At 39.4% G+C, this 230686-nt stretch carries 213 protein-coding genes, 1 pseudogene and 1 other annotated feature (2 of these 215 running past the window's edge); of the genes and pseudogenes, 207 read left to right on the top strand and 7 right to left on the bottom strand.

Going from position 1 to position 230686, the window contains the following annotated elements:
- The 25 genes from ACQKN3_RS09710 to ACQKN3_RS09590 form a co-directional block, all read left to right on the top strand.
- Window positions 1-164 carry the 3' portion of a YggT family protein gene (locus tag ACQKN3_RS09710; RefSeq protein ID WP_079525044.1) on the top strand. The gene continues 97 nt to the left of window position 1, outside the view, so 164 of the gene's 261 nt are visible here — the last part of the coding sequence; the start codon falls outside the window, past its left edge; its stop codon occupies window positions 162-164.
- A gap of 197 nt (window positions 165-361) precedes the next feature.
- Entirely contained in the window at window positions 362-1150 is a 789-nt protein-coding gene (locus tag ACQKN3_RS09705) for an RNA-binding protein (protein WP_251689478.1), read from the top strand.
- Window positions 1151-1245: 95 nt separating this feature from the next.
- The gene (locus tag ACQKN3_RS09700; RefSeq protein ID WP_251689476.1) at window positions 1246-1791 is read left to right on the top strand and encodes a DivIVA domain-containing protein; all 546 of its coding nucleotides are present in this window, start codon (window positions 1246-1248) and stop codon (window positions 1789-1791) included.
- A gap of 66 nt (window positions 1792-1857) precedes the next feature.
- Window positions 1858-2080: a binding site (T-box leader), on the top strand.
- Between the two features lie 243 nt (window positions 2081-2323).
- Window positions 2324-5089 (top strand): isoleucine--tRNA ligase, encoded by a 2766-nt coding sequence (gene ileS / locus ACQKN3_RS09695; protein ID WP_427711037.1) that lies wholly within the window; start codon window positions 2324-2326, stop codon window positions 5087-5089.
- 91 nt (window positions 5090-5180) lie between these two features.
- Window positions 5181-5897 (top strand): AzlC family ABC transporter permease, encoded by a 717-nt coding sequence (locus ACQKN3_RS09690; protein WP_251689472.1) that lies wholly within the window; start codon window positions 5181-5183, stop codon window positions 5895-5897.
- Window positions 5894-6223, top strand: coding sequence for an AzlD domain-containing protein (locus tag ACQKN3_RS09685; protein ID WP_427711035.1), 330 nt, complete (start codon window positions 5894-5896; stop codon window positions 6221-6223). Before ACQKN3_RS09690 ends, ACQKN3_RS09685 begins: the two co-directional genes overlap by 4 nt.
- Before the next feature lie 158 nt (window positions 6224-6381).
- Window positions 6382-7524 (top strand): FIST signal transduction protein, encoded by a 1143-nt coding sequence (locus tag ACQKN3_RS09680; protein WP_427711033.1) that lies wholly within the window; start codon window positions 6382-6384, stop codon window positions 7522-7524.
- 10 nt (window positions 7525-7534) lie between these two features.
- Window positions 7535-8515: a methyl-accepting chemotaxis protein gene (locus tag ACQKN3_RS09675; RefSeq protein ID WP_427711031.1), complete on the top strand. Its 981-nt coding sequence runs from the start codon at window positions 7535-7537 to the stop codon at window positions 8513-8515.
- A 99-nt stretch (window positions 8516-8614) separates the two neighbouring features.
- A complete protein-coding gene (lspA, locus tag ACQKN3_RS09670; protein ID WP_079525056.1) occupies window positions 8615-9091 on the top strand; it encodes a signal peptidase II in 477 nt (158 codons plus the stop codon).
- Window positions 9091-9993, top strand: a complete 903-nt coding sequence (locus tag ACQKN3_RS09665; protein ID WP_251689467.1) for an RluA family pseudouridine synthase — start codon at window positions 9091-9093, stop codon at window positions 9991-9993. Before lspA ends, ACQKN3_RS09665 begins: the two co-directional genes overlap by 1 nt.
- Window positions 9994-10746: 753 nt before the next feature.
- Complete coding sequence (gene pyrR / locus ACQKN3_RS09660; RefSeq protein WP_251689465.1) at window positions 10747-11289, top strand: bifunctional pyr operon transcriptional regulator/uracil phosphoribosyltransferase PyrR; 543 nt, start codon at window positions 10747-10749, stop codon at window positions 11287-11289.
- 22 nt (window positions 11290-11311) lie between these two features.
- Complete coding sequence (locus ACQKN3_RS09655; RefSeq protein WP_427711028.1) at window positions 11312-12610, top strand: solute carrier family 23 protein; 1299 nt, start codon at window positions 11312-11314, stop codon at window positions 12608-12610.
- A gap of 248 nt (window positions 12611-12858) precedes the next feature.
- The gene (locus tag ACQKN3_RS09650; protein WP_079525064.1) at window positions 12859-13776 is read left to right on the top strand and encodes an aspartate carbamoyltransferase catalytic subunit; all 918 of its coding nucleotides are present in this window, start codon (window positions 12859-12861) and stop codon (window positions 13774-13776) included.
- Complete coding sequence (locus ACQKN3_RS09645) at window positions 13739-15013, top strand: dihydroorotase (RefSeq protein ID WP_079525066.1); 1275 nt, start codon at window positions 13739-13741, stop codon at window positions 15011-15013. The genes ACQKN3_RS09650 and ACQKN3_RS09645 overlap by 38 nt, the downstream gene beginning before the upstream one ends.
- Window positions 15013-16113, top strand: a complete 1101-nt coding sequence (locus ACQKN3_RS09640; RefSeq protein ID WP_427711025.1) for a carbamoyl phosphate synthase small subunit — start codon at window positions 15013-15015, stop codon at window positions 16111-16113. Before ACQKN3_RS09645 ends, ACQKN3_RS09640 begins: the two co-directional genes overlap by 1 nt.
- A complete protein-coding gene (gene carB / locus ACQKN3_RS09635; RefSeq protein WP_427711023.1) occupies window positions 16106-19303 on the top strand; it encodes a carbamoyl-phosphate synthase large subunit in 3198 nt (1065 codons plus the stop codon). The genes ACQKN3_RS09640 and carB overlap by 8 nt, the downstream gene beginning before the upstream one ends.
- A 1-nt stretch (window position 19304) precedes the next feature.
- Window positions 19305-20078, top strand: coding sequence for a dihydroorotate dehydrogenase electron transfer subunit (locus ACQKN3_RS09630; protein ID WP_427711021.1), 774 nt, complete (start codon window positions 19305-19307; stop codon window positions 20076-20078).
- The gene (locus ACQKN3_RS09625) at window positions 20075-20986 is read left to right on the top strand and encodes a dihydroorotate dehydrogenase (RefSeq protein WP_427711019.1); all 912 of its coding nucleotides are present in this window, start codon (window positions 20075-20077) and stop codon (window positions 20984-20986) included. Before ACQKN3_RS09630 ends, ACQKN3_RS09625 begins: the two co-directional genes overlap by 4 nt.
- Window position 20987: 1 nt before the next feature.
- Window positions 20988-21695, top strand: a complete 708-nt coding sequence (gene pyrF / locus ACQKN3_RS09620; protein ID WP_427711017.1) for an orotidine-5'-phosphate decarboxylase — start codon at window positions 20988-20990, stop codon at window positions 21693-21695.
- Between the two features lies 1 nt (window position 21696).
- Complete coding sequence (pyrE, locus tag ACQKN3_RS09615; protein WP_251689447.1) at window positions 21697-22329, top strand: orotate phosphoribosyltransferase; 633 nt, start codon at window positions 21697-21699, stop codon at window positions 22327-22329.
- Window positions 22330-22831: 502 nt separating this feature from the next.
- A complete protein-coding gene (locus ACQKN3_RS09610) occupies window positions 22832-23842 on the top strand; it encodes an ABC transporter ATP-binding protein (protein ID WP_251689445.1) in 1011 nt (336 codons plus the stop codon).
- The gene (locus ACQKN3_RS09605; protein WP_427711014.1) at window positions 23839-24786 is read left to right on the top strand and encodes an ATP-binding cassette domain-containing protein; all 948 of its coding nucleotides are present in this window, start codon (window positions 23839-23841) and stop codon (window positions 24784-24786) included. Before ACQKN3_RS09610 ends, ACQKN3_RS09605 begins: the two co-directional genes overlap by 4 nt.
- A gap of 1 nt (window position 24787) precedes the next feature.
- Window positions 24788-25750 carry an oligopeptide ABC transporter permease gene (opp4B, locus tag ACQKN3_RS09600; protein WP_008403358.1) on the top strand — a complete coding sequence of 321 codons (963 nt, stop codon included), beginning with the start codon at window positions 24788-24790 and terminating at the stop codon, window positions 25748-25750.
- Between the two features lie 40 nt (window positions 25751-25790).
- Window positions 25791-26705 (top strand): ABC transporter permease, encoded by a 915-nt coding sequence (locus tag ACQKN3_RS09595; RefSeq protein WP_251689441.1) that lies wholly within the window; start codon window positions 25791-25793, stop codon window positions 26703-26705.
- 17 nt (window positions 26706-26722) lie between these two features.
- Entirely contained in the window at window positions 26723-28558 is a 1836-nt protein-coding gene (locus ACQKN3_RS09590) for an oligopeptide ABC transporter substrate-binding protein (RefSeq protein WP_251689439.1), read from the top strand.
- A gap of 51 nt (window positions 28559-28609) precedes the next feature.
- On the opposite strand, the gene ACQKN3_RS09585 is transcribed toward ACQKN3_RS09590, so the two are convergent.
- The gene (locus ACQKN3_RS09585; RefSeq protein WP_427711011.1) at window positions 28610-30292 is read right to left on the bottom strand and encodes an Rqc2 family fibronectin-binding protein; all 1683 of its coding nucleotides are present in this window, start codon (window positions 30290-30292) and stop codon (window positions 28610-28612) included.
- A gap of 410 nt (window positions 30293-30702) precedes the next feature.
- Here ACQKN3_RS09585 and ACQKN3_RS09580 point away from each other — a divergent pair, with 410 nt between their 5' ends.
- The 14 genes and pseudogenes from ACQKN3_RS09580 to ACQKN3_RS09515 all read left to right on the top strand — a co-directional run bounded on the left by ACQKN3_RS09580 (window position 30703) and on the right by ACQKN3_RS09515 (window position 44392).
- Complete coding sequence (locus ACQKN3_RS09580) at window positions 30703-31578, top strand: YicC/YloC family endoribonuclease (RefSeq protein ID WP_427711009.1); 876 nt, start codon at window positions 30703-30705, stop codon at window positions 31576-31578.
- Between the two features lie 16 nt (window positions 31579-31594).
- Window positions 31595-32212: a guanylate kinase gene (gene gmk, locus ACQKN3_RS09575; RefSeq protein WP_079525094.1), complete on the top strand. Its 618-nt coding sequence runs from the start codon at window positions 31595-31597 to the stop codon at window positions 32210-32212.
- A gap of 4 nt (window positions 32213-32216) precedes the next feature.
- Entirely contained in the window at window positions 32217-32441 is a 225-nt protein-coding gene (rpoZ, locus tag ACQKN3_RS09570) for a DNA-directed RNA polymerase subunit omega (protein WP_008403352.1), read from the top strand.
- 89 nt (window positions 32442-32530) lie between these two features.
- Window positions 32531-33076 (top strand): annotated as a pseudogene (coaBC, locus tag ACQKN3_RS09565) (bifunctional phosphopantothenoylcysteine decarboxylase/phosphopantothenate--cysteine ligase CoaBC); the annotation flags it as partial.
- 14 nt (window positions 33077-33090) lie between these two features.
- On the top strand, window positions 33091-35499 hold the full coding sequence (priA, locus tag ACQKN3_RS09560) for a primosomal protein N' (RefSeq protein WP_427711006.1): 2409 nt from the start codon (window positions 33091-33093) through the stop codon (window positions 35497-35499).
- A gap of 23 nt (window positions 35500-35522) precedes the next feature.
- The gene (gene def / locus ACQKN3_RS09555; RefSeq protein ID WP_251689432.1) at window positions 35523-36014 is read left to right on the top strand and encodes a peptide deformylase; all 492 of its coding nucleotides are present in this window, start codon (window positions 35523-35525) and stop codon (window positions 36012-36014) included.
- Window positions 36015-36017: 3 nt separating this feature from the next.
- Complete coding sequence (fmt, locus tag ACQKN3_RS09550; RefSeq protein WP_251689430.1) at window positions 36018-36959, top strand: methionyl-tRNA formyltransferase; 942 nt, start codon at window positions 36018-36020, stop codon at window positions 36957-36959.
- Window positions 36956-38317, top strand: coding sequence for a 16S rRNA (cytosine(967)-C(5))-methyltransferase RsmB (gene rsmB, locus ACQKN3_RS09545; protein WP_008403347.1), 1362 nt, complete (start codon window positions 36956-36958; stop codon window positions 38315-38317). The genes fmt and rsmB overlap by 4 nt, the downstream gene beginning before the upstream one ends.
- Window positions 38318-38320: 3 nt before the next feature.
- Complete coding sequence (gene rlmN, locus ACQKN3_RS09540) at window positions 38321-39469, top strand: 23S rRNA (adenine(2503)-C(2))-methyltransferase RlmN (RefSeq protein ID WP_285848811.1); 1149 nt, start codon at window positions 38321-38323, stop codon at window positions 39467-39469.
- A gap of 10 nt (window positions 39470-39479) precedes the next feature.
- Window positions 39480-40226 carry a Stp1/IreP family PP2C-type Ser/Thr phosphatase gene (locus tag ACQKN3_RS09535; RefSeq protein WP_427711003.1) on the top strand — a complete coding sequence of 249 codons (747 nt, stop codon included), beginning with the start codon at window positions 39480-39482 and terminating at the stop codon, window positions 40224-40226.
- A gap of 2 nt (window positions 40227-40228) precedes the next feature.
- The gene (gene pknB, locus ACQKN3_RS09530) at window positions 40229-42205 is read left to right on the top strand and encodes a Stk1 family PASTA domain-containing Ser/Thr kinase (RefSeq protein ID WP_251689426.1); all 1977 of its coding nucleotides are present in this window, start codon (window positions 40229-40231) and stop codon (window positions 42203-42205) included.
- An 11-nt stretch (window positions 42206-42216) separates the two neighbouring features.
- The gene (gene rsgA / locus ACQKN3_RS09525; protein ID WP_251689423.1) at window positions 42217-43098 is read left to right on the top strand and encodes a ribosome small subunit-dependent GTPase A; all 882 of its coding nucleotides are present in this window, start codon (window positions 42217-42219) and stop codon (window positions 43096-43098) included.
- A 2-nt stretch (window positions 43099-43100) separates the two neighbouring features.
- Window positions 43101-43766, top strand: a complete 666-nt coding sequence (gene rpe, locus ACQKN3_RS09520) for a ribulose-phosphate 3-epimerase (protein ID WP_251689421.1) — start codon at window positions 43101-43103, stop codon at window positions 43764-43766.
- Window positions 43763-44392, top strand: a complete 630-nt coding sequence (locus tag ACQKN3_RS09515; protein WP_251689419.1) for a thiamine diphosphokinase — start codon at window positions 43763-43765, stop codon at window positions 44390-44392. Before rpe ends, ACQKN3_RS09515 begins: the two co-directional genes overlap by 4 nt.
- A 203-nt stretch (window positions 44393-44595) precedes the next feature.
- Here ACQKN3_RS09515 and rpmB read toward each other — a convergent pair whose 3' ends face one another.
- Window positions 44596-44784 (bottom strand): 50S ribosomal protein L28, encoded by a 189-nt coding sequence (rpmB, locus tag ACQKN3_RS09510; RefSeq protein WP_251689417.1) that lies wholly within the window; start codon window positions 44782-44784, stop codon window positions 44596-44598.
- Window positions 44785-44999: 215 nt separating this feature from the next.
- Here rpmB and ACQKN3_RS09505 point away from each other — a divergent pair, with 215 nt between their 5' ends.
- The 100 genes from ACQKN3_RS09505 to ACQKN3_RS09010 all read left to right on the top strand — a co-directional run bounded on the left by ACQKN3_RS09505 (window position 45000) and on the right by ACQKN3_RS09010 (window position 147478).
- Entirely contained in the window at window positions 45000-45878 is an 879-nt protein-coding gene (locus ACQKN3_RS09505) for a diacylglycerol/lipid kinase family protein (protein ID WP_427710999.1), read from the top strand.
- A 240-nt stretch (window positions 45879-46118) separates the two neighbouring features.
- Window positions 46119-46481 (top strand): Asp23/Gls24 family envelope stress response protein, encoded by a 363-nt coding sequence (locus tag ACQKN3_RS09500; protein WP_008403339.1) that lies wholly within the window; start codon window positions 46119-46121, stop codon window positions 46479-46481.
- An 18-nt stretch (window positions 46482-46499) separates the two neighbouring features.
- Window positions 46500-48146: a DAK2 domain-containing protein gene (locus ACQKN3_RS09495; RefSeq protein ID WP_427710996.1), complete on the top strand. Its 1647-nt coding sequence runs from the start codon at window positions 46500-46502 to the stop codon at window positions 48144-48146.
- 293 nt (window positions 48147-48439) lie between these two features.
- Window positions 48440-49102, top strand: a complete 663-nt coding sequence (gene sdaAB, locus ACQKN3_RS09490) for an L-serine ammonia-lyase, iron-sulfur-dependent subunit beta (RefSeq protein WP_079525121.1) — start codon at window positions 48440-48442, stop codon at window positions 49100-49102.
- A 12-nt stretch (window positions 49103-49114) separates the two neighbouring features.
- Window positions 49115-50035 carry an L-serine ammonia-lyase, iron-sulfur-dependent, subunit alpha gene (gene sdaAA / locus ACQKN3_RS09485; protein WP_251689411.1) on the top strand — a complete coding sequence of 307 codons (921 nt, stop codon included), beginning with the start codon at window positions 49115-49117 and terminating at the stop codon, window positions 50033-50035.
- A 165-nt stretch (window positions 50036-50200) separates the two neighbouring features.
- A complete protein-coding gene (recG, locus tag ACQKN3_RS09480; RefSeq protein WP_427710994.1) occupies window positions 50201-52240 on the top strand; it encodes an ATP-dependent DNA helicase RecG in 2040 nt (679 codons plus the stop codon).
- Window positions 52241-52308: 68 nt separating this feature from the next.
- Window positions 52309-52728: a VOC family protein gene (locus tag ACQKN3_RS09475; RefSeq protein WP_251689405.1), complete on the top strand. Its 420-nt coding sequence runs from the start codon at window positions 52309-52311 to the stop codon at window positions 52726-52728.
- A 116-nt stretch (window positions 52729-52844) separates the two neighbouring features.
- Window positions 52845-53417: a transcription factor FapR gene (gene fapR, locus ACQKN3_RS09470; RefSeq protein WP_079525130.1), complete on the top strand. Its 573-nt coding sequence runs from the start codon at window positions 52845-52847 to the stop codon at window positions 53415-53417.
- A complete protein-coding gene (gene plsX / locus ACQKN3_RS09465) occupies window positions 53414-54409 on the top strand; it encodes a phosphate acyltransferase PlsX (protein ID WP_427710991.1) in 996 nt (331 codons plus the stop codon). Before fapR ends, plsX begins: the two co-directional genes overlap by 4 nt.
- A 25-nt stretch (window positions 54410-54434) precedes the next feature.
- Complete coding sequence (gene fabD / locus ACQKN3_RS09460; protein WP_427710989.1) at window positions 54435-55388, top strand: ACP S-malonyltransferase; 954 nt, start codon at window positions 54435-54437, stop codon at window positions 55386-55388.
- Window positions 55379-56125 carry a 3-oxoacyl-[acyl-carrier-protein] reductase gene (fabG, locus tag ACQKN3_RS09455; RefSeq protein WP_427710987.1) on the top strand — a complete coding sequence of 249 codons (747 nt, stop codon included), beginning with the start codon at window positions 55379-55381 and terminating at the stop codon, window positions 56123-56125. Before fabD ends, fabG begins: the two co-directional genes overlap by 10 nt.
- Window positions 56126-56351: 226 nt before the next feature.
- Window positions 56352-56588 carry an acyl carrier protein gene (gene acpP / locus ACQKN3_RS09450; RefSeq protein ID WP_008403327.1) on the top strand — a complete coding sequence of 79 codons (237 nt, stop codon included), beginning with the start codon at window positions 56352-56354 and terminating at the stop codon, window positions 56586-56588.
- 204 nt (window positions 56589-56792) lie between these two features.
- Window positions 56793-57554 carry a ribonuclease III gene (gene rnc / locus ACQKN3_RS09445; RefSeq protein ID WP_251689397.1) on the top strand — a complete coding sequence of 254 codons (762 nt, stop codon included), beginning with the start codon at window positions 56793-56795 and terminating at the stop codon, window positions 57552-57554.
- 1 nt (window position 57555) lies between these two features.
- On the top strand, window positions 57556-61137 hold the full coding sequence (smc, locus tag ACQKN3_RS09440; RefSeq protein WP_427710984.1) for a chromosome segregation protein SMC: 3582 nt from the start codon (window positions 57556-57558) through the stop codon (window positions 61135-61137).
- The gene (gene ftsY, locus ACQKN3_RS09435; protein WP_427710982.1) at window positions 61134-62414 is read left to right on the top strand and encodes a signal recognition particle-docking protein FtsY; all 1281 of its coding nucleotides are present in this window, start codon (window positions 61134-61136) and stop codon (window positions 62412-62414) included. The genes smc and ftsY overlap by 4 nt, the downstream gene beginning before the upstream one ends.
- A 199-nt stretch (window positions 62415-62613) precedes the next feature.
- Window positions 62614-63600, top strand: a complete 987-nt coding sequence (locus tag ACQKN3_RS09430; RefSeq protein ID WP_427710980.1) for a LacI family DNA-binding transcriptional regulator — start codon at window positions 62614-62616, stop codon at window positions 63598-63600.
- Window positions 63601-63790: 190 nt separating this feature from the next.
- The gene (locus ACQKN3_RS09425) at window positions 63791-64771 is read left to right on the top strand and encodes a TRAP transporter substrate-binding protein (protein WP_251689389.1); all 981 of its coding nucleotides are present in this window, start codon (window positions 63791-63793) and stop codon (window positions 64769-64771) included.
- 21 nt (window positions 64772-64792) lie between these two features.
- On the top strand, window positions 64793-65308 hold the full coding sequence (locus tag ACQKN3_RS09420; RefSeq protein WP_413077753.1) for a TRAP transporter small permease: 516 nt from the start codon (window positions 64793-64795) through the stop codon (window positions 65306-65308).
- A complete protein-coding gene (locus ACQKN3_RS09415; RefSeq protein ID WP_251689387.1) occupies window positions 65308-66588 on the top strand; it encodes a TRAP transporter large permease in 1281 nt (426 codons plus the stop codon). Before ACQKN3_RS09420 ends, ACQKN3_RS09415 begins: the two co-directional genes overlap by 1 nt.
- Window positions 66589-66600: 12 nt before the next feature.
- The gene (gene uxaC / locus ACQKN3_RS09410; protein WP_427710977.1) at window positions 66601-67995 is read left to right on the top strand and encodes a glucuronate isomerase; all 1395 of its coding nucleotides are present in this window, start codon (window positions 66601-66603) and stop codon (window positions 67993-67995) included.
- Between the two features lie 16 nt (window positions 67996-68011).
- Window positions 68012-69427: a tagaturonate reductase gene (locus tag ACQKN3_RS09405; protein WP_427710975.1), complete on the top strand. Its 1416-nt coding sequence runs from the start codon at window positions 68012-68014 to the stop codon at window positions 69425-69427.
- On the top strand, window positions 69424-70917 hold the full coding sequence (locus tag ACQKN3_RS09400; protein WP_427710973.1) for a UxaA family hydrolase: 1494 nt from the start codon (window positions 69424-69426) through the stop codon (window positions 70915-70917). Before ACQKN3_RS09405 ends, ACQKN3_RS09400 begins: the two co-directional genes overlap by 4 nt.
- A 200-nt stretch (window positions 70918-71117) precedes the next feature.
- Window positions 71118-71453, top strand: a complete 336-nt coding sequence (locus ACQKN3_RS09395) for a putative DNA-binding protein (RefSeq protein WP_251689378.1) — start codon at window positions 71118-71120, stop codon at window positions 71451-71453.
- A gap of 12 nt (window positions 71454-71465) precedes the next feature.
- Window positions 71466-72824: a signal recognition particle protein gene (gene ffh, locus ACQKN3_RS09390; RefSeq protein WP_251689376.1), complete on the top strand. Its 1359-nt coding sequence runs from the start codon at window positions 71466-71468 to the stop codon at window positions 72822-72824.
- Between the two features lie 92 nt (window positions 72825-72916).
- Complete coding sequence (gene rpsP / locus ACQKN3_RS09385; protein WP_008403312.1) at window positions 72917-73189, top strand: 30S ribosomal protein S16; 273 nt, start codon at window positions 72917-72919, stop codon at window positions 73187-73189.
- Between the two features lie 27 nt (window positions 73190-73216).
- Window positions 73217-73450 carry a KH domain-containing protein gene (locus ACQKN3_RS09380; RefSeq protein WP_008403311.1) on the top strand — a complete coding sequence of 78 codons (234 nt, stop codon included), beginning with the start codon at window positions 73217-73219 and terminating at the stop codon, window positions 73448-73450.
- A gap of 244 nt (window positions 73451-73694) precedes the next feature.
- Window positions 73695-74216: a ribosome maturation factor RimM gene (gene rimM, locus ACQKN3_RS09375; RefSeq protein ID WP_251689374.1), complete on the top strand. Its 522-nt coding sequence runs from the start codon at window positions 73695-73697 to the stop codon at window positions 74214-74216.
- Window positions 74213-74941 carry a tRNA (guanosine(37)-N1)-methyltransferase TrmD gene (gene trmD / locus ACQKN3_RS09370; protein WP_251689372.1) on the top strand — a complete coding sequence of 243 codons (729 nt, stop codon included), beginning with the start codon at window positions 74213-74215 and terminating at the stop codon, window positions 74939-74941. The genes rimM and trmD overlap by 4 nt, the downstream gene beginning before the upstream one ends.
- Window positions 74942-75072: 131 nt before the next feature.
- The gene (gene rplS / locus ACQKN3_RS09365) at window positions 75073-75417 is read left to right on the top strand and encodes a 50S ribosomal protein L19 (protein WP_008403308.1); all 345 of its coding nucleotides are present in this window, start codon (window positions 75073-75075) and stop codon (window positions 75415-75417) included.
- A gap of 182 nt (window positions 75418-75599) precedes the next feature.
- Window positions 75600-76163 carry a signal peptidase I gene (gene lepB, locus ACQKN3_RS09360; protein WP_251689370.1) on the top strand — a complete coding sequence of 188 codons (564 nt, stop codon included), beginning with the start codon at window positions 75600-75602 and terminating at the stop codon, window positions 76161-76163.
- Between the two features lie 354 nt (window positions 76164-76517).
- Complete coding sequence (ylqF, locus tag ACQKN3_RS09355; RefSeq protein ID WP_251689369.1) at window positions 76518-77471, top strand: ribosome biogenesis GTPase YlqF; 954 nt, start codon at window positions 76518-76520, stop codon at window positions 77469-77471.
- A gap of 113 nt (window positions 77472-77584) precedes the next feature.
- The gene (locus tag ACQKN3_RS09350) at window positions 77585-78358 is read left to right on the top strand and encodes a ribonuclease HII (protein WP_251689367.1); all 774 of its coding nucleotides are present in this window, start codon (window positions 77585-77587) and stop codon (window positions 78356-78358) included.
- A gap of 4 nt (window positions 78359-78362) precedes the next feature.
- The gene (locus tag ACQKN3_RS09345; protein WP_427710968.1) at window positions 78363-80285 is read left to right on the top strand and encodes a hypothetical protein; all 1923 of its coding nucleotides are present in this window, start codon (window positions 78363-78365) and stop codon (window positions 80283-80285) included.
- A complete protein-coding gene (locus ACQKN3_RS09340) occupies window positions 80282-80575 on the top strand; it encodes an EscU/YscU/HrcU family type III secretion system export apparatus switch protein (RefSeq protein ID WP_251689363.1) in 294 nt (97 codons plus the stop codon). Before ACQKN3_RS09345 ends, ACQKN3_RS09340 begins: the two co-directional genes overlap by 4 nt.
- A gap of 188 nt (window positions 80576-80763) precedes the next feature.
- Complete coding sequence (gene sucC / locus ACQKN3_RS09335; protein WP_427710965.1) at window positions 80764-81945, top strand: ADP-forming succinate--CoA ligase subunit beta; 1182 nt, start codon at window positions 80764-80766, stop codon at window positions 81943-81945.
- Window positions 81942-82844, top strand: coding sequence for a succinate--CoA ligase subunit alpha (gene sucD / locus ACQKN3_RS09330; protein ID WP_427710963.1), 903 nt, complete (start codon window positions 81942-81944; stop codon window positions 82842-82844). Before sucC ends, sucD begins: the two co-directional genes overlap by 4 nt.
- Before the next feature lie 175 nt (window positions 82845-83019).
- Window positions 83020-83913: a DNA-processing protein DprA gene (gene dprA, locus ACQKN3_RS09325; protein WP_427710961.1), complete on the top strand. Its 894-nt coding sequence runs from the start codon at window positions 83020-83022 to the stop codon at window positions 83911-83913.
- Window positions 83914-84038: 125 nt separating this feature from the next.
- Window positions 84039-86123 (top strand): type I DNA topoisomerase, encoded by a 2085-nt coding sequence (gene topA / locus ACQKN3_RS09320; RefSeq protein WP_251689356.1) that lies wholly within the window; start codon window positions 84039-84041, stop codon window positions 86121-86123.
- A gap of 18 nt (window positions 86124-86141) precedes the next feature.
- The gene (gene trmFO / locus ACQKN3_RS09315; RefSeq protein WP_340717625.1) at window positions 86142-87455 is read left to right on the top strand and encodes an FADH(2)-oxidizing methylenetetrahydrofolate--tRNA-(uracil(54)-C(5))-methyltransferase TrmFO; all 1314 of its coding nucleotides are present in this window, start codon (window positions 86142-86144) and stop codon (window positions 87453-87455) included.
- A 270-nt stretch (window positions 87456-87725) separates the two neighbouring features.
- Window positions 87726-88625 carry a tyrosine recombinase XerC gene (gene xerC / locus ACQKN3_RS09310; RefSeq protein WP_251689352.1) on the top strand — a complete coding sequence of 300 codons (900 nt, stop codon included), beginning with the start codon at window positions 87726-87728 and terminating at the stop codon, window positions 88623-88625.
- An 18-nt stretch (window positions 88626-88643) separates the two neighbouring features.
- Complete coding sequence (hslV, locus tag ACQKN3_RS09305; RefSeq protein ID WP_079525191.1) at window positions 88644-89186, top strand: ATP-dependent protease subunit HslV; 543 nt, start codon at window positions 88644-88646, stop codon at window positions 89184-89186.
- Window positions 89186-90577 (top strand): ATP-dependent protease ATPase subunit HslU, encoded by a 1392-nt coding sequence (hslU, locus tag ACQKN3_RS09300; protein ID WP_251689348.1) that lies wholly within the window; start codon window positions 89186-89188, stop codon window positions 90575-90577. The genes hslV and hslU overlap by 1 nt, the downstream gene beginning before the upstream one ends.
- 83 nt (window positions 90578-90660) lie before the next feature.
- Window positions 90661-91440 (top strand): GTP-sensing pleiotropic transcriptional regulator CodY, encoded by a 780-nt coding sequence (codY, locus tag ACQKN3_RS09295; RefSeq protein ID WP_251689346.1) that lies wholly within the window; start codon window positions 90661-90663, stop codon window positions 91438-91440.
- Between the two features lie 563 nt (window positions 91441-92003).
- Window positions 92004-92396, top strand: a complete 393-nt coding sequence (gene flgB, locus ACQKN3_RS09290) for a flagellar basal body rod protein FlgB (RefSeq protein WP_427710956.1) — start codon at window positions 92004-92006, stop codon at window positions 92394-92396.
- A 2-nt stretch (window positions 92397-92398) separates the two neighbouring features.
- Window positions 92399-92863 (top strand): flagellar basal body rod protein FlgC, encoded by a 465-nt coding sequence (gene flgC, locus ACQKN3_RS09285; protein WP_251689342.1) that lies wholly within the window; start codon window positions 92399-92401, stop codon window positions 92861-92863.
- A 7-nt stretch (window positions 92864-92870) separates the two neighbouring features.
- Complete coding sequence (fliE, locus tag ACQKN3_RS09280) at window positions 92871-93179, top strand: flagellar hook-basal body complex protein FliE (RefSeq protein WP_079525200.1); 309 nt, start codon at window positions 92871-92873, stop codon at window positions 93177-93179.
- 57 nt (window positions 93180-93236) lie between these two features.
- Window positions 93237-94832, top strand: coding sequence for a flagellar basal-body MS-ring/collar protein FliF (gene fliF / locus ACQKN3_RS09275; RefSeq protein ID WP_251689340.1), 1596 nt, complete (start codon window positions 93237-93239; stop codon window positions 94830-94832).
- A gap of 14 nt (window positions 94833-94846) precedes the next feature.
- Window positions 94847-95860, top strand: a complete 1014-nt coding sequence (fliG, locus tag ACQKN3_RS09270) for a flagellar motor switch protein FliG (RefSeq protein WP_065216424.1) — start codon at window positions 94847-94849, stop codon at window positions 95858-95860.
- Window positions 95853-96650, top strand: a complete 798-nt coding sequence (gene fliH / locus ACQKN3_RS09265) for a flagellar assembly protein FliH (protein WP_427710952.1) — start codon at window positions 95853-95855, stop codon at window positions 96648-96650. The genes fliG and fliH overlap by 8 nt, the downstream gene beginning before the upstream one ends.
- Before the next feature lie 5 nt (window positions 96651-96655).
- A complete protein-coding gene (gene fliI, locus ACQKN3_RS09260) occupies window positions 96656-97981 on the top strand; it encodes a flagellar protein export ATPase FliI (protein ID WP_427710950.1) in 1326 nt (441 codons plus the stop codon).
- A 2-nt stretch (window positions 97982-97983) separates the two neighbouring features.
- Window positions 97984-98430, top strand: a complete 447-nt coding sequence (gene fliJ / locus ACQKN3_RS09255; RefSeq protein WP_427710948.1) for a flagellar export protein FliJ — start codon at window positions 97984-97986, stop codon at window positions 98428-98430.
- A 4-nt stretch (window positions 98431-98434) separates the two neighbouring features.
- Window positions 98435-99049, top strand: a complete 615-nt coding sequence (locus tag ACQKN3_RS09250) for a MotE family protein (RefSeq protein ID WP_251689333.1) — start codon at window positions 98435-98437, stop codon at window positions 99047-99049.
- 26 nt (window positions 99050-99075) lie between these two features.
- Window positions 99076-100317: a flagellar hook-length control protein FliK gene (locus ACQKN3_RS09245; RefSeq protein ID WP_427710946.1), complete on the top strand. Its 1242-nt coding sequence runs from the start codon at window positions 99076-99078 to the stop codon at window positions 100315-100317.
- Complete coding sequence (gene flgD, locus ACQKN3_RS09240; protein WP_251689329.1) at window positions 100318-101013, top strand: flagellar hook assembly protein FlgD; 696 nt, start codon at window positions 100318-100320, stop codon at window positions 101011-101013.
- A 12-nt stretch (window positions 101014-101025) separates the two neighbouring features.
- A complete protein-coding gene (locus ACQKN3_RS09235; protein WP_427710945.1) occupies window positions 101026-101400 on the top strand; it encodes a TIGR02530 family flagellar biosynthesis protein in 375 nt (124 codons plus the stop codon).
- Window positions 101401-101497: 97 nt separating this feature from the next.
- A complete protein-coding gene (gene flgG, locus ACQKN3_RS09230) occupies window positions 101498-102469 on the top strand; it encodes a flagellar basal body rod protein FlgG (RefSeq protein WP_427710943.1) in 972 nt (323 codons plus the stop codon).
- A 64-nt stretch (window positions 102470-102533) separates the two neighbouring features.
- Window positions 102534-102755 carry a flagellar FlbD family protein gene (locus ACQKN3_RS09225; protein WP_251689323.1) on the top strand — a complete coding sequence of 74 codons (222 nt, stop codon included), beginning with the start codon at window positions 102534-102536 and terminating at the stop codon, window positions 102753-102755.
- Window positions 102745-103170 carry a flagellar basal body-associated protein FliL gene (fliL, locus tag ACQKN3_RS09220; RefSeq protein ID WP_251689321.1) on the top strand — a complete coding sequence of 142 codons (426 nt, stop codon included), beginning with the start codon at window positions 102745-102747 and terminating at the stop codon, window positions 103168-103170. Before ACQKN3_RS09225 ends, fliL begins: the two co-directional genes overlap by 11 nt.
- 46 nt (window positions 103171-103216) lie before the next feature.
- Entirely contained in the window at window positions 103217-104212 is a 996-nt protein-coding gene (fliM, locus tag ACQKN3_RS09215; RefSeq protein ID WP_251689319.1) for a flagellar motor switch protein FliM, read from the top strand.
- Complete coding sequence (fliY, locus tag ACQKN3_RS09210; RefSeq protein WP_427710940.1) at window positions 104205-105461, top strand: flagellar motor switch phosphatase FliY; 1257 nt, start codon at window positions 104205-104207, stop codon at window positions 105459-105461. Before fliM ends, fliY begins: the two co-directional genes overlap by 8 nt.
- A gap of 22 nt (window positions 105462-105483) precedes the next feature.
- The gene (locus tag ACQKN3_RS09205) at window positions 105484-105846 is read left to right on the top strand and encodes a response regulator (RefSeq protein WP_008403273.1); all 363 of its coding nucleotides are present in this window, start codon (window positions 105484-105486) and stop codon (window positions 105844-105846) included.
- Window positions 105847-105850: 4 nt separating this feature from the next.
- Complete coding sequence (locus ACQKN3_RS09200) at window positions 105851-106534, top strand: flagellar biosynthetic protein FliO (RefSeq protein ID WP_427710938.1); 684 nt, start codon at window positions 105851-105853, stop codon at window positions 106532-106534.
- Window positions 106531-107196, top strand: a complete 666-nt coding sequence (gene fliP, locus ACQKN3_RS09195) for a flagellar type III secretion system pore protein FliP (protein ID WP_251689312.1) — start codon at window positions 106531-106533, stop codon at window positions 107194-107196. The genes ACQKN3_RS09200 and fliP overlap by 4 nt, the downstream gene beginning before the upstream one ends.
- Window positions 107197-107209: 13 nt before the next feature.
- Window positions 107210-107479, top strand: coding sequence for a flagellar biosynthesis protein FliQ (fliQ, locus tag ACQKN3_RS09190; protein WP_079525230.1), 270 nt, complete (start codon window positions 107210-107212; stop codon window positions 107477-107479).
- A 4-nt stretch (window positions 107480-107483) separates the two neighbouring features.
- Window positions 107484-108260, top strand: coding sequence for a flagellar biosynthetic protein FliR (fliR, locus tag ACQKN3_RS09185; RefSeq protein WP_427710935.1), 777 nt, complete (start codon window positions 107484-107486; stop codon window positions 108258-108260).
- 1 nt (window position 108261) lies between these two features.
- Complete coding sequence (gene flhB, locus ACQKN3_RS09180) at window positions 108262-109356, top strand: flagellar biosynthesis protein FlhB (RefSeq protein WP_251689308.1); 1095 nt, start codon at window positions 108262-108264, stop codon at window positions 109354-109356.
- A 23-nt stretch (window positions 109357-109379) separates the two neighbouring features.
- On the top strand, window positions 109380-111413 hold the full coding sequence (gene flhA, locus ACQKN3_RS09175) for a flagellar biosynthesis protein FlhA (RefSeq protein ID WP_251689306.1): 2034 nt from the start codon (window positions 109380-109382) through the stop codon (window positions 111411-111413).
- Complete coding sequence (gene flhF / locus ACQKN3_RS09170) at window positions 111410-112600, top strand: flagellar biosynthesis protein FlhF (RefSeq protein ID WP_427710933.1); 1191 nt, start codon at window positions 111410-111412, stop codon at window positions 112598-112600. Before flhA ends, flhF begins: the two co-directional genes overlap by 4 nt.
- Window positions 112584-113462, top strand: a complete 879-nt coding sequence (locus ACQKN3_RS09165; protein ID WP_427710931.1) for a MinD/ParA family protein — start codon at window positions 112584-112586, stop codon at window positions 113460-113462. The genes flhF and ACQKN3_RS09165 overlap by 17 nt, the downstream gene beginning before the upstream one ends.
- Window positions 113463-114602 carry a protein-glutamate methylesterase/protein-glutamine glutaminase gene (locus ACQKN3_RS09160; RefSeq protein ID WP_427710929.1) on the top strand — a complete coding sequence of 380 codons (1140 nt, stop codon included), beginning with the start codon at window positions 113463-113465 and terminating at the stop codon, window positions 114600-114602.
- Window positions 114603-114619: 17 nt separating this feature from the next.
- Window positions 114620-116716: a chemotaxis protein CheW gene (locus ACQKN3_RS09155; RefSeq protein ID WP_427710927.1), complete on the top strand. Its 2097-nt coding sequence runs from the start codon at window positions 114620-114622 to the stop codon at window positions 116714-116716.
- A 20-nt stretch (window positions 116717-116736) separates the two neighbouring features.
- Window positions 116737-117183: a chemotaxis protein CheW gene (locus ACQKN3_RS09150; protein WP_427710925.1), complete on the top strand. Its 447-nt coding sequence runs from the start codon at window positions 116737-116739 to the stop codon at window positions 117181-117183.
- A 64-nt stretch (window positions 117184-117247) separates the two neighbouring features.
- Window positions 117248-117886 carry a chemotaxis protein CheC gene (locus tag ACQKN3_RS09145; protein WP_427710923.1) on the top strand — a complete coding sequence of 213 codons (639 nt, stop codon included), beginning with the start codon at window positions 117248-117250 and terminating at the stop codon, window positions 117884-117886.
- A complete protein-coding gene (locus ACQKN3_RS09140) occupies window positions 117883-118386 on the top strand; it encodes a chemotaxis protein CheD (RefSeq protein WP_427710921.1) in 504 nt (167 codons plus the stop codon). The genes ACQKN3_RS09145 and ACQKN3_RS09140 overlap by 4 nt, the downstream gene beginning before the upstream one ends.
- On the top strand, window positions 118386-118754 hold the full coding sequence (locus ACQKN3_RS09135) for a multidrug transporter (protein ID WP_427710919.1): 369 nt from the start codon (window positions 118386-118388) through the stop codon (window positions 118752-118754). Before ACQKN3_RS09140 ends, ACQKN3_RS09135 begins: the two co-directional genes overlap by 1 nt.
- A gap of 143 nt (window positions 118755-118897) precedes the next feature.
- A complete protein-coding gene (locus ACQKN3_RS09130) occupies window positions 118898-119668 on the top strand; it encodes a FliA/WhiG family RNA polymerase sigma factor (RefSeq protein WP_427710917.1) in 771 nt (256 codons plus the stop codon).
- Window positions 119669-119680: 12 nt separating this feature from the next.
- Window positions 119681-119992 (top strand): RNA polymerase subunit sigma, encoded by a 312-nt coding sequence (locus tag ACQKN3_RS09125; RefSeq protein ID WP_251689289.1) that lies wholly within the window; start codon window positions 119681-119683, stop codon window positions 119990-119992.
- A gap of 12 nt (window positions 119993-120004) precedes the next feature.
- Entirely contained in the window at window positions 120005-120556 is a 552-nt protein-coding gene (locus tag ACQKN3_RS09120) for a hypothetical protein (protein ID WP_427710915.1), read from the top strand.
- Window positions 120557-120715: 159 nt separating this feature from the next.
- A complete protein-coding gene (rpsB, locus tag ACQKN3_RS09115; protein WP_008403254.1) occupies window positions 120716-121438 on the top strand; it encodes a 30S ribosomal protein S2 in 723 nt (240 codons plus the stop codon).
- A 158-nt stretch (window positions 121439-121596) separates the two neighbouring features.
- On the top strand, window positions 121597-122481 hold the full coding sequence (gene tsf, locus ACQKN3_RS09110; protein ID WP_079525264.1) for a translation elongation factor Ts: 885 nt from the start codon (window positions 121597-121599) through the stop codon (window positions 122479-122481).
- A gap of 162 nt (window positions 122482-122643) precedes the next feature.
- The gene (gene pyrH / locus ACQKN3_RS09105) at window positions 122644-123369 is read left to right on the top strand and encodes a UMP kinase (protein ID WP_340717663.1); all 726 of its coding nucleotides are present in this window, start codon (window positions 122644-122646) and stop codon (window positions 123367-123369) included.
- Window positions 123369-123926, top strand: a complete 558-nt coding sequence (gene frr / locus ACQKN3_RS09100; RefSeq protein ID WP_251689285.1) for a ribosome recycling factor — start codon at window positions 123369-123371, stop codon at window positions 123924-123926. Before pyrH ends, frr begins: the two co-directional genes overlap by 1 nt.
- A gap of 351 nt (window positions 123927-124277) precedes the next feature.
- Window positions 124278-125072: an isoprenyl transferase gene (locus ACQKN3_RS09095; protein WP_427710912.1), complete on the top strand. Its 795-nt coding sequence runs from the start codon at window positions 124278-124280 to the stop codon at window positions 125070-125072.
- A complete protein-coding gene (locus ACQKN3_RS09090; protein WP_251689282.1) occupies window positions 125069-125866 on the top strand; it encodes a phosphatidate cytidylyltransferase in 798 nt (265 codons plus the stop codon). Before ACQKN3_RS09095 ends, ACQKN3_RS09090 begins: the two co-directional genes overlap by 4 nt.
- Before the next feature lie 22 nt (window positions 125867-125888).
- The gene (gene dxr, locus ACQKN3_RS09085; RefSeq protein ID WP_251689281.1) at window positions 125889-127034 is read left to right on the top strand and encodes a 1-deoxy-D-xylulose-5-phosphate reductoisomerase; all 1146 of its coding nucleotides are present in this window, start codon (window positions 125889-125891) and stop codon (window positions 127032-127034) included.
- A gap of 142 nt (window positions 127035-127176) precedes the next feature.
- Window positions 127177-128433 carry an RIP metalloprotease RseP gene (rseP, locus tag ACQKN3_RS09080; RefSeq protein ID WP_251689280.1) on the top strand — a complete coding sequence of 419 codons (1257 nt, stop codon included), beginning with the start codon at window positions 127177-127179 and terminating at the stop codon, window positions 128431-128433.
- A 291-nt stretch (window positions 128434-128724) separates the two neighbouring features.
- On the top strand, window positions 128725-130431 hold the full coding sequence (locus ACQKN3_RS09075) for a proline--tRNA ligase (protein WP_251689279.1): 1707 nt from the start codon (window positions 128725-128727) through the stop codon (window positions 130429-130431).
- Between the two features lie 164 nt (window positions 130432-130595).
- On the top strand, window positions 130596-134972 hold the full coding sequence (locus ACQKN3_RS09070; protein ID WP_427710908.1) for a PolC-type DNA polymerase III: 4377 nt from the start codon (window positions 130596-130598) through the stop codon (window positions 134970-134972).
- A gap of 463 nt (window positions 134973-135435) precedes the next feature.
- Window positions 135436-135921, top strand: coding sequence for a ribosome maturation factor RimP (gene rimP, locus ACQKN3_RS09065; protein WP_079525284.1), 486 nt, complete (start codon window positions 135436-135438; stop codon window positions 135919-135921).
- Window positions 135922-135935: 14 nt separating this feature from the next.
- Window positions 135936-137063 (top strand): transcription termination factor NusA, encoded by a 1128-nt coding sequence (gene nusA / locus ACQKN3_RS09060; RefSeq protein WP_251689277.1) that lies wholly within the window; start codon window positions 135936-135938, stop codon window positions 137061-137063.
- Between the two features lie 39 nt (window positions 137064-137102).
- Window positions 137103-137381 (top strand): RNase P modulator RnpM, encoded by a 279-nt coding sequence (rnpM, locus tag ACQKN3_RS09055; RefSeq protein WP_008403237.1) that lies wholly within the window; start codon window positions 137103-137105, stop codon window positions 137379-137381.
- A complete protein-coding gene (locus tag ACQKN3_RS09050) occupies window positions 137378-137686 on the top strand; it encodes a YlxQ family RNA-binding protein (protein WP_251689276.1) in 309 nt (102 codons plus the stop codon). Before rnpM ends, ACQKN3_RS09050 begins: the two co-directional genes overlap by 4 nt.
- 14 nt (window positions 137687-137700) lie before the next feature.
- On the top strand, window positions 137701-140070 hold the full coding sequence (infB, locus tag ACQKN3_RS09045; RefSeq protein ID WP_251689275.1) for a translation initiation factor IF-2: 2370 nt from the start codon (window positions 137701-137703) through the stop codon (window positions 140068-140070).
- Window positions 140070-140348: a DUF503 domain-containing protein gene (locus tag ACQKN3_RS09040; protein ID WP_251689273.1), complete on the top strand. Its 279-nt coding sequence runs from the start codon at window positions 140070-140072 to the stop codon at window positions 140346-140348. Before infB ends, ACQKN3_RS09040 begins: the two co-directional genes overlap by 1 nt.
- Window positions 140349-140407: 59 nt before the next feature.
- A complete protein-coding gene (gene rbfA, locus ACQKN3_RS09035; RefSeq protein ID WP_251689271.1) occupies window positions 140408-140752 on the top strand; it encodes a 30S ribosome-binding factor RbfA in 345 nt (114 codons plus the stop codon).
- Between the two features lie 412 nt (window positions 140753-141164).
- Window positions 141165-142076: a tRNA pseudouridine(55) synthase TruB gene (gene truB, locus ACQKN3_RS09030; protein WP_251689269.1), complete on the top strand. Its 912-nt coding sequence runs from the start codon at window positions 141165-141167 to the stop codon at window positions 142074-142076.
- Between the two features lie 10 nt (window positions 142077-142086).
- Window positions 142087-143037, top strand: a complete 951-nt coding sequence (ribF, locus tag ACQKN3_RS09025) for a riboflavin biosynthesis protein RibF (RefSeq protein ID WP_427710903.1) — start codon at window positions 142087-142089, stop codon at window positions 143035-143037.
- 136 nt (window positions 143038-143173) lie between these two features.
- Window positions 143174-143443 (top strand): 30S ribosomal protein S15, encoded by a 270-nt coding sequence (rpsO, locus tag ACQKN3_RS09020; protein ID WP_008403229.1) that lies wholly within the window; start codon window positions 143174-143176, stop codon window positions 143441-143443.
- Between the two features lie 283 nt (window positions 143444-143726).
- Window positions 143727-145841: a polyribonucleotide nucleotidyltransferase gene (pnp, locus tag ACQKN3_RS09015; RefSeq protein ID WP_251689265.1), complete on the top strand. Its 2115-nt coding sequence runs from the start codon at window positions 143727-143729 to the stop codon at window positions 145839-145841.
- A gap of 410 nt (window positions 145842-146251) precedes the next feature.
- Window positions 146252-147478 (top strand): M16 family metallopeptidase, encoded by a 1227-nt coding sequence (locus ACQKN3_RS09010; protein ID WP_427710900.1) that lies wholly within the window; start codon window positions 146252-146254, stop codon window positions 147476-147478.
- Window positions 147479-147523: 45 nt separating this feature from the next.
- Here ACQKN3_RS09010 and ACQKN3_RS09005 read toward each other — a convergent pair whose 3' ends face one another.
- From ACQKN3_RS09005 to ACQKN3_RS08990, 4 genes are read right to left on the bottom strand one after another with little or no spacing between them, the layout of a single operon-like run.
- Window positions 147524-148144 carry a hypothetical protein gene (locus ACQKN3_RS09005; RefSeq protein WP_427710898.1) on the bottom strand — a complete coding sequence of 207 codons (621 nt, stop codon included), beginning with the start codon at window positions 148142-148144 and terminating at the stop codon, window positions 147524-147526.
- Entirely contained in the window at window positions 148141-148737 is a 597-nt protein-coding gene (locus ACQKN3_RS09000; protein WP_427710896.1) for an ATPase, read from the bottom strand. The genes ACQKN3_RS09005 and ACQKN3_RS09000 overlap by 4 nt, the downstream gene beginning before the upstream one ends.
- Complete coding sequence (locus tag ACQKN3_RS08995) at window positions 148734-149579, bottom strand: ABC transporter ATP-binding protein (protein ID WP_251689257.1); 846 nt, start codon at window positions 149577-149579, stop codon at window positions 148734-148736. The genes ACQKN3_RS09000 and ACQKN3_RS08995 overlap by 4 nt, the downstream gene beginning before the upstream one ends.
- A gap of 2 nt (window positions 149580-149581) precedes the next feature.
- A complete protein-coding gene (locus ACQKN3_RS08990) occupies window positions 149582-149953 on the bottom strand; it encodes a GntR family transcriptional regulator (RefSeq protein ID WP_251689255.1) in 372 nt (123 codons plus the stop codon).
- A gap of 255 nt (window positions 149954-150208) precedes the next feature.
- On the opposite strand from ACQKN3_RS08990, the gene ACQKN3_RS08985 reads away from it, so the two are divergent.
- The 38 genes from ACQKN3_RS08985 (at window position 150209) to ACQKN3_RS08800 (ending at window position 194001) form a co-directional block, all read left to right on the top strand.
- A complete protein-coding gene (locus tag ACQKN3_RS08985) occupies window positions 150209-150481 on the top strand; it encodes a YlmC/YmxH family sporulation protein (RefSeq protein WP_251689253.1) in 273 nt (90 codons plus the stop codon).
- Window positions 150474-151250 (top strand): NAD(P)-dependent oxidoreductase, encoded by a 777-nt coding sequence (locus tag ACQKN3_RS08980; protein ID WP_427710893.1) that lies wholly within the window; start codon window positions 150474-150476, stop codon window positions 151248-151250. The genes ACQKN3_RS08985 and ACQKN3_RS08980 overlap by 8 nt, the downstream gene beginning before the upstream one ends.
- Window positions 151243-151833 (top strand): dipicolinate synthase subunit B, encoded by a 591-nt coding sequence (locus ACQKN3_RS08975; RefSeq protein WP_251689249.1) that lies wholly within the window; start codon window positions 151243-151245, stop codon window positions 151831-151833. The genes ACQKN3_RS08980 and ACQKN3_RS08975 overlap by 8 nt, the downstream gene beginning before the upstream one ends.
- Window positions 151834-151917: 84 nt before the next feature.
- Window positions 151918-152958 carry an aspartate-semialdehyde dehydrogenase gene (locus ACQKN3_RS08970; RefSeq protein ID WP_251689247.1) on the top strand — a complete coding sequence of 347 codons (1041 nt, stop codon included), beginning with the start codon at window positions 151918-151920 and terminating at the stop codon, window positions 152956-152958.
- 17 nt (window positions 152959-152975) lie between these two features.
- Complete coding sequence (dapA, locus tag ACQKN3_RS08965) at window positions 152976-153887, top strand: 4-hydroxy-tetrahydrodipicolinate synthase (RefSeq protein ID WP_251689245.1); 912 nt, start codon at window positions 152976-152978, stop codon at window positions 153885-153887.
- Window positions 153888-154214: 327 nt separating this feature from the next.
- Window positions 154215-155882 (top strand): ribonuclease J, encoded by a 1668-nt coding sequence (locus ACQKN3_RS08960; protein WP_251689243.1) that lies wholly within the window; start codon window positions 154215-154217, stop codon window positions 155880-155882.
- Between the two features lie 326 nt (window positions 155883-156208).
- The gene (locus ACQKN3_RS08955; RefSeq protein WP_427710889.1) at window positions 156209-158500 is read left to right on the top strand and encodes a DNA translocase FtsK; all 2292 of its coding nucleotides are present in this window, start codon (window positions 156209-156211) and stop codon (window positions 158498-158500) included.
- A gap of 204 nt (window positions 158501-158704) precedes the next feature.
- Window positions 158705-159433 (top strand): GntR family transcriptional regulator, encoded by a 729-nt coding sequence (locus ACQKN3_RS08950; RefSeq protein WP_079525331.1) that lies wholly within the window; start codon window positions 158705-158707, stop codon window positions 159431-159433.
- Window positions 159434-159494: 61 nt separating this feature from the next.
- Window positions 159495-160607, top strand: coding sequence for a BMP family lipoprotein (locus ACQKN3_RS08945; RefSeq protein ID WP_251689241.1), 1113 nt, complete (start codon window positions 159495-159497; stop codon window positions 160605-160607).
- Between the two features lie 260 nt (window positions 160608-160867).
- Entirely contained in the window at window positions 160868-162409 is a 1542-nt protein-coding gene (locus tag ACQKN3_RS08940) for an ABC transporter ATP-binding protein (protein WP_427710887.1), read from the top strand.
- Window positions 162409-163458 (top strand): ABC transporter permease, encoded by a 1050-nt coding sequence (locus ACQKN3_RS08935; RefSeq protein ID WP_350477309.1) that lies wholly within the window; start codon window positions 162409-162411, stop codon window positions 163456-163458. Before ACQKN3_RS08940 ends, ACQKN3_RS08935 begins: the two co-directional genes overlap by 1 nt.
- 1 nt (window position 163459) lies before the next feature.
- The gene (locus tag ACQKN3_RS08930; protein WP_251689236.1) at window positions 163460-164419 is read left to right on the top strand and encodes an ABC transporter permease; all 960 of its coding nucleotides are present in this window, start codon (window positions 163460-163462) and stop codon (window positions 164417-164419) included.
- Between the two features lie 599 nt (window positions 164420-165018).
- On the top strand, window positions 165019-165237 hold the full coding sequence (locus ACQKN3_RS08925) for a hypothetical protein (protein WP_427710884.1): 219 nt from the start codon (window positions 165019-165021) through the stop codon (window positions 165235-165237).
- 106 nt (window positions 165238-165343) lie between these two features.
- The gene (gene yfmF / locus ACQKN3_RS08920) at window positions 165344-166606 is read left to right on the top strand and encodes an EF-P 5-aminopentanol modification-associated protein YfmF (RefSeq protein ID WP_427710883.1); all 1263 of its coding nucleotides are present in this window, start codon (window positions 165344-165346) and stop codon (window positions 166604-166606) included.
- Between the two features lie 3 nt (window positions 166607-166609).
- Window positions 166610-167914, top strand: a complete 1305-nt coding sequence (yfmH, locus tag ACQKN3_RS08915) for an EF-P 5-aminopentanol modification-associated protein YfmH (protein WP_427710881.1) — start codon at window positions 166610-166612, stop codon at window positions 167912-167914.
- Complete coding sequence (gene ymfI, locus ACQKN3_RS08910; protein WP_427710879.1) at window positions 167911-168639, top strand: elongation factor P 5-aminopentanone reductase; 729 nt, start codon at window positions 167911-167913, stop codon at window positions 168637-168639. Before yfmH ends, ymfI begins: the two co-directional genes overlap by 4 nt.
- A 47-nt stretch (window positions 168640-168686) precedes the next feature.
- Entirely contained in the window at window positions 168687-168944 is a 258-nt protein-coding gene (locus ACQKN3_RS08905; protein ID WP_079525348.1) for a DUF3243 domain-containing protein, read from the top strand.
- A gap of 371 nt (window positions 168945-169315) precedes the next feature.
- The gene (locus tag ACQKN3_RS08900; RefSeq protein ID WP_251689227.1) at window positions 169316-170104 is read left to right on the top strand and encodes a DUF3388 domain-containing protein; all 789 of its coding nucleotides are present in this window, start codon (window positions 169316-169318) and stop codon (window positions 170102-170104) included.
- A 48-nt stretch (window positions 170105-170152) separates the two neighbouring features.
- Entirely contained in the window at window positions 170153-171055 is a 903-nt protein-coding gene (locus ACQKN3_RS08895; RefSeq protein ID WP_340717699.1) for a helix-turn-helix domain-containing protein, read from the top strand.
- A gap of 46 nt (window positions 171056-171101) precedes the next feature.
- The gene (gene pgsA, locus ACQKN3_RS08890; RefSeq protein WP_008403198.1) at window positions 171102-171680 is read left to right on the top strand and encodes a CDP-diacylglycerol--glycerol-3-phosphate 3-phosphatidyltransferase; all 579 of its coding nucleotides are present in this window, start codon (window positions 171102-171104) and stop codon (window positions 171678-171680) included.
- Between the two features lie 278 nt (window positions 171681-171958).
- Complete coding sequence (locus ACQKN3_RS08885) at window positions 171959-173218, top strand: competence/damage-inducible protein A (protein ID WP_427710876.1); 1260 nt, start codon at window positions 171959-171961, stop codon at window positions 173216-173218.
- Between the two features lie 166 nt (window positions 173219-173384).
- Complete coding sequence (recA, locus tag ACQKN3_RS08880) at window positions 173385-174455, top strand: recombinase RecA (RefSeq protein ID WP_285848808.1); 1071 nt, start codon at window positions 173385-173387, stop codon at window positions 174453-174455.
- Between the two features lie 692 nt (window positions 174456-175147).
- Window positions 175148-176701, top strand: a complete 1554-nt coding sequence (rny, locus tag ACQKN3_RS08875) for a ribonuclease Y (protein ID WP_079525364.1) — start codon at window positions 175148-175150, stop codon at window positions 176699-176701.
- A 449-nt stretch (window positions 176702-177150) separates the two neighbouring features.
- The gene (locus ACQKN3_RS08870; RefSeq protein WP_427710873.1) at window positions 177151-178926 is read left to right on the top strand and encodes an S-layer homology domain-containing protein; all 1776 of its coding nucleotides are present in this window, start codon (window positions 177151-177153) and stop codon (window positions 178924-178926) included.
- A gap of 158 nt (window positions 178927-179084) precedes the next feature.
- Window positions 179085-179912, top strand: a complete 828-nt coding sequence (locus tag ACQKN3_RS08865; protein WP_427710871.1) for a hypothetical protein — start codon at window positions 179085-179087, stop codon at window positions 179910-179912.
- Between the two features lie 212 nt (window positions 179913-180124).
- Window positions 180125-180889: a YveK family protein gene (locus ACQKN3_RS08860; protein WP_427710870.1), complete on the top strand. Its 765-nt coding sequence runs from the start codon at window positions 180125-180127 to the stop codon at window positions 180887-180889.
- 4 nt (window positions 180890-180893) lie between these two features.
- Window positions 180894-181607 (top strand): CpsD/CapB family tyrosine-protein kinase, encoded by a 714-nt coding sequence (locus ACQKN3_RS08855; RefSeq protein ID WP_427710868.1) that lies wholly within the window; start codon window positions 180894-180896, stop codon window positions 181605-181607.
- 45 nt (window positions 181608-181652) lie between these two features.
- The gene (locus tag ACQKN3_RS08850) at window positions 181653-182417 is read left to right on the top strand and encodes a tyrosine-protein phosphatase (protein ID WP_427710866.1); all 765 of its coding nucleotides are present in this window, start codon (window positions 181653-181655) and stop codon (window positions 182415-182417) included.
- 31 nt (window positions 182418-182448) lie between these two features.
- Window positions 182449-184293: a polysaccharide biosynthesis protein gene (locus tag ACQKN3_RS08845; protein ID WP_427710864.1), complete on the top strand. Its 1845-nt coding sequence runs from the start codon at window positions 182449-182451 to the stop codon at window positions 184291-184293.
- A 51-nt stretch (window positions 184294-184344) separates the two neighbouring features.
- Window positions 184345-185361: a Gfo/Idh/MocA family protein gene (locus ACQKN3_RS08840; protein ID WP_427711651.1), complete on the top strand. Its 1017-nt coding sequence runs from the start codon at window positions 184345-184347 to the stop codon at window positions 185359-185361.
- A gap of 22 nt (window positions 185362-185383) precedes the next feature.
- Window positions 185384-186694, top strand: coding sequence for a nucleotide sugar dehydrogenase (locus ACQKN3_RS08835; RefSeq protein WP_427711649.1), 1311 nt, complete (start codon window positions 185384-185386; stop codon window positions 186692-186694).
- A 10-nt stretch (window positions 186695-186704) separates the two neighbouring features.
- On the top strand, window positions 186705-187988 hold the full coding sequence (locus ACQKN3_RS08830; protein ID WP_427710862.1) for a lipopolysaccharide biosynthesis protein: 1284 nt from the start codon (window positions 186705-186707) through the stop codon (window positions 187986-187988).
- A complete protein-coding gene (locus tag ACQKN3_RS08825) occupies window positions 187985-188545 on the top strand; it encodes an acyltransferase (protein ID WP_427710860.1) in 561 nt (186 codons plus the stop codon). The genes ACQKN3_RS08830 and ACQKN3_RS08825 overlap by 4 nt, the downstream gene beginning before the upstream one ends.
- 14 nt (window positions 188546-188559) lie before the next feature.
- Window positions 188560-189672: a DegT/DnrJ/EryC1/StrS family aminotransferase gene (locus ACQKN3_RS08820; protein ID WP_427710858.1), complete on the top strand. Its 1113-nt coding sequence runs from the start codon at window positions 188560-188562 to the stop codon at window positions 189670-189672.
- Between the two features lie 52 nt (window positions 189673-189724).
- A complete protein-coding gene (locus ACQKN3_RS08815; RefSeq protein ID WP_427711647.1) occupies window positions 189725-190426 on the top strand; it encodes a DapH/DapD/GlmU-related protein in 702 nt (233 codons plus the stop codon).
- A 14-nt stretch (window positions 190427-190440) separates the two neighbouring features.
- Window positions 190441-191607, top strand: a complete 1167-nt coding sequence (locus ACQKN3_RS08810; protein ID WP_427710856.1) for a glycosyltransferase family 4 protein — start codon at window positions 190441-190443, stop codon at window positions 191605-191607.
- Between the two features lie 14 nt (window positions 191608-191621).
- Complete coding sequence (locus ACQKN3_RS08805; RefSeq protein WP_427710854.1) at window positions 191622-192917, top strand: O-antigen ligase family protein; 1296 nt, start codon at window positions 191622-191624, stop codon at window positions 192915-192917.
- A 7-nt stretch (window positions 192918-192924) separates the two neighbouring features.
- Window positions 192925-194001, top strand: coding sequence for a glycosyltransferase (locus ACQKN3_RS08800; RefSeq protein WP_427710852.1), 1077 nt, complete (start codon window positions 192925-192927; stop codon window positions 193999-194001).
- Window positions 194002-194513: 512 nt separating this feature from the next.
- On the opposite strand, the gene ACQKN3_RS08795 is transcribed toward ACQKN3_RS08800, so the two are convergent.
- Window positions 194514-194969 (bottom strand): serine O-acetyltransferase, encoded by a 456-nt coding sequence (locus ACQKN3_RS08795; RefSeq protein ID WP_427710851.1) that lies wholly within the window; start codon window positions 194967-194969, stop codon window positions 194514-194516.
- Between the two features lie 433 nt (window positions 194970-195402).
- Between ACQKN3_RS08795 and ACQKN3_RS08790 the strand changes: the two genes are divergently transcribed.
- From ACQKN3_RS08790 to ACQKN3_RS08645, 30 genes are all read left to right on the top strand, one after another.
- Window positions 195403-196563, top strand: a complete 1161-nt coding sequence (locus ACQKN3_RS08790) for a glycosyltransferase family 4 protein (protein WP_427710849.1) — start codon at window positions 195403-195405, stop codon at window positions 196561-196563.
- A gap of 32 nt (window positions 196564-196595) precedes the next feature.
- Entirely contained in the window at window positions 196596-197582 is a 987-nt protein-coding gene (galE, locus tag ACQKN3_RS08785; RefSeq protein WP_427710848.1) for a UDP-glucose 4-epimerase GalE, read from the top strand.
- 60 nt (window positions 197583-197642) lie between these two features.
- Window positions 197643-198494: an NAD-dependent epimerase/dehydratase family protein gene (locus tag ACQKN3_RS08780; protein WP_427710846.1), complete on the top strand. Its 852-nt coding sequence runs from the start codon at window positions 197643-197645 to the stop codon at window positions 198492-198494.
- A gap of 3 nt (window positions 198495-198497) precedes the next feature.
- Window positions 198498-199061 (top strand): sugar transferase, encoded by a 564-nt coding sequence (locus tag ACQKN3_RS08775; protein WP_427710844.1) that lies wholly within the window; start codon window positions 198498-198500, stop codon window positions 199059-199061.
- A gap of 422 nt (window positions 199062-199483) precedes the next feature.
- A complete protein-coding gene (locus ACQKN3_RS08770; RefSeq protein WP_427710842.1) occupies window positions 199484-200395 on the top strand; it encodes an ATP-grasp fold amidoligase family protein in 912 nt (303 codons plus the stop codon).
- Window positions 200396-200422: 27 nt separating this feature from the next.
- A complete protein-coding gene (locus ACQKN3_RS08765) occupies window positions 200423-201376 on the top strand; it encodes a glycosyltransferase family 2 protein (protein ID WP_427710840.1) in 954 nt (317 codons plus the stop codon).
- Window positions 201377-201438: 62 nt separating this feature from the next.
- A complete protein-coding gene (locus ACQKN3_RS08760) occupies window positions 201439-202173 on the top strand; it encodes an NAD-dependent epimerase/dehydratase family protein (RefSeq protein WP_427710838.1) in 735 nt (244 codons plus the stop codon).
- Window positions 202174-202279: 106 nt separating this feature from the next.
- A complete protein-coding gene (locus ACQKN3_RS08755) occupies window positions 202280-203077 on the top strand; it encodes a TIGR00282 family metallophosphoesterase (protein WP_339175641.1) in 798 nt (265 codons plus the stop codon).
- Window positions 203078-203560: 483 nt separating this feature from the next.
- Window positions 203561-204058, top strand: coding sequence for a VanZ family protein (locus ACQKN3_RS08750; protein ID WP_427710836.1), 498 nt, complete (start codon window positions 203561-203563; stop codon window positions 204056-204058).
- 521 nt (window positions 204059-204579) lie between these two features.
- The gene (locus ACQKN3_RS08745) at window positions 204580-206415 is read left to right on the top strand and encodes a polysaccharide biosynthesis protein (protein WP_427710834.1); all 1836 of its coding nucleotides are present in this window, start codon (window positions 204580-204582) and stop codon (window positions 206413-206415) included.
- A gap of 33 nt (window positions 206416-206448) precedes the next feature.
- On the top strand, window positions 206449-207174 hold the full coding sequence (locus tag ACQKN3_RS08740) for a YveK family protein (protein ID WP_427710832.1): 726 nt from the start codon (window positions 206449-206451) through the stop codon (window positions 207172-207174).
- Entirely contained in the window at window positions 207175-207897 is a 723-nt protein-coding gene (locus ACQKN3_RS08735) for a CpsD/CapB family tyrosine-protein kinase (protein WP_427710830.1), read from the top strand. It begins immediately after the preceding gene.
- 131 nt (window positions 207898-208028) lie between these two features.
- Complete coding sequence (locus ACQKN3_RS08730) at window positions 208029-208295, top strand: stage V sporulation protein S (RefSeq protein WP_251689152.1); 267 nt, start codon at window positions 208029-208031, stop codon at window positions 208293-208295.
- Between the two features lie 506 nt (window positions 208296-208801).
- Window positions 208802-210535, top strand: coding sequence for a 2-oxoacid:acceptor oxidoreductase subunit alpha (locus ACQKN3_RS08725; protein WP_427710828.1), 1734 nt, complete (start codon window positions 208802-208804; stop codon window positions 210533-210535).
- Between the two features lie 2 nt (window positions 210536-210537).
- A complete protein-coding gene (locus tag ACQKN3_RS08720; protein ID WP_427710826.1) occupies window positions 210538-211404 on the top strand; it encodes a 2-oxoacid:ferredoxin oxidoreductase subunit beta in 867 nt (288 codons plus the stop codon).
- Window positions 211405-211785: 381 nt separating this feature from the next.
- On the top strand, window positions 211786-213306 hold the full coding sequence (locus ACQKN3_RS08715) for a methyl-accepting chemotaxis protein (RefSeq protein ID WP_427710824.1): 1521 nt from the start codon (window positions 211786-211788) through the stop codon (window positions 213304-213306).
- A gap of 513 nt (window positions 213307-213819) precedes the next feature.
- Window positions 213820-214146: a geranylgeranyl pyrophosphate synthase gene (locus ACQKN3_RS08710; protein ID WP_427710822.1), complete on the top strand. Its 327-nt coding sequence runs from the start codon at window positions 213820-213822 to the stop codon at window positions 214144-214146.
- 139 nt (window positions 214147-214285) lie between these two features.
- Window positions 214286-215431, top strand: coding sequence for a radical SAM family heme chaperone HemW (hemW, locus tag ACQKN3_RS08705; RefSeq protein WP_427710820.1), 1146 nt, complete (start codon window positions 214286-214288; stop codon window positions 215429-215431).
- A 128-nt stretch (window positions 215432-215559) separates the two neighbouring features.
- A complete protein-coding gene (gene hrcA / locus ACQKN3_RS08700) occupies window positions 215560-216585 on the top strand; it encodes a heat-inducible transcriptional repressor HrcA (RefSeq protein ID WP_251689141.1) in 1026 nt (341 codons plus the stop codon).
- Window positions 216586-216662: 77 nt separating this feature from the next.
- A complete protein-coding gene (grpE, locus tag ACQKN3_RS08695) occupies window positions 216663-217220 on the top strand; it encodes a nucleotide exchange factor GrpE (RefSeq protein ID WP_427710818.1) in 558 nt (185 codons plus the stop codon).
- Window positions 217221-217312: 92 nt separating this feature from the next.
- Complete coding sequence (gene dnaK, locus ACQKN3_RS08690; RefSeq protein ID WP_251689137.1) at window positions 217313-219166, top strand: molecular chaperone DnaK; 1854 nt, start codon at window positions 217313-217315, stop codon at window positions 219164-219166.
- Between the two features lie 823 nt (window positions 219167-219989).
- The gene (dnaJ, locus tag ACQKN3_RS08685) at window positions 219990-221111 is read left to right on the top strand and encodes a molecular chaperone DnaJ (RefSeq protein ID WP_427710815.1); all 1122 of its coding nucleotides are present in this window, start codon (window positions 219990-219992) and stop codon (window positions 221109-221111) included.
- Between the two features lie 14 nt (window positions 221112-221125).
- Window positions 221126-222064, top strand: a complete 939-nt coding sequence (gene prmA / locus ACQKN3_RS08680; RefSeq protein WP_008403155.1) for a 50S ribosomal protein L11 methyltransferase — start codon at window positions 221126-221128, stop codon at window positions 222062-222064.
- Window positions 222065-222146: 82 nt separating this feature from the next.
- Window positions 222147-222890 (top strand): 16S rRNA (uracil(1498)-N(3))-methyltransferase, encoded by a 744-nt coding sequence (locus ACQKN3_RS08675; protein WP_427710813.1) that lies wholly within the window; start codon window positions 222147-222149, stop codon window positions 222888-222890.
- A 339-nt stretch (window positions 222891-223229) separates the two neighbouring features.
- The gene (locus ACQKN3_RS08670) at window positions 223230-224804 is read left to right on the top strand and encodes a phytoene desaturase family protein (protein WP_251689131.1); all 1575 of its coding nucleotides are present in this window, start codon (window positions 223230-223232) and stop codon (window positions 224802-224804) included.
- A gap of 75 nt (window positions 224805-224879) precedes the next feature.
- Window positions 224880-225494, top strand: coding sequence for a PH domain-containing protein (locus ACQKN3_RS08665; protein WP_251689129.1), 615 nt, complete (start codon window positions 224880-224882; stop codon window positions 225492-225494).
- 147 nt (window positions 225495-225641) lie between these two features.
- Window positions 225642-227834 carry a hypothetical protein gene (locus ACQKN3_RS08660; protein WP_427710810.1) on the top strand — a complete coding sequence of 731 codons (2193 nt, stop codon included), beginning with the start codon at window positions 225642-225644 and terminating at the stop codon, window positions 227832-227834.
- 51 nt (window positions 227835-227885) lie between these two features.
- Entirely contained in the window at window positions 227886-228740 is an 855-nt protein-coding gene (locus ACQKN3_RS08655; protein WP_427710809.1) for a response regulator transcription factor, read from the top strand.
- A 1-nt stretch (window position 228741) separates the two neighbouring features.
- Window positions 228742-229785 (top strand): HEAT repeat domain-containing protein, encoded by a 1044-nt coding sequence (locus ACQKN3_RS08650; protein WP_427710807.1) that lies wholly within the window; start codon window positions 228742-228744, stop codon window positions 229783-229785.
- 6 nt (window positions 229786-229791) lie between these two features.
- Window positions 229792-230686 carry the 5' portion of a glycosyltransferase family 2 protein gene (locus tag ACQKN3_RS08645; protein ID WP_427710805.1) on the top strand. Its footprint extends 536 nt past the window's final position, so 895 of the gene's 1431 nt are visible here — the first part of the coding sequence; the start codon lies at window positions 229792-229794; the stop codon falls past the right edge of the window.

Raw genomic sequence — 230686 nt, 5'->3', positions numbered from 1 at the left:
CGGCTGTTGGTCGTTTCCTGGAAACAGTATGTGAACCGTATTTAGGATTCTTCCGCAAATTTATTCCACCGATTGGGATGATTGATATTTCACCAATTGTCGGTTTATTCGCGTTAGTATTTATCGAGCGAGGCGTCTATGGCGTCCTAGCATTTTTCTTATAATCTAATTGAACTCCTGCCATTGTAGGAGTTTTCTTTATTTCCGGTTGTTTCGCGGTTATCGGATTGAAATGGGGCAACATTCAACTGGAAAAGGGTTTAAATTGGCTGAATGCATGCCGTATACATAAATTAAAAGTTTAATTTAATCAGAAAGTGGAAAAATTAGTAACACAGTTTAAAAGAAAGTAGGAATTATGATGGAGCATTTAATCCAACATTTTCGTAAAGATGAACAACCTTTCATTGAGCAAGTTATTGGATGGCAGCGTGAAGTAGAGGATCGCTATGCTCCAAAATTGACCGATTTTTTAGATCCGAGACAGCGTTTTATCGTAGAGTCCATCGTTCAGCAATCAGATGATCTCCATGTGTTCACTGAAGGTATATTTGAAGAGGCGGAGCGTAAACGAATGCTGATAGCCCCTTCGTATTATGAGCCGGCAGAAACCGATTTTCAAATTGCTGTGTATTCACTGAATTACCCGACAAAATTTGTTCAGCTGCGCCATCCTGATGTGTTAGGGGCCTTATTATCGATTGGTTTAGACCGGAGCAAGTTTGGGGATATTCGGCTTGCCGATAATACGGTCCAATTTGCCATTGCATCGGAAATCGCGGATTATGTACGGATGCATTTAACGAGTATCGGCAAAGTGAAAGTAAGTGCCGAGGAAATGGATGCCACTACACCGTATATCCAAAATGAGGAGCAATGGGTCGAAAGCTCGCATACGGTTTCTTCAATGCGCCTTGATGTGGTTTTAGCAACAATCGTTAATATCTCCCGCCAAAAATCACAAAGTTTAATCAATGCCGGAAAAGTAAAAGTTAACTGGACTGTCAGGGAAGCTGTGGCCTTTGAATTGCAGGAAGGCGACATTATTTCAGCAAGAGGATATGGGCGGTTAAAAGTCATCCTGACAGAAGGACGGACAAAAAAAGATAAGATTCGATTACAAGTAGGACGTTTAGAGCAAAAAGTATAATTTTCAACTGTTTTTTAGGAAAACATGATGTTATTCCCTAAAGAAACGTTTATAATACTTGTAAGAATGTACGTAAAAAAGGAGAGTAGAACGATATGCCATTATCACCTCTTGATATACATAATAAGGAGTTTACACGTGGGTTCCGTGGTTATGCAGAAGACGAAGTAAATGAATTTTTAGATCAGATTATAAAAGATTATGAAATTGTTTTACGCGAGAAAAAAGAGCTCGAAGAAAAGATTAAAATGATGTCGGAACAGATGAATCATTACAATTCATTGGAAGACACATTACAGAAATCAATTGTTGTTGCTCAAGAGGCAGCTGGCGAAGTTCGTCGCAATTCCGAAAAAGAAGCAAAGCTCATCGTTAAAGAAGCTGAAAAAAATGCAGATCGTATTGTAAATGACGCATTGGCAAAAGCGAGAAAAGTGACGATTGAGATTGACGAATTGAAAAAACAGTCAAAAGTATTCCGCAACAGATTTAAAATGTTAGTGGAAGCACAGCTTGATTTACTGAATACAGGGGATTGGGATCAATTACTGGAATATGACGTTGACTTAACGGAAATTCAGGAAAACAATCGTAAAGAAATCAAAGAAGAGAACCAAAATGACGAAAATGCCGTGTATTAGTCAACGGTACTTGACATTTTATACAGCCTTTTCATATACTGAAAAATAATGAATAGGATGCACTTGCATCAGGCTTTGACGGAGACAGTAAATTTAACATTGTGGTATAGCGATTCGAGGATGGTGAGAGCTCGAACAAAGCAAGTTAAATCGAAAATCACTCTTGAGCTAAATAACTGAAATTCGAGTAAGTTATTTCGTAGCACACGACGTTACAGTGTCTAATGAGGCTAATTTTATTTAGCGAATTTAGGGTGGTACCACGAGACTAATGCTCCTCGTCCCTTTTTACAGGGATGGAGGGGCTTTTTTGTTATTTAAAAAGCTACCAAATCCTTAAGAGCATTAAAAAACATGAGTAATTTAGAACGCTACATTATTAGCTAAAAGCTGTTGATTAGAATTTAGGGGAAGATTGAACGAATGCTAAAATCGTCACGTCCTGTGACAATGCATTCGTGAGCAACATTGTGTTGGCCCCCGACCCGGATTAGAAATCAACACTCGATAAGATCACTAGGAGGAATTTACAATGGTAGAGTATAAAGACACGTTATTAATGCCGAAAACCGACTTCCCTATGCGCGGCGGTTTACCAACAAAAGAACCGCAAGTTCAGGCACAATGGGATGAAATGGATATCAACAAGCTAGTACTGGAGCGTACAAAAGATCGTCCTCACTACTTGTTGCATGATGGCCCTCCATATGCAAACGGAGACATCCATATCGGTCACGCATTAAACAAAGTTATCAAAGATATGATTAACCGCCAAAAATCAATGTCAGGATTCCATGTACCTTATATTCCAGGTTGGGATACACACGGTTTGCCAATCGAGCAGGCACTGACAAATAAAGGTGTTAAGCGTAAAGAAATGTCGGTTGCAGAATTCCGTGAGCTTTGTGAAAAATACGCTTATGAACAAATCGAAAACCAAAAAAGCCAATTCCGTCGCCTAGGTGTACGTGGTGACTGGGAAAATCCGTATATCACATTAAAACCTGAATTCGAAGCACGCCAAATTGAAGTATTCGGGAAAATGGCAGAGAAAGGCTATATTTATAAAGGCTTAAAACCAGTCTATTGGTCACCGTCTTCTGAATCTGCATTGGCAGAAGCGGAAATCGAGTATAAAGATGTTGAATCGTATTCAATTTATGTTGCATTCGGCATTAAAGACAGCAAAGGCGTAGTACCGGCAGATGCCAAATTTGTCATCTGGACAACAACGCCATGGACAATTCCGGCAAACTTAGGGATTTCAGTGAACCCTGAATTCACTTATGCTGTCGTTGAAACAAACGGCAGCAAATATATCGTAGCAAAAGATTTACTTGAAAAGTTATCAGCAACATTTGGCTGGGAAGATGTTCAAATCGTTCAGGAAGTACAAGGTGAACAGCTTGATATGATCGTTGCAGAACATCCTATTTACAAGCGAGATTCATTAGTAATGGTTGGTGACCACGTAACTGCTGATGCTGGTACGGGTTGTGTACACACAGCACCGGGCCACGGTGAAGACGACTATCAGATCGGGAAACGCTATGGTCTTGACATTTTATCACCAGTAGATAACGGTGGCTGCTATACAAATGAAGCACCTGGTTTTGAAGGATTATTCTACGAAAAAGCAAATCCGGTTGTTATTGAAAAATTAAAAGAAGAAAATGCTTTATTGCATGTTTCTAAATTTACACACTCATACCCGCATGACTGGCGTACGAAAAAACCGGTAATTTACCGTGCAACACCACAATGGTTTGCATCTGTTGAAATGTTCCGTGATGAATTATTAGATGCCGTAAAAGCGACAGAATTTACACCGGCATGGGGAGAAACACGTCTTTACAATATGATTCGCGACCGCGGTGACTGGGTAATTTCTCGTCAGCGTGCATGGGGTGTGCCAATTCCGATTTTCTATGCGGAAGATGAAACACCGATTATCACACCAGAAACAATCGCGCATATCTCAAAATTATTCCGTGAACACGGTTCAAATATTTGGTTCCAGCGTGAAGCAAAAGACTTGCTTCCAGAAGGTTTTACACATGAAGGCAGCCCGAACGGCAAGTTTACAAAAGAAAACGACATTATGGACGTATGGTTCGACTCAGGGTCATCTCACCAAGGTGTTTTAGCAGAGCGCGGACTGAAATATCCTGCTGACCTTTATCTTGAAGGTTCTGACCAACACCGTGGCTGGTTCAACTCATCATTAATCACATCAGTTGCGATTAATGGGCATGCACCATATAAAGGTTTATTAACACATGGTTTCGTATTGGACGGCGAAGGACGCAAAATGTCTAAATCACTTGGCAACACGATTGACCCAATCAAAGTAATGAACCAATACGGTGCCGACATTATTCGTATGTGGGTAGCATCTGTTGACTATACAGGAGATGTTCGTATTTCAATGGATATGTTGAAGCAAGTTTCTGAAACATACCGTAAAGTGCGTAATACATTGCGCTTCCTGCACGGAAATGTGACTGACTTTAACGAAACAACTGACCGTGTAGCTTATGAAGAATTACGTGAAATGGATCAGTATATGTACATGCGCTTACAGGATGTTGTAAAAACAATCCGTGAAGCTTATGACCGTTATGACTTCTCAACTGTATACACAACTGTAAATAACTTTGTAGCTATCGAGCTTTCTTCATTCTACTTGGATATCGCAAAGGATGTTGTATATATCGAAGGAACAGATAATAAAGACCGTCGTGCAATGCAAACAGTTATGTATGATACATTAATGGCACTAGTAAAACTATTAACGCCAATTATTCCACATACGACTGAAGAGTTATGGAGCTACATCGAATTCGATGGCAAGCCACAATCTGTCCAATTAACAGATTTCCCTGAAGTAGTAGAACAGGCAAACTTTGCAGAACTACGTACGAAGTGGGTAAAAGTAATCGCAGTACGCAATGAAGTGTTAAAAGCATTGGAAGAAGCGCGTAATGCAAAAACAATCGGTAAATCACTGGAAGCAAAAATTTCGGTTTATGCAGATAGTGAAACAGTCGAGCTATTGAATGATGCAAACATCGATTTTGCACAGCTTTCAATTGTCTCTCAATTCGTTATCGCAGGCAGTAAGGAAAATGCACCTGCAGAAGCGTTGGTACTTGATAAAACAGCGTTAGTTGTTGAAAAAGCTGACGGTGAAAAATGTGAGCGTTGCTGGACAATTTCAGAAACAGTAGGCGCAAGCGAAAATCACCCTACATTATGTAAACGTTGTGCAGATGTTGTAGAAAACTATTACGTATAAAAATCCGGAACGCTATTGCCATTTTGGCAATGGCGTTCCTTTATACCTTTTTTATTTTTTGAAAAAATAAATTATTTAGGAGTTGTACATTTTGGAACGAATCGAACAGAAGCCATTAACTCCTGATACGTTTCTGCAGGGGGTAAAAGACTGTGTGCCGACATTGCTCGGCTATATTAGTATCGGTCTTGCATTTGGTGTTGTGGGAATTGCTTCGGGAATTTCGGTATTGGAAGTATTTTTACTTTCGGTACTTGTATATGCAGGATCCGCCCAGTTTATCTTTTGTGGCCTGTATTTAGCCGGTGCCCCTGTAACGGCGGTCATTGCTACCATTTTTATCGTCAATTTACGGCACTTGCTTATGTCTTTGACTATTGCCCCATATTTCACAAAGTATTCCATGCTGCGTAATATCGGGTTTGGGACATTGCTGACAGATGAAACATTTGGTGTTTCTGTCGTTAGTGCCGGAAAAGAAGGGCGTCTTGGCGGGAAGTGGATGGATGGCTTAAACATAACGGCCTATACAACTTGGATTGCTGCATGTACGATAGGCGGCGTTATCGGGCAATGGCTGCCGGACCCGGAAAAGTGGGGATTGGACTATGCTTTGGTGGCAATGTTTGTCGCACTGCTTGTTCTGACACTTGCGAGCATTCCAAAAGAAAAATTAATGCATTACATAAAACTAATCCTCATTATGGTTATCAGCATGTACGGGATGCTTTACTTTATGCCCGGGCATTTAGCTGTCCTGTTATCAACCGTAATTGTTGCAACGATTGGGGTGGCATTGGAAAAATGACAACCTCGGTAGCGATGGTATTACTAATTTTAGGCTGCGCCCTAGTAACGTGGATTCCTAGAATATTGCCGTTTATATTAGTGAAAAATATGAAGATGCTGAAAATCGTGCTGCGCTGGCTTGCCTACATACCTGTCTGTATATTGTCCGCCCTCGTAATAGAAGGCTTCTTCGAGAAAGAAGAAGCAATCGTTACGGTTCAATGGCTTAATGTGATAGCGTTTATTCCGACCTTATTTGTAGCTCTACTCACAAAAAGTTTATCAAAAACCGTTATTGCCGGTGTGGTGACAATGGCAGCCATCCGATTATTTTTTGGGGAGTAAAGTAAGTACACCTGCTTAACTTAGAATGTTAAGTGGGCTTTTTTTATGCATTGAACATATCTTTTAAATAAAATCTAAGAAAAAGGTACAAAAGTATGATAATAATTCGATATAAGATAGGAGTTATTTCAGTATAGTGATTAGGGAGAAGAGAGAAAATGGATTTTATCCGAACGGGATTAGCAAAATCAAAACAGCCAGAAAAAGCAGTTGAAGAACTAACAAATTGTTTACATAAAGAGCCTCGACTATTGCTCTATTTTGCCAGTGCAGCATACGACTTTAAACAATTATCGCAATTATTTTCGCAGCAGTATCCAAATGCCCAAATTGTAGGCGTAACAACAACCGGTGAAATTGGTCCACAAGGATTCAGTGAGTTTAGCATTTCTGCCCAAAGTTATGCTGAGGAATTTGGAAAGGTCGAAGCTGTATTGATGACAGATATTGTAAAGTACCCGATATTTGATCGTCAAAAATTGGTTCATGCCGCAAAAAAGGTAGGAATCCAAGTTAATGCAAAAGCAGTGGAAAAGGAAGGCTTAGCATTTGTTTTTCCGGTAGGTCTCCAGGCGGGCGAAGAAAAAATGCTATCCGTCGTCAACTCCATATTTACAGAGGATAGATTTCCAATTTTTGGAGGTACAGCTGGAGATGATGCCAAATTTGAGAAAACCTATGTTAGTGTAAATGGAGAGACTTCTTCAATAGGTGGCGCTGTAATTTTTATTAAACCTAATGTTGACTTTTATATTTATAAAGAAAACACTTTTAAAAGTACAGGGAAAAAAGTGAAGATTACAAAGGCTAATGCTGAAAAACGCATTGTTTATGAAATGGATGGCCGACCTGCCGCAGAGGTTTATGCAAATGCAATTGGGGTTAAACGAACCGAGCTTGAAAAGCACTGGTCACTCTATCCGCTCGGCCGAAAATTTAATCAGGACTTCTATAATGCTTCTCCGTTTAAAGTATTAGCAAATGGGGCAACGGAATTTTATTGTCAAGTTTATGAAGGGGCTATTTTGGAAGTGCTGGAGCCAAAAGATGCGGTTATGGAAATGGAGAAAACTATTAGACAATTCACCGAACATTTTACGGAATTAAATGGTGTATTAACATGCAATTGTATATTACGCAAACTGCAGTTTCAAGATGAGAAGTTATTCCCGAAACTAAATGAACAACTAAAGCAATTACCTCATTTATGTGGCTTCTCAAGTTATGGAGAACAATTAAATAAATCTCAATTAAATCAGACGATGCTATTAATCGGTTTTGGTAAATTACGAGCGGAGTGAATGGAACGTTATGTTAAAAAAGTTTTTCATGAAGGAAAATATGGCGGAAACGGTAGTGCAAGAACTAGACGCATTAACAGAGACAGAACGGCAGCAAGTTATTCATAGCGTGGAAGAATTACTTGTGTTATTAAATGAAGCCAATGCTAAAAATACAGAAGGGGATAGTCTGTTTTTGGAAAAAGTTACAGCTATTTCGGAGTCGATTCAACAAGACCAGCAAATGTTAGACACGACATATGAAGGTGCGCAAGCAATTGTTCAGGAAACAAAGGCCATTCAAAAGATCACTGCATCCGTTGAATCTCAAGTGGTAAGCAACCGTTTACTTATTCAAGAAGGCAGCCATCAAATGAACGCACTTTATGAGCAAATGGACAAAGTGCGCACTATTTTTGAACAGGTAGGATCTTCAATCAGTACACTTCAGGACGAAACAAAAGAGATTATGAATTTTGCTAAACTGATTGGTGCTATTGCAGATCAAACCAATTTACTTGCATTAAATGCCTCGATTGAAGCAGCACGTGCAGGCGAACATGGAAAAGGCTTTGCAGTAGTAGCATCAGAGGTCCGTAAATTAGCCGAGCAAAGTAAAAATGCTTTAAATCAAGTGAACGGAAAAGTAACGGAAATCGTACAGCATATGAATCGTATTGCCGTAAATGTAGTAAACGAACAGCAAACGGTACATGAAACACAGCGAATGTCATCCGTAACAAAACAGTATTTTGGAAAGATTGAACATTCCGAGCGGGAACTGGCTGAAAATATGGCAGCCATCCAGCAGGCAACAGAACAAACATTACAGCAAGTAGTAAGCTTTCAACAATTATTAGAGCAAATCGTCCAATCCTCACAGCTATCCATGCATCAAATTGAACAATTATATGGTTTTTCAGAGCAAAAATCCTATAATGCAAACGATATGATTACTTATATCATTCAGGTATCTCATTTAATTGAGGCAATAAAGAATAATCGATTGTAAATGAATGAGGTATCTATAAATTGAGAATGATGAAATGATACCGTTACCCCTTACAATTATGTTAAAATAGATAGATATATCGTAAACGGAGGATTTGCTGTGTATAAATATTACGGAATCGCAATAATTGCAGTCATTTTGGATCAATGGACAAAGTGGCTCATTGTTAAAAATATGGAATTAGGGGAACGCATCAGTGTGTGGGATCCTTGGTTTGGCATCTTATCGCATCGTAATCGTGGTGCGGCATGGGGCATGTTGGAAGGACAAATGTGGTTGTTCTCACTCGTAACAGTTGCTGTCATTATCGCAATTATTTATTTTAATCATACAGAAGCAAAGGGTAAGCCACTATTTCATGTAAGTTTAATGTTGTTATTAGGTGGTGCGGTCGGTAACTTTATTGACCGTTTATTCCGAGGAGAAGTAGTTGATTTTGTCGATGTTTTTATACCGGTAATCAATTATCATTTCCCAATCTTCAATATCGCAGACGCAGCTTTAACAATTGCTGTTGTAATGCTTTTCATTACGATCATACTAGAAGAAAAAAAGGATAAGAAAAAGGTGAAATAATGACAGTAGTCACATTAACAATAGAAGAATTTGCAGGGGAACGTATCGATAAGGCGCTTTCACAAATGGAAGAATCTTGGTCACGTTCGCAAATTAGTAACTGGCTGGATGCAGAACGTATTTTAGTAAACGGTGCAACCGTAAAACCAAAATATAAAGTAAAGCAAGGGGACGTTATTGAAGTAACGATTCCGGAAGTAGAAGATTTGGAAATCATTCCAGAAGATTTAAATTTGGAAATCGTTTACGAAGATGCCGACGTATTAGTTGTGAATAAACCGCGTGGAATGGTAGTTCACCCGGCACCAGGCCATACTTCAGGCACATTAGTAAATGGTTTAATGCATCATTGTAAAGACTTATCAGGCATCAACGGTGTAGCACGTCCAGGTATTGTACACCGTATTGATAAGGATACGTCCGGTTTATTAATGGTTGCAAAAAATGATGTTGCTCATGAAAGTCTTGTTAATCAGCTTGTTGAGAAGTCGGTAACACGTAAATATACGGCTTTAGTACATGGTCATATTGCGCATGAAAAAGGAACAATTGATGCACCAATCGGCCGTGACCAAAAAGACCGTCAAAAGCAGGCAGTTGTCGATAAGGGCAAGCATGCGGTTACACATTTCCAAGTAATCGAGCGTTTCGGTGAGTTTACTTTAGTGGAGTGCCGTCTTGAAACAGGACGTACTCACCAAATCCGTGTGCATATGAATTACATCGGCTTCCCGTTAGCAGGCGATCCAAAATACGGTCCAAGAAAAACTATCGATTTCGGCGGCCAAGTATTACATGCAGGTGTATTAGGATTTATCCACCCTGTAACGAAAGAATATTTAGAGTTTGAATCACCACTACCGGAAGATTTCAAACAATTATTAGAAGAATTACGCGGGTAATCGCGAACAGCCGTCTCCTTTTTTGGGGGAGGCTGTTTTTTTAGGTTGGGAAGCATTGCCCCGGCTTTTATTAGAATTTTTGAAACAGATATTAGAACTTACTGCGGCGATATTAGAAGATGTAGAGCTTTTATTAGAAAACGGGAGGCACGGGGGTCGATTTGAGATGCTATTATCTGTATGTAGAAGCATTCAGGTAGCCTAAACTGAATTTATTAGAATATATCTACGGATATTAGAAAAAAGCTTTGGAAATATTAGCACATTGAAAAGCTTTAATAGAAAATTTAGAACACTTATTTGAACAATTCGCCATTATATTAGAAGATCGGATTTTTATTAGAAGATTTCAAATTATATTAGAACATTCACCACACTTAGTAGAAAATCCTCACCTCGTAATAAATTCAAACTCCTCAAACATTAATTTTCAGTTGTCTGACCTTCACAAAGATTATTGACTTATAAAATAATCAAGCCTATACTGACAACAGTGAGCTACAGAACTTGACGAGAGCAAGCAGGTAGTCACGGCAAATCAAATCAATCTGAATATTGTTCACCTTTAATGGCAGTCCAGAGAGGCTGAGAAGGGATAATGTGAAGCAACGGAATTTTTGTGCGCAAAAATACCCGTGTGCAGTTTTTCAACATGACTTTTCAAACCCTCTAGAACTTTCTAGGGGGTTTTTTGTTTGAAACTTACATTGATCATACCCTGTGAACACGGAAAAAACGAAAGGAGAAAAAAACATGGAAAACTTTACAGTATTACTTGATGGACCATCGATGAACCGTGCGATTACACGAATTGCACACGAAATTATTGAACGTAACAAAGGCATTGATGAAGTGATTTTAGTCGGGATTAAAACACGCGGTGCCTATTTGGCAAGACGGCTTGCGGAAAGAATCGAATCGATTGAAGGAAAAGCGATTCGCACAGGAGAGCTTGATATTACATTGTACCGAGATGATTTAACACCTAAGCACGATCAGGCACAAGTTAAGCAAGTCGATATTGAGCACCAAGTAAAGGATCAGAAAGTTGTACTGATCGATGATGTTCTTTATACAGGAAGAACAGTTCGTGCAGCATTGGATGCCATTATGGACTTAGGCAGACCGGCACAAATCCAGCTTGGGGTTCTCGTTGACCGGGGCCATCGCGAATTGCCGATACGTGCTGATTATGTAGGGAAAAATATCCCGACATCAAGCGTTGAACGCATTGTCGTCAATCTAGTAGAAACAGACAAAGAAGATATTGTAACAATTCATAAATTTGAGGAATAAGTGAATACAGGGAGAGAACATCATGACGAAAGCAGTATTGGATATTCATGAAAAACCTACAGTAGGGCAGCTGATTACATTTAGTTTCCAGCACATGTTTGCCATGTTCGGATCAACAATTTTAGTACCAAAATTAGTCGGGTTAAGCCCATCCATTGCGCTTTTAACTAGCGGAATTGCGACAATTATCTTTTTGCTCATCACACAGTTTAAAGTACCGGCTTACTTAGGTTCATCATTTGCCTTTATCTCTCCGATTATATTAGTGGCAGGCTTAACAGAAGCAGATGTTTCCATCAACCCTGGAAATGCAATGATCGGGGCAATGATGGTCGGGGTTGTTTATGCAATCGTAGCATTATTAATCTGGAAAACGGGCTATAAATGGCTGATGAACATTTTGCCGCCGATCGTCGTTGCACCGGTAATCATCGTAATCGGATTAGGATTATCAGGCACGGCAGTAGATATGGCGATGAATGTGGACGGCGAATATAGCGGGCTTCACTTCTCGGCAGCATTAGTAACATTAGCTACGGCGATTATTTTCAACGTATTCTTTAAAAATATTTTAAGCGCAATGCCGATTTTAATGGGAATTGTAGTCGGCTATGTATATTCAGTCATTATTGGAATCGTTGACTTCACGGCAGTACACAATGCGAAGTTCTTCGCATTGCCGGACTTTTTAATCCCTGGTGTAAACTACGAGTTCCAACTTACAGGAGCAATTTTTATCGGGATGGTGCCGATTGTCATTGTAACGATTTCAGAACATATCGGTCACCAGCTAGTATTGGGGAAAGTTGTAAACCGCAACTATATTAAGGACCCGGGCTTACATCGTTCCCTGTTAGGTGACGGTCTTGGAACATTTGCTTCAGCGCTGATCGGTGGTCCGCCAAAAACAACATACGGTGAAAATATCGGGGTTCTAGCCATCACACGTGTATATTCAGTGTATGTCATTTTAGGGGCAGCGGTTGTTGCCATCGTCGTATCGTTCTCAGGTCAGCTGATGGCACTGATTGAAACAATCCCGACAGCAGTACTTGGCGGTATATCAATCCTGTTATTCGGGATTATTGCAGCAAGTGGTTTACGTATGTTAGTGGAAAGCAAAGTAGACTTCGGAAATAACCGAAATATGGTCATTGCATCAGTAATATTGGTAGTCGGAATTGGCGGGGCAGCAATGCGCTTTACAGAAACCTTTGCGATTGAAGGAATGGCATTAGCATCAATCATCGGTGTCATCTTGAACCTTGTATTGCCAGGTCGTGAAGTTACAGAAAAAGATATTTACGAAACAGAAGACTAAAATAATATACCTTTTAAAGATTGTCCAGAGAGGCAAGGAAGGGTATGACATGCATGAAAGGTTCATCAACAGGATGATGCCTTACCTTGTCACACCCTCCAAGCCTCGCTAATGATGATAGCGAGGCTTATTTATGACGAGATATTGTATATTTAAACAAAAAGTAGATTAAATATTCATAATGTAATAAAATAATATCAAGCTAGCATTTGCGCCGGGGCGTAATTGATATAAGCGGAGGTACTCACATGAAAAACTTATTATCGATGGAACATTTGTCAAATGAAGAAATAATGATGATTTTAAATCGAGCACAGCATTTCGAAGATGGAGAAAAACCTGTGTTACAACGTGAATTTCATGTAGCAAACCTTTTCTTTGAGCCAAGTACACGTACAAAAACGAGCTTTGAAATGGCAGAGCGTCGACTAGGATGTACAGTTATTCCGTTTGATGCGGAGTTCTCGAGCACAACAAAGGGAGAAACGCTGTACGATACAGTCAAAACACTGGAAATGATCGGAATCGATGCAGTCGTTATTCGGGATAAGGAAGATGAATATTACAACGAACTTTTAGAAGGTATCGGGTGTGCGGTGATCAATGCAGGAGACGGCGCAGGCCAGCATCCTTCCCAGTCACTGCTGGATTTATATACGATTCAAAAAGAATTCGGGCGATTCGAAGATCTGAATATTACAATTGTCGGTGATATTTCACATAGTCGTGTTGCAAAATCAAATGCGACTGCACTTACTCGTTTAGGGGCAAATGTTCGATTCCTTTGTCCGCCAGCATGGGCAGGCAATTTCGAAGCGGCACATAGCTGGGATGAAGTACTGGAAGACAGCGATGTCATCATGCTGCTGCGTATCCAGCATGAACGTCACTCCGTAAGTAAAAACTTTTCGAAAGAAAGCTACCATGCAGAGTATGGCTTAACAATTGAACGTGAACAGCGAATGAAAGAGCGGGCTATCATTATGCACCCGGCACCGGTAAACCGCGATGTGGAAATTGCGGATGCCCTTGTTGAATGCAGTCGTTCCCGCATTTTTGAACAAGTGCGAAACGGTGTATTTACACGAATGGCCATTTTAGAAACGATTTTGAAAGGAAGAGATCAATATGACTACAGTTATACAAAATGTGAAGCTACTCAATGAGGAAGGCGAATTAGTAGTATCTACTATTGTAATAGAAAACGGCAAAATCGCTTCGATTAATGGAGACATTCCAGCTGGCGCTAAGCTGATTGATGGTAAAGGCCATTTCGCATCACCAGGTTTTGTCGATGTACATACACATTTACGTGAGCCTGGCTTTGAACATAAAGAAACAATTGCAACAGGCTCGGCATCTGCAGCAAAAGGCGGTTTTACAACAATTTGTGCGATGCCAAATACGAAGCCGGTACCGGATTCGGTAGAAAACATGCAGCTCATTAATGGATTGATCAAAGAAAGTGCAGTAATTCGAGTATTACCATATGGTTCATTAACAAAAGACATTTCAGGTGAAGTACGCACGAATATGCAAGAGTTAAAAGAACAAGGTGCAGTCGCTTTCTCGGATGACGGAATCGGTATCCAGCTAGCGTCGACTATGTATGAGCAAATGCAGCAGGCAGCAAAAATCGATGCGGTTGTTGTTGCACACTGTGAAGATAATTCACTTATTTACGATGGGGTTATGCATGAAGGAAAACGCAATAAAGAACTTGGATTACCAGGGATTCCTTCTATTTGCGAGTCAGTACAAATTGCACGAGATGTACTGCTGGCTGAAGCGGCTGGTGCACGTTACCATGTATGCCACGTATCGACGAAAGAATCCGTACGTGCTGTAAGAGATGCAAAAGCAGCAGGAATTAAAGTGACTGCGGAAGTTTGTCCACACCACTTATTATTAGAAGAAATGGACATTCCATCAGATGATGCGAACTGGAAGATGAACCCGCCATTACGAGCTGCAGACGATAAAGACTCACTGCATGCAGCACTGCTGGACGGTACGATTGACTGTATCGCGACAGATCATGCACCGCACACAGAAGAGGAAAAATGCTGCGGTATGGTTGGGGCACCATTTGGTATTGTTGGTTTTGAGACAGCATTCCCATTATTGTATACAAATTTTGTAGCGACAGGGAAATGGACATTAAAGCAATTAGTCGACTGGATGAGTGTAAAAGCAGCCCAAATTTTCGATCTTCCATACGGAACATTGGAAGTAGGCGCTTCAGCGGATCTTGTACTAATCGATTTGGATAAGGAACAGGCAATCGATGCAGAAGGGTTTGTTTCTAAAGGACGCAATACACCATTTAACGGATGGACAGCAAAAGGGTGGCCGGTAGTAACGATGTTTGAAGGCAATATTGTATATCAGGAGGCAGAATAATGAAGAAGCGTTTACTAATTTTAGAAGATGGCACTGTATTTACAGGTACTGCATTTGGAAGTGATAAAGCAAGTCAAGGAGAAGTTGTATTTACTACAGGGATGACAGGCTACCAGGAAACTATTTCAGACCCATCATTTTACGGGCAAATTGTTACATTAACATACCCGTTAGTCGGAAATTACGGCATTAACCGTGATGACTTTGAAGCAATTACTCCTGCAATCCGCGGTTTTGTAGTGCGTGAATTGGCAGAGCAGCCATCAAACTGGCGCTCGGACATGTCATTGGGGGATTACTTGGCAGCGCAAGATATTCCTGGCATAGAAGGAATCGATACAAGAAAATTAACGCGCATTATTCGTACAAAAGGAGCTGTACGAGCGATTTTAACTGAAGCAGATGCCGAAGTAGATATCGCACAGATCGTAGCTCAATTACAGGAAACACCGTATATTACACACCATGTCCGCGAAGTATCGCCAAAAGCGGCATACCCGTCTCCAGGACGTGGAAAACGTGTTGTACTGATCGACTTTGGAATGAAGCACGGAATTTTACGCGAACTGAACAAGCGTGACTGTGATGTACTGGTCGTACCTTACAATACGACTGCCGAACAAATTTTAGCAATGCATCCGGATGGCATCATGCTTTCAAATGGTCCAGGGAACCCGGAAGATGTAACAGAAGGAATCGAAACAATTAAAGGACTAATCGGAAAAGTGCCAATCTTCGGTATTTGTCTAGGGCACCAGCTGTTTTCACTAGCTTGTGGCGCGAAATCATTTAAATTGCCATTCGGTCACCGAGGCGGAAATCACCCGGTAAAAAATCTGCGTACTGGTCGCACGGATTTAACGAGCCAAAACCATGGCTATGCAATTGATATCGAGTCATTAAAAGATACTGATCTAGAGTTAACGCATGTCGCTTTAAATGATGGGACTTGTGAAGGGGTACGCCATAAGAAATATCCGATTTTCACTGTGCAGTATCACCCGGAAGCATCACCAGGTCCTGAAGATTCAAACTACCTATTTGACGAATTTATCGAAATGATGGAAATTGAAGCAGCAAAGGAGAACCAATATGCCTAAACGTACAGATATAAATACAATTTTAGTAATCGGCTCAGGTCCGATCGTAATCGGTCAAGCAGCGGAATTTGACTATGCAGGGACACAAGCATGTCTTTCATTAAAAGAAGAGGGCTATAAAGTAATTTTAATTAACTCGAACCCGGCGACAATTATGACAGATACTGAAATCGCAGACAAAGTATACATCGAGCCAATCAGCCTTGAATTTGTATCGCGTATTTTACGTAAAGAGCGTCCGGATGCCATTCTATCTACATTAGGTGGTCAAACAGGATTAAATATGGCAATCGAGCTTGATGAATCCGGCATTTTAGATGAACTAGGAATTGAAATTCTAGGTACGAAACTGGATGCGATTCATAAAGCGGAGGACCGTGACTTGTTCCGTAACTTAATGTATGAACTTGGTGCACCGGTTCCAGAGTCAGATATTATTCATAACATGGAAGAAGCAAAAGCATTCGTTGCAAAAATTGGTTATCCGGTAATTGTCCGTCCGGCATTTACACTTGGCGGAACAGGCGGCGGAATTTGCTATAACGATCAGGACTTACAGGAAATTGTAACGTCTGGTTTAAAATATTCTCCTGTAACACAATGTTTACTGGAAAAATCAATCGCAGGCTTTAAAGAGATTGAATACGAAGTAATGCGTGATGCGGCGGATAATGCAATCGTTGTATGTAATATGGAAAACTTTGACCCGGTCGGTATCCATACAGGTGACTCGATTGTTGTTGCACCAACACAAACATTATCGGATCGTGAAAACCAAATGCTGCGAAACATTTCACTCGATATTATTCGCGCATTAAAAATCGAAGGTGGCTGTAACGTTCAGCTGGCATTGGATCCTTACTCATTCCAGTACTATGTAATCGAAGTAAACCCGCGTGTATCGCGTTCATCTGCATTAGCATCAAAAGCGACAGGCTATCCGATTGCAAAGCTTGCAGCAAAAATCGCAGTAGGACTTACATTGGATGAGATTAAAAATCCTGTTACAGGTTCAACATTCGCTTGCTTCGAACCGGCACTTGACTACATTGTCGCAAAAATTCCACGTTGGCCATTTGATAAGTTTGAATCAGCAAAACGTAACCTTGGTACACAAATGAAAGCGACTGGGGAAGTAATGGCACTTGGTCGTACATTTGAAGAAGCGATTTTAAAGGCTGTTCGTTCATTGGAAACAGGCCATGTGCATATTGAAATGAAAAATGCGGATGATTTAACTGATGCATGGATTGAAAAGCGTATTAAAAAAGCAGGGGATGAACGTCTATTCTTTATCGGTGAAGCAATTCGCCGTGGTGTGACAGTGGAAAAAATCCATGAATGGTCTGCGATTGATATGTTCTTCTTAACGAAGCTGAAAAAAATTGTAGATATGGAAACAACATTGGCAGAAAACATTGGCAATCAGGAAATTTTACGCACAGCGAAACGATTAGGCTTTGCGGATAAAAAAATTGCACAGCTTTGGGGAATGGAAGAGCAAGCGGTTTATGATTTCCGTAAAGAGCATGGAATTATTCCAGTATATAAAATGGTTGATACATGTGCGGCAGAATTCGAATCGAATACACCATACTTCTATGGCACATATGAGGATGAAAATGAGTCCATCCGTACTGACAAACCTTCTGTAGTAGTACTTGGCTCAGGTCCGATCCGTATCGGTCAAGGGGTTGAGTTCGACTATGCAACAGTTCACTCTGTATGGGCAATTCAGGAAGCAGGCTATGAAGCAATCATCATTAACTCAAATCCAGAAACGGTTTCAACTGACTTCTCGATTTCGGATAAATTATACTTCGAGCCATTAACAATTGAAGATGTGATGCATATTATCGATCTGGAGCAGCCAATCGGTGTAGTTGTACAGTTCGGCGGACAAACAGCAATCAATTTAGCGGATAAGCTTGAAGCAAACGGTGTGAAAATTTTAGGGACATCACTTGAAGATATCGACCGTGCTGAAAACCGTAATAAATTTGAAGCGGCATTACAAGAACTGAAAATTCCGCAGCCTCCTGGCGATACAGCAACATCAGCTGAAGGTGCGATGAAAATTGCGGAAGGTTTAGGTTTCCCTGTATTAGTTCGCCCATCATATGTACTAGGCGGCCGTGCAATGGAAATCGTCTATAACATGGAAGAACTTGCTCACTATATGACAAACGCGGTTGAAGCATCACCGGATCACCCTGTATTAGTAGACCGTTACTTAACGGGACAGGAAATTGAAGTCGATGCCATTTGCGACGGTGAGAATGTATTAATTCCAGGGATTATGGAACATGTTGAACGAGCAGGTGTGCACTCAGGTGACTCAATCAGTGTATATCCACCACAAAAGTTAACAGATGCTCAGAAAGAAACATTAGTAGACTATACGACTCGCCTGGCAAAAGGCCTTGGTATTGTCGGCTTAATGAATATCCAATATGTAATGAGCAAAGGCGAAATTTATGTAATCGAAGTAAATCCCCGCTCAAGCCGTACTGTACCGTTTTTAAGTAAAATTACAAACATCCCAATGGCAAATATCGCAACAAAAGCGATCCTTGGTCAATCGATTATTGAACAAGGCTACCCAACAGGACTGGCAAAAGAACAGCAAGGGGTATTCGTAAAAGTACCGGTATTCTCATTCGCCAAGTTACGCCGTGTCGACATTACATTAGGACCTGAAATGAAATCTACAGGGGAAGTAATGGGGAAAGACGCAACATATGAAAAAGCATTATATAAAGGCTTCGTGGCAGCAGGCATGGAAATTAAAACACATGGTACCATCCTGTTCACTGTATCTGATAAAGATAAACAGGAAGCAATCAGCCTGGCGAAACGCTTCTCAACAGTAGGCTACCGCATCGTAGCAACAGAAGGTACAGCAAAAACATTTGAAGCAAATGGTATTAAAACAGATGTTGTTGAAAAAATCGGCGGTAAAGGCAAAACATTGATTGATATGATTCAAAACGGTGAAGCCCAATTAGTAGTCAATACATTAACAAAAGGGAAACAGCCGGCACGTGATGGCTTCCGTATTCGCCGTGAATCGGTAGAAAACGGCGTACCATGTCTGACTTCATTAGACACGGCAGAAGCAATGCTGCGCGTAATTGAATCAATGACATTTACAGCAGAAGAAATGCCGAAAGCGGAGGTAGTACACTAAAATGATTCGTCAAGAGAAAATGACAGTTGTAGCACAAAAGCAAATTGCGACGAACATTTTCGAATTGACACTACAAGGACAACTGGTTCAGGACATGTCGCCTGGCCAGTTTGTTCATGTAAAGGTGTCAAATACATTCGAGCCCTTGTTGCGTCGACCAATCAGTATTGCCAATGTAGATAAAGAAAAAAATGAATTCACGATGATTTACCGTGCTGAAGGTCGCGGCACAAAATTTCTGGCAACAAACCGTGAAAATGAAATCGTGGATGTATTAGGTCCGTTAGGGAACGGGTTTCCTGTTGAAGCGGCAAAACCCGGCCAGACAGCGCTTTTAGTAGGTGGGGGAATAGGTGTCCCGCCGCTCCATGAATTAGCAAAACAACTGAATGCGCGCGGCGTGAAAACGATCCATGTACTAGGCTTCCAATCAGAGGATGTATGCTTCTACGAGGAACAGTTCAACGCTTTAGGCGATTCGTACTATGCAACAGTAGACGGAACGAAGGGAACTAAAGGGTTTGTTACAACGGTATTTGATGAAGTAAAACCTGAGTTCGATCTGTTTTATTCATGTGGTCCATTGCCGATGCTGCGTGCTTTAGAAGGCTATTACCCTGAAAAAGAGGGGTACCTATCCTTTGAGGAACGGATGGGCTGCGGTATCGGTGCGTGCTTTGCATGTGTATGCGATACGACTGAAGGTTACGGAAAAGATTATGTAAAAGTGTGCTCGGATGGGCCAGTATTCCCGAAAGGAGTTGTCGCATTATGAGCCGTTTAAACTTACAATTGCCAGGTTTGGACTTAAAAAATCCAATTATGCCTGCGTCAGGCTGCTTTGGCTTTGGGCGCGAATATGCCCAGCTTTATAACTTGTCAAAGCTTGGTGCCATCATGATTAAAGCAACAACAGTGGAAACGCGTAAAGGAAATCCGACACCGCGTGTAGCCGAAACATCAGCTGGTATGCTTAATGCAATCGGTCTGCAAAATCCAGGGATTGAAAAGGTAATGGCAGAAGAGCTGAAGTTTTTGGAAAGCTATGATGTCCCGGTTATTGCCAATGTTGCCGGAACAGAAGTTGCGGATTATGTGGAAGTAGCAGAGCGTATTTCAAAGGCATCTAACGTAAAAGCGTTAGAATTGAATATTTCTTGTCCGAATGTAAAATGCGGCGGCATACAGTTCGGGACGGATCCGGAAACAGCCAGACAGTTAACTGCTGCTGTAAAGGCGGTTTCAAGTGTACCTGTATATGTAAAACTATCTCCGAACGTGACAAATATCGTAGACATTGCCAAAGCGGTTGAAGCAGGTGGTGCGGACGGTATAACGATGATTAACACACTTGTGGGAATGCGTTTGGACGAGCGTACAGGGAAACCTGTCATTGCAAACGGGACAGGTGGCTTATCAGGTCCAGCCATTAAACCGGTAGCGATACGTATGGTGTATGACGTTTATAAAGCAGTAAACATTCCGATAATCGGCATGGGCGGGGTAACTTGTGCACAGGATGTAATAGACTTTATGTCCGCTGGTGCATCAGCTGTAGCAGTCGGGACAGCAAACTTTGTTGATCATTTCGTATGCCCGACAATCATTGAAGAATTACCGGACTTGCTGGACACATTAAATGTCGACCATATTTCAGGAATTATCGGAAGGAGCCACCGTTAATATGAATACAAAACCTATTATTGCTTTAGATTTTCCCGGTGAAAAAGACGTTATGAGTTTTTTAGCACAATTCGAAGCGAAACTTTTCGTTAAAATTGGAATGGAACTGTATATGCAGGAAGGTCCTAATATTGTAAGGAAAGTAAAAGAACAAGGGCATGATATATTTTTAGATTTAAAACTTCATGACATCCCGAACACTGTGAAATCCGCGATGAAGGGCTTAGCGGGGCTTGGTGTGGATTTAGTGAATGTCCATGCAGCAGGTGGCCGTACGATGATGGAAGGTGCATTAGAAGGTTTGGAGGCCGGTACACCAGCCGGGGCTAAAAGAGCAGCATTAATTGCCGTTACACAACTGACGTCTACGACAGAACAGCAAATGCAAGATGAGCAAAAAATTGCCTTATCTTTAAATGAATCCGTTTTACAATATGCGCAGCTGACAAAACAAGCTGGTCTTCAAGGTGTAGTCTGTTCTGTTCATGAGGCACAGGCAATCCGTGAAGCATGCGGTGATGACTTTTTACGGGTGACACCGGGGATTCGTATGCTTGGTGGGGAAGCACATGATCAACAGCGTATTGCAACACCGGATGGAGCTAAAAAGGACGGTTCATCACTAATTGTTGTAGGTCGTGCCATTACTGGTGCTGTCAACCCGGTAAAAGCGTATCAAGAAGTTTGTAACTTATGGGAGGCTAACTAAAATGTCATTACAAAACGAAATTGCACATGCAATGCTAAAAGTAGGAGCAGTGGAATTAAATCCAACCGATTTATTTACATGGGCTTCAGGAATTCAGTCACCGATTTACTGCGATACACGTTTAACAATTTCGGATCCTGTTATTCGCAAACAGATTGCCAATGGACTATCATCATTAATCAACGAGCATTTTTCTGACTGTGAAGTAGTTGCGGGTACTGCTACTGCGGGAATTCCTCATGCTGCCTGGGTTGCGGATATTTTGCAATTGCCAATGGTGTATGTGCGTTCAAAAGCAAAAGAGCATGGGCGCGGAAACCAGATTGAAGGAAAATATGCCAAAGGTCAAAAAGTAGTCGTAATTGAGGATATCATCTCAACAGGAGGTTCTTCCATTACTGCTGTTGAAGCGTTACGTAATGCAGGTTGTGAAGTATTAGGGGTAGTATGTGTTTATACATATAATCTGCCTAAAGCAGATAAGGTATTTGATGAAGCTGGCGTTAAATTTGTTTCTTTAACAAATTTCGATTACTTAATCGCTGCAGCAAAAGAAGCAGCTGCTATTCAGGAAGATGATATTCCATTCCTGAAAAAGTGGCATCAAGACTTAAAAACGGGAAATCTAAAATAAAAAAATATTAAAAATATTCGAAAACGTGTGAAGTTATCAAAATTATACTTTACACGTTTTTGTTATAGTTATATAATTCCATTATGCAAATTATCAGTTTTTTCAATAATGAAGTTTAATGAATTTAAATTTTATTAAACCGCATAAAAAAGTATTTCTAGTTGTTTTTATGTTGAAAAGACATAATTATAATCATAAAGCGTTAATTTTTATAGTAAATTATCGGAAAATTTAAATTTAAAAGAATAGTTTGCTATTGATAAATTTAAAATGTTAAATTAGAATAGTTAGAAAGTTTAATAATTGACATGTAAATATATTTTATGGATAATTTACGGAGTAGTACAAAAAATTAACAAATTATTAATATTTTAAAAAGACTGAGTATTAGCAAGGTTTAAATTTTTTTGAAAAGGGTATTTTAATCTATTTGGAAAAATTTAATATAGAGCGAGTTTAGCAGAGTCGAATGTATGTTTAAGAAGAAAGGAGCGGTTATTTAATGTCTACGAATGAATTATTAGAAATCCGAAATTTACGTACGAGTTTCCGAATTAAAGATACATACTACCCAGCTGTAGACAATGTTTCGTTAACGCTTCGCAAAAATGAGATTTTAGCAATTGTTGGTGAATCAGGTTGCGGGAAAAGTACTTTGGCAACATCAATAGTCGGATTGCACAATTCAGTTACTACAAAAGTTGAAGGTGAAATACTTTACAACAATCAAAACTTAGTTAAATTGACAGATGAACAGTTTAATAAGTTAAGAGGAAATGACATCGGCTTCATTTTCCAAGATCCACTTTCTGCATTAAACCCATTAATGCGTATCGGAGAGCAAATTGAAGAAGGGTTAATTTATCATACAAAATTAACTAAAGAACAACGTGAAAAACGTGTTATTGAATTACTGGATCAAGTAGGGATTGCGAATATGCAACGTGTTGCAAGTCAATTCCCACATCAGTTATCGGGTGGTATGCGTCAGCGTGTTATGATCGCGATCGCATTATCAGGAAAGCCTGCAATCATTATTGCGGATGAACCGACAACAGCGCTTGATGTAACAATACAAGCGCAAATTTTAGACTTATTAAAGTCACTACAAGATGAAATTCAATCAGGTATTATTTTAATTACACATGACTTAGGGGTTGTTGCTGAAGTAGCGGACCGAGTAGCTGTAATGTATGCCGGAGAAGTAATAGAGGAAGCACCTGTTGTGGAATTATTCAGAAATCCGAAGCACCCGTATACAAGGTCTTTACTGAAATCAATTCCTCAAACAAACAGTGAGAATGAAAAATTAGAAATAATTCAGGGGATGGTTCCTTCTTTAATGAAGTTACCACGCCAAGGCTGCCGTTTCTCATCACGTATCCCGTGGATTCCGCAATCAGCACATGAAGCAAATCCACAGCTTCATGAAGTTGCTCCTGGCCATCTTGTACGCTGTACTTGCTGGAAGGAATTCCATTTTGAGGATGAGGAAGGGAGCGTAAATCAATGAGTTTCATGCAAGTAGAAGATTTAAAAGTTCACTATCCGATCCGAGGTGGATTTTTTAACACAGTAGTTGACCATGTTTACGCAGTAGATGGTGTAACGATGGAATTTGACCGCGGAAAAACTTACGGTCTTGTAGGTGAATCAGGCTCAGGTAAATCAACAACCGGTAAAGCGATTATCGGATTGGAGAAAATCACATCAGGCCGTATCCTGTTCGAAGGTGAAGATGTAACAAATGCACGCCGTAAACGTGATTCAGCCTATAACCGAGATATCCAGATGATATTCCAGGATTCGCATTCCAGTATGAACCCGCGTAAACGTGTATTAGATATTTTAGCAGAGCCAATTCGTAATTTCCTGAAGTTGTCTCCGCAAGAAGAGCGCAAACGTATTAATGAGCTACTGGCAATTGTAGGGATGTCAGAGGACGTACTACTTAAATATCCGCACGAATTTTCTGGTGGACAAAAGCAACGTTTAGGGATTGCCCGTGCTGTTGCATGTAACCCAAAAATGATTATTGCTGATGAGCCCGTTTCGGCACTTGATTTATCCGTACAGGCACAAGTTTTAAACTTTATGAAGGATATTCAAGAACAATATGGAATTAGTTATTTATTCATCTCTCACGATTTAGGTGTTGTTCGCCATATGTGTGACCACATATCTATTATGTATAAAGGTAGATTCGTAGAAACAGGTAAGCGTGAAGATATTTACACAAATCCGCAGCATATTTATACAAATCGTCTGCTTTCTGCAATTCCTGATATTGAGCCTGAAACTCGAATTGAACGTAAGCTTGAACGTCAGCAAGTTGAAGCAGCATATCGCCAGGAACAACATAAATATTACGATAAGGATGGAAAAGTATATCCTTTAAAATCGATTTCAGACTCACATCGAGTAGCAATGTCTGAAGATGAAAAGGAGCGTGTATAGTATGTGGAAAACGATAGTTCGCCGTGTATTAATAATGATTCCGCAGCTATTTATTTTAAGTCTCCTAATTTTCATATTAGCGAAACAAATGCCAGGGGATCCATTTACAGGATTAATTACTCCTGAAACAGATCCGAATGTTATTGAAGAATTACGTGTTAAAGCAGGTTTTTATGATCCATGGTATGTACAGTACTATAACTGGATAACAAATGCAGCACAAGGTGACTTCGGTCAAAGTTATACATTTAAAAAGCCGGTTGCAGATATTATTGGGGATCGTGCTATGAACACATTATTACTTTCATTGCTTAGTGTAATTTTCCTTTATGTGCTGGCGATTCCTCTAGGAGTACTGGCTGGACGTTACCACGATTCATTTTTAGATAAGTCTATTGTACTTTACAGCTTTATCTCTTATGCAATACCTGCATTCGTACTGTATTTAATTTTCGTATTCATTTTCGGATACCGGCTAATGTGGTTCCCGACAAGTGGTACGGTGGAAATAGGGGTAGATCCAGGAACCTGGAGTTATTATTGGAGTAAATTCTACCATTTATTGTTACCTGCAGCCAGCTATGCACTGCTAGGTACGACGGGTGTCATTCAATATTTACGTTCGGAAATTATTGATGCAAAAACAATGGATTATGTTAAAACAGCACGCAGTAAAGGGATACCGATGAAGAAAGTATATTCACGTCATATCTTCCGTAACTCTTTGTTACCGATTGCAGCGTTCTTAGGATTCACGATTACCGGTTTACTCGGTGGATCGATTTTCATTGAAACTGTATTCGCTTATCCGGGAATGGGTAAATTGTTTGTCGAATCCATTTCAAGTCGTGACTACAGTGTAATAACGGCATTAGTAATGTTATACGGCTTCTTAGCATTATTAGGTAGTCTATTATCCGATATTATCTTAAGTATAGTGGATCCGCGAATTCGCATAGACTAATCAATCAATTAATAATGACTAAGGAGAGGTGATTTTAATCATGGAAAACAAAAATGAACAGACATTAGAAAAATTAGAATCTCAAAGCTCTCCACCAACTGGTTTTCAAGTAATATGGCGAGAGTTTAAAAAAGATAAATTAGCAATGTTCTCATTAATAGGAAGTATTCTGCTAATGATTGCGATTATGATTATGGCATTCTTTACAATTGATCAAACTGAAGTAATGAAAATTCAATTATTGGATCGCTTTACTGAACCAGGTGTCCGAGGGTATATTCTTGGGGCCGATGAAGCCGGTCGGGACATGCTTGGCCAGCTCATTATCGGAGCGAAGAATTCAATTTTAATCGCAATTGCGGTTACGGTTATTGCAAATGTTCTCGGTATTATGCTTGGTATTATTATGGGATATTACGGTGGTTTCATCGATAATTTCTTCATGCGTATTATTGATTTCTTTATCACTCTACCAACTACAATGATTATCATCGTAGTCGTAACAATCATTCCATCATACGGGATATTAGACTTAATTTTAATTATTGCAGCATTTCAGTGGATGTCGACGGCCAGACTTGTGCGATCTAAAGCACTTTCTGAAGCACGACGCGATTACATTAGTGCTTCTAAAACAATGGGTACAAGTGATTTTGCGATCATGTTTAAAGGGTTATTGCCAAACTTAAGCTCGATCTTAATTGTCGAAGTGACATTAAGCTTTGCGGGAAATGTAGGGATTGAAACTGGTCTTTCATTCTTAGGTTTCGGTTTACCACCGTCAACACCAAGTTTAGGAACTTTAGTAAGTTATGCTATGAACCCGATAATTTTATCGAGTAAATGGTGGGTATGGTTGCCTGCATCAATATTAATCTTAGTAATGATGCTTGGTATAAATTATGTTGGTCAAGCGTTACGACGCGCAGCTGACGCAAAACAACGTTTAGGATAATAAGGGAGGAAAAACAGATGAAGAAAAAGAAAGGTTTAATGCTGTCATCAGTATTTGCTACGGCATTAGTATTAGCAGCTTGTGGAGGAGATGACGAAACGTCAACTGAAAAACCAGCTGAAAATGATGGGAAACAAACAGAAGAAAAAACAAATGAAGGCGGTTCTTCTACTGCAGAATCTCCAACATTACCATCAGAAGTTACAAATGATGGAGATGCAATCGAAGGCGGTACATTACAATTCGCTTTAGTAACAGATTCTCCTTTCCAAGGAGTATTCTCATATGAATTATATGAAGATGGTTATGATGCAGATATTTTAGGCTTCATGACAAACGAAATTTTCGAAACAGATGGTGACTTCCTTGTAACGGATAAAGGGATTGCGAAGTTAGATGTAGATGCAGATAACAACAAAGTAACAATCACTATCCAGCCTGACGAAGTGAAATGGTCTGATGGTCAGCCAATGACTGTTGAAGATATCATATATGCTTACGAAATTATCGGTCACCCTGACTATACAGGTATCCGTTATGATGATGACTTCAAAAATATCATCGGTGCTGCTGAATATAAAGCAGGTACTGCAGATACAATCTCTGGTATTAAAAAGATCGATGACAAAACAGTTGAAATTTCTATGACTAAAGTTTCTCCGGCTATCTACTCTTTAGGTGATGGTTTATGGGGTTATGCAGTACCAAAACATGTATTGAAGGATATTCCTGTTAAGGACTTAATCTCTTCAGATGCGGTACGTAAATCTCCTGTAACTTTAGGACCGTTTAAATTAGATAAATTAGTTGACGGTGAATCTGTTCAGTTCGTAGCGAACGAGCACTACTGGAGAGGTCAACCGAAGTTAGACAAAGTAGTATTACAAGTAGTTCCTTCATCTTCTATTGGTGAAGCATTACGTACAGGTAAATACGATATGGCATCTGCATATCCGACAAACCAATATGATGGCGTTAAAGATCTTGAAAACTTAACAGTATTAGCTCGTCCGGAGTTAGCATACTCTTACCTTGGCTTCAAGCTTGGTAAATGGGATGCAGCTGCAAGTGTAAACGTTACAGATGAAAATGCAAAAATGAATGATGCTAACTTACGTAAAGCAATCGCATACGCAATGGATATCGAGCAAGTTGGTGAGCGTTTCTACCAAGGTTTACGTTCACGTGCAACTTCATTAATTCCACCAGCGTTCGCTTCATTCCATGATAATTCTTTAGAAGGATTCAACTATGATCCTGAAAAAGCAAAAGCATTATTAGATGAAGCTGGATACAAAGACGTTGACGGTGACGGAATCCGTGAAGATAAAAATGGTGAAAAATTCGAAATCCGTATGGCAGGTATGTCAGGTTCTGATACTGACGAAGCAATCGTTGAATACTACCGTCAAAACTGGAAAGATGTTGGTTTAGATGTACAGTTAACTACTGGTCGTTTAATCGAATTCAACAGTTTCTACGACAAAGTAAAAGCGGATGATCCAGAAATCGATATGTTCATGGCTGCATGGGGTACTGGTACAAACCCATCTCCACTTGGATTATACGGTGAAGGAGCTTCATTCAACTACAGCCGTTTCGTAACACCTGAATTACAAGCATTATTAGTTGATATCGATTCTAAAGAAGCGGTTGATGCAGAATACCGTGCGGATGCATTCCGTAAGTGGGAAGAGTATATGTTCGAACAAGCAACAACAATTCCGACATACTTCCGTACAGAAATCATTCCAATTAACAAACGTGTGAAAAACTACAATGTTGATTATGCTAATGATACTATGGACAATTTACACCTACTGGAATTAACGGCTGACGCACCAATTAAATAATTATTAACAAAAAGAACCGCTTAGAAAATTTCTAAGCGGTTTTTTCCTTGTTTACTTTTTCAGTTGCATAACAATCGCTTCATCCGGTGTGACATAAAGTGTTTTTTGTTCAAAATAAATAACAAACCCTGGTTTTGCGCCATTCGGTTTTTTCACATGGCGAATTTCCGTATAGTCTACCGGTACAGACGAAGAGTCGCGTGCTTTAGAAAAATAAGCACTCAATACAGCGGCTTCCGTTAATGTTTGTTCATCCGGGTTTTCCGAATGGATGACAACATGTGATCCCGGAATATCTTTCGTATGAAGCCATACTTCGTTGCGTTTTCCAATTTTGAATGTCAAATAATCATTTTGCTTATTATTTTTGCCGACCGAAATTAAAATACCAGAAGATGATACAAATTTTTCGGGTTCAGGTTTTGTCGGTTTCTTTTTACGCTTTGCCTGGCGGATTCGAAGTAATCCTTGTTCTGCCAGCTCTTCACGGATCTCTTCAATATCTTTAGTGGAAGCTTGCTGCACTTGCTGTGTAAGCATTTCCAAATAGTTGATGTCTTCCGTTGCTTTATGCTTCTGTTCCTCAATCATAATTAACGCTGTCTTCGCTTTATTGTACTTCGTGTAATAGCTTTGCGCATTTTCGATTGGTGTTTTTCTCGGGCTAATCGGTATTCTAACTGTTTCGGCGTTTTCGCTGTAATAGTTTTCAACGTCGACGTATTCAGCGCCTTTTTCGAAATTATAGAGATTAGCCATTAAAAGCTCACCGTAAAGTTGGAACTGCTCCAGATTTTGAGCACGTTCATAATCTTTTTGCAGCTTTTTTTGTTTCAGTTTTAATTTATTCAATTCATTTTGCAGCCAGCGTTCGAGATCACCGGCTTGCTGTTTCACCCGGTCCCGTTTTGCACGGGCGAAAAATACACGGTCAAGCAGTTCGCCAAGTGTTTCATAATTCGTAACAGTGCCTGATAAATGAGTTAGCGCTGTTGGCGAGAAATAGATTTTCCCTTCCTGCTCAACATAGGTCGGGTTAGCGCTCGTTGCAATTTCGTTCATCAGCTGTCTGCATGCTGTTACCGCATCATTTGTCGTAATGCGGTACAGTAACTCGTTTGCATGCAAAGGAGAGAAACCGGCAAATTGTTCGACAATATCTTTAGTAGTTGGTTGTTTTGTAAAAACCTCTTTCAACTCTACATCGGATAAACTTGTCAGTGCAATTTTTTGTTGTTGTGGCGGCGCGATATATTGCTGACCTGGTAAAACAGTCCGATAGCTGTTCATCGATGGCGGCAAATGTTTGATGCTGTCAATAATGACATCATTTTGAGCATCGATTAACAGCAAGTTACTATGACGCCCCATAATTTCGATGACGAGTTTTCGCTTTACGGCATCGCCGATTTCATTTTTACTGTCGATTTCAAAAGTGATTACCCGTTCAAAGCCGTCCTGAACAACAGATGAAATAAAGCCTCCTTCAATATGTTTGCGTAACAGCATACAAAACATTGGCGGGTCAGCCGGATTTTCAATCGACTGATCTGTTATGTGAACGCGGGAATAGGAAGGGTGGATAGAAAATAATAGTTTACTGTTTTGGCCTGCTGCACGAATTTGCAATACAACTTCAAGTGCATTCGGCTGATAAATTTTTGTAATACGTCCGGAAGTCAGGCTTTGTAGTTCCTTGCTCATCGAACGAGTAAATAGTCCGTCAAATGCCATCTTTATGCCTCTTTCATTAAATAAGTCTTTTTGATTGTTTAATCATACCATTTTTTCGTTTAAACCTGTAGTTATCGTAAATTACTATATATTAAGGAAGCGTATTATTTATATGAGGGAAATATGATTAAAGCCTGTTGATTGGAATGGAGGGGTGGCGACTCCAGCGGGAGCAGCGTGACGCCTGAGACTACAGGCACAGGCCACGCCCGCGGAAAGCGTCCGCCCCGGAATGGAAATCAACTCCCTAATTATAGAAAGCCAATTCTTTCCTTTTTACATAAAATAAAAAGTATTTTATTACATCCTAACTATGATAAAATATATATTTGGATAATAGACGTTAACGCAAAATTGATAACACATATGCTATAATTGAAACAATTAAGTAAAGAAGGATGTGACGAACCTTGGTACGTAGTATGACCGGATTCGGCAGGGGGGTCACAACAACGAAACACTTTCAACTCACTGTTGAAATTCGTGCTGTGAATCATCGTTTTTTAGAAATTAATACAAAGTTTCCAAAAGAATGGATGGAATCTGAAGTAGTAGCAAAAAAAATGTTGTCGGATGCAGTTTCTCGTGGGAAAATAGATGTTATCATTTTTCTGAAGGAGCTCCATGACACTGAACAGACGATTCAAATCAATTGGTCACTGCTCAATGCTTTTCTCCAAGCAAAAAAGGAGTTGTCACAAACAGTTCCGATGGAGGAAAAGTGGACAATGCAGGAAATTGTAAGTTTGGACCAAGTGTTGCAAGTTGAAAAAATTGAGTTCATGCAGGATGAGATTATCGATGCTGTTAAAAATGCTTTGGCAGAAGCAATCCAAAACCTCATTGCGATGCGTGATCGTGAAGGGCAAGGATTGCAGCAAGTGATGCTGCAGTATAAAGCGGATTTGGAAGCGCAAATTGCTGAAATTCGGCAATTTGCACCGCTCGCAGTTGAAAAATATCGTGAACGTTTAATGAGCCGTTTAGAAGAAGTGGCAAGCGGTCATTCATTGGACGATCGTTTACTTACAGAAGTTGCGATCTTTGCAGAGCGGATTGATATTACAGAAGAGCTTGACCGTTTAGAGAGTCATTTTAATCAGTTATCCGAAACGTTAACTGAAAACATTGCGATTGGACGCAAGCTTGATTTCCTTATGCAGGAAATGAACCGGGAAATTAATACAATCGGTTCAAAAAATCAGTCTACCCAATGTTCAGCAGCAGTCGTGCAGGCGAAGACGATTTTAGAAAAAATGCGTGAACAAGTTCAAAATATTGAATGATATAAAGGAGTTACTTATGAAAAAACAACGTGGATTATTAATTGTTTTATCTGGTCCATCAGGTGTGGGTAAAGGGACAGTTCGAAAAGAGCTCTTTTCACAGCCGGATACGAATTACGAATATTCGATTTCAATGACAACACGTAATCCTCGCGAAGGAGAAGAAGATGGTGTAGACTATTTCTTTAGAACACGTGAGGAATTCGAAGCGTTAATCGAGCAAGGAGGCTTACTGGAACATGCAGAATTTGTCGGCAATTATTACGGTACGCCACTTGCATATGTACACGAAACGCTAGAAGCAGGACGCGATGTATTTTTGGAAATTGAAGTACAAGGAGCAGCACAAATTCGTGAAAAAGCACCAGATGCGTTGTTTATTTTTTTAGCACCACCAAGCATTTCCGAATTGGAACAACGTTTAGTTGGGCGTGGTACGGAAACAGAAGATGTAATCGCCCGTCGTATCGCTACTGCTCGTGAAGAAGTCGAAATGATGAGTTTATATGATTATGTTGTAGAAAACGACCAAGTTCAAAATGCATGTGATAAAATAAATGCTATCATAGTAGCAGAGCACTGCCGCCGTGAACGTGTGGAAAAACGCTATTTGTCAATGTTGAGAGGAGAATGAAACCATGTTATATCCATCAGTAGATAAGTTAAAAAAACAAATTGATTCTAAGTATTCTTTAGTGAGCTTAGCTTCAAAACGTGCGCGCCAAATGCAAGAAGAGGGCGGCGAGCACTTAAGCTCATACGTTTCTTACAAACCAGTAGGAAAAGCATTGGAAGAAGTAGCTGCCGGAAAGCTTCGCAAAGTTCAACAAGACGCTTCAACTGTTTACGAAGACGAAATCTAGTTGGTAATTTACTAAAAGAATACTCCCTGAGTAGAAGCTCCCTAAGAATTTTTCTTTGGGAGCTTATCCTTTGAAAGGACGGTAAAATAATGAAAAAAAACAATATACTATTGTGTGTGTCGGGTGGAATTGCTGTATATAAAGCGGTAGCGTTAGTAAGCAAACTGTCTCAGGCAGGCTTTAACGTAAAAGTGATTATGACAGCTTCTGCACAAAAGTTCGTTACCCCTTTGAGCTTCCAAGTGATGTCTAAAAACGACGTGTTTTTTGATACTTTCGATGAAAAAGATTCCAATGTCATTGCCCATATTGATTTGGCAGATTGGGCCGATTTAGTTATCGTAGCTCCTGCAACAGCCAATATGATTGCGAAAATGGCACATGGTATGGCGGATGATATGGTGACAACAACCTTACTTGCAACGACTGCACCTGTATGGGTGGCACCGGCTATGAATGTACATATGTATGAACATCCGGCCGTTTTACGGAATATTGCACAACTTCATGAAGATGGCATCCGCTTTATCGAACCGTCTGAAGGATTTTTGGCATGCGGCTATATAGGGAAAGGGCGTCTGGAAGAGCCGGAAAAAATTACGGCACTCGTAGAAAGGCATTTCCGTGAGCAATCAGGAAGCGATGGACAATGAGATTTGCACAAGTAATCGTCGATGTTTCCGCATATCCGGTTGACCGTCCTTTCGATTATTTAATACCGGAAGATTGGGAAGAGCTGATAGACATAGGATGTCGTGTCAAAGTGCCATTCGGACCGCGCAATGTGCTTGGATTTGTCGTCGGCATTACAACTGAATCAGACGTTCCGGTTGAAAAAATAAAGCCGATTTCGGAAATACTCGATTTGGAATCTATTTTAACGGAGGAAATGCTGAGCTTGGCAAAATGGCTGAAGCATCAAACAATCTGTTATGAAATTGATGCATTACAAGTAATGCTGCCGGGTGCTTTGCGGGCCAAGTATGAGAAGTATGCTGTCCTGCTAGGCGAAATTCCGCAATTACCTGAAATGCTGCAGCCTTACTTCGAGAAAACCGAAAAAGTGAATTTAGCCCAATTTGAAAAGGCAAACTTATTAAAACCAGTAAAACGGGCAGTAAAAGACGGCCTTCTCAATATTGAAAATGAAGTGAAACAAAAAGGCCAAGTAAAACAAGTACGCAAAGTGCAAATATATTCCCGTGAACAAATAGAAGAAGTTATCGGACAAATGGGGAAACGGGCACCGAAGCAGCTGGCATTAATGGAATGGATGCAGGAGCATGCGGGAGCCGTCGTTTTACCGGAACAAATTTATGAAGCTGTTCAAGTGACAAGCAGTGTATTAAACAGTGTCATTGATAAAGGGGCAGCAGCGTATATACAAGAAGAAGTTTACCGCGATCCGTTTACAAAGGAAGTCGTGAAAACAGACTTCTTACAATTGACAGATGAGCAAGACGGGGCACTGAAAAAAATTACGGAAGCGATAGATGATAAGCGTCAAGAGACTTTTCTGCTTCACGGCATTACAGGCAGCGGGAAAACAGAAGTGTATTTGCAGGCGATCCAGCGTACAATCGCAGACGGCAAAGAAGCGATTGTACTCGTACCTGAAATATCATTGACACCGCAAATGACAGAGCGTTTCAAATCTCGTTTCGGTAATGAAGTAGCGGTCATGCATAGCGGATTGTCGGTCGGTGAAAAATATGATGAATGGCGGAAAGTGCAGCAAGGGAAAGTTAAGGTAGTCGTGGGTGCACGGTCAGCTGTTTTTGCACCGTTTAAAAATCTCGGTTTGCTTATATTGGATGAAGAACATGAGTCAACATACAAGCAGGAAGATTCCCCCCGCTACCATGCACGGGATGTCGCGATATGGCGCGGAAATTATTATAATTGTCCTGTTATATTAGGGAGTGCGACACCTGCATTAGAATCGTTTGCACGTGCGAAAAAAGGTGTATATACATTGCTGACATTGTCACAGCGGGCAAAAAATCAGCCATTGCCGTCTGTTCAGATTATCGATATGCGGGAACAGCTTCAGGCAGGAAACCGCTCGATGTTTTCTGAACCGCTAATGGAGGCATTAAGGGACCGTCTAGATAAAAAAGAGCAGACCGTGCTGTTTTTAAATCGCCGCGGCTATTCATCGTTTGTATTATGCAGGGATTGCGGAACAACAGTGCAATGTCCTAACTGTGATATTTCGTTAACGTATCACCGCTATCAGGAAAAGCTGAAATGCCATTATTGCGGTCACGACGAATATATTCCGGAAACATGTCCGGAATGCTTAAGTGAAAACATTCGTTATTTCGGTACCGGTACACAAAAGGTGGAAGAAGAAATTTATAAGCTGTTTCCGGAAGCGCGTGTCATGCGGATGGATGTCGATACGACCAAACAAAAAGGGGCACATGAAAAAATGCTCGATGCGTTCGGTCGAGGCGAAGCGGATATTCTGCTCGGTACGCAAATGATTGCAAAAGGACTTGATTTCCCGAATATTACATTAGTCGGCGTATTGAGTGCCGATACATCGCTTCATTTACCGGATTACCGGGCTGCGGAAAAAACATTCCAGCTTATGACGCAAGTTAGTGGACGAGCAGGACGCCATAATAAGCTTGGTGAAGTATATATCCAAACGTATACACCGGAGCATTATGCGATCCAACTGTCTAAAGATCAGCATTATACACCGTTTTATGAACGTGAAATGCATGCTAGGCATATTGCCGGATATCCGCCTTATTATTATATTGCACTTATTCAAGTTTCTCATGAAGACGTCATGTTTGCTGCAGAATATGCAGGACGTGTCGCGGAGTATTTGCGTTCCAATTTATCATTTAATGTTTCCGTTATCGGACCGACAACAGCCAGCATCGCTCGTCTCCAAAATAGATATCGTTATCAATGTTTGATAAAATATAAAGTAGAGCCAAATTTAATTCCGGTTCTTTTACAGCTTATAAAACTGTATCGATCGGAATGGATTAAAAAAGGCATAGTGCTAACAGTTGATTTAGATCCGACAATGATCTAATGCATATAGAAAGAGGTATTAAAATGGCAATTAAAGAAGTTGTGAAAAACCCAGCGAATGTATTATCACAAAAAACGCGAGAAGTTGAAGTGATCGATGAAAATATCATTCAACTTTTAGATGATTTATATGACACGATGGTAGAAAATGATGGTGTAGGCATTGCTGCACCTCAAATTAATGTTGATTTACGTGTAGCAATCGTAGAATTAGGCGAAGATATTTTAGAAATGATCAACCCGATCGTAATTGAAACACGTGGTGAAGAAGAAGATGTAGAAGGCTGTTTAAGTTTCCCGGACCTGTTTGGAATGGTCAAGCGTCCAACTTACGTTAAAATCGAAGCATCTGACCGTGAAGGACGTATTTATGAACTTGAAGCTGAAGACTTTGAAGCACGTTGTATTTTGCATGAAATCGATCATTTAGACGGTGTTTTATTTGATTCGAAAATGACGCGTGTATTAACAGAGGAAGAATTAGAAGAGCTTTACGCGGACGCTGAGGAGGAATAATCGATGACAAAAATCGTATTTATGGGAACACCTGCCTTTTCAGCGCCAATTTTGCGTATGCTTCATGAAGAAGGCTATGATATCGCAGCGGTTGTGACACAGCCGGACCGTCCAGTTGGTCGTAAAAAAGTACTAACGCCGCCGCCTGTAAAAGAGGAAGCACTACAATTAGGCTTACATGTTATTCAGCCTGAAAAGCTACGCGGTTCACAGGAGCTGGAAGAAATTTTGGCATTAAATGCTGACCTTGTAGTAACAGCGGCTTTTGGACAAATTTTGCCGAAAGAACTGCTTGATGCACCGCGATTAGGTTGCATTAATGTCCATGCGTCATTATTGCCTGCTTACCGAGGCGGTGCACCAATTCATCAGGCAATTATTGATGGACAGGCAACAACAGGTGTAACGATTATGTATATGGCGGAAAAACTGGATGCCGGGGATATTATTTCGCAACGGGAAATTGCTATTGAAGATACGGATAATACGGGTACAATGTTTGATAAATTAAGTGCCGTTGGTCGTGAACTATTAAAAGAAACAATGCCATCGATTATCGACGGGACAAATTCCCGCATTCCACAGGATGAATCACTCGTAACATTTGCGCGCAATATTAGCCGCGAACAGGAGTTGATTGATTGGAATAATGAAGCGCGTGCATTGTATAATCAAGTGCGCGGATTACACCCTTGGCCTGTTGCCTATACGACATTTGAAGGGGCTAACTTTAAAATCTGGGCGGCAAAGGTTGGCGAAACTTCAACAAACGCTGCACCTGGAGAAGTCGTGAAAATTGAAAAAGATCATTTTGAAGTAGCGACAGGCGATGGCAGTACATTGGCGCTGTATGATGTACAACCAGCAGGGAAGAAACGCATGACAGCAGAAGAGTTTTTACGTGGTACGGGCTCGAAATTACAGATTGGGGACCGTTTTGAATGAGTAAAAAGAAACAAGTGATTTGGGACGGTAATGTTCGGGATGCCGCTTTAACGATTTTATTGACGGTCGATAAAAGCCAGGCATACAGCAATTTATTATTACACCAAACAATTGAGAAATATAAAATCGATGCGAAAGACCGTGGCCTGTTAACAGAGCTCACATATGGAACATTGCAGCATAAACTGACACTGGATTATTATCTGGAGCCATTTATTCGCGGAAAAGTGGATATTTGGGTACGCTGGCTGTTGCGTATGTCGCTCTATCAAATGCAGTATTTAACACGTATTCCAGCACACGCCGCTGTCAATGAAGCAGTAGAAATTGCAAAACGACGAGGCCATAAAGGGATTGCCTCAATGGTAAATGGTATTTTACGTTCAATTTTACGTGAAGGTGTTCGTTCAACCGATTTAATAGAAGATGCAAATGAGCGTCTGGCAATCGAAACGAGCCATCCGCAATGGCTGGTCGATCGATGGGTTGAAAGCTACGGCTATGATAAAACACGTGAAATGCTGCTTGAAAATAATATTGCACCATTGCAGACGGTACGTGTCAACACGACGAAAGCAACTGTTGAACAAGTATTGACAACGCTTGAACGTGAAGGTGTAAAAGCGCGCCGCAGTGAGTATATACCTGAATGTCTGCATCTTGAAAGCGGGCAGGCTGCACGTACGGGAGCGTTCCGAAATGGGCTTATTACGATTCAGGATGAAAGCTCGATGCTGCCGGCAAAAGTGCTGAATCCGCAGCCAGGTATGAAAGTACTTGATATGTGTGCAGCACCAGGAGGGAAAACAACGCATCTTGCTGAAGTTATGAAAAACGAAGGTTCAATTTTAGCGACCGATCTTCATCCGAAGAAATTGGATTTAATCGAAGAGAATGTTGCGCGTCTAGGATTGAATATTATCGAAACAGCTCCGCTTGACGGAAGAAAAGCAGCTGGCTTCCTACAAAAGGAAGGCTATGATGCCATTCTGGTTGACGCACCTTGCTCAGGTTTGGGCGTAATGCGACGCAAGCCGGATATTAAATATACAAAGCGAGAAGAAGATTTAGAGAGCCTGCAAACAATTCAGCTTTCGATTTTAAATAATGCAGTCCAGCTATTAAAACAAGACGGACGATTAGTGTATTCAACATGCACAGTAGACCGCAGTGAAAATGAAGGTACGGTACAAGCCTTCTTAAAAGAGCACCCTGAAATGAACTTGGTGCCGATTGAAAATTTACCAACACAACTAGAAGCGAAGCAACAGGACGGGATGCTGCAAGTATTCCCGCAAGATATAGGCAGTGACGGATTTTTCGTAGCTGCATTCGTAAAAAAAGGAGCGTCCAATTAACTAATGGAGCAAGAACAATTAAAACAATTTGATGAACGAATTCAGGATTTAGTGGAAGAAACAGCAGATAAGCCGGTACGACGTGTGAAAAAGGAAAAGCCACAGTTAAAACCTTCAATCTATTCTTTACGTTTAGATGAAATGAAGGAATGGCTAACAGCAAATGGAGAAAAGGCTTTCCGTGCAGCGCAAATATATGAATGGCTTTATGAAAAACGTGTCCAAACGTTTGAAGAAATGTCAAACTTACCGAAATCATTGCGTGAAAAGCTGGAAGCCGAGTTTGCATTAACGACACTTTCAACAATTATTAAGCAGGAATCAAAAGACGGTACAATCAAGTTTTTATTCCAGCTGCAGGACGGCTATTCAATTGAAACGGTATTGATGCGACATGATTACGGAAATTCAATTTGTGTAACGACACAAGTAGGCTGCCGTATCGGTTGTACATTCTGTGCATCTACATTAGGTGGGTTGAAGCGTCATTTAATGGCAGGAGAAATTGTTGAGCAGGTCGTAAAAGTACAACAACAGCTTGATGAAACAGAAGAGCGCGTATCATCAATCGTAATTATGGGTATTGGTGAGCCTTTTGATAACTATGATGCAATGATGAACTTCCTTAAAATTATGAATGATGACAAAGGATTAAATATCGGTGCCCGCCATATTACGGTTTCGACTTCAGGAATCGTGCCGAAAATTTACGAATTCGCAGATGAAGGTATGCAAATTAACTTTGCGGTTTCTCTACACGCACCAAACCAAGAGGCCCGTCAGAAATTAATGCCGATTGCTAAAGCATATAAATTAGAAGAATTGATGGAAGCAGTAAAATACTATACGAAGAAAACAGGACGTCGTGTCACATTTGAATACGGTTTAATGTCAGGGCAAAATGATACAGAAGAAGTAGCGATGGAACTGGCGAAGCTGATTAAAAATATTAAATGTCATGTCAACTTAATTCCGATTAACTACGTGCCGGAGCGTGATTATATTCGTACATCACGCAGTAAAATTTTTGCTTTTGAAAGAACGCTTAAGGAGCAGGGGATTAACGTAACAATCCGTCGTGAGCAAGGTGCAGATATTGCAGCTGCATGTGGCCAGTTACGTGCACAGGAACGATCACACGAAACAAAGTAGGTGGACTATAGTGAACTTTACAGTGGAAAGTGATATTGGGTTAAAGCGAAAAATAAATGAAGATCGGGCCGCGTTTTTTGAGCGCCCCGATCATTTTAAGCTTGCGATTTTAGCAGATGGTATGGGTGGTCATAATGCTGGTGATGTAGCGAGTGAAATGGTTATTACCGAAATGCATGCACTCTTTAAAGAAGAAAATGCAGAAAGTTTTGCAACAAAACAGTTAAAGCTGGAATGGTTGCGTAATGCGGTGTCACATATTAATCAAAAAATATATCATTATTCATTAACACATGAAAATTGTCAAGGAATGGGAACGACAATGATTGCTGTGTTGCTTGACAAGAAGGATTGCACGATAAGCCATGTCGGCGATAGTCGTGTATACCATATTACAAACGAAACAGTAAAGTTAGTAACGAGAGATCATTCTTATGTAAATATTTTATTGGAAAATGGAGAAATTAGTGAAGAAGAGGCACAAAATCATCCTCAACGGAACTTTATTTTAAAAGCACTCGGTACAGAAATATCGATTGAACCTGATTTTTATGAAATCACTTTATCAAATGAGGCCTTTTTACTCATTTGTTCTGATGGGTTAAGTAATAAACTGTCTACAGAGGAAATGGGCGAAATTATTACAGCAACGGCTTCCATTCAGGAAAAAGGAAAAAAATTAGTTCAGATTGCAAATGATCGTGGCGGAGAAGATAATATTTCCCTTATCTTAATGACAACGGTGCAGGAGGTGTAACAATGCTAGTAGGAAAACATATAAGTGGCCGTTATAAAATTTTAAAATTAATTGGCGGTGGCGGGATGTCAAATGTATATTTGGCACACGACATTATTTTAAGTCGTGACGTCGCAATCAAAATATTGCGTTATGATTTATCAAATGAAGAAGAATTGCACCGTCGTTTCCAGCGTGAAGCATTGTCTGCAACAAGTTTGACTAATCCTAATATCGTAAGCATCTATGATGTTGGCGAAGATGGGGATATGCACTATATTGTCATGGAATACATTAAAGGGAAAACATTAAAACAATACATACAAGAGTTTTCACCTTTATCTGCAGCGCGAAGTGTCCATATTATGAAGCAGCTAACATCGGCGATTGCCCATGCACATGAAAACGGCATAATTCATCGAGATATAAAGCCACAAAATATATTGATGGACGAAGAAGGCAATGTGAAAATTACTGATTTCGGGATTGCAACATCACTTGGAGCAACAAGCTTCACTCAAACGAACTCAGTCATCGGAACTGTCCATTATTTATCCCCGGAGCAGGCGCGCGGCGGTTTAGCAACGATGAAGTCGGATCTATATGCACTTGGGATTGTCTTTTATGAGCTGTTAACAGGAGAATTGCCATTTTCGGGAGAATCTGCTGTATCCATTGCATTAAAACATCTGCAGTCGGAAACACCTTCAGTACGTGAATTCGATGCAAGCATTCCGCAAAGTGTGGAAAATATTGTTTTAAAGGCAACAGCAAAAGATCAAAACCACCGCTACAGCAATGCAGAAGAAATGGAAGAAGATTTAAATACATGCTTATCATTACAACGCGTGAATGAACCTAAATTTATGCCGCCGGTAGATGACGGGGCGACAAAGCTGATCCCGATTATAAAAGATCCCAAACCCGTACCTATCCTGGTGCAAGAGCCATCTACCGGTATAACGGAACAAACAGTCCGGATTGATTCAAAACCGCCATCAGAGGAAGAACCGAAGCCGCAAAAAACGCCAAAACAAAAAAAGAAAAAGAAAAAATGGCCGCTAATCGTTGGGCTATTAGTTCTTTTAACAATTGGTGCAGTAGTAGCTGCTGTTCTCCTGACTCCAAATAGAGTAGTCGTAGAAGATGTGACAGATATGACGGTTGAAGAAGCGATTCGAATTTTAGAAGAGCAAGGCTTCGTTATAGGAGAACAAGAAGAACGCAACAATGAAGAGATTGAATCCGGAAATATCATCGAAACGAATCCGCAAGCAGGTCGGGAACGTGAGAAAGGTACTACGGTTGATTTAATCGTCAGCATCGGTAAGGAAATGACAAAGATGGAAGATTTCATCGGCAAGCAGCGGGATGAGGTAATGGATGCGTTAGAAGAATTTAACGACTATGATTTCAAAGAGGAATATTCTTCTGAGCATCCAGCAGGCGAAATTATCGCTCAAACACCTGAAGCCGGAGAGGAAATTCACGTCAATGAGACGGATGTTGTTTTAACGGTTAGCAGAGGGCAAGAGCAAGTAACGGTGCGTGACTTAAAGGCATTTAACGAAGCAAACCGTTCAGAATATGAAAAAAGCTCAGGTTTTAAAGTGAATGTAACAGGTGAAGAACATTCGGATAAACCGGCCGGTGAAGTAATCAGTCAAACACCAAAAGCAGGCACAAAGCTTGAAAAAGGCGGCACAATCAATGTCGTCATCTCAAAAGGGCCAAAAGCAAAACAGGAAAAATTCTATACAAATACAATTGAAATTCCGTACGAGCCTTTAGAGGAAGGGATGGAACAAGAAGTTTCCATTTACATTCAGGACAAAACACGTACAATGGCAGAGCCTGTAGAAACGATAACAATAACTGAAGATACTTTATATACAATTAAGCTGGTTATTGTTGAAGGGGACAAAGCAGCCTACCAAATTGTACGGGATAACAATGTAATTGAAAATAAAACAATTACTTATGAAGAATTGGCGGAATAAGGAGGAATTGGATGGCGCAAGCCCAAATTCGAAAAGCATTAAGCGGTTATTATTATGTTGAAAAAGACGGTGATTTAATTCAATGTCGCGCTCGAGGGATTTTCCGTAATCGCGGAGAATCTCCACTTGTCGGCGATTTTGTGGAATATTCTTATGATGGCGAATCGGATGGTTCAATCGATAAAATTCTGGAACGCCATAATGAGCTCGTTCGGCCGCCGATTGCAAATGTGGATCAGGCCTTACTAGTGTTTTCCGCAAAAGAACCGGATTTTAATACAGTACTGCTCGACCGTTTTTTAGTCGTTCTCGAGTCGTTCCATGTGCAGCCGATCATTATTTTGACGAAGATGGATCTATTGAATGATGCCGAACGTGCACATTTACAAACATACATTGACGACTATAAGAAAATCGGCTATGACATTATCGAAACATACATTGATGATCCGACATTGCTGGAGAAAATTGAACCATACTTGCAGGAAAAAACATCGGTGCTTGCTGGACAGTCAGGTGTAGGGAAGTCAACATTATTAAATACATTGCTTCCTGAGCTTGACTTAAAAACAGGTATTATTTCAAAAAGTTTAGGGCGCGGGAAACATACAACTCGCCACGTTGAGCTGATTGAAGTATGCGGCGGACTATTGGCGGACACACCAGGCTTTAGTTCTTTTGATTTTGAAATGATAGAAAAAGAAGAGCTGACATCCTGTTTACCAGAGTTCGAACGTATTAGCGAGAATTGTAAGTTCCGTGGCTGCCTGCATATAAAGGAACCGAAATGTGCTGTAAAACAGGCGGTAGAAACCGGTGAAATCCGTACGTACCGCTATGAACATTATGAACAAATTTTACAAGAAATTATTGACCGAAAGCCGAGGTATTAGACATGATTAAAATTGCACCATCAATTTTAGCAGCAGACTTTGCAAAGCTGGGACAAGAGGTAAAAGAAGTAGAAGCCGCAGGAGCGGAATTGATTCATATCGATGTAATGGACGGCCATTTCGTACCAAATATTTCATTTGGTGCGATTGCATTAGAAGCAATTCGCCCCCTTTCTACATTACCGATGGACGTACATTTAATGATTGAAAATCCGGATCAGTATATTGAACAATTTGCAAAAGCAGGTGCAGACTACATTACAGTACATGTTGAAGCATGCCGCCATTTGCACCGTACAATCCAGTTAATTCGTTCATTTGGTGTTAAACCGGGTGTTGTATTAAATCCGCATACGCCGATTGAAACGATTCAGCATATTTTGGAAGATGTTGATATGGTGCTGTTTATGACGGTTAACCCAGGCTTTGGCGGGCAAAAGTTCATTGAATCGGTTGTGCCTAAAGTGGAAGCATTATCGAAAATCATTAAAGAACGTGGCCTGAATATCGAAATTGAAATTGATGGCGGAATTAACGCTGAAACAATCGTACCTTGTGCAAAAGCAGGTGCAACGATTTTTGTTGCGGGTTCAGCTATTTACAGTAAAGAAGATCGCGCACAAGCTTTACAGGAAATTAAACAAGCAGGATTAGCGGCAATTCAGTGATTGTAGCAATCTGCTCAGGCGGCCCCGTTCATGAGGTCGCCTTTTCTTTAACACCGGATATATGGATTGGAGTCGACCGGGGCGCATTATATTTAGTGGACAAAGGCATACATCCACACAGCATTGTCGGTGATTTTGATTCTATTACAGCGGAGGAATTTGCGCGGATTTCCGAAGTTGTAGACCATGTTGAACAGTTTCAGGCGGAAAAAGATGAGACGGATACAGACTTAGCCTTGCTGAAGGCACTTACATATGAGCCACAGGAAGTTTTTTTAACGGGTGTTACAGGCGGGCGCTTGGATCATTACGAAGCGACTCTAAGATCAGTTTTTCTTATGCAGCAGCAGTATCCTCATATTACTTTTAAAATCATTAATTCTCATAATATCATTCAATTTTTACTGCCGGGTACACATATTCTGAAAGAAGATCATTATACTTATGTATCGTTTTTTGCCTATGGAAAAACTCTTCAAAACGTTACGTTGCGAGGGGTTAAATATGAAACGACAGATGAAGTGATTGAGCAGGGGACAACGCGTTTCACAAGCAATGAAATAAAAGGTACAGGGTCTATTTCATTTAAGGAAGGCATATGTTTAATGATAAAGAGTAAAGATTAAGGAGGAACAACGCTGAAAGTATATACATTCCAAATGCCTAAGTGGTTAAGCGGTGTGGCAAGAGGCTGCGTGAAGTTGTTTCGTAGAGATAAAAAAGAAAAATAAAGATCCTGGCTACAGCTCATAGCGATTATGGGCTGTATTTTTTCTGGCTTTTTACGCAAAAAAATAGAGTACCAGCATTGCTGATACTCTATACGCGATTATACGCGCTCGATTTTACCTGATTTTAAAGCACGAGCAGAAACCCATACACGTTTTGGCTTACCGTCAACTAAGATACGAACTTTTTGAAGGTTAGCACCCCAACTACGTTTGTTAGCGTTCATAGCGTGTGAACGGTTGTTGCCTGTACGAGCTTTACGGCCAGTAATTACGCATTGTTTTGGCATTGTAAAATTCCTCCTTACAGCTGAATCTGAAATCTTTATTTCAGTTCGTTATTTCACATACCATAATAATTTAACATACAGAGTCAATGAGTGCAAGACATTTTGCATAACCTTTCAAGAAAAAAACCTTTACACCCCATTTTGCTTAATCAAGATTAAAAACTTTCTGGAAAAGGTAACGTACTATATAAACTAATTACTTGGGGGAATCAGTTATGAAAAAATGTATGGTTATCATCAATCCTTCTTCAGGAAAAGAAAATGCAAGTGAGTACGAAAAGAAAATTATTGGACAATTACATAATTATGAAGTTGTTGTGAATGAAACAGCAGGGGAAAAGGATGCAACCCGCTTCGCTAAAATGGCGTGCGAAGAAAAATATGATGCGGTTATTTTAGTCGGCGGAGACGGTACATTAAATGAAGGAATCAATGGCATTGCAGAGCAGCCTCACCGCCCTGTTGTAGGAATCGTCCCATTGGGTACAGTCAACGATTTTGCCCGTGCATTGGACATCTCGCTTGATCCGGATGAAGCGATAGCGTTACTTGGCGGAAAAACAACAAAAGCTGATATCGGAAAAGTGAATGATCATTACTTCACGAATGTCATTGCGATTGGATTGTTGGCAGAAGCAGTCGGCGATGTAACGGTGGAACAAAAAACGTCACTTGGTTCGCTCGCTTATTTATTTGAAGGTGTGAAAGCGGCTATTCAAAATGACTCTTACGAAATGGAAGTTAAGGCAGATGGACAAACATATAAAGAAAATATGATGCTCTTCATCTGTGTATTGACCGATTCAGTCGGAAGCTTCCGCCACCTGAATGAAGATGCCGACAAATCAGACGGACTTTTGCACGGATTTATTATTAAAAGTACGAACACACTACAAGTGGTAGGCACAGCTAAAAACCTGCTGACAGGCAATTATGAGGACGACGACAATATTATTAAATTGAATGCGCATGAAATGTATATTAGCGCGAATGAAGCGCTTCCGCTGAATGTTGACGGTGATTTAATCAGCCAACTACCGGCGAAAATCTCCATTTTGCATAATCATATCGAATTTTTTTCGAAATATAGCTAAGTGATACGCTTCATAAATGGTTCTTTGTATAACAACCGGAAATTGTCGAATACTCTAATTAGATTGTGCTAAAAAATTATTATAGTATGATGTTGTTCCGTTTAAAAATATAGAGAAGCCTAATAAATAGAAAGTTTAAAAAACGACTTCAGGCTAGACGTAGATGAACGTTTTCTTTTATAATCAACTTTTGTGTAGTACAATATAAATTAGTCAAATAGAGCCAAGGGGGCATTCACTATGTCAGTAGAATTAAATAACGAATTCGGTCATATTGATATATCCAATGATGTTATTGCTCAAATTGCTGGTGGAGCAGCGATTGAATGCTATGGCATTGTAGGCATGGCATCAAAACATCAAATTCGTGATGGTTTAACAGATATTTTACGAAAAGAGAATTTTGCAAAAGGTGTGCTCATTCGCCAAGAAGGTGATGACTTACATATTGATATGTACATTATTGTAAGCTATGGTACGAAAATTTCTGAAATCGCTTATCAAGTACAATCCAAAGTAAAATATACAGTAAATAAAACATTAGGTATGAGCGTTAAATCAGTTAATATTTTTGTTCAAGGCGTTCGTGTTGCGAATGTGTAAGAGGAGGAAATGAATCGAATGAAGTCTTTAGACGGAATTAAATTTGCTGAAATGGTACAAATGGGTGCACATCACCTATACCAAAATGCAGCTTATGTAGATTCGCTAAATGTATTCCCTGTGCCGGATGGTGATACAGGGACAAATATGAATTTATCAATGACATCTGGTGCAGATGAAACAGAAGCCAATGTAAGTGCACATATCGGTAAAACAGCTCAGGCTTTATCAAAAGGCTTACTAATGGGCGCACGCGGAAATTCGGGCGTAATTTTATCGCAGTTATTCCGCGGGTTCGGTAAAGCGATTGAAAAAGAAGCTGAAATCGATGCGAAAAGCTTAGCGAATGCATTTCAGGCTGGTGTAGATACTGCCTATAAAGCCGTTATGAAACCAGTGGAAGGGACAATCCTAACGGTCGCTCGTGAAGCAGCAGCAAAAGGTGTGGAAGTTGCTGAAACAGAAGAAGATATGATTGTCCTGATGGAAGCATTCATCGAGGAAGCAAAACAATCATTAAACCGTACGCCGGATCTTTTACCTGTATTAAAAGAAGTGGGCGTTGTTGATAGCGGCGGCCAAGGATTGCTGTTCGTTTATGAAGGTTTCCTTGCTTCTATGAAAGGCGAGCCACTACCGGAAAAAAATGAATCTTCACTGGACGATTTAATTAATGCAGAACATCACCGTGTACAAGACTTCATGGACACATCTGACATTGAATTTGGATACTGTACAGAAATCATGGTGCGTTTAGAGGAAGATAAATCACCATTTGATGAAGAGCAGTTCCGCCAAGAATTGAATCCGATGGGCGATTCACTACTGGTAATCTCGGACGATGAAATTGCAAAAGTACATATACACTCGGAAACTCCAGGTGCCGTACTTGCAGCGGGTCAAAAATATGGTAGCTTAATTAAAATTAAAGTAGACAATATGCGTGAACAGCATTCTGCGATTGTCAACGATGCTCCACAAGCACCTGCGAAACAGCAAAAAACCAAAGTGCCATATGCGATTGTAACGATTGCAATGGGTGAAGGTGTATCCAATCTTCTACGCTCGATCGGTGCTTCTTATGTAATTGAAGGCGGACAGACGATGAACCCTTCTACAGAAGATATCGTAAAGGCTGTAAAAGAAATTGGGGCAGAGCGTGTACTAATTTTACCGAACAACAAAAATATCATTATGGCGGCAGAGCAAGCAGCTGAACTTCTGGATATTGAAGCAGCGGTTGTGCCGACAAAAACGATCCCTCAAGGAATGGCAGCTATTTTAGCATTCAATCCTGCTGAGTCGGTTGAAACGAATAAGGCAAACATGACACAAGGCTTTGCACATGTGAAGACAGGTCAAGTAACTTTTGCAGTACGTGATACATCGATCGACGGTGTTGAAATTCGCAAAGATGATTATATGGCATTAGCTGAAGGTAAAATTATTTTATCAACTCCTGAAATGATGGACGCAGCGAAAAAAGTGCTTGAAGGATTAATGGATGAAGATTCAGAAATCATCACAATCATTTATGGTGAAGATGCGACAGCAGAACAAGCCGATGAATTACAAAACTTTATCGAAGAAAATTATCCGGATGCTGAAGTGGAAATAGTTGAAGGTAAGCAATCCCTGTATCCGTTCATTTTATCCGTAGAATAAAATCAATAGTGAAAGCAGTGTGTACACTCATGTATGCACTGCTTTCATTATGTTTAAGCAGAGTGGCATGGGCTTTTAATCGGTATCGGTAGTGTTTCCTATATTGGATTAGTTAAGGGGGAATAATTCTAGCAATTTATTTTCTTACTGCTTACATGCCGGCGTAAACTTATGGAGGATAATCCTCAATTTGGTTATTATTCTGTTTTTACAACAAGAAGTTTGTTAATTGCAGAGAAAATGAGTACACTAGGAGTAAATGAAAGTATGAAAGAATATGGGGGGATAACTTTATGAAATTTACATCGGTTTTTGATATTATTGGACCTGTTATGATTGGTCCGTCCTCTTCACATACAGCTGGGGCAGCACGAATTGGACGTGTTGCACGCGACTTGTTTGGACGTCAGCCGAAATGGGCAAAAATTTATTTATACGGTTCTTTTGCCGAAACATACCGCGGCCATGGTACAGATGTGGCGATTGTCGGTGGATTACTAGATTATGATACGGATGATGAACGGATTAAAACTTCTTTTGCGGAAGCAGAAAAGGCAGGTCTACAGTTTGAGTTTATTCCGGAAACAGCTAATAAAGAGCATCCAAATACTGCGCGGATTTTAATGGGTGATGACGAATCAGAAATGAGCGTTGAAGGCATTTCAATCGGCGGAGGTAAAATTGAAATTAGTGAAGTGAATGGATTTAAGCTTCGTCTGACAGGCGGGATGCCGGCAATTTTAGTTGTGCATGATGACCGTGCAGGCTGTATTGCAAACGTGGCGAACTGTCTAGCCATGCATGATGTTAATATTGGACATATGGAAGTATCGCGTATTGAACGTGGTTTAACCGCTTTAATGGTAATAGAAGTCGATCAAAACATTGATCAGCGTCTATTAGAGCAAATTTCATACATTCCACATATTACGAAAGTATCGAAAATTAATAACTAAGGAGTGACAAATATGGATGTTTTATTCCGCAGTGTTCGTGAGTTAGTGGAGTTAGCCGAAAGAGAAGGAAAGCTTATTTCTGAATTGATGATCGAGCAGGAAATGTTAATTACAGGTCGCTCGCGTGAAGAAATCTTTACACAGATGGACCGCAACTTAACGATTATGGAAGAAGCAGTAGAGCGCGGCCTAAAAGGTGTACAATCCGTAACAGGTTTAACTGGTGGCGATGCTGTACTCATTCAAAATTATATTAAAAAAGGTAATACATTAGCCGGAGACCTTTTACTTGATGCTGTCAGCAAAGCTGTTGCAACAAATGAAGTGAACGCGGCAATGGGTACAATTTGTGCGACTCCAACTGCAGGTTCAGCGGGAGTAGTTCCGGGGACATTATTTGCAGTTCAGAATAAATTAAATCCGACACGTGAACAAATGATTCGCTATTTATTCACATCGGGAGCGTTTGGATTTATCGTTGCGAACAATGCATCAATTTCAGGTGCGGAAGGCGGCTGTCAGGCGGAAGTCGGCAGTGCATCGGCAATGGCGGCAGCAGCGATTGTAGAAATGGCTGGCGGAACAGCGCAGCAAAGTTCGGAAGCATTTGCAATCACGCTGAAAAATATGCTCGGATTAGTATGTGATCCGGTTGCAGGCTTGGTGGAAGTACCTTGTGTGAAACGTAATGCAATGGGTGCATCCAACTCATTAGTCGCAGCGGATATGGCATTAGCAGGAGTGACAAGCCGCATTCCATGTGATGAGGTTATCGGCGCAATGTACCGAATCGGTCAGGCGATGAGCCCGAACTTGAAAGAAACGGCGCGGGGCGGTTTAGCTGCAACACCAACAGGCAAAGCCATTACCCATGCAATCTTTGAAGGCGGAGACCTGAAAAGCTTACTAAAATCACGTGTAGGCAGTAACTAACTATCAGTTCAGAAACTGATGAAATTGAATATAGAAATTTTAAAGTACTAAATAACTAAAAAAGAACACAAATTTTTGTGTTCTTTTTTTAGTTTGTGAGGGAACATATGCACCCATTTTATGATATTGTTAAATTATAAAAAATTCGTAAAGGAAGTGTCGACAATGATTCATGAGCCAGTTTCACAATTAAAGGGAATCGGAAAAGAAACAGCCGAAAATTTAATGAAAATTGGCATCGAGACAATCCATGACTTGATTTGGACATTTCCATACCGCCATGAAGATTTTCGATTAAAAGATTTAACTGAAACACCGCATAATGAGCGTGTGACGATTGAAGCACGTGTCGAAAGTGAACCGACCGTATTATTTTTAGGGAAAAATAAATCCCGACTACAATTTACGGCTCTTGCAGGAAGACATTTAATTAAAGTTGTGTTTTTCAATCAAAATTATTTGCGGCAAAAAATTTCAACTGGCGGCATAATTACGGTTACCGGAAAATGGGATCGCGGACGTCAAGTTATTGTCGGATCGTCCGTGACATTCGGGCCGAAGACAGAACAAGTTGATTTTGAGCCTGTTTATAGTTTGAAAGGGAATATTCAGCAAAAGCGCTTCCGTAAATATATGCGCCAGGCGTTGGATACCGTAATGGAACAACTGCCTGAAACATTGCCGAATTATCTGCGAGAGAGCTATCAGTTAGTTAACATTCAAGATGCGCTTGAAGGGGTACACTTTCCGCAAAGTGCAGACCATGCAAAACAGGCGCGACGCCGCTTCGTATACGAAGAATTACTGCAGTTCCAGCTGCGTATTCAAGCATTGAGAAAAGCGAATAAGGAAAATGAAAAAGGGATTTCCGTTCGCTTTGATCTGGAAAAATTAAAGGAATTTATTTCGACTCTGCCGTATGAGTTAACAGGTGCACAAAAGCGGGTTGTCAATGAAATTTGCAAAGATTTATTGCTGCCGCAACGTATGAACCGCCTACTTCAAGGGGATGTTGGTTCAGGGAAGACGGTCGTGGCGGCAATCGGCCTATATGCAGCTGTAACGGCTGGGTATCAGGGGGCTTTAATGGCACCGACTGAAATTTTAGCAGAACAGCATGCGGAAAACTTGCATATGTGGTTTGATCCGATCGGCGTCAGGATAGCTCTATTATCGGGCTCCACAAAAACAAAGGCGCGCCGTGAATTATTGGCGCAGCTGGCAGCAGGAGAAATCGATATTCTCATTGGGACACATGCACTCATTCAGCCGGATGTTGAATTCAAGAAGCTGGGATTTGTCATTACAGATGAACAGCATCGTTTTGGTGTAGAACAACGTCGAGTACTGCGTGAAAAAGGTGAAAATCCGGATGTGCTATTCATGACCGCAACACCTATTCCGCGTACATTAGCCATTACAGCTTTTGGTGAAATGGATGTCTCGATTATTGATGAGTTGCCTGCCGGGCGGAAAGAGATTGAAACGCATTGGCTGAAAAAAGAACAGCTGAACAGTGTGTTGATGCGCATGACGCAAGAACTTGAAGCAGGCCGCCAAGCGTATGTCATTGCTCCGTTAATCGAAGAGTCCGATAAACTGGATGTGCAAAATGCAGTGGAAGCCTACGAACAATTGAAGGCGTATTTCGGCACCCGTTTTGAAATCGGCCTGATGCATGGCCGACTGCATTCTGACGAAAAAGATGCGGTCATGCGAGCATTTAGTGATGGGGAAATTCATGTGCTTGTATCGACAACTGTTGTCGAAGTTGGGGTAAACGTTCCAAACGCAACATTCATGACAATTTATGATGCCGAGCGTTTTGGTTTAGCACAGCTTCACCAGCTGCGCGGTCGTGTCGGCCGTGGAGAACATCAATCCTATTGTGTACTGATTGCCGATCCGAAAACAGATGAAGGAAAAGAACGTATGATGAGTATGACCGAGACGAATGACGGTTTCCGCCTGGCCGAAAAAGATTTGGAGCTGCGCGGATCAGGCGATTTCTTCGGGAAACGACAAAGCGGATTGCCGGAATTTAAATTGGCCGACCTTGTCCATGATTACCGGGCACTTGAAACGGCAAGACAGGATGCCGAGAAAATGCTCTATGATGAAGCATTTTGGCAAGATCCGGAATATGAATTTTTACGAGAAGATTTAACGGCTTCTGGCGTTCTGCAAGGAGAACGAATTGATTAAACGATTAGAACCTGTAATTGGTGGAAAACTATTTAGGCTACTTAAAAATGCTGAAAAGAGGTTATAAGATGGGAAACCTGTATCCGTATTTCGTGTTAAATGGACAAGCAAAAGAGGCAGTGGTGTTATATGCAGAACTGTTTAATGCCAAAAGTGTAACGATTTCAACTTTTGGAGAATTACCGCCAAATCCTGAGCGCCCTATTCCACCGGAAGCAAAAGATTTGGTAATGAATGCTCAAATTGAACTGCAGGAAGGTCAAATGATGTTTTCCGATACGTATCCGGGCTCTCCGCAAGTGACGGTAGGGGACAATATCAGCATTGCCTATACGTCAAAAGACGAGCAGGAAATCCGATATATTTTCGATGGTTTAAGAGAAGGCGGAAAGGTCGTAATGGAGTTACAGGAGACCTTTTGGAGCAAGTGCTATGGGCAAGTAACAGATAAGTTTGGTGTGCTGTGGCAGCTAAGCCTTGAAGCATAAGATTTTAGGAACGCGACAAAAAGTTGTTGCGTTCTTTTTTTTATACATGTATATTGATATTAGTACCAAGTGCTAATACTAATCTTTTAGAAAATTAAAGGTAGGTAACAAATACGATGAAGCGTTCCAAAAAAGAGCGACAGTCGTTATTGACTGAACAGATCGCAGACAATCCTTTCGTGACAGATGAACAATTAGCAGCTGAATTTAATGTGAGCGTTCAAACAATTCGATTGGATCGCATGGAACTCGCTATTCCGGAATTGCGTGAACGTATTAAAGATGTTGCTGCTAAAAAATATGATGAAGTAAAATCATTGCCACTTGATGAAGTCATCGGTGAAATTATTGATATAGAGCTGGATAATCGGGCAATTTCAATATTTGATGTTGGAGAAGAGCATGTATTTCAGCGCAACGGCATAGCGCGCGGTCACCATTTATTTGCACAGGCTAATTCTTTGGCGGTAGCAGTAATTGATGATGAGCTTGCCCTTACTGTAAAATCAAATGTAGCTTTCGTGAAACCGGTTCGAGCAGGAAACCGCGTCGTAACGAAGGCAGTTGTAAAAGGGAAAAACCCTGATAAAAACCGTACATTTATCGAAGTGACTTCTTCTGTTGATAATGAAATAGTTTTCAAGGGAGAGTTTGAAATGTATCGGATGAAAGGTGAAGAAACAACATGAAAATAGCAGTAGATGGTATGGGTGGAGATAACGCACCACAGGCAATCGTGGAAGGTGTCTTCATGGCCCTTGAAGATTTTCCGAAATTAACAATTGATTTATATGGCGATGAACAAAAAATGGAACCGTATTTAAAAAATCACGATCGCCTAACGGTTGTTCATTGTAGTGAAGTTGTAGAGGCAGAGGATGACCCGGCACGCGCAGTACGCCGCAAAAAGGATTCTTCAATGGCTCGTATGCTGGATGCGGTTGCTGAAGGAAAGGCGGACGCTTGTTTATCTGCAGGAAATACTGGTGCTTTAATGGCAGGCGGACTTTTCAAAGTAGGGCGTATTGATGGGGTAGCGCGTCCTGCATTGGCAACGACATTACCGACGATGAATGGTGATGGCTTCCTTATGCTTGATTTAGGGGCAAATGCAGATGCAAAACCTGAAAACTTATTACAGTACGCAATTATGGGTGATATTTATGTGAAGCAGGTACGCGGTCAAAAGGCACCTCGTATTGGTTTATTAAATATCGGAACTGAAGATAAAAAAGGTAATGAATTAACGAAAGCGGCATTCACTTTACTGAAAGAAGCGGATTTTAACTTTGAAGGCAATGTAGAAGCACGCGAATTACTGAATGGGGTCGCTGATGTTGTCGTAACGGATGGGTTTACAGGCAATATGGTGCTGAAAACAATTGAAGGTACAGCAGGTACGGTTTTCAAAATGTTGAAGGATGCATTATTTGCCACAACAAAAACGAAAATTGCTGCAGCATTAGTAAAAAATGATTTAAAACAGTTAAAAGATAAAATGGATTATACAGAATATGGTGGAGCGGCTTTATTTGGTCTGAAGGCACCTGTTATTAAAGCGCATGGTTCGTCGAATGCACGTGCGATTTACAGTGCAATTCGCCAAGCGACAATTATGGTAGAGCATAAAGTATGCGAAACAATTGCCAAAAAAATTGATCAATTGCCAAAACCAGAATAAGCTTTTTCACAAAGGGGATTATCAAATGACAAAAATTGCTTTTATTTTTCCAGGACAAGGTTCACAAACTGTAGGGATGGGTGCGGAGTTTGTTGCGAATGATGAAGTAAGCAAACAGTATTATGAACGAGCAAACGAAGTGTTGAACCTTCCATTGTCGGACTATATGTTAAACGGTCCACAAGAAACATTAACACTGACATATCATGCTCAGCCAGCTTTATTGACATCAGGGGTGATGATCGCAAATAAGCTGATTGAAGCTGGTATTGCGCCGCAATATACTGCGGGACATTCATTAGGAGAATACAGTGCATTTGTCATTTCAGGAGTAATTGATTTTGAGGATGCAGTTCAAACGGTTCATAGAAGGGGTTTATTTATGGACGAGGCAGTACCTGCAGGTCAAGGAGCAATGGCAGCTATATTGGCGTTAGACGGAGAAAAACTAGACGCCATTTGCCAACAAGTATCCGCTGAAGGAGAAGTCGTTCAAGTAGCGAACTTTAACTGTCCGGGCCAGATTGTGATTTCAGGGACGAAACAAGGTGTTGACGAAGCATGTAAAAGAGCGAAGGAAGCAGGAGCAAAACGAGCTTTACCTTTAGTCGTAAGCGGTCCCTTCCATAGTTCATTAATGCAGAAAGCGGCACATAATTTAAGAGATACAGTAGCAAATTTACCATTACAGGAACCAAAAATTCCGGTAGTGAGCAATGTGACTTCAGAGCTTTTAACAACGGTTGAAGCAATTAAAGAAGAAATGGTTGCCCAAGTAACAAGCTCTGTACAGTGGCAGCAAAACATTGAAAAGCTTATTGCTGAAGGGGTAACGGTCTTTATTGAATGCGGACCTGGAAAAGTATTATCAGGCTTAGTGAAAAAAATCGACCGCAATGTACAAACATACTGTGTATATGATGAGACGAGTTTGACACAAGTTGTTGAGGCATCAAAGGAGTGGAAACAATGGGTTTAACAGGGAAATGTGCTGTCGTAACAGGGGCATCTCGTGGCATTGGTCGCGCGATCGCATTACAATTGGCAAGTGAAGGTGCAAAAGTCGTTGTCAATTATAGCGGGAGCGAGCAAAAGGCACAGGAAGTTGTAGAAGAAATTAAAGCAAATGGCGGCGAAGCAATTGCCGTACAGGCAAATGTGGCAGATTCAGATTCTGTACAGAATTTGATGAAATCAGCGCTTGATACGTACGGTTCAATTGATATTTTAGTGAACAATGCGGGCATCACGCGCGATAACCTATTAATGCGTATGAAAGATGACGAATGGGATGATGTCATCAATACAAATTTAAAAGGTGTTTTCCTTTGTACAAAAGCTGTTACGCGTCAAATGATGAAACAGCGTGCAGGACGAATTATTAATATTTCTTCAATCGTAGGGGTTGCCGGAAATGCCGGACAGGCAAACTACGTAGCGGCAAAAGCGGGTGTGATCGGTCTGACGAAAACAACTGCACAGGAACTTGCATCACGTAATATTTTAGTCAATGCCATTGCACCAGGCTTTATTACAACGGAAATGACAGAAGGCTTACCGGAAGATTTAAAAGAAGGTATGCTTAAACAGATTCCATTGGCAAAACTAGGTCAACCGGAAGATATCGCAAAAGCTGTCGTATTTTTCGCATCAGACAGTTCCAACTACATTACAGGCCAAACGCTCCAAATAGACGGCGGCATGGTAATGGCTTAATATTATTTAAATATATAAGCTGTAGGCTGTAAATATTTATGGAAGACTTAGCGAAATGAGCTCGACTCCTACGGGAATAGCGGGACTGCCGATACACCGCAGGAGCGTAGCGACGAGGAGGATTGGCACCGCCCGTGGAAAGCGAGCTCTAATTTCGCTTGTTAGTAGTAGAAAGCATTGTTAGTGATATTATTAAAGTAGCATGCATTGAGGGGAGGTGACTGATTTGTCTACAGTATTTGAGCGTGTTTCAAAAGTAGTCGTTGACCGTTTAGGCGTTGACGAAAGCGAAGTGAAATTAGAAGCATCATTCCGTGAGGATTTAGGTGCAGATTCATTAGATGTTGTTGAGTTAGTAATGGAACTTGAAGATGAGTTCGATATGGAAATTTCTGATGAAGATGCAGAAAAAATTGCAACAGTTGGTAATGCAATTTCATACATCGAAAGCAAAATTAGCTAATTCATTTATAAAACACAGGGCTGTACGAAGTCACAACGACTTTTGTACAGCCTTTTTCGCGTCTGAAAATTGCGTTAAATAGCAGTTTCTAGTTGACTGAACAAATAAAACGAAATTTGATAGGAATTTGACTGATACCCTTTGCACAATGCTATAGAACAAGGTAAACTAAACGATAGAAACTAGAAGGAAGGCAGAAAGTACATGACCTATAGAAAAAAAGGGAACAACCAGAAACCCGGTGTACTCCCTGAAAAAGTAAAAGAGCAATTCCAAGTTTTAGAAAACGAAATGAACATTCATTTCCAGAATAAAGATTTATTATATCAAGCATTTACCCATTCATCTTATGTGAATGAGCATCGCCGCAAATTATTTACGGACAACGAGCGATTAGAATTTTTAGGGGACGCTGTATTAGAGTTATCTGTATCAAAATATTTATTTGAAAAATTTCCGAATATGAGCGAAGGGGAACTTACGAAATTACGTGCATCAATCGTTTGTGAGCCATCACTAGTTGTTTTTGCGAATGAACTAAACTTCGGACAATTCGTTTTATTAGGTAAAGGTGAAGAATTAACAGGTGGTCGCGAACGTCCGGCATTACTTGCTGACGTATTTGAATCATTTGTCGGAGCCCTTTATTTAGATCAAGGTCTAGAAGTAGTTGTCGCATTTTTAGAACGTGTCGTATTCCCTAAAGTTGAAGTCGGTGCTTTTTCGCATGTGATGGATTTTAAAAGTCAATTACAAGAAATTATTCAACAAACAAATAACGGCCTTTTACATTATGAAATTGTTGATGAAAAAGGTCCAGCACATAATCGAACATTCGTTTCACGTGTATTGTTAAACAGCCAGGAGTTAGGTATTGGCCGTGGAAAATCAAAGAAAGAGGCTGAGCAGCAAGCAGCACAAAGTGCCATGCTGATGCTTAAGCAGTCAAAGCAAGAGGAGGAATAACATGTTCCTTAAAAGACTCGAAGTAGTAGGCTTTAAATCATTTGCCGAACGTATCGGGATTGATTTTGTACCTGGTGTTACAGCAGTTGTAGGACCAAATGGTAGTGGGAAAAGTAATGTAACAGATGCAATCCGGTGGGTATTAGGAGAGCAGTCTGCCAAAAGTCTGCGTGGAGCCAAAATGGAAGACGTTATTTTTGCAGGAAGTGAATCAAGAAGAGCACTGAACTTTGCTGAAGTTACACTCGTTTTAGATAATTCAGATGAACTAGTAGCAATACCTTATACAGAGGTAAGTGTGACGAGACGTGTTTATCGTTCAGGCGAAAGTGAATATTTACTGAATAACCAGCAATGTCGTCTGAAGGATATTACAGACTTGTTTATGGATTCGGGGCTTGGGAAAGAAGCCTTTTCCATTATTTCGCAAGGGCGAGTTGATGAAATTTTAAACAGCCGTCCAGATGACCGCCGCAGTATTTTCGAAGAGGCTGCAGGTGTTTTAAAATATAAGCAGCGCAAGAAGAAAGCGGAGCATAAGCTTGTAGAAACAGATGAAAATCTAAATCGGGTTCTCGATATTTTGCATGAAATCGACCAGCGTCTGGAGCCATTGAAAATTCAGGCGTCCAGCGCGAAAGATTATGTGCGAATGACCGAAGAACTGAAAGATTTTGATATAGCATTAATGGTTCATGATATCCGTGCAAACGGGAAAGTATTGCAAGGCTATACTGAAGAACAGCGGAAATTAACAGCAACCGAAAAAGAACATGCAACTGAAATTGCGACAGTTGAACAACAATTGCGCAAAATGCGTACGGAGTTAAAAGCGATTGACGAAGTGCTGGACAGTTCTCAAGAACAGCTTGTCGAGGCGAGCGCGGAAGTAGAGCGATGGGAAGGCCGTAAAGCGTTATTTAACGAAAAGCGTTCAAATGCAGAAAAACAAATTCAACAATTACGTGAAAGCTTAACGGAAGCAGCCAATACGGTAAAAGATTTGCAAGAAGCTGAACGGGAAAAACGCGGTCAGTTTACAGAAAAGCAAAAAATCGTTACCGAAATTCGTTCGACGCTAAAGCAGGTCGAGCAAGCTTTAACACGCTCTGCTTCGGAAATCGAACAAGAAATTGAAGATGCGAAAAATACGTACATTAACTTGCTTAACGAAGAAGCGACCGTTAAAAATGAATTAAAGCATATCGATCAACAACTTTCGCAGGAACAGGCAACTGTTGAGCGAATGACGGGTCGTTCATCTGAAATTCAAAAAGAACTGACTGAAGCACTCATTGCAAAAGAAGTGACAGAACGTGCACTTGAACAGGCGGAACTGTCTGTGAAAGAACAACTTAATCATTTTGATGTCATGCAGCTTCAGTTAAAATCAGCGACTGCCGATTTAGATGAAAAGCAAGCATTATTGTATAAGGCTTATCAGCATCATCAGCAATTAAAAGCGCGTAAAGAGACATTGGCTGAACTTGAGGCTGATTTTTCAGGCTTCTTCCATGGTGTTAAGGAAGTCCTTTTAGCGCGAGATCGTAAAGAACTGCAAGGAATCGAAGGTGCGGTAGCCGAGCTGATTCAAGTCGAGGCGAAATACTCCCAGGCTATTGAAACTGCATTAGGTGCAGCTTCACAGCATATTGTGACTGAAAATGAACAACATGCCCAAAAAGCAATTGGCTGGTTGAAGCAAAAACGTGCAGGCCGTGCAACATTTTTACCGAAAACAGTAATGCGTTCACGGAAAATTCATGCACAGCAATTAAGTGATATTCAATCACATCCAGCATATGTTGCAATGGCATATGAACTAGTAAATTATGCACAGGAAAATACGACAATTATTGAAAACCTTTTAGGTAATGTATTAGTAGCATCTTCTTTGGAAGGTGCGAGCCAAATTGCCCGTTTATGCGGATTTAAGTACCGTGTTGTTACCCTTGAAGGGGACATCGTGAATGCTGGTGGTTCTTTAACTGGTGGTGCCTTAAAGCAGCAAAGTTCATTGTTCTCGCGTAAAGCGGAACTCGACAAACTCGTATCGACATTGGGAGAAATGGAATCAACAATCCATTCTGCCGAGCAAACGGTAGCGACGAAGAAAGAACAGATTGCAACATTACGACACTCATTGGAAGAGATGAAGCTGCAAGGTGAATCAATGCGTGAGCAAGAGCAAATTCATCGTTCGAAGCTTATGGAACTCGATATGATTGTGAAGAACTTACAGACAACAGTAACGATTACACAGTCGGAGCAAACTTCATTATCGACACGTAAAGAGTCATTAAACGAACAGCAGTCAGCTGCACAATCACGATTGACTGAATTAAGTAAAGAATTACAGGAAATCCAGCAAACGGTTGATGAACTGACACTCGCTAAGGCACAGAGTGAAACGCAAAAAGATGTGTTGCGTGAACAGTTAGCCCAACAACGATCTGAGCTTGCAGTTGCCCAAGAGCAATTAACACAAGTACAAGCTTCGATTGCAGGAATTGAACTGAATTTGTCTAAAGCACAGGCAAATGTCGAAAAAATTTCCCGGGAAATCGACTGGGTAGAATCTGAAGATGGCTTAAATGGGCCATCCGCAGAAGAATTGGCCCAAACAATTGTCGAATGGACGGAGAAAAAAGACGTACTGACAGAAATTATTCAAAAGAACCGTACACTGCGTTCTACTTTGCATGAGCAAGTTACGGAAAATGAAATTCACCTGCAGGAAATACAGCGAGTACATAAAAGCTATGTTGATGCATTGCGTGCACTCGAGCTGAAATGCAGCCGAATTGAATTTGAAATGAATAGTCTGCAAGAGCAATTACTCGAGCAATATGAATTAGATGTATTATCTGCTCAAGAAGAAGCAATCAGCATTGAAGACGAAGAACATGTTCGACGGAAAGTGAAGCTGTTGAAGCAATCGATCGAAGAACTTGGTCCAGTCAATTTAACTTCGATTGAGGAATATGAACGTGTTCAGGAACGCTATACATTTTTAAGTGAACAACGAGAAGATTTAGTTGCTGCAAAAGATACGCTGCACAAAGCAATCGGCGAGATGGATGAAGAAATGACAGAACGCTTCAGTGAAACATTTAAGCAGATCCGTAAGCAATTCGTCATTTCGTTCAGAGAGCTGTTTGGCGGCGGTACGGCGGACCTGGTGCTGTTGGATCCTAATAATATGTTAGAAACGGGCATTGAAATTATTGCCCAACCACCAGGGAAAAAACTGCAAAGCTTAAGTCTGCTTTCTGGCGGAGAACGTGCATTAACGGCTATTGCTTTATTGTTTGCGATTTTAAATACACGACCTGTACCATTCTGTATATTGGATGAGGTTGAAGCAGCATTGGATGAATCGAATGTTGTGCGTTATAGTGAATATTTACGTAAATTTAGTGAGCATACTCAATTCATCGTCATTACACACCGTAAAGGCACGATGGAAGGGGCAGATGTTCTGTATGGTATTACAATGCAAGAGTCGGGTGTATCGAAACTTGTATCGGTAAAACTGGAAGAACATGCTGAATTAGTAGCGCAAGGGAGTGGCGGAAAATGAGTTTTTTTAAGCGACTGAAAGAAAAACTGGCAGGTAGCAGTGAACAGCAAGAACAACAAGAACAACAAGAACAACAAGAACAACAAGAACAACAAGATCAACAGGTAGATTTGTTACCGCTTGACGAACAAGAGCAGGAAGAAAATCAACTAATCGGAACGGTAGAGGAAGAAATTCCTGAAACTGAACAAGCTGTTGAAAAAGAGCAGGAAGAAACAGTTGAGCAGCCGCCAATTGAAGAAGTGCAACCTGTTGAAGAAGAGATTTCTAATCAATCGGAAACAGATGTTGAGGAGCAACCTCAAAAGCAGTCTGCGTGGTCGATTACCCAGAAGTTTAAAGCGGGATTGGAAAAAACACGTAACTCTTTCACTTCTAAAGTAAACGATTTAGTTGCACGTTATCGTAAAGTGGATGAAGATTTCTTTGAAGAGCTGGAAGATGTCCTGCTGCAAGCGGATGTCGGCTTTGAAACAGTGATGGAATTAATGGATAAATTACGTTTTGAAGTACAGCGTCAAAACATTAAAGATACAAACGGAATTCAGGCGATCATTTCCGAAAAGCTTGTTGAAATTTATGAATCTGGTGAAGAAAATTTAACAGAATTAAATATTCAGCAGAGCGGAGATTTAACGGTTATTTTATTTGTTGGTGTTAATGGTGTCGGAAAGACTACGACAATCGGTAAATTGGCCCACCGTTTAAAATCTGAAGGAAAATCTGTGATGTTGGCAGCGGGAGACACATTCCGTGCCGGTGCCATTGAGCAGCTGCAAGTATGGGGCGACCGTGTCGGTGTAGAAGTTATTGCACAATCAGAAGGTTCCGACCCTGCAGCAGTAATGTATGATGCTATTCGTGCAGCTAAAAACCGCGGTGTCGATATTTTAATTTGTGATACAGCCGGCCGTCTGCAAAACAAAGTCAACTTAATGAACGAACTTGAAAAAGTGCATCGTGTAATTTCTCGTGAAATTCCGAATGCACCACATGAAGTACTTCTTGCATTGGATGCGACAACAGGCCAAAATGCGCTTGTTCAGGCTCAAATGTTCAAAGAGGCAACAAATGTAACAGGTATCGTTTTAACAAAACTGGATGGTACGGCAAAAGGCGGTATCGTATTGGCTATTCGCAATAAACTGCACATCCCTGTGAAATTTGTAGGACTTGGTGAAAAAATGGATGATCTGCAACCATTCGATGCAGAACGTTATGTATATGGTTTATTTGCCGAAGGACTGGAAAAAGAACTGGAAAAAGCAGAAGAGTAACGATTACTTTCACTTTAAAATTATATTAAAAAAGCAATTCGTATAATTTTTACGAATTGCTTTTTTAATGGAAAAATGATTCAATAGACTGATTTTTCTTTTAATTCTGAATTGAGGGGTTGCTTTTCAAATTATATTTTGACATGATAAACTTTACCAAAACGTTTTAGTAAACATTTATTAACAAAAGGAGATAAAAATGAAAAAAGTAACAATAGCCGACGTTGCTAAGGAAGCAAATGTTTCGGTCAGTACCGTTTCACAATTTATGAATCAGCGCTATGAGTATATGAGTGTTGAAACACGGGCAAAAATCCAGTTAGCCGTTGAAAAACTGCACTACCGGCCAAATATTTTAGCACGAAGCCTGAAAAACAAAGGGACACAAACAATTGGGATTATTGTCGCTAATATTATGTACACGTTTACTACACATATCGTCCATCATTTAGAGCGTCATTTTCAACAGCACGGCTTTCAGGTCATTGTGTGCAACGCAAATGATAACCCGAAATTGGAGCGTGAACATATTGATTTGCTGCTCGCAAAGCAAGTAGAAGGATTTATTCTTTTTCCTACAGGCAATAACAAAGACTTGTACGACTATTTGTATAACAGTAATATACCGGTTGTCTTTTTAGATCGTATGATTGCCGACGTGAAAATACCAAGTGTTCTACTGAATAATGAAAAAGCAATCGAGCTCGCAGTTGGGGAACTGATGAATAAGGGCTATGAAAATTTAGCAATTGTGGCAGGCTCGATTGAACAAAATATTACGCCTCGTCTTGAAAGGTTGGAAGGTTTCCGCCAAGCGATGAAAAAGAGGGGGGTAGCATACGGAGAACATCAAGTAATCGCCACTTCAACTGAAAACTTGCCGGAAAAATTCAATCGGTTGCTTACAGAAGTCAACCTGGATGGAATCATAGCCGGAAATGACCGTATGCTGCTCGCAATTTTACATTACTTAAAAGAACATGCTCCAGATCTTTTGGGGAAGATCGGTATTGCTGTAATTGATGAAATGCCATTAGCTAAATTTATGTCTACAAAATTGACAACGATTGAACAGCCAACAGAAGAAATGGCGAAACAAGCGGTTCATTTGTTCCTGCAAATCAAAAAAAGCGGCTACACAGAAGAATTATTATCCTCATACCGGTTTGATCCGATTTTAGTATAGGATTCATAACGATTGAGGAACTGTATTAAAAACAGGTCCTCTTATATTATACAAAATATTTTTTAAGAATAATATTCTAAAAATTAAGAATTATCCTTGCAAATGTATTGAAGATAATTTATTATTTTTTAATAAAACGTTTTACTAAAACGTTTTAGCTAAATGTAACCGCATACAAGGGGGAGAAATGATGAAAACAAAAGGGGTTTTAATGCTATTACTTGCATTAACAATATTTTTAACTGCTTGTAATTCTTCTGAAGAAGCTCGAACAATCATTTTAGCCGAGAACCAGGTAGATGATTATCCTACTTCCGTCGGCGATTATGAATTTGCGAGATTGATAGAAGAAAAAACAGATGGACGTTACAAAGTGGAAGTTTACACAGGAGGTCAGCTTGGTGACGAAAAGAGTGCCATTGAATTAATGCAGGTAGGGGCGATTGAACTGGCACGGATTAATGGCAGTCCTTTAATGGAATTTTCGGACTCATTAGGTGTTTTATCGTTACCATACTTATTTTCGGATGATGAGCATAAGTGGGAAGTATTGAATGGTGAAATCGGCGAGACATTATTAAATGGATTAAGCGAATCGAATTTACAAGGGTTGGCTTTTTACGATTCAGGCAACCGCCACTTCTATAATGCGGTTCGTGAAATAAAATCACCGGAAGATTTAGAAGGACTAAAAATAAGAGTACAGCAATCAAGTTTAAATATTGACATGGTTGAGGCATTAGGAGCTTCTGCCACAGCAATGTCTTATGGTGAGGTATATTCGGCAATTCAAACAGGGGTAATTGATGGTGCTGAAAACAACTTCCCAAGTTATTACACGACAAATCATTTTGAAGTGGCTAAATACATAACGATGGACGGACATTCTGGTGTACCGGAAGTTTTGACAGCTTCGAAAGCTTTCTGGGATACGTTATCGGAAGAAGATAAGGAAATCTTTAAGGAAGCAGCATTGGAATCACAAGTCGTGCAACGAGAAGCGTGGGCAGCACTGGAAGAAAAGTCTTTACTTGAAGCGCGAAATGCCGGTAATACAGTTACAGTCATCGATGATGTGACACCTTGGCAAGAAGCAGTTGAACCAATCTACGCAAAATACGGGCAACAGTTTAAAGAAAATTTAGAGAAGATTCAATCATTGGTTAAGTAAAATAAAGGGGAGGGCTATCGAGTGGCTACTATAAAAAAGGCAAAAAGTATTTTAGACCGCAGCCTAGATTATATTTTAGGAACGATGGTTATTGCGATGACACTGATCATCATCTATCAAATATTTACACGTAACTTTTTAGACTTCACACCGAGATGGACGGAAGAATTGGCATTGCTTTTATTAATTTGGATTGCCTTTATTGGAATTGCAATCGGATTTAGAGACAACTTACATATTGGGGTAGGGGTATTTGTAGGTTTGATGCCAAAGAGCATTCAAAAGAAAATCGATCTCATCACTAAAGTATTGGTAGTTGCAATGAGTATCATTTTTATCTATTACGGCTTCCGTTTTACATTTTTAATGCATGGCTCATTAATGGCCGGTACAAGATTGCCGCAAAGTATTTTATACAGTGCGATTCCTGTCAGTGGTATTTTAACATTCATTTACGGGATTGAAATGTTCTTTAAAGATGCGATTCATGAAGATTTTGATGACGATGCCAAAGAAGCGATGGAGGCGGCTAAATAATGGGGATTGCAATATTACTTGCAGTATTTGTAGTGTTATTACTTTTACGTGTACCGGTTGCACTATGTCTGGCGGTTTCGTCTTTTGTCACTACGATTTATTTAGGGATTGATTTAGCGGCAATTGTACAGCGAATGGTAAGCGGATTGAACAGTTTTTCGCTTATAGCGATTCCATTTTTCATTTTAGCCGGGGAAATTATGAATGAAGGCGGTATTTCACGCCGTTTAATTAATTTGGCGAACGTTATTGTCGGGAAAGTGCGCGGGGGCTTGGCGATGGTAAACGTTTTATCTTCAACATTTTTTGGCGGTATTTCGGGTTCTGCTGTAGCGGACGTATCATCAATTGGTTCTGTATTAATCCCAATGATGAAAAAGCAAAAGTATGATGCGGAATATTCTGTTGCGGTCACTATTTCAAGTGCTGCACAAGGCGTTTTAATTCCACCAAGTCATAATATGATTATTTATTCTACTGCTGCCGGTGGTGTATCGGTTGGTGCATTGTTTATGGGAGGAATCGTTCCGGGTATTGCATTAGGCTTAATTTTAATGATTTTTGCATATGCGATTGCAGTAAAGCGTAATTATCCGAAAGGCGAACCGATTAAACGTGAAGAAGTTCCGAAAATTGTACGTGAAGGTTTATTAGGATTGTTTACAGCGGTTATTATTATCGGGGGTATTTTATCCGGTATTTTCACAGCGACAGAATCTGCGGCAATCGGTGCATTATATGCGTTTATTATTTCATTTTTCGTTTATAAAGATGTGCCGATTTCGGCGATGGGGAACATTCTGAAACGTACTGTCAAAACATTGTCGATGGTACTGTTTTTAATTGCAGCTTCTTCAGCATTCGGCTGGCTGCTTGCATTTTTAAAAGTACCTGCAATGGTTACAGAAACGTTATTGGCTGTTTCACCGAACGATTTTGTTACATTATTAATTATTAATGTCATTTTATTAGTATTAGGTATGTTTATGGACATGGCACCGTTAATTTTAATTGCGACACCCATTTTATTGCCGGTAGCAATCGAAGCAGGTATGGATCCGGTTCAATTCGGTGTTGTATTAATTCTGAACTTAGCGATTGGTCTTGTAACACCGCCGGTTGGTACGTGTCTGTTTGTCGGATGTGCCATCGGTAAAATACCGATCGAAAAAGCAACAAAGGGAATGCTTCCATTTTATGGAGCAATGATTGTTATACTATTATTAATAACGTTTGTTCCAGATATTACGTTAAAACTTCCGGAACTACTATTAAAGTAAGGGGACTAGAATATGACAAAAACATTTTTAGGTGATTCGTTTTTATTGAATAATAAAGTAGCTGAGAAGTTGTATTTCGATTATGCAAAAGATTTACCGATTATTGATTATCACTGTCATTTAAGTCCTCAGGAAATTTATGAGGATAAGCAATTCAAAAATATAACAGAGGCTTGGCTGTACGGTGACCATTATAAATGGCGTGCGATGCGGGCAAATGGGGTTCCGGAGCATCTAGTAACGGGTGATGCGGCTGATTATGAGCGTTTTGAAGCATGGGCAAAAACCGTTCCGTATACAATTGGAAACCCTTTATATCAGTGGACACATCTAGAGCTTCGCCGATTCTTTAATGAAGAAACTCTATTAAATGAAAAAACAGCACGCGCTATTTGGGATAATGTAAATGAACAACTACCTCAAAAAACAGCACGTCAGTTAATTATAGACTCAAAAGTAGAAGTAATCTGCACAACAGATGATCCGATTGATTCACTTGAATATCATATCGCGCTTCAAAAAGATGAGCAGTTTAACGTGAAAGTACTGCCAAGCTTCAGGCCGGATAAAGCATTGGAAATCAATAAGCCGACATTTGCGGCCTGGATTGGATCATTATCGGAAGTAGTCGGTGAAACAATTGATTCTTATGAACAATTGAAAGAAGCTCTTGCAAAACGTATTCAATTTTTTGATGAAGTCGGCGGTAAAGTATCAGACCATGCATTGGATACGATTTATTATGCAGAAGCGACAGAACAAGAAGTGAGTGCTATTTTTGAAAAGGGGCTTGCGGGTGTACAAGTATCGCTGGAAGATGAAGCGAAATATAAAACAGCATTGCTTATCTTTTTAGGAAAGCAATACGCTTCATATAATTGGGCGATGCAATATCATATTTCCGCACACCGCAACAACAATACACGTCAGTTTAATGAATTAGGGCCGGATACAGGCTATGACAGCATTAATGACGGTCCAATCGCAGTACCGCTGACACGTTTACTGGATGCACTTGCACTTGAAGATGCATTACCGAAAACGATTATTTATTCATTAAATCCGAAAGACTATTACGTTATTGCCAGTATAATCGGAAGCTTCCAGGAAAAAGTGCCGGGGAAAATTCAATTCGGTACAGCTTGGTGGTTTAATGATCAAAAAGAAGGAATGCTTGATCAGATGAAAGCACTTGCGAGCATCGGGGTATTCAGCCGCTTTATCGGTATGCTGACGGATTCACGCAGTTTCCTGTCTTATACGCGCCACGAATATTTTAGACGCTTAGTATGTGATCTTATTGGCGAATGGGTTGAAAATGGAGAATTCCCTGAAGATTATGAGCTTCTTGGAAAGGTAGTACAGGATATTTGCTATTACAATGCAAAAAATTACTTTAACTTTTAAATGGGGTGGATGAAGCATGCAACAGTTATCAAACGAAGTGTATACTCGAAAAACAGCTGTCGTAGAGCGTATTGTCCAATTCGGCACGGGGAATTTTCTCCGTGCTTTTGTTGATTGGCTTGTACATGAAGCGAATTTACAGCAGCAACAGGATTTAGGAATTGTTATTGTCCAGTCAACATCAGGAAGTACATCAGAAGTGATCAATGCGCAAGACGGTTTATACACACTTGTTACGCAAGGGATTCAAAATGGTAAGCAAATCAACTATGAACAAGTGATTGAAAGTGTAACACGGAGCATATCACTGCAAAATCAATACGAAGAATATATGAAGCTCGCGGTTTCAGAAGACCTCCAATATGTTGTATCCAATACTACCGAAGCGGGGATTGTTTATGAAGAGCTTCCATTTGATAAACAGCCATCAACAAATTTTGTAGCGAATGTGACTCATTTTTTATGGAAACGCTATGAAACATTCGGCGGAGACCCGTCAAAAGGGCTGATTTTCCTGCCGTGTGAATTAATTGAACAGAACGGTACCGCTTTAAAAAATGGGATTGTAAGCTATGCAAATGCATGGAACCTAGGGCAGAGCTTCATCGATTGGGTAACAAATGCCAATACGTTTTGCAACACACTTGTTGACCGTATCGTACCGGGATTCCCGAAAAGCCAACATGAAGAATTATCGATGAAGCTTGGGTATGTTGACAAATTACTTGTCTCGGCAGAACCGTATTATATTTGGGTAATAGAAAATGAAGAAGCGCTTCATTCTTTTCCGTTAGTTAATAATAAATTTGAAGTAAAGCTTGTAGAAGAATTGAGTTATTACCGGGAGCGCAAAGTGAAAATGCTCAATGGTGCACACTCCGCATTAACACCGCTTGCTATTTTGATGAATATAGATACAGTCGGGCAAGTGATGGAACACCCTGGATTAAGACCGTTTGTTCAACGCTTACTTGCCCAGGAAGTGATACCTACCATTAATGGTGACAAAGAACAGTTAATCATATATCAACAAGCGGTTTTAGAGCGCTTTGAAAATCCTTTTATTGCACATTACGTAAAAAGTATTGCACTCAATGCAATCGCCAAGTTTAAAACTAGAAATATCCCATCGTTACTGGCGTATTATAAGCAATACGAAACACTTCCGAAACATTTAACAACAGCATTGGCTGCCTGGATTTACCTATATCAGACACCGGCAGTATTTTCGCCGCAAGATGCTCCGGAAGCGATTGAGCAAATTAAGGCAAACTCATTAGAGGCTGTATTGCGTAATGAAAATCTTTGGGGAATAGATTTAACCACGATTCCACAACTTGAACAATTTGTCGGGCAGGCAATTGCGGCATTTAAAGAACAACAAACTGCACAGTTTATTGCGGAATTGGAAGAGGAGGTAATGGGATTATGAAAGAAACGATTGTAATTCATCCATCTGATAATGTTGCGGTCGCTTTACGTGCGTTTGAAGCGGGAGAGCCATTTCCCATCGGCCAAGAGCAGATTAATTTGGCACAGGAAGTTACTAGAGGCCATAAAATTGCCACACGTAACATTGAAAAAGGGGAACATATTATAAAATATGGCTATCCGATTGGACATGCTACTGAAGATATTGCAAAAGGAACTGTTGTCCACACGCATAATGTGAAAACAAATTTGCAGGACATCATTAACTATAATTACGACAAGAAAGATATTCCATTAAACTACCCGCAGCGTAATTTAACATTTAAAGGGTACCGACGCAGCAATGGTGAAGTCGGTATACGGAACGAGCTGTGGATTATTCCTTCAGTCGGATGTGTGAATGGTATTGCGGATATGATTATTCGGGAGTTTGAGCAACGCGTAGGAAGTATTGCGCCTTTTGAATCGACACTCGTATTAAAGCATAATTTTGGCTGTTCGCAATTAGGCGACGACCATGAAAATACACGTACTATTTTACTGGATGCAATTAATCATCCGAATGCTGCAGCGGTGCTTGTATTAGGACTTGGTTGCGAGAATAATACAATTGAAGAGATGAAGCAGGAACTAGGTGATTACGATACTTCCCGTGTGAAATTTGTCGTGTCTCAGCAAGTTGATGATGAAGTTGAAGCAAGTGTAGAAGCACTCGTGGAACTTCATGAAGCAGTCCGCAATGACCGCCGAGAAGATATTCCGATTAGTGAATTGCGTATCGGACTAAAATGTGGCGGTTCAGACGGCTTATCGGGTATCACGGCGAATCCGCTTCTAGGCCGTTTCTCCGACTTTTTAGTATCACAGGGCGGCACAACGGTGCTGACGGAAGTTCCGGAAATGTTCGGAGCGGAAACGATTTTAATGAACCGTGCACAAGATGAAGAAACATTTGAAAAGATTGTTTCGCTTATTAATGACTTTAAGCAATACTTCATCGACTACAATCAGCCGATTTATGAAAATCCTTCACCAGGAAATAAAGCAGGCGGGATTACAACGCTGGAAGACAAGTCGTTAGGTTGTACGCAAAAAGCGGGCAGTGCTGAGATTGTAGACGTTTTGAAATACGGCGAACGTTTAAAAAAACGCGGGTTGAATTTATTGAGTGCACCTGGGAATGATCTTGTAGCATGTACAGCACTTGCATCAGCCGGCTGTCAATTAGTACTGTTTACTACAGGTCGTGGTACGCCATTCGGCTCATTTGTACCTACGATGAAAATTTCAACAAACAGTGCTATTTATGAGCAAAAAAAGCATTGGATTGATTTTAACGCAGGGCAAATATTAGAAGATGACGTTGATGAAGATGCGGTACTGGAAGAATTTATTCAATACATTATTGCTGTTGCAAGTGGTGAGCCATTAAATCATGAACGAATGAATTTTAAAGAAATGGCTATTTTTAAAACAGGTGTAACGCTGTAAAAGTATCTTCGCTTTATAGTAATCTTCCTATTATATAAGAAATGGCGATGCTTCCTTTTTCGTGAGAGAGTGTCGTCATTTTTTAAATTTGCTTATCGATGGAAAGAAAAAGGTTATCCATACGGACAAGGGGATTACCTTGACAGTAACTGCCCACAAGATTATGATAAGATAGACAAATTATGATTGGAGAGATAAAAATGCTACTTGAAAAAACAACACGCATGAACTTTCTCTTCGACTTTTATCAAGCGTTATTAACTGATAAACAGCGTAGCTACATGGAACTGTATTACTTGGACGATCACTCGTTAGGAGAAATTGCCGAAAGTTATAGTATTTCACGCCAAGCTGTTTACGATAATATTCGCCGTACTGAGGCGATGCTTGAAGAATATGAAGAAAAACTAAATTTATTCGAAAAGTTTCAACAACGTCAAATCGTGTTAAAACAATTGACGAATGCGATCATGGATGAGGCTTCTACGACAGAGGCGAAACTAGCATTGGTTGAACAACTGAAGGAATCGGATTAGGGGGCGAACGAGTTGGCTTTTGAAGGTTTAGCAGAGCGACTCCAAGGTACGATCCAAAAGATTAAAGGTAAAGGTAAAGTAACGGAACAAGACGTTAAAGAAATGATGCGTGAAGTCCGATTTGCCTTAATCGAAGCGGACGTAAACTTAAAAGTAGTAAAAGAATTCGTTAAAAAAGTTAGTGAGCGTGCAGTCGGCGTCGACGTCATGAAATCATTAACACCTGGTCAGCAAGTCATTAAAATTGTCCAGGATGAATTGAAGAATTTAATGGGTGGCGAACAAAGCCCGATTAAATTCAGCAACCGTCCTCCGACTGTCATTATGATGGTTGGTTTACAAGGTGCAGGTAAAACGACGACTACAGGTAAGTTGGCGAATGTATTACGTAAAAAGTATAATAAAAAACCATTATTAGTAGCAGCAGATATTTACCGTCCAGCCGCTGTTCAGCAATTACAGACAATAGGCAAACAGTTATCTCTGCCAGTATTCTCACTAGGTACAGATGTTTCACCTGTTGAAATTGCACGTCAGGCAATCGAGCATGCAAAAGAAGAGCATTTGGACGTTGTATTAATCGATACAGCTGGTCGTCTTCATATTGATGAAGAGCTGATGCAGGAACTGAAAGACATTCGCGGTTTAAAAGAGCCGGATGAAGTATTTTTAGTTGTTGATGCAATGACTGGTCAAGATGCTGTAAATGTTGCACAAAGCTTTAATGAAACAGTCGGCATTACGGGCGTTGTCTTAACAAAATTAGACGGCGATACTCGTGGTGGTGCGGCACTGTCGATTCGCTCTGTTACTGAGAAACCGATTAAATTTGTCGGTATGGGCGAAAAAATGGATGCGTTGGAACCATTCCATCCTGAGCGTATGGCATCACGTATTTTAGGGATGGGTGATGTACTTTCACTGATCGAAAAAGCACAGGCCAACGTTGATATGGAAAAGGCAAAAGAGCTGGAAGAAAAGTTCATGACACAGAGCTTTACGTTTGATGACTTTATCGAACAACTTCAAGCTGTGAAGAAAATGGGACCACTTGATGAATTATTGAAAATGATTCCAGGTGCAAACAAGATGAAAGGCCTTGACAATGTCAAAGTCGACGAAAAGCAGATGGGACGCATTGAAGCGATTATCTATTCGATGACACCAAATGAAAAGACAAACCCGGAAATCATTTCGGCGAGCCGCAAAAAGCGTATTGCTACAGGTTCAGGGACGTCAATTCAGGAAGTGAACCGCTTATTGAAGCAGTTTGAAGAAATGAAAAAAATGATGAAACAGATGACAGGCATGGCTCAAGGTAAAGGTAAAAAGAAGATGAAAATGCCTGGTTTTGATTCATTATTTAAATAAAAAATAAGGTGTTAAGAAAAAACACTTTACAAACCATCAAGACATTGCTAATATAATATCTTGTGTGAAACTTATTCGGAGGTGCTATAAAAATGGCAGTTAAAATTCGCTTAAAACGTATGGGAGCTAAAAAATCTCCTTTCTATCGTATCGTAGTTGCAGACGCTCGTTCACCACGTGACGGCCGTCAAATCGAAACAGTAGGTACTTACAACCCACTTACAGTTCCAGCTACAGTACAAATCGATGAAGAGAAAGCTCTTAAATGGTTAACTGATGGTGCAAAACCATCTGATACTGTACGTAACCTGTTCTCAGAACAAGGTATCATGGAAAAATTCCATAACGCTAAATACAGCAAATAATTCAATGATTAATTCGGAGGTGGCATTATGCAGCAGCTGATTGAAGCAATTGTGAAACCGTTAGTCGATTATCCTGAAGACGTTCGTATTGAGACGGACGAAACTTCAAATCGAGTTGTTTATAAGCTTTTTGTTCATCCAGAGGATCGAGGGAAAGTAATAGGCAAGCAAGGACGTGTTGCGAAGGCAATTCGTACGATTGTGTACTCAGCAGCGGGCGGCCACCAGAAGAAAAAGACGTATGTCGATATATTGGATTAGTAAAAGAAGGGTGGCATTTTGCTAACCCTTCTTTTTTTGTTATGATAATGTTGTTTTCTGTTACGGTAGGAGTTTATTGCGGTGGCCATAGAAGCATTGTGCATGTGCTCCTGTCGCTCCGCTTTCGTCGCAAAGTAACATTCAAATCAAAAGGCATTTGAATGTTACTTCGCCGCCTTCACTCCAAACAACGGTGTATATAAAAGTTATGTGGTAACAAATTATTATAAAAGGTGGAATATACATGGAATGGTTTAATGTAGGACGTATTGTAAATACACATGGTATTCGTGGAGAGCTGCGAATCTTATCGACAACGGACTTTGAAGAAGAACGTTTTGCGGTAGGATCAAAACTAGCAGCATTCAAAAAAGATGATAAAAAACCGACTTGGGTAACGATCAGTTCATCAAGACGGCATAAAAACTTTATCTTGGTGACATTTGAAGGAATGGAAAACATTAATTTAGTGGAACCATTTAAAGAAGGCCTATTAAAAGTGTCGATGGATCAATTAGCGGAAGATGAGCTTGAAGATAATGAATACTATCACTTTGAAATTAAAGATTGTGAAGTGTTTTCAGAAGAGGGCGAACTGATCGGCGTTGTTACTGATATTTTAGAAACGGGCGCAAACGATGTATGGGAAGTTAAAGCGCAAAATGGTAAGAAACACTACATTCCTTACATTGAGGATATCGTAAAAGATATTGATGTCGATGAAAAGAAAATCGTTATTCACGTAATGGAAGGTTTGTTGGAATGAAGATTCACGTATTAAGTTTATTTCCTGATATGTTCACGGGTGTTTTTGGGTCATCGATTTTAAAAAAGGCTCAGGAAAAAGGTGCCGTTGAGCTAGCGGTAACCGATATCCGGGATTACAGTGAAAACAAGCACAAACAAGTGGATGATTACCCGTACGGCGGCGGAGCGGGAATGGTATTAAAGCCGGAACCGATGTTCAATGCGGTGGAAGCCATTACAGAAGGCCGCAAGCCACGTGTTATTCTCATGTGCCCACAAGGCGAGCGCTTTACGCAGAAGAAGGCAGAGGAGCTTTCAAAGGAAGAAGATTTAGTATTCCTTTGCGGGCATTATGAAGGATATGATGAGCGGATTCGGGAGTATCTAGTAACAGATGAGATTTCGATTGGCGACTTTGTTCTAACAGGAGGCGAGCTACCTGCGATGACGGTAATCGATGCGGTTGTACGTTTGTTGCCGGGTGTACTTGGTCAGGAAGATTCACATATTCAGGATTCATTTTCAACAGGATTATTAGAGCACCCTCATTATACGCGCCCATCTGACTTTAGAGGAATGAAAGTGCCGGATATATTGCTATCAGGTAATCACGCGAAAATAGATGCGTGGCGTGAGGAACAGTCATTCAAGCGTACGTTGGAGCGCAGACCGGATTTATTGGACGCTCTTGAATTAACGGACAAGCAAATGAAAATAATCGAAAAAATTAAGAATGAAATGTAAAGCAAAACTACTTGCAAGCCTAAAACAATTATGGTAAGATTCATTTTGTGCTTCAATGTAAGCACTGAATTACGGTGTTCCGCTGTGGCTTAAATTAGCGTGCATGAGCATCTGTCTAAGGAGAGAAAACAATGTCAAACATTATTACAGAGATCACTAAAGATCAATTACGTTCAGACTTACCTACATTCAAACCAGGTGACACAGTTAAGGTACACGTTAAAATCGTTGAGGGTACTCGTGAGCGTATCCAATTATTCGAAGGTGTAGTTATTAAACGTCGTGGTGGCGGAATTAGCGAAACTTTCACAGTACGTAAAATTTCTTACGGTGTTGGTGTAGAGCGTACTTTCCCAGTACACACTCCAAAAATCGCTAAGTTAGAAGTAGTACGTAAAGGTAAAGTACGTCGTGCTAAACTTTACTACCTACGTAACTTACGTGGTAAAGCTGCTCGTATTAAAGAAATTCGATAAGAACTTTTTAGAAGGGGGCTTGTATAATACAAGTCCCTTTCTTTCTTTAAGTAAAAAATGTGTATTAACATGTGATTTTGACAATAAACTATAGATAATATGATGTAATAATTTAGATTAGATTTTTGCTTGATATACATATTTCGTATACAATAAATGTGATGAGCAAGGGGGATAGCTACGTGGAAAAAACTGAAAAAGAAAAAAATGAGCTTTGGGAATGGACGAAAGCTCTACTGATTGCGTTTGCGATTGCCGCATTTATTCGTTACTTTTTATTTACACCGATTGTAGTAGACGGGGATTCAATGATGCCTACCCTTGAAAATGGAGATCGTATGATCGTCAACAAATTCAGCTATAAAATCGGCGAACCCGACCGTTTTGACATTGTCGTATTCCACGCACCTGAACAAAAGGACTATATTAAACGTGTCATCGGTGTTCCAGGGGACTTTGTAGAATATAAGGATGATCAATTATACATTAATGGTGAACCGATCGACGAACCGTATTTGGACGCTTATAAGGCCGAAATTAGCGAAGGCAACTTAACAGGTGACTTCTCGCTGAAAGATATCGATCCGTCACTGGACGTAATTCCGGAAGGCTACGTATTCGTAATGGGCGATAACCGTCGCTTCAGTAAAGACAGCCGCCATATTGGAATCGTCGAACAGAAAGAAATTATCGGCAATACGAACATCATTTTCTGGCCGTTAAACGAAATTGAAATCGTAAAGTAAAATTTATCGGATTTTCATCAATAGATGAGGATGACTTAACTAAATGTCATAGCGGTTGATTGGAATGGAGGGGGAGGCGAGTTGATTTCGCTTTCTCATTTATCAAGTCGTTGCTTCTGCGGTGGCCGCATTAAATTGCAGCCATCCTCGGCGCAAAGAATTAGTTACAAACAAGTTTGACTCTAATTCTTGCCCGCGGAAAGTGTCTGCCCTGTAATGGAAATCAACCCCATATTTGATGAAGGATCATTTATCGCAATAAATATTAAATATTGTCTAAAATGAGGGGGCAGTTTAAACTCCTCATTTTTTTGTTGAGAATAGAAGTATGTAATTTACAGGAGGTTATACATTATGACAATTCAATGGTTTCCAGGACATATGGCAAAGGCGCGCCGTCAAGTATCGGAAAGTTTAAAGCTTGTCGATATCATTTTTGAGCTTGTCGATGCGCGTTTACCATTATCTTCACGTAATCCGATGATCGATGAAGTCATTCATCAAAAACCGCGCCTGCTCGTTTTAAATAAACAAGATATGGCCGATGAGCAGGAAACACGCCGCTGGATTCAATATTTCGCCGACAGAGGCTTTAAAGCAGTAGCGATTAACTCGTTGGAAGGGAAAGGCTTACAGGCGGTTACAAAGGCCGCACAGGAGATTTTGGCGGATAAATGGGAGCGCATGAAATCAAAAGGAATGAAGCCCCGTGCCATCCGCGCAATGATTGTAGGTATTCCGAATGTCGGGAAATCAACTTTAATCAACCGTTTAGCGAAGAAAAACCTTGCGAAAACAGGAAATATGCCGGGTGTTACAAAAGCACAGCAATGGATTAAAGTCGGTAAGGAAATTGAACTTCTGGATACTCCGGGTATTTTATGGCCGAAGTTTGAAGATCAGGAAGTCGGCTATAAGCTTGCTTTGACTGGTGCGATTAAAGATACAATTATGAATATGGAAGACTTGGCTGTATACGGCTTACGTTTTTTAGAAACTCACTATCCAACACGCATGGAAGAACGCTATAAAATTTCAGCAGTATCCGAAGAACTTGTCGAAACATTTGATGCAATTGGAAAGTTGCGCCGTGTATTTGGACAAGGCGGAGAGATTGACTATGATCAAGTCTCCGTATTAGTTGTACGCGACATTCGTGAACAGAATCTTGGGAAACTCACATTTGATTTTGTTTCCGAGCAACTTGAAAAAGAGCAATTGGAAGAAGCGATTGCGCTGGAAAATGAAGAGCGCCGGAAAAAAACTGCCGCGCTAAACCGCCAGAAAAAGCAAGAAAGCAACGAATAAAGTGGAATAATAGACAGTCAAAACCTTTTTCATTTATTTGAGAAAGGTTTTTTCTTTTATAATAAGAAAAGTAGACGATATAACAAGAAGATTGATAGATTTGAGGACTTTATATGAAAACAATTAAAGAGATTACAGAAGCATTAAAAACAGCAGCACAAATCGAGCCATGGATGGATTATATAGTAAAGGATGAACGGGCAGGCGTCCAAAAAGCATGGATGCAATTTCAAAAACGCCTGGAAAAGATAGAAGCACTCCAACAAGCACATAATGAAAAACTGCAATTTGACGCAAGCTATTTACCATATGAAAATGCCTATATTGCAGGCACAGACGAAGCAGGCCGCGGACCACTCGCGGGACCTGTCGTAACCGCGGCCGTTATATTGCCGAATTATTGCCAGGAACTGATTGGCGTAAACGATTCCAAACAATTATCAAAAGAAAAACGTAATCAGTTTGCTGAACGGATTAAAAAACATGCATTATATTATTCTGTTCATTTTCAAAGTGCCGAAGAAATCGATCGCCTTAACATATATGAAGCAACACGCCAGTCAATGTTAAAAAGTATCGAAACACTTGAAGTCAAACCGAACTTCATATTGGCTGATGCGATGACACTTTCGACGTCGATTCCGCAAGCATCCATCATAAAGGGGGATGCACGCAGCCTGTCAATCGCAGCAGCATCTATTTTAGCGAAAACGGCACGTGATGACTATATGGAAAAGCTGGATTGCGAATATCCGCAATACGGTTTTGCGCAGCATGCCGGGTACGGAACAAAGCAGCACTTGGAAGCAATTGCCCAATATGGACCGACAGAACATCATCGAAAAACATTTGAACCGATTAAATCAATGCTTCAAAGAAGGGAGTAACGGCATGAACTTCTCATCGTTTAATGCAATCCAAACTAATACTTCGCAGCAAGTAACAGCAAACCAGCCATTATCGTTAAGACAGGATCAGGTATTTCACGGGACGATTAAGCAGCTCTACCCAAATCAGATGGCAGAAGTCCAAGTGGGCAATCAAAAGCTCATGGCAAAGCTGGAAGTACCTTTAAAGCTAGGCGATGCACATTTTTTTCAAGTGACAGCGACAAATCCGCAAACAGAATTAAAAGTAGTAACTGGACCGATGTCGCAATCAATGACAGCCGGCCAGCAGATGTCCCAGCTGCTTGAAACAATGAATTTGCCGAAATCGAGTGAAATGCAGCAAGTACTTTCGCATTTTATGAAAGCCCAGTTACCCCTTGCAAAAGAACAGCTCATAGCCGCGGAAAGCTGGATGAAAAACTTGCCTGCAGGAGTAGATAAGAATAATGAACTTCACGCACTGCAGCGAATGGTGGAGCTGAAAATGCCTTTTACAAATACCGTATTTCAAGCATTGACTCAAGGAATCAAAACAGATGGCATGTCGGCAAATTTAGCCAATTTGGCGCAGCTCTTGGCATCTCAATCTGGAGGGAATGAAACGATCAAATCATCGCTATTACAGCAAATTGACCAGCTGGCAAAGCCGTTGAACAATGAAACAGGCGGTATCCTCCTTGCAAGGGCGACTCAAAATTTACTGGATAATAATTCATCGATTGCATCGAAACTTCAATCGCTGACGGTATTAAAAGAAGCGGGTATTTTACCGCAAAATGCAACTTTGCAAAATTGGCAAACGGTAAATCAGCAAGGAAACCAACAGACGATGAATCCATTACAGGCTGCTGTAACACCGCTATTAAAAGGGGCGGGCCAAATGCTGCAGCAGCTCGGGCAAACGAACCCTGAACAAATAAAACCGATGTTAGAGCAAGTAAAAGCATGGATTAATAACGAAAGCTTATTAACGTCAACGCAAAAGCAGCAACTACAGCAATTACTGTCACGTTTTGAACAGATTCCGGCTTCAAAGCCAGCTGTGGAAGTATTGGTAAATCAACTACGGCAGCAACTGACAAACGCATACAGTGAAAATGTAACGACGCGATTATTTATGCAAAATGATCAAGGGCTGTCCGCGAAGGATCAATTGCTCACGTTACTGAAGCCAGAGACAAATTTACCGAATGCCGATCAGCTGTTGCGCAATTTAGTGAAAGTGACGGCTGACAGTCCGCAGCCTGTGATGCAAAGTGCGCTCACACAAGCAGAAGGTCAAGTACAGGCTGCGGTTGATAGTCGTGCGATGGAACAGGCAATAAAGACTGTCTTAAAAGGGCTTGGCGTCAGCTATGAGGCGGCGCTGGCGAATAAGGCAGGGGATATACAGGCAATTGCCCAACAAATAAAGCCGCAATTATTAGCGCTACTTCAAGATATCCAAACACCGGTTGCAATAAAGGATGCTGCTGAAATGGTGATGGCCAGACTAAATGGGATGCAGCTCAATTCAGGGGAAAACGGACATCAGCATCAGCTTGTCATGCAAGTGCCGTTGGATTTCTTCGGCAAGAAAATGGATGCCACATTGCAATGGAATGGTCGTATGAAAGAAGATGGTAAAATTGATGCCAATTTTGCCCGCATTCTATTTTATTTAAATATGGAAACCTTGCAGCAGACTGTAATCGATATGCAAGTACAAAACCGTGTCGTCACAATTAATATATATAATGATATGCCAAATTTAGATTCGTTGGCGACTTCCCTGAAAGGAACGTTAAAGGCAGGGTTGCTGGAAAAAGACTATACATTATCCGGACTGTTTATCAAACCTTTTGGAGAACAAGCAGGAAAAACTGTCACAAAACTGTCAAATCAGCAAGAAGACGAGCAAGGAGGGGTAGATATCCGCGTATGACCGAAAAAAAATATATACGAAAAGAAGCGATCGCCCTTTCCTATGATCCGCAGAAAAGCAGTGGACCGACAGTTGTCGCGAAAGGAAAAGGGAAAATTGCGGAAAATATATTAGAAAAAGCAGCAATGCATGAAGTACCTGTTTATGAAGACCCCAACTTGGTGGAACTGTTGGGCCAGCTTGATTTGAACACATCCATCCCGGAAGAACTTTACCAAGCAGTGGCCGAAGTTTTTGCCTTTATTTATCATTTGGACGAAAAGCAGAAGTTAACTTCTAAAAATAAATAACCGGTATTTTATTATTTTTATGTAGAGTATATCTTTCGGAAAATTAGAAAATATCTATACAAAGAATATTTTGACATAAAGCAAACTAAAAATTGCTTGTGTGACAAATATAGACATTGTCTGAATAATTGTATAAAATAGATTATGTTAGTAGAATAATTTCCAAATGTCCGATGGGAGGATGTATCATGAATATCCATGAGTATCAAGGGAAAGAGATATTAAGACAATACGGTGTAGCGGTTCCAAGAGGAAGTGTCGCGTTTTCACCAGACGAAGCAGTAAAAGCAGCAAAAGAGCTTGGATCAAACGTAACAGTAGTAAAAGCACAAATTCATGCAGGGGGCCGCGGTAAAGCGGGGGGCGTTAAAATTGCAAAAAACCTTGATGAAGTTCGCTCTTTCTCTAAAGAATTGTTAGGCAAAATTTTAGTAACTCACCAAACAGGTCCAGACGGTAAAGAAGTAAAACGTCTTTATATAGAAGAAGGTTCGGACATTAAAAAAGAGTATTACTTAAGTTTAGTATTAGACCGTGCAACTTCTAGTGTAGTAATGATGGGTTCTGAAGAAGGTGGTATGGATATCGAAGAGGTAGCCGAGACTAATCCGGAAAAAATCTTCAAAGAAGTGATTGACCCGGTTACAGGATTAAATGCTTTCCAGGCGCGTCGTATGGCGTTCAATATGAATATCCCTGCTAAGCTAGTAAATAAAGCAGTAGGGTTAATGCTTGGTATTTACAAAGCATTTATCGATAAAGATGCATCTACAGTAGAAATCAACCCGCTAGTTGTAACTGGTGATGATCAGGTAGTGGCGCTTGATGCAAAATTCAACTTTGATGCAAACGCTTTATATCGTCACAAAGATATCGTAGAATTACGCGATTTCGATGAAGAAGATCCAAAAGAAATTGAAGCATCTAAATATGATTTAAGTTATATTTCGTTAGACGGCAATATCGGCTGTATGGTAAATGGTGCAGGTCTTGCTATGGCGACGATGGATACGATTAGTTACTACGGCGGATCACCCGCAAACTTCCTTGACGTTGGGGGCGGTGCAACAGCTGAAAAAGTAACAGAAGCTTTTAAAATTATTTTATCAGACAAAAATGTAAAAGGAATTTTCGTTAACATTTTTGGTGGAATCATGAAGTGCGACATCATTGCAAGTGGTGTTATCACGGCTGCAAAAGAAGTCGGCTTAGAAGTTCCATTAGTAGTACGTTTAGAAGGGACTAACGTAGAGCTAGGTAAAAAGATGTTAAATGAATCTGGTTTAAACATTGTGGCAGCTGACTCAATGGCGGACGGCGCACAAAAAATCGTGAAATTAGTTGAAGCTGAAGGCGGGGTAACGGCATGAGTGTGTTCATTAATCAAGAGACAAAAGTAATCGTACAAGGGATTACTGGGGAAACAGCCCTTTTCCATACAAAACAAATGCTTGAATACGGAACGAAAATCGTTGCAGGGGTAACACCAGGTAAAGGTGGCCTTGAAATCGAAGGTGTTCCTGTATTCAATACAGTACAAGAAGCAGTCGATGCGACAGGTGCAAATGTATCTGTTATTTACGTACCGGCACCATTTGCGGCTGATGCTATTATTGAAGCAGTTGATTCGGATTTGGATATGACGATTTGTATTACTGAACATATTCCGGTACTTGATATGGTTAAAGTAAAGCGCTATATGGAAGGCAAGAAAACACGTTTAGTTGGTCCAAACTGTCCGGGTGTTATTACTGCTGATGAGTGTAAAATCGGTATTATGCCAGGCTACATTCATACAAAAGGACATGTAGGCGTAGTTTCACGTTCTGGTACATTAACTTATGAAGCGGTACACCAACTGACTCAGGCAGGTATTGGTCAAACAACGGCGGTAGGAATCGGGGGAGACCCGGTAAATGGGACAAACTTTATCGATTGCTTAAAAGCATTCAACGAAGACCCGGAAACTTATGCGGTTGTCATGATTGGTGAAATTGGTGGTACAGCGGAAGAAGAAGCTGCTGAATGGATCCAGGAAAACATGACTAAACCGGTAGTAGGCTTTATCGGTGGCCAAACAGCTCCTCCAGGAAAGCGTATGGGTCACGCAGGTGCCATTATTTCCGGCGGTAAAGGAACAGCTGCAGAGAAAATCAAAGCAATGAATGCAGCGGGTATTGAAGTAGCTCCGACGCCTTCTGTAATCGGTGAAACACTGATTAAAGTAATCCAAGAAAAAGGCTTGTACGAAGCTTGTAAAACACATTAAAATGGAAGATGTAGCGGTCGCCTCGCTACATCTTTTTCATATGTCTCCATATATTAGGTTCAATAAACGGGTTATGAGCCCGAATTCATTGGCTACACTATGTTTTACACAATGCTTACCTCACAATTAAAAACTGCGGTCATCTGAATTTCTTCTATTAAAAAGGAGTGTCGAAATGACCAACCCAATAAATGAACAATTACTGAAACTGCATTATATTCTTCCTCTCTCCTGGAAAAAAGTCCGAAATTTTATGAAAATTACAGATGATTTCGACGAAATATTGCATATTTCGCCAAAATTTTTAGCGGTCCAGCTAAATATAAAAGAAGAAAAAGCCTCACAGCTCATAAAACATTATAAAGAGCTCATACCAAGGTCGATGGCAACTTATTATGGCCAACATAATATAACGGCCATTCCCTATACGAATCCTTTATATCCGGAACGCTTAAAACAACTGTTCGATGCACCTTCTGTTATTTATGCTAAAGGTGATATTCAGTTACTGAACAGACCGAAAATGCTTGCGGTCATCGGTTCAAGGGCAGCGACTAGCTATAGCGAGGACGCGTTGAATTTCATTGTTCCCCCGCTAATTCGTGAGCAATATGTTATAGTGAGCGGTCTTGCAAAAGGAGCAGACCGACTTGCACATGAAGCAACAATCCGATATGGTGGAAAGACAGTAGGTGTTTTAGGCCATGGCTTTTTCCATAGTTATCCGCCTCAAAATAAAGAGCTAAATGCATTTATGGCACGTGAGCATTTACTTGTAACAGAATATCCACCCTATGTCGGTGTGCAAAAATGGCATTTCCCTGCACGAAATCGTATTATTAGCGGATTGAGCGAAGCGCTGGTCGTAACGGAAGCCGCACTGAAAAGCGGAACACTTATAACAACGGAGCTTGCTCTTGAACAAGGAAAAGATGTTTTTGCAGTGCCGGGAAATATTTTTAGCGAGCAGTCAAGAGGGACAAATAAATTAATAAAAGAAGGCGCAATTCCAGTGTGGGATGGCTTTCAAATCTTAGAGGAAATCCAATTGTTTTCAAAATCACGTTGAAAAAAAGTTGCAATATTAGCCAATCTGTTATACATTTTGCAACAGGAAAAGCTTTGACAAACATGGACAGCTTCATGTGAGTGAATATAAGAAAAATAACTATACCTCTATAAGGAGGACAACAGATGGCAGATTATTTAGTAATTGTTGAATCACCTGCAAAGGCGAAAACAATTGAACGATATTTAGGAAAAAAATACAAAGTAAAAGCTTCGATTGGACATGTACGTGATTTACCACGTAGTCAAATGGGAATCGATACCGAAAATAACTATGATCCAAAATATATTACGATTCGCGGTAAAGGTCCGGTACTTCAGGAACTGAAAACAGCGGCAAAAAAAGTGAAAAAGATTTATCTCGCAGCCGATCCAGACCGTGAAGGGGAAGCAATTGCCTGGCATTTAGCCACTGCTTTAAACGTTGATATTAATTCAGATTGCCGGGTCGTATTTAACGAGATTACGAAAGAAGCAATTTTAGAGAGCTTCAAGCACCCGCGTCCGATTAATATGGATTTAGTCGATGCACAGCAAGCACGTCGGATTTTAGACCGTCTAGTAGGCTACAATATTAGTCCGATCCTTTGGAAAAAGGTTAAGAAGGGCTTATCGGCAGGACGTGTACAATCTGTTTCATTGCGTTTGATTATTGACCGTGAAAATGAAATTAAAAACTTCGAGCCGGAAGAATACTGGTCGATCGAAGCAAGCTTCGAGAAAAACAAAAAGCAATTCGATGCCTTTTATTACGGAAACGGCAAAGAAAAAATTAAATTAACAAATGAACAACAAGTAAAAGATATATTAAAAGGTGTAAAAGGCTCAGAATTTGAAGTGATGAATGTTGTAAAAAAAGAACGGAAGCGCAATGCGTCTCCGGCTTTCACGACTTCTTCACTTCAACAGGAAGCTGCACGTAAGTTAAACTTCCGCGCTAAGAAGACAATGATGCTTGCACAGCAGCTTTATGAAGGTATTGAGCTAAGCAAAAAAGAGGGTGCTGTCGGATTAATTACGTATATGCGTACCGATTCAACGCGTATTTCTGATACAGCAAAAACAGAGGCTAAGTCATATATCGAAACAAAATACGGCAAAGATTTCATTGCCGGGGAGCAAAAGCAGGCGAAAGCGAAGGCAAATGCACAAGATGCCCATGAAGCGATTCGCCCAACGAGTGCAATGCGTACACCAGAGGAGCTCAAAGCTATTTTAAGCCGTGACCAGCTGCGATTGTATCGTTTAATTTGGGAGCGCTTTATCGCAAGTCAAATGGCACCAGCTGTACTTGATACCGTGACAGTTGATTTGCAAAACAATGATGTATTATTCCGTGCGAATGGTTCTCAAGTGAAATTTGCCGGGTTTATGAAGCTTTATATTGAAGGCACAGACGATCAGGAAGAAGAAACAAATAAGCTTTTACCTGAAATGGAAATCGGAGATAAAGTAAAGTCGCTTGAAATCGAACCGAAGCAGCACTTCACTCAGCCACCTCCTCGCTATTCAGAAGCGCGTCTAGTAAAGACATTGGAAGAGTTAGGCATAGGCCGTCCATCGACATATGCCCCAACACTGGATACTATCCAAAAGCGCGGTTATGTGCAGCTAGATGCGAAACGCTTTGTGCCGACTGAACTTGGAGAAATCGTTCATCAGGCAACATTGGAATTTTTCCCGGAAATCATCAACATTGAATTTACCGCACAGATGGAGCACAATCTTGATGAAATTGAAGAAGGCATTACACAATGGGTAAATGTCATCGATGAATTTTACAAAGACTTTGAACCACGGGTGAAATATGCGGATGAAGTAATGGAAAAAATCGAAATTAAAGATGAGCCAGCTGGAGAAGACTGCGAAAAATGCGGTGCGCCAATGGTATTCAAGCTTGGACGTTACGGTAAATTTATGGCTTGTTCAAACTTCCCGGATTGCCGCAACACAAAAGCGATTGTAAAACCGATCGATGTTAAATGTCCTTCATGTGAGACAGGTGAAATTGTTGAGCGTAAATCCAAAACAAAGCGCATTTTTTACGGATGCAATCAGTATCCGGAATGTGACTTCGTATCATGGGATAAGCCGATTAGTAGACCTTGTCCGAAATGTAGTGCATTATTAGTGGAGAAGAAATTGAAAAAAGGTGTTCAAATTCAGTGTACAAACAGTGAATGTGATTATGAAGAAACACCGTCACAATAAAATGAAGAGGTAACAAAAATGACACAACAAGTAGTAAATGTAATTGGTGCAGGTTTAGCCGGTTCAGAAGCAGCTTGGCAAATTGCGAAGCGCGGTGTGAACGTACGTTTATATGAAATGCGCCCAGTAAAGCAAACACCAGCACATCATACAGATAAATTCGCTGAGCTAGTATGCTCAAACTCTTTACGTGCAAACGGACTGACAAATGCTGTTGGTGTAATTAAAGAAGAAATGCGTAAATTGGACTCTGTTATTATTGCAGCTGCAGACAATAGCTCTGTACCTGCAGGCGGTGCTTTAGCAGTAGACCGTCATGAATTTGCTGGTATCGTAACAGAAAAAGTGAAAAACCACCCATTAATCGAGGTAATCAATGAAGAGGTAACTGAAATTCCGGAAGGCATTACAGTAATCGCAACAGGTCCATTAACTTCTGAAGCGTTGGCAAAACAAATTCAGGGCCTTACAGGAGAAGACTATTTGTACTTCTATGATGCGGCAGCGCCGATCATTGAAAAAGATTCAATCAATATGGATAAAGTATACTTGAAATCACGTTATGACAAAGGTGAAGCGGCATATTTGAACTGTCCGATGACAAAAGAAGAATTCAATGCTTTCCGTGAAGCACTTATAACAGCGGAATGTGCACCTTTAAAAGAATTCGAAAAAGAAAAGTATTTCGAAGGGTGTATGCCAATTGAAGTAATGGCAGCACGCGGCGAAAAGACAATGACATTTGGACCGATGAAGCCGGTTGGTCTGGAAGATCCGAAAACGGATAAACGTCCATATGCTGTTGTTCAGTTACGACAAGATGATGCAGCGGGAACACTTTATAATTTAGTAGGTTTCCAAACACATTTAAAATGGCCCGAACAAAAGCGTGTATTCTCGATGATTCCTGGCTTAGAGAACTTGGAAATTGTACGCTACGGCGTAATGCACCGTAATACATTTATCAATTCACCAAAAGTGCTGACACAGACATATCAGTTGAAAGCACGTCCGAACCTTTTCTTCGCAGGTCAAATGACAGGTGTTGAAGGTTATGTAGAATCAGCCGGAAGTGGTCTGATTGCTGGGATTAATGCAGCACGTATGGCTTTAGGTCAAGAATTGCTTTACTTCCCGCATGAAACAGCATTAGGTGCAATGGCTCGATACATTACACATACAGATGCGAAAAATTTCCAGCCGATGAACGTGAATTTCGGGATTTTCCCTGAACTTGGCGAGCGCGTCAAATCAAAGCCGGAGCGTGCTGAACGCCATGCTAACCGTGCATTAGAATCAATTCAGAATTTTATTAATAATCAGGCAATTTAATTGCGGAAAGCCCTTAAAGACTGTTATACTTTAGGGGCTTTTAATTTTGCGGTGATTATTGTTGTAAATGGCTATAAAAATAAGTATTACTTGACATGATATTGCGAAATTTGTCGAATAATACAAAGAAGTTGAATAACTCCAGCAAATTTTACTTGAAAAGTATTCACAATAGGTATAGTGTCAATATGTGTGTTTTTTTAGTAGGAAAATAAAAATATTTATTCATACAACATCATTTCTCTTTTGTAATAACAGGGGGTATACACGATGGATGAAAACTTGCAAAGTCAGCTTGACCAATTTATTCGCTACGTGCAACTAGAAAAGAACTTTTCCCTACATACTGTCCGCGAATATACTTCTGATTTAGAAGAATTTTTTGCATTTTTGCATGCTGAAGGTATACAAAAAATTACAGAAGTTGAGTATATCCATGCACGTCTATATGTAACAAAGCTTTATGATGAACAAAAAGCAAGGACTTCAATTTCCAGGAAAATCTCATCGATCCGTTCTTTTTTCCGTTTTTTAAATCGAGAACAGAATATTGATGATGCTCCGTTTCGTTCACTTTATCATCCGAAAAAGGAAGAGCGATTACCGAGCTTTTTTTATGAAGAAGAATTGAAGGAACTATTCGAGAAAAATGAAGGCGATGAGCCGATTCAAATTCGTAATATGGCACTGTTGGAACTTCTTTATGCGACTGGAATGCGTGTAAGCGAGTGTGTCAGTCTTGAACTGACAGATATCGATTTTCATTACAATATCGTCCGTGTAATGGGGAAAGGCCGAAAAGAGCGGATTATTCCGTTCGGTCAATATGCGCATGATGCACTTATACGTTATATAGATCGAGTACGGCCGACATTAATGAAGAAGGAAAATCATCAGAAAGTTTTTGTCAATATGCGCGGTGGCGAACTTACTACCCGTGGTGTGCGTTATATATTAAGTGAGATGATTGAAAATGCCAGTATGCATACGAAAATTTATCCACATATGTTGCGACACACATTTGCTACGCATTTATTGAATAATGGGGCAGATATGCGTACAGTCCAGGAACTACTTGGGCACGCTAATTTATCTTCAACTCAAATTTATACTCATGTAACGAAGGAAGCTTTAAGAAAGACATATATGAATAGTCATCCGCGAGCATAGTTAAGGAGGAAATAAAGAATGGGTCAAATTCATGCGACAACGATTTTCGCTATTCACCACAACGGTGAATGTGCAATGGCCGGGGATGGTCAAGTAACATTGGGAAATGCAGTTGTAATGAAGCATACGGCACGTAAGGTCAGACGTCTGTTTAATGGGAAAGTACTGGCAGGTTTCGCAGGTTCTGTTGCGGATGCTTTTACATTATTCGAAATGTTTGAGGCAAAACTGAATGAATATAATGGTAACCTGCAAAGGGCTGCAGTAGAAGTAGCAAAGCAATGGCGTGGGGATAAAATGCTCCGTCAATTGGAAGCGATGCTGCTTGTAATGGATAAATCAACATTGCTTCTTGTCTCAGGGACAGGTGAAGTAATTGAGCCGGATGATGGCATTTTAGCAATTGGTTCAGGTGGGAACTATGCATTATCAGCTGGCAGAGCATTAAAAAAACATGCGGGCGATCATTTATCGGCAAAAGAAATTGCAGAGGCTGCGCTGACGACCGCTGCGGATATTTGTGTGTTTACAAACCATAATATTATCTTGGAGGTATTATAATGACTTCGATCAATTTAACACCAAGACAAATTACGGAACAATTAAACCGTCATATTGTTGGTCAGGAAACAGCAAAACGTGCAGTTGCAGTTGCGCTGCGTAACCGGTACCGTCGCTCTTTATTAAGCGAAGAATTAAAAACAGAAGTAATTCCGAAAAATATTTTAATGATTGGACCTACTGGTGTAGGTAAAACAGAAATTGCACGCAGAATTGCAAAACTGACAAATGCTCCGTTTATTAAAGTGGAAGCGACAAAGTTCACGGAAGTTGGTTATGTTGGGCGTGATGTCGAGTCAATGGTGCGCGATTTGGTAGAAGCTTCTCGTCGCCTTGTGAAAGACGAAATGTTCGAAAGAGTAAAGGATCAGGCAGAGCGCAATGCAAATGATGTACTTGTTAAATTACTTGTACCTTCAAAAGTAAGAGAAAAGCTTACGCAAAATCCTTTTGAAATGCTATTCGGTCAAAAAGAGTCGTCTCAAGAAGAAACTGCTAACCAGGATGAACCGGAAATTCGTACACGACGCGCGCAAATTGCCCAAGATTTAAAAGACGGAAAATTAGAAGAGCAATGGGTAACAATAGAAGTAACCGAAAATACTCCATCTCTTTTTGATGCAATGCCAGGTATGAATATGGATAATGCAAACGGTATGCAAGATATGCTTTCTAATTTAATGCCGAAAAAGACGAAAAAACGCAAAGTCCAAGTAAAGGATGCGCGTCGTTTATTAACGCAAGAAGAAGCAAATAAGCTGATCGATACAGATGCGTTGTCTAGTGAAGCAATTCAACGGGCAGAGCAGGCCGGCATTATTTTTATTGATGAAATCGATAAAATTGCAAGCAAAGGTTCTTCATCGGCAGAAGTTTCCCGCGAAGGCGTTCAGCGTGACATATTACCGATTGTGGAAGGATCCACAGTTACGACAAAATACGGCACTGTTAAAACTGACTATATGCTCTTTATTGCAGCAGGTGCTTTCCATATATCAAAACCGAGCGATCTTATTCCTGAATTGCAAGGGCGATTCCCGATTCGTGTTGAACTTGAAAAATTGACGAAGGATGACTTTGTTCGTATTTTGAAAGAACCAGATCAATCGTTAATATTGCAATATAAAGCATTGCTTGAAACAGAAGGTGTTACGCTGAACTTTACGGACGAAGCGATTGAACGCATAGCGGAAATTGCAACAGAAGTAAATCAGGAGACGGATAACATCGGTGCACGCCGACTGCACACAATTTTAGAACGATTGCTTGAGGAGCTTTCCTATGAAGCATCGGAAATTGCGCCGGCACATATCGACATTACACCGAACTATGTCGATCAAAAATTGGCGAATATAGTAAAAAACAAAGATTTATCGCAATTTATTCTTTAAGTACAAGTTGAATTAGTATCTTTAAATTGTAAAAACCTTTAGAATATTAAGTGAATTAAAACGTTCCGTAGGAGGAAACAGAAATGAATTTATTAACAAAAACACGAAAAATCAATGCAATGTTACAAGCATCTGCTGGTAAACCAGTTAACTTTAAAGAGATGGCTAATACTTTAGGTGATATTATCGAAAGTAACGTATTTATCGTAAGCCGTAAAGGTAAATTGCTTGGCATTTCAATTCACCAACAAATCGAGAATGAGCGTATTAAGAAAATGTTCGAAGAGCGCCAATTCCCTGAAGAATATACACAAAACTTATTCAATATTACAGAAACATCTTCAAACTTAGATGTTAACAATGAGCACACTGCATTCCCAGTGGAAAATAAAGACCTGTTTGCATCTGGTTTAACTACTATTGTACCGATTATCGGTGGCGGTGAGCGCTTAGGTACATTAATGTTAGCGCGTATTAGTGATCAGTTTGAAGATGATGATCTTATTTTAGCTGAATATGGTGCTACAGTAGTAGGTATGGAAATTTTACGTGAAAAATCTGAAGAGATTGAAGAAGAAGCACGTTCTAAAGCAGTAGTTCAAATGGCGATTAATTCATTATCTTATTCTGAGCTTGAAGCAATCGAGCATATCTTCGAAGAATTAGATGGCAATGAAGGTTTACTAGTTGCTTCGAAAATTGCTGACCGTGTTGGTATTACACGTTCGGTTATCGTAAACGCATTACGTAAACTGGAGTCTGCTGGTGTAATTGAATCACGTTCATTAGGTATGAAAGGAACATATATTAAAGTATTAAACGATAAGTTCCTGAACGCTTTAGCAGAAATTAAAATGAAATAAATCATATTCATGCACAGCAAGGAGGATTTTTCTCCTTGCTGTTTTTTTATTTTTTTTTAAGGAAACGAAGAAAATTGTCGAATAAAAATACTCTAAACGAGAAATTTTTTTTAATTAATTGTATAATTAGGTATATCGTCGTTGTCGCCTAAAATAAATAAATATCTTTTATACCTAAATGGTGATAAAATTTGTATGACAAACGATTTGTTACAAAATTATGAAATGTAATTATATAAATACTAATACAAAGGGATTTAATGTATGATGTTTAAGGAAATAAATAGTATTTCAGTAAACTAAAAATATTGAGGTTAAGATTTATATATTAAATTTCTGTTAGATAAAGTATATATATAGGTCTTAATAGTCTTATGAAATTTAATGTCGAAAAATATTTGGACTAATATATTGATAACTGTTAATTTTTACAAGTAAAAATAGCCCTTTTTGACTATTCGAAAGGGTCAAAAGTCGATAGACACTAAGGTTTAATCTAATTACAATTGTATTATTAAGTTTTTGTGCGCAAATTTTAGCGAAATATGAATGAGGTGAGAATTTTGGATTTATTTGGCGGGACAATAAGTAGCCTGGAAAAGGGACTTTCCTATGCAACTTTGAAAAATAAAGCAATTACACAAAACATAGCGAATGTTGATACACCGAATTATAAAACTAAAGAAGTTAGCTTCAAAGACGTATTAAATGATGCAAAGCAAGCAACGATTCCTGCGTATCGCACAGATGCGAGGCATTATGATTTTGAAATTAATATTGGGAGCAGCGGTGTGTATTCGAATGAAAACTTCCGCAGCAGAGCAAATGGAAATGCTGTAAATATGGATGCTGAACAAGCAAAGCTGGCTGAAAATACAATTTATTATAATGCGCTTATAGATCGTGTCAGCAGTAAATTTTCAACATTGAATAATGTTGTAAAAGGAGGAAGATAGTAATGTCCATTTTTCATAGCATGAATACGACAGCTTCTGCATTAACGTCACAGCGATTACGAATGGATGTAATTTCCTCTAACATTGCCAATGTCGATACAACGCGAGCGAAGCAGGTAAATGGTGAATGGGAGCCATACCGAAAAAAATCTGTCACATTAAAAGAGCAGCAAGGTCAATTTTCCAACTTTTTAAATATGGCGATTGGAAAATCGGAAAAAGACGGTGTTGGTAACGGTGTTAAAGTAAGTTCTATTAAAGAAGATACAGAAACCCCTTTTAAATTAGTTTATGATCCATCACATCCAGATGCGAATGCAGAAGGATATGTTCAAATGTCGAATGTTGACGTATTAAAGGAAATGGTTGATCTCATTTCAGCAAGCCGCTCTTATGAAGCGAATATTACTGCTTTTAATGCAAACAAGAACATGTTAACAAAAGCATTAGAAATCGGGAAGGGATGATATTTAAATGGCGATTAATCCAATAACATTCATGTCCCCTGCACAATCTGTGAATGAAGTAAATGTTCAGAATCAACTGACTCCTGCAAATGCGCAACAGCAATTTGCAGACACATTAAAAGAAGCGATTGCAAGTGTCAATGAACATCAAAAAACATCAGATACAATGACACAAAAATTAATTAACGGTGGAGATGTTGATTTATTTGAAGTGATGATTGCTGCTCAAAAAGCAAGTGTTACTTTAAACACAACAATTGAAGTTCGTAATAAAGCTGTGGAAGCTTATCAAGAAATTATGCGTATGAGTGTGTAATGATTTGAAAAACGACTGAATAATTGTTGGGCATTCACTTTAAGCGGAGGATTCATAATGAATGAACGACTTACAAAAATTAAAAGCGACTCAACCGGTTTCTGGAAAAGTCGCACTAAAAACCAAAAAGGTGCATTAATCGGTGCGTTTGCTGCTGTCATTGCAATTGCAGCGGTAATTACGTATTTCTCAACGCGTACGACAATGGCTCCGTTATTTCCGGAAATGTCACAAGCTGAAGTAGGGAGAATTACGGAAGTGCTTACTTCCCAAGGTGTAAAATACGAAGTGGCAAACGGCGGGACAGTAATATTAGTGCCGGAAAATCAAGTACAGGACTTACAAGTGTCATTAGCAGCCCAGGGTTATCCTGATTCTGGGGAAATTGACACGTCTTTTTTTACTTCTAACGCAGGCTTTGGGATGACCGACAATGAATTTAACGTAATTAAGCAAGCGACGATCGAAACGGATCTGGCGAATTTAGTTCGTAAGTTTGAAGGAGTCAAAGATGCGAGTGTCATGATTACTTTACCTGAAGAAGGTGTCTTTCTTAAAGATGCCAAAGGTGAAGCACAGGCTGCAATTGTGTTGGATACAGCACCTGGACACAAATTCTCGGACGATCAAATTAAAGGATTATTTAATTTAGTATCGATGAGTATTCCGAATTTACCTAAAGAAAATATCACGATCATGAATCAGTATTCTGAGTATTATGATCTCGCTTCAGCGGAAAGCGGTGGCGGCGGAATCGATTCAGTTACTGGACAAATGGAAGTGAAGAAAACGATTGAGCGTGATTTGCAGCGTCAAGTGCAGCAAATGCTAGGTACGTTAATCGGTCAGGATAAAGTCGTAGTAAATGTATCGGCTGATATTGACTTTAAAAAAGAAAATCGCGAAGAAAATTTAATCCGACCTGTTGATGAGGAAAATATGGAGGGTATCGAAATAAGTGCCCAACGTATTACAGAAACATACACAGGCGGTGCTGCAGGAGCTGCAGAAGGTACTACTGAAGCCGGAAGTGTAACTGATAACTTTGTAGATTATGTAGAAGGAACAAACGGTGATGGCGATTATGAACGAGTAGAAGAGACGATTAACAATGATGTTAACCGTATCCGCCGTGAAATCCAGGAAAGTCCTTACAAAATTCGTAATTTAGGTATTCAAGTAATGGTAGATCCTCCAAATGCAGAAGAAGGGTTCGATCAAGGTGTTCGTACCGATATTGAACAAATTTTATCGACAATTGTCCGTACATCGATTGATCAAGAAGCTGCCGGTAACCTGACAGACGAAGATATTGCAAATCGTATTGTCGTGTCTGTACAGCAATTCCAAGGAAATGATACAGCGGAAGATCAGCCGCAATCGGTAATTCCTTGGTGGGTATGGGTAATTGGCGGTATATTAGTTGTTGCAATTATATTACTTGTCATTAATGTTCTTCGTGCACGCCGACGTAAGCAAGATGAAGAAGAGCTGGAAATTTTAGAACAGCAACAGCAGTTAATTGAAATAGAAGATATTTCCGAAGAAAAAGAAACTGAAGCGACTGTACGCCGTAAGCAATTAGAAAAAATGGCCAAAGATAAGCCGGAAGATTTTGCGAAATTATTGCGTAGCTGGATTGCTGAAGACTAATAGGAGGTTCCGCTGTGTCCAAGAAAGATAAAGACCTATCAGGAAAGCAAAAGGCTGCTTTACTGTTAATTTCTCTAGGACCGGAAGTTTCGGCTTCTGTATATAAGCATTTAAGTGAAGAGGAAATTGAACGTCTGACACTGGAAATTTCGAGTGTGAAAAGGGTGGAATCGACAGTCAAAGAAGAAATTATAGAAGAATTTCATCAGATTGCACTCGCGCAGGACTATATTACGCAAGGCGGTATAGGTTATGCGAAGACGGTACTGGAAAAAGCATTAGGTGCTGAACAGGCACAGGCGATATTAAATCGTTTAACCTCTTCCTTACAAGTAAGACCATTTGATTTTGCTAGAAAAGCAGATCCGGCACAAATTTTCAACTTTATCCAAAATGAACATCCTCAAACAATTGCTCTTATTCTATCTTATTTAGAACCAGGGCAAGCAGGGGTTATTCTATCTTCGTTACCACAGGAAGTACAAGCGGATATTGCGAAGCGTATTGCAATTATGGAATCGACGTCTCCGGAAGTCATTAGCGAAATTGAGTCCGTATTAGAGCGAAAACTATCATCTACTGTGACACAGGACTACACAGAAACGGGCGGTGTAGATGCGGTCGTGGAAGTATTGAATGGTGTGGACCGACAAACTGAGAAAACGATTCTGGATGCACTTGAAATTCAAGATCCTGAACTTGCCGAAGAAATTAAAAAGCGCATGTTTGTGTTTGAAGATATCGTTACACTCGATAATCGTTCAATCCAGCGTGTTATTCGTGACTGTGAAAACGAAGACTTATTATTATCGATGAAAGTCTCTTCAGAAGAGGTAAAAGAAATTATTTTCCGCAATATGTCACAACGTATGGCGGATACATTCCGAGAAGAAATGGATATTATGGGTCCTGTGCGCTTACGTGATGTAGAAGAAGCGCAGTCTCGAATTGTAGCAGTTATCCGACGTTTAGAAGATGCAGGTGAAATTATTATCGCACGTGGCGGAGGAGATGATGTAATTGTCTAAAATCATCCGTTCAACAAATGCACAGCAACCCGAAGAGTCATCAATTGTAGAAATTAAACTTCAAAATTTCTTCGAGCCGATTCATTATGGGAAAACGGACGATGAACGTACAGAGGAATTGTCACAACAAAAATCAATAGATATTGAAGCTGAACGTCAGCAAATGCGGGAACAGGCAAATTATGAAATCGAACAGCAAAAAGCCCAATTCGAGCAATATCGAACAGAGCAGCTTGCGGCAATTGAAGCGTTAAAGCAATCATGGGAAGAAGAAAAAATCATTCTTCAACAGGAAGCTTATGACGGTGGTTTTGCACAAGGGTATGAGGATGGCGTACAAAAGGCAAATGCAGCGATGCAGCAGTCATTACAAGCGGCAAATGAGACGATGTCAAATGCGCAGAAAAATGCAGCATCTTATATTGAGTCCCAGGAGGCAGTCCTTTTGGATCTTGCATTAACAGCTGCAGAACGCATCATTCATACAGCACTTGACCGTGACGATGAAATATTTGTCTCAATTGTACGACGGGGTTTAAAAGAAGCACGGGAAATGAAAGAAATTAAATTATATGTTTCACCGAAATATCATCCGATTGTGACAGAACAGTTAAAAGAATTAGCGGAAATGTTCCCGGTAAATGTTCCATTTATGGTATTTGTCAATGAAGATTTACTAGATTCGGAAAGTTATATCGAGACAAATCATGGCCGCATCGTTGTTTCAATTGACGAACAATTGCAGGAGCTCCGCAGACAGTTATACGAACTAATCGAAAGTAAGGAATGATAAGGATGAAAATGGCTCAATTAGTTGAACAAATTCCTAATCTTAATACATTTAAAAAGTATGGTAGAGTGACGAGAGTTGTCGGCTTGATGATTGAGTCCCAAGGTCCTGAAAGTTCCATCGGGGACGTATGTAAAATCCATATCCAAACATCGAAAAACGGTCCGCAAGTTATGCTGGCAGAAGTCGTAGGGTTTAAAGATGAAATCGTGATTTTAATGCCATACTCTTCGTTGAAGGAAATTTCGATCGGCTGTCTTGTAGAGGGGACAGGTTCACCGCTGGAAGTGAAAGTTGGCCCTGAACTGATTGGGAAAGTACTTGACGCAATGGGCAACCCGTTTGATGGGCAACCATTGCCAAAAGGATTAACGACAGTCCCCACGGAAAAAGAGCCGCCAAATCCTTTAAATCGCCCGCCGATTAACGAACAGTTAGAGGTCGGAGTAAAGGCGATTGACGGAATGCTTACAGTTGGCAGTGGCCAGCGTGTCGGTATATTTGCAGGATCGGGCGTCGGTAAAAGTACATTGCTTGGTATGATTGCCCGAAACACGGAAGCGGATATTAATGTTATTGCTCTTGTAGGGGAACGTGGACGTGAAGTACGGGAGTTTATCGAACGGGATTTAGGTCCGGAAGGTTTACAACGATCGGTTGTCGTAGCGGCTACTAGTGATCAGCCTGCATTAATGCGAATTAAAGCGGCATTTACCGCAACAGCCATTGCAGAATATTTCAGGGACCGCGGGAAGAACGTTATGTTAATGATGGATTCCGTAACCCGGGTTGCGATGGCACAGCGTGAAATTGGACTGGCAATCGGTGAACCGCCTGCGACAAGAGGTTACACACCATCCGTTTTTGCAATATTACCAACATTGTTAGAACGGTCAGGTACGAATATAAATGGGACCATTACCGCATTTTATACAGTGCTTGTAGACGGTGACGATATGAACGAACCAATTGCAGATGCGGTACGGGGGATTTTGGACGGGCATATTGTACTGGACCGGAATCTTGCCAACAAAGGACAGTATCCGGCGATTAATGTATTAAAAAGCGTAAGTCGTTTGATGAACCATATTGCACAGCCTGAGCATGTTCGTGCAGCAAGCCGTTTGCGGGAATTATACTACAGCTATTCAAAATCAGAGGACCTGATCAATATCGGGGCATATAAACGCGGGACATCGAAGGAAATTGATGAGGCGATTATGTATGAGCCGCTCATTACAGAATTTTTAAAGCAAGGATATAAAGATAAAATTTCAATCAAACAAACTGTCAATGAAATTATCGCTTTATCGAATGGTGGTGCCCGTTAATTATGAAATACAATTATCGTTTTGAAAAAATTCTTGTTGTTAAAGATCAGGAAAAAACGGAATCGGAACTGGCTTATAAAGAATCGGTGCAAGTGTTTGAGGAAATTGCTACAAAGCTGTATGACCTGTTAAAGAAAAAAGAAGATTTAATCGAGTATCAGCAGGAACGGTTAAAAATTGGGTCTTCCATCGATGAAATCAACCATTATTCGAAATTTATCGATAGTATGGAAAAAACAATTGAGGATGCACAGCAAAAAGTAATGCAGGCGCGTGCAAAAATGAATTGGCATGAGCAAAAGTTATTGGAAAAAAGTTTGGAAGTACGTAAATATGAAAAAATGCGTGAAAGAGATCATGAAAGATTCATAGAAGATCAACTTCATATAGAAGCAATACAGCTGGATGAGCTTTCAACAATTGCGTATTACAAGAAGGAAATCAGGTGATTCCGTGGCAAAAAAAATAAAAAATACGATGGAACAAGTGGAAGAAATGGAATTGGAAAGCCAATCTCCAGGTTTTTTCAAAAAGTTTTTCTACCTATTTTTAATCCCGTTCATGTTTCTCATCGCAATTTTATTGATTATTACATCTATGACGGAATATAACGTGTTTAAAATGGCGGATGAGGCAATTGAAAAAATCCCGTTTATCAGCTCGGATGAAAAAGAGGAAGTAGTAGAAAATAGCTCATTAAATGAACAAAAGGTAGTGGAGCTGCAAGCGGAAATTCAGGAAAAGGAAGCGCAAATTTCCCAGCTGCAATCACAAATTGACGCATCAGCGACTGAAAAGGAAGAGCTTTTAATTGAGCAGGAACGATTGCTGTTTGAAATTGAAAAATTGCAGCGCAATCAGGAAGAGACGAAAAAAGAGTTTAAAGAAATTCTGTCTACTTTCGAAAAAATGTCTGCAAGAAAAGCAGCACCTATATTAGTTGAAATGAGTGACACGGAAAGCGTACGTATTATGTCGGAGATGAAACCCGATACATTATCAGCTATTTTCGCAAAAATGGCGCCGGCAGATGCTGCCCGCTATACAGAGCTTTTATCACAGCAATAGTCCTTGAATGGAGGGAGGTGTAGTAAATGAATATAGCAATGTTACAAACAGTAAAAATACCGAAGCAAGACTTCCAGCCAAACACAGTAAAAACGCCAAAGCCAGATTCAAAAGCATTTGGAAGTGTGTACAATTCGATGATTTCCAAGTCGCCTGCTCCAACTGCTAAGCAAGCAGAAGTATTAGAACCGACGCTTGCTGAAAGTATTTCTGAAATTTTAGAAGAGGACTCACTGGAAAGTTTACTCGAACAATTAGGTGTGAAAATGGATGAGTCGGGGCTATTTGCACTAGTAGGTGAAGAAAGTACACCGGTTGCGCTAGACGAACTAATGACTTTAGATAACTTGACGGAACTTTTAGGCATGACAAAAGAAGAGTTGAGTCAAATTATTGAACAGTTATTAGGGGACACAAAGCAGGAAATTACGGATGTTTGGTCTCTAATAGAGCAGGCACCGCATATTTTAAATGAAGTAATGGCAGCTGTACAGAAGCCTGAGCAAAACAATGTGCAACCAAAAGAATTGCAGCAAATTGTCCAGCTGTTAAAGTTAGCTCAACTAGCCGGAAGTAAAGTTGATACGGTCTATCAACAGGAAGTTCAATTAGCCAGTTTAAAAGATGCATTGCTGACCTTGGCAAATGAAGCTCAGAAATTAGCAGGAACAGAGCAGAGTACTCAGAGTACTTCAAAAACTACGACTTTCCAACAAGTAATACAGCAAGGTCAACAGACGACCGTTAAAGTTGAAACGGATACACAAACAGCAGGTCATTTACAGCAGCAAGTGACACATACAAAAACAGTGACTGTTACATTACCCGCTGAAAAGCCGGCACAGTCGGATGCATTAATAAAAGAAATTCAAAACTTGATCAATCGCAGCCAGCTTTCAGGACAGCCAGGTAATATGAAATTATTCCTGAAACTGTTTCCGGAAAACCTCGGTCAAATACGAATTGAATTAGTTCAAAAAGATGGGGTAATGACTGCCCGATTATTGGCAACGACAGCAATGGGGAAAGAGTTACTGGAAAATAACATTAACCAGTTAAAAGCCGGTTTCGTCTCTCAAAATATTCAAATGGAACGAATCGATGTTGCACAGTCTTTACAGGATGCAGATCGAAATGCGCGTGATCAAAATTTCTTTAATAACTTCTTCCGTCAAAAAGATGGAGAAAAAAAACAGGACAATAACGAAGATACGCTAGAAGAAGAAAATATTTCGTTTAAAGATCTATTAAGTGAGGAGGTAGAGTAAGTGGCAAACACAATTTCAAATGATTATTTTTTACAGGCGAATAATGCCAATTTCAAAGTAACAGATAAACAAGATAACGGGGCGCTTGGAAAAGATGCGTTTTTAAAAATATTAATTACCCAATTGCAAAACCAGGATCCGACAAGCCCGATGGATGATAAGGAATTCATTTCACAAATGGCACAATTTTCTTCACTTGAGCAAATGCAAAATATGACAAAGGCGATGGAAAATTTACTTGAATCACAGAACCAATCACAGTTAATGAACTATTCAACATTTGTCGGCAAAGAAGTGAAATGGCATGAAATTACAGACAAAGTGGACGCGGACAACAAGCCGATCTACAACGAAGGAACAGGCGCTATTAAGGAATTAAAATTTGTTGATGGTGAGGCCGTGTTTGTACTGGCTGACGGCAAGGAAATTAAACCAGGCAATATTTCATCGATTCTTGGTAGTACGAGTGCAACAGAGCCGACAGTTCCAGCAGGAAATCCATTAGCAGAAGCGAGCCAGCTGATCGGACAGACGGTTCAATATACAAATGGTGACCAAGTCGTTGAGGCAATTATTGAAGCGATTAAAACAAATAATGTGAATATCGAATACATTTTAAATGATGGTTCTCGTTTAACGAAAGACCAATTTACAGTGAGTTCTCAAACAACCCAAAATGAAAATGTAACAGAATAAGAGGTGGGGCTGATGAACAGAGTCAATATTCAACATATCCCTTACCATCCACCGATAAAGCCGATGGTAAAGCAAAGTACTGAGCAAGTTTCAAAGCAGTCCTTTATGGACCATTTAAAACAGGCGACCGGTGATGAATTAAAAATAAGCAAGCATGCTTCAGAACGGTTGAATGAACGAAATATTTCTATAACAGATCGTGAATGGCAGCAAATCTCCAAAAAAGTATTTGAGGCAAAAGATAAAGGTGTGAAGCAGCCGTTAGTCCTGTTAGATCAGGCAGCCTTAATTGTAAGTGCAAAAAATGCGACGGTTATTACGGCGTTGGATCGTAATGAAGCAAAACAGCAACTATTTACCAATATTGATGGAACAATTCTTATATAGGCCGGACCTTCAGAAGTAAGGAAGCCTACAGTCGTTGAATGATGGATACGACTGAACTAAAAAACAGATTTGAAAAACGAAGGGAGAACGACATTTCATGTTACGTTCAATGTATTCAGGGATTTCAGGTTTAAAAAACTTTCAGACAAAATTAGACGTGATTGGGAATAATATTTCAAATGTTAATACGTACGGCTACAAGAAAGAACGTACTATTTTTAAAGATTTAATTTCACAAACACAGGCAGGAGCATCTGCACCTTCAGCAACTCGCGGTGGTGTAAACACGATTCAGGTTGGATTAGGATCGCAACTTGCTGCTATCGATACTATTCACAATGCAGGGTCTATGCAAACGACTGGTCGTACTTTGGATTTAGCAATTTCAGGTGATGGATTCTTTATGGTTGCTGATGGTACGGCACCAGATGCTGAGGGTATTATTCAAGAAGTGGGCGAGGATGCTTTTTCTAATGTTCTATACACGCGTGCCGGCAATTTCTACATGGATCGCAATGGTTATTTGGTAAATGGAGATGGGAAATATTTAGTCGGTGTTCGAGCAGATGACTATTCAGTGATGGAAGGAGACGCTGGAGTTCCTTTTGATGGTGATGACCGTCCAAATGTATCGGGAGATCTAGGAGAGAATTTAGATGTAGACGGTGCACTTACTCCGGCAGATGGTGAGTTAGGTACTATCCGTATTCCTACAACAGCTCAAAGTATGAGCATTGGTCAAGATGGTTCTGTAAGTTATGTCGACTATAAAGGAGACTTAATGTATGCAGGGCAATTACTAATGGCGAAATTTGCTAATGCGTCTGGTTTAGAAAAAACAGGTTCAAACTATTTCCGTGATACAGCCAACTCGGGGGATCGTTATGTTCAAGTAGGTACAGTAGCTGGTATCGGTTCAATCAACTCAGGCTTCATGGAAATGTCCAACGTAGATCTTTCGGAAGAATTCACGGAGATGATTGTTGCGCAGCGCGGGTTCCAGGCGAACTCTCGTATTATTACAACGTCGGATGAAATTTTACAAGAGCTAGTTAACTTAAAACGATAGTTTAAATTTATTATAGAAGAGGGGGGCCGGGCCGGCTCTCAAGTGCAGGTCCGGCCCTATTTTAATGATTGAGGTGACTCGCCTTAATGGTAAAGCATTTACTTTAAATGCTTTATACATAGAAACAGTTGAAGCATTTCCGGACACCCAAATTACGCTGACAACTGGACGTAAATTCATTGTGTTAGAGACTGAAGAACAGGTACGGCAAAAAGTGAGGACATTTTATCAGAATGTCCAAGTTTTATCTAACCCGCACCTTAGAGGTGAAGAAGATGAAGAATAATAAACTATTAACAATTATGCTAATCATATTAGTGACGATTACATTATTCGGTGTTATTGTAGTTGTGTTATTGACACAGCTCGACAAAGAGAAGCCAGATGGTCCAACGATTGATGAAATCATCGAGTCATCGGTAGACATTCCTGAGATTACGACGAACTTGGCAGATGGAAGTTTTGTTCGAATTACATTAAAAATTCAGGCATCAGATAAAAAAGCTGGTGAAGAGTTGTTTAAACGAGACTTCCAAGTAAAAAATATCGTGATCCAAGAGCTTTCTGAAATGGAAGAGAAAGCTTTAGAAGGCAAGCAAGGGAAAATTACATTCCAGGATGCAATTAAATCTCAAGTAAATGAGTTAATGCAAGAAGGGGAAGTTACGCAAGTGTATATTACTTCATACGTACTTCAGTAATCATCAGTACTACACAATTTTAATTTTTTGAAATGGAGGTGGGCAAATGGCAGGAGATATAATGTCGCAATCCGAAATTGATGCGCTTTTATCGGCGATATCGACCGGAGAGATGTCTGCAGAAGACATAAAAAAAGAAGATGAAACACGAAAAGTTAAAGTATACGACTTTAAGCGTGCTCTGCGCTTCTCAAAAGACCAAATCCGAAGTTTGACCCGTATACATGAAAACTTTGCGCGACTGTTAACAACATTCTTTTCTGCACAGTTAAGAAGCTATGTTCAAATAACAGTTGCATCCGTGGACCAAATTCCGTTTGAAGAATTTGTTCGTTCTATCCCAAACATGACATTAATCAATGTATTTGAGGTCCCGCCTTTAGATGGCAATATTTTAATGGAAATCAACCCGAACATTGCCTATTCGATGCTCGATCGATTGATGGGCGGAGCAGGGGGAAGTCATAGCAATGTCGACAATTTAACTGAAATCGAAACGAAAATCATGACAAATTTATTTGAACGTTCTTTTGATAATTTACGTGAAGCATGGGAGAACGTTGCTGAAATCGATCCGATGCTTGTGGAATTGGAAGTAAACCCGCAGTTTTTACAAATGATTTCGCCAAATGAAACGGTTGTTGTCATTTCGTTTAATACAATTATCGGGGAAACGACAGGGATGATCAATATTTGTATTCCGCATGTTGTACTAGAACCGATCGTTCCGAATTTATCTGTTCGCTATTGGATGCAGACAAATACGAAAGAAATTTCACCGGAGCAAACAAAAATGCTTGAAACACGTGTGAAACAGGCAAAATTACCGGTTATTGCAGAGTTAGGAACGGCAGACATCACAATTGAAGATTTCCTGACAATGGCTGTCGGTGATGTCATTCCGTTAAATCAAAAAATTGAAAATCCGTTAACACTGAAAGTCGGCAGTTTACCGAAATTTACCGTTCAGCCAGGGAAATTGAATAATAAAATGGCTGTTCAAATTATCGACCCTTTGGAAGGAGGAGACGAAGATGAGTGATGAAATGCTCTCCCAAGAAGAAATTGAGGCTCTATTAAGGGGCGAAACGCTGGAGGATTTTTCTGCAAATACAGCAAATCCGGAAGAAGAAATTAAAGTTGAGGATCACTTAACTCCGATAGAAATTGATGCATTAGGTGAGGTAGGTAATATCTCATTCGGCAGTTCTGCTACTGCATTATCTTCATTACTAGGTCAAAAAGTAGATATAACAACACCTAGTATTTCAATGATTAATCGTAACCGTTTAGAACAGGAATTCCCGCATCCGTATGTTGCTGTACAAGTAGAGTATACAACTGGTCTTTCAGGAATGAATCTTCTCGTAATTAAACAATCGGATGCTGCAATTATTGCAGATCTAATGCTGGGTGGCGATGGAGTTAATCCAAGACCAGAATTAAGTGAAATTCAGTTAAGTGCTGTTCAAGAAGCGATGAATCAAATGATGGGCTCAGCTGCCACATCCATGTCAACAGTATTTAACCAAAAGGTTGATATTTCACCGCCGACAATTGATTTACTGAATATTTCACAAGATGAGGGTACTGAAACGATCCCAACAGATGAATTATTAGTGAAAATTTCATTCCGATTGCGTATCGGTGAATTGATCGATTCGAATTTAATGCAATTACTACCTTTAAAGTTTAGTAAAAAGATAGTAAAGTCATTAATGGGAGAAACTGATGAGCCTCTTACTGCAACAACAACAGTGGAGCCTACACCAGTTCAGCCGACACAACAGCAACCAATGCAGCAGGCACAACAACCGACTGCACAGCAACCTGTGTTTGAACAACCGGTTCAGCAGCCAGTTTATGAGCAGCCAATGCATGAGCAACCGATGCAGCAGCAAGCGTATCAGCAACAGCAACCTGTATATGAACAGCCAGTTTATCAGCAGCCTGCTTATACAGCACCACCGGCAAATGTACAGCAAGCTCAATTTGCAAGCTTCGAATCGCCAAATATTACACAGGCAGAAGCGCGCAATTTAAATATGCTGCTTGATATTCCATTGCAAGTAACAGTTGAGCTGGGACGTACTAAACGTTCAGTAAAAGAAATACTTGAACTATCAAGCGGATCGATTATTGAATTAGATAAGCTTGCAGGTGAACCTGTAGATATTTTAGTAAACAGTCGGTTAATTGCAAAAGGTGAAGTTGTAGTAATTGATGAGAACTTCGGTGTTCGCATCACAGATATTTTAAGTCAGGCAGATCGCTTGAACAATATTAGATAGTTTTAATTGGAGGAATTAGATTATGTCTAAAAGGATTTTAATTGTTGACGATGCAGCATTCATGCGCATGATGATCAAGGATATTTTAACGAAGAATGGTTTTGAAGTAGTAGGAGAAGCAGCTGACGGAATTCAAGCGGTTGAAAAGTACAATGAATTACGTCCGGATTTAGTAACAATGGATATTACAATGCCTGAAATGGATGGTATTGCAGCATTAAAAGAAATTAAAGGCACGGATCCGAGCGCGGTAGTTATTATGTGTTCAGCAATGGGCCAACAAGCTATGGTTATCGATGCGATTCAAGCAGGTGCAAAAGACTTTATCGTAAAGCCTTTCCAAGCTGATCGCGTAATCGAAGCGATTCAAAAAGCTTTAGGTTGATCTGATGAAAGCAAAAAAATCATTTCGATTTTGGATCGCTGTTGGAATTGTATTGATGACGGCATTATTTACACCAATCTCAAATGGAACTTTTGCGATGGTAAGTAACGTATACGAAAACTGTAATGAAAACCCTGAAGTATGTTCAGAAGAAAAAATTTCAGATGAGAGTACTCCGGATGCCGACGCAGAACAAACTGACTCGGCATCCGTTAGTATTGGATTTTGGGATTATCTTAAAGTTTTAATAGCACTTGTCTTCGTCATAGGGCTATTATTGTTCATTTTAAAGTATTTAAACAAGCGTAACTTCAACTATCAACAAAATGCCGTTATTAAAAATATCGGTGGCTTGTCTGTAGGACAGCAAAAGTCTGTACAATTATTACTAATTGGTAAACGAGTTTATGTAGTTGGTGTCGGCGATAACATTCAGCTTCTGAAGGAAATTGAATCCGAAGAAGAAATCGACCATTTACTAAATCAAATTGAAACTAAGCAGAGCATGGTGAATACTTCACCATATATAGCTCAATTAATTAATAAATTTTCACAAAAAAAGCGCCCTCAGGATATTTCGGAAAGCCCTAAATTCAATGATTTGTTCAATGAAAAAATCGGGAAAATCAAGCAGCAACGAAGTGACGAGCTTGAGCGGTGGAAAGAACAGGAGCGTGATGATCGATGAACGAAATTCTTTCCGTGTTTTCTGAAAGTGATCCGGGGAATGTATCCACGTCCGTTACGCTGTTATTCCTGTTAACTGTACTATCGTTAGCGCCGAGTCTATTAATATTAATGACTTCATTTGCGCGTATCGTCATTGTTCTGTCGTTTACTAGGACAGCCCTTGCCACGAACCAAATGCCTCCTAACCAGGTAATTATCGGGTTGGCATTGTTTTTAACGTTCTTTATTATGGCTCCGACATTCCAGCAAGTAAACGAGCAGGCATTACAGCCGCTCTTTGATGAAGAAATTAATTTGGAAGAGGCATATGAACGGGCGACGATTCCGTTCAAACAATTTATGTCTCAGCATACAAGGCAAAAAGATTTAGAACTTTTTATCGAATATAATCAGGCAGAGTATCCGGATTCCATCGAGGAAATTCCGATGACGCTGCTCGTACCCGCATTTGCGTTAAGTGAAATTAAGACAGCTTTTCAAATGGGCTTTATGATCTTCATTCCGTTTTTAGTTATTGATATGGTAGTCGCAAGTACACTGATGTCAATGGGGATGATGATGCTGCCTCCAGTAATGATTTCACTGCCATTTAAAATCTTATTATTTGTACTCGTCGATGGTTGGTATTTAGTGATGAAATCTTTACTTCAAAGTTTTTAGGGGATGATATAAAGTGACACAGGAAATGGTCATTGCAATTGCAGAGAATGCAGTATTCACGATATTGATAGTTTCGGGACCTTTACTATTAATCGCACTTGTCAGCGGTTTAATAGTCAGTATATTTCAGGCGACAACTTCCATTCAAGAACAAACATTGGCGTTCGTACCTAAAATCGTAGCGGTATTAGTGGCGATTATTTTTTTTGGTCCGTTTATGATCAGCAAGATGACGGACTACTTTCACGACATTTTAAATAACCTAGTTCGGTATATTGGGTGAGAAAATGACGGAATTACTACCGAATTTGTCAATATTGCTATTAATTTTAGTACGTGTTTCTGCATTTTTCGTCTCCGTCCCTTTATTTTCATATCGTACAATCCCCCCGCAAGTGCGCATTGTATTGGCTGTCGCTTTGGCGTGGATGATGTATTATACGTTTAATATTGAACCGTTTGAAATTAATGCTTTCTATTTGCTGCTCGTTTTAAAAGAGGCGATTATCGGGCTGATGCTAGGATTGGCTGCGATGATTATCGTTTCTGCTGTTCAAATAGCGGGCGGATTTATCGATTTCCAGATGGGTTTTGCGATGGCGAATATTATCGATCCGCAAACAGGTGCCCAGTCTCCGCTAATGGGGCAGTTTTTAAACTTTTTAATGCTTTTAGTATTGCTTTCAATAAATGGTCATCATCTAATTTTAGATGGGATTTTTTATAGTTATCAATTTATGCCGATGGATCAGTTTTTCCCGAATTTCGGTGAAGAAGGGACCGCACTGTTTATTATAAAAATATTTGTTTCTGTTTTTGCCATAGCATTTCAAATGTCAGCTCCAATAGTTGCAACATTATTTTTAGTAACGTTAGCGTTAGGTATTACAGGGAAAACGGTACCGCAAATGAATATATTTGTAATCGGATTCCCGATTAAAATTGCAGTAGGGTTTCTAGTATTGATGGTGACAATGGGTGTATTAGTAGGAGTTATGAAGGAGCTAATTGAATTTATGATTATTTCTTTACGTGACTTAATGGTTATTTTAGGTGGTGGCTAACATGGATAAAAAGCTATTGATCAACGTTGACCTTCAGTTTTTTGCAGGTGAAAAAACGGAAAAAGCAACACCGAAAAAGCGGCAGGATTCACGTAAAAAAGGACAAGTATTAAAAAGTCAGGATGTCACAGCCGCCGTATTACTGCTATTGTCATTTTTCTTTTTACTTTTCTTTGCACCATTCATGTACGAAGGAATGAGAGATTTTTTACTACAAGCACTTAACCGCAATATGTTAATAGAAACGCTGAACGCTGAAACCGTAATGGATATGTATGTTGAATCCATTAAAGAAATGGCAATTATCGTTCTGCCGATTATGGTCATTGCCATTATTGCAGGTATTGGAGCTAACTTTTTTCAGTTTGGCTTACTTTTTACAACAGAGACACTAAAAATAGATTTGAAAAAAATGGATCCGATTAAAGGGATCAAAAAGATTATTTCTGTACGAGCGATCGTCAATTTAATTAAATCATTATTGAAAGTAACGTTAATCGGGACCGTAACTACCGTTGTCATTATTATATATTTGGAAGATGTATTATCGCTTGCTTTACATAGTCCGGCACAAATTTTGGCCACAGTAGCATACTTGTCGGCAATCATGGGAATTGCCGCTTCGATTATGCTCGTATTCATTGCATTGTTTGACTACATTTATGAGCGGCATGAGTATGAAAAGCAATTGAAGATGTCGAAACAGGATGTTAAAGATGAGCATAAAAATGCAGAAGGCGACCCGCTGATCAAGTCGAAAATTAAACAGCGTCAACGGGAAATGGCAATGCGCAGAATGATGCAGGATGTACCTGCTGCAGATGTTGTCATTACAAACCCGACCCATTTTGCCATTGCATTAAAATACGATGAAGATATGATGGATGCGCCAAAAGTTGTAGCAAAAGGGACCGATTTTGTCGCACAGAAAATTAAACTTATTGCAAAAGAACATGATGTCATTATGGTAGAAAATCGTCCGCTTGCCCGTGCGATGTATGACCAGGTTGAAATCGGCCAGGCTGTACCGGAAGAGTTTTTCAAAGCTGTTGCCGAAGTTCTTGCATATGTATACCGGATCAAACGCAAAATTTGACATAGATTTCAGGAGGGACAACAATGCAAATACGCGACTTAGGGGTTTTAGCTGCAGTGATTATGGTTGTAGCGATGCTCATTATCCCTCTTCCACATTGGCTACTCAGTTTTTTAATTATTATCAATATTACATTGGCACTACTCGTATTATTAACTTCAATGAATATGAAGGAAGCGCTCGATTTCTCGATTTTCCCGACTGTCATTCTATTATTAACGCTGTTCCGTCTGGCATTGTCTGTATCTACGACACGTGCTATTTTAGCGGAAGGTGACGCAGGTAAAGTAGTAGAGACATTTGGTAATTTCGTAACAGGCGGTAATATTTTAGTAGGTTTAGTTATTTTCTTATTATTAGTTATTATCCAGTTTATCGTTATTACGAAAGGTTCGGAACGTGTTGCGGAAGTAGCTGCGCGTTTTACTTTGGATGCGATGCCTGGTAAACAAATGAGTATTGATGCAGATTTAAACGCCGGAATGATTTCGGAAAAGGAAGCACGCGAACGCCGTGAAAAAGTATCCGGAGAAGCAGACTTCTACGGAGCGATGGATGGTGCGACGAAATTCGTTAAAGGGGATGCGATCGCCTCAATCATTATGGTTGGTATTAACTTACTCTTCGGTATGATTATCGGTATGCTTCAGATGGAGCTGAGCTTTAGTGAAGCCGCATCGAAATATTCGATGCTGACAGTCGGTGACGGACTTGTATCGCAAATCCCGGCATTATTAATTTCGACTGCAACAGGTATTGTTGTAACACGTGCCGCTTCAAAAGGAAATCTAGGTTCAGATATTACAGCCCAGTTATTTGCACAATCCAAGCTTCTATATGTAGCTGCCGGTACAATTCTCCTGCTCGGGTTATTCACACCGATTCCAGACTGGATTACAATTCCGATTGCAGTAGCATTAGCGGTTGGCGCATTCTTAATGGATCGTAAAAAGGAAGAAACGCCGGAAGAAATTATGGAATTCGAAGAGGAAGTTGCTTCGGATACGATGAAAAGTCCGGAAAATGTTATTAATTTATTAAATGTCGATCCAATTGAGTTTGAATTTGGCTACGGATTAATTCCGTTAGTGGATGCAGCTCAAGGTGGGGATTTACTGGACCGCGTAGTTATGATCCGCCGTCAGCTTGCATTGGAGCTTGGGATTGTCATACCGATTGTCCGTATTCGTGACAATATCCAACTGCAGCCAAATGAGTACCGGATTAAAATAAAGGGAAATGAAATGGCACGAGGTGAATTATTGCTGGATCATTATTTGGCAATGAGTCCAGGGGATGATAATTCAATCGATGGTATTGATACAATCGAGCCATCATTTGGATTGCCTGCAAAATGGATCACAGAAGCAGTAAAAGAGGATGCCGAAATGTTCGGCTATACAGTTGTCGATCCGCCAAGTGTTGTTTCTACACATTTAACCGAAATTATCCGTGCAAATGCCCACGATCTGCTTGGCCGTCAAGAGACGAAGCAACTGATCGATCATTTACGCGAAACCCATGCGATTTTAGTGGACGATCTAATTCCGACACCATTATCAATAGGGGAAGTACAAAAAGTATTGGCAAAACTATTGCGTGAAAATGTTTCAATACGTAATTTGCCGATTATATTCGAAACATTAGCAGATTATGCAAAGCTTACTAGTGATCCCGATATTTTAACAGAATATGTGAGACAGGCATTGGCTAGACAAATTACATCTCAATTTATTAACGGCCAACAAGCATTGAAAGTTATCACAGTATCTGCAAAAGTGGAAAAACTCGTAGCTGACAGCATTCAGCAAACAGACCATGGAAATTATTTAGCAATGGATCCGCAGCAGTCGCAATTCGTATTGGAAGCTATTGCAAAGGAAGTGGAGCGTGTTTCCTATACGGAACAGTCGCCAATTATTTTATGTTCGCCAGCTGTGCGTCTGTATATAAGACAATTAACAGAACGTTATTTCCCGCAAGTACCGATTCTTTCATATAACGAATTGGATGCAGCCGTTGAAATTCAAAGTGTAGGGGTGGTGAATGTTGAATGAAGATGAAAAAATACAACGCACCTTCCATTGCTGAGGCAATGAAACAAATTCGCGCCGATTTAGGGGAAGATGCGGTTATTCTGAATTCGAAAGTCGTCGTGACGAAAAAGTTTTTCGGATTAGTAAAAAATAAAAGCTATGAAGTCGTGGCAGGATATGACCAGGTGGAAAAGAAACCTTCATTGCCGTCTTTAGAAGACATTCCGACATTTGCGCCGCAATTGAAAGAGCAAGGAATCCACGAAGCAGCTTCGTCTGTGGAACAACATAAAAAAGTTCCGCAAGGCGATTCTGCCGGCTTGCCTGATAACCTGATCAAAGAAATTGCAGATTTAAAGTCGATGATGCAATCGATGCAACGTATGTCGGTACAATCTCAATATCCTGATGAACTCTTACCATTTATCGACTTTCTACGTGAGCAGGAACTTGGAGAGGAGCTTATCACAAAAATCAGTGATGAGCTTTTTATGTATTATAACGAGCATGGCAAGCAAATCATATGGAACGATATGCAGGAAGTTGCCAAAGACTATTTACGAAAAGAATTGTATGACTTGCCGATCAGCGGAATTTCATATGAGAAAAAATACATTAATGTGTTAGGTCCAACAGGTGTTGGAAAAACGACAACGATTGCGAAAATGGCAGCACGCGCTGTCCTTGAAAAGAAAAAGAAAATCGGCTTTATTACAACAGACACGTATCGTATCGCCGCAATCGAACAATTGAAAACGTATGCTGCATTGCTGCAGGCACCTGTTGAAGTTGTTTATAATGCAACAGATTATGCTGAGGCGATCAAAAAGTTTGATCATTTGGATTTAATTTTTATTGATACGGCCGGAAGAAACTATAAAGAAGCGAAATATGTAGATGATTTAAAATCATTAATACAATTTAGCGAACAAGTAGAATCCTACTTAGTTTTATCTTTAACGTCTAAGCAAAAAGACTTAGAAGCGATTATTGAACAATTTACGAACTTGCACATTGAAAAATTTATCTTTACGAAGCTTGATGAAACAAATTCTATTGGCACTATGTTTAATTTAATGATTAAATATAATAAAGGACTAGCTTATTATACAAATGGTCAAGAAGTACCAGAAGATATTGAACAACCAAATAGTGATAATTTACTAGAACTTTTCTTCGAGGAGAATACGGATGAAAGACCAAGCTGAAAAACTACGCCAGAAAATGCTGGAAAGTGAACATAAGCCAGGGCGATCAATTGCAGTTGTCAGTGGAAAAGGCGGAGTAGGAAAAAGTAATTTTACGACAAACTTCGCTACCCTTTTATCAAAAAAAGGGAAAAAGGTAGTCATTTTAGATATGGATATTGGCATGGGCAATGTACACATTCTCATAGGAAGCTCCGTGAAATATAGTTTAAAAGATTACCTCGATGGTCAAGTATCGCTTGAAGATGTTTTATGCGAAACAAACGAGGGGGTAAGCTATATTTCCGGCGGTTCAGGTATGTCGTCGTTAATGGAGTGGTCTTCAGATGTTTTTACCCGTCTAATCACGGCTTTTGAAACATTGCAGAAAAATTATGATTTTGTCTTATTTGATATGGGAGCAGGTGTTGTTGATTGGTCGCTCGATCTATTAACATCCATTGAAGAAATTATCGTTATTTCTACAGCTGAACCGACGTCCATTATGGATGCTTATTCTATGATGAAATTTATCCATCTAAAAGATCCAATGAAGAAGTTTTATCTGTTAGGCAATCGTGCATATACAGTTGAGGAAGGGCAAGATACTACACAGCGTCTAAAAACAGTGATGCAGCGTTTTTTAGAGAAGGAAGTATCAATTTTAGGATCGCTGCCGGAAGATCCTGTTGTGCGTCAAGCGGTACGTCAGCAAGCCTTATTTACAGTGCTGTATCCTGATGCCCCAATTACAAAAACGATGAAAAAAATTGTTGAGCAATTTTTAACAACGCAGGCAGTAATGAAAGAAGTGCATGCAACAAACGAGTGTATGAAATTTATATCAAAATTAAAAAGCATCTTTTCGAGAGGGCGTGAGTAAATGAGCAACTTACAGAAAACCAAACTGCTGGTTGTTGATGATTCCGCCTTTATGCGGAAGCTAATAAGCGATTTTTTTTCGGACCATCTGCATATTGAAGTCATCGGGGCTGCACGCAATGGGAAAGACGCCATTAAAAAAATCGAGCAGCTTAAACCCGATGTCGTGACAATGGACGTGGAAATGCCGGAAATGAATGGGATGGAAGCGTTAAAAGAAATTATGCAGAAGTATCCATTACCTGTCATCATGCTTTCAAGTACGACAAAGCGCGGAGCAGAAAATACATTAATGGCAATGGAGTACGGAGCAGTCGATTTTGTTGCTAAACCAAGCGGTTCCATTTCATTGGATTTACATAAAATTAAGGATGAACTTGTACGAAAAGTGGAAGAGGCATCTAAAGTAACAGTTTCAAAATTGAAAAAAACTTTCCGTAAATCGACAGTCGCAAGTCAAGCGATCCGTCATCCTTTCGACAAGGAAGAATCAAAATTAAGAAGTTTGACAAAGCCGACTGTCAACATCGATGTGCCGATTAAACAGACGGAGTGGAGCAAAACTTCGAAGAAAATCATTTTAATCGGGACTTCAACTGGTGGTCCTAGAGCTTTACAGGAAGTCATTACGAAAATTCCCGCTAATGTGGGTGCACCGATTTTAATCGTGCAGCATATGCCTGCAGGCTTTACAAAATCGTTGGCAGCAAGACTCGATCAGTTGAGCGAAATTCATGTAAAAGAAGCAGAACAAGGCGACCTGCTGCAAAAGGGAACAGCCTATATTGCGCCGGGTGGCTATCATGTTAAATTAAGAAAAATCGGATCATCATTTGCAGTTGTACTTGATGACCAGGAACCGCCAAGAGCAGGCCATCGCCCGTCTGTAGACGTCATGTTTGAAGACGTCAGCCAGTACTCGGAGTTCGATAAAATTGCCGTTATTATGACGGGAATGGGCTATGATGGATCAAAAGGACTAGTCTCACTAAAGAAAATAGGGAATGTCACGGCTATTGCCGAGTCAGCAGAAACATGTATCGTATATGGAATGCCAAAAGCTGCCGTGGAAACGCAGCTTGTAGATGAAGTGGCGGATGTTGATGATATTGCCCAAACAATTATGAAATATATGCCTTAAAAAGGGGTGCCCTCTAAATGGAATTAAATCAATATTTGGAAATGTTCATTGAAGAAAGTAAAGAGCATTTACAAGCGTGCAGCGAACACTTATTGGAATTGGAAAAAAATCCGGAAGATTTAACGATTGTCGGAGAGATTTTCCGTTCGGCACATACTTTAAAAGGTATGGCAGCAACAATGGGCTTTGAAGATTTAGCCGACTTAACACATAAAATGGAAAATATTCTGGATGCGATCCGCAACAGTAAAATTAAAGTGAACGCAGAGATTTTGGATGTTGTATTTGAATCTGTGGATCATTTAGAAGAAATGGTATACGACATTGCAGATGGTGGTGACGGAAAACGCAATGTGCAAGCGACAGTGGAAAAGCTTAAGCGCATTGAAGCAGGTGAACCGGCAACTGCCGTTTCAGAAGAACCAATTTCAGGCCAGGAAGTTGCTGCTGCAATGGTAGCCAACGAACTTGAACAGCCAGCTGAAGCATTGGAATTGAAATTAACCTATGATGATTTTGAAAAAACGGTCATTCTGCAATCATCTGAACAAGAATTCAATGCATATGAAATTACAGTAGCTTTACGTGAAGATTGTTTATTAAAAGCAGCTCGTGTATTCATGGTATTCGAAATACTGGAGAAAAACGGAGATGTCATCAAATCTTCGCCGACAGTAGATAAATTGGAAGAAGAACAGTTTGATAGTGTATTCCACGTTGCCTTTATTTCGAAAGAGTCAGCTGAAGATTTGCAAAAGATGCTGATGAAAGTATCAGAAGTTGATCGTGTAGTGGTCAATAAAATAGACCGGGATGTGTTTGTTACAAAAACTACGGCAACTGAAGTACCTGCAGAAGAAGCACTGCCACAGCCTGCAGTACAGGAAACTGAAACTGCTGTATCTGAGGAACAGCCAAAAACAGCAGCAGCTAAAAACAATACTAGTAAATCCGGGCATGCATCGAGTAAGACGATTCGTGTGAATATTGAGCGCCTTGATATATTGATGAACTTATTTGAAGAGCTTGCAATTGATCGCGGCCGTCTTTTATCGATCGCCGGTGATGTAAATCATGGAGAACTAAATGAGACAGTTGAACGTATGAGCCGTACAATGGGTGATCTGCAAAATATCGTTTTAACGATGCGCATGGTTCCTGTAGATACAGTATTTAACCGTTTCCCGAAAATGGTACGCCAATTGTCGCGTGATTTAAACAAAAAAATCGAACTTAATATTGTCGGTGCAGAAACAGAGCTTGACCGTACAGTAATTGATGAAATCGGAGATCCGTTAGTTCACCTGATCCGCAACTCTGTTGATCATGGAATCGAAAGTCCGGAAGTACGCCGTGCAAAAGGTAAACCGGAAGAAGGAACAGTAGAACTTCGTGCTTATCATAGTGGAAACTATGTATTCATCGAGATTGAAGATGACGGAGCAGGGATCAACCGCGATAAAGTATTAGCAAAAGCGCTGTCTAAAGGAATTGTTACAAAAGAACAATCGTTAACGATGACAGATAAGCAGGTTAACGAGTTAATTATGGCATCCGGTTTCTCAACAGCCGACGTCATTTCGGATGTGTCGGGCCGTGGTGTCGGTTTAGATGTTGTTAAAACAACAATCGAATCTTTAGGCGGCAATATTTCGATTGAATCGACTCAAAATGTCGGCTCTGTTTTCTCAATTCAATTACCGCTGACACTGTCGATTATTTCAGTCATGCTCGTAGAAATTGAAAATGAAATTTATGCAATTCCGTTATCGTCTATTATTGAAACATCGATTATCCGTCAATCAGATATATTAAACGCACATAATCAAAAAGTAATCGATTTCCGTGGTAAAGTTGTACCGCTTGTATTCCTGGAAGAAATTTTTGAAGTACCGCGCGCTGTACAAAATGATGATGGCCTCCATTCAGTTGTAATTGTCCGTAAAGGTGATAAATTAGCTGGTTTAGTAGTCGATTCATTTATCGGTCAGCAGGAAATTGTATTGAAATCATTAGGTAACTACTTAACAAATATTTTTGCAATCTCGGGTGCAACGATATTAGGAAACGGAAAAGTGGCGTTAATTGTAGACTGTAACGCACTGATGAAGTAAAGGGATAAGAGGTGTGAAGAATGACGAATGCAACAGAGCAAAAAAACTTGAAAGTAATTGTGTTTCAATTAGCAGATAAAGAATATGCCATTCCTGTTTCGCACGTAAAGGGAATTGAAAAGTTAATGCATATTACTCGTGTACCGAAAACAGAACGTTATGTAAAAGGTGTCATTAATCTTCGGGGTGTTGTAACACCTGTCATTGATTTACGTGAGCGTTTCGACTTGCCGGTTTCAGGTAACGAAGAAACAACCCGAATTATTATTATTGCACTGGAAACGATGGAAGTCGGTTTTATTGTAGATTCAGCGAATGATGTTTTGGACATTGATGCATCTTCCATTGAACAGCAGCCTGAAGTGGTTGGCTCATTAGAAGAGGATTTTATCGCAGGTGTCGCAAAATTGGAAAACCGCTTATTAATTTTACTTCACTTAGATAAAGTATTAAATCCGATAGATTAATTTCAATGAATAATTTTCCGGGTGAGCCTCGCTTGCCTGGAATCTATTAAAGTAGGGATTGAAAATGAACTTTAATGAAAAAATTACGTTGCTCCATTTAGATGTTTTAAAGGAAATCGGAAATATTGGTGCTGCACATGCGGCTACGGCATTATCGAATTTATTGGGAAAAAAGATCGATATGCGTGTACCCGACGTGAAAATGGCCTCGTTTAATGAAATGATGGAGCACGCTGGCGGATCGGAAAATGCTGTCGTCGGCATTTATCTTCGTATTGAAGGGGATGCACAAGGAAGCATGTTTTTCATTTTGCCGATTGAACAGGCAAACCGATTTATTCGAAGTCTCATTCATGACGAATCTTTTGATTTTCACACACCGCCATATTCGGAAATTGGCTTATCGGCAATGCAGGAAATGGGCAATATTTTATCCGGCTCTTATTTATCCGCATTATCGGATTTTACAGGTCTTAAAATCTTTCCGACAGTACCTGGATTAAGTGTCGATATGTTTGGCGCAATTATTAGTATCGGACTTATTGAACTATCACAAGTAAGTGATACGGTCATCGTCATTAACACATCCATATATGAAGAAGTCATGTCAGATGATGAAGCGGTAAAAGGACAGTTCTTCCTGTTACCAGAACCTGATTCATTTGAAGCCATTTTTAAAGCATTAGGAGTGCCTACGACATGATAGTTACCCATTCAAACGAAGTGATTAAAGTAGGCATTGCGCAAATGGATATCGTGAAAGTTCCTAAAACGATTCGTACGTCGGGATTAGGTTCTTGTGTAGGTGCGGTCATTTACGATGATTCCAAAAAAGTTGCAGGTATGGTCCATGTCATGCTGCCGGACTCCAGTTTAAATCGAACGGCAACAATGAATGTCGCAAAATTTGCCGATACGGGAATTGCCGCTTTAGTCGATCTTTTAAAACAAGAAGGGGCGCAACGCTTTAAGTTGAAGGCGAAAATTGCGGGCGGTGCGCAAATGTTCCAATTTACTGCAGATAAAGATTCAATGAGAATTGGGCCAAGAAATGTGGAAGCTGTAAAAGCACAGTTAAAAGAACTGGGCATACCGCTTATCGCTGAAGATACGGGCGGCAACAGCGGTCGTACTATCGAGTTTAACCCTGAAACATGCATGCTTCAGGTACGTACCGTCAATAAAGGAGTGAGTGAAATTTAATGTTTGGTTCAATATTTTATAATTTTTGGGCAGCACTACTTTCATTCGCTGTATATTTTATCGCTGGAATTCAAAATCCGTATGCGATGCCACTGCCGACGATTGGCGCCGCTTTGGTCATTTCTGCCATTGCATTTAGTTTAATGTTTCTTATCCGTTACTTCCTTGGATATGTATTTTATACACCGGAAGCGCCTGTTTTGTCACAAACAGAAGAGGAACTGCCTGTAGTTGCGAAAGAGACGGATAAAACACAAACTGTTCCGCAAAGCGATCATACAACAATGGAAGTTGAAGATGAGAATACGGAAGAAATTGCACAAGTCGTTCGTTCGATGCTTCAAAGCGATGAATCCCTTACACGGTAAAAGAGTCGTATATCCGGCTCTTTTTTATTTAGCGGAATATAAGGAAATCCTGTGTCGAATGACTGGATTAAATGTATATTAAAAGGCTTTTTGGTATAATTATCTCAAAGAATGTTATTTTTCAAATAAAGGGGTGGGTATGTTTGACAGAACAAAGGCATAGAGACGAACAATCATTATGGGTTCGTTGGACAAAGAACCGTGATCCCGAAGCAGGCGATTTATTAATAAAGAAGTTTAAACCACTCGTATCGTATCATGTACAGCGTATCGCTGTCGGGCTTCCGAAAAACATTTCCAGAGACGACTTAATGAGTCTTGGGATGATGGGGCTGTTTGATGCGTTAAATAAATTTGATATAAACCGAGATTTAAAATTTGATACGTATGCCTCATTCCGTGTTCGTGGTGCTATTCTTGATGGTTTACGTAAAGAGGACTGGCTCCCGAGATCGGCACGTGAAAAAGCAAAAAAGCTTGAATCGCAGATCGAATCCCTTGAGCAAAAGCTGATGCGACATGTGACACCGGAAGAAGTTGCAGCACATATGAATTTGCCGGTCGAAGAAGTATACCAAACTTTCCAGGAACACTTTTTCTCGAATGTGCTGTCCATCAATGAGCAGCTGGATCAGGAAGAATCGGAAGGCAAGTCCTTTGTTATCCGTGATGACAATACGAAAACACCTGAGCAGCAAACCGTTCATGTAGAGCTACTGGGCGATTTGGCTGAAAATATTAAAAAGCTGAATGAAAAAGAGCAGCTTGTCATCAGTTTATTTTACTCGGAAGAATTAACATTAACCGAAATCGGTGAAATACTGGAACTGTCGACATCAAGAATTTCGCAAATCCACTCAAAAGCATTGTTTAAATTACGTAAATTATTGTCTTCGGAAATGATCAATACGTAAGGAGGCGGCGTTATGAGCTTAAAGGGCCTGGAATTGCAGATTGCGATTCCTAAAACATTTGAGGCAGGGAAATTGGCGGATCAGCGTCAACAAAATACAATCCTGCAGCAAATGCATGCAAACGAAGCATTGAACAGGGAACTGGAACGCAAACAATTATCCGTCAATGAAACAGAGCATCTGAACGCAGTCAATGATGAGGAACAGGAAAAGGCTTCCCAAAGCGGGCAAGAGCCAATGCAGGAAAACAAGAAAAATAAGGAACAGCTAGATCAAAAAGTGCAGCACCCGTTTAAAGGGAATCTTTTTGACTTTAGTGGCTAGGAGCAGTCATCTATGATCGCAGTTATAATTACCTTATTTCTTATCCAAATGATTACGATTTTTGTAATTGTTCTTTTATATAGTAAGCTTTCTAAGTTTCAGAATTTAGAAAAGCGCCAAAATGAACTGATTAATGAAATGGACAATGCGATTAGTGTATATTTAATGGAGATGAAAGAAGAGAATGACCGGTTAATCAGTGAATTGAAAAAACCGAATGTTGCTCAAAAGACGGCACAATCCCGTAAAGAAGAGACTTCATTGACTTTAAAAGAGCAGCCGGTAAAAGAACAGGAACTGGAACCGCGAAAATTTGTACCGGTCAAGCAAGCAGCAAGTGCCTATCAAAAGCAAAAGACACAGCAGCATGTTGAAGAAAAGAACGATGCAGCATTAGTAAAAGCGGAACCACTTTCTGATGACAATGCCGTCCAAGAGCAAAACCTGACATTTGAACAGCAAGTAATTAATCATTATCGCAACGGGAAAACAATCGAAGAAATTGCGAGAATGATGGGACGCGGGAAAACGGAAATTGAACTCCTCGTAAAGTTTCATGCGTAAAGTAGTTGCACTTGAAAGTCCATTATGATATAGTTACAAGCGGTGTTAACAATACACACGTATTTTGATGTAGTAAGTGGTGCTCGTAAGTCTACGGGTAGCTTGTTGCAGATGAAAAATACGGAGGAAAAAAACCAAACATATTAGGAGGAAACACTCATGTCAGTAATTTCAATGAAACAATTACTAGAAGCTGGTGTACATTTCGGTCACCAAACTCGCCGTTGGAACCCAAAAATGAAGAAATATATCTTCGTAGAGCGTAACGGTATTTACATTATCGATTTACAAAAAACGGTTAAAAAATTAGAAGAAGCATACGATTTCATGCGTCAAGTTGGTCAAGACGGTGGTAAAGTTTTATTCGTAGGTACGAAAAAACAAGCACAAGAAGCGATCAAAGAAGAAGCTGAACGTTCTGGTAACTACTACATCAACCAACGTTGGTTAGGTGGTACTTTAACAAACTTCGGTACTATTCAAAAACGTGTTAAACGTATGAAAGATATCGAGAAAATGGAAGAAGACGGTACTTTCGCTGTACTTCCTAAAAAAGAAGTAATCCAACTTAAAAAAGAGCACGAGCGCTTAGTTAAATTCTTAGGCGGTATCCGTGATATGAAAGCTATTCCGGACGTAATGTTCGTTGTAGACCCTCGTAAAGAGCGTATCGCAGTTGCAGAAGCAATCAAATTAAACATCCCTCTAGTTGGTATCGTAGACACTAACTGTGATCCAGATGAAATTGATTACGTAATCCCTGCAAACGACGATGCTATCCGCGCGGTTAAATTATTAACTGCTAAAATGGCTGACGCTTTATTAGAAGCTAAACAAGGTGAAGAAGAAGCTCCTGCAGTAGAAGAAGCTACAGCTGAGTAATTCACTGTTAGAAAAGGTGATAAGTGGATGAACCCCTTATCACCTTTTTTTGAGAAATGAATTTGAAGATGTATGAATCGTTGAAAAATAGCGATTTATCGCTTAAAGTATGAAATAGTGTAAATAAATTTTTCATTATATTTAGGAGGAAACTCAACATGGCAAACATTACTGCACAATTAGTAAAAGAATTACGCGAAAAAACAGGCGCAGGTATGATGGACTGTAAAAAAGCATTAGTATCAACAGAAGGTGACATCGATGCTGCAATCGATTTCCTACGTGAAAAAGGTTTAGCTGCTGCTGGCAAAAAAGCTGACCGTATCGCTGCTGAAGGTACAACTTACATTTTAGAAAACGGTAATGAAGCGATTCTTTTAGAAGTAAACGCTGAAACTGACTTCGTTGCGAAAAACGACAAGTTCCAAATTTTAGTTTCTTCTTTAGCAGAGCAATTATTATCTGCTAAACCAGAATCAGTAGAAGCTGCTTTAGAATTAGAAAAAGACGGCGTGAAAATCGCTGACCAAATTTCTACAGCTACTGCTACAATCGGTGAAAAAATCTCATTACGTCGTTTCGAAATCAAAACAAAAACTGATGCAGATGCATTCGGTTCTTACTTACACATGGGCGGACGTATTGGTGTATTAGTAGTTCTTGAAGGTTCTACTGACGCTGCTGCTGCAAAAGATATCGCTATGCATATCGCTGCAATCAACCCAACTTACATTTCTCGTGACGAAGTTTCTGCTGACGAAGTAGAACGTGAGCGCAAAGTATTAACTGAGCAAGCGTTAAACGAAGGTAAACCAGAAAACATCGTAGCGAAAATGGTAGAAGGCCGTCTTGGTAAATACTTCGAAGACGTATGCTTATTAGACCAAGCTTTCGTTAAGAACTCAGATCAAAAAGTACGCGACTTCGTAAACTCATTAAATGCTACTGTAACAAGCTTCACTCGTTATGCTGTTGGTGAAGGTATCGAAAAGCGTGAAGATAACTTCGCTGAAGAAGTAATGAGCCAAGTTAAAGGTAACTAATTAAATTACAACTTAAATTAACATTAATTTAAGCAAACAGTAGGGAGCACCATTTGCGTGTTCCCTATTTTTAAAGAAATCTATTTTTGAATGAAGCGAAGTACGATACATAGAAAACACAATCGTATTTCCTTTTAAATAAATGAGTAACGGAGGTCTACTATGGGTGTGTCAGAGTACAAACGAGTAGTTATTAAACTTAGCGGGGAAGCATTAGCTGGAGAATTAGGCTTCGGTTTCTCACCGGATGTTATTAAATCGATCGCTGCAGAAATTAAAGATGTTATCGACTTAGGTGTAGAGGTCGCATTAGTTGTCGGCGGAGGCAACATTTGGCGCGGGAAAATCGGCGCTGAAATGGGAATGGAACGTGCCAATGCAGATTATATGGGTATGTTAGGAACAGTGATGAATGCACTTGCATTACAAGATTCACTGGAAAATCTGGGTGTTCCTACACGTGTTCAATCATCGATCGTTATGACACAAGTGGCAGAGCCATATATTCGACGTAAAGCAGTTCGTCATTTGGAAAAAGCACGTGTCGTAATTTTTGCTGCGGGAACAGGTAACCCATACTTCTCGACAGATACGACAGCAGCTTTACGTGCCGCAGAAATTAATGCAGATGCAATTTTAATGGCGAAAAATAATGTGGATGGCGTTTATTCTGCAGATCCAAAATTAGATTCTGAAGCAGTTAAGTATGACACACTTACGTATTTAGACGTTATTCAACAAGGTTTACAAGTAATGGATTCTACAGCTTCGACATTATGTATGGATAATGATATTAAGCTTGTTGTTTTCAACTTATCAGAACCAGGTAATATTAAACGTGCCGCATTAGGCGAAAAAATTGGAACAGTTGTTAGGAGAGATGCGTAATGACACAACAAGTATTGAATCAAGCAAAAGAAAAAATGACAAAATCAATTAATGCTTTCTCACGTGAATTAGCTTCAATTCGTGCAGGTGTAGCAAATGCTTCACTATTGGATCGTATTACGGTGGACTACTATGGTACTCCAACGCCGATCAACCAAATGGCAGGTATTTCTGTACCGGAAGCACGCCTATTAGTTATCCAGCCATATGATAAATCAATCTTAGGCGAAATTGAAAAAGCAATCATGCGTTCAGATATCGGCATCACACCGACAAATGACGGAAATGTTATTCGTTTAGCAGTACCGGCATTAACTGAAGAGCGCCGTAAAGAATTAGTAAAACAGGTGAAAAAAGAATCAGAAGACGCAAAAGTTGCTGTACGTAACGTGCGCCGTGATGCAAACGATGACCTGAAAAAATTAGAAAAGAACGGTGAAATCACAGAAGACGAACTACGCGGCTTCAACGATGACATCCAAAAACTAACAGACAACTCAATCGTTAAAATCGAGGAGTTAGTGAAAGAAAAAGAAAAAGAAATTTTAACAGTTTAATTTTAATTTGCTTCGCGCTGGTGGATCACATTAGCGCGAAATCTTTTTCTGACGATGTATGAACTTTACATGGATTAAAACGTCCTGCTAATAAGGACGTTTTTTTTACAATAATAGATTAAATTTTAAATTTGTTAGGGAAATATAGCTGTAGCAAAAAAACATGCACATGAACCCGTTCCCCCTAATTGAAAGTATAAATTGTGGAAAAAATACATATGAAAGATTAAAAGAAGCACAATTATTCTTTAAGATAGTAAAGAAGTTCATTATATAAAAAGGACAGGCTATCCCTTTTTTGATATGATAAAAAGGGAAGCAGTCCGATCTGTGCAGTTGGGGGTATTAACTATGTTTAAAAAACTTTTTGGGAAAAATACAAATAAAGAACAATCATTCGGTAGTGAAAATGTGGACTTAGTTAAGGGAGAGGATATCCCTACCCATATTGCAATTATTATGGACGGAAATGGACGTTGGGCGAAAAAACGTTCAATGCCACGAGTTGCAGGGCATCATGAAGGAATGAAAAACGTTCGAAAAATAACACGTTGCGCTTGTGATTTAGGAGTAACAGTATTGACGCTCTATGCGTTTTCAACGGAAAACTGGAAGCGTCCTAAATCAGAAGTAGAATTTTTAATGCGTTTACCAGAGCAATTTTTAAATTCCTTTTTACCGGAGCTGATGGAGCTAAATATTAAAGTAGAAATGATTGGTGTGATGGATTCATTGCCAGACTATACACAATCCGCTTTAAGAAAGGCGATGGAAGCGACTGCAGGGAATACAGGATTAGTATTAAACTTTGCGATGAATTACGGTGGGCGTGCTGAAATTGTAATGGCGATGCAACAGCTTCTGAAAGAAGTAGAAGCAGGAAATCTTACAATTGATGAATTAAATGAACAACATATTTCCCAGTATGTAATGACGGCTCATTTACCTGAACCTGATTTATTAATTCGCACGAGTGGTGAAGTGCGCATAAGTAACTTTATGCTATGGCAGCTTGCCTATACGGAATTTTGGTTCACTGATACGCATTGGCCTGATTTTGATGAAGCCTGTTTAAAAGAGGCAATCTCTGTGTATCAAAACCGTAACCGCCGTTATGGAGGGCTGAAAGGAGAAGGAACAAATTGAAACAACGCATCATTACCGGAGTAATTGCTGCAGCATTATTTATTCCATTCGTAATTTATGGAGGAACGCCATTTGCGGTTTTAATGAGTATCATCGCAGTCATTGGTTTCTATGAATTGCTGAAAATGAAAGAAATTTCAATTGCATCTGTTCCAGGTATTATTGGTACACTTGCATTATTAGTTTTGGTTGTACCAAATGATTGGTCACGGAATATCGTTGATTTTTTTCAATATGATTCAATATTGATGATCGTGTACGGAATTGCGACATTGTTGTTGATTTATATTGTACTTGTAAAAAATAAAATGACGTTTGATGAAATTGGTTTTATATTGCTAGGGGCATTTTATGTCGGACTGGGATTCCACTATTTTATCGAAACACGTTTTATCGGATTGGAATATGTCGTCTTTGTATTGTTAGTCGTTTGGACAACAGATTCCGGTGCCTATTTTGTAGGACGTAAGTTAGGTAAAAATAAATTATGGCCGGAAATTTCACCTAAGAAAACAGTGGAAGGTTTTATTGGCGGGATTGTTATTGCAGTTATTTTCGCAATTGCCATGCAGCTCATCTATCCTTTTGCTTCAAGCTGGCTGCAATTAATCGTTGTGACAATAATTGCATCGATCATTGGACAAATGGGTGATTTAGTCGAATCAGCTATTAAACGTCATTTTGGTGTAAAAGATTCAGGCAATATTCTCCCAGGACATGGTGGCATATTGGATCGTTTTGACAGTTTATTATTTGTCGTACCATTATTGCATTTTTTACATTTCTTTTCCTAGGACATAGAAGGGACGTATCATTGTGAAAAAAATTAGTTTATTAGGTGCAACAGGTTCCATCGGATGGCAAACCTTTGATATTTTACTTGCAAATCCGAATGAATTTAAGCTTGTTGCATTTTCAGCCGGACAAAATATTGAAAAGTCCCGCGAAATTATAAAAAAACTTCAACCAGAATTAGTTTCAATGCAAACTGAGGAAGCGGCAGGCACTTTACAAAAAGAGTTCCCACATGTTTCCTTTACATATGGCGATAAAGGATTGGTCGAAGTAGCGACACATCCGGATTCGACAGTGCTTATCAATGCAGTATTAGGCAGCGTTGGACTGGAATCGACACTTGCTGCGATCCGTATGGGGAAAACGATTGCCATTGCTAACAAAGAAACACTTGTAACAGCAGGCCATCTAGTAATGGCTGAAGCGAAAAAATACAATGCCCCAATCTTACCGGTAGACAGTGAGCATTCAGCTATTTTCCAATCGATGAACGGTGAAAACAAAAAGCGTATCGAGCGTATTATTTTAACGGCATCAGGTGGTTCATTCCGTGATAGAACAAGGGATGAGCTAGTAGGTGTAACAGTAAAAGATGCTCTGAATCATCCGAACTGGTCAATGGGAGCCAAAATTACGATTGACTCGGCAACAATGATGAATAAAGGGCTTGAAGTAATTGAGGCACATGTACTGTTTGATATGCCTTATGACAACATCGACGTATTGCTGCACCGTGAAAGCATCATTCACTCGATGGTGGAATATGAGGATACAAGTGTCATCGCACAGCTCGGAACACCGGATATGCGCGTACCGATTCAATATGCGCTTAGCTACCCGGACCGTTTACCACTTGCAAATGGCCAACGTTTAAATTTGGCCCAAATTGGACAGCTTCATTTTAAGGAAGTTGATTTTGACCGTTTCCGCGCATTAAAGCTTGCTTATGATGCAGGAAGAATGGGCGGGACAATCTTAACGGCAATGAACGCGGCAAACGAAGCAGCCGTTGCATTGTTTTTACAAGAAAAAATTACTTTTTTAGAAATTGAAGAATGTATTGAGCGTATTATGAATAGTCATAACAATATCGCTTTGCCAGATTTAGCAACTATTTTACATGTAGACAGTGAAACGAGAAAAACCGTCGCAAGCATGGTAAAATAGTGAAGTGTGAAAAACGGACGTGAAGAACGAAAAGGCGGACATCCTCCTTTTTGTACAAGCGGTGCCTTTTTTCAAGAGCTTGATTGCTAGAAAAGATTGAGCGAAATAATATTCGGCTCAGTTCCAATGAAGGTGGGAGATTATGCAAACAGTTATAGCCTTTATTTTAATTTTTGGCTCACTCGTTTTTTTCCATGAGCTAGGTCACTTCTTATTTGCAAAGAAAGCAGGCATTATGGTACGTGAATTTGCGATTGGTATGGGACCGAAGATTTTTGGGATGACGAAAGGTGAAACAGTCTATACGCTACGATTATTACCAATTGGCGGTTATGTAAGAATGGCCGGCGAAGATACCGATACGGTAGAACTGCAGCCTGGTTACCGCGTAGCTTTAATAACGAATGAAGAAAATATTGTAGAAAAAATCATTCTCAACCAAAAAACACATTACCAAAACGTCATCTTTTTAGAAGTAGAGCGTGCGGACTTAGAACGTGAACTTTGGATTGAAGGTTATGATGAAGATGATCAGTTCATTCGCTACAATGTATCACGTACAGCAAGCATCGTTGAAAATGGTACGGAGCAGATGATTGCGCCGCTTGATCGCCAATTTAATTCAAAATCTGTTGGTGCTCGTGCAATGGCGATTTTCGCTGGTCCATTATTCAATTTTATTTTAGCGTTTTTCATCTTCCTGATTATCGGGCTTATTCAAGGGATTCCTTCTGAGGAACCGATTATTGCCGAAGTTATGGACAATTCTGTTGCGAGCAGTGCCGGATTGGTCGATGGCGATAAAGTAGTCAAGGTGAACGGACAGTCGATTTCAACTTGGGAAGAATTATCAGAACAAATTTTCAAGAACCCGAACAAAGCCGTAACATTCGAAGTTGAACGTGAAACGGGTAATGAAGTAATTGAACTTACACCAAAAGCTGTAGAGCAGGAAGGTGGTCCGGATTACGGACAAATCGGTGTGATGCGTTCCATTGAAAAAAATCCATTACAAGCCGTAGTGTATGGTGTGGAAGAAACGTATAACATGATTATTACAATCGGAACACTTGTCGGAAAACTGATTACCGGCCAATTCTCGATTGATGCATTATCAGGCCCGGTAGGAATTTATAAAACAACTGAAACGGTTGTAACGTTCGGTTTATATAATATTCTATACTTTGCGGCAATGCTGAGCGTCAACTTAGGGATTATGAACTTGTTACCATTACCAGCACTTGATGGTGGCCGTTTACTTTTCTTCGCTGTGGAAGCAGTAAGAGGAAAACCAATCGACCGTCAAAAAGAAGGTATGGTTCACTTCGTCGGAATACTCCTGCTGATGATCTTAATGGTCGTCGTAACATGGAACGATATCCAGCGATTCTTCTTCTAATATTAATTAAGTTGATTTAGCTAAAGGGCAAGCACGTTGATTGGAATGAAGGGGAGGCGACTCCTGCGGGAATAGGCGTGACGCCTGAGACTACAGGCTCAGGCCACGCCCGCGGAAAGCGTCCGACCCGTAATGGAAATCAACACCATGTCAGATGTAGAATCTCTTTTAAACAAAATACGTTTTAAAATGGCAGCTTTGAGCGTTTTGTATGAATAATACTAGCGTTCAAAGCTAAATTTGATTAGTATTATAGAAGTAGCAATTTAAATAAAAAAGGTGGCACTATTTATGAAACAGACCAAAACGTTTATCCCTACTTTAAGGGAAAATCCATCCGATGCCGACGTGAAATCGCATCGTATGCTTATGCGTGCCGGATTTATCCGACAAAATGCAGCCGGAGTATATTCATACTTACCATTAGCGCGCAGAGTATTATCAAAAATCGAACAGATCATCCGTGAAGAAATGGAAGCAATCAATTCAATCGAGTTATTAATGCCTGCATTGCAACCAGCAGAGCTATGGCAGGAATCAGGTCGCTGGGAAGCATACGGTCCAGAGCTTATGCGTTTAAAAGACCGTCATGACCGTGACTTCGCTCTAGGTGCTACTCATGAAGAAGTGATTACAACTTTGGTGCGTGATGAAATTAAATCATATAAAAAATTACCGTTAACACTTTACCAAATTCAAAGCAAATTCCGTGATGAAAAACGTCCACGCTTCGGCTTACTGCGCGGTCGCGAATTCATTATGAAAGATGCTTATTCTTTCCACTCATCACGTGAATCACTTGATGCAACATACGATGATATGTACCGTGCATATTCAAACATCTTCTCGCGTCTTGGACTGAACTTCCGTGCTGTAATTGCGGATGCAGGTACAATTGGCGGTAAAGGTACGCACGAATTTATGGTGCTTTCTGAAATCGGTGAAGATACAATCGCTTATTCGGATACATCGGATTATGCGGCAAACATCGAAATGGCAGAGGTTGTTGTAGAATATACAGCACCGACAACACCATTGAAAGACATCGAAAAAATTGAAACACCAGACCAAAAAACAATTGAAGAAGTATCGGCATTTTTAAATGTGGAACCTTCAAATGTGATTAAATCACTAGTTTTTGATATTGATGGTGAGTTGGTTGTTGTTTTAGCGCGCGGTGACCACGAAATTAACGATATTAAATTAAAAAATGCATTAGGTGCTACATCTGTTGAATTGGCAGAAGACGCAGCTATTAAAGAATTACTAGGCTGTACACCAGGTTCAATCGGTCCTGTGAAATTGCCGGTAAATGTAAAAGTTATTGCGGATAACGCAATCAAATCAATCCGTAACGGTGTTGCAGGGGCAAACGAAGATGGATTCCACTTATTAAATGTTAATCCGGAGCGCGACTTCGCGATCAGCTCTTATGAAGACATCCGTTTCATCCAACAAGGTGACCCATCTCCGGACGGTCAAGGTATCATTAAGTTTGCTGAAGGTATTGAAGTTGGACATATTTTCAAATTAGGTACAACTTATTCAGAAAAACTCAATGCAACATTCCTTGATGAGCAAGGTAAAGCAAAACCTTATATTATGGGATGCTATGGTATCGGGGTTTCTCGTATACTTGCTGCTGTAGCAGAACATTTCCAAGATGAAAACGGATTTGTATGGCCTGCACAATTAGCACCATATGATTTGCAACTAGTACCAATCAATGCAAAAGACGAAGCACAAGTTCAATTAGCGGACGAGCTTTATGGTGTACTGAAATCATACCGCTATGAAGTGTTATATGATGACCGTGCAGAACGTGCCGGCGTAAAATTTGCAGATGCAGATTTAATCGGATTACCTGTTCGTATTACAGTAGGTAAAAAAGCTTCAGAAGGTCTTGTGGAAGTGAAATTCCGTTCAACAGGCGAATCTGCAGAATGGGCGAAAGAAGAAGTAGTCGATCGCTTAAACGAATATTTCCGCCAAAACTAGTAACGATTAAGATAGAGAGAACGGGAAAGTACAATTTTTTATGTACTTTCTTTTCTTTTTCATTGGAAGTGAAGGGGCCATTTTTTATGTATTGGGTTGGCTTGGATGAATAACGGTATTAATTCCGCTTATTTTAAATAAAGTGGAGTATTTGTTCATGTCCGATGAAATCCCTCACCTTACAATGGAAACAGCATGATGAAAGGGTGAAACAATTGTCAAAACAGGAAGGAAGACAAAAATTCCTACTATTGTTACAGCAGCTTGAATTGACTGATGATGTCTATATGTCCTTTTTTGAAAATGGAACACTCGAACGTGTAACGGTTCATAAAAAGAAACGTATTTGGGACTTTAAAATAAAAATTGAAAATATATTGCCTTACCAAGTGTATCAATTGCTGAGAATGCGGATGGTCGAGAAGTTTTCTCCTATAGCCAATGTGTTACTGACGATTGAATCGCATAATCCGGTAGTTAATGAGCAGCATATTTTGGATTATTGGCAAGTAGTAGTGGAGCAATTGGATGAAATGTCACCACTATTGCGTGCAAATTTATCGAAGCAAACACCGAAATGGACAGGTCATAAGCTTGTCGTAACATCGATGCTCGAAGTCGAGTACTTATCATTAAAAGCAAAGTATACAGATAAAATTGCCGAGTCGTACAAAACATTCGGTTTCCCGCATATCCCGCTTGAGTTCCAGCTTGTAGAGGAAAATGATGAATTTATCGCACAGCAAGAAGCGTTTTACCAGCAGCGCAGGGAAGAGGAAGAGCGACTGTCTAAACAGGCGATGGCCGATTTTGCAACACGCGAAAAAGAGAAAGCGGCCAATCCTGGTGCTGTTTCCAATGGAGATACACCATTCCAGATTGGTGCACTCATTAAAAATCCGGATCCGGTCGAAATCCGCACAGTACTGGAAGAAGAACGCTCGATTGTACTGGAAGGGTTTATTTTTGCATGTGATATTAAAGAACTTCGAAGCGGTCGTTCATTGCTTGAATTTAAAATTTCCGACTACACCGACTCACTAATGGTCAAAATGTTCTCAAACGGTGACGAGGACGTCGTGAAGATGAAGCAGATGAGCAAAGGGATGTGGGTGCGTGTACGCGGATCGATTCAGCTTGATACATTTGCCCGCGATTTAGTCATGATGGTAAAAGACATCAACGAAATCAAGCGTGAACCTAAAAAAGACCATGCTCCGGAAGGCGAAAAGCGAGTTGAGCTTCACCTGCATACACCGATGAGTCAAATGGATGCGATGACATCTGTCGATAAACTAGTAGCACAAGCAGCCAAATGGGGACATCCTGCGATTGCGGTAACCGACCATGCTGTTGTTCAGGCATTCCCTGAAGCGTATGCTGCCGGTAAGAAAAATGGCATTAAAGTCATTTACGGCGTGGAAGCAAACTTAGTTGATGACGGAAAACCAATTGTTTACGATCCGATTGATGTTGACCTTGAAGATGCAACGTATATCGTATTTGACGTAGAGACGACCGGCTTCTCGAACGTGTATGACACGATTATCGAGCTGGCGGCCGTCAAAATTAAGAATGGTCAAGTTATTGATACATTTGAACGATTCTCAAACCCGCACCGTAAATTAACAGCAAAAATTATCGAGCTGACTCATATTACTGATGATATGCTTGTCAATGCACCAGAGCTGAGTGATGTCATTCGTGAATTCCATGACTTTATCGGCGATGGGGTTGTTGTCGCGCATAATGCAGCGTTTGACTTAGGTTTCTTATATGTTGCATACAAAAATGCCGGCATAGAAGTTCGCCACCCAGGGATCGATACGGTCGAGCTTTCCCGTCTTGTAAATCCAGGGCAAAAATCGCATAACTTGAAAACATTAACGAAAAAATACAATATCGAACTAACCCAGCATCACCGGGCAATTTATGATACCGAAGCAACAGGAGAGCTATTCCTGCATTTATTGAAACAGGCTACCGATTTAGGTATTAAAAACCTGATTGAAATGAATGACCATGTCGGCGGTGCAGAAGGATATAAACAGTCACGCCCAAGTCACTGTACAATTTTGGCGGTCGATGATGCCGGACTGAAAAATCTGTTTAAGTTGATTTCAATTTCGCATACGGAAACATTTTACCGTGTGCCACGTATTCGTCGATCTGATTTGCAAAAACTACGACAAGGTTTAATCGTAGGCTCAGGCTGCTCGAATGGTGAGCTATTTGAAACAATGATGAATAAGACGCAGGAAGAAGCAGAGCGTATCGCAAAATTCTATGATTATTTGGAAGTAATGCCGAAACCGGTCTATTCTCCATTAGTGGATGGCGGTACAGTCCATGATGAATGGGCATTGGAAGACATTATCCGCCGTATCGTAAAGCTTGGCAAAAAACTGAACTTACCGGTCGTAGCAACGGGAAATGTCCACTACTTGCATGAAACCGATGCAAAGTTCCGTCAAATCCTTGTTGGGTCAATGGGTGGGGCAAACCCGTTAAACCGTAATCCTTTACCGAAAGTCCATTTCCGTACAACGGATGAAATGCTGAAGGAATTCGACTTTTTAGGCCCGGATTTGGCAAAGGAAATCGTTGTGACAAATACGCAGCTTGTCGCCGATATGATTGGCGATGTAAAACCGATCAAGGACGACTTATATACACCGAAGATTGAAGGCTCGGATGATGAAGTAACGAATCTGACTTATGAAATGGCACATAGTATTTACGGCGAAAATTTACCGGAAATTGTCCAGGCACGTATTGATAAGGAACTGAAATCGATTTTGGGGCACGGGTTCGGAGTAATATACCTGATTTCCGCAAAGCTCGTTAAAAAATCGCTTGCTGACGGTTACTTAGTAGGTTCGCGTGGATCTGTAGGGTCATCCCTCGTCGCGACATTTATGGAAATTACCGAAGTAAACCCGCTGCCGCCGCATTATGTTTGTCCAAAGTGTAAGCATTCCGAGTTTATCGCGGATGGTTCGGTTGCATCAGGCTATGACTTACCGAACAAACAATGCCCGGAATGCGGTGCTCCGTACAAAAAAGACGGCCAGGATATCCCGTTCGAAACATTCCTGGGATTCAAGGGAGACAAGGTGCCCGATATTGATTTGAACTTCTCCGGTGAATATCAGCCACAGGCGCATAACTATACGAAAGTGCTGTTCGGTGAAGATTATGTATTCCGTGCCGGAACAATTGGTACCGTCGCTGAAAAGACGGCATATGGTTATGTAAAAGGGTACGGAAGCGACAATGGCATCACTTACCGAAATGCGGAAGTGGACCGCCTTGTGCAAGGATGTACAGGGGTAAAACGTACAACCGGACAACACCCAGGGGGCATTATCGTAGTTCCGGATTATATGGATATTTACGACTTCTCGCCAGTACAGTTCCCGGCGGATGCCCAGGATTCGGAATGGAAAACAACCCATTTCGACTTCCACTCGATTCACGATAATATTTTAAAGCTCGATATACTTGGACACGATGATCCGACCGTAATTCGTATGCTTCAGGATTTATCCGGAATCGATCCGAAAACAATCCCGACAGACGATCCAATTGTTATGAAGATTTTCAGTTCAACGGAATCACTAGGTGTAACGGAAAAGCAAATTGGCACGAAAACAGGAACGCTCGGAATTCCTGAGTTCGGGACAAAATTCGTACGCCAAATGCTAGAAGAAACAAAACCGTCAACATTCAGTGAACTTGTGCAGATTTCAGGACTATCTCACGGTACAGACGTATGGCTTGGAAATGCACAGGAACTGATTAAAGACGGCACTTGTGTATTAAAAGAAGTAATCGGCTGTCGTGACGATATTATGGTTTATTTAATTTATCAGGATTTGGAACCGTCGTTTGCCTTTAAAATTATGGAGTCTGTTCGTAAAGGTAAAGGCTTAACAGATGAAATGGAAGCGGAAATGCGTGCGAAGAAAGTGCCGGAATGGTATATCGATTCTTGTAAAAAGATTAAGTACATGTTCCCGAAAGCCCACGCCGCAGCGTATGTATTAATGGCCGTGCGTATCGCATGGTTCAAGGTGCATCATCCGATTCTTTACTATGCAGCGTACTTCACTGTACGTGCATCGGACTTTGATTTAATTGCGATGACGCAAGGTTCTGTCATGATTCGCAAAAAAATCGATGAGATCAACATGAAGGGGCTCGATGCAGCGCCAAAAGAGAAAAGTTTACTGACGGTTATGGAACTGGCACTTGAAATGTGTGAACGCGGCATGAGCTTCAAAAAGGTTGATTTATACCGTTCACAGGCGAGTGAGTTCATTATTGAAGGAAACTCATTGATTCCGCCATTTGATGCCATTCCTGGCCTTGGTACAAACGTAGCAAAACAAATTGTTGAAGCACGTAAAAACGGAGAGTTTTTATCGAAGGAAGATCTACAGCAGCGCGGCCGTGTATCGAAGACATTAATCGAGTATATGGATGAGCTTGGATGTCTGGAAGGAATGCCGGATGCCAACCAGCTGTCATTATTCTAATGTACGGATTGGCTAAAAGAGAGGATTTTGTATTTACAGATGCATATTCTCTTAATTGTTGTTAATTCTATGTGTTAATAGGCAAAATTTGCATTAGGATAGCCTTTGTGCTATGCTAAATGTAATAATTTGTTGATAGTTCACCAGCAAAAGAGTGGGGTTTCCCGCTCTTTTCTGTTGTTTACACAACTATTTAATTTCGATGAGCAAGTGTTCAGATCATTTGTTCAATGGAGTTGAACCTTTGGCGAATATCACAAATTTAAAATGAAAAAATGAAGTCCGTCTAAAACGCCGTATCTTAAGGCGATGACTGGCTGACCCACGTCCTGTGGGCCTCAAAAAAATCTGGACGCAATTGCATTTAGATGTAAATGTCTCCATTTTTTTCAATGAAAACTCGTCTTTTGTTAAACCAATACTAAGAAGATTTAAAACAAACAAAGACGTTAGGGAGGATACGATGAGCAAAGTTACGTCGATCATTGAAGAGCTAGTGACACCGATCGTGGAAGAGCTTGATTTGGAATTAGTTGATATCGAGTTCGTGAAAGAAGGACGCGACTGGTTCCTTCGTATTTATGTTGACACACCAGAAGGCGGCATTGATATTTTACAATGTGCACAAGTGAGTGAACGTTTAAGCGAGAAGTTGGATGAAAATGATCCAATCGAGCAAAACTATTACTTAGAGGTTTCTTCACCAGGAGCGGAACGTCCGTTAAAGAAACAACAGGACTTTGAAAAAGCAATCGGCAAATATATTTATGTGAAAACTTATGAACCAGTTAAGGATTTAAAAGAATTCTATGGTTATTTACGCGCATATACAGATGAGTTTTTAGAAATCGAATTCCGTATTAAAACACGTAAAGTTACAGTACAAATTGAAAAAGAAAAAATTGCGCAAGCGCGTCTTGCTATCGATTTTTCAGATAAGCAAATTTAGGAGTGAAAACAAAAATGAGTAGTGAATTACTAGATGCCCTAACTGCCCTTGAAGAGCAGAAAGGTATTTCAAGAGATGTATTAATTGAGGCGATTGAGGCGGCTTTAGTAACTGCGTACAAACGTAACTTCAACCAAGCGCAAAACGTTCGCGTGGATCTTAACCTAAATACAGGTTCAATGGTTGTTTATTCTCGTAAAGACGTAGTAGAAGAAGTAGAAGACGATCGTCTGGAAATCGCATTGGAAGACGCGAAATTCATTAATGCAGCTTATGAAATTGGTGACGTCGTAGAAGAAGAAGTAACACCACGTAACTTCGGACGTATCGCGGCACAGACTGCTAAGCAAGTTGTAACGCAACGTGTTCGTGAGGCAGAGCGCGGTTTAATTTATGAAGAGTATGTAGACCGTGAAGATGACATCGTAACAGGTGTAATCGAGCGTCAAGATGCACGTAATATTTATGTGTCAATCGGTAAAGTTGAAGCGGCATTACCTGTTAACGAACAAATTCAAGGTGAAGTTTATAAGCCAACTACACGCATCCGTGTTTACATTACAAAAGTTGAACGCACAACACGTGGTCCACAAGTAATCGTTTCTCGTACACATCCTGGATTATTGCGCCGTCTGTTTGAAATGGAAGTTCCAGAAATTTATGATGGCACTGTAGAAATCAAATCAATCGCGCGTGAAGCGGGAGACCGTTCAAAAATCTCTGTATATGCACATAATGAAGAAGTAGATCCTGTAGGTTCATGTGTTGGAGCTAAAGGTGCACGTGTGCAAACAATTGTAAACGAATTAAACGGTGAAAAGATCGATATCGTAGAATGGTCAGAAGATCCGGTTGTATTCGTTGCAAACGCACTAAGCCCTTCAAAAGTTCTGGACGTTCAAGTAAATGAAGAAGAAAAGTCAACAACAGTTGTCGTACCGGATTACCAATTATCACTAGCGATTGGTAAGCGCGGACAAAATGCTCGTTTAGCAGCAAAATTAACGGGCTGGAAAATCGACATCAAGAGTGAAACAGATGCACGCGAATTAGGGATTTATCCTTCTGAAACGAGCACATTCGTTCCACGTGAAGATGCAGAAGAAGTACAATTTGATTTATATGGTGATGACGAAGAGTAAGCCATCATTTGGAATGATTTTGCAAGGAGGGTAAGCAATATGGTCGTTAATAAAAAAATTCCTTTACGCAAATGTGTTGCAACAGGCGAGATGCTTCCGAAAAAATCAATGATTCGCGTCGTTCGTTCAAAAGAGGGCGAAGTGACTGTTGATATTACGGGAAAAAAATCCGGTCGTGGAGCATATGTTTCTAAAACGGAAGATGCTGTTGAAATGGCGCGTAAAAAGAATATTTTAGATCGCCAGCTTGATGCAAAAGTGCCGGATGAGGTGTATGAGGAGCTGCTAACGCTAATCCGCCGGGAGTCGATTTTATGACAAACCCGGCATTGCTACAGCTATTAGGTTTAGCAGCACGTGCACGAAAAACAATATCCGGAGAAGAGCTTGTCGTAAAAGAAATTCGCAACGGCAATGCAAAACTTGTCTTTTTAGCTTCGGATGCTTCGGCAAATACGAGCAAAAAGATTCAGGATAAATGTACGTTTTATAAAGTTGAGTATTATGTTTTCGGAGATCGATATGATCTTGGACATGCTACCGGGAAGGAAGCCCGTGTAGCGATTGCTATTACAGATAGCGGATTTGCTAAAAAAATGTCTAGTCTACTCAACGAAAATTAATCGGGGGTGAGCAGATGAGCAAAGTAAGAGTTCATGAATATGCGAAAAAGGTAAATAAAACAAGTAAGGAAGTTATTGAGGTGCTTGCAAAACATAATCTGCCGGTGAAAAATCATATGGCGGTTATCGATGAGCAGGCGGTCTCAAAACTAAATTCTGTCTTTAAGCAAGCAGTGGAACCAACGAAAGATTCTCCTGCAAAGACACCTGCCAAAGCTGTAAATGTTACACCAAAACGCGGTGAACAAGGGCAGAAGAAAGTGCAGCAAGGTCAAAAGCAGGATCGTCCACAATCTGCTTCAAATAACCAACAACCGAACAAAGCTTCAAACGCCCAAGGGCAACCAAAATCGCAACAAGGCGAAAAAATAAGAAATGAAAAAGGTAACCAAAATCGAAATATGACACAAAATAACAATAATAACCGCAAAAGCGGCACAACACCAAACACTAGTAATAATAAAGGCGGCAACACGCCAAATAGAGGCGGAAATACGCCAAACAAGGGTGGCAACACTCAAAACAAAGGCGGCTATCAACAACGTAGAAAACCAGGTATCAATGGTGGTAAACGTCGTACGCATCGCCCGGCACCACAACCAATGGTGCAAAAGGAATTACCGGAAAAAATTACTTTCTATGAAAGTTTATCAGTCGCAGAACTTGCAAAAAAATTACACCGTGAGCCATCGGAAATTATTAAAAAATTATTCATGCTTGGCGTAATGGCAACAATTAACCAAGAACTTGATAAGGATGCAATTGAGTTAATCTGTGCAGACTACGGGGTAGAAGTAGAAGAAGAAATCCGTATCGACAAAACAGATTTAGATACGTACTTCGATGATACTATCGTGGAAGTTGACGAGAATGCATTAGAAGAGCGCCCACCAGTTGTAACAATTATGGGACACGTTGACCACGGTAAAACATCATTGCTTGACTCAATCCGTAAAACGAAAGTTACAGCGGGTGAAGCAGGCGGTATTACTCAGCATATCGGTGCATACCAAGTAGAAGTTAACGGGAAGAAAATTTCATTCCTTGATACTCCTGGTCACGCGGCATTCACAACAATGCGTGCGCGTGGTGCATCAATTACAGATATCGCAATTATCGTAGTTGCAGCAGATGACGGTGTAATGCCTCAAACAGTTGAAGCAATCAACCACGCAAAAGCTGCAGAAGTACCAATTATCGTAGCAATCAACAAAATGGATAAACCATCTGCTAATCCTGACCGTGTACAACAAGAGTTAACTGAGCACGGATTAGTTCCTGAAGCATGGGGTGGAGATACAATCTTCGTACCAATTTCAGCACTGAAAGGTGAAGGTATTGACCAGCTTCTGGAAATGATTTTATTAGTTTCTGAAGTAGGCGAATTAAAAGCGAATCCGACTCGTTCAGCAATCGGTACAGTAATTGAAGCACAGCTTGATAAAGGCCGTGGTGCAGTTGCAACACTTTTAGTTCAAGATGGTACATTACGTATTGGTGACCCAATCGTAGTCGGTCATGCATATGGTCGTGTACGTGCAATGGTCAACGATCTTGGCCGTCGTATTAAAACAGCTGGCCCTTCTATGCCAGTTGAAATTACAGGTTTAAGCGAAGTACCACAAGCGGGCGACCGTTTCGTAGTATTCGAAGACGAAAAAACAGCTCGTCAAGTTGGTGAGTCTCGTTCAATGACTGCAATCCAAGCGTCACGTTCAGAAAAACAACGTGTAACACTTGATAACTTATTCGAACAAATGAGCCAAGGCGAAATGAAAGAGCTAAACTTAATCGTTAAAGCAGACGTACAAGGTACAGTGGAAGCAATGGCTTCTTCATTAATGAAAATTGATGTTGAAGGCGTTAACGTTAAAATCATCCACACAGGTGCGGGTGCAATTACAGAATCGGATATCTCTCTTGCTGCTGCATCAAATGCAATCGTTATCGGATTCAACGTACGTCCTGATACAAATGCAAAACGTGCTGCTGATGAAGAAGGCGTAGATATTCGTCTACACCGTATCATCTATAAAGTAATCGAAGAAATCGAACACGCGATGAAAGGGATGCTTGATCCAGAGTTCGAAGAGAAAATCGTTGGTCAAGCGGAAGTTCGTCAAACAATTAAAGTATCTAAAGTGGGTACAATCGCAGGTTCATACGTTATCGAAGGTAAAATCGTTCGCGATGCCGGCGTACGTGTAATCCGCGAAAACGTTGTTGTGTTCGAAGGTGAACTGGATTCACTAAAACGCTTCAAAGATGATGCAAAAGAAGTTGCAAAAGGATATGAGTGTGGTATTACGATTAAAAACTACAACGACATTAAAGAAGGCGACATTATCGAAGCCTTCGTAATGGAAGAAATCGTTCGTAAATAATGATTGTATACGCAGAAATTGAATTCATGATTCAGACTGCCCACTCATTAAAAGAAAAGCGCGCCGTCCTACAACGGATGGTGACGCGTACGAAACAAAAATTCAACGTTTCCGTTGCTGAAATTGACCATCAGGATGTATGGCAGCGTACAAAGCTTGCGCTTGTCGCAGTTGCTTCTTCCAAAGAAGCAGCTGAACGCGAGCTTATGCGGGCCGTCCATTATCTGCAGTCAAATCCGCAATGGGAACAGCTGGATTTTTATCGTGAATATTTATAAAGTCCACTTATCGTGGCAAACTGTACTATTAATTACGCAATTTAAATGAGGTGACATTTATGTCTCTACGTTCTAATCGAGTTGCTGAGCAAATGAAAAAAGAAATTACTGAAATCATTGCGCGCAAAATCAAAGATCCGCGTGTAGGCTTCGTTACGGTTACTGATGTAGCAGTAACAGGAGACTTACAGCAAGCAACTGTTTATATTACATCGTTAGGCAATGACCGCGAACGTGCGGAAACATTGCAAGCGTTAGAAAAAGCATCCGGTTTCATCCGTTCTGAAGTTGGTTCACGTATTCGCTTACGCCGTACGCCTGAACTGGCATTCGAATTCGATACAGCAATCGAATACGGAAACAAAATCGATGCTTTACTACGTGGCCTAAACGAAGATAAATAAAACTAAGAAGTCTGCGCTGCATAACTATGCAGGCAGACTTTTTTGCTTTTAAAAATTCTTTAACGGAATTGTTGAATACAGAAGTTTTGTTAAGGAAATAAACTTTATGCTAAGTTAGAGTGACGCGAAGCGAAGGGGGGCGACTCCTAGGGGATCAGCGTGTGCGGAAAATCCACTTTATCGCTGCCGCCGTAAGAGGTAGCGATAAAGTTAGTTGGAGCCACGCCCCAGGAATATTTGAACGAATGCTAAAACCGTTACGTCGTGTAACAACGCATTCGTGACCAACGTCCTGTTGGCCTCCCGTAGCGAAGCAGAACGGATTGTATGAAAAGTACCAACTATAGCTGAAGCTTATATCAAAGAATCTATTAAATATCGAAATCCCTATTTCAAACAAAGGAGCAAAACAATGAACGGTATTTTGCCATTATGGAAAGAGCGCGGCATGACAAGTCATGACTGTGTATTTAAATTACGAAAAATATTGAAGACGAAAAAAGTAGGCCATACCGGGACACTTGATCCGGGTGTAGAAGGCGTCCTGCCAATCTGTATCGGCCAGGCAACACGCATCGCCGAATATTTAACAGATGCCGGCAAAACGTATGAAGCAGTCGTATCGATCGGACGCACGACAACAACAGAAGATGCGGAAGGCGAAACAGTCGAGCAAAATACAGATTTCAAATCGTTTACTCGTGAAGAAATTTTACAAGCACTCCAAACGCTGACAGGCGAAATTGAACAAACGCCTCCGATGTTTTCTGCGGTAAAAGTGAACGGGAAAAAGCTTTATGAGTATGCAAGAGCCGGCCAAACAGTCGAGCGCCCAACACGTAAAATTACAATTTATGAGCTGGAATTATTGGATGATGCACAAACGTTCGAAGGGGAAGAAGTGAAATTCTCGATTCGCATCAAATGTTCAAAAGGGACGTATATTCGCACATTAGCTGTTCAGATCGGTGAAGCATTAGGTTGTCCTGCACATATGCATGAACTTGTACGAACAGCATCAGGCACATTTACTAAAGACAATTGCTTTACATTAGCCGAAATCGCGGAAATGATGGAAGCAGGGGAGCAGGAGAAGTTTCTGTTGCCTGTTGAATATGCATTATCCGATTATCCATACATTGAAATTACGGAAGACATTGAAAAGCAAATTTTCAATGGGCAAGTTCTCCCGATGCATACTTTATTAACGGAACATGATAAAATTGTTTATGGTGTAGAGGGACGAGCATTTGCGGTTTACATCGCCCATCCGACAAAGACCGGGCAAATGAAGCCGGATAAGATGTTTCCCGAAATTAATTAGGAGGCCCAAGATGAACGTTATTCATTTGAAATACCCCCATCAATTAGCACAGGAAATAGAAAAAGAGGCGTACTCATTAGCAATCGGATTTTTTGATGGGGTACATAAAGGACATCAGGCGGTCATTGAAGCGGCAAAGCAAAAAGCCGAGCAGCTTAATATTAAAAGTGCCGTGATGACTTTTGATCCACATCCATCGATTGTACTAGGCAGACGTAATGAAAAAGTGTTTTACATTACGCCACTACCACAAAAATTAGATACATTAAAAAAATTAAATATCGATACAGTATTTGTTGTAAACTTTACATCAGACTTTGCAAAGCTTACACCGGAAGAGTTCATTAAGTATTTTATCGTAGATTTAAATGTCCAGCATGTAACGGCAGGCTTTGATTTCTCATTTGGCGCATACGGCAAAGGCAATATGGAGCTGATGGAGCAACTGTCCAACGGGCGTTATGGTGTGACGGCAATAGAAAAACAGCAGGATGCAGTCGAAAAAATCAGCTCAACACGTATTCGCCAAGCATTACAGGACGGGGAAATGGAGCAGGCTCGTAATCTATTAGGCCGCGCATTTGAAGTGCCGGGAATCGTCGTGCACGGAGATAAGCGCGGACGGACAATGGGCTTTCCGACAGCAAACGTCCAGGCGATGGAAGGCTGCTATATACCGGCAACCGGAGTGTATGCAGTGAAAATTTTAGTGCAAAATAAATGGTATGACGGGGTTTGTAATGTAGGCTATAAACCGACATTCAACAACCCGGAAGAAAAGCAACTGTCGATTGAAGTGCATATTTTAAATTTCAATAAAAATATTTACGGTGAAGAGGTCGTTGTCGGCTGGTATAAACGCATTCGCAGCGAACGGAAATTTAATGGTATCGAAGCGTTAATTGAGCAAATTGAATTAGATAAACAGCAAGCAATCGCCTATTTTGAACAACTACGCTAAATAGTTGCGCATCTATAAACAATTATGGTACTATTCACTAGTACGAAATTCTCGTATGAACCTTAGCTCGGCTTTTCGCAACTCCAGCGACTGCTCTGCTAGTGGGGATATCTTATTTATCAGGAGGTCATTTAAAATGGCAATTACACAAGAACGTAAAAACGAAATTATCGCTGAGTACCGCGTACACGAAACAGACACTGGTTCTCCAGAAGTACAAGTAGCTGTATTAACTGCAGAAATCAACGCATTAAACGCTCACTTAGCTACTCACAAGAAAGATTTCCACTCTCAACGTGGTCTTCTTAAAATGGTAGGTAAACGTCGTCATTTATTAAAATATTTACGTGAAAACGACGTAGCTCGTTACCGTGAATTAATTACTAAACTTGGATTACGTCGCTAATACGTCGTTAATCTGACAATAAAAAGCGGGATTTTTCCCGCTTTTTATTATGTTTGAAAATGAGTCAGCTTTCCGAATCAATGGTGCGATGTTTAACTTCTTTGAGCAGGTGTCAACACGCCTGTTGAAAGAAGTTAAACCATTGCTGGAAAGCCAAAAATATTTTATTAAATTTAACGATATTTAGATCAAAAAATTTAGCATAGAAAACGCTTTTTTGATACACTAACTATGGTACATAATATGATACGTAGAGTGTTTCAATAAGAAAGGGGTTCATTTAATGAACGAAAAAAAGGTCTTTTCGTATGAATGGGCAGGCCGTCCACTAGTAGTAGAAGTAGGACAGCTAGCAAAACAAGCAAATGGTGCTGCAATGATCCGCTACGGCGAAACAGCAGTTCTAGCTACAGCAACAATGTCAAAACAACCAAAAGCATTAGATTTCTTCCCGTTAACAGTTAACTTTGAAGAACGTCTATATGCAGCAGGTAAAATCCCTGGTGGTTTCATTAAACGTGAAGGACGTCCATCAGAAGCGGCAGTATTAACTTCCCGTCTAATTGACCGTCCAATCCGTCCAATGTTCCCGGATGGTTTCCGTAACGAAGTACAATCAATTTTAATGGTTATGTCAAATGATTCAAACTGCCCTGCTGATGTAGCGGCAATGTTTGGTTCTTCATTATCATTAGCAATATCTGATATTCCATTCGACGGACCGATTGCAGGTGTACATGTAGGATATATCGACGGAGAATTCGTTGTGAACCCGACTGTAGAACAATCAGCAAAATCGACTGTTCACTTAACAGTAGCAGGTAACAAAGACGCGGTTAACATGGTAGAAGCAGGTGCTTTAGAAGTAACTGAAGATATCATGCTTGAAGCGATTATGTTCGGTCATGAAGAAATTAAAAAGTTAATTGCCTTCCAAGAGCAAATTGTTGCTGAAGTGGGTAAAGAAAAACTTGAAGTAACATTATATGAATTAGATGCAGACTTAACAGCAGCGATCAAAGCTGAATGTGAAGCTGATATGAATACAGCTATCCAAACGGTGGACAAGCAATTACGCCAAGAAAATATTACAGCAGTAAAAACACGTGTGATCGAAGCTTATGAAGCCCAAGAAGCTGACGAAGCTACGATGAAACAAGTGAATGCTATTTTAGATAAAATGGTAAAAGATGAAGTGCGTCGTTTAATTACAGAAGATAAAGTTCGTCCGGATGGTCGTAAGCAAGATGAAATCCGTCCACTTTCTTCTGAAGTAGATTTATTGCCACGTGCACACGGTTCCGCATTATTCACACGTGGACAAACGCAAGCATTATCAATTTGTACTTTAGGTGCTTTAGGCGACGTTCAAATTATTGACGGCTTAGGTATTGAAGAGTCAAAACGCTGGATGCACCACTACAACTTCCCACAATTCTCAGTTGGGGAAACAGGCCGTTACGGTAGCCCGGGCCGTCGTGAAATCGGTCACGGTGCATTAGGTGAGCGTGCAATTTTAGCGGTAATGCCAACAGAAGAGGAATTCCCGTATGCAATCCGTTGCGTATCGGAAGTATTGGAATCAAATGGTTCTACTTCTCAAGCATCAATTTGTGCATCAACAATGGCACTTATGGCTGCAGGTGTGCCAATTAAAGCACCAGTTGCAGGTATTGCAATGGGTCTTGTTAAAAAAGGCGAGCACTATACAGTATTATCAGATATCCAAGGTATGGAAGACCACCTTGGCGACATGGACTTTAAAGTGGCAGGTACAGCTAAAGGTGTAACAGCACTTCAAATGGACATTAAAATCGATGGTCTGTCTCGTGATATTTTAGAAGAAGCATTAACTCAGGCGAAAATCGGCCGTATGCACATTTTAGAGCATATGATGTCAACGATTTCAGCGTCTCGCACTTCATTATCACAATACGCACCAAAAATTGTTTCAATCAAAATTAATCCTGACAAAATCCGCGATGTAATCGGACCGGGTGGTAAAGTCATCAATAAAATTATTGATGAAACAGGCGTTAAAATTGATACAGAACAAGACGGTACAATCTACATCGCTTCAGCTGATGAAGCAATGATTAACCGTGCTAAAGAAATGATCGAATCAATCGTACGCGAAGCTAAAGTAGGCGAGTACTACTTATCAACAGTAAAACGCATTGAAAAATTCGGTGCATTCTGTGAAATCTTCCCAGGTAAAGATGGCTTACTGCACATTTCGGAAATTCAGGAAGAACGTACGAAAGAAGTAGAAGACGTATTAAAACTAGGCGATGAATTACTAGTGAAATGTATCGAGATTGATAAACAAGGTCGCGTAAACTTATCACGTAAAGTAGTTATCAAAGAAGAAAAAGAGCGCGCGGAACAAGGGAAATAATTGAAACAAGCGTTGCAAACAAGATAAAAAGGGAGGTTGTACACTATTGTACAGCCTCTTTTTTAAATAACGTTAAGTTGATGATTTGCGATATAACTTGATGAAGTATGGTAAAGGGAGGTATGCGTAATGGAGAGGCCGACTTCCAGGGGATTAAGCGTGTGCGGAAAATCTGGTTGCTCCTGCGGTTACTCGTCGCAAAGCTTTATTCAAAGCTTTGGAGCCACGCTTCCAGAAATAATGGAACGAATGCTAAGAGCGTCACATCATGTGACACCGCATTCGTGACCAACAATCCTTTTGGCCTCCGGAATGGAGCATACCGGGCTATATAAATAAGCCTCGAATTGGAATACTACGGTTTTTTAAGTCATACTTATAATTTATTAGCCGAAACAAAGGAGAAATTTATGGTACAAGTAATTACAGCAAAAAATGGCGTACGCATTGTCACAGAGCAAATGCCGCATGTCCGGTCATTATCGGTCGGTATTTGGGTCAACGCAGGCTCACGCTACGAAACAAAAGAAGAAAATGGGATTACCCATTTCATCGAACATATGCTTTTCAAAGGAACGAAAAACCGTACAGCCCGCCAAATCGCGGAAGAGTTCGACCGAATCGGCGGCGAGATTAATGCCTTCACATCGAAGGAACATACATGCTATTACGCGAAAGTGCTGGACCATCATGGGGAGCTCGCAATCGATATTCTGTCCGATATGTTTTTTAACTCATTATTTGCAAAAGAAGAAATTGAACGTGAACGCCAAGTTGTTCTTGAAGAAATCTACATGAGTGAAGACGATCCCGCAGATGATGTCCATGAAAAATTATGGGGTGTCATGTTCCCGGATGATGCGCTAGGCCGTCCGATTTTAGGAACACCGGAAACGCTATCGACATTTGATGAAGAGATGATTCGGGGGTATATGGCGAAACATTACGGCCCTCAAAATGTTGTCATTTCGATTGCAGGGAATATTGAAGAAAGTTTACTGGAAAAAGTGGAAGCGCTATTCGGAAACTATGAAGCAAGTGCTGAGTCAATTGTTTCCAAACCGTCTTATCCGGTATTTACACCAGGTGAAGTTGAAAAAATGCGCGATACCGAACAGGCGCATATTGCAATTTCATTCCCGGCCATTGCGGTAAAAGATCCGAAAATGTACAGCTTCATTGCGTTAAATAATATTATCGGCGGCAATATGAGTTCACGCCTGTTCCAGGAAGTGCGCGAGGAACGCGGCTTGGCGTATTCTGTATTCAGCTACCAGTCAAGCTATGAAGATGTTGGGACGTTTACGATTTATGCGTCGGCATCGAAACAAAACTTAGATGCATTAAAGCAGCAGATCGACCAGACGTTATTTGACCTTGTGGCAGGAGGGGTAACAGAAACTGAGCTTGAAAATGCGAAGGAGCAGTTAAAAGGCGGCTTCGTTCTAGGGCTTGAAGGAACGGAAGACTTTATGAACCGTAACGGGGTCAATGAACTGATCCACCAAAATCACCGCTCAGTAGATGAAGTACTGGCAAAGATTGATGCGATTTCGATGGAAACGATCGATGAGTTAATTACACAAATTTTATTATCCGAACCGGCAATTGCGATTATCGGACCGGAAAACGAATAACGAAAAAAGGACAGCGCGTGCTAGCAGTTAGCATGCGCTGTCCTTTTAAAATTCGGCTGCCTGAAATTTTATTGCAGCCGATTTATAATATTGATAATAGATTATAAAACCAATAATTGAAACAATCGGTGCCCCCATTAGTTCAATATTCATAATACTAAATATAAACAAGATTAGTAAATGAACTAACGTAAAGATAAAAAAGTAGCCCAGCATTGTTCCTATTGATATGCTTTTCGTACCTTTTGTCGGATTGCTTAAATAATTTTTCACCATGGAGCCGACCGAAGCAATTCCTGCAGCAAAAGCGATTGAAAGTAATGATAATTCAATTGCCCCGATTTGATTATCCAAATATAAATATGTTTGATAAATACCGATAGGAATCGTAATGATAAGCAAGAGCAGCAAACTGAAAACAAATAAGCTTTTTACAAAGTCCCTTGGATCAATCGGCATTACCCGGAATCGTTTTATAAAGTGATTTTCGATTAAGTAGCTCATACCTAATGACGGCGAGAGCAACATAAAATAGAAAACCATAAAACCAAAATTAATTTCTTTCAAAATAATCCACAGAATCGCGATCATCCCTACAATAAATAAAAAAACAGTGATAAATAGTTTTCGCGATAGATAAAAATGCATTTTAAGCAGTGCAATCATGAGACATCCCTCCTGTTTTCACGAAAGTAAGTGATGCTTGCTGCGATGATGAGAACAACTAATAAAACAAAGAATAATATGGTGCTCATTAAAGTTGTCAGGTTTTCAAAAAATGACAAAAATTGTGTGAACGCCAATGGAAGAAAGATGATGGAAAGGTTTAAAAAGTATCCGAATCTGATACGCCGAAACAGCAGGAAAAAAGCGATAATAAAAAAGCTGATGCCAAAGCTTACTAATAGCTGTTTGACAGAAGGCAAAACAAGTTGCTGTTCGAGTAATGTTTGAATAGCAGTCGATGCTACAATTGTATAAAGGATATAGTACAGTGTGTAACGTCCTAAAAATGAGAGGTCCACAATAAAAAATGTCTTTTTGGAAATCGGAAACAAACTTGTCATGACGAGCTGGCTCTCACGTTGATCCAGATAAACGGCACAGAGCGCTGTTATACTGATGGACAGTATAAAGTACGCAGCCGATTCGGCACCTTCAAATAATAAAGGAAGAGCGATAATTGATGCCACAAGTGGTGTAAACAAAATCCATGCAGACAATTGCTGTCCGTAAAAACGAAAAAGCATCTGTTTCATTTTTTCCGCCCCTTTACGAAAAACAGCATCAGATCATCAATCGTCGGTTTTTGCAGTTCAATAACCGGATTCACGAATTCACGCATGACCAAGTACTCAATTCCAAATACATAATCCCGTTTGCCGATAATCGAATGGTTCGGTATAACTTTCGCTTCTTCATGAGATCCTTTCCAAATTCCGTAACCGTACAACAGGTCATCTTTATTCTCACTGAACAAAATTTCGCCATCATGGATAAATGTTATCGTATCTGCAATTTTCTCTAAATCTGTTGTAATATGCGATGAAAATAAAATGGCATGATCTTCTTGTTCCATAAAATTTTGCAGCATTCCGAGCACTTCATCGCGCACAATCGGATCAAGACCGCTCGTCGGTTCATCAAGCAGCAAAAGTTTCGGCCGGTGTCCTAGTGCAAGTGAAAGGGCGAGCTTCATTTTTGCTCCTTTAGACATTGTTTTGATTTTGTCATACTTCGGCACATCCAGCTGATCCAGCAATTGATAAAAATAAGGACGGTCCCAAGTAGGATACACATTTCCGTACAGCACATCGAGCTCCTTCGGTGTATAGCTTTCGGGTACATGCAGTTCATCAAATACAACCCCGATTTGCGCCTTTAACTCCACTTCATGTTCAACATGATCTTTTCCGAATAAAAAAATATCGCCGTCAATTTTTTTCAGCAAATTTAAAATGAGTTTGATTGTCGTCGATTTTCCGGCCCCGTTTTGCCCGATAAAGCCTGCAATCGTTCCGCTCTCAACCGTGAACGAAATATTTCTTAAACGAAATTTTTTGAATTGCTTCGAAACATTTTTTACTTCAATTGCGTTCATCATCATTCCTCCAATAGTAAATCGAGTAAGTCATGCAGTTCCTCTTTCGGCACATTGGCAGTTTTCGCGATGGATACCACTTTCGTGAAATGCACTTCAATTTGGCGGATCAGCTCTTCACGCAGGAAATCCTGATTGCGTTCCGACACATAGCTTCCTTTACCGGCAATCGTGACGATAAAGCCATCCCGTTCCAAATCTGCATACGCCCTCTTCGTTGTCATAACACTGATTTTCAATTCTTTCGCCAATGCCCTAATAGAAGGTAGGGAATCACCTGTTAACAGTGTGCCTGTCAAAATGGCCTGTTTTAACTGATCTGTAATTTGCTCATAAATAGGCTTTTCACTGTTATTGCTCAATTTGATAATCAATCATTTCACCTCACATGTTTAGACTGTATATATACAGTATATACAGATATGGCAGATTATGTCTACTGAAAATTATAGAAACTAAATTTTAATATGATGGATTTTTAAATAAGGTTAATTACTGCCATTATTTTTCCGAACGAGTGCTGTATGATCGTTACCCGCGAATAGCTTCAAACTTAAATGTTGAACCATTTCACTTCTGCCCATGTTGATGCATATAGTAATGTAGGCTCTTACAAGAGGAGGGATACAATGCTTTTATCAGAGCTCGCTGAAAAAGAACTCATTGAAATGGCAAACGGCGTTCGATATGGATTTTTAGCTGAGACCGAATGTATTTTTGATGCCAAAACAGGAAAAATCACAGGCTTTGAAATGCCGGCACAAATGGTAAAGATGCCGTTCCAAAAGAAAAAGGCAGGGATGGTAAAATATATTCCCTGGAGTGAAATTATTTTAATTGGTGAAGACCGAATATTATTTCAAAAAACAACTTCGACATTAAAGCATGCCGATGATGACTGAACGCTGGCTTGTGATCGGTACAGACGAGCGGATGAAGTTTTTGGCGAAGCAGTTATCTACAAATGATCGCACGGTGTATTACAAAAATACGACTGTTTGGGATGAAGCACTGAACAAAGTGGCGTTGGAGCTGCACCCGACAGAAATTGTGTTGCCGATCCACCCTTTATCGATTCAAGTGGAGGAGCTTTTAGGTATACGTCAGGCACGATTTTTTGCGGGGAAATTGACAGATCAATGGAAACAAATTCTTGAAAACAAGTGCTTGCATTATTATTTGGAAGATGAAACATTCATCTGGAAAAATGCCGCACTTACTGCAGAAGGCTTTCTAGCGCATTTGTATAAAGAAAAGGTAAATGTGCAGTATAAAACAATTATGATTACAGGGTTTGGACGTGTAGCAAAAATGCTTGCCCTGTTTTTAACACGTCTCAATGCAAAGGTCATCATCGCCGTTCGTTCGGAAACGCAAAAAGCCGAGGCCCTTGCATATGGGTATCAAGGTATTGAATTAACTGAGAAAAATAGTATGGAAGCGGATTTTATGATTAATACGATCCCGACAAAATGGCTGACAAAGGATTTTGAATCATGGATGATCCGTCCGATTTATGATGTCGCATCAAGCCCGGGGTGTTTGAACGATATCAAATTATCTCAATATGAGCTGCTACCTGCATTACCTGGGAAATACTTTCCGCAAGCTGCAGCAAACTTATTATACGAAACGATACTAGAATTACGAAAGGAGGAAGCAAATGCTTGAGGGAAAACGCATTGGTTTAGGAATTACCGCATCACATTGTACGTATGAAGATGTCATACCGAAAATTACTCGATTTCGTGAAGCCGGTGCAACCGTTGTACCGATTATAACGCCTTCTGTATTACATGCAGCTACACGATTTGGAACGGGTGAAGAATGGATTGCGAAAATCGAAGAATTCTCTGGGGAAAAGGTTGTCAGTTCCATTGCGGAAGCGGAGCCGTTTGGACCGAGTAATCCATTAGACTGTATGGTAATCGCACCGATGACAGGGAACTCGATCAGTAAATTTGCGAATGCCGCAACAGACAATGCCGTACTGATGGCAGCAAAGGCGACACTTCGAAATGGTTCACCTGTAGTACTTGGTATTTCAACGAATGATGCGCTTGGGTTAAACGGAATGAATTTAATGAAATTAATGAATGCGAAAAACATTTTCTTCATTCCATTCGGTCAGGACGATCCAATTAAAAAACCGACGTCGCTCATAGCGGATTTCACAAAAATGCTCGATACTGTAGCATATACGCTCGCTCATAAAAAACAGATTCAACCGATATTTATACAATATTTTAAATAATCAAATTATCTCACACAATTCTAATAATATATGATACAATATCCAACATTATATACATACCGATATTTTTAGGAGAGATGAGACATGACAAAGAAATTGAATGTTGCCGTAGTTGGGGCAACAGGAGCTGTAGGTTCAAAAATGATGGAGAAGCTGATTGAGCGCAAATTTCCAATTGCATCTATCAAGTTTTTAGCTTCTGCTCGTTCAGCGGGAAAACAAATTGAATTCAATGGTGAAAACTATACGATAGAAGAAGCGAAACCGGAAAGCTTTGAAGGGATCGATCTAGCATTATTTTCAGCAGGCGGAGCTGTATCTGAAGTACTGGCACCTGAAGCAGCAAAGCGTGGAGCGATTGTTATTGATAACACAAGCCATTTCCGTATGGATCCAGAGGTACCGCTTGTTGTACCGGAAGTAAATCGCCATGCATTAAAAACGATTCCAAAAGGGATTATCGCAAATCCTAACTGTTCGACAATTCAAATGGTTGCAGCATTACAGCCAATCCGTGAAAAATTCGGCTTAACAAAAGTTGTTGTATCGACATATCAAGCGGTATCCGGTTCTGGTGTGGCAGCAATTGAAGAGCTGCGTGAGCAAAGTGCACAGTGGGATGCAGGGAAAAATGTTGAAGCGAAAGTTTTACCGGTTAAATCAGATAAAAAACATTATCCTATCGCACGTAACGTCATTCCGCAAATTGATAAGTTTACGGACAATGGCTTTACATATGAAGAAATGAAAATGATTAATGAAACGAAAAAGATTATGGAAGCACCTGAGCTAAAAGTCGCTGCAACATGTGTACGTGTTCCGGTTGTTTCAGGCCACTCAGAATCGGTTTATATCGAACTGGAGCAAGAAGCAACAGTACAGCAAATTTTTGACGCATTAACTGGGGCGCCGGGCATTGTTCTGCAAGATGACATTCGCGAACAGCTTTACCCGATGCCGATTTTTGCAGAAAATGAAGAACCGACATATGTTGGACGTATTCGCCAAGATTTAGACAACAAAAAAGGATTCCACTTATGGATTGTGTCAGATAATTTATTAAAAGGGGCTGCACTCAACTCTATTCAAATTGCAGAAGCTATGCTAGAGGATCACTTACTATAAGGGGAGGATTATAAGTTATGGATTTCGGACGTATTGGTACAGCGATGATTACGCCGTTTAAAAAGGACGGTACGATTAATTATCCTGAGTTAGAACGAATTATTGATCACTTAATTGAAAATGGTACAGATTCAATTATTGCTTGTGGAACAACTTCGGAAAACCCGACAATGTCAACTGAGGAAAAAATCGAGGTCGTGCGCTTTACTGTCGAAAAAGTGGCAGGACGCATCCCTGTTATTGCAGGTACAGGTGATAACGAAACAGCCTACTCGATTATGATGACTCATAAAGCAGAGGAAAATGGGGCAAACGGAATCATGCTCGTAACTCCATATTATAATAAGCCAAACCAGCGCGGCATGTATGCCCACTTTAAAACAATCGCAAAAGAAACAAAACTCCCTGTCATGCTATATAATGTCCCTGGTCGTACAGGTGCCAATATTTTAGCTGAAACAACGATTGCGATCAGCAAAGACGTACCGAATATTACATGCATTAAAGAAGCAAGCGGTAACCTGGATCAGATGGGCGACATCATTGAAAATGTCGATCCGGATTTCTATGTATATTCAGGGGATGACGGGTTAACATTACCACTGCTTGCAATCGGCGGACGCGGCATTATTTCTGTCGCTTCACATGTAGTAGGAAAAGATATGCAGCAAATGGTTCGCGCATTTGAAGAAGGCCGCCATCAGGAAGCTGCACAAATTCACCGTGCATTATTGCCGCTCGTTCGTGCGTTATTTGCACAACCGAATCCATCTCCAATTAAATACGCGATGACAAAATTAGGCTTTGATACACTTGATGTACGGATGCCGATGATGGAAATGCTACCGGAAGAAAAGGCAGCATTTGATGAAATTTGGGATACGTATCAGGAAAAAGCAAAAAGTTTCCGCGCATTACAAGTGAACTAACATATAAACAGTCACACCTTCCGATGAGAAGCGGGTGACTGTTTTTTTATTTTTAGTCAGTATGAGGAATATAGCGGATGAAGTGAGGAAGAATGGTCAGCAACTGAGGATTATGAGGCGGGGCTTGAGGATGATCGGCTACCAACTGAGGATTATCCAAATAAAACGGAGGATTAAAATTTCGGCATTCTGTAAAACGGTTGCGATTTTAATTTGCCCGCAGTTCCGTAAAAAAAGAAAATCACTTTTTTATTTGTACTAACGTCATTCTCACCGTATAATGAACTTTAAGTGGTTGCTGTTCGGAACAATTTAGGAGGAAATAAAGTGACAAAATCAAAAAATGAACTTATCCGTGTCATTCCATTAGGTGGAGTTGGCGAAATCGGAAAATCAATGTATGTAATAGAAATCGATGAAGAGCTTTTCGTAGTAGACAGTGGGCTCATGTTCCCAGAAGACGAAATGCTTGGAATTGATATCGTCATTCCAGATATCACGTATTTAGAGGAAAATAAAGAGCGCGTAAAAGGTATTTTCCTTACACATGGACATGAAGATGCAATTGGATCGATTGCGTATGTATTAAAGAAAATTAAAGCACCGGTATATGGTTCAAAGTTAACGATCGCATTGGCGAAGGAGCATTTAAAAGAATTGCCAGCACCTTACCAAGTGAAATTCTTTGAAGTATCGAGCAATAGTCGCATGAACTTCAATTCTACTTATGTGACATTCTTCCATACAACACATAGTATTCCAGATTCATTAGGTATTGTGTTCCATACTTCTGAAGGCGCTATCGTTCACACGGGCGAATTCAAATTTGACCAGTCGGCAACAGGCAAGTTCAAGCCGGATTTGGCAAAAATGGCGATGCTCGGTGAAGAAGGCGTATTCATGCTTTTATCAGAATCAATGGAAGCAGAACGCCCAGGCTATACAACAAGTGAAGCAGTGATTGCGGAAGAATTGCAAAAAACGTTCCATTCGGCACCAGGTCGAATTATCGTAGCATTATATGCATCAAACTTTATTCGTATTCAGCAAGTATTTAGACAAGCTGCCGCATCGCACCGTAAAGTCGCGGTAGTCGGAAAATCGTTAGAAAAAATGGTCGATATCGGTGTGAACCTAGGCTATTTGGAAATCGATGAGTCAACACTTGTACCAGTTAACGAAATTCATAAATATCATGATGACGAAATTATTATTATGGCAACGGGCAACAAAGGTGAACCACTTGATGCACTAGATAAAATTGTGCGAAAACACCACCGTGACATTAAAATCAGAAATACAGATACAGTCTTGATTACATTTACACCATCACCAAGCATGGAAGTGCAAATGTATAACACGATGAACCAACTGGCTAAAGCTGGCGCACATGTCATGACTTCAAACAAAAAAGTCCATGTTTCCGGCCACGGCAGCGCGGAAGATTTAAAACTGATGCTGAACTTTATGAAGCCGAAATACTTTATTCCGGTTCAAGGGGAGTACCGCATGTTAATTGCGCACTCGAAACTTGCACAACAAGTGGGCTTGCAAAAATCACAAATCTTCATCGCAGATAAAGGCGATATTGTCGAGTACAAAAACGGCAAAGTGCGCATGACAGGGCGTGTACAAGCAGGGAATGTATTAATCGACGGAATCGGTGTAGGCGATGTAGGTAATATCGTTTTACGCGACCGTAAACTGCTTTCTCAAGATGGTATTTTCATTGTCGTTGTGACATTGAACCGTGCACAGAAGAAAATTGCTTCAGGTCCCGAAATTTTATCGCGCGGTTTCGTATACGTACGCGAGTCAGAACAGTTAATGGAAGAAGCTTCTGAAATCGCACGCGAAGTGATCGAGAAGTATGTCGGCAAAGAAACGTTCGAATGGACAAACATTAAGCAAGAAATTCGCGACACATTAAATCAGTATTTATTCCAAAAAACAAAACGTCGTCCAATGATCATTCCGATCATTATGGAGTATTAATTTGAAGGGGAGTCAACGATCGTTACTCCCATATCTATAATCAAAAAGGGTTTTCTTACATTAAGCGTGAGAAAGCCCTTTTTCTAACTAATTTTCCGGAGTGGGATGTACCTTGTTACTAGTATTAGAGAATGCTGGATAATTGCGGTAAAAACTAAAGTTTATTTGAAAAAAACTGATTTTTCGGTACATAGCAGTAATAACTATTCCATTCAGCACAAACTAAGTCAATTGATTAAATATAACGCATCACCACAACCCGGAAGCCTATATAGCAACTTTGGCGTCTAATATTAAGGAACAATTTTTAAGTAGGTGAACAAAGATTGGATAAAAAGAAAAGTACTAAAACAAAAGCAAAGGCAAAACCGACGCTAAAGCCAAAAACGAAAAAGGAGCTCCATCCGCTCGCATATGAAATTATCGGATTATTGCTGATTGCATTAGCCATTATCGAATTTCTGGAGTTCGGACTTGTTGGAAGAATGCTCCATTCAATTGCCATGTTTTTCTTCGGCAATCTGCATTTTATCATCCCATTACTATGCTTTTTAGTCGCTGGGATGTTAATGGTCAAACGCCGGGGTGTCCCATTTAATACCCGTGTCGTATACGGTGTGTTGTTTGTCGGTGCCAGCTTGACGATTTTCAGTCATAGCTTGTTATTCGAACAGATGCTTGCAACAAACACACTGTTGTCAAATTCCGTATTAAAGGAAACATGGAGAATACTCATCAGCACAGATGGAATCGTAAACCGCAGCAATGCGCTCGGTGGCGGTATGATCGGCGGATTATTATTCAGCCTGTTCCATGTATTATTTGATGCATCCGGAGCAAAAATTGCCGCATTTGTATTATTGGCCATCGGGATAATTTTAATTACCGGAAAAGCACTCGTGCCAATATTAGTAGAGAAGGCCCCTACACTTAAGGGAAAGTTCAAAAGAACGAAACGCAGCACAAGAAGTAAGCCAAAACCTGAACCTCAACAGAAGCAGCGTCGTTCTAGAACCGAACCGATGATCGAAGAGGAAGCAGCTGATTTGGAAGACCTGATTATTACGACAGCAACGCCAACACATCATGAGCCGATCATTTCGAATTTTGTGGAGCAAGTAAAACAGGAACAGCAAAAAGGTATCGAAAACGAAGTGGAGGAAAAAATAAGTGAGCCGATTATGGCCGTAACATCCGAAACGGACCAAACCTACATTTTGCCGTCAATGCAGCAGCTGAACCCGCCGCCCGAACATGATCAAAGCGGCGAATATTCGGTTATTCAAACAAATGCAAAGAAACTGGAACAAACATTTTTAAGCTTTGGTGTAAAAGCGAAAGTGACACAAGTTCATTTAGGTCCTGCAGTGACAAAATATGAAGTAATGCCGGACACAGGTGTAAAAGTAAGTAAAATTGTCAGCCTTCAAGATGACTTGGCACTTGCCCTTGCAGCAAAAGATATTCGTATTGAAGCACCGATTCCCGGGAAATCGGCTGTCGGGATCGAAGTACCGAACAGTGAAGTGGCAGTCGTAACGTTACGTGAAGTGCTTGAAGCAAATGAGCAGGTAAAAGTCGGGGCCAAATTGCTGGTAAGTTTGGGACGCGATGTAACAGGCCAGGCGATTGCGGCAGAATTAAACAAAATGCCACACTTATTAGTTGCCGGTTCAACAGGGAGCGGTAAAAGTGTATGTATCAATGGTATTATTGTGTCACTATTGATGCGCGCAAAACCGAGTGAAGTAAAAATGATGATGATTGATCCGAAAATGGTGGAGCTAAGTGTGTACAACGGTATTCCGCATTTATTGGCACCAGTTGTAACAGATCCGCGTAAAGCGGCCCAGGCATTGCAGAAAGTTGTGTCGGAAATGGAACGACGCTATGACCTGTTTTCACATTCCGGTACAAGGAATATTGAAGGATATAACGAATATATCGATATAAGCAATGAAGAGGCGATGGAGAAACAGCCGAAGCTTCCGTATATTGTCGTAATTGTCGACGAGTTGGCGGACTTAATGATGGTTGCGTCGAGTGAAGTGGAAGATGCGATAACACGACTTGCCCAAATGGCACGTGCAGCAGGGATTCACCTCATTATCGCAACACAAAGACCGTCCGTTGATGTTATTACCGGCATCATCAAAGCGAATATTCCTTCACGGATTGCATTTGCCGTGTCGTCATCTGTCGATTCCCGCACAATCTTGGATATGGGCGGCGCCGAAAGATTACTTGGCCGCGGTGATATGCTGTATTTACCGGCAGGAGCATCTAAACCAGTTCGTGTGCAAGGTGCATTTGTAAGTGATCATGAAGTCGAAAGAATTATTAATAGTGTCATTGAGCAGCAAAAAGCTCAATATGAGGAGGCAATGATTCCGACTGATGAACCAATCGTTGACGTGATGGACGAAACGGACGACTTGTATGACGATGCCGTACAACTCGTACTGGAAATGCAAACAGCTTCCGTATCTTTACTGCAGCGCCGATTTAGAATCGGGTATTCACGTGCAGCCCGGATTGTCGATCAAATGGAGCAGCGCGGGGTTGTCGGACCACCAGAAGGAAGTAAACCACGTCAGGTTCTAGGAAATCGATTTTAACTAGGAAAACCTTGACATTGTCACACTTTTCGGAATATATTCTTTTCTATAAGTTTTGAAATAAATTCGCTAATTTTTCACATTAACATGACACATTTAAAGAAATATGTTTTCTTTTTTCGTTTAAAGTGTTATATTATTCACGAATTAGTAGGAATGTTGTACATCAGATGTCTGATCTCTATGTTATGGTGGTGATACTAATTGACAATTAAAGCAGATCATCGTCATTTATACTTACAAGTTATTGATCGTTTGAAGTCAGATATAGATAAAGGGACCTATCGTGAGAACGAAAAATTACCCTCAGAATTCGAACTTTCAAAAACATTGGGTGTAAGTCGTGCAACGCTTCGTGAAGCACTGCGACTTTTGGAAGAAGAAAACGTTATTATCCGTCGTCATGGTGTTGGTACATTCGTCAATCCAAAGCCGGTCTTTACGTCAGGCATTGAGCATTTATCGAGTGTATCTTCTATGATTGAAAACGCTGGTATGAATCCAGGCACAATCTTCATCAGTGCGAAGGAAGAAAAAGCCACGGAAGATGATGTGGAACGTTTCCAAGCTGACATTGATGACAATGTTATCACGATTGAACGTGTAAGAACGGCAGACAATGAACCGGTTGTTTACTGTGTAGACAAAGTACCGGCCAATTTACTGCCAAATGAATTTATAAGTAATCAAAACGTTTCGATTTTCTCGGCTTTAGAGCAAACCGGATCTATCCGTGTCGCATATGCAGTGACATATATTGATCCAGTAGGCTTCCACGATGAAGTATCACCGATATTGAAATGTGGGCCGGAAACAGCATTGCTTGTATTAAAGCAACTTCACTATGATGAAAATGATCGTGTTGTTCTTTATTCAAAAAATTATTTCAGAGCTGACAAATTCAGCTTCCATGTAGTACGTAAACGGGTGTAGAACAATAATTTCTATTATTTAATTCCTGCTAATATCAATTACCTTTGAGGGGGACTCATTAATGAAAAAGCGTAAATTTGGTTTATTAATTTCTTCTGTAGTAGCAACTGGTGCAATTTTGGCGGCATGCGGAACTGACGAAGAGTCAACTGATTCAAAAGACACTTCAAACAATGATTCTAAATCTGGTTCTGAAACAAGCACTGACGCAGGTTCTGGCGATTTCTCAATCGCAATGGTTACAGACGTTGGTGGCGTAGACGACAAATCATTCAACCAATCAGCTTGGGAAGGTGTTCAACAATTCGGTGCTGACAACGGCCTATCTAAAGGTGACGGTGGTTTCGACTACTTACAATCTCAATCAGATGCTGACTACAACACAAACTTAAACAACTTATTACGTCGTGACTTCGATTTAGTTTTCGGTGTTGGTTTCATGATGGGTGATGCAATTGAAGAGATCGCTAATGACAATCCAGATGCACAGTTAGCATTAATCGATGCTGAAGTAGAAGCTGATAACGTAGCAAACATCCTGTTCAAAGAGCAAGAAGGCGCTTTCTTAGCTGGTGTTGTTGCAGCTTCAATGTCTGAATCAGGCAAAATCGGTTTCGTAGGTGGTACAGATATCCCAGTAATTAACCGCTTCCACGCTGGTTTCATCGAGGGTGCAAAAGCTGTTAACCCGGATATCGAAATCCAAGTAAACTACACAGGTGTATTCGACGATGCATCTAAAGGTAAAATCGCTGCGAACTCAATGTACTCTTCTGGCGTAGATATTATTTTCCACGCTGCTGGTGGTACTGGTAACGGTGTATTCTCAGAAGCTAAAGAGCGTAAAGCAAAAGATAAAGATGCTAACGTATGGGTAATCGGTGTTGACGCTGACCAATATGCAGAAGGTCAAGTTGATGATTCTACTAACATCACTTTAACTTCTATGTTAAAAGGTGTTAACAATGCGGTAGTGGATATCGCTACTAAAGCGAAAAACGGTGAGTTCCCAGGTGGTACAACTACTGTTTACGGTTTAGCTGAAGATGGTGTTGGCTTAGCAGATTCTCGTGGTGCAATTCCTCAAGAAGTAATGGATAAAGTAGAAGAATATAAAGAGAAGATTGCTTCTGGCGAAATTAAAGTTTCAGAAGAAAAACCTAAAGATAAATAATAATTCTTAATGGTAGTCATCATAGGGGAATTATTCCCCTATGATGATTTTCTAATGTAAAGGTCTGTTTTAAATATTCGGTAAATTTAGTATTAAAAGAAATGTAAGCGTTATATTTTCATAGAATTGTAAGACAAGGGACTTATTTAGTGTAGAATTCGTCTGAAAAATTAATAGATGAAAGATTTTTACAAAAATCTTTCATGTGTTAATTTTATAAAAATACTTTTAAAGATAAATAGCCTAAGGGAGTGAGTCTAGTGGAATACGTGATTGAAATGCTAGGGATCCGCAAAGAGTTCGGTAATTTCGTAGCAAACAACAATATCACCCTCCAGTTAAAAAAAGGCGAAATTCATGCACTACTAGGAGAAAACGGTGCAGGTAAATCGACTTTAATGAATGTACTTTTCGGTCTATATCAACCAGAAGCCGGAGAAATTAAAGTACGCGGAGAATCAGTAAAAATTACAGATCCGAACAAAGCAAATGATTTAGGAATCGGAATGGTGCACCAGCACTTTATGCTTGTGGAAAACTTTACGGTTACGGAAAATATCATTTTAGGTAGCGAACCTACGAAACTGGGAGCTATCAATATTAAAGATGCTGCAAAAGATATCGCTGCATTATCGAAGAAATACAACTTGGATGTGGATCCATATGCAAAAATTGAAGATATTTCTGTCGGAATGCAACAGCGTGTAGAAATTTTAAAAACACTATACCGCGGTGCGGAAATCTTAATTTTTGACGAGCCGACTGCATCATTAACACCGCAAGAGATTACGGAATTAATGGCAATCTTAAAACTTCTGATTAAAGAAGGCAAGTCGATTATCATCATTACGCACAAGCTGAAAGAAATTATGGAAGTATCTGACCGTGTAACAATTATCCGTAAAGGTGAAGGGGTTGGAACGGTAGTAACAGCTGAAACCAATCCGGATCAGCTTGCTGAATTAATGGTTGGTAGACAAGTAGAATTCAAAACAGAAAAAGGGGAAGCAAACCCTACTGAAGAAATCTTCAAAGTCGAAAACCTTGTTGTAACGGATTACCGGAATGTCGAAAAAGTAAAAGGTCTGAATTTATCGATTCGTCGCGGTGAAATCGTTGGTATTGCAGGGATTGACGGAAATGGTCAATCAGAATTAATCGAAGCAATTACAGGACTGCGCAAAATCAAGAGCGGTAAAGTAACTTTAGGCGGCAAAGATATTACAGGTTTAAAACCGCGTGAAATTACGGAAACAGGTGTAGGACATATTCCTCAGGACCGTCACAAACACGGGCTAGTCCTGGATTTCCCTATTGGGCACAATATCGCACTACAAACTTACTACAAATCGCCAATTTCTAAAGGCGTTATTATGGACTATAAGAAGATAAATGAAAAAGCACGCCAAATCATTGAAGAGTATGATGTTCGTACAGGCCAGGGCGAAATGACGCCAGCACGAGCGCTTTCAGGCGGTAACCAGCAGAAGGCCATTATCGGACGTGAAGTTGACCGTGATCCGGATCTGCTGATTGCAGCACTTCCTACTCGTGGATTGGACGTAGGGGCAATTGAATTTATTCACTCTCGTTTAATCGAGCAACGTGATAAAGGGAAAGCCGTATTATTGATTTCATTTGAATTAGATGAAGTTATGAACGTTTCTGACCGCATTGCCGTAATTTACGATGGGACAATCGTGGATACGGTCTATCCGAAAGAAACATCTGAACAAGAGCTGGGCTTATTAATGGCCGGTGAAAAACGTAAAGCAAAGGCAGTTAAGGAGGGGAACGAATAATGTCAAATCGAGTTGTGAATCTGCTCGTTCCACTCATCTCGGTAGTTTTAGGATTACTCGTTGGTGGTATCATCATGGTTGTCAGCGGCTATGATGCAATCGATGGGTATACAGCACTATGGAATGGTATTTTCGGAGATTCTTATTCTATCGGTAATACGATCCGTCAAATTACACCTTATATTTTAGCAGGTCTTGCAGTAGCATTTGCCTTCCGTACTGGATTATTCAACATCGGTGTTGAAGGTCAGCTATTAATGGGTTGGCTTGCAGCGGCATATGTCGGTTATGCAATTGAAGGATTACCACGTATTATCCACTTGCCATTAGCATTACTAGCGGCTGCTGCAGCTGGTGCATTCTGGGCATTTATCGTCGGTTTCCTGAAAGCAAGACTTCAAGTACACGAAGTAATTGCTTCGATCATGTTAAACTACACAGCATTATATTTAACAAATGCTGCGATTAAATCATTGTCAGACGGCGGATTCAAAACGCCGACAGTATTAGAATCAGCTACATTACGTAATCAGTGGTTACGTGAAATTACGGATAATTCAAGTCTTCACTTAGGAATTATCGTGGCACTGATCATGGTAGTTGTTATGTGGTTTATTTTAGAAAAAACAACTCGCGGTTATGAGTTAAAGGCAGTTGGGTTCAACAAAAATGCTGCTGAATATGCGGGTATGAACGTAAACCGCAACATCATCTTAGCAATGACAATTTCCGGTGTATTCGCCGGTCTTGGCGGTGCGATGGAAGCATTGGGAACATACCAAAATGCTTCGATTAAAGCAGCGGCATCAGGTATCGGATTCGACGGGATCGCTGTAGCATTACTAGGTGCGAACAATCCGATCGGTGTATTCTTCGGAGCTTCATTATTCGGTTCCCTGAAATACGGATCATTAAACATGCCGAACGAAGCAGGTATTCCGGAAGAAATCGTATCGATCATTATTGCAGTAATTATTTTATTCGTAGCTTCAGGCTATATTTTACGTGTTGGTTTACAGAAATTCGGAAAGAAAAAGGAGGGCAAGTAACATGAGCTTTTTAGAAGTGTTATACTTTATCGTCCCTTCTGCCCTTTTATACGCAACACCGCTTATTTTAACAGGTATCGGGGCTCTATTCTCGGAGCGTGCAGGGGTAATCGGTCTTGGTGTTGAAGGGTTAATGATTGTCGGTGCATTTACAGGTATTTATATCAACTTAGAATACTATGATGATTTTGGCAGAAATGTAATTTGGCTTGCGTTACTTGCTTCATTATTAGCAGGAGCAATTTTCTCGCTAATCATTGCGATCGCAGCAGTAACATTCCGTGCAGACCAAACGGTAACAGGTGTTGCACTAAACATGCTAGCTGCAGCAATTACAGTTTTCTTAGTAAAACTGATTTACGGTAAAGGTCAAACAGATATGGTTCAGGCACCATTACAACGTTTTGAAATACCGTATTTATCCGATATACCATTTTTAGGACCATTGCTGTTCCACAACGTGTATTCAACAACGATTATCGCGTTCATTGTGGCAATCGGTGCATGGTTCGTACTTTACAAAATGCCATTCGGTTTACGTATCCGCGCAGTTGGGGAACATCCAATGGCAGCAGATACAATGGGTATTAACGTAGCGAAAATGCGTTATATCGGCGTTATGATTTCCGGTGCGTTAGCAGGTGTCGGTGGTGCATCATTAGCGATGACATCATCAAGTGATTTCTCTGCATCAACAGTAGCCGGACAAGGTTTCATCGCCATCGCCGCAATGATCTTCGGTAAATGGCATCCGATCGGAACATTAGGTGCCGCACTATTCTTCGGCTTGGCACAAACATTAAGTATCGGTGGCGGGAACATCCCATACATTCAGCAGATCCCACCAGTAATCCTGCAAGTCCTGCCATACGTCCTGACAATCCTGGCATTAGCAGGCTTCGTAGGAAAAGCAGTAGCACCAAAAGCATCAGGCGTTCCATACATCAAAGGAAAACGCTAATTATTAAACCGTCTGTACAAAGTGGATTTGTACAGGCGGTTTTTTGGTGTTGATTGAGTGGGAGGGCGTTGATTTATTAACCGAATTGCGGAGGAAAGTAGAACATCTTGAAGGTAAAGTAGAAAGTTTTCAGGCTAAAGTGGAAACTGTTTATGTAAAGTAGAACGCGTGGAATTTATTAGCCAAGTTACAGGTGAAAGTAGAACCTTTTGAAGAGAAAGTAGAAAGTTCAACTGCTAATGTAGAAACTATTCAAAGAAAAGTAGAAAGTTTTGCGACTAAAGTGGAAACTATTTAGGAAAAAGTAGAATGAATCGCAAGTAAAGTAGAACGCGTGGAATTTATTAGCTAATTAGCTGGAAAAATTGAAACGTCTAGAGGGAGAAGTAGAAAGTTCAACTTTTAAGGTAGAAACTATTCAAGGAAAAGTAGAATAGGTAGACCGTAAAGTAGAAAACCCGTTTTTATTAACCAAGTTGCGTTAAAGCGTGAACTTTGAATTTAAAGGGAATAAAATTCACCGTACCTTGCCTCAAATTAAATAAGCAGCCCAAACTTCATACAAAACCATAGTTGTGCGGAGTGGAGGGGCCGACTCCTTGGGGATTAAGCGTGCGCGGAAAATCCACTTGATGTATGCCGCCGTAGAGGCATACATCAAGTTAGTTGGAGCCACGCCCCCAGGAAAGCGTGCCCCGCAACGCAGCACAACGGCCCCCATTAAGAAACGCAGAAAGCGTAAAGAAATTTTATTTGAAAAAGAAATATTTTTTATTTTCACTCGTTCACAATTTTCATTCATAAATGTCACGAATTAGGGAATACTTAGTACGGATAATAACTTTGCACAAATCAAGGCAACACATGTATAGTAGAGAAGAAGCATTTATATTTATATTCACGAGGTAGTCAGGAGGAGTTTTTTTGTTTTTAACAACCGAAATTGCGAAAGGTGTTTCGCTTCATATACGACAAACCGCCCAATTCAAAACGGTGAACTTTTCAATAAAATGGAGAGCGCCATTAAATGAAGAAACAGCGGCACAGCGTACAGTATTATCGAATGTCCTGCAGCACAGCAACGAAAAATTTCCAACATCGGCAAGTTACCGCAGCTATTTAGATGACCTGTTCGGCACAGTATTGTACTTTGACACGGCAAAGCGCGGTCAGGAACATACAGTATTATTAAATGTCGAAACAGTAAACGACCAATATTTATCGCATGGCAATGTATTAAATGAAGCAATCGACCTGATTCAGGAAGCGATCTTCAAACCGAACTTCGAAAACGGTGTATTTAAAGAATCAATTGTCAACCGTGAAAAAGAAATGGTCATCCAACGAATCCACTCAATTTTCGATGACAAGTCACGCTACGCACAAAAACGTTTAACAGAAATTATCCGTCCAAACAGTGCAGCATCAATTTCTGCAAACGGTAATATCGAAGCCGTAAAAGCAATTACACCACAATCATTGACAAAAACATATGAAGATATGCTAGCAAATGATGTCATTGATATTTACGTTGTCGGTGATATTAATGTAGAAGAAATGACCGAAAAGTTAAAAGCAGCATTTTCATTTGCAGACCGCAATGCACTACAAAAGACACAAGAAAATACAGCTCCTGCAAATGTCGAACCATATACGAAAGAAACGCAGGATATGAAACAAGGGAAACTGCATATTGGCTACTCGACACCAGTACGATTCGGCGATGAAGATTTCCCTAAAATGCAAATTTTCAACGGAATCTTTGGCGGTTATGCCCATTCAAAATTATTTATGAATGTCCGTGAAAAAGAAAGTTTAGCTTATTATGCATCAAGCTCCTACTCTTCACAATACGGATTACTGTTTGTCGTGTCAGGTATTGAGCCGGCAAATGAAGAAAAGGCACGCAAATTAATTGCAGAACAATTAAAAGTAATGCAAAATGGTGAAATTACCGATTTGGAATTGGCGCAAACGAAGGCAATGCTCATTAACCAGTTAAAAGAAGCATTGGATTCACCTCGTGGCCAAATTGAAATTTTTGACCAATACAAAGTATTAGACGAACCGTTTACTATGGATACGTGGACTGCACGCTGGCAATCTGTGTCAAAAGAAGATGTGCAAAAAGTGGCACAGGATATTAAATTAGAAGCAACGTATTTCTTATGCGGTAAGGGGGAGTAATCCATGGAAACAATTGAATTCCAGCAACTAGATGAAACATTATATTACAAGCAACTAAACAATGGATTAGACGTATACATTTTGCCGAAAAAAGGTTTTTCAAAAACATTTGTGACATTTACAACAAAGTATGGTTCGATTGACCGTACATTCGTACCAATCGGAGAAACAGAGCCGATTACAGTTCCGGACGGGATTGCCCACTTTTTAGAGCATAAAATGTTCGAAAAAGAAGACGGGGATGTATTCCAAAAGTTCAGTGAAGTGGGCGCGCAGGCAAATGCATTCACATCATTTACCCGCACAGCGTACCTGTTCTCTGCAACAGACCATATTTATAAAAGTACGGAAACATTACTGAATTTCGTACAGGAGCCGTACTTCACGGAAGAAACGGTAAATAAAGAAAAAGGCATTATCGGACAGGAAATTACGATGTACGATGATCAGCCGGATTGGCGTTTATATTTTGGTGCGATTGAAAATATGTACCATAACCACCCGGTGAAAATTGATATTGCCGGCACGATCGATTCAATTGACGGAATTACAGCCGAGCATTTATATACGTGCTACAACACGTTTTACCACCCATCAAACATGCTATTGTTCGTAATTGGTGCAGTAGACCCTGTTGAAATGATGGCATTTATTGAAGATAACCAAAACAAAAAAACATTCCAGGAGCCGACAGACTTAAAACGCTTATTTGATGAAGAACCAACAAATGTAGCGGAAAAAGAGCGCGTGCTTCATATGGATGTGCAAAAGCCAAAAGTGTATGTTGGTTTAAAAGCGAAGCAAGTTGGTTTAAGCGGCGAAGAAATGCTGAAGCATGAGCTTGCTGTACAAATCGGCGTTGAATGTTTATTCGGCCGTGCTTCATCATTCTATACGGATGTATATGAAAAAGGCTTAATCGATGAATCATACGGCTATGATTTCTCATTGGAAAACGGCTATGGATTTGCACTGATCGGCTCAGATTCGGAACAGCCGGAACAGCTTGCCAAATTGATTAAAGAAAAGCTGGCAGAAACAGAGCAAGGAAACCTATTCACTTCTGAAGATGTAGAACGTATTAAACGTAAAAAAATCGGTTTCTTCCTGCGTGCACTGAATTCCATCGAATTTATCGCCAACCAGTTTACACGTTACAAATTCAACGATATGAATTTATTCGACGTTGTACCGGTACTGGAAACAATTACAGTGGAAGATATCGAAAAAGCGTTTAAAACAATTCAAGGTGAAGAGCAACAAACGGTGTTTACAATTATGCCAGTTAGCGGGCGCGATCAAAAATGAAGAAGTTTGCATTAGTTTGCGGTGCTTCCGGTGCGATTGGGCAAGCGATTTGCCAGCAATTAGCACAGGATGGCTGGTCACTCTATCTGCATTATCATACTGGGCATACTGTCATTGACAGTATGCTTCAAGTGTTTACCGAGAACTTTCCGGATCAGGAGTTTATCCCAGTAAAAGCCGATTTCAGCAGTGACACCGGGGCGGAGCAAATTGCCGCCCAAATTTTTTCATTACAGGCAATCGTTTATGCGAACGGCCATGCATTCTATGATTTACTGGAAAACACATCAGCCGAGGAAATGACGAAACTCTGGCACGTCCATGTACAAAATCCGATGCGTACGACGGCACTGCTCGCAGGTAAATTACGAACGAACAAAGTCAGCTATGTGCTTGTCATTGGTTCAATCTGGGGTGATGTCGGTGCAGCTGGAGAAGTAGCCTACTCCGCTGTAAAAGGCGCCCAGCACAGCTTCGTGAAAGCGTACTCGCAGGAAGCGGCATTTAGCGGCATTCGTGTTAACGCGATTGCACCTGGAATTATCAATACAAAAATGAATGAAAAGTTTGATGCCGTGGAGCGCGAAATGATCGAAAGCCAAATTCCTTTGCAATCATTTGGCGAAGCGCTTGATATTGCGAATATGGCGGCTTTTTATTTGAGCGGACGCGCCGATTATGTAACAGGACAAATAATTCGAGTTAATGGCGGCTGGTACATATAATTTCCCGATATCCGCACATACTATTTGTGCGAGAGGAGGGAAAGCAAATGGGACTATTACAAAACTGGGAACAATGGACAAGCTTCTTAGGTAAACAAGTATCTGATGCAAAAGAAAGCGGCATGCCTAATAAAATGATTGAGAAAGCCGCAGTTCAGATTGGCGAGTATCTTGCGAAAAACGTTGACCCACAAAACGAGCAAGAGCGCGTATTATCGGATTTATGGTCTGTTGCCGAAAAGGACGAAAAGCAAGCGATTGCAAGCTGCATTATGAAGCTCGTTCAAAACAAAACAACACACTAATTAGTTTTACGGAAAAAATGTCACTCACTGCATTAGTGAGTGGCATTTTTTTATGGATGCGAAAGTGTCGAATAAGCCCCTTAAGTTGACGATTATTCCATACATATTGGGGATTAACACTTAATAAGAGTGTCTAATAAATCCTCCTTCTTTTAAACAAATTTTCCTTGCATGATTTTCTATTAGTACCAATCTCCAACTGTAAATGCACGATTGTCCAACATTGATACTTCTAGAACGTGTTTTTTCAAAAATTATTTCAAGAAAACTAACAAAAACGTAGCTTTCTAACTTTTCAATAGGTAGAAAATCCGCTATGATGGAACTTGTAAGAAATAAATACGTTTCTATTATGAGGGGACAGATACAAAATGGGCGAATGGTATTTTGAATATGAAATTCAAGTGAATCGACCAGGTTTATTAGGAGATATTGCATCGCTGTTAGGAATGCTTCGCGTTAATATTGTCTCGATTAACGGTGTGGATGAGGAGCATCGAGGAATGCTGTTGTCTACAGAGAACGAAGAATCTATCCAGCGTTTTATTTCAATCGTCTCAACAATGGAAAATATTAATGTAACAAGATTTCGTGAGCCAAAGCTGCGTGATCGATTGGCTGTTCGGCATGGACATTATATACCGAAAGATGCGGATGAAAAAAATACATTCCGGTTCGTACGTGACGAATTAGGAATTTTAGTTGATTTTATGGCCGAATTATTTAAAAAGGAAGGGCATAAATTAATTGGGATCCGTGGAATGCCGCGTGTAGGAAAAACAGAATCAATCGTTGCTGCAAGCGTGTGCGCGAATAAAAAATGGATTTTCATCTCTTCTACTATGATTAAACAAACTGTCCGCAATGCGTTAATGGGTGATGAGTTTAATGGGAATAATATTTTTATATTGGATGGTGCCGTGACACGTCGCTCGACGGATGAACGCCACCAGCAGTTAGTTCGGGAAATCATGGGTATGCCGACGATTAAAGTCATTGAGCATCCAGATCTGTTCGTACAGCATTCATCATATAAAATAGAAGATTTTGACTATATTATCGAATTGCGCCATGAACCGAATGAGGAAATAACATATGAAATTATCGAAAAGAATAATATGTTATCGAGTACAGACCATTTTGGCGGGTTTGGTTTTTAGTAAATAAGAGGGCTTAGTGCCATCTTTATTTGAATATATTAAAAGTAGGTGTTTTTTTTGACGGAACTAGGAGCTCGCTTGAAAGAGGCGAGATTAGCTAGAGGTTATAGTCTAGATGATTTGCAAAATATCACGAAAATCCAAAAACGTTATCTAATAGGAATCGAAGAAGGCAACTATACAATTATGCCTGGTTCTTTCTATGTACGTGCCTTCATTAAGCAGTATGCCGAAGCAGTTGGATTAGATGCGGATGAAGTATTAACTGAGTATCGAAAAGATATTCCGGAAATGCAAAAAGAAGAAGTCGCCCAATCATTCACACAAAGTCCGAGTCGCCGCAATATGAAAGCGACATCGAGCAACAAGATGATGGAAGCAATGCCGAAATTGATCGTTGCATTGTTTGCGATTGTCATTATTATCGTTATTACAACTCTATACTTCCAAAAAACGGGCAGTACGCCGGATGGAGGAGAAGAGGAGATTGAACCGATAGAATACGAACAAAATCCGAATTCAACACCAACAAAACCTGTTGAAGACAACGAAGAAAACACAGAAGATGACACTGAAGAAAATGTTGAGCCTGAAGAACCTGTCACAGACGAGCCTGAAGTAGCTCAAACAATCAGTGAAGGTGTTGTACAAGGCGAAGATTCAACATTTGAAGTATCAGGTACAGACAGCTTAAATGTCCGTATTGAAGTATCAGGTGAAACATGGGTTGGTATCCGAAATGAACAACAGCAGGAGCAAGTGAATGCAACAGTTTATAAAGCTGGAGATATCGTAGAAAATGATTCAACTGCAGATGGCTATGCAAGAATCCGTTTGGGGAATTCAAAAGTGGCTAAAGTATATGTAAATGATGTAGAATTGACATACGCACAAGATCGTATGACGCAAAATATCATTTTAAAATTAGTGAATGAAGGACAAGGAGAGTAGTCATCTTAAAAGATGGCTCTTTTCTTTAGACGAAAGGTGTTAACAAATGAACATTCCAAATAAGATTACAGTCTCGCGCATTTTATTAATCCCACTATTTGTGATTGTAATGATGTTTGATTTCGGTTGGGGAAATATGACGCTGTTTGGCGCGGAAATGCAAGTGAACTATTTTGTAGGGGCACTGATTTTTATTTTCGCTTCGGCAACGGACTGGGTAGATGGCTATTATGCCCGCAAATATAATTTAGTGACGAACTTAGGGAAGTTTTTGGACCCGCTTGCAGATAAGCTGCTCGTTTCTGCTGCCTTTATTTTATTGGTGGAAATCGACTTGGCACCTGCCTGGATTGTCATTATCATTATTTCGCGTGAGTTTGCGGTAACGGGACTTCGACTGATTTTAGCAGGACAAGGGGAAGTCGTAGCGGCGAACCAGCTTGGTAAAATTAAAACTTGGGCCCAAATCGTGGCAATTTCTGCATTAATTTTACACAATACGATTTTTACATTAGTTGGCATACCTTTTGATATGATTATGCTTTATGTCGCATTGTTCTTTACAGTATGGTCTGGATGGGATTATTTCTATATAAACCGTCGTGCATTATTGGATTCAAAATAAATAAAATTTCTAAAACTAGGTTAGAATTTCTTTTAGGATAGGTAATAGTAATAAGTATCCATAAAAGATAGAACAAGACTCGTGAACGCGAGGAATGTTTTTCTAATCTAGTTTTTCTTTATTTTTACAGCAGTTACCAAAACAACTGCTGTAAAAAAAGCCTCTGGCAGATGTCACAGATTTTCTAAAGGTACTTTTGAGTATACGCTAGAGCGTATACTCAAAAAATCTGGACTCAATTACGCCAAGGCGAAATTGATCTATAGGGGGTTTTAGGAATGAATGCAGAAATTATAGCGGTAGGATCAGAATTATTATTAGGACAAATCTCCAACACGAACGCGAAATTTATTTCGAGCCAGCTTTCGGAACTTGGCATTAATGTGTATTATCATACAGTTGTGGGAGATAACGAGGCGCGGCTTCTAGAGGCAATCAAAATTGCGGAACAGCGCGCGGATGTAATTATCTTCTCAGGTGGTTTAGGGCCGACGAAGGATGATTTAACGAAAGAAGCAATAGCGAAACATTTGAATCGTACCCTAGTGTTTGATGAAACGGCGCTGTTTGCAATTGAAGAGTTCTTCTCAAAGCAAAGACGTCCAATGACGGAAAACAACCGGAAACAGGCGCTTGTACTGGATGGCTGTGATGTATTGCTGAACCAGCATGGCATGGCTCCGGGGATGTTTTTGAAGGAAAACGACCGTATTTATATTTTACTGCCGGGTCCGCCAAAAGAACTTGAGCCGATGTTCCAATATGAAACGAAGCCAAAATTGGCAGCACTTCTACATGACGGTGGGGTTATTTTATCGCATGTACTGCGTTTTTACGGTATCGGTGAAGCAGATCTGGAAACCCGCATACAGCATATTTTGGATGAACAGACAAATCCAACTGTTGCCCCGCTTGCTTCAGACGGTGAAGTAACACTGCGTATTACTGCAAAAGCTCAGAATGAACCACAGGCATTCCGTTTGATTGAATTGAAGAAACGTGAAATTCTAGATATTGTCGGAGAATACTATTACGGTGTAAATGATGAATCATTAGGCTTCAAGCTTGTACAAATGCTTCTGGAGAATGAGTTAACGGTTTCCGCTGCCGAAAGTTTAACGGCCGGTCTGTTCCAGTCGGAGCTGGCAGAAGTTCCGGGTGTTGGGTCCGCATTAATCGGCGGTGTCGTAACATATACGAAAGAAGCGAAAATCAAACACCTCGGTATTTCCGGAGAAATGCTGGATGAATACGGAATCGTCAGCAGTGAATGTGCTGCAGCAATGGCGACACAAGTCCGAGAAAAGTTCGGTACAGATATTGGTGTTGGACTGACGGGTGCAGCTGGACCGGGGGATCATGACGGACAGCCTGCAGGATCAATCTGGGTCGGTATTAAGATCGGTGACACAGAGCCATTAACGTACCGACTGCAATTAACCGGCTCAAGAAATACAAACCGGATCCGCGCGGTGAAGTTTACGTTCAGCTATTTAATGAGAGAATTGGCGAATCAAGGGTACAAAAAGCTGATTTAATTGTCGGTTTCTTTTGATAAAGGTGATTTGATTACTGATTTAAAGGCATTTAGAAACATTCAAATAAAAGGCGAAAATATGTTCGCTTTTTTCTTGAATGTTATCTCATTAGCAAGTATAATAGAGACATAAGTTAAATAAAGCTTTTTCTTAAGGAGGAAATAGTTTGAGCGATCGTAAAGCAGCATTAGATATGGCGTTAAAACAAATAGAAAAACAATTCGGTAAAGGTTCTGTCATGAAACTGGGTGAAAACTCAAACCGTCATATGGAGACAACTTCATCAGGCTCTATCGCAATTGATGCAGCATTAGGTATAGGCGGCTACCCGCGCGGACGTATTGTAGAAGTTTACGGACCGGAATCATCTGGTAAAACAACAGTTACATTACATGCCATCGCAGAAATTCAGGCAAACGGCGGTACGGCAGCGTTTATCGATGCTGAGCACGCACTTGACCCGGTATATGCACAAAAATTAGGCGTTAATATTGACGAATTATTATTATCACAGCCGGATACAGGTGAACAAGCACTTGAAATCGCGGAAGCATTAGTACGTTCTGGTGCGATTGATATTATCGTAATCGACTCTGTAGCAGCATTAGTACCAAAAGCAGAGATCGAAGGCGAAATGGGTGACTCGCACATGGGTCTTCAAGCGCGTTTAATGTCTCAGGCATTACGTAAATTATCAGGTGTTATTAACAAATCGAATACGCTTGCTATTTTCATTAACCAAGTTCGTGAAAAAATCGGTGTTATGTTCGGTAACCCGGAAACAACAACAGGTGGACGTGCCCTTAAATTCTACTCTTCTATCCGTTTAGAAGTACGTCGCGGTGAAGCGATTAAGCAAGGTACAGAAATTATCGGTAACAAAACGAAAATCAAAGTTGTAAAAAATAAAGTAGCTCCACCATTCCGTACAGCGGAAGTTGATATTATGTACGGTGAAGGGATTTCAAAAGAAGGCGAAATCGTCGACATCGGTGCAGAATTGGACATCATCCAAAAAAGCGGTTCTTGGTATTCTTACAACAGCGAACGAATCGGCCAAGGTCGTGAAAATGTAAAACAATTCTTCAAAGAAAACCCTGCAATGAGAGAAGAAGTAACAGAAAAAATCCGTCAACACTTCGGTATCGGCGAACTAGGCTACACAATCGGCGCCAATGATACAACAGGCGAAGAAGAACTGGACGAACTAGAATTATTCGAAGACGAAAAAGAATAATGTTACAGACCCAAGCGGAGTAATTTGCTTGGGTTTTGTTTTTGTGGGGAGAAATGCCTGGGGGAGCGGTCTGCCTGCGATTTTATTAGAACAAATATGGGGCTTATTATAAGAACTCTGAGTGATATTAGAAAATTAGGCGTGGGTATTAGAAGATTGAGCTGAGACGACAGGTTTGAATTGGATTTTGCTTGAGGAAAGCGGTGAGTAAATACAGCGGGAACTTTTATTAGAACAAATTTTGATTTATTAGAAAATCTCTTCTCGATATTCGAAAATCAGAAGGCGATATTAGAAAATCGAAAGTTTATTAGAACAATTAAAAATATATTAGAACATTTTAAAATTTATTAGAAGTCCCAGCCGCCAGCCCTGGCTTAACTGGGTAACTTTTGGTAAATTAGGGTATACTAGAACCGCAAAGCCCGCGTGCGCTCAACGATGATACTAAACCCAATTTAGAAAATTTTAGGTTATTTCAAACCCTATCACCACCACCAAACCAACTCAACCAAAAAATATAAAAAACCCCTTAAACCATGGCTATTCTTGACATACCTTATTTTGAACTATACAATTAAAATGTATAATTTCTAAATTTTGAAATGAATAGGCGGTATGTTTGAACAATTCAGATATATTGTGCCAACTAAGAGAACATCAGACATATATAGGCATAGGAGGGAAACGATATGGAAATGATACTCCCTGCTTTGCTAGGATTCGCTGTCGGTGTCGCTGTTATCTATTTCTACATGAAAAACGTGAATGAATCAAAAGTGACTGGTGCAAAGCATGTTGCCGAGCAAATCGTGGAAGACGCGAAACGTGAAGCAGATGCACTTAAAAAGGAAGCACTGCTTGAAGCAAAGGATGAAACTCACAAATTTCGAACTGAAGCGGAAAATGACATTCGTGACCGTCGTGGAGAGCTTCAGAAACAAGAGAACCGTTTATTGCAAAGAGAAGAAAACCTTGACCGCAAAGATGATACTCTGAACAAAAGAGAGATAAGCTTAGAGCGTAAAGAAGAAGCTCTAGCTAGCAGACAACAGCATATTGAACAGATGGAAAGCAAAGTAGAACAACTTGTTGCAAGTCAAAAAACTGAGCTTGAGCGCATTGCAGCTCTTACGCGCGAAGAAGCGAAAGAGGTTATCTTGAAGGAAGTTGAAAACGAACTTTCTACAGATATCGCTGTAATGACGAAAGAATCGGAATTGCGTGCAAAAGAAGAATCAGACAAAAAGGCTCGAGAAATTTTATCACTTGCATTACAACGCTTTGCAGCTGACCATGTTGCAGAAACAACAGTGTCCGTTGTAAATCTGCCGAATGATGAGATGAAAGGCCGTATTATTGGTCGTGAAGGCCGTAACATCCGTACATTAGAAACGCTTACAGGTATCGATTTAATTATTGATGATACACCTGAAGCAGTTATTTTATCCGGCTTTGATCCGATCCGCCGTGAAACAGCTCGTCTTGCATTGGAAAAACTAGTTCAAGATGGTCGTATTCACCCGGCACGTATCGAAGAAATGGTTGAAAAATCCCGCCGTGAAGTGGACGAGCAAATCCGCGAAACTGGTGAGCAAACAACATTTGAAGTAGGTATTCATAACCTGCATCCGGATTTAATGAAAATCCTTGGTCGTATGAAATACCGTACAAGCTATGGTCAAAACGTATTGAAACACTCAATCGAAGTAGCCCACTTAGCAGGATTGCTTGCTGCTGAACTAGGCGAAGATGTGACATTGGCGCGTCGTGCAGGTTTACTGCATGATATCGGTAAAGCAATTGACCATGAAGTCGAAGGAAGCCACGTTGAAATCGGTGTGGAACTGGCAACGAAGTATAAAGAACACCCAGTTGTTATTAACTCAATTGCATCCCACCATGGTGACACAGAAGCAACTTCAGTTATCGCCGTACTTGTAGCAGCAGCCGATGCATTATCAGCAGCCCGCCCAGGTGCCCGCAGTGAAACACTGGAAAACTATATTCGCCGCCTTGAAAAGCTGGAAGAAATTTCAGAAAGCTATGACGGCGTTGAAAAATCATTCGCGATTCAAGCTGGTCGTGAAGTACGTATCATCGTACAACCTGAAAAAATCGATGATCTGGCATCACATCGCTTAGCACGAGATATCCGCAAACGTATTGAAGAAGAACTCGATTACCCAGGTCACATCAAAGTGACAGTTATTCGTGAAACACGTTCAGTGGAGTATGCGAAGTAATTAACTTACCAACATTTGAAAATCCTTAAACTTTAGAATAAAAGACACCCAATTTTCTCTATGAGGGAAAGGGGTGTCTTTTTGTGTCTCTTAGAGGGTTTCGAGAATATTGTTTTATTATGGTAAATTTAGTAAATATAGAAGTGATGAGGTACCCAATTTAGACGAAGAGTTGGTTAATTAAGCGGAGATTTTCCTTAGATATGTAAAATGCGTCCAATTTCTTCATTCTAATTGTACAATTAGTCAGTTCGTTACATAGTGATTTATTCTTATAAAATATTTCTTAATGCTATTTAAATGCTAAATTTTTATTGTAATTAAATTATTTTAAAGTATTATAAATAGTATTATATTATTATTTAAAAAGAAAATTGTGCAAATATTTCCACCTTTCAAATCGCTATGATATAATCGGCATATCTTGATAAAAAAATGGAGGTTTATACATGAAAAAACAATCTTATAAAAAATTGTTCAATGTAGCATTAACTACCACTCTAGCAGCTGGTGCAGTTGTAGCAGTAGCACCACAAGCGCAGGCGGCAATCAGCTTCAAAGACGTAAAAGAAACAAACTCGCACTATGAAAACATCATGAATCTAGCGGAACGCGGTATTATCCGCGGTTATGAAGACGGTACATTCCGTCCGGGAGATTCAATCAAACGCGGTAACGCAGCACACATTATTGCAGAAATCATCGGTCTAGACACTACAAACGTTAAAAATCCTAACTTCAAAGATATTTCTACGAAAAACTCAAACTACGGTGCAATTGCAGCATTAGCAAATGCGGGCATTATTAACGGTTTCGAAGACGGTACATACCGTGCGAACGATATGCTGACACGCGGTCAAATGGCTAAAATTATTGACAATGCATTCAAATTAGCTTCAAATGGCGAAGCGCTTCCATTTACAGATGTACAAAATTCTCAATATAAAGAACATATTGCTGCATTATATGCTAACAACGTAACAACTGGTAAAACACCAACGTTCTTTGATGCAAAATCAAATGTAACACGCGCTCAATTATCATCTTTCGTAGTGCGCGCTGAAAAAGCGGCAGCTACACCAGCACCAGGCACGCCAACAGTTGAAGAAGGCGTATTTACTGTAGGTTCAGTAGTTGGGAACACAGTGAAAATTGGAAATGAAGATTTCGAAGTTTCATCAGAGTTAGCAGCTGTATTTAATGCAGATAACGCTGCAGCATTACAAGATTCTGTTGTAACACTTGTTGTTGAATATGCACCTGAAACAGTTGCATCTACAACACCAGTATTTGCAAAAGGTAAAGGAAAAATTACAGGCATCAAAACTTTAAAATTAGTAAAAGACAATACAAGCTTCAATCCAAAAGGTTTCAAGATTGCTAAAATTGAAGCAGCTGCGAAAGGTCTTTCATTAGCAAATGTAAAAGCAGATAGCTTAGAACTTTTGGCAGGCAGCTCAGCAACAATTACTGGTTCTGAAATTGCTGGCTTAGAAGTAGCAGGCGATGCAGCTGTAACATTAAATAATACAGCTGTTACTACTCTTGAAGTAGTAGGCAATGGTAAAATTACAATCGGTGAAGGTACAACCCTTACTACTGTAGTTCTTGAAAAAGGCAAAACATTAGCTGATGTTATTACAAACTATGAAGCAGTAAAATCTCAATTAGCGAATGTTACAGTAAAAGATACTGATGGTACTGTTATAAGTCAACCAGTAACTCCTCCAGTTACACCACCAGTTGGAGGCGGCGGTGGCGGTTATACACCTACTGAAAAGGAACAATACATCAGTAAATTAAATGAAAAGTTAAATAATCTTCCTGCTGTACCGGGTGTAACGGTTAGTTCTAGCGGAGCAAATGTAACAATTACTGCTGGAGAACTTCTTACTAAAGAAAACTTAGAAATTGCATCTTCAGATATAATTGGTAGCATGATGGGTATCGGTACTACAGCTCAATTAGATTCTGTAAAAGTCGGTGAAGAAACATATACTAGTGAAGATTTTTCAACAGATAAAGATTTTCTTAAATTAGTAGCAGCTAATTTAGCTGATGCAATTGATATTTCAATTGGCGAAGCAGGTGCGATTTTAGCATTACCATCTTCAGGGTCTGTTACAAGCAAGTTAACAAAAGATAAATATTCAGGTCCAATCACTCTAAACTTTAAAGATGGTTCTCCTCTTGTAGTAACAATCACTTTAAATAAAGCTGAATAAAAATATTAAACTTAAAAATTCCCTGGAACACCGAGTTCTGGGGAATTTCATTAAAAAAAGGAATTTGGTTTATAATTGAAAATAAGGGGTAATAAGGTACCGGTCGTTATCCTTTAGATTAAGGATAAGCCAAAAAACTGCAAAGGAGCCTACAACTGATGAAAAAGCTGAAGTATATATTTATTGCTCTGGCAGTGATTGTGTTATGTATTGGTGGATATATTGTTTACGAATTGAAATTCAAGTCCTATGACACAGCAGATCCTGAAGTAGATGCTTTAATCGAAGAGACATATAATGTCGAATTGCCGGATGGAACGGTAATTGTTGTCGATAAAGAAGGAAATATTGTCGAAAACAAAACATCGGAGTCCCAAAATAACGGCGTGACAACTGCATCAGCTCAAACTTCTAGTACAAATGTGAATTCTGACTCTACCCAAGATGATGAAGAAGGTACAGAAACCGGTACTACGAATAACGGAAATGGGTCCTCAAATTCGAATTCCGGACAAACAGGAACATCTGCTAGCTCAAAGTCTAGTTCGAATACAGGTACAACAGGATCAAATTCAAACGCAAACCCGAATACAAACACGAACACAGGCGGATCAAATAAACCAGCTGAAAAAGTAACAGTTGCGTCTATTAAATCGAAATACGAGGGGACATTTAAAAGCCTCGAAAATCAATCACGAGCTCGTATCAATTCATTGATCAGTCAGGCAGCGAATGAATACTCAACAAAAAAGAGTAATGGTGAATCAATCAGTTACGGATATTTCTATAAAAAATATATGGGTGCAGCAAATGGAATCGAATCTGCTACTGATTCTACAGTAAATGTAGTAGTAGGTTTAGTAGAAAAAGACCTGCAAAAAAATGGTTTTGATAAATCCTATGCTCAGAGCTTTAAGGAAGACTACAATGCAATGAAAGAATCTCTGCGTTCTGAAATGATGGACAAAGCACTAAGCTTCCGTTAGCCTTTAAAGGTTTGCAGTACGTATAAGCGTTTTGCAAACCTTTTATAATTCAATAGCTAATTACCTTATCATTACAAATCTCTATATTTATTTACAAAAATGTCAAATATACTGAGTTTATCAAATATTTATCAATTATATGAGGATCCTATGTAATATTGGTAGCAACTCATGTATAATTTTAGAAGTTATTATAAAGGAGCGTAACACTTTTGGAAGAGACAATAAGCTTACAAGATATATTCAAAACATTAAAAAAGCGGGCTGCTCTTATTCTTTCGCTTACTATTTTTGCAGGGATTGTAGCAGCAATTGTTAGCTACTTTTTACTGACGCCTATTTATCAGGCAAACACACAGGTTCTGGTCAATCAAAAAAAAGAAGACATGACACAGCAAATGACATCACAAGATATTCAATCCAACTTACAATTAATTAATACATACAATGAAATTATTAAAAGTCCAGCGATTTTATCCATTGTAGTAGAAAACTTGGACTTGCCGTTAACTCCTGGACAATTGGCTTCAAAGATTTCAGTAACAAATGCGAATAACTCGCAAGTATTAAATGTAAGTGTACAGGATGAAAACTATAATGTGGCAGCCGATATGGCCAACCAGGTTGTAGAAGTATTTAAAGAAGAAGTTCCAAAACTGATGAATATCGATAACGTTAATATACTGGCTCCAGCACAATATTCGGATAACCCGACACCGATCAAGCCAAATAAAATGCTGAATGTCGCGATTGCACTTATTATTGGTTTAATGGTAGGGGTAGGATTAGCCTTTTTACTGGAATACCTTGATACAACAGTGAAAACAGAGCAAGACGTGGAAGAAATAATTGGATTGCCAATTATTGGTGTTATTAGTATAATAAACCAAGAAGAAATGCGGAAAGAGGAAGCGAGAAGAGCTTCTAGACACCGAAAACAAAAAAAAACATTAATTGACCGAAAAGTGAGGGTGTGAGGATATGTTCAACAAGTTTAAACGCAAAAAATCACAGCCAACTACATTAGCTAGAAAACTCATTACCGATTCGAATCCGAAATCAATCGTATCGGAACAATTTAAAACGGTACGTACGAATATTAACTTCTCAATGCCGGACAAAGATTTGAAAACCTTAGTCCTTACTTCCTCAACACCAGGAGAAGGTAAATCGACAAATGCTTCTAACATCGCCGTTGTATATGCACAATCTGGAAAAAAAGTATTGCTAGTTGATGGGGATATGCGTAAACCGACAACTCACCATACTTTTGGAGTAAGAAATGTCGGAGGCTTATCAACGGTTCTAATACGCCAGGATACAGTTGAAGAAGTTGTCCATGAAACACAAATCGAAGGACTCTCGTTAATAACGAGCGGTCCGATACCGCCAAACCCTGCTGAACTGATCGCATCGAAAACGATGGATCAATTTATTGAAACGGTGAAAGAAAAATATGATATGGTCATTTTCGATGCACCGCCTGTATTATCGGTAACAGATGCACAAATTCTATCGAATAAATGCGAAGGTACGATATTAGTAATTAACTCAGGAAAAGCAGAGAAAGATAATGTCATAAAAGCGAAAGAAATGCTGCTCGCCTCAAAGGCAAACATTATCGGAGCAGTATTGAATAATTACGCAATCGATAAAAATCACTATTATTATCAATATTACGGGGCTGTAGAATAATAAACTTAGCCCCTCGAAACTAACATCTAGAAGAGGGGCATTACATTGATAGATATACATAGCCATATATTGTTTGGAGTCGATGACGGACCCGGAGATTTATATGAAACACTAAGTATGCTACAAAAAGCCGTAGACGAAGGCATTACAGAAATCATTTCAACTTCACATAGTTTTCATCCACAATACAATGTTACAGCTAAACAAGTAACCGAGCAGATGGCTGTTTTACAGGAACAGCTTCAGCTCAATAATATTCCATTAAAAATCCATCCAGGTCAAGAAGTCCGTTTAGTCGAAAACATTGTCTCTTTAGTAGAGGCAAAGGAAGCTTTGACTCTCGCAAACTCCAATTATTTGCTGCTTGAACTACCATCCAGCACAATACCGAAATACACAAAAGAACTAATTATCACTCTTCAAGCGAAGGGGATTATACCGATTATTGCCCATCCCGAACGGAATAAAACAATTGCCGAACGACCATATAAACTGGAAGAGCTAGTAAGGGAGGGCGCAATGGCGCAAATTACTGCCGGAAGTCTTGCGGGGCATTTCGGAAAAAACATTCAAAAACTTTCACTTGACTTAGTAAAAGCGAATTTGGTCCATACGTATGGTTCAGATGTTCATAACTTGACAACTCGCCCATTTTTATTTGATGAAGGGCTTATATATTTGGAAAAAAAGAAACAGTTAGATGCAGTGGATATGCTTTTAGAAAATAATGCAAGGATCATTGAAAATAAGAATTTTATCTTATATGAACCTCAGGAAATAAGTTCTAAAAAATGGTGGTCTATTTTCTGAAGAAATAGCATATAGAAAGGTTATGGGAAAAATGAACTATCGAAGAAGATATGCAGTATTTTTTATACTCGATTCGATCATAGTATTAACTGCAATATATATCAGTTATTGGCTGCTGCACCCGACAGTTGAGGTGTATACAAATAAAACATTATTCATCAGTGCGATTACGCTATTAATCGCACATCATATTGTCGCTAATATTTATAAGCTATACAGTCGCATCTGGGCGGTTGCCTCAATTAGAGAACTAATCATTATCGGAGTTGCTGTAACAATTTCCGTAGTGATGGCTATGATTATGCAGCAGCTCATTAATGGAGACATTTATTTCCGTGTACTGATGATTACATGGCTGCTCCATATTATTATGATCGGCGGTTCTCGCTTTTTATTAAGGCTTTTACATGAAAAAAGAAAAATAAAATTTGATGGGGAAGCCATTCGTGTGTTAATAGTAGGTGCGGGTCAGGCAGGTACAATTCTCGCACGCAATATTAGCCGCAACGAGTATTCCGAATATCAGATTGTCGGTTACATTGATGATGATCCAAATAAAAAATATTTAACATTAGTAGATTACCGTGTTCTAGGTACGACAAGCGAAATTGAAAGAATAGTTGAAAATAAAGGCGTCCAAGAAATTATTTTAGCGGTCCCTTCTCTTCCAAAAAGCGAAATGAAAGCATTGTTCGAGCGCTGTTCAACTACAAGTGCAAGCGTAAAGATTATGCCTAAAATTGAAGATGTGCTGACAGGTAAAGTAACAGTGAACGATATGCAGGAAGTAAATATTGAAGACCTGCTTGGTCGTGATGAAGTAAAGCTTGATATGCTGGCAATCTCTGAAGGGATTACAGATAAAGTAATCTTAGTAACAGGTGCAGGCGGTTCAATCGGTTCTGAAATTTGCCGGCAGGTAATGAAATTCCAACCGAAAAAATTAATACTACTCGGTCATGGAGAAAATTCGATTTATTTAATCCATCTTGAGTTGACGGAAGCGTACAAAGATTTAGATATTGAAATTATCCCAGTAATAGCAGATGTACAAGACCGCGAGCGAATCTTTGAAGTAATTCAGACATATAAACCGGATGCCATCTATCATGCCGCCGCACATAAGCATGTACCGCTAATGGAGGCAAATCCATTAGAAGCGATTAAGAATAATGTATTCGGTACTAAAAATGTTGCGGATGCCGCAGATAAAGCCGGTGTCAATCGCTTTGTACTAGTCTCAACAGACAAAGCAGTCAACCCACCGAATGTAATGGGGTCCACAAAACGGATTGCGGAAATGATCGTTCAAAACTTGGCTACACAAAGTAAGACGACATTTGCTGCTGTAAGGTTCGGTAATGTTTTAGGTTCGCGCGGTTCAGTAGTACCTCGTTTTAAGGCACAAATCGCTTCAGGTGGACCAGTTACTGTAACTCATCCGGAAATGACTCGTTATTTCATGACAATATCTGAGGCAAGCCGCCTTGTATTACAGGCAGGGGCCTTAGCACGAGGCGGGGAAGTTTTCGTTCTGGATATGGGTGAACCCGTATACATTATAGATTTGGCGAAAAATCTGATTCGCTTATCCGGTTTTAAAGAAGAAGAAATTGGAATCGAATATTCAGGCATTCGGCCAGGTGAGAAAATGTATGAGGAGCTGCTCAGTCCGGACGAAATTCAGGAAGAACATGTGTATCCGAAAATTCATGTTGGTAAAGCGAATTGCATGTCAGCAAATCAGTTAGAAATGTTCTTAATAGAGCTTGAACAGCAAGAAAATCCCATGTTAAAAGATAAAGTAGTTGCTGTGGCAAATGGCCGATGGGAAGTGATTATAGATAATCATGCGGATGTTGCGGCTACGGAGTAAATTGCACCGATAATTGAGAAGATTAAATAAAATATTGAAAAGAAGGTAGTAATAATGAATTTTGCCATTGTTGGTTGTGGGTTTATCGCAAAAAAACATGCAACTTCTATTGATAATATTGAAGGGGCTAAACTAGTTGCGGTTTGTGATAAAGTTCCAGAATTAATGTTACCGTATGTTGAACAATATGGTGTCAAGGAATATGAAGATTTTGAGACAATGCTTAAAATTGAGGATATTGACATTGTAAATATTTGTACCCCAAGTGGAAGTCATGCTACTTTAGCTGAATTAGCTGCAAAGTATGGTAAGCATGTAATTGTAGAAAAGCCTATCGCTATGAGTTCTGAACAATCTACTAGAATAATTCAAGCAGCAAGAGCTAATGATGTAAAACTTGCAGTTGTTCACCCAAATAGATTTCGTCCTGTAGCTATAAAATTAAAAGCAATATTAGAAGCCAATCTATTAGGGAAAATTAGTCACGCATTATGTATTGTAAACTGGAATCGTGGACAAGAATACTATAATCAGGCAACTTGGCGGGGGACGAAAGAATTTGATGGTGGTGTTCTAATGAACCAAGCAATTCACAATTTAGATTTATTATTATGGTTTTTAGGGAAACCAAGTAAAGTTGTTAGTATGGAGGCAACACGTCTCCGTGAAATTGAAGCAGAAGATGTTTCAACTGGAATTATAACCTTTGAATCGGGTGTGCTTGCCACAGTTCAAGCTTCTACGACCGCATATGCAAAAAATTTCGAGGAATCAATTACAATTTTTGGTGAAAAAGGGACTGTTAAGATTGGTGGTACAAATGCATTATATTTTGAATATCTAGATATTGAAGGGATAAATACCGAAAAGTTAAAAGAATGGAAGGGAATAGTAAAATCGGATCCATGGGGTACACCTGGTCATGAGCAAATTATTAAAGATATGGTTCAAGCAATTAAAGAAAATCGTTCACCAGCTATAACTGGTGAGGACGGGTTAGCGGTATTAAATCTTGTAGAGTTATTTTATGAATCGGCGAAAGAAAATAGAATTATAACTTTAGCGTAAAGGAATGATGAAAATGACAACAATAATGTTAAAAGAACTGTTGCAACATAAGCTTGAGACAAAAACAGCTACGATAGGTGTAGTTGGGTTAGGATATGTGGGTTTACCGTTAGCAGTAGAGAAGGCAAAAGCAGGCTTTAAAGTAATCGGGTTTGATGTACAAGAAAATAAGGTTAATAAAGTGAATGCAGGTGAAAATTACATTGGGGATGTATTGCCAACTGATTTAGAGGGATTGGTAAAAAAAGGCAGATTAAAAGCGACTTCTGATTATTCGTTTATTAAAGAAGTTGATGCAATCGCGATTTGTGTCCCTACGCCGCTTGATATTTATAAGCAACCAAATATGGACTATGTAAGAAGTTCAGCAGAAGCAATTGCAGAAAATTTAACTGAAGGCACTTTAGTAGTATTAGAGAGTACTACATATCCTGGTACCACAGAGGAATTAATTAAACCGATTATAGAATCTAAAGGTTTTGTAATAGGAGAGGATGTATTTCTAGCTTATTCACCTGAGCGTGTAGATCCGGGAAATAAAGATTTTAATACTAAAAATACACCGAAAGTTGTTGGCGGTGTAACTGAAGGCTGTACGAAAGTAGCTGCTGCAATGTATCGTTCAGTGTTAGAAAGCGATGTACATGAAGTTTCTAGTCCAGCTGTTGCTGAAATGGAAAAATTACTTGAAAATACATTTAGGAATATAAATATTGGTTTAGCAAATGAAATGGCAATTTTATGTAATAAAATGGGTATTGATGTTTGGGAAGTAATAAAGGCAGCATCAACTAAACCATATGGCTTCATGCCTTTTTATCCAGGCCCAGGTCTAGGTGGTCACTGTATACCTATAGATCCATGGTATTTAACTTGGAAGGCTCGTGAATATAATTACCATACCAAATTAATTGAAACTGCTGGGGAAATTAATGATAGTATGCCTGATTTTGTTGTTCAGCGAGCAATGGAAATTTTGAATGAACAGGGAAAAGCATTAAAAGGTGCTAAAGTAGTTGTATTAGGTATAGCTTATAAAAAAGATATTGATGATTATCGTGAATCTCCTGTACTCCCAATTTTAGAACGTTTAACAAAATTCGGTGCGGAATGGGTAGCTGTGGATTCGAATATTCCGACTTTTAAATTAAATGGAGAAATGATTTCTACCGTACAATTGGACGAAAAATTAATAGAATCAGCAGATTTAACTATTATTGCTACAAATCATAGTGATTTTGATTATGAAATGATAAAAAACTGTTCTAAAATGTTATTTGATACTCGTAATTCATATGATAAACCGCAATACCCAAATTATGTAAAGTTATGAGGAATGTGGTTTGAAAAATTATTTAGATAAATTAAAATCAAATAGGTTTATTTCTAACTTTATAAAACTTTTTTCCGCTACTTTATTTTCACAAGTAATTATTATTGCCATTTCCCCGTTATTAACTAGGCTATATTCACCTGAAGATTTTGGTATGTATAGCCTTTATATAGCGGTAGTCACTTTAATAATTGTTTATTCAACATGGAGATATGAAATAGCTATTGCATCAACAAAAGATTTAAAAGTAAGTGAAGAAATTTTTAAGTTAGTTATAGTTATTTCTATTATATCTAGTATTGTTGTTGCGATTACAATATTAATTGGAAGAGAAGAATTAAATAATTTATTTGGATTATCTAAATCAAACCTTATCTTATTTTTTATACCTATTACAGTTATGGGTATGGCGGTAATGAATGCATTTAATTATTATTATAATAGGCAACAAGAGTTTAGCCATCTTTCTAAATCAAAAGTAATTCAAAGTGTAACTACCAGTTTTACTTCAGTTGGATTCGGTTTTGTGGGTTTAAATTCCATTGGTATGATTATAGCTAATGTTTTTGGTATATTTTCAGTTGTATTGTATAATACTCTATTTAAAAATTCGAAAAAATTATTTTTTATAAGAGAATATAATTTTTCAAAGTTAAAAGAGATCGCAATTAAATATAAAGAATATCCATTATATAACACACATTCGGCTTTTATAGATGTTATTGCCATTCAAGCGCCTGTAATTATTTTTACTCGTTTTTTTTCTGAAGTAATTACAGGATTATATGCTTTGACGGTAAGAGTAATTACATTACCACTTTCAATTATATCTGTTGCAGTATCCCAAGTTTACTTAAGTGAAATGGTTGAAAAAGAAAACAGAGGAGAAGATTTATACCCATCTATTAAAAAAACTTTTAGGTTACTTAGTATTATTGGTATACTTCCTACTATAATAATTATATTATTTGCTCCAACATTATTTAATATTTTTTTTGGTGAGAAATGGTTAGAAGCAGGTAAGTTAGCTCAAATAATGGCAATGGCTTATTATGCTAAATTCATAATTTCTCCATTAAGTATGATTTTTATTGTTAAAAATGCTATAAAATTATTATCTAAAATTCAATTTTTGAGAGCGATATTAACAATTAGTATATTAATAATTAGCGTTTTAATATTTAACGATATATATATAACATTATTTATTTTTATGTTGTATGAAGTTTTAGTTTATATTTGTCTTGGTTATTTTATTTTTAAAATTTCAAAGGAAAGGAGTGAAATCAGTTGAAAAAGAAGCTAGGAATATTAATAGCAAAAATTGTAGGATATATTTTTTACGATAAAAAGTATTTTAAAGGTAGATATTTTGAATCGAGTAGCACTGGTTGGAATTTTATATTAAAATGTTTTTTCGAACAAAAAATATTAGGGAAGAATCGAAACGCAGGTTTTCCGGTAAATGGTAATTCGGTATTGTATAATCCCAATAAAGTGCACTTTCATATTGATGATTTAAATAATTTCCAAAGTTTCGGCTGTTATTTTCAAAATTTCTCAGGGGATATTTACATCGGAAAAGGTACATATATAGCACCTAATGTAGGAATAATTACATCTAACCATGATTTAATGAATCTAGATAATCATTATCCTGGAGAGGATGTAGTTTTAGGAGAGAATTGCTGGATAGGTATGAATTCGGTGATTTTACCAGGAGTTACTCTAGGCAATAATACTATAGTTGCTGCTGGTTCAGTTGTTACCAAAAGTTTCATAGAAGGTTCATATATAATTGGGGGTTCTCCTGCAAAAATAATAAGAAAAATTAATAAAAACAGTCATTGAAGGGGCGAGTAAACTTGAAAATTCCAATGTTAGATTTATCTGAACAATATCAATCAATTAAAAATGAAGTATTAGAACAATTAGATCAAGTAATGTCTTCATCTCAATTAATATTAGGGAGTAACGTAAAAAAAATAGAAATTGATGTTGCTAAATTAAGTAATGTAGCTTATGGGATTGGTGTTGCAAATGGGTCAGACGCTATTCATATAGCATTACAAGCTGCAGGTGTGAAAGCAGGCGATGAAGTTATTACAACTGCATTTACTTTCTTTGCAACAGGAGGAGCTATAGCACGAGCAAATGCAACCCCTGTATATGTAGATATTGATCCAATAACTTTCAATATTGACCCTGTTCAAGTAGAAAAAGCTATTACTGATAAAACCAAAGCAATTATTGCGGTACATTTATATGGTCAGATGGCTGATATGAAAGCTTTAAGAACTATTGCTGATAAATATAATTTGGTGATAATCGAAGATGCTGCTCAAGCTATAGGAGCTAAACAAAATGGTATAAATGTAGGAGAATTAGGTACTGCTGCTACATATAGTTTCTTCCCAACAAAAAATTTGGGAGCTTATGGTGATGCAGGAATGATTGTTACAAACCAAGAACAATTGGCTGAAGATGCACGTATAATTCGTGTACACGGTAGTAAACCGAAATATTACCATAAATTATTAGGTTACAACAGTCGTTTAGATGAGTTGCAGGCGGCTATTCTAAACGTAAAATTACCACATTTAGCTCAATGGACTGAAAAACGACGTGTTATAGCGGATTATTATTCAGCACAATTAAATGAAAAAGTAAATAAATTTGTAAAAACACCTATTGAAGTTGAAGGGCGTTTTCATGTATTCCATCAGTACACACTACGTGTGGAGCGACGTGATGAATTACAAGAATTTTTGAAAAAAAACGGTATTTCTACAATGATTTATTATCCAGTTCCATTACATTTACAACCTGTATTTGAGTATTTAGGCTATAAAGAAGGAAATTTGCCATTTACTGAAAAAGCCAGTGCAGAGGCACTTTCTTTACCAATGTTTCCAGAGTTGAAAATTGAACAACAAGATTACATTATTAATAAAATATATGAATTTTATCAAATATAATTAAAAAGGCTAGTCTTGATCGACTAGCTTTTTCAAAGGAGAAATTAAATTGATAACTAAAGGGCAAAATGTATTAGTTGGTGAAAATGTAGTATTGGGAGAAAACGTTGTCTTGGGAAATAATGTGATAATTTATGAGGGTACGGTAATAGGAAGTAATGTTATTATTCAAGACAATGCAGTAATTGGAAAACAACCAACTCGTGCAAAAGCTTCTATTTTACCTGATTTTAAAACATTACCACCAGCTAAAATAGGAAATGGTGTAATAGTTGGTACATCAGCAATTATTTATGCAAACGCTGTTATTTCAGATGAAGTGTTTATTGCTGATTTAACAACTATCCGTGAGCGTGTAAAAGTAGGAGTAAAATCAATAATAGGGCGTGGGGTTGCAATTGAAAATGATTGTACAATTGGTATGTGTTGTAAACTAGAAACAAATTGTTATATTACTGCTTATTCAACCTTAGGTGACTATGTGTTCATTGCACCATGCGTGGTTACCACAAATGATAATTATATGGGACGGGATAAAGAGCGTTTAGATAAATTTAAAGGGGTAACTGTTGATACAGGAGGACGTATAGGAGCGAATTCCACAATTTTGCCAGGTAAAACTATCCATAAAGATGGTACGGTTGCGGCAGGGAGTTTAGTATCGCGAGACGTTGAGGCAGAAATATTAGTTGTTGGTCATCCAGCAAAAGAATTAAGAAAAGTTCCTGTAAGCCAGTTATTAAAAAATCAATAAATAGGATGAGTATTTTGGAAAAACAATTGCATTTTATTTTTTATAGTAAATTACATTTATATGGTGGTGGAATAGAGACTTGGGCGGATTATTTTCTTAAACAGTTATCAATAGAGATGGACGATACAATAATACGTGTATATCTAATTGAGCCAGAAAATAAACAAGAATCAATAGTTTTTGGTCTAGAAAAATACAAAAATATAAAATTTGAGTATCTTCAAATAGGAGATGTAGTAAAGCAAAATACTATAATAAATTTTTTTAAATATGATAGAGCAATTAAGAACTTATTAAGAAAAAATTTAAATAGTAACGATATAATAGTCAGTATTGGTTTGTTAAATAGTGGAATAGTTTTGTTGAATAGGGGTCTTTTAAAAAGGAATAAATTTATAACCTGGATTAGAAGTAAATCTGTAGGAGAAATTAGTACTTATAAATCAAAGAGATATGTCTTTTTAGCAAATTTCCTTGAAAAAGTCACGATTTTAAAGTCGGATTATATCATTACAAACGGTGATGATACATTAGAGTATTATGCAGAAAAGTATCCTTATCATAAAAAGAAAATGAGAAGAATTTTTAATGCGGTGGATATCAGTAAATTTGCATACATTAGTGAGAAGAAATTTGAATCTAAACTTATTAATATAGCGTATACTGGGCGCTTATCTATTGCAAAAGGGTTTACTGATTTTTTACAAGTTGCCGATAAATTATCAAAGAAAACTAAAAATTTTAAATTTAATATTTATGGTGATGATGCATCCATTGAAAAGACCAACTTAGATTTTATAACATTTAAAGGGAAATACGAACCGGAAAATATATCGGAAATATTAGAATTAAATGATATAGTCCTATTTTTGAATAGAGAAAGTCAAGCAGGGGGAGTGTCCCATAGTTTGCTAGAAGCTATGGCAAGTGGTAAATTAATTGTTGCATGGGATAACTATACTCATAATCAAGTTTTAAATATTAATAATTCTATTTTAGTTAAAGAGTCGGATTTGCATTTATTAGAACAAACGTTAATAAATATTAAAAATAACAAATTTGATATTAAAACATTGAGAGAAAATGCTAAAAATGATGCTAAATTATATTCTACTAGTAGACATATTCAAGAATTTAATGAAGTAATTAAAAAGGTTTCAGGTGATTTGAGGGATAAGTAATGGAGGAAATTAAATTGAAAACGTTATTTATTCACTTTTTTATATATTATAGTGTATTTTTACTTTTTGAAGATAATTATGCTTTATTCATGTTGTCAAACATAGCGTTTTTTATGCATAGTATGTTAATTTTTAGAAAAGCTTTAGGGAATAATTTAGTATCGATTCTGATAGCTCTAATTATTATTAGTTTGCCTATTTCATTTAAAAGTATAAGTGGTGTACCATTTGAACAATTACCTATATCTTGGTATATGATTTTTCTAAGTTTAATTATTAGTGTGCTTTTTATATCAGCTAGCTTAATCCCCAAAAATAAACTAGCTTTTAATAGTGTGAGTATGGTAGCGGCTGTTGTATTAATATATATCTTTGTACCTATGTTGAATAGTATAGATATTTTTGAGGGAATCAAACAGGTGTTAGGTTATACTTTATTTTTTGTTACATTAATTTTTATACCTAATATAAATATACCTTATAAATATAAAGAATATCTAAAAGAATTATATATTACTAGCGTATTAGCTCTAAGTTTAGTCGTAATTTTTCAAGCCTTGCTACATAGAAATGGGATATCAATAGGGAACACTTTACTATTAGGGGGGGAAAGGTATGCTACAGGTTATTTGTTTAGCGATTATAGCTTTCTAGCTCTCTATTTAGTATCTCCTATTTATTTTATTTTTTTTAAGGAAATTAAAATTTGGATTAAATTTAATATGTTGTTTGTAATATTGAGTGCAAGTTTTTTGACTACAGCAAGAACGGGTGTTATAGCTGTGGTTATATGTATGTTAGTTTTTTTAATTATATATTCGTTAAGAAACGCAATAATAAAAACACCAAAGGTTATGGTAATCTGGATAGCTTTCCTAGTAGTTTGTGCTTTACTCATAAATATGTTAAGTATGATACGTAGTGAAGATATTTTATCTAGTTCTGGAAGATATGATGGTTATATAATTGCTTTAAGGATGTGGTTTGATAGTTTTTTCTTAGGGATAGGTTTCGATATGAACTCATACAAGTCTATACTAGGTATTGCAATGCCACATAATTTTGTTATTCAACTATTACTTCAGGGTGGTATAGTTTATTTTATCTTAATAGTAACATTATTTTTTCTCATTTTTGTGAAATCATATTCATTAGATAAAAATAGTATATGGACATTATTACTAATCATTATAGGATCTCAATTTATTCCCGATATATTGGATTCTAGGTATTTATTAGTTTTGATATTACTAGTTTCTTTAAAAAATATGAATAAAAGTCAAAATAAAGTGAAGCTTAAGGAAGTGTAATAATGATATGAAAGTGTTACATATTATACCCACCCTAGCAAGTGGTGGTGCTGAAAAAATGTTGGTAGATATTGTGAAAGAATCAATAAAATTTGGAGTCAAATGTGAAGTAGCAGTTTTGACTCCAAATTCGAATTTTTTTGGGGAAGAATTGGAAAAATTAAATGTTTCAATATACTATGGTAATACTGAAAAAGTTTATACTTATAAAAATATCCTGTTTTTAAGGAAAATTTTCAAACTTAATAAATATGACATAATTCATACACATTTATTTAGTGCACAATTATTTGCCCCTATGGCTTTAATAAATATAAAAAAAAATGCAAAATTATTTACAACTGAGCATAGTACACACAATAAACGCCGTAATAAAAAGATTTTCTTTATCTTAGATTATTTAATGTATGCACAATATGATAAAATTATTGCAATAACAAATGATACTAAAATAAAATTAAATAATTATTTGAGAAATACTACAAAAAAAACTGTAGTAATTGAAAATGGTATTGATTTATTAGTATATCGAAATGCGCTCCCTATTAAGAGAGAAATTATTAATCCTAAAATAAAGAATGGCGAAAAAATTGTGTTAATGGTAGCGGGAATGAGAGAACAAAAAGATCATAAAACTTTAATCCGTGCCAGTAAAATTTTACCACCAGAATACAGAGTGATCTTTGTAGGAGATGGAGAAAAAATGGAAGAAATACAAGGATATGCTTTAGAATATGGCGATCCTTCAATTTTATTTTTAGGGAATAGAAAAGATGTTGCTTCTATAATGAAAGCTTCGGATATTTTTGTTTTATCATCAAAATGGGAGGGGTTTGGCTTAGTGATAGTTGAAGCAACTGCTTCTGGCTTGCCTATTATAGCTTCAGATGTACCAGGGTTAAATGAAGTTGTGAAAAAAATGAATGGAGTTCTCTTTAGACCTAGCAATGAAGTTGATTTGGCTAAAAAAATTATTACAGTTAATAAGAAACCAGTTATGCCTATAGAAATAGAAGAATTTGGTATTGAGAATACGGTGGAAAAGTATTTCCTACTATATAAAGAGACAATATTTAAGGGTTAATCTATTACTCGGTTTAATGTGATTTATCAGCAACGAATGGATATATTTTTTATAAGACCTTTTAAGACAGGATTTCTCAAACCGATTAGAAGAGAAAAAATTAATGTTTAATTTTTTGTAATGAGGGTTAACACTATTCCATAATAAATTATTAATTTCCGAATAATTTAGGAAAACCGTAAGAGATATTTAGCCTTTATACAATGTTGGAGGAATTTCTTGGTGAATCTAGAAAAGATGGAAAAAATAGAAATAGTGAAAAGATTGACTCCGAATGTTTATAAATGAAGAAATGTCATTGTTGATGAGTAAGGCTTCAATTAAGTATTCAACCCCACATCCACATGACTGTAATATTAATGGCATGAGGGGTTGAATAGCAGAGCAATCGAAGAACTGTTGAAAAAAATATAAGATTTTAATAGATAGGTTACTCCTAAAATAAATGGAAGAAAAATTCTAGTATTATTTTATATTTAATTATAGGAATTTATTTATAAAAACATATCATTCTACTCAAGAATTTTTATGATTTTCGCAGGAATTCCTGCAGCAACTCCATTTTGTGGGATATCCTTTAATACAACAGAATTTGCTCCTATTTGTGCATTATTCCCTATAATTACAGGTCCTAAAATTTTAGCGCCCGGTCCAATAAATACATTTTCACCTATTATTGGACTCGTTAATTCTTGACCATTATGTATCCTTTTTTTATTTAGATTCCCTCCTAATGTAACATGTTGCATTATTAAAGAATTTTCTCCTATTTTTGTTTTAGGGTGTATAACTACACCTAATGCATTATGCCCAAATTTTACTGAATGGGGGATTTCTGTAGTATATGGAATATCGCAAGAAAAAACTATCCGGTTTATATTTTGGATTACTTTAGGTAAAAAAGGTATCTTTTTTGAATGTAACTTTTGAGCCAACATATTATACCTTACGACAGCACTTTTTTTCATTAATTTTCCTCCTAATTGTTCTTTTTTAATCCTATATCATTAATTAATAAGATGCAATAAACAATACATTAATACCTATTTCATATTAAATGAAAATGGAAAATTTTTCTAAGTTACTAAAATGGTCACTATTATATTATTAGGGTGGTGTATATAAATATCCCTTTAGATTTAGATTATTTTACTGTGGTATTTATTTGAGAATTCGCTCTATAGCACAAGGGATATTATAAGGGATTTATTTTATAGTTGATTGTGAACGCCACCAAGAACTTTCTTATAACATAACTGTTTTTTACTAAACATTCATTTTTGATTTTTTTATAAATATTAATGTAAGATTTTAAACTAGAACTATGAGTTTATTTATATATGCTGGTATGTCAAAAAATATAATCAGCAAAGGACTAAGTGAATTAGAAGAAGGTGTCTTATGAAAAAAAAAGTATTATTTGTGGCTTCCCTTTATCGTCATTTGACCTCGTTTCATATTCCATACATACATTATTTTCAAAGTATTGGGTACGAAGTATATGCAGGGGCGGGTGAAGATGTAAAGGTACGGGAAGAACTTGAAATGATAGGTGTGCAATGTATTGATATATCATTTAATCGAAATCCATTTAGTAAGGGTAATATCACTGCATATCAGCAGTTAAAAAAGCTATTTAGTGAAATGAATTTTGAATTAGTTCATGTCCATACTCCTGTTGCTGCATTAATAACAAGGAAGGCGTTCAAATTAATGAGCAACCATGGGAAAATCGTCTATACTGCACATGGATTTCATTTTTTTGAAGGTGCACCTAAGAAAAATTGGTTCTTTTATTATACAGCTGAAAAAATTGCAGCCAAATGGACAGATCATCTTATTACAATTAATAAAGAAGATTATTATAATGCTCAAAAATTTTTGCCCAACAATCAAGTTTCTTATATTCATGGGGTTGGTGTGGAATCTAATTCTATTAGATTAAGTGAAGAAGAAAAAGCTAACTTGAAAAAGGAAATAGGTTTATCGGCTGATCAATTGATGATTTCATATGTCGCAGAATTAAATAAGAATAAAAATCATCAATTTTTATTGCGAATTTGGTTACAATTAAAAGAGCGGTGCCCACAAGCGGTTTTGTGTCTTATAGGGACAGGGGAATTAGAACAAGAGTTGAAAGAATTAATTACGGCTAAAAATTTAGAAGACATTTATTTTTTAGGCTATCGTCGTGATGTACCGTCTATATTGCAAATTTCTGATATAGTTACGTTACTATCTTACCGTGAGGGACTACCGAAAAGTATTATGGAAGCAATGGTAGAAGGATTGCCCTGCATAGTAACGAACACACGAGGTTTACGTGATTTAGTTTTCAATGAGGAAAATGGATACGTTGTGAAACACGATGATGAGGAAGCACTAGTAAACGCATTTGAGCAGTTGCTGAAGTCGAAAGAACTACGGGAAATAATGGGGAATAAAGGAAAGGTATTAGTGCAGCCTTATTTATTAGAAAATGTATTGTTAGAGTATGTTGCTGTTTATGAAAAAATATTAGGTGATGTGAATGGCTCTGAAGTGGGGACTAACAGCATTTAAAATATGTAATTGTAAGTGAAGGTGGAGTGAAGGTGCAAATTTTAGTTACAGGTGGAACAGGCTACATAGGTTCTCATACGTGTGTTTCTTTAATAGAAGCAGGGCATTCGGTCATTATCGCAGACAATTTAAGTAATAGTCGCTATGAAGTAGTTTCCATTATAGAACAAATTACAGGGCAAAGGGTAATATTCTATGAAGTAGATGTTACAGAGGAAGCAGCCATAGCGGAAATTTTTTCGAAGCACAAAATTGACGGGGTAATACATTTCGCAGGTTTAAAATCTGTGGGAGAGTCAGTTGAGAAACCATTATTGTATTATAAAAATAATTTGCTTAGTACTATGATATTAACGGACGCCTGTATTAAGTATGGTGTAAATCGTTTTGTGTTTAGTTCATCGGCAACGGTGTACGGTGAGAATGATGTTCCATTTGAAGAATCAATGACGCTTAAGCCAACTACGAATCCTTATGGAGAGACAAAGGTCATGAGTGAACGGATATTAACAGATGTAGTCCAATCGAATCCAGAATTAGGTGTGATGCTTCTACGCTACTTCAATCCTGTTGGTGCGCATGAGAGCGGCTTAATTGGGGAAGCTCCGAATGGCATACCAAATAATTTAATGCCTTTTGTTACGCAAGTAGCGAAAGGTAAGTTACCAAAACTACATGTGTTTGGTGATAATTATCCAACCGTAGATGGAACGGGTGTACGTGATTATATTCATGTTGTAGATTTAGCAGAGGGGCATGTCACTGCAATTGAACAGGTAACGAGAGGTGTACGCATATATAATTTAGGTACGGGACGCGGTACGAGTGTACTAGAATTAGTGAAAACATTTGAAGAAGCAAATAATATTGAAGTGCCTTACGAGATTATAGAACGACGACTAGGGGACATAGCTTCCTGTTATGCAAATGTAAAAAAAGCAAAAAAAGAATTAGGCTGGGTGGCGAAGCGGGACCTTATCGCCATGTGTAAGGATTCTTGGCATTTTGAAAAGAAATAAGGCATATAAAACATGATTAGCAATATATCCAATAAATATAAAAAAGTTGTGGAGAGTAAAATGCGCATTTTAATTACTGGGGAAAATGGTTATATTTCAAACTATTTAGCGTCATACTTAAAATATAAAAATAAGAATTTTGAAATAGTAAAAAAAAGTATTCGAATTGAGTCTATTGATGATTATGATTTAACTAATTTCGATATATTAATCCATCCAGCAGCGATAGTCCATAAAAAAGAGTCAATGTTAAGTGAATCAATTTATTTTCAAGTGAATACCAGATTAACTGAATTATTAGCTTTAAAAGCTAAATCATCAGGTGTCAAACAGTTTATCTTTTTTAGTACGATGGCTGTATATGGGAATGTAGAAGGAGAAATTAATCACAATACAATCAATATGCCAACATCTTTATATGGAAAGAGCAAATTAGCTGCAGAAAAGATTTTGAGTACTCTTCAATCTGACGATTTTCATGTTGCGATTGTAAGGCCACCGATGGTATATGGTCCTCAATGTCCAGGGAATTATCAATTATTAAGTAAATTAAGTAGAATAACGCCTATTTTTCCTAACATAGAAAATACAAGAAGTATGATATTTATTAATAACTTAACTGAATTCATTAATCAGATAATTTATAATAGTGAGGTTGGTATCTTTCATCCTCAAGATAAATATTTTGTAAAAACTACTGAGATGGTAAATGAAATTGCATCCTATCACCAAAAAAGAATTATCTTTAATTCCTTACTGGGGAAAGTTCTAAATGGGATACTTGGTAATAAAACTATTTATAAAAAAGTATTTGGTGATTTATACTATGCTAAAGAATTATCGACGTATAAAGATAATTCATATCAAAAATGTAATTTGAAAGAAGCTATATCAATAAGTGAAAAGGAATAAAATATGAAAAGAGTATTAGATTTTATATTAAGTTTGATAGCAATATTTGTTTTCGCTGTCCCTATGCTTGTTGTTGCGTTTGCGATTAAGATTGATTCAAAAGGTCCTGTCTTGTTCAAGCAACATCGATCTGGAAAGAATAGAGAGCTATTTCAAATTTATAAGTTTCGTTCTATGTATATAGAGACACCAAACGTATCGACTGAAAATCTTGGCGACCCATCTATTTATATAACCCCTGTAGGAAAGTTTATACGTAAAACTAGCTTAGATGAGTTACCACAGCTATTTAACATTTTAAAAGGGGATATGTCGATTGTTGGCCCTCGTCCAGCACTTTATAATCAGTATGATCTTATTAAAATGCGTGATGAAGCCAATGTAAATATTGTCCGTCCAGGTTTAACAGGTTATGCACAAGTAATGGGTCGAGATTTTATTTCAGATATAGAAAAGGTAAAGTATGATAAGTATTATATTGAAAATCAAAGCCTGTTTTTCGATTTGAAAATAATATGGACCACTTTTTTTAATGTTATTAGATCTGAAGGTGTAAAATTGAAGTAGGTAATAAGGAAGTATAAAAGATAGGAATTTGAAAATTTGTACATTCAGGTGAAAGTGCAAGCAAAGCTTCAGAACGACTAGAACAATTATAGCTGAACCAAGTGTAAAGGTATTTAGAATGGTAATATTCTAAATACCTTTTTGCATTTTAATAGAAGAAAAACTTGAATAGTAGGTATATATTAGATGTTTCGAGACTATACTATTAGAAAGATATTTATAGAATCTATTTTAATGCACCAAAATAGTTGAGAAGCAACAAATCGTCAATCAGTCTATCTACTACAACTTTAGCAAACACATTTCACCTTTAAAACACTACCATTTGCCACTCTATTATTCACAGCTAAAACTTCACTAATTACCCTAATCCTAATCAATTAGTAATGTGAAAAAATAATAGAAGGAGCTGTGATTCATTTATGCAAATCCCTGTACATGCAAAGCGCTATGCATTCACACAAGTCGTAAAGTTATCCCCAATTGCTGCAAGTAAATTATTATATTGGAACAGATTCAAAACCCGTTTAAACCTGGAAAACCCAAAAACCTTTAATGAAAAATTAATGTGGCTCAAACTATTTGAAGATGTTGAATTTAAAAGAAGATTTACAGATAAAGTGAAGGCGCGCGAATATATGATCACAGTCGGCTACAACTATTTACTGCCGCCGCTGATCGGTATTTTTGATGAAGTGGAAGATATTATTTTCGAGCAGTTGCCGAGAAAATTCGTTTTAAAATGTTCCCACGGTGATGGTATGACAATAGTTTGCGAGAATAAACGTGAAATGGATTACCGGGAAACAAGGCAGCAGTTAGCGGAAATGATGGCAACGGATTACTCGCTGAAATATGCGGAGCCTCACTATGCATCAATCATTCCTAGAATTATTATCGAACGTTTAATCGAATCATCGAATGGCGAAGATGTACAAGAATACAACATTCATTGTTTCCATGGGGTGCCGAAGATTATCGAAACTACTTTCCACCGTTTTACACCGAAAGAGCAGACACTCATGTTAACGCCGGATTGGTTCAATACAAATTATATAAAGAAAAAGTATCCGTTTGATGAAGGAAAAGTAAAGCCCGCACAGCTTGAAGAACTGCTCGCCATTGCGAAAAAGCTGAGTAAGCCGTTTACGTACGTACGAATCGATTTAAAGGTAGTAGATGAGAAAGTTTACTTTAACAATTTTACATTTACACCGGACGCTTGTTTAAATAACCAACTCCAAGATGATGACAATTTGAAGCTTGGACAATGGCTTGATTTGGATATTGAAAAGTCGAGGCATCCGGTTTCTGTAGCCCGTTCCAAATATTAATCACTTTAACTGTTTAGGAGGATTTCCATGATACCGATTGTGTCTATTATTGTGGCAACACATAATGTTGAATATTCGATAAGAGAATGTTTGAAAAGCCTGCAGCAGCAAACATTGCAAGGAATCGAAGTGCTTATTATGAATAATGGTTCTTCTAAAGGGACGGCACTTATTTGTGAAGAATTCGTTAGTGAAGATGAACGTTTCAATTTATTTAATGCGCAAAATCTTACGCTAAGCGAAGCACGCAATTATGGAATGCAGGAAGCAGCTGGGAAATATGTTGCATTTGTGGATGGGCATGATTTTGTGGAGAGTACGATGTACGAGAAGCTTGTGCAGCGTGCAGAGCAGAAACATGCGGATCTCGTACTGTGCGGCTATTCGAAATACTGGCCTGAAACGGAGCGCAAAAAACAGGTGAAGGTAAATGAAGCCTTATTAACAAAACCGAACCCTGTTAATTATTACCTTACAAAGCACAATGAAGCGTATATCGTACCTTGGAATAAACTTTTTTTACGTTCCATCATTATGGGGGAGCGATTATATTTTGATAATCATCCTTTTTTTGAAGATGTCGGTTTTATCGCGCAGTACTTATCGTTTGCGAAAAAGATTGCCATTGTGAATGAACCGCAGTATAACTTTGTGCAATATGAGGATATGCTGATGAAAAATTATAGTCCATCGATTGCCCATTCACATGCGCAAACGTATGCACAATTGAAACAGTTTTTTGATAAAAGACAATACCGCAATGTGATTGAGGGGTTAAATTTACGCTTGTATATTCATCGTTATCATCATGTGTTGTTAACGACTTCAAACACACGACAAGTGAAATCGCTGGAACGTCAAATTATCCGGGAAAGCAAAAACTTTTCCCAGCTACCGTGGAATTTGCGCATGATGAAACCGTTAGTAAAAATGAGGGTCTATCCGACATTTTTCCGTTTAGTTCATAAAGTAAAGGCTTAAAAAGAGTAAATATACTCGTAACTGTTAAAGTAAAATTCGAAGCTCGATAAGGGGGAATATTTGTGATATTAGTCGTTGGTGGAGCGGGCTTTGTTGGAAGCCATGTCGTAAATTTATTACTTGAAAAAGGGCCGGTCGTTGTGTATGATAATTTATCCACAGGACACCGCGGTGCAGTAGATGAGCGGGCTATTTTTATTGAAGGCGAATTATCGGACCAGCAACGGTTAACGCAAATATTTACATTGTTTCCGGTTCATACAGTAATCCATTTTGCGGCATCGGACTCAGTCAACGAGGCAATGGGGAATCCTGAATATTACTATGAAAATAATGTCGGTGGTACATTAGCATTATTGAAAGTCATGCGGGCATGCAGAGTGAGAAATATAATGCTTTCTTCAGCCGTTATGGCATGTTCAGAAGAGCATGAGCTATTACAAGGGCAGAAATGTATGATTGAACAGATGCTTGAAGTATATACAAAAGCCTATGATATGAATGGAAGCGTTCTCCGTTATTGTAAGAGCACTAGTATACAGGGTTCGGTTAGTGGAAATCCGGAAGCTGCGATTGAGGAGCCAGGCAACCGTGGTTTTAATAATGTGAGCGATGTTGCAAATGCACATGTTTCAGTACTTGAAGCGTTGGAGCGAGAGCAGCCATCCTTTAGGATGTATGATTTGTCTGAGGTTAGTTCAAAAAACATACAACCGGGGCTTAGATGGCATACAGATCAAAATTTAAATGAAATGATTGAAGATGCCTGGAATTGGCATGAAAACTCAAAATGTTAGCGTATTAGTCTGTTACAATTCATTTTGTAGCAGTTTTTTTGCGTCCAATGTATAAAAAGTGATAAAATGATTAGATGTTGAAGAACAGAAAGAGTGGTTTTTAATAATGAAAGTATTATTTATTGGTGATATCGTCGGTTCAATCGGTCGCGATGCAGTAGAGCAGTATTTGCCTCGCTTAAAGAAAAAATATAATTTGGATGTTGTTATTGCAAATGGTGAAAATGCTGCAGCAGGGCGCGGTATTACACGTGCAATCTACAATGATTTACTGCAAATGGGTGTTGATGTCATTACGATGGGCAACCATACATGGGACAACAAAGATATTTTTGATTTTATCGATGATGCCGATTACTTAGTGCGTCCGGCAAACTTTTCGAAAGATGCACCAGGACGCGGTATGACGCAAGTGTCGAAAAACGGTGTGACGATTTCGGTTATTAATTTGCACGGTCGCGTATTTTTACCGCCGCATGAAGACCCGTTTGCGATGGCTGTGGAAATGGTCGAGGAAGCGAAAAAAACGTCGCCAATCGTATTTGTCGATTTCCATGCAGAAGCAACGAGCGAAAAAATCGCATTAAGCTGGCATTTGGACGGTAAAGCATCTGTTGTTGTAGGAACGCACACACATGTGCAGACAGCGGACAACCGTATTTACCCGGGCGGCACAGCATATATTACTGACGTCGGTATGACAGGTCCATACGATGAAATTTTAGGTATGGGCAAAGACAATGTCATCTATAAATTCCTGACAAACATGCCGGCACGCTATGAAGTACCGAAAAAAGGCCGCGCTGTGTTGAGTGCATTCTTCGTAGAAATTGACGACAAAACAGGCAAAGCAATTCGCCAGGAACGTGTACTCATTAATGAGGATAACCCGTTTCAAGCTTAAGTAAATAATGACACCTATTCCTTATACAAGAGGTAAGCGCCTTTTGTATTTAGTGATAGGTGTTTTTTTAATGCTTTAAATTATGAGAACCGCAGACTACAGCCGGCCCTTTTGAATGCCCCGACCTAGAATTGAACCAAGAGTATATAGAAATTCTGAGTATTATCTACAGCCGATTGAGGATTATACAGCTCACATTAAGGATTAACCTGTTGAAAGTGAGGATTATATTTCACACAAAGATAGATTGTCAGCAGCTTTCTTGTATTAGAGGATTAACGAATACTGATTGAGGATAAAATCAATCATAGTGAGGATTATATTTGCATCCCTTTCTACTAACCTGTAAAATCGGTTGAATATTTAGGAATGGAAAATGGCATTCTGAACAAAATTAGAATAAAATGGAAAACGTGTGGAAATAATTATAGCGATTTAATATTCTGACCGAAATTAATTTTCTTTAAAGAGGTGAAAACAAAAATGAGAAAACTGATTGCCTGGCTGATTGTTGTATTGTGGATGGTGCTCATTTTTTACTTTTCACAACAACCAGCATATGAATCGGGCGGTTTAAGTAAAACGATTACTAAGCAAATGATAGATATTGCTGAAAAAGTGACGCCACTTGAAAACGTAAATGAGGGACAAGTAGATCATATTGTCCGGAAAAATGCGCATTTTATTATTTACTTCTTCCTCGGTATTTTTGCACTGTTGGCCCTAAAATTAACGAGTTTAAAGCGTTCGACCAGCGCAGTAATTGCACTGGCTGTATGTATGATCTATGCAGTGACCGATGAATATCATCAGCTGTTCGTTGACGGGAGAGGCGCTCAACTTAAAGATATTTTTATCGATTGGGCAGGGGCTGCCACGGGAATTACGGTGGCGACGCTTCTTGGTTTAATCGGGAAGACCGGCAAGGCTCGTTCGAAAAACAGAAAAACCAACTCTAGATATAAAGTAAGCGAACGTTAACAACTTTATTACCAAGAAATTAATAAAATCCATGAATAGCTCCCCGTCTTTATGAATATGTATAAAGGTACATGAACTATTGAACGAAGGGAGCCCATGATGAAAGAGCGATGGAAATGGGGGATTATCATCGTGATTATATTTTGCATCGTATCGCTGATCATCTCGGTCAATATTTAAAAAGTGAAAAATAAATTAAAAGAAAGTAAAACTTTGTCGAAAACGAGGTTTTACTTTCTTTTTTTAGGGAAAGTGAATTGTTTGGAATAATTTATGGTATGATAAAATAACTATATATTTGGGTAATGATGTAAAAAGTTAAATATAAGGTGGAATTATATAGTTCCTTTTTACGTCATTTGTACAAGGAAGGAGATTGTGAGAGTAATTTAGAATCATAAGTGAGATTTTAATAGCAATTTAAAGGATTGGTAGTCTTTAGTACCCAATGCCCAAAGGTGCTAAGCATTTCGGACACTAATTATTAAACATTGTATTGTCTAGTCGGGGGAGGATTTTGATTGAGTTACACTGCAAGATACACGACATTTTCCATTGTGGATTCATTAATTGTCGTGTCGGCCATTTTCATCAGTTATTTTTTACTGCATCCGTCATTAACGGTCTATTCGGATACAGTCATTGTTTTAACTGCCGTTACACTGCTGATCAGTCACCATATTACGGCCCATTTTTTCCATTTGTACAACAGGCTATGGAGTTTGGCATCGGTTAAAGAGCTGCTTATAATCGGCTATGCCGTTACGATTTCTGTTCTAGCAGCTAGTGCCATGCAGTATGTCATTAAACAGGATATTTATTTTCGTGTGATGGCTGTTACTTGGCTGCTACATATTTTATTAATCGGCGGTTCGCGTTTTTTGCTGAGGGTTGTTCATGACTGGTCTACCTACAAACCAACTGCAGATGTAAAACGGGTATTGATTGTCGGTGCCGGTGAGGCGGGGACAATGCTGCTGCGAAGTCTGAAGCGAAATCCATCAGAATATCAAGTAGTCGCCATTGTGGATGATGATCTGAATAAACAGCATTTAAAACTGCTGGACGTAAATGTATGCGGAACAACAAAGGATATCCCGCAACTTGTACAGACGAAGGGAATCCAGGAAATTATTTTAGCCATCCCTTCTTTAAGCAAAAGAGAAATCCGTGAGATTTATCATCGCTTAGGTGAAACAAAAGCAACGATCAAAATCATGCCGAAAATTGAAGATGTAATGACCGGTAAAGTTTCAGTGAGCGATATGCAGGAAATTAAAATCGAAGACTTGCTCGGTCGTGAAGAAGTCAAACTTGATATGGTGGCGCTCTCGAATAATTTAACGAATAAAAAGATTCTTATTACAGGTGCGGGGGGATCAATTGGTTCGGAAATTTGCCGGCAAACCGCTCAATTTCATCCGAAACAGATCATCATGCTTGGGCATGGAGAAAACTCTATCTATAAAATCCACCTAGAATTATCTGAAAAGACTGAATACAAGGATATCGAATTTATTCCAGTCATTGCGGATGTGCAGGACAGGGAGCGGATTTTCGAAGTCATTAAAGAGTTAGAACCGGATATTATTTATCATGCGGCAGCTCATAAGCATGTACCGATGATGGAAAGTAATCCACGGGAAGCGGTAAAAAACAATATTTTCGGTACTAAAAATATAGCCGAGGCAGCCCATACATTCGGTGTTCCTAATTTTGTCATGATTTCAACCGATAAAGCGGTCAACCCACCGAATGTGATGGGTGCGACAAAGCGTATTGCTGAAATTATTATTCAAAATCTAGCGACGTACAGCGACACAAATTTTGCTGCTGTTCGTTTTGGTAATGTTCTTGGTTCAAGAGGCAGTGTTATTCCAAGGTTTAAAGCACAAATTGCGGCAGGCGGACCTGTTACAGTTACGCATCCTGATATGACCCGCTATTTTATGACGATTCCGGAAGCGTCCAGACTCGTACTGCAGGCGGGGGCACTTGCTCGAGGCGGAGAAGTATTCGTCCTCGACATGGGAGAACCAATGAAAATAGTGGATCTGGCAAAAAATCTGATTCGTCTATCCGGTTTTTCAGAAGAGGAAATTGAAATTGAATTTTCCGGAATTCGACCGGGTGAAAAAATGTACGAGGAATTATTGAACGCAGAAGAGATTCAGGAAGAGCATATTTACCCGAAAATTCATGTCGGGAAAGCGAGCCGTATTGAAGGACAATTGCTGACTGCTTTACTGAAAGACATTGATGAGAGTCAGCCGTCTGAATTAAAAGGGAAACTGATTAAAATTGCAAATGCGAAGTGGAATCAAGATGTGATCAGTGTGCAGGGAACGAGTGCCTGAATTATATATAGAAGCAGTTGAGGGGGAAAACCATTGGGAGAAACAATCAGTCTACAGGAAATAATAAAAATAATTAAAAAACGGCTTGTATTAATTATTGCTCTAACAGTAATCGGATGTGCAGTGGCAGCTGGCATAAGTTTTTATGCGATTACCCCGATCTATGATGCGCAAACGCAGATTTTAGTGAATCAAAAAGGCAATGCCGATCAAGTGTATTCATTGCAAAGTAATAATACCGATTTAAGCTTAATTAATACGTATCAAGTCATTATTACAAGTCCGGTCATCTTAACTCCAGTACTGGAAAGCCTTGATTTGGACAAAACGACAGGGCAGCTGGCACAGCAAATATCGGTATTTAGTAAAACGGATTCAAAAGTGGTCAATATCCGTGTGGAGGACCCGAATCCGGCAGTAGCTGTGGACATCTCGAATACGGTCGCGGAAGTGTTTAAAGAGAACATTCCACAGTTAATGAGCATCGATAATATTTCCATTTTATCCGCGGCGAAATTAAGCGAAAATCCGTCATCGGTAAAGCCGAATAAGATGATGAATATCGCAATTGGTGCTGTTATTGGTGTCATGCTTGGCATAGGTTTGACATTCCTCATTGAGTATTTGGATATGTCAATCAAAAGTGAGCGTGATGTGGAAGATTATCTGGAATTACCGGTGATCGGTATGGTTGATTTGATTAAAGAAGAAAATCAAAAGAGATTTTCATTAATTCCCCGAAAAGCGAGGAGAGGTTAAATGGTGAGGCTGAGTCTGAGAAAAAAGAAGAACGTATTGCAAAATTCGAATGTGGCTAGAAAGCTTGTTACATTTACAGAAACAAAATCCCATATTATCGAGCAGTTTCGAACGATCCGTACAAATATTAGATTTTCTATGCCGGATGAACCGTTAAAAACTATTTTAATAACGTCTTCTACTCCAGGGGAAGGGAAATCAACGAACGCGGCGAATCTTGGTGTTGTATTTGCTCAGGAAGACAAAAAGGTACTCATTATTGATGCCGATATGCGTAAGCCGACGCTTCATCATACATTTAAAACATTCAACAAAGTAGGTCTCTCGAATGTCCTGGCCAGAAGATCGGAACTGGATGAGGCGATTCAGGAAACATTTATTGTAGGGCTTGATGTCATTACAAGTGGCCCTATTCCGCCAAATCCTGCTGAACTGCTTTCATCTCAAGGATTGGATGCGTTGCTTCAAGAGGTTAAGAATCGGTATGACATCATCATTATCGATTCACCGCCGTTATTATCGGTGACTGACGCGCAGATACTGGCGAATAAATGCGACGGTGCCATTATGATTTTAAATACCGGTGTAATCGATAAACGTGCGGCGAAAAAAGCACAGACGCTGTTGGCGGCTTCGCACACAAAGATTTTGGGTGTCGTGTTGAACAACTACAAAACAAAAGATCATTATAATTATTATGATGGTTATCGTTATGCTGAATAAACTGAATAATTTCTTACGGTAGTTGCAAAAATCGGATTCTAATTGGTCATTGAAGCGCATACAATGACGTACAGGCAATAAAAACAGCCTGAAAAAAAGATAAAGCAGTACTAGATGAGGAGGAAATAGCTGTGGATTCATTAAAAGTATCATCTCGTTCTAATCCTAATTCTGTTGCAGGAGCACTCGTTGCGGTTATACGAGAGCAAGGGTTTGCTGAAATGCAGGCGGTAGGTGCAGGTGCGTTAAACCAGGCAATTAAAGCAGTAGCAATCGCTCGAGGGTTTGTAGCCCCAAGCGGCACAGATTTAATTTGTGCACCGGCTTTCGCGGACATTATCATTGCAGGAGAAGATCGTACGGCATTAAAACTACTCGTTGAAAAAAGAACTCGTTAATTCATGAAGACCCATACACTCGCTTAGCACCCAAACTGGGCTAAGCGGGTGTATTTTTGTTTGCGGGGTATATTTAAATAGAAGAGATTTAGATTCCGTTAAAATTTTAATCGTCATTTTGATAAGGTTAATCGTCAATCATGAACGAATATTCGTCACCTACGCTTTTAAGAGAAGATGAAATTCTCATCCATATAAAGGAACAGCAAACCACTTCTACTAAAACGCAACCCTTTTACATAATCAATCGTCCTCCAATTAAAGATTTCCCATATAAATTTAAGGGAATAGAAATCTAAAATTACATCAAAACAATTTGTGTACAGAACTTTCCGTCAAAGGTCTGATTTTTTAACTCGATATGACATTTGCAATAGTAGAGACGAAAACTTCATGTTAAACTAATGTAGGAAAAAACTATAAAAAGGCTGTGCAATCGGCAGCTGCTCGATAAAGCATCTTATACGCTTTATTTATAAATACAGAAACTTTAAGGAGATGTTGATATGTTACATCAGCTTTCATGGAAAGTCGGTGGGCAGCAAGGTGAAGGGATTGAGAGTACAGGTGAAATCTTCTCAATGGCAATGAATCGTCTAGGGTATTTCCTATACGGTTACCGTCATTTCTCTTCTCGTATTAAAGGTGGCCATACGAATAATAAAATTACGGTTCGTCCGACAGAAGTACGCGCAATTGCGGACGACTTAGATATACTAGTCGCGTTTGACCAGGAAACGATCGACGTGAACTATAAAGAATTAACACCAAGCAGTATCATTTTAGCGGATGCGAAATTCGATCCGAAAAATCCGGAAGACAGTGTCGCGCCATTATACGCGGTGCCATTTACGGAAATTGCGGCTGAGCTTGGTACATCTCTAATGAAAAACATGGTTGCGATTGGTGCAACAGCAGCGCTTTTAAACTTGGATGAATCAGTTTTCCAAAGTGTTGTAAATGAAATTTTCGGACGTAAAGGTGAAGAAGTCGTAGCAAAAAATATTGAAGCGATTGAACGCGGTCGTCAAGCGATTTCAGAGCAAATCGGTGACCGTGTCGGCACATGGGAAATTGCGCCTGCAGACGGAAAACGCCGTATGTTCATGATCGGTAACGATGCAGCGGCATTAGGTGCATTGGCAGCCGGCTCTCGTTTCATGGCAGCCTATCCGATTACACCAGCATCTGAAATTATGGAATATATGATTAAGAAGCTTCCATTAGTAGGTGGAGCGGTTATTCAAACAGAAGACGAGATTGCTGCAGCAACAATGGCAATCGGTGCAAACTACGGTGGTGTGCGTGCATTCACAGCATCAGCTGGTCCGGGTCTTTCATTAATGATGGAAGCAATCGGTCTTTCAGGTATGACGGAACAGCCGCTTGTTATTTTCGATACACAGCGCGGTGGTCCATCAACAGGTTTACCGACAAAGCAGGAGCAGTCGGATTTAATGGCGATGCTTTACGGTACGCACGGTGAAATCCCGAAAGTCGTTATTGCGCCTTCTACAATGGAAGAAGCGTTTTATGATACGATTCAGGCGTTTAACATTGCCGAAGAATTACAATTACCTGTTATCGTGATGACAGACTTGCAGTTATCATTAGGTAAGCAGTCGGTTGATCCATTTGATTACAGCAAAATTGAAATTCGCCGCGGCAAAATTGTCGAAGCAGTTGAAGATGTAGAATCAAAAGATTACTTCAAGCGTTATGAAAATACAGAAGACGGCGTTTCTCCACGTGTCCTGCCAGGTACAAAAGGCGGTATTCACCATGTAACGGGTGTAGAGCATGATGAAACAGGGAAGCCATCTGAAGCAACGGGCAACCGTCGCACGCAAATGGATAAGCGTATGCGTAAATTACAGCATGTCCGCTTTGAAAATCCGGTATACGTGAACGCACCACATGAAGATGCGGACGTATTGCTTGTAGGCTTCAACTCAACGCGCGGAGCAATAGAAGAAGTTCAGGAAAAGCTGAACTCTGAAGGCGTAAAAGTGAACCACGCACATATTAAGCTGATCCATCCATTCCCTGCAGAAGAGATGAGTGCATTAATGGATAAAGCAAAAAAAGTGATTGTCGTTGAAAACAATGCGACAGGTCAGCTTGCAAATGTTATGAAAATGAATATCGGTGGTCACGCGAAGACTAAATCGATTTTAAAATACGATGGTACACCATTCTTACCACGTGAATTAACAAACTTAGTGAAGGAGGAAATTTAATCATGGCAACATTTAAAGATTTCCGAAATTCCGTAAAACCTAACTGGTGTCCAGGCTGTGGTGATTTCTCCGTACAAGCAGCGATTCAACGTGCAGCAGCAAACGTAGGCTATGAACCAAGCGAATTGGCAGTTATTTCAGGAATCGGCTGTTCTGGTCGTATTTCAGGCTATATTAACTCATACGGCTTCCACGGTATTCACGGTCGTGCATTACCGATCGCACAAGGCCTTAAAATGGCGAACAAAGACCTGAAAGTTATCGCTTCAGGCGGTGACGGTGACGGCTTCGCAATCGGTATGGGTCACACAATCCATGCAATCCGCCGTAACATCGACATTACGTATGTAGTAATGGATAACCAAATTTACGGATTAACAAAAGGGCAAACGTCTCCACGTTCAGCTGCTGGTTTCATTACGAAATCAACACCAGGCGGAGCGATTGAGCCATCATTAAAACCATTAGAAGTAGCGTTAACAGCAGGTGCGACATTTGTGGCACAAGGCTTCTCAACAGATATTAAAGAACTGACAGCGATGATCGAAGCCGGCCTGAACCATAAAGGCTTCTCATTCATTAACGTATTCTCACCATGTGTAACGTACAACAAAGTAAATACGTACGACTGGTTCAAAGAGAATTTAACAAAGCTTGCTGACATCGAAGGCTATGATTCATCTAACCGCGAATTGGCAATGCAAACAGTAATGCGCCATGAAGGTCTTGTAACAGGCATTATTTATCAGGATACTGAAACAACTTCGTATCAGGAAAAAATTAAAGGCTATTCAGAGCTGCCGTTAACAGATATCGATATTAGCTTATCAGAAGAACAATTTGATCAGCTGACTAAAGAATTTATGTAAATAGTTTATAGGGCTATACAGGCTGGAGTTTCCGGCTTGTATAGTTTTTTTATTGCTAATGAAATTATAGATTTGGGCAATATGCTAAGTAGTACCGATTGACGGCAGATGCACAATCCCCATACAATGAATCGCCTGCCAAAGATAACTGATAAACTTACCAACGCAGGCTTCAACAAATCAAAAAATGCTTTAAGGGTAGATGATTCCATTCTTAAAATGAAGTCCGTTAATTCTTCTAAAGTAACAGAAAAGTTGACCGTTATTTCAGCTTCTCCAAAAACCCCATACCTTTACAACAATTTAACATATTTACATAAATCTATTTACACAGCCCCTTTATACTAAATCAAAATACATAGATAAATGAGGTAGTGTAACGTGCGCTTTCGGAATGCGATTAAATTTAAAGACCGGCTTGCCGTATTAATGATCATTTGTATTTGCTCGAATATCATTTTAACCGTATTTAGTATGGATTACTTGAGGAAAATGGAAAGGGAAGCACAGGCTTTATATGAAGAAAAGCTCATGACCTTACATATGATGCAGGAATTCGAACAACAGTATCTACAAACGAATGAAATTCCCACACAGTCCATGGAGCGATTAGACGCTTTTGATTCCAAAATGGAGTTTTATATGAAGCAGTTGGCAAGTAACCCATCCATCGATCTCTTTGAGGAAATTGATGCATACATAATCGAGCGGGCATCCGCACAATTAGCCAGTCATGAAAATGATATAAAATTCGGCTACAGTCTTTTATTATCGATCTCGATGATTTTAATGCTGCTTGTACTGTTTTTCGGCATTCAGGCGATTCGTTCGATCAATAAGCCGACCCGTGAGCTGAAGCAGCTATTTAAACTTGTGCAGCAAGGGGATTTAACGAAGTACGCGACATATTCTGCTCGTGATGAACTGGGGGAAACAACGAAATACTACAATTTAATGATTGGAGATATGAAGGAGCTTTTAAAATCAGTCCGGAAAAATACAGAATCGGCGACAGAAGCGAATAACGAGCTTCAAACAAATGCCGAGAAGATTACAACAGGGGCAATACGTATTGCCGCAAGCTCGGATGACATGACAGGATCACTGCAATATGCAGCGACCCGATTAGCGGATAACGCAGCATCTGTACAGCAGGTGGCTGCCGGGATTGACGAAATAACAGAGCGCATGCATTATGTTGACCAGTATATAAAAGAAACGATCGCCCAGGCTGATGACGGTGAATCGATCGTCGGGCAAAATCTGTTGCAAATGCAAGATGTGGAAAGGGCGATGCAAACAGCGAACAATACAATTACCCAGCTGAATGAACAGACACAGCATGTATCACGTGCAGTGACGATGATTCACTCGATTGCTGACCAGACGAATCTGCTTGCACTAAATGCCTCCATCGAAGCAGCAAGAGCAGGGGAACATGGACGAGGTTTTGCCGTTGTGGCCCAGGAAGTGCGTAAACTAGCGGAACAATCTCAGGAGTTCACAAAATCCATTGCAACAATCGTCACAAAAATTCAGCAAGGAACTTTAGAAGCGACGAACAATATGGAAAATGCGATGAGAAGTGTTGATACGGGGGTCACTACAACGGAACAAAGCGCGGTCAAGTTCAGGGAAATTACGATGCAAGTACAACAGATCGGTCCGCAAATGGAGCAAGTTTCTACTATTATGAATGAAATTTCCAGTCATACCCATGATGTTGCACAAAGTTCGATGGAGTTAAGCAACCGCTCCGAAGAAAATCTCGTCTCGATGCACCAGATTCAGGAGCAAATTGACATACAGAAAAATTCAACGTCAGAAATTTATGAAGAAATTCAAAGCATTGCAAAAAATATGCGTTCGTTAACACATGCAGTCAAACGGTTTCAAATCTGATTACGCTGATTTTGACAGTTTTTGTCGAAAGCATTTTAATTTTTGATATATTAATGTAATATTTATAAGTAATTTACAAGAAAAGATAAAAATACGATAAAATTTGTAATTATTTTCTGAAAACTGATGAAATTTATCATGAAAACTGGTATCTTTAATCAAGAAGTCATATTAATGAATGATATGTAAATTTATTCCATAATACAATACACCTATAGTCATTGATTTAATATTAAGAATATTTTTAAGAATGTAGCTTTTAATAAATTATTGACTGTAGTAGAATATTGGTATAAAAATAGCGTATTTTATTGGTTAATATGAAATTATATAGAGAGAATAGTTAGTAGAAAATATTTGTATCGCACCATTTCATTTCAATGCAGACTTCAATTTTCTGAATGTTTTTAAAAGGGCAGAGTGTTATGTTCAACTTGGCAAATACTTAATAATTGCTGTGATCAATTAGATTTGTCATTAGATAAATATATTAAATAAGGGGATGTATTTTTTATGAACAGTCAAATTCAACTAATCGAACCGAAGTGGTTTGTCCAGGATGAGCTACATATCATCGAAACGATCGTTAGCAAAACTTCAGCGGATACAGGTATTGTCATTGCAGGGGAAAACTTTGATGCAACAAAGCGTTGCCATCCAACTGTACGCCTTTACATGATTCAACTATTGGATGATCAATATGAAATAACAAAAGAATTGGATGCCTTCCAGTTCGATACTGCTGAAGAAGCGAAGCAATTTTGTGCAAAGCTGCCTGAAATGACAGCTATTGATTTGGTAATGTTAATGAATAAAGAAGAGCCTGTATTTTCTATTTAATAAATTAATCCAGCTTTGTTGAATGAATCTTCATTTAGCAAAGCTTTTTTTGTTGTCTCTTTTCCGAGGGTCCGTATTTGTATTTTAGTGGATAAAGGCTACAATAAAGGAGAACAACTAGAATAAGGAAGTGATTTAAATGGCTAGAGGTGTATATATTCACATTCCTTTTTGTCATCAAATTTGTAATTACTGCGATTTTAATAAAGTTTTTTTTAAAAATCAGCCAGTTGATGAATATATTGAAGCGCTTGGACGGGAAATGGAAATGACGGTTGCGCAAATGCCGGAAGCGTTCACGAATATCGAAACGATTTTCCTTGGTGGCGGTACCCCGACTGCATTGTCTGCACAGCAAATCGAAAAATTATTATCGCTCATTACGAAACATATTCCGATGTCATCCGTAAAAGAGTTTAGTAGTGAAGCAAATCCGGATGAACTGACAATCGATAAATTGCAGGCACTTTATAATGGAGGCGTCAATCGTTTAAGTATGGGCGTCCAATCATTCGACCAGTCACTGCTTAAGAAAATTGGCCGTACCCATTCGAATGAACATGTATATGAAACGATCCAAAACGCAAAAAATGTTGGATTTAAAAATATAAGCATTGATTTAATGTATGGTCTGCCTGGCCAGACGATGGAGCAATGGCAAGAGACGCTTGAAAAGGCGTTGGCACTAAAGCTGCCGCATTATTCGGCGTACTCGCTTATTGTAGAGCCTAAAACGATCTTTTATATTCAGTATGCGAAAGGGAAGCTTCATTTGCCGACAGAAGATCTTGAAGCGGACATGTATGGTGTTTTGATGGATACGATGGAAGCGCATGGACTCCAGCAGTACGAAATCAGCAATTTTGCGAATGAAGGCTATGAGTCAACACATAATAAAATCTATTGGGATAATGACGAATACGCAGGATTTGGCGCTGGTGCTCACGGTTACTTGGAAGGAATACGCTATTCCAATGTCGCACCGATCAAAAAGTATATTGAAACAGTGATGGCAGGAGAGCGTCCTTTATTGCATGAGCATGTAGTGACAGGTGATGAGAAGCTGGAAGAGCAGATGTTCTTAGGATTAAGAAAATCTGCCGGCGTGACACATGAAGAATTTGAAAAGAAATTCGGTCAGCCGATGCTTTCTATATATAAGGAAATAATCGATCAATTACAGGAAGAGCAACTTATTGAAATTGACTCTGAAGGGATCCGTTTAACAAGAAAAGGCCGTTTTATCGGCAATGAAGTATTTCAGCGGTTTTTAGTAGGGGAATAATCTTTTTGCAGCGGTGCTTGAAAAAAGTTAAAAAAAACGGACGAATTCATTGACATCAATATAGAGATTTGCTAATTTATAAATATATTAGCACTCCTCTTAATCGAGTGCTAACAGAGGTGAGAAAGATGTTAACAAATCGGCAGTTACAACTATTGCAAGTAATCGTAGACGAATTTGTGATGTCAGCACAGCCTGTTGGTTCGCGTCAACTATCCAAAAAAGAAGGTATTACGTATAGTGCTGCTACAATACGTAATGAAATGGCAGATTTGGAGGAGTTAGGTTTTTTAGAAAAAACGCATACTTCTTCAGGCAGGGTCCCTTCTGAAAAAGGGTATCGCTTTTATGTCGACCATTTGCTTCAGCCTCAAATCATTACGAGTGGCGAAGTAGCGCAAATCCAGTCACTCTTTAAAAAGCAGATTGTTGAAGCAGAACAAATTATAAAAGAATCCGCAAATATATTATCGGAATTGACGACATACACGACCATTTTACTCGGTCCGGATGTTCAAAAACATCGTGTCAAAAAATTTCAGATTGTACCGTTAACAGAACAGACAGCGGTGGCTATTATCATCACAGATAACGGTCATGTAGAAAATCGCACACTAACGTTACCACCGGGTTTTAACCCGCATGATATTGAAAAGATGGTTAATATTTTGAATGACCGCCTAGTCGGTGTACCACTATATGAACTTCCGATAAAGCTTCAAACTGAGGCAATATCGGTATTGAAGTCTCATATTCATGCATCCGATTCGATTGTCCGGTCATTGTTATCCATTACTTCAAACCATCACGAAAATAAAGTTTATTACGGTGGTAAATCCAACATGTTGAATCAGCCGGAGTTCCATGACTTAGAAAAAATGCGAATGCTGATGGATTTGATCGACAAGGAAAGCCAAGTTCAAACTTTATTCAATGAACAGAAAAATGGTATTCAAATCCGAATAGGTTCAGAAAACAATCATTTAGCGATGGAAAACTGTAGTGTCATCACCGCTTCCTTCCTTGTAGGGGAAGAACAGCAGGGGGCGATCGCCATTATCGGTCCGACGCGCATGGATTACCGACGTGTTGTCACATTATTGGATGTTATGACAAACAGTCTGTCAAGAGCGTTTTTCGATAAAAAGCAGTAAGGCCATTGATTCAGCGGTCGTAATGTTATACATAGCCGCTGAATTCATAAATGATTGATACTCGAGGAGGAAAAGAAGTGTCAGAAACAAAAAACAATGAAGAATTGCAGCAAGAAGAAACTACGGAAGAAGTAGTGGAAACAGCTGAAACTACTGAAACAGAAGAAAACGCAGTAGATGAAAAAGATCAGAAAATCGCTGAACTTGAAGCGAAACTTGCTGAAGAGGATACGCGTTACTTGCGTTTGCGTGCAGATTACGATAACTTAACACGACGCAACCGTTTAGACCGTGAAGCAGCTGAGAAATACCGTGCACAAAGCTTATTAACTGAACTTTTACCGGTGCTGGACAATTTAGACCGTGCACTGCAAGTAGAGGTGACGACAGAAGAAGCGGCATCATTATACAAAGGTGTACAGATGGTATATGACCAGTTACTTGCTGCAACGCAAAAAGAAGGTCTTACGATCATTCCGGCAGAAGGCGAAAGCTTTGATCCGAACTTCCACCAAGCTGTAATGCAGGAGCAGGACAGTGAAAAGGAAACAGGCGTCATTTTACGCGAACTGCAAAAAGGGTATCAGTTAAAGGACCGTGTACTGCGTCCTTCGATGGTATCTGTAAACGAGTAATTTAGTGCTTTTCGGTACTATCTATATATTTAAAATTTAGATTTTCATATCAAACACATTTTGTTTTTTACTATTAGGAGGAAAATTAAATTATGAGTAAAATTATCGGTATTGACTTAGGAACAACTAACTCTTGTGTATCTGTATTAGAAGGCGGAGAACCAAAAGTAATTCCAAACCCGGAAGGTAACCGTACATCTCCATCTGTAGTAGCATTCAAAAATGGAGAAAAACAAGTTGGTGAAGTAGCAAAACGCCAAGCTGTAACAAACCCGAACACAATTATTTCAATTAAATCAAAAATGGGTACGAACGAAAAAGTTAAAGTGGAAGATACAGAGTATACTCCACAAGAAGTATCTGCAATGATTTTACAATACTTAAAAGGCTATGCTGAAGACTACTTAGGCGAAAAAGTAACAAAAGCTGTTATTACAGTTCCTGCTTACTTCAACGATGCTCAACGTCAAGCAACTAAAGACGCTGGTAAAATCGCTGGTTTAGAAGTAGAGCGTATCATCAACGAACCAACAGCTGCAGCTTTAGCTTACGGTTTAGATCAACAAGACGTTGACCAAAAAATTCTAGTATTTGACTTAGGTGGCGGTACATTCGACGTATCGATCCTTGAATTAGCTGACGGCGTATTCGAAGTATTAGCAACAGCAGGTGACAACAAACTTGGTGGTGACGACTTCGACGACAAAATCATCGCTTATTTAGTTGAAGAATTCAAAAAAGAAAACTCAGTAGATTTATCAAAAGACAAAATGGCAATGCAACGTTTAAAAGATGCAGCTGAAAAAGCGAAAAAAGACTTATCAGGCGTAACTTCTACTCAAATTTCATTACCATTCATCACAGCTGGTGCTGATGGCCCACTTCACTTAGAAATGTCATTATCACGTGCGAAATTCGATGATTTAACAAAAGACTTAGTAGAGCGTACAATCGTTCCAACTCGTCAAGCATTATCAGATGCAGGTCTTTCTGCTTCAGAATTAGATAAAGTAATCTTAGTTGGTGGTTCTACTCGTATTCCTGCAGTAGTAGAAGCAATCAAAAAAGCAACTGGTCATGAGCCACACAAAGGCGTAAACCCTGACGAAGTAGTAGCAATGGGTGCTGCTGTACAAGGTGGCGTATTAGCTGGTGACGTACAAGGCGTATTATTATTAGACGTAACACCATTATCATTAGGTATCGAAACAATGGGTGGCGTTATGACGAAACTGATCGATCGTAACACAACAATCCCGACATCTAAATCACAAGTGTTCTCAACAGCTGCAGACAATCAGCCAGCAGTAGACATTCACGTATTACAAGGTGAACGTTCGATGGCTGCAGACAACAAAACACTTGGTCGCTTCCAATTATCTGATATTCCACCAGCACCACGTGGTATTCCACAAATCGAAGTAACATTCGATATTGATGCGAACGGTATCGTATCAGTTAAAGCGAAAGACTTAGGTACACAAAAAGAACAAACAATCGTAATCCAATCTGATTCAGGTTTATCAGAAGAAGAAATCGAGCGTATGGTTAAAGATGCAGAAGCAAACGCTGAAGCAGATGCGAAACGTAAAGAAGAAGCAGATCTTCGCAACGAAGCAGACCAATTAGTATTCCAAGTGGATAAAACAATCACAGACTTAGGCGAGCAAATCACAGAAGACGAAAAGAAATCTGTTGAAGATGCACGCGACGAGTTAAAAGCAGCTTTAGAAAAAGGCGAGCTTGAAGGCATCAAAGCTTCTAAAGAAAAATTAGAAGGCGTATTACAACCATTAGTAATGAAAGTATACGAGCAAGCGGCAGCAGCTGCACAAGCACAAGGCGGCGCTGAAGGCTTCGAAGGCGCAGCAGACGCTGGTCAAAAAGACGACGGTATCGTAGACGCTGACTTTGAAGAAGTAAAAGACGACAAAGACAATAAATAATTCTTTCTGATTTCCACATAAAAGCCAAAGACCGCTTGCGGCTTTGGCTTTTAAGTTTGTCATAAGCCCCATTTTTATTCAGGAGAGTGGGCGAGGCGCGAGGCAAGGCGGAGTGAAGCGGCGATTTTAATCCGTTTTAGGAAGCATCGCCCGTGGTTCACGGGAATTCGAGTTTTATTAGAAGAATTAGTTGAAAAAGTAGAACTTATGGAAGCGAAAGTAGAAGGTTCAGGGGCTAAAGTGGAAGTTCTTCGATGAAAAGTAGAACAATTCACCCGTAAAGTAGAAGTTTAAATTTTATTAGAAGATTCGCTTGAAAAAGTAGAACTTATGGAAGCGAAAGTAGAAAGTTCAGGAGCTAAAGTGGAAGTTCTTCAATGAAAAGTAGAACAATTCACCGGGAAAGTAGAAGTTCGAACCAGAATGTAGCTCAATTTAGTTAGAATACGAAATTTAATACTAACCGGGAAGTGCTTGGAATGAAGGGGAGGCGACTCCTGCGGGAACAGCACGACGCCTGAGACTACAGGCTCAGGCCGTGCCCGCGGAAAGCGTCCGACCCGAAATGGAAAGCACTGGACAATATAAAAAAAGTACACTTTATATTGATATAGTGTATGTACTAGTATTTGTACCCCGCAACGCAGCACAACGGGCTTATGAAGGGAAAGGCATCTTATAACTTCCACGTAATAAAAAGAACGGGACTATATTAGATGGCCCACACTTTATATTCCTATTAAAAAGTACCAAAGCAAAAGCTATACATCAATTTTTCAACATGTTAAAATAGACGTTATGTAAAAAGAGCGGAGAGTGAACAATGAGTAAGCGCGATTACTATGAAGTACTTGGCCTGAGCAAAGGTGCAAGCAAAGATGAAATAAAAAAAGCGTATCGTAAATTATCAAAACAGTATCACCCTGATTTAAACAAGGAAGAAGGCGCGGACGAAAAGTTCAAAGAAGTCGCAGAAGCATATGAAGTGCTGTCAGACGACCAAAAACGTGCTCGCTATGACCAGTTTGGCCATGAAGATCCAAATGCAGGATTTGGTGGCGGCGGATTCGCTGGCGGCGCTGGATTCGGCGGTTTTGAGGACATCTTCAGTTCGTTCTTCGGTGGCGGTCGACGCCAAGATCCAAACGCCCCACGTAAAGGCGACGATCTTCAATTCCGTATGAACATTTCTTTCGAAGAAGCAGTATTTGGAAAAGAAACAGAAATTGAAATTCCAAAAGAAGAAATATGTGATACATGTAACGGCTCTGGTGCAAAACCAGGTACGCAGCCACAAACATGTTCACAATGTAATGGTGCGGGCCAAATTAACCAGGCGGTCGACACACCGTTTGGCCGTATGGTAAACAAACGTTCTTGTCCATCATGTCGTGGTCAAGGTAAAATCATTGTGGAAAAATGTTCACCATGTCGCGGTACTGGTACAATTACGAAGAAGAAAAAAATCAAAATCACGATCCCGGCAGGTGTGGATGATGGCCAACAATTACGTGTAGCAGGTCAAGGTGAAGCAGGATTCAACAATGGTCCTGCCGGCGATTTATACATTATTTTCAATGTTCGTAAGCATGAATATTTCGAACGTGACGGCGACGATATTTTATATGAATTAAAATTAACTATCCCGCAAGCAGCATTAGGTGATGAAATCGAAGTACCGACAATTCACGGGAAAGTGAAGCTGAAAATTCCTGCAGGTACACAATCCGGTGCGCAATTCCGCCTGAAAGATAAAGGCGTAAAAAATGTACACGGTTATGGCATGGGGAACCAGTATGTCATCGTAAACGTTGTAATACCGACGAAACTAACGGAAAAACAAAAACAATTGTTACGTGAATTTGCAGAAATTAGTGGAGACATTCCGGAAGAACACGGAAGCTCCCTGTTCGACAAAATTAAGAAAAAAATTAAAGGCGACTAAGGAGTGTATTGCAAGTGAAATGGACAGAACTTTCGATTTTAACAACGCATGAAGCTGTTGATGCAGTGACGAACATTTTACACGAAGCTGGTGCAAGCGGTGTAGTAATTGAAGATTCAAAGGAATTAGACAAAGAGAGAATTGATAAATTTGGTGAAATTTATGCACTGAATCCTGAAGATTTTCCGAAAACAGGTGTCATTGTAAAAGCATATTTATCGGCTTCAAGTTTTTTAGCGGAAACAATCGAAGAAATTAAGCTTGCAATCGCAAACCTTGTAAACTTTGATATTAATATTGGTGAAAATGTATTAACACTTTGTGAAGTTGATGAAGAAGATTGGTCAACGGCGTGGAAGCAATACTACCATCCGGTAAAAATTTCGGAACGCTTCACAATTGTACCGACTTGGGAAGACTACAAACCAGTATCAACGGATGAGCTGATCATTGAACTGGATCCGGGAATGGCGTTCGGAACAGGAACACACCCTACAACGGTTATGTGTTTGCAGGCGCTTGAAAAAGTTGTACAGCATGACCACACAGTTGTCGATGTTGGTACAGGATCTGGCGTACTGTCAATTGGTGCTGCCATGCTTGGAGCGAAAAGCGTTCATGCACTGGACTTAGATGAAGTGGCAGTAAATGCAGCACGCGAAAACGTTGAATTGAATAAAATGAGTGATATTGTTGAAGTATTCCACGGTAATCTTTTGGACACAGTAAAAGAACCGGCTGATATTGTTGTAGCGAATATTTTAGCGGAAATCATTATGTCATTTACGGATGATGCATTTTCAATTGTAAAACCAGGCGGTATTTATGTTACATCGGGCATTATCGGAGCGAAGAAAGATGATGTAAAAGCAGCTCTTGAAAAAGCCGGATTTGTCATTGAAGAAGTATTAATGATGGAAGATTGGGTAGCGATTATTTCACGTCGCCCTTAATTAAATCGTTTAATCGAAAATCGAACATTTTGCTAATGGGCAAAATGTTCGATTTTTACGTTATCAACAAGGAGTGAAGACAATGCAAAGATATTTTGTAGATACAGTGGATAATGAAATGGACCAATTTATCATTTCCGGAGAAAACGCGCGTCATATTTCAAAAGTAATGCGTATGACGGTAGGAGAAGAAATCATTGTTGTACATGATAATGTAGCGTATGTTTGTGAAATTACCGAGCTGGACCAGGATGTACATGCAAAAAAAACAGGTATGACAATCCCTTCGCCGGAAATGCCGGTTAAAGTCGATATTGCATGTGGCCTGCCAAAAGGTGATAAACTGGAACTGATTGCACAAAAGGCAACAGAGCTCGGTATGCATGCATTAATCCCGTTTGCTGCGGAACGTTCAATTGTAAAATGGGATGATAAAAAAGCGAAGAAAAACCAGGAACGCCTTCAAAAAATCGCTCAGGAAGCGGCTGAGCAATCGCATCGTACATATGTCCCGAATGTTGTACAACCAATCAGTTTCAAACAGCTTGTACAAACATTCTCTAACTATGATGCTGTATATATTGCAGATGAAGAGGATGCGAAGTTGGCGACACGTACGACATTTAAGCAAAAGCTGCAATCGTTAAATATGGAAAAAACGTTGCGCATTTTATGTATTTTCGGTCCTGAAGGCGGCATTTCCCGTCATGAATCGGCAGTATTCCTTGAAGCAGGGGCACAGACAATGTCACTGGGGCCTCGTATTTTACGGGCAGAGACGGCACCGTTGTATGCGTTATCTGCAATTTCGTACGAATTTGAATAGTGAATGAATTAAAATAACAGACCTAAACAAAGCAAAGAGCCTTAATTTCTCACACAAATAGAAATTAAGGCTTTTTGTTTTGTCTACCGGACCCCCTTATTTACAAACTATCTCAAATTGAGTGTATTTCTTCCTTGTATAACGAAAAACAAATATGTATAATGTTTGTATAACATGAAATAGTGTATCTGGACAGATTTTTATTGTAAACAGCTACAATATGGAATTTTATTAATATTAATCGTGAAATGAATAAAGAATATTACTGAACATTATACAAATTATTCTGTACGAGGAAATCGTTGTACAATATCGAATCGAAACAGGGAGGAACTATAAATGAAAAAAATTGCAGTGGTAGGGGCAGGTCCTGGCGGATTAGCGGTCGCCATGTTATTGGCCCATAAAGGTTATGAAGTAACGATTTATGAAAAGCAGGCTTATGTAGGTGGTCGAACAAGCGAAATTAAGCTTGGTGACTATAAATTTGATATGGGCCCGACGTTTTTAAATATGTTGTACATTGCAGAAGAGATTTTTGAATTAACAGGTCGCGATATTCACGACTATGTGGATTTGATTGATTTGAATCCTATGTATCAATTAATCTACCATAACAAAAAAATTAATATGACACGTGATGCAGATGAAATGATTCGTCAAATCAACGAGCTTTTCCCTGGAAATGAGGGGAGCTATGAGCGTTATATGGAGCAGACACAAAAGAAACTTGAAGTGCTTGCCCCTGTGCTGCAGGCTCCGATGAATAAGCTGACAGATTTGTTCAACCCGAAAGTGATGAAAGCGTTCAAAGAATTGGAAGTAGGAAATTCCCTTGTTGATACACTGTCAAAGTTTTATAACGAAGAGGAATTACAGCTCGCTTTTACATTCCAGGCAAAATATCTGGGGATGTCTCCATGGGAAAGTCCCGGTGCATTTTCAATTCTTTCATATATTGAACACGCTTACGGCGTTTACCACATTAAAGGCGGAATCAATAAGCTGACAGAAGCGATGGCGAAAGTTGTCCTGGAATCAGGCGGGAAAATCCTACTCAATAATGGGGTGAAAAAATTAAAAACAAACGGCAGAAAAGTAACGGGTTTACTGCTGGAAGATGGTCAGGAGATCGAAGCGGATGAAGTCATCATTAACGGAGATTTTGCACATGCGATGACAAATCTTGTTGAGCCAGGACTATTAAAAAAATATACACCTGAAAAACTTGAGAAAAAACAATACTCTTGTTCAACGTTCATGCTGTATTTAGGTGTCAATAAACGATTTGATTTACCGCATCATACAATTTGGTTTGCGAAAGATTACCGGAAAAATGTAGAGGAAATTACAAAAACAAAACTGATGTCCGATGATCCATCGATTTACATTCAAAATGCCGTCGTAACGGATGAAACGGTTGCGCCAAAAGGGAAATCGACATTATACATTTTAGTACCGGTACCGAATAATATGAGTGGAATTGACTGGTCTGAAAAAGCAGCTCCATTCCGGGATATGATATTAAATATGGTATCGGATAAACTGGGCATTAAGGACATTTGGGAGTATATCGAAGAAGAGCGTATGATTACACCTGCTGACTGGGAACGAGATATTCATGTTTATAAAGGAGCGACGTTCAACTTAGGACACCAATTGTCACAAATGCTTGTATTTCGTCCACGTAATAAATTTGAAGAGCTGGATCAGTGCTGGTTAGTCGGTGGTGGTACACACCCGGGCAGTGGCTTGCCAATTATTCTGGAATCGGCCCGTATTACAGCAAACGGCATTTTACAGCAGGATAAACAGACATTGCTTCCTGTTAAACCATTGCCGAAAGTGGAACTGTATAAAAAGAAACAGCGACAATTACAGCATCAGCCTGCAGCCATTCAAACGAATGCTTAGAAAGTGATTTCATTGTATGAAACTTTTATTTGAATGGAAACGTATAATAACTATTCATTTAAAGGAGGCAATACAATGTTCAAAAAATTAGCATCAGATGCATTAGGTCTATCAGATATTGGGGTAGTGATTTCAAGACAGGACTTTGACAAAACAGATTCGGATGATTTTATTTTTAATGAAGTTGATGAAAAAATTTATTTCCTGATTAAAACAAAAGCAGATGAGTATTGCTTCACAAACTACGCATTAATCCATGTAGACGGCGCAAATGCCATCAGTAAAAAACGTATGCTGCGCCGCTATGACTACGAACATTTTGCGATTGAAGAAGTACTGCTGGAAACTGCGGGGACAATCGATTTGGATGTAGAGATCAAATTTGTGATCGGAAATGTGCCGTTAAGCATTGATATTCATAAAAAACACTTAACGGAAATTAAGGATTTATACAAAGCGCTTCATGCCATTTCACTTGAACAAAAAGCGAATACATTCAGTATGGATGCTGCAAAACAAAGCTTGAATTTAGCGGCATCTGCAATCGGCCGCGCTGGCAATGAAGGGGTTTCACCAGCTGAGGCGTTCAAGGAGATTACAGCATTTTCACATAGCTGGCTGCTCGAGCAAAAGAAATCATTTGTAAAAAAAGATTTCGGAGATGTTTTCGAAAAATATATTAATAACTAATAATAGCTAACACTCATTTCTTATAGAAATGGGTGTTTTCCTTTTCTATCAGCCATTTTCTGTTTCTCCTCCGTGTTTAAGGGGAAGAGAAACAATAAAGTAATTCTTTCCCTTTTAAATTATTTTGAATAATGGCAGGTGGCTTTGTTGAAGAAAAAGTTGGTTTTACTTGGATTACTGCTTCTCATTTCGGTTCCGCTCGCGATTTATCTAATGAATAATCAATCCGTTTCAGAAAGAGATGATGTTAACGTGGATTCCCCGAAATCAAAACAAATAGCCAAAACATCGGTTGAACCGGTCTATGAGCAGGAGGTTGCCTATAATGCCCGGATATTGAACGATAAATATGAAGTGTTGAAAAACGGCGTATGGCAGAAAATGACGATTAAAGGGGTAAATATCGGGATGGCAAAACCGGGTCTATTCCCGGGTGAAGCTGGCATTACTAAGGAAGATTATTCAGGATGGCTTAAGTCAATCGGTGAAATGCATGCAAACGCTATTCGAATTTACACAATACATCCACCTGCATTCTATGAAGCGTTGCTCGAATACAATGAGTCGCATGAACAACCGATTTACTTGTTCCATGGGGTATGGCTCGAAGAAGAACCGGTAATTGAGCAGTTGGATGTATATGGTGAACCGACGGAGAAGTTCCAAAAGGAAATGAAAAATATTATCGATATTCTTCATGGCAATGCAGAAATTGAACATCAGCCTGGTCATGCATCGGGGAGCTATACTGCCAATGTTGCTCCGTATGTAATGGGGTGGATGATCGGTATCGAATGGTATCCGCAGGCAGTTCAATCTGTGAATGAAAAATATAATGGCAAGCCTCAATTCGACGGCCGGTATTTTGCGACAAAGGACGCAGCGCCATTTGAAATATGGCTTGCGGAACAAATGGAGTATGCCGCCAAGTACGAAATAGAGCAATATAGTTGGATGCGTCCATTCAGCTTTACGAATTGGGTAACGACTGATTTACTCGACCATCCGTATGAACCGAGTGAAGAGGAAGACATGGCGTCGGTAAATCCGAATGTTATATATGAAAAAAACGAAATTCAGCAAGTTGGTCAATTTGCAAATTATCATGTGTATCCGTATTACCCTGATTTTATGAACTTTACCCCTGAGTATTTGCAGTATATCGACCATCGCGGAAAGCCAAACAACTATGCAGCGTATTTGAATGAACTGAAGAAAGCGCACAGATTGCCGATTCTAATATCGGAATTCGGAATCCCGGCTTCGCGCGGATTGACCCATAAAAATCCGTTTGGCTGGAATCAGGGCTTTGTGACAGAGCGTCAGCAAGGGGAATATTTAGTCAGTCTCTATGAAGATATTCTGCACGAAGGCATGCTTGGTGGTTTAGTATTCTCCTGGCAGGATGAATGGTTCAAAAGGACGTGGAATACGATGGATCTCGATAATCCGGATCAACGGCCATTTTGGTCAAATGCTCAAACGAATGAACAGCAATTCGGACTGCTCAGCTTTGATACATTGAAAATAAAAGTAGATGGGGATACATCGGACTGGACAGGTAAAAAAGCGGTGTATGAAACCGAACAGCTGAACATGTTTATGGATTCTGATGAACGGTATTTATATTTACGGCTAGATGCAAAAAATGTGGAGTTTTCAAATGATTATTATCCATTGATTTACTTCAGTACAGTAAAAAACCAAGGGAATTCGACGTATAAAGGTTATCCGCTGTTAAACGAAGCGGATTTTGTACTCACGATTAAAGATGAGGAAAACAGCAGATTGGAAGTGGATGCGTACTATGATCTGTTTCAGAAACTATATGGTGAACTTTTGGAGCAAGTTCCAGTTGAAGGTGTAACTCAAAAAAACAGCGGGCAATTTAACCCTATTGAGTATGCACTGAATAAACAGCTGACGATTCCAATACTCGATGAGACCTATCCATTCGAAAAATACGAGACTGGAAAGCTGAGGAAAGGAAACGGCAATCCGGAAAGCCCGGATTATGATTCACTTGCCGATTATGAAGTCAATGAAGCGGCTGGTGTTGTGGAAATCCGTATTCCGTGGCTATTGCTGAACTTTACTGATCCTAGCCGTCGGGAAGTATGGGCTGATTTGTATGCGAATGAGGAGATGACTAGGGAAATTACAGAAGGGATTGAAGTTGGGCTATTGATGATCGAAAATGATGAAGCGAAACTGAGTGTCCCGGCAAATAAGTCAGACCTGAAAAGCTATACATGGGAAGGCTGGACTCTTCCGGAATATAAGGAACGTTTGAAGGAATCGTATTATATTTTGCAGGAAAAATTCTTAAATATTCAATGAATCGTGAACAGCAATGATCAGATTATCTGCGTGAATAGGGGTGAAATACAGGTGGAAGTAACGACGAGTCAGTTTAGTAATGGGATTGGAAATTTTCAGGGTTTAAAGAAACTCTATGATTTGCAGCTAGCTTATATAAGAAAAAAGGGAATTCATTTTACGTTTGTTTTCGTGAAATATTCAGAGGAAGCTGCTGTGAGTTACGAAGATTTCTATCAGGTAGTAAAAGAAAATTTAAGAAAATCAGATTTTGTGTTTGCCCATCAGTCAAAACAATATGTCATTTTGGTACTGACAATTAGCAAAGTAATGGAATCCAAATCATTTTTAGGTCGGCTTCAAACTGCGATGTCACCATTAAAAATGCCGCTTGTAGCTGTAATTGCAGAAATTGCAAATTCTTCTCATCCCCTTGAAGAAGTACTGGATACTGGCGAGAAAAAGATGATGAGCCTGAATTTTTCAGAGACACAAATGATAGCTATTCCTCATTTTATGGAAAAAGAGCGAATCAAGATGAAAGTAAGCATAATCGAAAATGACCATATTACACAATCGATCTTTTCGAATCTGTTTCATAATCTGGAAACCGCTGAACAGGATTTGGAGGTCCGGGTGTTTAATGACGGACTTGAATTTATGGAATCAGACTGGTACCGAAGTGAGCATCCTCATATTGTCGTGCTGAATGATATATTACCAAGAAAAAATGGTTTTGAGGTATTGCATTTTCTGCGCGGTTTACCTAATGATCAAAAGTATTTGATTTTATTTATATCAACTCGTAATTCTGAAGAAGCCCAGCTTTACTGCCTTGAAAATGGTGCTGATGCTTACTTTGTCCGTCCCTTTAACTTGAAAATATTTGAGATCCGCATCAAAAATCATTTGAGAAGGTCGCGTTAATATGATTGATCGTCAATTTTTAATCGGGTCGGTCATAGTCGGCATCATCATGCTGATTATTATTTTCTGTATATTTATGTATTTAGTATATAAAGGGATGGAAAGAAATCAGATCAATGAAAAGATGAATGTATATTTCGAACAATATAAAACAGAGTGGTATAACTATCTTGTTTATGATAAACCGCTGGATCACCGGCCGGAAAATAATATTATAATGAAGGCGATTGATCATTTGTTTGTTTCTTATTTGACAACGCTCAACAATGAGACGATTCACAAGAAAGTTTCCGAATACGCTTCATTGAATATGCAGGATTACTATATCGAGCAAATAAAAAGCCATGATCGATCGGTCCGTCTGAATGTTTTGCAGCGTACATTATTGCTGGAACTGGATTTTTTAGTACCGATTATTGAGCAGCATTTAAAGCACAAACGTGATTATGAGATGGAAGAATATTTACTAATGTTGCGGGTAGTCGCGAAATATAATCGGAATTTGTTTTATGCCCATGTTTATCAACCGAAATTACCGTTGAATGACTATGAATATAAACTTTTGTTATCGACGATTGATGAAGGGTATATCGACTATTTCACAAATCATTTTGATGCCTTGCCAATCGTGCTGAAACTTGCTCTTCTTGATTATCTGAGTTTAAGCACAAATGTAAGTAATGATTCTCTCTCTTTCTATGAGCGTTTGTTAATATCGGACAATCAGGAGTTAAGAATCCGGGTTCTAAAAGCGATTGCCTCATTCGGAATGATTTCGAATCTGCAGCTGTATGAGCGCTTTGTTGATTCTGCCAGCTGGGAGGAGAGGCTGATGATGGCAAAAATATTGCGGTTTGTAAAAGAGGAGAAATCCTATCAAGCTCTTGAGCTGCTAATAGCCGATTCGAATTGGCAAGTACGTAAACAGGCGGCCTTATCATTATTGAATATGCCAAAGGGACAAGTAATATTGCAGCAAATAATCGATAGTAAAAAAGATTTGTATGCGGCGGATATAGCAAGGGAAGTCATGAAGTTAGGGTGATGATACATGAATTCAGAAACAATACTTTATTGGTTTAACGAAGTGTTCAGTTCATTAATCTTTATATATATGTTATTTGTTATTGTGATCTATACATTAATGCTGATCTTTGCTTTTTTTCAGCTGAGAAAAGACAGGAATCTGGATAAACATTTGGAAGGAAAGGTAAATTTAAATGCGGTTTATTCGAAGCCTGTTTCAATTATTGTCCCTGCTTATAATGAGGAAATCGGTATTATCAGTACGGTTCAATCATTATTGACACTTGAATACCCGCAATATGAAATCGTGATTGTAAACGATGGTTCGAAAGATTCGACATTGCAGACAGTGATTGATGTCTTTCAGATGGAGCCTGTTTTCCGGACTGTACAGAATCAACTGTCATCAGCGGAAATCAGAGGCATTTACCAGTCTAAGCTCCATTACAATATTGTTTTAGTAGACAAGGAAAATGGAGGGAAGGCCGATGCGTTAAACGCAGGCATAAATGTATCAAGATTTCCTTATTTTTGCTCGATTGACGGTGATTCAATTTTATCCACTAAATCATTGTTGCAGGTGATGAAGCCGATTGTCTCATCCAACGGGAAAGTCATTGCTGCAGGTGGAAGTGTGCGTATAGCAAACGGTTCGGAGATCGAGTACGGCAGTGTTCTGAAATCGGTTGTCCCGAATAATCCGATTGTCGTCATGCAGATTATTGAATATTTACGTGCTTTTTATATGGGAAGAATTGCGCTGAGCCGTTTTAATTTATTATTAATTATTTCCGGTGCGTTTAGTGTCTTTTCGAAAGAATATACAATAAAAGTCGGTGGCTACAATAAGAATACGATCGGCGAAGATATGGAACTGGTCGTCCGGCTGCACAACTATTTATTGAAGAATAAAATAAAAA

It is taken from the genome of Solibacillus sp. NPDC093137 (assembly GCF_050280445.1).
GTDB classification, from domain to species: domain Bacteria; phylum Bacillota; class Bacilli; order Bacillales_A; family Planococcaceae; genus Solibacillus; species Solibacillus isronensis_B.
Note: the sequence above shows the minus strand (reverse complement) of the source record. Positions and strands in the feature narration are given on the sequence as shown.

What these genes read in the sequence shown, in the direction of transcription:
- ACQKN3_RS09705 (WP_251689478.1), top strand. Translation starts at nt 362, where the DNA reads ATGGAGCATTTAATCCAACATTTTCGTAAAGATGAACAACCTTTCATT.
- ACQKN3_RS09700 (WP_251689476.1), top strand. Translation starts at nt 1,246, where the DNA reads ATGCCATTATCACCTCTTGATATACATAATAAGGAGTTTACACGTGGG.
- ileS (WP_427711037.1), top strand. Translation starts at nt 2,324, where the DNA reads ATGGTAGAGTATAAAGACACGTTATTAATGCCGAAAACCGACTTCCCT.
- ACQKN3_RS09685 (WP_427711035.1), top strand. Translation starts at nt 5,894, where the DNA reads ATGACAACCTCGGTAGCGATGGTATTACTAATTTTAGGCTGCGCCCTA.
- ACQKN3_RS09680 (WP_427711033.1), top strand. Translation starts at nt 6,382, where the DNA reads ATGGATTTTATCCGAACGGGATTAGCAAAATCAAAACAGCCAGAAAAA.
- ACQKN3_RS09675 (WP_427711031.1), top strand. Translation starts at nt 7,535, where the DNA reads ATGTTAAAAAAGTTTTTCATGAAGGAAAATATGGCGGAAACGGTAGTG.
- ACQKN3_RS09665 (WP_251689467.1), top strand. Translation starts at nt 9,091, where the DNA reads ATGACAGTAGTCACATTAACAATAGAAGAATTTGCAGGGGAACGTATC.
- pyrR (WP_251689465.1), top strand. Translation starts at nt 10,747, where the DNA reads ATGGAAAACTTTACAGTATTACTTGATGGACCATCGATGAACCGTGCG.
- ACQKN3_RS09655 (WP_427711028.1), top strand. Translation starts at nt 11,312, where the DNA reads ATGACGAAAGCAGTATTGGATATTCATGAAAAACCTACAGTAGGGCAG.
- ACQKN3_RS09650 (WP_079525064.1), top strand. Translation starts at nt 12,859, where the DNA reads ATGAAAAACTTATTATCGATGGAACATTTGTCAAATGAAGAAATAATG.
- ACQKN3_RS09645 (WP_079525066.1), top strand. Translation starts at nt 13,739, where the DNA reads ATGACTACAGTTATACAAAATGTGAAGCTACTCAATGAGGAAGGCGAA.
- ACQKN3_RS09640 (WP_427711025.1), top strand. Translation starts at nt 15,013, where the DNA reads ATGAAGAAGCGTTTACTAATTTTAGAAGATGGCACTGTATTTACAGGT.
- carB (WP_427711023.1), top strand. Translation starts at nt 16,106, where the DNA reads ATGCCTAAACGTACAGATATAAATACAATTTTAGTAATCGGCTCAGGT.
- ACQKN3_RS09630 (WP_427711021.1), top strand. Translation starts at nt 19,305, where the DNA reads ATGATTCGTCAAGAGAAAATGACAGTTGTAGCACAAAAGCAAATTGCG.
- ACQKN3_RS09625 (WP_427711019.1), top strand. Translation starts at nt 20,075, where the DNA reads ATGAGCCGTTTAAACTTACAATTGCCAGGTTTGGACTTAAAAAATCCA.
- pyrF (WP_427711017.1), top strand. Translation starts at nt 20,988, where the DNA reads ATGAATACAAAACCTATTATTGCTTTAGATTTTCCCGGTGAAAAAGAC.
- pyrE (WP_251689447.1), top strand. Translation starts at nt 21,697, where the DNA reads ATGTCATTACAAAACGAAATTGCACATGCAATGCTAAAAGTAGGAGCA.
- ACQKN3_RS09610 (WP_251689445.1), top strand. Translation starts at nt 22,832, where the DNA reads ATGTCTACGAATGAATTATTAGAAATCCGAAATTTACGTACGAGTTTC.
- ACQKN3_RS09605 (WP_427711014.1), top strand. Translation starts at nt 23,839, where the DNA reads ATGAGTTTCATGCAAGTAGAAGATTTAAAAGTTCACTATCCGATCCGA.
- opp4B (WP_008403358.1), top strand. Translation starts at nt 24,788, where the DNA reads ATGTGGAAAACGATAGTTCGCCGTGTATTAATAATGATTCCGCAGCTA.
- ACQKN3_RS09595 (WP_251689441.1), top strand. Translation starts at nt 25,791, where the DNA reads ATGGAAAACAAAAATGAACAGACATTAGAAAAATTAGAATCTCAAAGC.
- ACQKN3_RS09590 (WP_251689439.1), top strand. Translation starts at nt 26,723, where the DNA reads ATGAAGAAAAAGAAAGGTTTAATGCTGTCATCAGTATTTGCTACGGCA.
- ACQKN3_RS09585 (WP_427711011.1), bottom strand. Translation starts at nt 30,292, where the DNA reads ATGGCATTTGACGGACTATTTACTCGTTCGATGAGCAAGGAACTACAA.
- gmk (WP_079525094.1), top strand. Translation starts at nt 31,595, where the DNA reads ATGAAAAAACAACGTGGATTATTAATTGTTTTATCTGGTCCATCAGGT.
- rpoZ (WP_008403352.1), top strand. Translation starts at nt 32,217, where the DNA reads ATGTTATATCCATCAGTAGATAAGTTAAAAAAACAAATTGATTCTAAG.
- priA (WP_427711006.1), top strand. Translation starts at nt 33,091, where the DNA reads ATGAGATTTGCACAAGTAATCGTCGATGTTTCCGCATATCCGGTTGAC.
- def (WP_251689432.1), top strand. Translation starts at nt 35,523, where the DNA reads ATGGCAATTAAAGAAGTTGTGAAAAACCCAGCGAATGTATTATCACAA.
- fmt (WP_251689430.1), top strand. Translation starts at nt 36,018, where the DNA reads ATGACAAAAATCGTATTTATGGGAACACCTGCCTTTTCAGCGCCAATT.
- rsmB (WP_008403347.1), top strand. Translation starts at nt 36,956, where the DNA reads ATGAGTAAAAAGAAACAAGTGATTTGGGACGGTAATGTTCGGGATGCC.
- rlmN (WP_285848811.1), top strand. Translation starts at nt 38,321, where the DNA reads ATGGAGCAAGAACAATTAAAACAATTTGATGAACGAATTCAGGATTTA.
- pknB (WP_251689426.1), top strand. Translation starts at nt 40,229, where the DNA reads ATGCTAGTAGGAAAACATATAAGTGGCCGTTATAAAATTTTAAAATTA.
- rsgA (WP_251689423.1), top strand. Translation starts at nt 42,217, where the DNA reads ATGGCGCAAGCCCAAATTCGAAAAGCATTAAGCGGTTATTATTATGTT.
- rpe (WP_251689421.1), top strand. Translation starts at nt 43,101, where the DNA reads ATGATTAAAATTGCACCATCAATTTTAGCAGCAGACTTTGCAAAGCTG.
- rpmB (WP_251689417.1), bottom strand. Translation starts at nt 44,784, where the DNA reads ATGCCAAAACAATGCGTAATTACTGGCCGTAAAGCTCGTACAGGCAAC.
- ACQKN3_RS09505 (WP_427710999.1), top strand. Translation starts at nt 45,000, where the DNA reads ATGAAAAAATGTATGGTTATCATCAATCCTTCTTCAGGAAAAGAAAAT.
- ACQKN3_RS09500 (WP_008403339.1), top strand. Translation starts at nt 46,119, where the DNA reads ATGTCAGTAGAATTAAATAACGAATTCGGTCATATTGATATATCCAAT.
- ACQKN3_RS09495 (WP_427710996.1), top strand. Translation starts at nt 46,500, where the DNA reads ATGAAGTCTTTAGACGGAATTAAATTTGCTGAAATGGTACAAATGGGT.
- sdaAB (WP_079525121.1), top strand. Translation starts at nt 48,440, where the DNA reads ATGAAATTTACATCGGTTTTTGATATTATTGGACCTGTTATGATTGGT.
- sdaAA (WP_251689411.1), top strand. Translation starts at nt 49,115, where the DNA reads ATGGATGTTTTATTCCGCAGTGTTCGTGAGTTAGTGGAGTTAGCCGAA.
- recG (WP_427710994.1), top strand. Translation starts at nt 50,201, where the DNA reads ATGATTCATGAGCCAGTTTCACAATTAAAGGGAATCGGAAAAGAAACA.
- ACQKN3_RS09475 (WP_251689405.1), top strand. Translation starts at nt 52,309, where the DNA reads ATGGGAAACCTGTATCCGTATTTCGTGTTAAATGGACAAGCAAAAGAG.
- fapR (WP_079525130.1), top strand. Translation starts at nt 52,845, where the DNA reads ATGAAGCGTTCCAAAAAAGAGCGACAGTCGTTATTGACTGAACAGATC.
- plsX (WP_427710991.1), top strand. Translation starts at nt 53,414, where the DNA reads ATGAAAATAGCAGTAGATGGTATGGGTGGAGATAACGCACCACAGGCA.
- fabD (WP_427710989.1), top strand. Translation starts at nt 54,435, where the DNA reads ATGACAAAAATTGCTTTTATTTTTCCAGGACAAGGTTCACAAACTGTA.
- fabG (WP_427710987.1), top strand. Translation starts at nt 55,379, where the DNA reads ATGGGTTTAACAGGGAAATGTGCTGTCGTAACAGGGGCATCTCGTGGC.
- rnc (WP_251689397.1), top strand. Translation starts at nt 56,793, where the DNA reads ATGACCTATAGAAAAAAAGGGAACAACCAGAAACCCGGTGTACTCCCT.
- smc (WP_427710984.1), top strand. Translation starts at nt 57,556, where the DNA reads ATGTTCCTTAAAAGACTCGAAGTAGTAGGCTTTAAATCATTTGCCGAA.
- ftsY (WP_427710982.1), top strand. Translation starts at nt 61,134, where the DNA reads ATGAGTTTTTTTAAGCGACTGAAAGAAAAACTGGCAGGTAGCAGTGAA.
- ACQKN3_RS09430 (WP_427710980.1), top strand. Translation starts at nt 62,614, where the DNA reads ATGAAAAAAGTAACAATAGCCGACGTTGCTAAGGAAGCAAATGTTTCG.
- ACQKN3_RS09425 (WP_251689389.1), top strand. Translation starts at nt 63,791, where the DNA reads ATGAAAACAAAAGGGGTTTTAATGCTATTACTTGCATTAACAATATTT.
- ACQKN3_RS09415 (WP_251689387.1), top strand. Translation starts at nt 65,308, where the DNA reads ATGGGGATTGCAATATTACTTGCAGTATTTGTAGTGTTATTACTTTTA.
- uxaC (WP_427710977.1), top strand. Translation starts at nt 66,601, where the DNA reads ATGACAAAAACATTTTTAGGTGATTCGTTTTTATTGAATAATAAAGTA.
- ACQKN3_RS09405 (WP_427710975.1), top strand. Translation starts at nt 68,012, where the DNA reads ATGCAACAGTTATCAAACGAAGTGTATACTCGAAAAACAGCTGTCGTA.
- ACQKN3_RS09400 (WP_427710973.1), top strand. Translation starts at nt 69,424, where the DNA reads ATGAAAGAAACGATTGTAATTCATCCATCTGATAATGTTGCGGTCGCT.
- ACQKN3_RS09395 (WP_251689378.1), top strand. Translation starts at nt 71,118, where the DNA reads ATGCTACTTGAAAAAACAACACGCATGAACTTTCTCTTCGACTTTTAT.
- rpsP (WP_008403312.1), top strand. Translation starts at nt 72,917, where the DNA reads ATGGCAGTTAAAATTCGCTTAAAACGTATGGGAGCTAAAAAATCTCCT.
- ACQKN3_RS09380 (WP_008403311.1), top strand. Translation starts at nt 73,217, where the DNA reads ATGCAGCAGCTGATTGAAGCAATTGTGAAACCGTTAGTCGATTATCCT.
- rimM (WP_251689374.1), top strand. Translation starts at nt 73,695, where the DNA reads ATGGAATGGTTTAATGTAGGACGTATTGTAAATACACATGGTATTCGT.
- trmD (WP_251689372.1), top strand. Translation starts at nt 74,213, where the DNA reads ATGAAGATTCACGTATTAAGTTTATTTCCTGATATGTTCACGGGTGTT.
- rplS (WP_008403308.1), top strand. Translation starts at nt 75,073, where the DNA reads ATGTCAAACATTATTACAGAGATCACTAAAGATCAATTACGTTCAGAC.
- ylqF (WP_251689369.1), top strand. Translation starts at nt 76,518, where the DNA reads ATGACAATTCAATGGTTTCCAGGACATATGGCAAAGGCGCGCCGTCAA.
- ACQKN3_RS09350 (WP_251689367.1), top strand. Translation starts at nt 77,585, where the DNA reads ATGAAAACAATTAAAGAGATTACAGAAGCATTAAAAACAGCAGCACAA.
- ACQKN3_RS09345 (WP_427710968.1), top strand. Translation starts at nt 78,363, where the DNA reads ATGAACTTCTCATCGTTTAATGCAATCCAAACTAATACTTCGCAGCAA.
- ACQKN3_RS09340 (WP_251689363.1), top strand. Translation starts at nt 80,282, where the DNA reads ATGACCGAAAAAAAATATATACGAAAAGAAGCGATCGCCCTTTCCTAT.
- sucC (WP_427710965.1), top strand. Translation starts at nt 80,764, where the DNA reads ATGAATATCCATGAGTATCAAGGGAAAGAGATATTAAGACAATACGGT.
- sucD (WP_427710963.1), top strand. Translation starts at nt 81,942, where the DNA reads ATGAGTGTGTTCATTAATCAAGAGACAAAAGTAATCGTACAAGGGATT.
- dprA (WP_427710961.1), top strand. Translation starts at nt 83,020, where the DNA reads ATGACCAACCCAATAAATGAACAATTACTGAAACTGCATTATATTCTT.
- topA (WP_251689356.1), top strand. Translation starts at nt 84,039, where the DNA reads ATGGCAGATTATTTAGTAATTGTTGAATCACCTGCAAAGGCGAAAACA.
- trmFO (WP_340717625.1), top strand. Translation starts at nt 86,142, where the DNA reads ATGACACAACAAGTAGTAAATGTAATTGGTGCAGGTTTAGCCGGTTCA.
- xerC (WP_251689352.1), top strand. Translation starts at nt 87,726, where the DNA reads ATGGATGAAAACTTGCAAAGTCAGCTTGACCAATTTATTCGCTACGTG.
- hslV (WP_079525191.1), top strand. Translation starts at nt 88,644, where the DNA reads ATGGGTCAAATTCATGCGACAACGATTTTCGCTATTCACCACAACGGT.
- hslU (WP_251689348.1), top strand. Translation starts at nt 89,186, where the DNA reads ATGACTTCGATCAATTTAACACCAAGACAAATTACGGAACAATTAAAC.
- codY (WP_251689346.1), top strand. Translation starts at nt 90,661, where the DNA reads ATGAATTTATTAACAAAAACACGAAAAATCAATGCAATGTTACAAGCA.
- flgC (WP_251689342.1), top strand. Translation starts at nt 92,399, where the DNA reads ATGTCCATTTTTCATAGCATGAATACGACAGCTTCTGCATTAACGTCA.
- fliE (WP_079525200.1), top strand. Translation starts at nt 92,871, where the DNA reads ATGGCGATTAATCCAATAACATTCATGTCCCCTGCACAATCTGTGAAT.
- fliF (WP_251689340.1), top strand. Translation starts at nt 93,237, where the DNA reads ATGAATGAACGACTTACAAAAATTAAAAGCGACTCAACCGGTTTCTGG.
- fliI (WP_427710950.1), top strand. Translation starts at nt 96,656, where the DNA reads ATGAAAATGGCTCAATTAGTTGAACAAATTCCTAATCTTAATACATTT.
- fliJ (WP_427710948.1), top strand. Translation starts at nt 97,984, where the DNA reads ATGAAATACAATTATCGTTTTGAAAAAATTCTTGTTGTTAAAGATCAG.
- ACQKN3_RS09245 (WP_427710946.1), top strand. Translation starts at nt 99,076, where the DNA reads ATGAATATAGCAATGTTACAAACAGTAAAAATACCGAAGCAAGACTTC.
- ACQKN3_RS09235 (WP_427710945.1), top strand. Translation starts at nt 101,026, where the DNA reads ATGAACAGAGTCAATATTCAACATATCCCTTACCATCCACCGATAAAG.
- flgG (WP_427710943.1), top strand. Translation starts at nt 101,498, where the DNA reads ATGTTACGTTCAATGTATTCAGGGATTTCAGGTTTAAAAAACTTTCAG.
- ACQKN3_RS09225 (WP_251689323.1), top strand. Translation starts at nt 102,534, where the DNA reads ATGATTGAGGTGACTCGCCTTAATGGTAAAGCATTTACTTTAAATGCT.
- fliL (WP_251689321.1), top strand. Translation starts at nt 102,745, where the DNA reads ATGAAGAATAATAAACTATTAACAATTATGCTAATCATATTAGTGACG.
- fliM (WP_251689319.1), top strand. Translation starts at nt 103,217, where the DNA reads ATGGCAGGAGATATAATGTCGCAATCCGAAATTGATGCGCTTTTATCG.
- fliY (WP_427710940.1), top strand. Translation starts at nt 104,205, where the DNA reads ATGAGTGATGAAATGCTCTCCCAAGAAGAAATTGAGGCTCTATTAAGG.
- ACQKN3_RS09205 (WP_008403273.1), top strand. Translation starts at nt 105,484, where the DNA reads ATGTCTAAAAGGATTTTAATTGTTGACGATGCAGCATTCATGCGCATG.
- ACQKN3_RS09200 (WP_427710938.1), top strand. Translation starts at nt 105,851, where the DNA reads ATGAAAGCAAAAAAATCATTTCGATTTTGGATCGCTGTTGGAATTGTA.
- fliP (WP_251689312.1), top strand. Translation starts at nt 106,531, where the DNA reads ATGAACGAAATTCTTTCCGTGTTTTCTGAAAGTGATCCGGGGAATGTA.
- fliR (WP_427710935.1), top strand. Translation starts at nt 107,484, where the DNA reads ATGACGGAATTACTACCGAATTTGTCAATATTGCTATTAATTTTAGTA.
- flhB (WP_251689308.1), top strand. Translation starts at nt 108,262, where the DNA reads ATGGATAAAAAGCTATTGATCAACGTTGACCTTCAGTTTTTTGCAGGT.
- flhA (WP_251689306.1), top strand. Translation starts at nt 109,380, where the DNA reads ATGCAAATACGCGACTTAGGGGTTTTAGCTGCAGTGATTATGGTTGTA.
- flhF (WP_427710933.1), top strand. Translation starts at nt 111,410, where the DNA reads ATGAAGATGAAAAAATACAACGCACCTTCCATTGCTGAGGCAATGAAA.
- ACQKN3_RS09165 (WP_427710931.1), top strand. Translation starts at nt 112,584, where the DNA reads ATGAAAGACCAAGCTGAAAAACTACGCCAGAAAATGCTGGAAAGTGAA.
- ACQKN3_RS09160 (WP_427710929.1), top strand. Translation starts at nt 113,463, where the DNA reads ATGAGCAACTTACAGAAAACCAAACTGCTGGTTGTTGATGATTCCGCC.
- ACQKN3_RS09155 (WP_427710927.1), top strand. Translation starts at nt 114,620, where the DNA reads ATGGAATTAAATCAATATTTGGAAATGTTCATTGAAGAAAGTAAAGAG.
- ACQKN3_RS09150 (WP_427710925.1), top strand. Translation starts at nt 116,737, where the DNA reads ATGACGAATGCAACAGAGCAAAAAAACTTGAAAGTAATTGTGTTTCAA.
- ACQKN3_RS09145 (WP_427710923.1), top strand. Translation starts at nt 117,248, where the DNA reads ATGAACTTTAATGAAAAAATTACGTTGCTCCATTTAGATGTTTTAAAG.
- ACQKN3_RS09140 (WP_427710921.1), top strand. Translation starts at nt 117,883, where the DNA reads ATGATAGTTACCCATTCAAACGAAGTGATTAAAGTAGGCATTGCGCAA.
- ACQKN3_RS09135 (WP_427710919.1), top strand. Translation starts at nt 118,386, where the DNA reads ATGTTTGGTTCAATATTTTATAATTTTTGGGCAGCACTACTTTCATTC.
- ACQKN3_RS09125 (WP_251689289.1), top strand. Translation starts at nt 119,681, where the DNA reads ATGAGCTTAAAGGGCCTGGAATTGCAGATTGCGATTCCTAAAACATTT.
- ACQKN3_RS09120 (WP_427710915.1), top strand. Translation starts at nt 120,005, where the DNA reads ATGATCGCAGTTATAATTACCTTATTTCTTATCCAAATGATTACGATT.
- rpsB (WP_008403254.1), top strand. Translation starts at nt 120,716, where the DNA reads ATGTCAGTAATTTCAATGAAACAATTACTAGAAGCTGGTGTACATTTC.
- tsf (WP_079525264.1), top strand. Translation starts at nt 121,597, where the DNA reads ATGGCAAACATTACTGCACAATTAGTAAAAGAATTACGCGAAAAAACA.
- pyrH (WP_340717663.1), top strand. Translation starts at nt 122,644, where the DNA reads ATGGGTGTGTCAGAGTACAAACGAGTAGTTATTAAACTTAGCGGGGAA.
- frr (WP_251689285.1), top strand. Translation starts at nt 123,369, where the DNA reads ATGACACAACAAGTATTGAATCAAGCAAAAGAAAAAATGACAAAATCA.
- ACQKN3_RS09095 (WP_427710912.1), top strand. Translation starts at nt 124,278, where the DNA reads ATGTTTAAAAAACTTTTTGGGAAAAATACAAATAAAGAACAATCATTC.
- rseP (WP_251689280.1), top strand. Translation starts at nt 127,177, where the DNA reads ATGCAAACAGTTATAGCCTTTATTTTAATTTTTGGCTCACTCGTTTTT.
- ACQKN3_RS09075 (WP_251689279.1), top strand. Translation starts at nt 128,725, where the DNA reads ATGAAACAGACCAAAACGTTTATCCCTACTTTAAGGGAAAATCCATCC.
- ACQKN3_RS09070 (WP_427710908.1), top strand. Translation starts at nt 130,596, where the DNA reads ATGAAATCCCTCACCTTACAATGGAAACAGCATGATGAAAGGGTGAAA.
- rimP (WP_079525284.1), top strand. Translation starts at nt 135,436, where the DNA reads ATGAGCAAAGTTACGTCGATCATTGAAGAGCTAGTGACACCGATCGTG.
- nusA (WP_251689277.1), top strand. Translation starts at nt 135,936, where the DNA reads ATGAGTAGTGAATTACTAGATGCCCTAACTGCCCTTGAAGAGCAGAAA.
- rnpM (WP_008403237.1), top strand. Translation starts at nt 137,103, where the DNA reads ATGGTCGTTAATAAAAAAATTCCTTTACGCAAATGTGTTGCAACAGGC.
- ACQKN3_RS09050 (WP_251689276.1), top strand. Translation starts at nt 137,378, where the DNA reads ATGACAAACCCGGCATTGCTACAGCTATTAGGTTTAGCAGCACGTGCA.
- infB (WP_251689275.1), top strand. Translation starts at nt 137,701, where the DNA reads ATGAGCAAAGTAAGAGTTCATGAATATGCGAAAAAGGTAAATAAAACA.
- ACQKN3_RS09040 (WP_251689273.1), top strand. Translation starts at nt 140,070, where the DNA reads ATGATTGTATACGCAGAAATTGAATTCATGATTCAGACTGCCCACTCA.
- rbfA (WP_251689271.1), top strand. Translation starts at nt 140,408, where the DNA reads ATGTCTCTACGTTCTAATCGAGTTGCTGAGCAAATGAAAAAAGAAATT.
- truB (WP_251689269.1), top strand. Translation starts at nt 141,165, where the DNA reads ATGAACGGTATTTTGCCATTATGGAAAGAGCGCGGCATGACAAGTCAT.
- ribF (WP_427710903.1), top strand. Translation starts at nt 142,087, where the DNA reads ATGAACGTTATTCATTTGAAATACCCCCATCAATTAGCACAGGAAATA.
- rpsO (WP_008403229.1), top strand. Translation starts at nt 143,174, where the DNA reads ATGGCAATTACACAAGAACGTAAAAACGAAATTATCGCTGAGTACCGC.
- pnp (WP_251689265.1), top strand. Translation starts at nt 143,727, where the DNA reads ATGAACGAAAAAAAGGTCTTTTCGTATGAATGGGCAGGCCGTCCACTA.
- ACQKN3_RS09010 (WP_427710900.1), top strand. Translation starts at nt 146,252, where the DNA reads ATGGTACAAGTAATTACAGCAAAAAATGGCGTACGCATTGTCACAGAG.
- ACQKN3_RS09005 (WP_427710898.1), bottom strand. Translation starts at nt 148,144, where the DNA reads ATGATTGCACTGCTTAAAATGCATTTTTATCTATCGCGAAAACTATTT.
- ACQKN3_RS09000 (WP_427710896.1), bottom strand. Translation starts at nt 148,737, where the DNA reads ATGAAACAGATGCTTTTTCGTTTTTACGGACAGCAATTGTCTGCATGG.
- ACQKN3_RS08995 (WP_251689257.1), bottom strand. Translation starts at nt 149,579, where the DNA reads ATGAACGCAATTGAAGTAAAAAATGTTTCGAAGCAATTCAAAAAATTT.
- ACQKN3_RS08985 (WP_251689253.1), top strand. Translation starts at nt 150,209, where the DNA reads ATGCTTTTATCAGAGCTCGCTGAAAAAGAACTCATTGAAATGGCAAAC.
- ACQKN3_RS08980 (WP_427710893.1), top strand. Translation starts at nt 150,474, where the DNA reads ATGACTGAACGCTGGCTTGTGATCGGTACAGACGAGCGGATGAAGTTT.
- ACQKN3_RS08975 (WP_251689249.1), top strand. Translation starts at nt 151,243, where the DNA reads ATGCTTGAGGGAAAACGCATTGGTTTAGGAATTACCGCATCACATTGT.
- ACQKN3_RS08970 (WP_251689247.1), top strand. Translation starts at nt 151,918, where the DNA reads ATGACAAAGAAATTGAATGTTGCCGTAGTTGGGGCAACAGGAGCTGTA.
- dapA (WP_251689245.1), top strand. Translation starts at nt 152,976, where the DNA reads ATGGATTTCGGACGTATTGGTACAGCGATGATTACGCCGTTTAAAAAG.
- ACQKN3_RS08945 (WP_251689241.1), top strand. Translation starts at nt 159,495, where the DNA reads ATGAAAAAGCGTAAATTTGGTTTATTAATTTCTTCTGTAGTAGCAACT.
- ACQKN3_RS08935 (WP_350477309.1), top strand. Translation starts at nt 162,409, where the DNA reads ATGTCAAATCGAGTTGTGAATCTGCTCGTTCCACTCATCTCGGTAGTT.
- ACQKN3_RS08930 (WP_251689236.1), top strand. Translation starts at nt 163,460, where the DNA reads ATGAGCTTTTTAGAAGTGTTATACTTTATCGTCCCTTCTGCCCTTTTA.
- yfmH (WP_427710881.1), top strand. Translation starts at nt 166,610, where the DNA reads ATGGAAACAATTGAATTCCAGCAACTAGATGAAACATTATATTACAAG.
- ymfI (WP_427710879.1), top strand. Translation starts at nt 167,911, where the DNA reads ATGAAGAAGTTTGCATTAGTTTGCGGTGCTTCCGGTGCGATTGGGCAA.
- ACQKN3_RS08905 (WP_079525348.1), top strand. Translation starts at nt 168,687, where the DNA reads ATGGGACTATTACAAAACTGGGAACAATGGACAAGCTTCTTAGGTAAA.
- ACQKN3_RS08900 (WP_251689227.1), top strand. Translation starts at nt 169,316, where the DNA reads ATGGGCGAATGGTATTTTGAATATGAAATTCAAGTGAATCGACCAGGT.
- pgsA (WP_008403198.1), top strand. Translation starts at nt 171,102, where the DNA reads ATGAACATTCCAAATAAGATTACAGTCTCGCGCATTTTATTAATCCCA.
- ACQKN3_RS08885 (WP_427710876.1), top strand. Translation starts at nt 171,959, where the DNA reads ATGAATGCAGAAATTATAGCGGTAGGATCAGAATTATTATTAGGACAA.
- rny (WP_079525364.1), top strand. Translation starts at nt 175,148, where the DNA reads ATGGAAATGATACTCCCTGCTTTGCTAGGATTCGCTGTCGGTGTCGCT.
- ACQKN3_RS08870 (WP_427710873.1), top strand. Translation starts at nt 177,151, where the DNA reads ATGAAAAAACAATCTTATAAAAAATTGTTCAATGTAGCATTAACTACC.
- ACQKN3_RS08865 (WP_427710871.1), top strand. Translation starts at nt 179,085, where the DNA reads ATGAAAAAGCTGAAGTATATATTTATTGCTCTGGCAGTGATTGTGTTA.
- ACQKN3_RS08855 (WP_427710868.1), top strand. Translation starts at nt 180,894, where the DNA reads ATGTTCAACAAGTTTAAACGCAAAAAATCACAGCCAACTACATTAGCT.
- ACQKN3_RS08845 (WP_427710864.1), top strand. Translation starts at nt 182,449, where the DNA reads ATGAACTATCGAAGAAGATATGCAGTATTTTTTATACTCGATTCGATC.
- ACQKN3_RS08800 (WP_427710852.1), top strand. Translation starts at nt 192,925, where the DNA reads ATGAAAGTGTTACATATTATACCCACCCTAGCAAGTGGTGGTGCTGAA.
- ACQKN3_RS08795 (WP_427710851.1), bottom strand. Translation starts at nt 194,969, where the DNA reads ATGAAAAAAAGTGCTGTCGTAAGGTATAATATGTTGGCTCAAAAGTTA.
- ACQKN3_RS08790 (WP_427710849.1), top strand. Translation starts at nt 195,403, where the DNA reads ATGAAAAAAAAAGTATTATTTGTGGCTTCCCTTTATCGTCATTTGACC.
- ACQKN3_RS08780 (WP_427710846.1), top strand. Translation starts at nt 197,643, where the DNA reads ATGCGCATTTTAATTACTGGGGAAAATGGTTATATTTCAAACTATTTA.
- ACQKN3_RS08775 (WP_427710844.1), top strand. Translation starts at nt 198,498, where the DNA reads ATGAAAAGAGTATTAGATTTTATATTAAGTTTGATAGCAATATTTGTT.
- ACQKN3_RS08770 (WP_427710842.1), top strand. Translation starts at nt 199,484, where the DNA reads ATGCAAATCCCTGTACATGCAAAGCGCTATGCATTCACACAAGTCGTA.
- ACQKN3_RS08765 (WP_427710840.1), top strand. Translation starts at nt 200,423, where the DNA reads ATGATACCGATTGTGTCTATTATTGTGGCAACACATAATGTTGAATAT.
- ACQKN3_RS08755 (WP_339175641.1), top strand. Translation starts at nt 202,280, where the DNA reads ATGAAAGTATTATTTATTGGTGATATCGTCGGTTCAATCGGTCGCGAT.
- ACQKN3_RS08750 (WP_427710836.1), top strand. Translation starts at nt 203,561, where the DNA reads ATGAGAAAACTGATTGCCTGGCTGATTGTTGTATTGTGGATGGTGCTC.
- ACQKN3_RS08735 (WP_427710830.1), top strand. Translation starts at nt 207,175, where the DNA reads ATGGTGAGGCTGAGTCTGAGAAAAAAGAAGAACGTATTGCAAAATTCG.
- ACQKN3_RS08725 (WP_427710828.1), top strand. Translation starts at nt 208,802, where the DNA reads ATGTTACATCAGCTTTCATGGAAAGTCGGTGGGCAGCAAGGTGAAGGG.
- ACQKN3_RS08720 (WP_427710826.1), top strand. Translation starts at nt 210,538, where the DNA reads ATGGCAACATTTAAAGATTTCCGAAATTCCGTAAAACCTAACTGGTGT.
- ACQKN3_RS08710 (WP_427710822.1), top strand. Translation starts at nt 213,820, where the DNA reads ATGAACAGTCAAATTCAACTAATCGAACCGAAGTGGTTTGTCCAGGAT.
- hemW (WP_427710820.1), top strand. Translation starts at nt 214,286, where the DNA reads ATGGCTAGAGGTGTATATATTCACATTCCTTTTTGTCATCAAATTTGT.
- hrcA (WP_251689141.1), top strand. Translation starts at nt 215,560, where the DNA reads ATGTTAACAAATCGGCAGTTACAACTATTGCAAGTAATCGTAGACGAA.
- dnaK (WP_251689137.1), top strand. Translation starts at nt 217,313, where the DNA reads ATGAGTAAAATTATCGGTATTGACTTAGGAACAACTAACTCTTGTGTA.
- dnaJ (WP_427710815.1), top strand. Translation starts at nt 219,990, where the DNA reads ATGAGTAAGCGCGATTACTATGAAGTACTTGGCCTGAGCAAAGGTGCA.
- ACQKN3_RS08675 (WP_427710813.1), top strand. Translation starts at nt 222,147, where the DNA reads ATGCAAAGATATTTTGTAGATACAGTGGATAATGAAATGGACCAATTT.
- ACQKN3_RS08670 (WP_251689131.1), top strand. Translation starts at nt 223,230, where the DNA reads ATGAAAAAAATTGCAGTGGTAGGGGCAGGTCCTGGCGGATTAGCGGTC.
- ACQKN3_RS08665 (WP_251689129.1), top strand. Translation starts at nt 224,880, where the DNA reads ATGTTCAAAAAATTAGCATCAGATGCATTAGGTCTATCAGATATTGGG.
- ACQKN3_RS08650 (WP_427710807.1), top strand. Translation starts at nt 228,742, where the DNA reads ATGATTGATCGTCAATTTTTAATCGGGTCGGTCATAGTCGGCATCATC.